This window comes from Alcanivorax nanhaiticus (assembly GCF_000756665.1).
GTDB classification, from domain to species: Bacteria; Pseudomonadota; Gammaproteobacteria; order Pseudomonadales; family Alcanivoracaceae; genus Alcanivorax; species Alcanivorax nanhaiticus.
On sequence record NZ_ARXV01000001.1, the window covers coordinates 57672 to 288357 of the forward strand.

206 protein-coding genes and 2 tRNA genes (2 of these 208 only partly in view) are annotated in these 230686 nt (G+C 56.1%); 84 read left to right on the forward strand and 124 right to left on the reverse strand.

The window, feature by feature from the left end:
- The 4 genes from msrA to Y5S_RS00265 form a co-directional block, all read left to right on the forward strand.
- Nucleotides 1-382 carry the 3' portion of a peptide-methionine (S)-S-oxide reductase MsrA gene (gene msrA / locus Y5S_RS00250; protein WP_035229218.1) on the forward strand. Its footprint begins 242 nt before the window's first position, so 382 of the gene's 624 nt are visible here — the last part of the coding sequence; its start codon lies off the left edge, out of view; it ends in the stop codon at nt 380-382.
- Nucleotides 382-801, forward strand: coding sequence for a peptide-methionine (R)-S-oxide reductase MsrB (gene msrB, locus Y5S_RS00255; protein ID WP_035229221.1), 420 nt, complete (start codon nt 382-384; stop codon nt 799-801). Before msrA ends, msrB begins: the two co-directional genes overlap by 1 nt.
- Nucleotides 802-1150: 349 nt before the next feature.
- Nucleotides 1151-2662 (forward strand): 4-hydroxyphenylacetate 3-hydroxylase family protein, encoded by a 1512-nt coding sequence (locus tag Y5S_RS00260; protein WP_052041257.1) that lies wholly within the window; start codon nt 1151-1153, stop codon nt 2660-2662.
- Nucleotides 2663-2717: 55 nt separating this feature from the next.
- Nucleotides 2718-2793 (forward strand) — tRNA-Thr (locus tag Y5S_RS00265).
- 418 nt (nt 2794-3211) lie between these two features.
- Here Y5S_RS00265 and Y5S_RS00270 read toward each other — a convergent pair.
- Entirely contained in the window at nt 3212-4279 is a 1068-nt protein-coding gene (locus tag Y5S_RS00270) for a transporter (RefSeq protein WP_035229223.1), read from the reverse strand.
- 279 nt (nt 4280-4558) lie between these two features.
- Nucleotides 4559-5593 carry an AraC family transcriptional regulator gene (locus Y5S_RS00275; protein WP_035229224.1) on the reverse strand — a complete coding sequence of 345 codons (1035 nt, stop codon included), beginning with the start codon at nt 5591-5593 and terminating at the stop codon, nt 4559-4561.
- A gap of 150 nt (nt 5594-5743) precedes the next feature.
- Here Y5S_RS00275 and Y5S_RS00280 point away from each other — a divergent pair, with 150 nt between their 5' ends.
- Together Y5S_RS00280 and Y5S_RS00285 are read left to right on the forward strand one after the other, a co-directional pair.
- Nucleotides 5744-6178, forward strand: a complete 435-nt coding sequence (locus Y5S_RS00280) for an SRPBCC family protein (protein ID WP_035229226.1) — start codon at nt 5744-5746, stop codon at nt 6176-6178.
- Between the two features lie 137 nt (nt 6179-6315).
- Nucleotides 6316-8970: an efflux RND transporter permease subunit gene (locus Y5S_RS00285; RefSeq protein ID WP_035229229.1), complete on the forward strand. Its 2655-nt coding sequence runs from the start codon at nt 6316-6318 to the stop codon at nt 8968-8970.
- Between the two features lie 405 nt (nt 8971-9375).
- On the opposite strand, the gene Y5S_RS00290 is transcribed toward Y5S_RS00285, so the two are convergent.
- The 10 genes from Y5S_RS00290 to Y5S_RS00335 all read right to left on the reverse strand — a co-directional run bounded on the left by Y5S_RS00290 (nt 9376) and on the right by Y5S_RS00335 (nt 17375).
- Nucleotides 9376-9612, reverse strand: a complete 237-nt coding sequence (locus Y5S_RS00290) for a hypothetical protein (protein WP_035229231.1) — start codon at nt 9610-9612, stop codon at nt 9376-9378.
- Nucleotides 9613-9757: 145 nt separating this feature from the next.
- Nucleotides 9758-9928, reverse strand: coding sequence for a DUF2164 domain-containing protein (locus tag Y5S_RS00295; protein WP_331280417.1), 171 nt, complete (start codon nt 9926-9928; stop codon nt 9758-9760).
- Entirely contained in the window at nt 9925-10851 is a 927-nt protein-coding gene (locus tag Y5S_RS00300) for an alpha/beta hydrolase (RefSeq protein ID WP_052041259.1), read from the reverse strand. The genes Y5S_RS00295 and Y5S_RS00300 overlap by 4 nt, the downstream gene beginning before the upstream one ends.
- Nucleotides 10852-11024: 173 nt before the next feature.
- The gene (locus Y5S_RS00305; RefSeq protein ID WP_035229233.1) at nt 11025-11813 is read right to left on the reverse strand and encodes a DUF2071 domain-containing protein; all 789 of its coding nucleotides are present in this window, start codon (nt 11811-11813) and stop codon (nt 11025-11027) included.
- Between the two features lie 133 nt (nt 11814-11946).
- Nucleotides 11947-12384, reverse strand: coding sequence for a hypothetical protein (locus Y5S_RS00310; protein WP_035229234.1), 438 nt, complete (start codon nt 12382-12384; stop codon nt 11947-11949).
- Between the two features lie 159 nt (nt 12385-12543).
- Nucleotides 12544-13101, reverse strand: coding sequence for an outer membrane beta-barrel protein (locus Y5S_RS00315; protein ID WP_197055062.1), 558 nt, complete (start codon nt 13099-13101; stop codon nt 12544-12546).
- A gap of 237 nt (nt 13102-13338) precedes the next feature.
- Nucleotides 13339-14847, reverse strand: coding sequence for a fumarate hydratase (locus Y5S_RS00320; protein WP_035229239.1), 1509 nt, complete (start codon nt 14845-14847; stop codon nt 13339-13341).
- 95 nt (nt 14848-14942) lie between these two features.
- On the reverse strand, nt 14943-15827 hold the full coding sequence (locus Y5S_RS00325) for an alpha/beta fold hydrolase (RefSeq protein WP_035229248.1): 885 nt from the start codon (nt 15825-15827) through the stop codon (nt 14943-14945).
- Entirely contained in the window at nt 15824-16093 is a 270-nt protein-coding gene (locus Y5S_RS00330) for an acylphosphatase (protein ID WP_035229250.1), read from the reverse strand. Before Y5S_RS00330 ends, Y5S_RS00325 begins: the two co-directional genes overlap by 4 nt.
- The gene (locus Y5S_RS00335; protein WP_231552591.1) at nt 16083-17375 is read right to left on the reverse strand and encodes a YihY family inner membrane protein; all 1293 of its coding nucleotides are present in this window, start codon (nt 17373-17375) and stop codon (nt 16083-16085) included. The genes Y5S_RS00330 and Y5S_RS00335 overlap by 11 nt, the downstream gene beginning before the upstream one ends.
- A 75-nt stretch (nt 17376-17450) precedes the next feature.
- Here Y5S_RS00335 and arsC point away from each other — a divergent pair, with 75 nt between their 5' ends.
- The 10 genes from arsC (at nt 17451) to Y5S_RS00385 (ending at nt 28174) form a co-directional block, all read left to right on the forward strand.
- On the forward strand, nt 17451-17807 hold the full coding sequence (arsC, locus tag Y5S_RS00340; protein ID WP_035229252.1) for an arsenate reductase (glutaredoxin): 357 nt from the start codon (nt 17451-17453) through the stop codon (nt 17805-17807).
- Between the two features lie 9 nt (nt 17808-17816).
- On the forward strand, nt 17817-18413 hold the full coding sequence (gene wrbA, locus Y5S_RS00345; RefSeq protein ID WP_081939594.1) for an NAD(P)H:quinone oxidoreductase: 597 nt from the start codon (nt 17817-17819) through the stop codon (nt 18411-18413).
- Nucleotides 18410-18754 (forward strand): DUF2069 domain-containing protein, encoded by a 345-nt coding sequence (locus Y5S_RS00350; protein ID WP_231552592.1) that lies wholly within the window; start codon nt 18410-18412, stop codon nt 18752-18754. Before wrbA ends, Y5S_RS00350 begins: the two co-directional genes overlap by 4 nt.
- On the forward strand, nt 18744-19424 hold the full coding sequence (locus Y5S_RS00355; protein ID WP_035229258.1) for an RDD family protein: 681 nt from the start codon (nt 18744-18746) through the stop codon (nt 19422-19424). Before Y5S_RS00350 ends, Y5S_RS00355 begins: the two co-directional genes overlap by 11 nt.
- Nucleotides 19421-20410 (forward strand): stage II sporulation protein M, encoded by a 990-nt coding sequence (locus tag Y5S_RS00360; protein ID WP_035229260.1) that lies wholly within the window; start codon nt 19421-19423, stop codon nt 20408-20410. Before Y5S_RS00355 ends, Y5S_RS00360 begins: the two co-directional genes overlap by 4 nt.
- Nucleotides 20391-21902, forward strand: a complete 1512-nt coding sequence (locus Y5S_RS00365; protein WP_035229263.1) for a hypothetical protein — start codon at nt 20391-20393, stop codon at nt 21900-21902. Before Y5S_RS00360 ends, Y5S_RS00365 begins: the two co-directional genes overlap by 20 nt.
- Nucleotides 21895-23211 carry a DUF4350 domain-containing protein gene (locus tag Y5S_RS00370; RefSeq protein WP_035229266.1) on the forward strand — a complete coding sequence of 439 codons (1317 nt, stop codon included), beginning with the start codon at nt 21895-21897 and terminating at the stop codon, nt 23209-23211. Before Y5S_RS00365 ends, Y5S_RS00370 begins: the two co-directional genes overlap by 8 nt.
- The gene (locus Y5S_RS00375) at nt 23208-24179 is read left to right on the forward strand and encodes an AAA family ATPase (protein WP_035229268.1); all 972 of its coding nucleotides are present in this window, start codon (nt 23208-23210) and stop codon (nt 24177-24179) included. The genes Y5S_RS00370 and Y5S_RS00375 overlap by 4 nt, the downstream gene beginning before the upstream one ends.
- On the forward strand, nt 24176-25483 hold the full coding sequence (locus Y5S_RS00380) for a DUF58 domain-containing protein (protein ID WP_035229272.1): 1308 nt from the start codon (nt 24176-24178) through the stop codon (nt 25481-25483). Before Y5S_RS00375 ends, Y5S_RS00380 begins: the two co-directional genes overlap by 4 nt.
- 651 nt (nt 25484-26134) lie before the next feature.
- Nucleotides 26135-28174, forward strand: a complete 2040-nt coding sequence (locus Y5S_RS00385; RefSeq protein WP_035229274.1) for a BCCT family transporter — start codon at nt 26135-26137, stop codon at nt 28172-28174.
- Between the two features lie 490 nt (nt 28175-28664).
- Here the strand turns inward: Y5S_RS00385 and Y5S_RS00395 are convergent, their stop codons facing one another.
- Nucleotides 28665-29252, reverse strand: a complete 588-nt coding sequence (locus Y5S_RS00395) for an elongation factor P hydroxylase (RefSeq protein ID WP_052041261.1) — start codon at nt 29250-29252, stop codon at nt 28665-28667.
- Nucleotides 29253-29268: 16 nt separating this feature from the next.
- On the opposite strand from Y5S_RS00395, the gene Y5S_RS00400 reads away from it, so the two are divergent.
- Together Y5S_RS00400 and Y5S_RS00405 are read left to right on the forward strand one after the other, a co-directional pair.
- Nucleotides 29269-30654 carry an MATE family efflux transporter gene (locus Y5S_RS00400; RefSeq protein ID WP_035229280.1) on the forward strand — a complete coding sequence of 462 codons (1386 nt, stop codon included), beginning with the start codon at nt 29269-29271 and terminating at the stop codon, nt 30652-30654.
- A 254-nt stretch (nt 30655-30908) separates the two neighbouring features.
- On the forward strand, nt 30909-31601 hold the full coding sequence (locus Y5S_RS00405; RefSeq protein ID WP_035229283.1) for a hypothetical protein: 693 nt from the start codon (nt 30909-30911) through the stop codon (nt 31599-31601).
- Nucleotides 31602-31761: 160 nt separating this feature from the next.
- Here Y5S_RS00405 and tusA read toward each other — a convergent pair whose 3' ends face one another.
- From tusA to rlmM, 3 genes are all read right to left on the reverse strand, one after another.
- Nucleotides 31762-31992, reverse strand: a complete 231-nt coding sequence (tusA, locus tag Y5S_RS00410; protein WP_035229913.1) for a sulfurtransferase TusA — start codon at nt 31990-31992, stop codon at nt 31762-31764.
- A gap of 87 nt (nt 31993-32079) precedes the next feature.
- The gene (locus Y5S_RS00415; protein WP_035229285.1) at nt 32080-33309 is read right to left on the reverse strand and encodes an MFS transporter; all 1230 of its coding nucleotides are present in this window, start codon (nt 33307-33309) and stop codon (nt 32080-32082) included.
- 2 nt (nt 33310-33311) lie between these two features.
- The gene (gene rlmM / locus Y5S_RS00420) at nt 33312-34373 is read right to left on the reverse strand and encodes a 23S rRNA (cytidine(2498)-2'-O)-methyltransferase RlmM (protein WP_035229287.1); all 1062 of its coding nucleotides are present in this window, start codon (nt 34371-34373) and stop codon (nt 33312-33314) included.
- Nucleotides 34374-34494: 121 nt separating this feature from the next.
- On the opposite strand from rlmM, the gene Y5S_RS00425 reads away from it, so the two are divergent.
- Nucleotides 34495-35145 (forward strand): outer membrane beta-barrel protein, encoded by a 651-nt coding sequence (locus tag Y5S_RS00425; RefSeq protein ID WP_035229289.1) that lies wholly within the window; start codon nt 34495-34497, stop codon nt 35143-35145.
- A gap of 136 nt (nt 35146-35281) precedes the next feature.
- Here Y5S_RS00425 and purU read toward each other — a convergent pair whose 3' ends face one another.
- Nucleotides 35282-36154 (reverse strand): formyltetrahydrofolate deformylase, encoded by an 873-nt coding sequence (gene purU / locus Y5S_RS00430; RefSeq protein ID WP_035229291.1) that lies wholly within the window; start codon nt 36152-36154, stop codon nt 35282-35284.
- 30 nt (nt 36155-36184) lie between these two features.
- On the reverse strand, nt 36185-37204 hold the full coding sequence (locus tag Y5S_RS00435; protein WP_035229293.1) for an AraC family transcriptional regulator: 1020 nt from the start codon (nt 37202-37204) through the stop codon (nt 36185-36187).
- A 264-nt stretch (nt 37205-37468) separates the two neighbouring features.
- On the opposite strand from Y5S_RS00435, the gene Y5S_RS00440 reads away from it, so the two are divergent.
- Nucleotides 37469-37831 (forward strand): response regulator, encoded by a 363-nt coding sequence (locus Y5S_RS00440; RefSeq protein WP_035229296.1) that lies wholly within the window; start codon nt 37469-37471, stop codon nt 37829-37831.
- 16 nt (nt 37832-37847) lie between these two features.
- On the opposite strand, the gene Y5S_RS19010 is transcribed toward Y5S_RS00440, so the two are convergent.
- Both Y5S_RS19010 and Y5S_RS00450 read right to left on the reverse strand, forming a co-directional pair.
- Nucleotides 37848-39359, reverse strand: a complete 1512-nt coding sequence (locus Y5S_RS19010) for a Na/Pi cotransporter family protein (protein ID WP_052041264.1) — start codon at nt 39357-39359, stop codon at nt 37848-37850.
- On the reverse strand, nt 39352-40176 hold the full coding sequence (locus Y5S_RS00450; RefSeq protein ID WP_035229299.1) for a polyphosphate kinase 2 family protein: 825 nt from the start codon (nt 40174-40176) through the stop codon (nt 39352-39354). The genes Y5S_RS19010 and Y5S_RS00450 overlap by 8 nt, the downstream gene beginning before the upstream one ends.
- A 70-nt stretch (nt 40177-40246) precedes the next feature.
- On the opposite strand from Y5S_RS00450, the gene Y5S_RS00455 reads away from it, so the two are divergent.
- Nucleotides 40247-40657: a VOC family protein gene (locus Y5S_RS00455; protein ID WP_035229303.1), complete on the forward strand. Its 411-nt coding sequence runs from the start codon at nt 40247-40249 to the stop codon at nt 40655-40657.
- Nucleotides 40658-40985: 328 nt separating this feature from the next.
- Here the strand turns inward: Y5S_RS00455 and Y5S_RS00460 are convergent, their stop codons facing one another.
- Complete coding sequence (locus tag Y5S_RS00460; protein ID WP_035229306.1) at nt 40986-43148, reverse strand: 3-hydroxyacyl-CoA dehydrogenase NAD-binding domain-containing protein; 2163 nt, start codon at nt 43146-43148, stop codon at nt 40986-40988.
- A 27-nt stretch (nt 43149-43175) separates the two neighbouring features.
- Entirely contained in the window at nt 43176-44387 is a 1212-nt protein-coding gene (locus Y5S_RS00465) for an acetyl-CoA C-acetyltransferase (RefSeq protein WP_035229308.1), read from the reverse strand.
- Nucleotides 44388-44803: 416 nt separating this feature from the next.
- Here Y5S_RS00465 and Y5S_RS00470 point away from each other — a divergent pair, with 416 nt between their 5' ends.
- Nucleotides 44804-45562, forward strand: coding sequence for a glutathione S-transferase N-terminal domain-containing protein (locus tag Y5S_RS00470; RefSeq protein ID WP_035229311.1), 759 nt, complete (start codon nt 44804-44806; stop codon nt 45560-45562).
- Between the two features lie 161 nt (nt 45563-45723).
- The gene (locus Y5S_RS19605; RefSeq protein WP_156107510.1) at nt 45724-45882 is read left to right on the forward strand and encodes a hypothetical protein; all 159 of its coding nucleotides are present in this window, start codon (nt 45724-45726) and stop codon (nt 45880-45882) included.
- 84 nt (nt 45883-45966) lie between these two features.
- Here the strand turns inward: Y5S_RS19605 and Y5S_RS19610 are convergent, their stop codons facing one another.
- The gene (locus Y5S_RS19610; protein ID WP_156107512.1) at nt 45967-46290 is read right to left on the reverse strand and encodes a hypothetical protein; all 324 of its coding nucleotides are present in this window, start codon (nt 46288-46290) and stop codon (nt 45967-45969) included.
- 91 nt (nt 46291-46381) lie between these two features.
- Between Y5S_RS19610 and smrA the strand changes: the two genes are divergently transcribed.
- Nucleotides 46382-46975: a DNA endonuclease SmrA gene (gene smrA, locus Y5S_RS00475; RefSeq protein WP_035229313.1), complete on the forward strand. Its 594-nt coding sequence runs from the start codon at nt 46382-46384 to the stop codon at nt 46973-46975.
- A gap of 142 nt (nt 46976-47117) precedes the next feature.
- On the opposite strand, the gene sthA is transcribed toward smrA, so the two are convergent.
- Nucleotides 47118-48515, reverse strand: coding sequence for a Si-specific NAD(P)(+) transhydrogenase (sthA, locus tag Y5S_RS00480; RefSeq protein WP_035229315.1), 1398 nt, complete (start codon nt 48513-48515; stop codon nt 47118-47120).
- A gap of 115 nt (nt 48516-48630) precedes the next feature.
- Between sthA and Y5S_RS00485 the strand changes: the two genes are divergently transcribed.
- A complete protein-coding gene (locus tag Y5S_RS00485) occupies nt 48631-48915 on the forward strand; it encodes a DUF1049 domain-containing protein (RefSeq protein WP_035229318.1) in 285 nt (94 codons plus the stop codon).
- On the opposite strand, the gene Y5S_RS00490 is transcribed toward Y5S_RS00485, so the two are convergent.
- The 3 genes from Y5S_RS00490 to Y5S_RS00500 all read right to left on the reverse strand — a co-directional run bounded on the left by Y5S_RS00490 (nt 48892) and on the right by Y5S_RS00500 (nt 55255).
- Nucleotides 48892-53397 carry a choice-of-anchor Q domain-containing protein gene (locus Y5S_RS00490; protein ID WP_035229320.1) on the reverse strand — a complete coding sequence of 1502 codons (4506 nt, stop codon included), beginning with the start codon at nt 53395-53397 and terminating at the stop codon, nt 48892-48894. The two genes, Y5S_RS00485 and Y5S_RS00490, sit on opposite strands and share 24 nt — an antisense overlap.
- A gap of 154 nt (nt 53398-53551) precedes the next feature.
- Entirely contained in the window at nt 53552-54241 is a 690-nt protein-coding gene (gene hda / locus Y5S_RS00495) for a DnaA regulatory inactivator Hda (protein ID WP_035229321.1), read from the reverse strand.
- A 3-nt stretch (nt 54242-54244) separates the two neighbouring features.
- Complete coding sequence (locus Y5S_RS00500; RefSeq protein WP_081939597.1) at nt 54245-55255, reverse strand: DUF2066 domain-containing protein; 1011 nt, start codon at nt 55253-55255, stop codon at nt 54245-54247.
- Nucleotides 55256-55510: 255 nt separating this feature from the next.
- Here Y5S_RS00500 and purM point away from each other — a divergent pair, with 255 nt between their 5' ends.
- From purM to Y5S_RS00520, 4 genes are read left to right on the forward strand one after another with little or no spacing between them, the layout of a single operon-like run.
- Entirely contained in the window at nt 55511-56554 is a 1044-nt protein-coding gene (gene purM, locus Y5S_RS00505) for a phosphoribosylformylglycinamidine cyclo-ligase (RefSeq protein ID WP_035229323.1), read from the forward strand.
- 60 nt (nt 56555-56614) lie between these two features.
- On the forward strand, nt 56615-57274 hold the full coding sequence (gene purN / locus Y5S_RS00510; RefSeq protein ID WP_035229325.1) for a phosphoribosylglycinamide formyltransferase: 660 nt from the start codon (nt 56615-56617) through the stop codon (nt 57272-57274).
- The gene (locus tag Y5S_RS00515; protein WP_035229327.1) at nt 57234-57959 is read left to right on the forward strand and encodes a DUF3108 domain-containing protein; all 726 of its coding nucleotides are present in this window, start codon (nt 57234-57236) and stop codon (nt 57957-57959) included. The genes purN and Y5S_RS00515 overlap by 41 nt, the downstream gene beginning before the upstream one ends.
- Nucleotides 57960-57961: 2 nt before the next feature.
- Nucleotides 57962-58768, forward strand: a complete 807-nt coding sequence (locus Y5S_RS00520; RefSeq protein ID WP_231552593.1) for a DUF3108 domain-containing protein — start codon at nt 57962-57964, stop codon at nt 58766-58768.
- Here Y5S_RS00520 and dcd read toward each other — a convergent pair.
- Complete coding sequence (gene dcd / locus Y5S_RS00525) at nt 58749-59318, reverse strand: dCTP deaminase (protein WP_035229329.1); 570 nt, start codon at nt 59316-59318, stop codon at nt 58749-58751. The two genes, Y5S_RS00520 and dcd, sit on opposite strands and share 20 nt — an antisense overlap.
- A 244-nt stretch (nt 59319-59562) precedes the next feature.
- The gene (gene apbC / locus Y5S_RS00530) at nt 59563-60648 is read right to left on the reverse strand and encodes an iron-sulfur cluster carrier protein ApbC (protein ID WP_035229331.1); all 1086 of its coding nucleotides are present in this window, start codon (nt 60646-60648) and stop codon (nt 59563-59565) included.
- Between the two features lie 184 nt (nt 60649-60832).
- On the opposite strand from apbC, the gene Y5S_RS00535 reads away from it, so the two are divergent.
- The 7 genes from Y5S_RS00535 to Y5S_RS00565 all read left to right on the forward strand — a co-directional run bounded on the left by Y5S_RS00535 (nt 60833) and on the right by Y5S_RS00565 (nt 66822).
- Complete coding sequence (locus Y5S_RS00535; RefSeq protein WP_035229332.1) at nt 60833-61525, forward strand: SIMPL domain-containing protein; 693 nt, start codon at nt 60833-60835, stop codon at nt 61523-61525.
- 7 nt (nt 61526-61532) lie between these two features.
- On the forward strand, nt 61533-62558 hold the full coding sequence (locus Y5S_RS00540) for an AraC family transcriptional regulator (RefSeq protein WP_035229335.1): 1026 nt from the start codon (nt 61533-61535) through the stop codon (nt 62556-62558).
- Nucleotides 62559-62824: 266 nt separating this feature from the next.
- Nucleotides 62825-63787, forward strand: a complete 963-nt coding sequence (locus Y5S_RS00545; protein ID WP_035229336.1) for a hypothetical protein — start codon at nt 62825-62827, stop codon at nt 63785-63787.
- 2 nt (nt 63788-63789) lie between these two features.
- Nucleotides 63790-64347 carry a GTP-binding protein gene (locus Y5S_RS00550; RefSeq protein ID WP_035229338.1) on the forward strand — a complete coding sequence of 186 codons (558 nt, stop codon included), beginning with the start codon at nt 63790-63792 and terminating at the stop codon, nt 64345-64347.
- The gene (locus Y5S_RS00555; protein ID WP_035229340.1) at nt 64344-64751 is read left to right on the forward strand and encodes a roadblock/LC7 domain-containing protein; all 408 of its coding nucleotides are present in this window, start codon (nt 64344-64346) and stop codon (nt 64749-64751) included. The genes Y5S_RS00550 and Y5S_RS00555 overlap by 4 nt, the downstream gene beginning before the upstream one ends.
- 64 nt (nt 64752-64815) lie before the next feature.
- Entirely contained in the window at nt 64816-65175 is a 360-nt protein-coding gene (locus Y5S_RS00560; RefSeq protein WP_035229342.1) for a hypothetical protein, read from the forward strand.
- A gap of 189 nt (nt 65176-65364) precedes the next feature.
- Nucleotides 65365-66822 (forward strand): DUF3336 domain-containing protein, encoded by a 1458-nt coding sequence (locus Y5S_RS00565; RefSeq protein ID WP_035229344.1) that lies wholly within the window; start codon nt 65365-65367, stop codon nt 66820-66822.
- Nucleotides 66823-67190: 368 nt separating this feature from the next.
- On the opposite strand, the gene umuC is transcribed toward Y5S_RS00565, so the two are convergent.
- Together umuC and umuD are read right to left on the reverse strand one after the other, a co-directional pair.
- Nucleotides 67191-68453: a translesion error-prone DNA polymerase V subunit UmuC gene (gene umuC, locus Y5S_RS00570; protein WP_035229346.1), complete on the reverse strand. Its 1263-nt coding sequence runs from the start codon at nt 68451-68453 to the stop codon at nt 67191-67193.
- A gap of 1 nt (nt 68454) precedes the next feature.
- Complete coding sequence (gene umuD / locus Y5S_RS00575) at nt 68455-68862, reverse strand: translesion error-prone DNA polymerase V autoproteolytic subunit (protein ID WP_052041266.1); 408 nt, start codon at nt 68860-68862, stop codon at nt 68455-68457.
- A gap of 235 nt (nt 68863-69097) precedes the next feature.
- On the opposite strand from umuD, the gene Y5S_RS00580 reads away from it, so the two are divergent.
- Nucleotides 69098-69388 (forward strand): hypothetical protein, encoded by a 291-nt coding sequence (locus Y5S_RS00580; RefSeq protein WP_035229350.1) that lies wholly within the window; start codon nt 69098-69100, stop codon nt 69386-69388.
- A 71-nt stretch (nt 69389-69459) separates the two neighbouring features.
- Here the strand turns inward: Y5S_RS00580 and Y5S_RS00585 are convergent, their stop codons facing one another.
- From Y5S_RS00585 to Y5S_RS00650, 13 genes are all read right to left on the reverse strand, one after another.
- Complete coding sequence (locus tag Y5S_RS00585; protein ID WP_035229353.1) at nt 69460-70221, reverse strand: hypothetical protein; 762 nt, start codon at nt 70219-70221, stop codon at nt 69460-69462.
- A gap of 189 nt (nt 70222-70410) precedes the next feature.
- A complete protein-coding gene (locus Y5S_RS00590; RefSeq protein ID WP_035229356.1) occupies nt 70411-70848 on the reverse strand; it encodes a hypothetical protein in 438 nt (145 codons plus the stop codon).
- Between the two features lie 665 nt (nt 70849-71513).
- A complete protein-coding gene (locus Y5S_RS00600; RefSeq protein WP_035229361.1) occupies nt 71514-72128 on the reverse strand; it encodes a DNA-3-methyladenine glycosylase I in 615 nt (204 codons plus the stop codon).
- A gap of 26 nt (nt 72129-72154) precedes the next feature.
- Nucleotides 72155-73888: an alpha/beta fold hydrolase gene (locus Y5S_RS00605; protein WP_231552594.1), complete on the reverse strand. Its 1734-nt coding sequence runs from the start codon at nt 73886-73888 to the stop codon at nt 72155-72157.
- Between the two features lie 62 nt (nt 73889-73950).
- Nucleotides 73951-75141 carry a BaiN/RdsA family NAD(P)/FAD-dependent oxidoreductase gene (locus Y5S_RS00610; protein ID WP_035229365.1) on the reverse strand — a complete coding sequence of 397 codons (1191 nt, stop codon included), beginning with the start codon at nt 75139-75141 and terminating at the stop codon, nt 73951-73953.
- Nucleotides 75142-75457: 316 nt separating this feature from the next.
- A complete protein-coding gene (cysK, locus tag Y5S_RS00615) occupies nt 75458-76426 on the reverse strand; it encodes a cysteine synthase A (protein WP_035229368.1) in 969 nt (322 codons plus the stop codon).
- Between the two features lie 30 nt (nt 76427-76456).
- A complete protein-coding gene (locus Y5S_RS00620; protein WP_035229370.1) occupies nt 76457-77500 on the reverse strand; it encodes a CNNM domain-containing protein in 1044 nt (347 codons plus the stop codon).
- 49 nt (nt 77501-77549) lie between these two features.
- Nucleotides 77550-78293 (reverse strand): S-methyl-5'-thioinosine phosphorylase, encoded by a 744-nt coding sequence (locus tag Y5S_RS00625; RefSeq protein WP_035229372.1) that lies wholly within the window; start codon nt 78291-78293, stop codon nt 77550-77552.
- Nucleotide 78294: 1 nt separating this feature from the next.
- Nucleotides 78295-78867: a hypoxanthine-guanine phosphoribosyltransferase gene (locus Y5S_RS00630; RefSeq protein ID WP_035229375.1), complete on the reverse strand. Its 573-nt coding sequence runs from the start codon at nt 78865-78867 to the stop codon at nt 78295-78297.
- Nucleotides 78854-80011: a mechanosensitive ion channel family protein gene (locus tag Y5S_RS00635; protein WP_035229377.1), complete on the reverse strand. Its 1158-nt coding sequence runs from the start codon at nt 80009-80011 to the stop codon at nt 78854-78856. Before Y5S_RS00635 ends, Y5S_RS00630 begins: the two co-directional genes overlap by 14 nt.
- Nucleotides 80008-81027, reverse strand: a complete 1020-nt coding sequence (gene nagZ, locus Y5S_RS00640; protein WP_081939598.1) for a beta-N-acetylhexosaminidase — start codon at nt 81025-81027, stop codon at nt 80008-80010. Before nagZ ends, Y5S_RS00635 begins: the two co-directional genes overlap by 4 nt.
- A gap of 20 nt (nt 81028-81047) precedes the next feature.
- Nucleotides 81048-81518, reverse strand: coding sequence for a L,D-transpeptidase (locus tag Y5S_RS00645; RefSeq protein WP_035229381.1), 471 nt, complete (start codon nt 81516-81518; stop codon nt 81048-81050).
- Nucleotides 81519-81625: 107 nt separating this feature from the next.
- Nucleotides 81626-81699: transfer RNA gene (locus Y5S_RS00650), tRNA-Gly, on the reverse strand.
- A gap of 127 nt (nt 81700-81826) precedes the next feature.
- Between Y5S_RS00650 and Y5S_RS00655 the strand changes: the two genes are divergently transcribed.
- Nucleotides 81827-82807, forward strand: coding sequence for an NAD-dependent epimerase/dehydratase family protein (locus tag Y5S_RS00655; protein ID WP_035229384.1), 981 nt, complete (start codon nt 81827-81829; stop codon nt 82805-82807).
- Between the two features lie 44 nt (nt 82808-82851).
- Here the strand turns inward: Y5S_RS00655 and Y5S_RS00660 are convergent, their stop codons facing one another.
- Nucleotides 82852-83826, reverse strand: a complete 975-nt coding sequence (locus tag Y5S_RS00660; RefSeq protein WP_035229386.1) for a methyltransferase — start codon at nt 83824-83826, stop codon at nt 82852-82854.
- Between the two features lie 184 nt (nt 83827-84010).
- Here Y5S_RS00660 and Y5S_RS00665 point away from each other — a divergent pair, with 184 nt between their 5' ends.
- Complete coding sequence (locus tag Y5S_RS00665; protein ID WP_035229387.1) at nt 84011-85924, forward strand: transglycosylase SLT domain-containing protein; 1914 nt, start codon at nt 84011-84013, stop codon at nt 85922-85924.
- A 101-nt stretch (nt 85925-86025) separates the two neighbouring features.
- Here the strand turns inward: Y5S_RS00665 and Y5S_RS00670 are convergent, their stop codons facing one another.
- A complete protein-coding gene (locus Y5S_RS00670; protein WP_035229388.1) occupies nt 86026-86772 on the reverse strand; it encodes a spermine/spermidine synthase domain-containing protein in 747 nt (248 codons plus the stop codon).
- Nucleotide 86773: 1 nt separating this feature from the next.
- Nucleotides 86774-89725, reverse strand: coding sequence for a DUF748 domain-containing protein (locus tag Y5S_RS00675; protein WP_231552595.1), 2952 nt, complete (start codon nt 89723-89725; stop codon nt 86774-86776).
- 124 nt (nt 89726-89849) lie between these two features.
- On the opposite strand from Y5S_RS00675, the gene Y5S_RS00680 reads away from it, so the two are divergent.
- On the forward strand, nt 89850-90317 hold the full coding sequence (locus Y5S_RS00680; RefSeq protein ID WP_035229389.1) for a hotdog fold domain-containing protein: 468 nt from the start codon (nt 89850-89852) through the stop codon (nt 90315-90317).
- A gap of 177 nt (nt 90318-90494) precedes the next feature.
- The gene (locus tag Y5S_RS19015; protein ID WP_052041270.1) at nt 90495-91823 is read left to right on the forward strand and encodes a rhomboid family intramembrane serine protease; all 1329 of its coding nucleotides are present in this window, start codon (nt 90495-90497) and stop codon (nt 91821-91823) included.
- 12 nt (nt 91824-91835) lie between these two features.
- Here the strand turns inward: Y5S_RS19015 and Y5S_RS00690 are convergent, their stop codons facing one another.
- The 8 genes from Y5S_RS00690 to Y5S_RS00725 all read right to left on the reverse strand — a co-directional run bounded on the left by Y5S_RS00690 (nt 91836) and on the right by Y5S_RS00725 (nt 103936).
- Nucleotides 91836-93068, reverse strand: coding sequence for a tetratricopeptide repeat protein (locus tag Y5S_RS00690; protein WP_156107514.1), 1233 nt, complete (start codon nt 93066-93068; stop codon nt 91836-91838).
- A gap of 335 nt (nt 93069-93403) precedes the next feature.
- Nucleotides 93404-94048 (reverse strand): alpha/beta family hydrolase, encoded by a 645-nt coding sequence (locus Y5S_RS00695; RefSeq protein WP_035229391.1) that lies wholly within the window; start codon nt 94046-94048, stop codon nt 93404-93406.
- Nucleotides 94045-94665, reverse strand: a complete 621-nt coding sequence (locus tag Y5S_RS00700) for a TetR family transcriptional regulator (protein ID WP_035229394.1) — start codon at nt 94663-94665, stop codon at nt 94045-94047. The genes Y5S_RS00695 and Y5S_RS00700 overlap by 4 nt, the downstream gene beginning before the upstream one ends.
- Entirely contained in the window at nt 94662-95438 is a 777-nt protein-coding gene (locus tag Y5S_RS00705; RefSeq protein ID WP_035229396.1) for an SDR family NAD(P)-dependent oxidoreductase, read from the reverse strand. Before Y5S_RS00705 ends, Y5S_RS00700 begins: the two co-directional genes overlap by 4 nt.
- Before the next feature lie 117 nt (nt 95439-95555).
- Nucleotides 95556-96626, reverse strand: a complete 1071-nt coding sequence (locus Y5S_RS00710; RefSeq protein ID WP_052041272.1) for a PA0069 family radical SAM protein — start codon at nt 96624-96626, stop codon at nt 95556-95558.
- A gap of 115 nt (nt 96627-96741) precedes the next feature.
- On the reverse strand, nt 96742-101541 hold the full coding sequence (locus Y5S_RS00715) for an NAD-glutamate dehydrogenase (RefSeq protein WP_035229398.1): 4800 nt from the start codon (nt 101539-101541) through the stop codon (nt 96742-96744).
- 373 nt (nt 101542-101914) lie between these two features.
- Nucleotides 101915-102229: a DUF2288 domain-containing protein gene (locus tag Y5S_RS00720; RefSeq protein WP_035229400.1), complete on the reverse strand. Its 315-nt coding sequence runs from the start codon at nt 102227-102229 to the stop codon at nt 101915-101917.
- Between the two features lie 294 nt (nt 102230-102523).
- Complete coding sequence (locus Y5S_RS00725) at nt 102524-103936, reverse strand: alkaline phosphatase D family protein (RefSeq protein WP_035229402.1); 1413 nt, start codon at nt 103934-103936, stop codon at nt 102524-102526.
- A 107-nt stretch (nt 103937-104043) separates the two neighbouring features.
- Between Y5S_RS00725 and Y5S_RS00730 the strand changes: the two genes are divergently transcribed.
- Nucleotides 104044-106842 (forward strand): hybrid sensor histidine kinase/response regulator, encoded by a 2799-nt coding sequence (locus Y5S_RS00730; protein ID WP_035229405.1) that lies wholly within the window; start codon nt 104044-104046, stop codon nt 106840-106842.
- On the opposite strand, the gene Y5S_RS00735 is transcribed toward Y5S_RS00730, so the two are convergent.
- Complete coding sequence (locus Y5S_RS00735) at nt 106809-108896, reverse strand: hybrid sensor histidine kinase/response regulator (protein WP_035229407.1); 2088 nt, start codon at nt 108894-108896, stop codon at nt 106809-106811. The two genes, Y5S_RS00730 and Y5S_RS00735, sit on opposite strands and share 34 nt — an antisense overlap.
- Nucleotides 108897-109104: 208 nt before the next feature.
- Here Y5S_RS00735 and metG point away from each other — a divergent pair, with 208 nt between their 5' ends.
- Nucleotides 109105-111147 (forward strand): methionine--tRNA ligase, encoded by a 2043-nt coding sequence (gene metG, locus Y5S_RS00740; RefSeq protein ID WP_035229410.1) that lies wholly within the window; start codon nt 109105-109107, stop codon nt 111145-111147.
- Nucleotides 111148-111372: 225 nt separating this feature from the next.
- Here the strand turns inward: metG and Y5S_RS00745 are convergent, their stop codons facing one another.
- Both Y5S_RS00745 and Y5S_RS00750 read right to left on the reverse strand, forming a co-directional pair.
- Nucleotides 111373-112248, reverse strand: coding sequence for a polysaccharide lyase family 7 protein (locus Y5S_RS00745; RefSeq protein WP_035229412.1), 876 nt, complete (start codon nt 112246-112248; stop codon nt 111373-111375).
- A gap of 468 nt (nt 112249-112716) precedes the next feature.
- Nucleotides 112717-113415 (reverse strand): Crp/Fnr family transcriptional regulator, encoded by a 699-nt coding sequence (locus tag Y5S_RS00750; protein WP_035229415.1) that lies wholly within the window; start codon nt 113413-113415, stop codon nt 112717-112719.
- Nucleotides 113416-113502: 87 nt separating this feature from the next.
- Between Y5S_RS00750 and Y5S_RS00755 the strand changes: the two genes are divergently transcribed.
- The 3 genes from Y5S_RS00755 to Y5S_RS00765 all read left to right on the forward strand — a co-directional run bounded on the left by Y5S_RS00755 (nt 113503) and on the right by Y5S_RS00765 (nt 116702).
- Complete coding sequence (locus tag Y5S_RS00755; protein WP_081939599.1) at nt 113503-114288, forward strand: class II aldolase/adducin family protein; 786 nt, start codon at nt 113503-113505, stop codon at nt 114286-114288.
- Between the two features lie 31 nt (nt 114289-114319).
- Nucleotides 114320-114916: an HD domain-containing protein gene (locus Y5S_RS00760; protein WP_035229417.1), complete on the forward strand. Its 597-nt coding sequence runs from the start codon at nt 114320-114322 to the stop codon at nt 114914-114916.
- 424 nt (nt 114917-115340) lie between these two features.
- A complete protein-coding gene (locus Y5S_RS00765) occupies nt 115341-116702 on the forward strand; it encodes an oxygenase MpaB family protein (protein WP_035229420.1) in 1362 nt (453 codons plus the stop codon).
- Nucleotides 116703-116810: 108 nt separating this feature from the next.
- Here the strand turns inward: Y5S_RS00765 and Y5S_RS00770 are convergent, their stop codons facing one another.
- The 4 genes from Y5S_RS00770 to Y5S_RS00785 all read right to left on the reverse strand — a co-directional run bounded on the left by Y5S_RS00770 (nt 116811) and on the right by Y5S_RS00785 (nt 119666).
- Entirely contained in the window at nt 116811-117182 is a 372-nt protein-coding gene (locus Y5S_RS00770) for a hypothetical protein (RefSeq protein ID WP_035229423.1), read from the reverse strand.
- A 116-nt stretch (nt 117183-117298) separates the two neighbouring features.
- Nucleotides 117299-117841 (reverse strand): DinB family protein, encoded by a 543-nt coding sequence (locus Y5S_RS00775; protein ID WP_035229425.1) that lies wholly within the window; start codon nt 117839-117841, stop codon nt 117299-117301.
- Complete coding sequence (locus tag Y5S_RS00780) at nt 117838-118530, reverse strand: esterase/lipase family protein (RefSeq protein ID WP_331280419.1); 693 nt, start codon at nt 118528-118530, stop codon at nt 117838-117840. Before Y5S_RS00780 ends, Y5S_RS00775 begins: the two co-directional genes overlap by 4 nt.
- An 11-nt stretch (nt 118531-118541) precedes the next feature.
- Nucleotides 118542-119666 carry an aminotransferase class V-fold PLP-dependent enzyme gene (locus tag Y5S_RS00785; RefSeq protein ID WP_035229427.1) on the reverse strand — a complete coding sequence of 375 codons (1125 nt, stop codon included), beginning with the start codon at nt 119664-119666 and terminating at the stop codon, nt 118542-118544.
- A 331-nt stretch (nt 119667-119997) separates the two neighbouring features.
- On the opposite strand from Y5S_RS00785, the gene rsxA reads away from it, so the two are divergent.
- The 6 genes from rsxA (at nt 119998) to Y5S_RS00815 (ending at nt 126597) form a co-directional block, all read left to right on the forward strand.
- On the forward strand, nt 119998-120582 hold the full coding sequence (gene rsxA / locus Y5S_RS00790) for an electron transport complex subunit RsxA (RefSeq protein WP_035229429.1): 585 nt from the start codon (nt 119998-120000) through the stop codon (nt 120580-120582).
- Nucleotides 120579-121163 (forward strand): electron transport complex subunit RsxB, encoded by a 585-nt coding sequence (gene rsxB / locus Y5S_RS00795; protein WP_035229431.1) that lies wholly within the window; start codon nt 120579-120581, stop codon nt 121161-121163. The genes rsxA and rsxB overlap by 4 nt, the downstream gene beginning before the upstream one ends.
- Complete coding sequence (rsxC, locus tag Y5S_RS00800; protein WP_035229432.1) at nt 121160-124054, forward strand: electron transport complex subunit RsxC; 2895 nt, start codon at nt 121160-121162, stop codon at nt 124052-124054. The genes rsxB and rsxC overlap by 4 nt, the downstream gene beginning before the upstream one ends.
- Before the next feature lie 161 nt (nt 124055-124215).
- Nucleotides 124216-125247 carry an electron transport complex subunit RsxD gene (gene rsxD, locus Y5S_RS00805; RefSeq protein WP_035229434.1) on the forward strand — a complete coding sequence of 344 codons (1032 nt, stop codon included), beginning with the start codon at nt 124216-124218 and terminating at the stop codon, nt 125245-125247.
- Nucleotides 125244-125891 carry an electron transport complex subunit RsxG gene (gene rsxG, locus Y5S_RS00810; protein WP_035229435.1) on the forward strand — a complete coding sequence of 216 codons (648 nt, stop codon included), beginning with the start codon at nt 125244-125246 and terminating at the stop codon, nt 125889-125891. Before rsxD ends, rsxG begins: the two co-directional genes overlap by 4 nt.
- A complete protein-coding gene (locus Y5S_RS00815; RefSeq protein WP_035229438.1) occupies nt 125884-126597 on the forward strand; it encodes an electron transport complex subunit E in 714 nt (237 codons plus the stop codon). The genes rsxG and Y5S_RS00815 overlap by 8 nt, the downstream gene beginning before the upstream one ends.
- Before the next feature lie 123 nt (nt 126598-126720).
- Here the strand turns inward: Y5S_RS00815 and Y5S_RS00820 are convergent, their stop codons facing one another.
- Entirely contained in the window at nt 126721-127152 is a 432-nt protein-coding gene (locus Y5S_RS00820) for a hypothetical protein (RefSeq protein ID WP_035229439.1), read from the reverse strand.
- Between the two features lie 100 nt (nt 127153-127252).
- On the opposite strand from Y5S_RS00820, the gene Y5S_RS00825 reads away from it, so the two are divergent.
- The 5 genes from Y5S_RS00825 to Y5S_RS00845 all read left to right on the forward strand — a co-directional run bounded on the left by Y5S_RS00825 (nt 127253) and on the right by Y5S_RS00845 (nt 130081).
- Complete coding sequence (locus Y5S_RS00825) at nt 127253-127453, forward strand: hypothetical protein (RefSeq protein WP_035229441.1); 201 nt, start codon at nt 127253-127255, stop codon at nt 127451-127453.
- 261 nt (nt 127454-127714) lie between these two features.
- Nucleotides 127715-128092: a hemerythrin domain-containing protein gene (locus tag Y5S_RS00830; protein WP_035229443.1), complete on the forward strand. Its 378-nt coding sequence runs from the start codon at nt 127715-127717 to the stop codon at nt 128090-128092.
- A gap of 128 nt (nt 128093-128220) precedes the next feature.
- Nucleotides 128221-128757 carry a glycine zipper 2TM domain-containing protein gene (locus Y5S_RS00835; RefSeq protein WP_035229445.1) on the forward strand — a complete coding sequence of 179 codons (537 nt, stop codon included), beginning with the start codon at nt 128221-128223 and terminating at the stop codon, nt 128755-128757.
- 217 nt (nt 128758-128974) lie between these two features.
- A complete protein-coding gene (gene nth / locus Y5S_RS00840) occupies nt 128975-129613 on the forward strand; it encodes an endonuclease III (RefSeq protein WP_035229447.1) in 639 nt (212 codons plus the stop codon).
- Nucleotides 129614-129652: 39 nt separating this feature from the next.
- Entirely contained in the window at nt 129653-130081 is a 429-nt protein-coding gene (locus Y5S_RS00845) for a DUF3617 domain-containing protein (protein ID WP_035229450.1), read from the forward strand.
- A gap of 132 nt (nt 130082-130213) precedes the next feature.
- Here Y5S_RS00845 and Y5S_RS00850 read toward each other — a convergent pair whose 3' ends face one another.
- The 3 genes from Y5S_RS00850 to Y5S_RS00860 form a co-directional block, all read right to left on the reverse strand.
- Nucleotides 130214-130957, reverse strand: a complete 744-nt coding sequence (locus tag Y5S_RS00850; protein ID WP_035229452.1) for a dienelactone hydrolase family protein — start codon at nt 130955-130957, stop codon at nt 130214-130216.
- A gap of 111 nt (nt 130958-131068) precedes the next feature.
- Nucleotides 131069-131476 carry a DUF1330 domain-containing protein gene (locus Y5S_RS00855; RefSeq protein WP_035229454.1) on the reverse strand — a complete coding sequence of 136 codons (408 nt, stop codon included), beginning with the start codon at nt 131474-131476 and terminating at the stop codon, nt 131069-131071.
- A 90-nt stretch (nt 131477-131566) separates the two neighbouring features.
- Nucleotides 131567-132133, reverse strand: a complete 567-nt coding sequence (locus tag Y5S_RS00860) for an IMPACT family protein (RefSeq protein ID WP_231552596.1) — start codon at nt 132131-132133, stop codon at nt 131567-131569.
- Nucleotides 132134-132239: 106 nt separating this feature from the next.
- On the opposite strand from Y5S_RS00860, the gene Y5S_RS19805 reads away from it, so the two are divergent.
- Entirely contained in the window at nt 132240-132500 is a 261-nt protein-coding gene (locus Y5S_RS19805) for a hypothetical protein (protein WP_035229456.1), read from the forward strand.
- On the opposite strand, the gene Y5S_RS00870 is transcribed toward Y5S_RS19805, so the two are convergent.
- The 9 genes from Y5S_RS00870 to Y5S_RS00915 all read right to left on the reverse strand — a co-directional run bounded on the left by Y5S_RS00870 (nt 132494) and on the right by Y5S_RS00915 (nt 143851).
- Complete coding sequence (locus Y5S_RS00870) at nt 132494-133621, reverse strand: HlyD family secretion protein (RefSeq protein ID WP_035229458.1); 1128 nt, start codon at nt 133619-133621, stop codon at nt 132494-132496. The genes Y5S_RS19805 and Y5S_RS00870 overlap by 7 nt on opposite strands.
- The gene (locus tag Y5S_RS20130) at nt 133621-133968 is read right to left on the reverse strand and encodes a DUF3302 domain-containing protein (protein WP_407921410.1); all 348 of its coding nucleotides are present in this window, start codon (nt 133966-133968) and stop codon (nt 133621-133623) included. The genes Y5S_RS00870 and Y5S_RS20130 overlap by 1 nt, the downstream gene beginning before the upstream one ends.
- Before the next feature lie 96 nt (nt 133969-134064).
- Nucleotides 134065-134883, reverse strand: a complete 819-nt coding sequence (locus tag Y5S_RS19020; protein ID WP_052041274.1) for a YbaY family lipoprotein — start codon at nt 134881-134883, stop codon at nt 134065-134067.
- A 100-nt stretch (nt 134884-134983) separates the two neighbouring features.
- A complete protein-coding gene (locus tag Y5S_RS00885) occupies nt 134984-136150 on the reverse strand; it encodes an acyl-CoA dehydrogenase (RefSeq protein WP_035229460.1) in 1167 nt (388 codons plus the stop codon).
- Between the two features lie 228 nt (nt 136151-136378).
- Nucleotides 136379-137404 carry an MBL fold metallo-hydrolase gene (locus Y5S_RS00890; RefSeq protein WP_052041275.1) on the reverse strand — a complete coding sequence of 342 codons (1026 nt, stop codon included), beginning with the start codon at nt 137402-137404 and terminating at the stop codon, nt 136379-136381.
- A gap of 152 nt (nt 137405-137556) precedes the next feature.
- The gene (locus Y5S_RS00895) at nt 137557-138411 is read right to left on the reverse strand and encodes an OmpW/AlkL family protein (RefSeq protein ID WP_231552597.1); all 855 of its coding nucleotides are present in this window, start codon (nt 138409-138411) and stop codon (nt 137557-137559) included.
- 8 nt (nt 138412-138419) lie between these two features.
- Nucleotides 138420-141782 (reverse strand): Ig-like domain-containing protein, encoded by a 3363-nt coding sequence (locus Y5S_RS00900; protein WP_081939603.1) that lies wholly within the window; start codon nt 141780-141782, stop codon nt 138420-138422.
- A 398-nt stretch (nt 141783-142180) separates the two neighbouring features.
- Nucleotides 142181-143110: a ketopantoate reductase family protein gene (locus Y5S_RS00910; RefSeq protein WP_035229469.1), complete on the reverse strand. Its 930-nt coding sequence runs from the start codon at nt 143108-143110 to the stop codon at nt 142181-142183.
- A gap of 93 nt (nt 143111-143203) precedes the next feature.
- A complete protein-coding gene (locus Y5S_RS00915) occupies nt 143204-143851 on the reverse strand; it encodes a TetR family transcriptional regulator (protein WP_035229473.1) in 648 nt (215 codons plus the stop codon).
- A 166-nt stretch (nt 143852-144017) separates the two neighbouring features.
- Between Y5S_RS00915 and Y5S_RS00920 the strand changes: the two genes are divergently transcribed.
- The 10 genes from Y5S_RS00920 to Y5S_RS19030 all read left to right on the forward strand — a co-directional run bounded on the left by Y5S_RS00920 (nt 144018) and on the right by Y5S_RS19030 (nt 156793).
- Complete coding sequence (locus Y5S_RS00920; RefSeq protein WP_035229476.1) at nt 144018-145211, forward strand: efflux RND transporter periplasmic adaptor subunit; 1194 nt, start codon at nt 144018-144020, stop codon at nt 145209-145211.
- A 27-nt stretch (nt 145212-145238) separates the two neighbouring features.
- Complete coding sequence (locus Y5S_RS00925) at nt 145239-148355, forward strand: efflux RND transporter permease subunit (protein WP_035229478.1); 3117 nt, start codon at nt 145239-145241, stop codon at nt 148353-148355.
- A 414-nt stretch (nt 148356-148769) separates the two neighbouring features.
- On the forward strand, nt 148770-149195 hold the full coding sequence (locus Y5S_RS00930; RefSeq protein WP_052041278.1) for a response regulator: 426 nt from the start codon (nt 148770-148772) through the stop codon (nt 149193-149195).
- A gap of 36 nt (nt 149196-149231) precedes the next feature.
- Nucleotides 149232-151469, forward strand: coding sequence for a chemotaxis protein CheA (locus Y5S_RS00935; RefSeq protein WP_052041279.1), 2238 nt, complete (start codon nt 149232-149234; stop codon nt 151467-151469).
- Nucleotides 151459-151950, forward strand: coding sequence for a chemotaxis protein CheW (locus Y5S_RS00940; protein ID WP_052041281.1), 492 nt, complete (start codon nt 151459-151461; stop codon nt 151948-151950). The genes Y5S_RS00935 and Y5S_RS00940 overlap by 11 nt, the downstream gene beginning before the upstream one ends.
- A 23-nt stretch (nt 151951-151973) precedes the next feature.
- Nucleotides 151974-153989: a methyl-accepting chemotaxis protein gene (locus Y5S_RS19025; protein WP_052041283.1), complete on the forward strand. Its 2016-nt coding sequence runs from the start codon at nt 151974-151976 to the stop codon at nt 153987-153989.
- Between the two features lie 12 nt (nt 153990-154001).
- Complete coding sequence (locus Y5S_RS00950) at nt 154002-154385, forward strand: response regulator (RefSeq protein ID WP_035229480.1); 384 nt, start codon at nt 154002-154004, stop codon at nt 154383-154385.
- A complete protein-coding gene (cheB, locus tag Y5S_RS00955) occupies nt 154382-155503 on the forward strand; it encodes a chemotaxis-specific protein-glutamate methyltransferase CheB (protein ID WP_052041284.1) in 1122 nt (373 codons plus the stop codon). The genes Y5S_RS00950 and cheB overlap by 4 nt, the downstream gene beginning before the upstream one ends.
- The gene (locus tag Y5S_RS00960) at nt 155500-156324 is read left to right on the forward strand and encodes a CheR family methyltransferase (protein WP_035229482.1); all 825 of its coding nucleotides are present in this window, start codon (nt 155500-155502) and stop codon (nt 156322-156324) included. Before cheB ends, Y5S_RS00960 begins: the two co-directional genes overlap by 4 nt.
- A gap of 28 nt (nt 156325-156352) precedes the next feature.
- Nucleotides 156353-156793 carry a chemotaxis protein CheX gene (locus tag Y5S_RS19030; protein WP_081939604.1) on the forward strand — a complete coding sequence of 147 codons (441 nt, stop codon included), beginning with the start codon at nt 156353-156355 and terminating at the stop codon, nt 156791-156793.
- Nucleotides 156794-157127: 334 nt separating this feature from the next.
- Here Y5S_RS19030 and Y5S_RS00970 read toward each other — a convergent pair whose 3' ends face one another.
- The 6 genes from Y5S_RS00970 to Y5S_RS00995 form a co-directional block, all read right to left on the reverse strand.
- Entirely contained in the window at nt 157128-157838 is a 711-nt protein-coding gene (locus Y5S_RS00970; RefSeq protein ID WP_035229485.1) for a phosphoadenylyl-sulfate reductase, read from the reverse strand.
- 519 nt (nt 157839-158357) lie between these two features.
- Nucleotides 158358-159041: a uracil-DNA glycosylase gene (gene ung / locus Y5S_RS00975; RefSeq protein WP_035229487.1), complete on the reverse strand. Its 684-nt coding sequence runs from the start codon at nt 159039-159041 to the stop codon at nt 158358-158360.
- Complete coding sequence (locus tag Y5S_RS00980) at nt 159034-159702, reverse strand: TetR/AcrR family transcriptional regulator (RefSeq protein WP_035229490.1); 669 nt, start codon at nt 159700-159702, stop codon at nt 159034-159036. Before Y5S_RS00980 ends, ung begins: the two co-directional genes overlap by 8 nt.
- Nucleotides 159703-159790: 88 nt before the next feature.
- Nucleotides 159791-161284, reverse strand: coding sequence for a lysine--tRNA ligase (gene lysS / locus Y5S_RS00985; RefSeq protein ID WP_035229492.1), 1494 nt, complete (start codon nt 161282-161284; stop codon nt 159791-159793).
- A gap of 140 nt (nt 161285-161424) precedes the next feature.
- Nucleotides 161425-162541, reverse strand: a protein-coding gene (prfB, locus tag Y5S_RS00990; RefSeq protein WP_156107518.1) for a peptide chain release factor 2 whose coding sequence is annotated in 2 segments (ribosomal slippage) — nt 161425-162468 and nt 162470-162541 — 1116 coding nt in all. Because the reading frame shifts where the segments join, the coding sequence is not laid out codon by codon here.
- A gap of 111 nt (nt 162542-162652) precedes the next feature.
- Nucleotides 162653-162937, reverse strand: a complete 285-nt coding sequence (locus Y5S_RS00995) for a DUF7352 domain-containing protein (RefSeq protein WP_035229493.1) — start codon at nt 162935-162937, stop codon at nt 162653-162655.
- Nucleotides 162938-163447: 510 nt separating this feature from the next.
- Between Y5S_RS00995 and Y5S_RS01000 the strand changes: the two genes are divergently transcribed.
- On the forward strand, nt 163448-163780 hold the full coding sequence (locus Y5S_RS01000; protein ID WP_035229494.1) for a hypothetical protein: 333 nt from the start codon (nt 163448-163450) through the stop codon (nt 163778-163780).
- 382 nt (nt 163781-164162) lie between these two features.
- Here the strand turns inward: Y5S_RS01000 and recJ are convergent, their stop codons facing one another.
- Nucleotides 164163-165887, reverse strand: a complete 1725-nt coding sequence (recJ, locus tag Y5S_RS01005) for a single-stranded-DNA-specific exonuclease RecJ (protein ID WP_081939606.1) — start codon at nt 165885-165887, stop codon at nt 164163-164165.
- A gap of 902 nt (nt 165888-166789) precedes the next feature.
- On the opposite strand from recJ, the gene fadB reads away from it, so the two are divergent.
- Together fadB and fadA are read left to right on the forward strand one after the other, a co-directional pair.
- Nucleotides 166790-168937 carry a fatty acid oxidation complex subunit alpha FadB gene (gene fadB / locus Y5S_RS01010; protein WP_035229495.1) on the forward strand — a complete coding sequence of 716 codons (2148 nt, stop codon included), beginning with the start codon at nt 166790-166792 and terminating at the stop codon, nt 168935-168937.
- Nucleotides 168938-168963: 26 nt separating this feature from the next.
- Nucleotides 168964-170139: an acetyl-CoA C-acyltransferase FadA gene (fadA, locus tag Y5S_RS01015; RefSeq protein WP_035229497.1), complete on the forward strand. Its 1176-nt coding sequence runs from the start codon at nt 168964-168966 to the stop codon at nt 170137-170139.
- 166 nt (nt 170140-170305) lie between these two features.
- Here fadA and Y5S_RS19810 read toward each other — a convergent pair whose 3' ends face one another.
- The 4 genes from Y5S_RS19810 to Y5S_RS01030 form a co-directional block, all read right to left on the reverse strand.
- On the reverse strand, nt 170306-170464 hold the full coding sequence (locus tag Y5S_RS19810; RefSeq protein WP_197055063.1) for a hypothetical protein: 159 nt from the start codon (nt 170462-170464) through the stop codon (nt 170306-170308).
- A 43-nt stretch (nt 170465-170507) separates the two neighbouring features.
- Nucleotides 170508-170792: a type II toxin-antitoxin system RelE/ParE family toxin gene (locus Y5S_RS01020; RefSeq protein ID WP_035229500.1), complete on the reverse strand. Its 285-nt coding sequence runs from the start codon at nt 170790-170792 to the stop codon at nt 170508-170510.
- The gene (locus Y5S_RS01025) at nt 170782-171042 is read right to left on the reverse strand and encodes a type II toxin-antitoxin system ParD family antitoxin (RefSeq protein WP_231552598.1); all 261 of its coding nucleotides are present in this window, start codon (nt 171040-171042) and stop codon (nt 170782-170784) included. The genes Y5S_RS01020 and Y5S_RS01025 overlap by 11 nt, the downstream gene beginning before the upstream one ends.
- A gap of 567 nt (nt 171043-171609) precedes the next feature.
- A complete protein-coding gene (locus Y5S_RS01030) occupies nt 171610-172263 on the reverse strand; it encodes a glutathione S-transferase (RefSeq protein ID WP_035229506.1) in 654 nt (217 codons plus the stop codon).
- Nucleotides 172264-172614: 351 nt separating this feature from the next.
- On the opposite strand from Y5S_RS01030, the gene Y5S_RS01035 reads away from it, so the two are divergent.
- On the forward strand, nt 172615-173118 hold the full coding sequence (locus Y5S_RS01035; protein WP_035229509.1) for a DUF2505 domain-containing protein: 504 nt from the start codon (nt 172615-172617) through the stop codon (nt 173116-173118).
- A 55-nt stretch (nt 173119-173173) separates the two neighbouring features.
- Here Y5S_RS01035 and Y5S_RS01040 read toward each other — a convergent pair whose 3' ends face one another.
- From Y5S_RS01040 to Y5S_RS01080, 9 genes are all read right to left on the reverse strand, one after another.
- Nucleotides 173174-173986, reverse strand: a complete 813-nt coding sequence (locus Y5S_RS01040; protein ID WP_231552599.1) for a class I SAM-dependent methyltransferase — start codon at nt 173984-173986, stop codon at nt 173174-173176.
- Nucleotides 173987-174291: 305 nt separating this feature from the next.
- A complete protein-coding gene (locus Y5S_RS01045) occupies nt 174292-175149 on the reverse strand; it encodes a sigma-70 family RNA polymerase sigma factor (RefSeq protein WP_035229514.1) in 858 nt (285 codons plus the stop codon).
- A 4-nt stretch (nt 175150-175153) separates the two neighbouring features.
- A complete protein-coding gene (locus tag Y5S_RS01050) occupies nt 175154-175618 on the reverse strand; it encodes a carboxymuconolactone decarboxylase family protein (protein ID WP_035229517.1) in 465 nt (154 codons plus the stop codon).
- A gap of 417 nt (nt 175619-176035) precedes the next feature.
- Nucleotides 176036-177367 (reverse strand): DNA double-strand break repair nuclease NurA, encoded by a 1332-nt coding sequence (locus Y5S_RS01055; protein WP_035229519.1) that lies wholly within the window; start codon nt 177365-177367, stop codon nt 176036-176038.
- Nucleotides 177368-177391: 24 nt separating this feature from the next.
- Nucleotides 177392-179425 (reverse strand): ATP-binding protein, encoded by a 2034-nt coding sequence (locus Y5S_RS01060; protein ID WP_035229521.1) that lies wholly within the window; start codon nt 179423-179425, stop codon nt 177392-177394.
- A gap of 11 nt (nt 179426-179436) precedes the next feature.
- Entirely contained in the window at nt 179437-180426 is a 990-nt protein-coding gene (locus Y5S_RS01065; protein WP_197055064.1) for a DNA-methyltransferase, read from the reverse strand.
- Entirely contained in the window at nt 180423-181259 is an 837-nt protein-coding gene (locus Y5S_RS01070) for a PIN domain-containing protein (RefSeq protein WP_052041290.1), read from the reverse strand. Before Y5S_RS01070 ends, Y5S_RS01065 begins: the two co-directional genes overlap by 4 nt.
- Before the next feature lie 165 nt (nt 181260-181424).
- Nucleotides 181425-182807, reverse strand: a complete 1383-nt coding sequence (locus Y5S_RS01075) for an ATP-binding protein (RefSeq protein ID WP_035229526.1) — start codon at nt 182805-182807, stop codon at nt 181425-181427.
- A gap of 249 nt (nt 182808-183056) precedes the next feature.
- Complete coding sequence (locus Y5S_RS01080) at nt 183057-183869, reverse strand: DUF695 domain-containing protein (protein ID WP_035229528.1); 813 nt, start codon at nt 183867-183869, stop codon at nt 183057-183059.
- A gap of 345 nt (nt 183870-184214) precedes the next feature.
- Here Y5S_RS01080 and Y5S_RS01085 point away from each other — a divergent pair, with 345 nt between their 5' ends.
- Nucleotides 184215-185036, forward strand: a complete 822-nt coding sequence (locus tag Y5S_RS01085) for an arylamine N-acetyltransferase family protein (RefSeq protein ID WP_035229531.1) — start codon at nt 184215-184217, stop codon at nt 185034-185036.
- Nucleotides 185037-185040: 4 nt separating this feature from the next.
- Here the strand turns inward: Y5S_RS01085 and Y5S_RS01090 are convergent, their stop codons facing one another.
- Nucleotides 185041-185949: a LysR substrate-binding domain-containing protein gene (locus tag Y5S_RS01090; RefSeq protein ID WP_035229533.1), complete on the reverse strand. Its 909-nt coding sequence runs from the start codon at nt 185947-185949 to the stop codon at nt 185041-185043.
- Nucleotides 185950-186073: 124 nt separating this feature from the next.
- Here Y5S_RS01090 and Y5S_RS01095 point away from each other — a divergent pair, with 124 nt between their 5' ends.
- Together Y5S_RS01095 and Y5S_RS01100 are read left to right on the forward strand one after the other, a co-directional pair.
- Nucleotides 186074-186778, forward strand: coding sequence for an FMN-dependent NADH-azoreductase (locus tag Y5S_RS01095; protein WP_035229535.1), 705 nt, complete (start codon nt 186074-186076; stop codon nt 186776-186778).
- 269 nt (nt 186779-187047) lie between these two features.
- The gene (locus Y5S_RS01100; protein ID WP_035229538.1) at nt 187048-187686 is read left to right on the forward strand and encodes an outer membrane protein; all 639 of its coding nucleotides are present in this window, start codon (nt 187048-187050) and stop codon (nt 187684-187686) included.
- Nucleotides 187687-187718: 32 nt separating this feature from the next.
- Here the strand turns inward: Y5S_RS01100 and Y5S_RS01105 are convergent, their stop codons facing one another.
- The 5 genes from Y5S_RS01105 to Y5S_RS01125 form a co-directional block, all read right to left on the reverse strand.
- Nucleotides 187719-189407 carry an alpha/beta fold hydrolase gene (locus Y5S_RS01105; RefSeq protein ID WP_035229541.1) on the reverse strand — a complete coding sequence of 563 codons (1689 nt, stop codon included), beginning with the start codon at nt 189405-189407 and terminating at the stop codon, nt 187719-187721.
- Between the two features lie 372 nt (nt 189408-189779).
- Nucleotides 189780-190790 carry a TIGR00266 family protein gene (locus Y5S_RS01110; RefSeq protein ID WP_035229545.1) on the reverse strand — a complete coding sequence of 337 codons (1011 nt, stop codon included), beginning with the start codon at nt 190788-190790 and terminating at the stop codon, nt 189780-189782.
- A 10-nt stretch (nt 190791-190800) separates the two neighbouring features.
- Nucleotides 190801-191484, reverse strand: coding sequence for a TIGR00266 family protein (locus Y5S_RS01115; RefSeq protein WP_035229547.1), 684 nt, complete (start codon nt 191482-191484; stop codon nt 190801-190803).
- 11 nt (nt 191485-191495) lie between these two features.
- Nucleotides 191496-192158, reverse strand: coding sequence for a TIGR00266 family protein (locus Y5S_RS01120; RefSeq protein ID WP_035229549.1), 663 nt, complete (start codon nt 192156-192158; stop codon nt 191496-191498).
- Nucleotides 192159-193379 carry a M48 family metallopeptidase gene (locus tag Y5S_RS01125; RefSeq protein WP_035229552.1) on the reverse strand — a complete coding sequence of 407 codons (1221 nt, stop codon included), beginning with the start codon at nt 193377-193379 and terminating at the stop codon, nt 192159-192161.
- Nucleotides 193380-193718: 339 nt separating this feature from the next.
- Between Y5S_RS01125 and Y5S_RS01130 the strand changes: the two genes are divergently transcribed.
- The 3 genes from Y5S_RS01130 to Y5S_RS01140 all read left to right on the forward strand — a co-directional run bounded on the left by Y5S_RS01130 (nt 193719) and on the right by Y5S_RS01140 (nt 196593).
- The gene (locus Y5S_RS01130) at nt 193719-194417 is read left to right on the forward strand and encodes a pirin family protein (RefSeq protein WP_035229554.1); all 699 of its coding nucleotides are present in this window, start codon (nt 193719-193721) and stop codon (nt 194415-194417) included.
- Nucleotides 194418-194541: 124 nt separating this feature from the next.
- The gene (locus Y5S_RS01135) at nt 194542-195828 is read left to right on the forward strand and encodes an MFS transporter (protein ID WP_052041292.1); all 1287 of its coding nucleotides are present in this window, start codon (nt 194542-194544) and stop codon (nt 195826-195828) included.
- Nucleotides 195829-196173: 345 nt separating this feature from the next.
- Nucleotides 196174-196593 carry a CBS domain-containing protein gene (locus tag Y5S_RS01140; RefSeq protein WP_035229556.1) on the forward strand — a complete coding sequence of 140 codons (420 nt, stop codon included), beginning with the start codon at nt 196174-196176 and terminating at the stop codon, nt 196591-196593.
- 215 nt (nt 196594-196808) lie between these two features.
- On the opposite strand, the gene Y5S_RS01145 is transcribed toward Y5S_RS01140, so the two are convergent.
- Genes Y5S_RS01145 through Y5S_RS01185 form a run of 9 tightly spaced genes read right to left on the reverse strand, consistent with a single transcriptional unit; the run spans nt 196809 to nt 203025 of the window.
- Entirely contained in the window at nt 196809-197348 is a 540-nt protein-coding gene (locus Y5S_RS01145) for a DUF3299 domain-containing protein (protein ID WP_035229557.1), read from the reverse strand.
- 1 nt (nt 197349) lies between these two features.
- Entirely contained in the window at nt 197350-198588 is a 1239-nt protein-coding gene (locus tag Y5S_RS01150; RefSeq protein WP_035229559.1) for an ABC transporter permease, read from the reverse strand.
- Entirely contained in the window at nt 198578-199279 is a 702-nt protein-coding gene (locus tag Y5S_RS01155) for an ABC transporter ATP-binding protein (protein WP_197055065.1), read from the reverse strand. The genes Y5S_RS01150 and Y5S_RS01155 overlap by 11 nt, the downstream gene beginning before the upstream one ends.
- A gap of 2 nt (nt 199280-199281) precedes the next feature.
- Nucleotides 199282-199860, reverse strand: coding sequence for a ZrgA family zinc uptake protein (locus Y5S_RS01160; RefSeq protein WP_081939607.1), 579 nt, complete (start codon nt 199858-199860; stop codon nt 199282-199284).
- Nucleotides 199826-200239, reverse strand: a complete 414-nt coding sequence (locus Y5S_RS01165; protein WP_035229564.1) for a MerC domain-containing protein — start codon at nt 200237-200239, stop codon at nt 199826-199828. Before Y5S_RS01165 ends, Y5S_RS01160 begins: the two co-directional genes overlap by 35 nt.
- Before the next feature lie 23 nt (nt 200240-200262).
- The gene (locus tag Y5S_RS01170) at nt 200263-200721 is read right to left on the reverse strand and encodes a transcriptional repressor (protein ID WP_035229566.1); all 459 of its coding nucleotides are present in this window, start codon (nt 200719-200721) and stop codon (nt 200263-200265) included.
- 10 nt (nt 200722-200731) lie between these two features.
- Entirely contained in the window at nt 200732-201379 is a 648-nt protein-coding gene (locus Y5S_RS01175; protein ID WP_231552600.1) for a DUF1826 domain-containing protein, read from the reverse strand.
- Entirely contained in the window at nt 201376-202599 is a 1224-nt protein-coding gene (gene zigA, locus Y5S_RS01180) for a zinc metallochaperone GTPase ZigA (RefSeq protein WP_035229568.1), read from the reverse strand. The genes Y5S_RS01175 and zigA overlap by 4 nt, the downstream gene beginning before the upstream one ends.
- A 3-nt stretch (nt 202600-202602) precedes the next feature.
- Nucleotides 202603-203025 carry a TraR/DksA family transcriptional regulator gene (locus Y5S_RS01185; protein ID WP_197055066.1) on the reverse strand — a complete coding sequence of 141 codons (423 nt, stop codon included), beginning with the start codon at nt 203023-203025 and terminating at the stop codon, nt 202603-202605.
- A 68-nt stretch (nt 203026-203093) separates the two neighbouring features.
- Between Y5S_RS01185 and Y5S_RS01190 the strand changes: the two genes are divergently transcribed.
- The 3 genes from Y5S_RS01190 (at nt 203094) to Y5S_RS01200 (ending at nt 205017) form a co-directional block, all read left to right on the forward strand.
- Nucleotides 203094-203318, forward strand: a complete 225-nt coding sequence (locus Y5S_RS01190; RefSeq protein ID WP_052041294.1) for a hypothetical protein — start codon at nt 203094-203096, stop codon at nt 203316-203318.
- Nucleotides 203319-203369: 51 nt separating this feature from the next.
- Nucleotides 203370-204692: a dihydroorotase gene (locus Y5S_RS01195; RefSeq protein ID WP_035229572.1), complete on the forward strand. Its 1323-nt coding sequence runs from the start codon at nt 203370-203372 to the stop codon at nt 204690-204692.
- 115 nt (nt 204693-204807) lie between these two features.
- Nucleotides 204808-205017: a GlyGly-CTERM sorting domain-containing protein gene (locus tag Y5S_RS01200; RefSeq protein WP_035229575.1), complete on the forward strand. Its 210-nt coding sequence runs from the start codon at nt 204808-204810 to the stop codon at nt 205015-205017.
- 61 nt (nt 205018-205078) lie between these two features.
- Here the strand turns inward: Y5S_RS01200 and Y5S_RS01205 are convergent, their stop codons facing one another.
- Nucleotides 205079-206092 carry a lipase secretion chaperone gene (locus Y5S_RS01205; RefSeq protein WP_081939608.1) on the reverse strand — a complete coding sequence of 338 codons (1014 nt, stop codon included), beginning with the start codon at nt 206090-206092 and terminating at the stop codon, nt 205079-205081.
- A gap of 46 nt (nt 206093-206138) precedes the next feature.
- Nucleotides 206139-206813 carry a TetR/AcrR family transcriptional regulator gene (locus Y5S_RS19035; protein WP_052041296.1) on the reverse strand — a complete coding sequence of 225 codons (675 nt, stop codon included), beginning with the start codon at nt 206811-206813 and terminating at the stop codon, nt 206139-206141.
- A 273-nt stretch (nt 206814-207086) separates the two neighbouring features.
- Between Y5S_RS19035 and Y5S_RS01215 the strand changes: the two genes are divergently transcribed.
- Both Y5S_RS01215 and Y5S_RS01225 read left to right on the forward strand, forming a co-directional pair.
- Nucleotides 207087-208055: a lipase family alpha/beta hydrolase gene (locus Y5S_RS01215; protein ID WP_065130248.1), complete on the forward strand. Its 969-nt coding sequence runs from the start codon at nt 207087-207089 to the stop codon at nt 208053-208055.
- A 395-nt stretch (nt 208056-208450) separates the two neighbouring features.
- Nucleotides 208451-210019, forward strand: coding sequence for an MFS transporter (locus Y5S_RS01225; protein ID WP_035229582.1), 1569 nt, complete (start codon nt 208451-208453; stop codon nt 210017-210019).
- A 314-nt stretch (nt 210020-210333) separates the two neighbouring features.
- Here Y5S_RS01225 and dbpA read toward each other — a convergent pair whose 3' ends face one another.
- From dbpA to Y5S_RS01240, 3 genes are all read right to left on the reverse strand, one after another.
- On the reverse strand, nt 210334-211713 hold the full coding sequence (gene dbpA / locus Y5S_RS01230) for an ATP-dependent RNA helicase DbpA (protein ID WP_035229584.1): 1380 nt from the start codon (nt 211711-211713) through the stop codon (nt 210334-210336).
- 140 nt (nt 211714-211853) lie between these two features.
- Nucleotides 211854-212273, reverse strand: coding sequence for a hypothetical protein (locus tag Y5S_RS01235; protein ID WP_035229586.1), 420 nt, complete (start codon nt 212271-212273; stop codon nt 211854-211856).
- A gap of 219 nt (nt 212274-212492) precedes the next feature.
- Complete coding sequence (locus tag Y5S_RS01240) at nt 212493-213098, reverse strand: DUF7738 domain-containing protein (RefSeq protein ID WP_035229589.1); 606 nt, start codon at nt 213096-213098, stop codon at nt 212493-212495.
- 297 nt (nt 213099-213395) lie between these two features.
- Between Y5S_RS01240 and Y5S_RS01245 the strand changes: the two genes are divergently transcribed.
- Nucleotides 213396-214241, forward strand: a complete 846-nt coding sequence (locus tag Y5S_RS01245) for a formylglycine-generating enzyme family protein (RefSeq protein ID WP_052041298.1) — start codon at nt 213396-213398, stop codon at nt 214239-214241.
- 56 nt (nt 214242-214297) lie between these two features.
- Here the strand turns inward: Y5S_RS01245 and Y5S_RS01250 are convergent, their stop codons facing one another.
- The 9 genes from Y5S_RS01250 to tssB form a co-directional block, all read right to left on the reverse strand.
- Nucleotides 214298-220120, reverse strand: coding sequence for a type VI secretion system Vgr family protein (locus Y5S_RS01250; RefSeq protein WP_081939610.1), 5823 nt, complete (start codon nt 220118-220120; stop codon nt 214298-214300).
- A gap of 46 nt (nt 220121-220166) precedes the next feature.
- Entirely contained in the window at nt 220167-222416 is a 2250-nt protein-coding gene (locus Y5S_RS01255) for a type VI secretion system Vgr family protein (protein WP_035229595.1), read from the reverse strand.
- A gap of 163 nt (nt 222417-222579) precedes the next feature.
- The gene (gene tssH, locus Y5S_RS01260) at nt 222580-225261 is read right to left on the reverse strand and encodes a type VI secretion system ATPase TssH (protein WP_035229597.1); all 2682 of its coding nucleotides are present in this window, start codon (nt 225259-225261) and stop codon (nt 222580-222582) included.
- A complete protein-coding gene (gene tssG / locus Y5S_RS01265; RefSeq protein ID WP_035229599.1) occupies nt 225261-226271 on the reverse strand; it encodes a type VI secretion system baseplate subunit TssG in 1011 nt (336 codons plus the stop codon). Before tssG ends, tssH begins: the two co-directional genes overlap by 1 nt.
- A complete protein-coding gene (gene tssF, locus Y5S_RS01270) occupies nt 226235-227947 on the reverse strand; it encodes a type VI secretion system baseplate subunit TssF (RefSeq protein WP_035229602.1) in 1713 nt (570 codons plus the stop codon). The genes tssG and tssF overlap by 37 nt, the downstream gene beginning before the upstream one ends.
- Entirely contained in the window at nt 227931-228362 is a 432-nt protein-coding gene (gene tssE, locus Y5S_RS19040; protein ID WP_052041299.1) for a type VI secretion system baseplate subunit TssE, read from the reverse strand. Before tssE ends, tssF begins: the two co-directional genes overlap by 17 nt.
- A 54-nt stretch (nt 228363-228416) precedes the next feature.
- Nucleotides 228417-228902 carry an Hcp family type VI secretion system effector gene (locus tag Y5S_RS01280; RefSeq protein WP_035229604.1) on the reverse strand — a complete coding sequence of 162 codons (486 nt, stop codon included), beginning with the start codon at nt 228900-228902 and terminating at the stop codon, nt 228417-228419.
- A 173-nt stretch (nt 228903-229075) separates the two neighbouring features.
- Entirely contained in the window at nt 229076-230605 is a 1530-nt protein-coding gene (gene tssC / locus Y5S_RS01285) for a type VI secretion system contractile sheath large subunit (RefSeq protein WP_035229606.1), read from the reverse strand.
- A gap of 24 nt (nt 230606-230629) precedes the next feature.
- Nucleotides 230630-230686, reverse strand: the 3' portion of a protein-coding gene (gene tssB, locus Y5S_RS01290; protein WP_035229608.1) for a type VI secretion system contractile sheath small subunit. The gene runs 456 nt beyond the window's last position; only the last 57 of its 513 coding nucleotides appear in the window; its start codon lies off the right edge, out of view; its stop codon occupies nt 230630-230632.

Consider the following 230686-nt stretch of genomic DNA (forward strand, 5'->3'; position numbering starts at 1 on the left):
AGTGATCGATATTGAATACGACAGCAACGTGATTCCCTACAGTGAGCTGTTGAAGGTATTTTTCTCCATCGCCCACGATCCCACCCAGAAAGACCGTCAGGGTAACGATCGTGGCACCCAATACCGCTCAGCTATTTTTTTTCAGAGCGCGGAAGAAAAAACCGTCGCCTCTGCCTATATAAAGCAGCTGGAAAGCGCAGGGGCCTTCACCGCTCCCATTGTCACCACGCTGGAACCACTGCAGCAATTCTTCCCTGGTGAGGCGTACCATCAGAACTTTGCGCAACGTAACCCCCAACAGGGCTATATCCGTGCTGTCGCCATGCCCAAAGTGGAAAAACTGTTCCATGCCTTCCCCGACAAACTCAAAGGAGATGCCTGATGGCCACGTCTTCCAGCGGCTATGACCTGACCCCGCTGAGCGATGCGGAAAAGCAGCAAAACGCCGCTAACCTGAGCGAAGAAGAGCGCCGCATCCTGCTTAACCAAGGCACAGAGCCCCCCTTCTGTGGCGGCCTGCTGGATAACAAGGAAGACGGCATCTACCACTGCAAGCTCTGCGACCTGCCGCTGTTCAACTCCACCAGCAAGTTCGAGTCCGGCACCGGTTGGCCCAGTTTCTACGAACCCTTTGACAGCGCACACATCCGTGAGCTGCGTGACACCAGCCACGGCATGGTCCGGGTAGAAATCCGCTGCGCGCGTTGCGACGGCCACCTTGGCCATGTGTTCCCTGACGGCCCGCCCCCCACCGGCCAGCGCTACTGCCTCAACTCCGCCTCCATGACGTTCAAGTCGTAGCCCCCCTTGTAGGACTCTCTGTGCCCTTCAGGGTGTGGCTGCAAGCGATCCGAGCCAAAGCGAGGTAAAGATTCCAGTGAAGCGAGTAACGAGTTTCGAGTTGCGAAAACCAAACATTCAGCTTTTGCCTTTCGAAACTCGCTTCTCGTAACTCGAAACGGTTTTGTTTCCCCGGATCGCTCTTCCCTCCGTCCCTTCCGCCTCCCTGACTTGACCGTAGAGCACAACGACCGATTCTGTCATTGCACGCTGTTACACCGTGTATACCATCGATGACATACCCAAGTTATGTCATGTGGCGTTGCTTGCCTGACGCTGCCGGATATCCACCAAGAACACTGGAGGCCCCATGAACGCTGCGACCCCTGCCCCGTCACGTGAAGAATCCGCTCAGGATCGATGGGCGCGCATTCCCGTCATCAAGACCGGCGAAGATTACCTGGCCAGCCTGCGCAACCGCGGCACCCGCCTCTTCCTGTTTGGTGAATTGATCGACGAACCTGCTGATCACCCGATGATCAAACCCAGCATCAACGCCCTGCGTGCCAGCTACGATCTGGCCATCGAAGATCCAGACCTTGCCACCGCTTGGTCACCGCTGATTGAGCAACAGGTCAACCGCTTCCTGCACATCGTGGAATCCCCTGCCGATCTGGTAATGAAGAACAAGATGCAGCGCCGCATGGGCCAGATCACCGGCACCTGTTTCCAGCGCTGTACCGGCCTGGACACCATCAGTGTGCTGCACTCGGTGACGTACGAAATCGACGAAAAGCACGGTACCCAGTACCACCAGCGCTACCTGGATTTCCTCAAGGAAGCTCAGCGCAAGAACATCCTGATTGCCGCCGGCATGACCGATCCGAAAGGAGATCGCAGCAAGCGCCCATCCGAACAGGCCGACCCGGACATGTTCATGCGCGTGACTCGCCGTACCGACAAAGGCATCTATGTGAAAGGCGTCAAGGCCCACATGACCGGCGGCTGGAACCAGCACTGGATCTGCGTACTCCCGACCATGAACCTGGGTGAAGCCGACAAGGATTATGCCGTGGTCGGCATGATTCCCGGTGACGCCGAAGGCATCACCTACATCTACGGCCGCCAGAGTTGCGACACCCGCTCCATGGAAGGCGGCGAGATCGACCAGGGCAACGCCCAGTACGGCGGCCAGGAAGTGCTGGTCTACTTCGACGACGTCTTCATTCCCCACGAGCATGTATTCATGGACGGCGAATACGAATTCGCCCAGGAACTGGTGACCCGTTTCACCGCCTACCACCGCGCCAGCTACGTGTGCAAAACCGGTTTGGGCGACGTCATGGTGGGCGCAGCTGCCTCCATCGCCGAATACAACGGCCTGGAGAAAGTCAGCCACATCCGCGACAAGCTGGTGGAAATGACCCACCTGAACGAGACCATCTACTCCTCCGGTATCGCCAGCTCCCACGAAGCAAAGAAAATGCCCAGTGGCATCTACATGAACGACACCATGCTGGCCAACGTGTGCAAGCACAACGTGACTCGCTTCCCCTATGAGATTTCCCGTCTCGCCCAGGATCTGGCCGGCGGCATCATGGTCACCATGCCCAGTGAGCAAGACCTGGAAAACAAAGAAGCCGGCGAAATCATCCGCCGTTTCCTCAAGGGCCGCGAAGACATTCCCACCGAGGATCGCATGCGCATCCTTCGACTCATCGAGAACATGACCCTGGGCCGCAACGCCGTGGGTTACCTCACCGAGTCCATGCATGGTGCCGGCAGCCCCCAGGCCCAGCGCATCCAGATCTTGCGTGGCATGGAGGTAGAGACCAAGAAGTGGCATGCCCGCAAACTGGCCGGCATCAAGCAGGAAGGCTGATTCCTGCTTGCCTGCACGGGGCGTCCTGCTAGAATAGCGCCGCCCCCCGAGGCACGCCGGTTTAGCTCAGTTGGTAGAGCAGCGCATTCGTAATGCGAAGGTCGTAGGTTCGACTCCTATATCCGGCACCACTTCCAAAAAAGCCGCGCCCGAAAAGGCGCGGCTTTTTTTGTGGGAGCGGCGGTTCCACCGCGATGTGCCGAACCAGGGTTGAAGCGCCGCATCGCGGTCGAACGCCCACTCCCACAGGGACGGGAGTTTTCTGCCGCAGCATGCCGCTCTTGTGGGAGCGACGGTTCCGTCGCGATGTGCCGAGCCAGAATTGAAACCCCGCATCGCGGTCGAACGCCCACCGCCCCTGCCGGCCGTAGGAGCGTCGCTCGCGGCGCGATAACCGCACTGCCTTTAAAAGATGGATTACCACAGAGATCACAGAGTGCACTGAGATAAAACAACGGATTTTCTCTGTGAACTCTGTGATCTCTGTGGTGAAAAAGGTCTTGATCCTGGTCTGGTTATCGCACCGCGAGCGGCGTGCCTGCAGCAGGATCACTTTCCCCCGAAGGCTTTCTGCCAGCCCACAGTAAAACTGTAGTCAGTTTCCATCTGAATACCGTGCAGTGATTCCTGCACCGGAGCCTTGTATTCAAACGCCAGACGGTGGCCTTCCAGGGCGCCGTTCTTGCCCAGCAGGTTCAGACCGACACCGATATCAAGACGCTGGCCGCCCTTGGCATCAGGGTCCGCCCCCGGATTCATCTGCGGGGAGATGGTGAGATCCTTTGCCTCACCATGAATGTCCGACCACCAGCTCTTGTAGGCAGCAACGGATACAGAAGCCCAGGGAGCCAACGGCTTGGCAGCCCAGGCGGTCAGGTACTTTCGCGACCCCAGCTTGTAGCCCTGATCATTCTCGTCCAGCGCGATCTTCGCGCTGGCCTGGGCACCCCAGCTCCAACTGTCAAACTGCTTGTTCAGGGTAATACCCGGGCGCGCTTCATAACTGCCAGAACCCAGCTGCATCCCATAAGGCAGCTGAACATCCTGCTGCTGCATAGGGATATAGTCTTCTTCCTCGATGGACCCGGTCGGCAGTCCCAGCACCAGATTCAGATGCAGGCGATAACCACCCTGATCGTAGAATTTGTACAAGCCCCCCAGGCTCACATCGCCGATACCAGAGGTTTCTGTCTCCACCTCACTTTCGGTGGTATTCATCATCATGGTCATACGGGACTTGGCCGTCATCTCACGGGTCGCATAGGGCAGCATGGCGACAAGGGTGAGATTGTCCGTAGGCGCATACATGCCGCCCAGCATGTGCATATCCATGGTCATTTCATAGGGCAGCACCTTCATGTTCATCATGCCCATACCCGGAATCTCGGCAAACGCTTCCTCGGTGCTCAACGAATCACTGCCCGATTTTGCCCCGCTCATGCTCATGCCCATGTAGCGGTAGGAAAGCATCCACTCGCCCTTGCCATGGGTATGGTCACCCATCACGGAAATCGGCGCGTGGCTGTCTGCACGGCCACCATCATAGTGGGCATGAGACAAAGCAGGCAGGCTAACCAAGCCCAGTGAAGCGACAACAGGAAGAACACGCAGAAACATAACAAAAGTCCGGTAGTGAGCGACGGACGCAAGACTACCGGCCAGAACAGAAATGCCAATGCGGCAAAGTGTCGCACCTCACCCCGAAACCTGAAAGCGTGCTTACCACTGAGGGAGCGTGCCTGCACGCGAATACCCCAACCTTTCGTCTGCAAGCAGACTCCCACAACAAGCCCAAAACACGAGAGAAGGCCTGCCACAGAGACCACGGAGGCCATGGGGATAATCACGGGTTATCTCTGTGTGCTCTGTGACCTCTGTGGTAAATAACGCCTTTGATTATAGAGAGCCACCGCCATTGCGGCGCCGATATTCCCCCGGCGCACACCCCTGCCAGCGCTTGAAGGCATGATAAAAATTGGCGGTATCGGAGAAGCCCAATTGCTGGGCCAGCACGCTCATATCACAGTGGCTGCCCACCAACGCCTGGCAGGCATAGCGGTGCTTCACCTGATCGCGCAGCGCGGCAAACCGGGTGCCTTCCTCCTGAAGACGACGCTGCAAGGTTCTTGGGCTCATGGCCAGAGAAGCAGCAACCCCATCAATCGTGATGTCGTCATTGCCCAGCAGATCCTGCATACGCAGCAACACCTGCCCCGCCAGGCCGCCACCGGCTCGGAACAAGCCGCTCATGACCTGATCCGCGGAACGCTTCAGCCTTTCATGATATTTCGGGAAAGCCCGTGGCAAGGCGGTCTTGAGCAACGAGCGGGGGAACACAATGGCATTATGCGGCGCCGAAAAATGCAACGGACATTGGAAAAACGTCTCATAACGAGCCAGTTCGCTTTCCGGTGGGCGGCAATGCAGGAACTCAACCTCCTTCAAGGGCATCTCACTGGCCAGCAGGGAGCGACCAATCGCCACCATGGTCGCCACCACCAGATCATTATGGATACGGGTACCAGTAACCCGTAGCTCCCCGGAACCACTCTCTACTGCCAGCCGCGCCAGCTCGCCCTCTTCGGTAAGAGTAAAGTCCAGATAGGGAACCAACAGATCCTTATAACGAAACAGCACCGCAAGCCCGGCCTCCAGCGTCTGGGCCGTTGCCATCAGATTGCCCAGCAAATCCAGATTGCCATAATGGTTATCCGCCCCGACCCGCAAGCCAAACAACGGGTCACCACTCTCCATAAAGGCGGTATAGAGCAGCTCATCCAGCTGCGTGAGGCTGATGAAGCGGTCACTGCGCCCCACGATGTCCACATCGATGCCCAAACGCTCAAACAGCGCCGGAATGTCCAGCTGGCTCCGCAGTGATACTTCCAGTAAGCCAGGCAGAATAGAGGCCGGCAGCAATGTTGTGGTCATTGGTTTCCCTCGCAGCTCCATCAAGCTAGAAAATCGTCATGCCATGGTCAACTGGCTGATCACAATTGGCCTGTTATGCCGCCACCTCCCCCGGTAAGCTATGGCCTTTCCTCAAGATCACAACAACAGACCTCAACAACAGGAACGCCCATGCTGAAACACTATCTGGTCGATGAAGTGACCGACACTCTCGCCCCCCGCAAACAGGCTTTCAAGCTGTTCGCCGAAGCCAGCAACTGGCAGAGCTGGTGTTCCGTGGTGCGCCATGCCCGTCTGCTGAATGGCGACTGGCGTCCGGGAGCCTTCCTGTTGTTTGTTGTGGATCTCCCAGGCCTGCCGCCGGCACCGGTGATCGTTCGCGTTTACGAATACAAGGAAAATGAACGTATCACCTGGGGTATCGACCTGCCGGTAGGACGCATCTTCCATCGCTTTACCTTCCTGGATGACGACGACGGCAATTGCCGTGTGCATCAGGAAGAATGGACCGAAGGGTTGTTGACCCCGTTGGTCGGCTGGCCGGTCGGCAAGCTCATTCACCGCTTCGACACCCGGTTTGCCGCAGAATACGCGGCCATGTTCTGATCGCACCTGGGGAGCCTCTGAACAGCTCCTTGCATGCTCAGCCTTTCAGGCTGGCTTGCCCTTTCGGCCAAGCTAATGAGGGGCGCAAGGCGTTATTCAGAGGCTCCCTGGACCTCTCAACAACAACGGATTGATCCATGACACATCGGCTGTTTAACGCCTACTGCCGGGCAGTGCTCGCCCACCCGATCTTCTGGCTGGTAATACTGGCCTTGGTGTGCACCTTCGCCGGCTGGCAGGCTCGCCATTTCCAGATCGATGCTTCAACCGATTCGCTGGTACTGGAAAACGACTCGGATCTGGAATACTACCGCAAGGTCTCCCGGCAGTACGGCGGCAGCGATTTTCTGGTCATCACCTACACCCCAACCGATACGCCATTGTTCCAGCGCCAGACCCTTGAGCACCTGCAAGCGCTGCAGCAAGACCTCAAGGCCGTCAGCCGGGTGAAATCCGTTTACAGCATGCTGGACGTACCACTGCTGTTCAGCCCCAAAGTCGAATTCAGCGAACTGGCCAATAATTACCGCACGCTGACCGATAGCGACGTGGACCTGCAGCTAGCACAGCAGGAATTCACCAACGTCAATCCGCTCTACGAAGACCTGCTGGTCAGTGATGATGCAGGCACCACCGCATTGCTGGTGACATTCGAGCGCGATCAAAAGTACTTTGACCTGCTTTACGCCCGCAACGACCTTCGCGAGCAACAACGCAAGGACGAACTGGACGCAGACGGCCTGCTACAGCTGGAACAGGCCAATCAGGCATTTAGCCAGTACAACAGTGAACGCCAGACCAGAACCGCTGACGAAATCCAGCAGGTCCGCGACGTCATGGACAAATACCGGGATCAGGCCGACCTGTTCCTGGGCGGTATGCCCATGATCACCACCGACGTGGTCAGCTTCATTCGTGCAGACCTGAAGGTCTTTGGGGTCGGCGTGTTGCTGTTCCTCATCCTCGCCTTGTTCGTGATTTTCCGTCGCCCCCGCTGGGTCGTCGTGCCCTTGGTATGCTGCGCCATCACCGTGACTGCGGTGACTGGCTGGCTGGGCTTCATGGACTGGAAAGTATCTGTCATCAGCAGCAATTACATCTCCCTGCTGCTGATCATCACCATGTCTATCACCATCCACCTCACTGTACGCTTCCGGGAATTGCATGAAGAAAACCCGGAGGCCAGCCAACGCTGGCTGATCAAGGAAACCGCCGCCCACATGATGCGGCCCAGCATCTACATGATCCTCACCACCATGGTCGGCTTCTCCTCCCTGGTGATCAGCGGCATCCGCCCGGTGATCGATTTTGGCTGGATGATGACCCTGGGGCTGGGCATTGCGCTGCTGGTCTGCTTCCTGGCCTTCCCGGCCTTGCTGGCCCCTCTGTCACCCGGCAAACCCCGGGTAGGCAAAGACATTAGCCGCCAGCTTACGCTGGCCTTTGCCAACTTCACCGAACGCCACCGCCCTACTCTGTTGCTGGTGGCAATGGTGGTCGTCGGTGGCTCCCTGTGGGGCATCAGCAAACTCACCGTAGAAAACCGCTTCATCGACTATTTCCAGGAAGACACCGAAATCTACAAGGGCATGGTGCAGATCGACCGCAAACTGGGCGGCACCACCCCACTGGACATCATCATCGATGCACCAAAGCTTGAAGCCCCCGTGCTGACAACGGATCAACCCAGTGAAGGCTGGGATGGAGAATCTCTCGACGGCGCCGTGAGCGACCCCTTTGCTGATGACGGCGGAGATCCTTTCGCCAGTTCAGATCCCTTCGAAAGCGAGGATCCTTTTGCCGACAGTGATCCCTTCGCGGACGCAGCCCCAGTAGAAGATCCCTTTGCCGAAGACGGTGGAGATCCTTTTGCGGATACCTCTTCTCAAGCCCAGTCACTCAAGGATGCCTACTGGTTCACCCCTGCCCGCCTCGCCAAACTGGTCGAAATTCAGAACTACGTCGAGAGCCTGCCGGAAACCGGCAAGGTCCTGTCACTGGCCACCACCTATGAAGTGGCAGAGAAACTCAATGACGGCCCACTGGAGTACATCCAGCTGATGCTGCTGGCCAAATTCATCCCCGAGGATCTGCACAAACAACTGGTCAAGCCGTACCTGTCTGACGATGGCAATCAGGTTCGTATCAGCGTGCGCGTGATCGATTCCGACAAAAACCTGAATCGCAACGAGCTGCTGGCCAAGATCCGCCATGACCTGCAAAACAACTTCGGACTGGAACCGGAGCAAGTGCGCCTTACTGGCGCCATGGTGCTCTACAACAACATGCTGCAGAGCCTGTTCGATTCCCAGATCAAGACCCTCGGCTACGTCTTCGCTGCTATCCTGTTCATGTTGCTGATACTGTTCCGCAGCCTGCCCGTGGCCTTGATCAGCATGGTACCCAGCCTGGTCTCCGCCGCGCTGGTACTCGGCCTCATGGGCTGGATTGGCCTGCCGCTGGACCTGATGACCATCACCATCACCGCCATCAGTATAGGCATCGCCGTGGATGACACCATCCACTACATCCACCGCTTCCATGAAGAGCTGCCCAACGACAATGACTACGTCGCCACCATGAAGCGCTGCCACGGCTCCATTGGCAAAGCGATGTACTACACTTCGCTCACCATCATCGCCGGCTTCTCCATCCTGGCCCTGTCCAGCTTCAACCCCACGGTGTACTTCGGCCTGCTTACCGGCCTCGCCATGCTGGTAGCCCTGCTCAGCAACCTTACCCTGCTGCCAGCCCTGCTGATCACCGTCAAACCGAAGCTGAGGGCGGGATAACCTTACCGCAACCCGCCGCCGCAGGGGCTTGCCTGCAAGCGATCCTGCGGTTGGTCACTGGCAAGGGCGAGTTTCGAGTTTCGAGTTTCGAAGATCAAAACCGGAAGGTGCCCTAGGGGGGGTTGGGGTTTGCCTTTCGCAACTCGAAACTCACAACTCGAAACTGCCCTCATTTGACCACTGACCAAATGAACAGTATATTGATCGTCCGGGTAGCCCACAGGCCTTCATTACTGTGACCCCAGGAAAGCCTGATGATTGATCTCCGCGCCCCAGGGACGGGGCCGGGCTCCCCGGACTTATTCACACAGCCTCCCTGCAAACGATCATTGCGGGTGCCTGCGGGCAAACGGCCACAAAAAAGCCGCTCAAAAGAGCGGCTTTTTGCGCAGCGCCAAGTCAGCATCAAATGCCATGCTGCTCCTGCAAGCTCTGCACCCGAACCTGCATATCGTCAGTCAACTCAGCATCGGTCAAGCGGTCGATGATATTGCGCAGCACCCGCTTCTCGTTATCATCAATCTCCCCATCCCGCATGGCGATCTCCACCAGCGAGTCGAGCTCATTCACATCCAGCTTCCCATCATCAGAGAAACAGTTGATCGAGCGGAATGTCATTTCCAGATAATCACGGCTTTCCATTCTTTATTTTCCTTTTGATTGGTGAATCAATACAAACCCCAAAGACCTCACAACAAGTCTTAATGAACCCTATCCTTCCGGCTTTTCCAACTCTTGCATCACATACCCCACTTCCTCCATCTTCTCGGTGAGCACCTGCTGGGCATCAAACAGCCCCCCGATTGTAGAAGTAAGGTCCGATTTCTTTGGCAAAGAAATCGATCAGAAACTCCGCCTCAAAGCCACCAATCTCCTGCTGGAGCTCGTCTTCGAAGTAGGTCTTGATCTTGGCGACCATCCGGTCTTTCTGGTCTTGAGTGAAGGTAATGTCAGTCATAGCCGAGATAGCCACAGTTTGATGTCCTCAATCACTTGCTCTACCCCGCTAGTCCCATCCGGCTTTTCAAATGAATGATCCAGCTCCTCATATACCCTGAATGTAATGTTCGGCTTGTCTCCGGAGAGTATTTTCGCCTGCTCAACCGCCAGTTCCACAGAAACATTCTTATCCATTCCCGCTTGAACCAACAAAACCGGCGTATCGATTTGCGAAAGCAGAGCCGTCTGGTCGATCTCAAACATACTCCTCCACCAACGATAACCATGCCCACTTACATTCATGGCAAACGGTTCTCTATTGAGAATATGGTTATAAAAGCCGAGAAAACCCTTTGAGGATTCATGATATTCCTCGTCTGAAAGCGCTTGGGAGGCGATGCTGTGCAAAACATCATCAATAAATCGGCGACCACCGCCATTGATTGAGACGGTAGCGTCAATATAGTCCAGCTCCACTGTGAGGTGATTAGCGACCACTGCCCCCTCACTTCCTCCAAGTAGCACCGTTTGCTTGTATTCTCTATCTTTCCTTAATTCCCCAATGACTTGCGTATAGTCCATCACCCGTTGCTCAGGGGAATCATTCTCAATATACGCATCAGGGCAATCACGTCTTTCAGGGTCATCACTCCACTCTAGCCCCGAGTCAATCCCATACTTTTCAACAGTGAGCACATCCGCCCCTGGCAGCACTAGTGAAAACTCATTATTGATTCGGTCATTGCGATAAACGCTATTGCAATCCGAACCCTGAATCAGCACCAGAAGCACATCACCGGGAGGCTCGGCGTCAGACAAGTAAAAATGTATCTCGGTCCCGTCCGATCTTTTGATCGTACTTTGCTCTGCAGCCTGTAAGACGCCGAAAGCAGTCATGGAAAGTAGAGATAGCGTAAAAGCAGGTAGATATTTCGTTTTCACAGTGCCTCAGGGCTCGCTCTATGTATTGGGTCGACATTAATTCTGATTACTTCTACTCGTGGGTTCCAACACTGTAAACCCTGTAGTTGTCGCACCGAAGAGTACGAAACCGTCTTGAATTCAAGAGATCAATACCCCGGAAAACTTTACCTCAGGAGTAAAGCTCCTCCTCTTCACCGGATAACGGCTGGAGGGAGGTAGATAGTAAATTCATTGATCGGTTCTATCAGAACACTATAAGGGGACTTTTGCTCTGACTCCTGAACGATGCCGAGGTTCGACAAAAGCTTAAAATTGGCAGATTTCAGTTTTGCGGGCTTCACTTGCAACGCTTTGTGCCAAACACGATATGTGCCAAGTCTGTTGTCCCTTCGGAAGTAAAACCCGGCCAGAGGATGTGTAAGATAAACCAAGGCTGACTCGACATCCGGGAAGCCGGGAAACTCAAGTTCGTCGAACTCCGATTGAACCAATTCCACCGAGGCTTCTGCCCATGAGGAAGAGGTTTCCATTGTGTACTTTTCGTACAGGCCTGTTGTTTTATTCAAATGACAATCAAATCGTACTTTTCCCGCATGCCAGGGCAAATTCCACAAGAGCCTCGGCACTAACAATGTCCACGAATCAAGGGTTGTGCCAAGAAACCACACACAACGCTCTCCCGTCTCGGTATCGATAATATAAATACGGTAATTCGTTTGCCCCATTGTAAACTTCGGGAATGGGAAAACGGCAGAAGTAAAATCCACATCAATGAACGGAACCACAGACACGAGTCCCATTCGCTGCCCGGCAACCTCAACCGTATCCAGCTGAAAGCGTTCAGGGAAGAGCCCTTCAAATCGCTCCTCAGGCACTGCATAAGTGATGATTGCAAAATGCTTCAAACCACAGAGCACATCAATACCCTTGGGCTTGGGTCTCGGGGTTAGATAGTCTTCCAGTTTGCGAGTTTCTTGCACTTAATGGCCTTATTAGCTAATACACAGGGAAGGAGACGAACAATGGCTCAGGTCTTGTCTCCTACCTCAACTCCAAAGCCAAGACTATTTTTTCTTTAACGCGCACAGGGCAAGACCTGACCCTATGACACCGTTATGCATCACCCCCACAGGAAGGGCCATCTATAACAAACTCTGTAATTTTCACAGCATTGTTTCCAGAGTAGACATACCTAAACGCAACACCTTTAGAAAAGGCAGACTGTATATTTTTGTCAGCGCATAAGGATTGCTTCATCACAGGCAGATATACAGACTTTACATCCTTATCAAGATACTCATCTGACGTGCCAGATATTATAGTATTGGAAAAAACGACTTCTGATCCTTTACTTTTTACACTATCCAATCTCAGCTCATCGTTAATCATATTCGGAACTCTCCCCACTGACTCATTGGCAATAGCCTCAGCAATCTCCTTTGCAGAAAATGTACCAACTCCCTGCTCGCTTTTATTTATTACACCCACCCCTTTAAATGCGCCATAGACAATAGCCGACAACGCAAAAATAACCAAAAACCCCTTAACCATGTCTCCCCCTAATGATTGAATTAGAAAAACCAAACAATAGTCCCCCTAAACCCTTCATCATATTTTCATTGAGAACCTAAAGACATGAAAAAAGACAAGATATGGTTCGGGTTTTCTAAAAAATACGCTTTCAATGCAAAGCCTATTTATTTTCAGCCGTCAAAAGTAATAACGCCCGCCAACAGAAATATTATCGATATCTATATCGACTTCATCTCCCGCCTCATATTTGGTGAATTCCAAGGAAATCTTGGCATTCTTCCCGGCAGCAAACTGCGCTCCAAGCCCATAAAAGACGCTATTGCCGTCCTCACTCTCTGATGCCTCAAGGCTGAAGTCCGGTTCGGAATATTTAAAGCTGTATTCCGCATCCCAGAGCCAGACACCTAATCGACCATAAAACTCGAATCGTTCGTTAAGTGGGGCAATGCCCATGATGCTCAACGTTGGGCCATCAATTTCTGCGCTGTCTTCATAACGGTAGGAAAATGACTCTTGTGAATACTCAGCTTCTCCAGTTGAGTAATAAGAGAATTCAAAAGCGAGATTTTCATTTGCCTGATAACCGGCAAGAAAGGAGTAGCTGGTAGCATCCTCGTAACCATCAACATCAAGGTCCGCCTTACCTAACGTTGCCCCAATAAAGCCTCCCTCCGCAAAGCAAGTTGCAGAACACATCGAGGCCAACACGGCGACTACGCGCATACTTCTTTTCATTTTTCCCCCAGTTTCTTGAGGCCGAACCAGCCTCTTCATATCCAAAACAAACAAGTATTCTAGACAAAATTCTGAATAAGCGATGTAAGCCATATCCTACAAAATCGACTTGTCTTGGGTTCCCTGCGCACTACCAGGCTCTAGATCGATCCAGTACGAAGGGGCAGCTACCCCTCAATCGCCCACAAAAAAGCCGCGCAATGCGCGGCTTTTTTGGATTGAGCGTTGTAGTACGTACTACGCGCTCTTTTCGGCGATTTTCTGTTTCCAGATAACCGGGCCGGTTTTGTGTACGGATTCGCCCAGGGAGTCCACGGCCACGGTGACGGGCATGTCTTCCACTTCGAATTCGTAGATGGCTTCCATTCCCAGATCTTCAAAGGCTGCCACGCGGGATTTGCGAATGGCTTTGGAGACCAGGTAGGCGGCGCCGCCTACGGCCATGAGGTACACGGCCTTGTTGTCCTTGATCGCTTCGATGGCGGTGTCGCCACGTTCGGCTTTACCGACCATGCCGATCAGACCGGTTTCTTCCAGCATGGTGCGGGTGAACTTGTCCATGCGGGTGGCGGTGGTCGGGCCGGCCGGGCCTACCACTTCTTCGCGAACCGGATCCACCGGACCCACGTAGTAGATAAAGCGGTTGGTGAAGTCCACTGGCAGTTTTTCGCCCTTGGAGATCATGTCCACCATGCGCTTGTGGGCGGCATCACGACCGGTGAGCAACTTGCCGGACAGCAGCAAGGTATCACCGGGCTGCCAGGTCTGGACTTCTTCCGGGGTAATGGTGTCCAGATTGACGCGCTTGGCACCTTCATCGTTGCCCCAGGCAATGTCTGGCCACTCTTCCAGATCCGGTGCTTTCAGATCCGCAGGGCCGGTTCCATCAAGGATAAAGTGCGCGTGACGGGTGGCTGCACAGTTGGGAATCAACGCTACCGGCTTGTTGGCGGCGTGGGTGGGGTAATCCACCACTTTCACGTCCAGCACAGTAGTCAGGCCACCCAGACCCTGTGCACCTACACCCAGGGCGTTCACTTTCTCGAACAGCTCCAGACGCAGTTCTTCGGAACGGGTCTGGGCACCACGGGCCTGCAGCTCGTGAATGTCGATGGGGTCCATGAGGGATTCTTTGGCGATCATCATGGCCTTTTCGGCGGTACCGCCAATACCGATGCCCAGCATGCCCGGCGGGCACCAGCCGGCGCCCATTTTCGGAATCTGTTCCAGCACCCAGTCCACCACGGAATCTGACGGGTTGAGCATAGCGAACTTGGATTTGGCTTCGGAGCCACCGCCTTTCGCCGCCACGTCGATTTCCAGGGTATCGCCGGGCACGATGGAGTAGTTGATCACCGCAGGGGTGTTGTCCTTGGTGTTGGCGCGCTTGCCATCCGGGTCCGCCAGCACCGAGGCCCGCAGCACATTGTCCGGGTGGTTGTAGGCGCGACGCACACCTTCGTTGATCATGTCATCCAGGCTCATGTCACCTTCAAAGGTGACATTCATGCCCACTTTGGCAAACACGGTGACGATACCGGTGTCCTGACAGATCGGGCGGTGCCCCATGGCGGCCATGCGGGAGTTGATCAGGATCTGCGCCATGGCGTCTTTGGCTGCCTTGCTTTCTTCCTTCTCATAGGCCTCTTTCACCGCACGGATGAAATCGACCGGGTGATAGTAGGAAATGTACTGCAAGGCATCTGCCACGCTCTGGATCAGGTCATCCTGGCGAATCACCGTCATGGGGAACTCCTGCTGGGACTGAATTTGGGGGCGGTAGTATAGCCCAGAGAACAAAGCAGGAGAAAACCCGCTGTTGGCGGGTTTTTACAGGGCAGCTACAGGGTGCAGTCACATTCAGTGGCTTTGAGCATGCGCAGCAGGTGGGCATTGACCTCATCCGGTTTCTCCAGATGAAGAAAATGTCCTGCGCCAGCAATGGTTTGCAGCTCTACCCCGCCTTTGAAGTCACTCTCGATGAGGGTTTCGTTCAACAGCTTGGGGCTCATGCAACCATCGTTTTCGCCGATCAGAATCTGGGTAGGGGTGGCCAGATCACGGCCCAGCCAGGCCCGCGCCTTGCGGTGTTCTTTCTTCCACACCTTGAACAGGGAGCGATACCAGGCCAGTGCAGCGGGGATAACACCCGGCTCTGACAGGGTGTGCTTGGCATTGTCCAGATACATTTCCGGCTCCCAGTTCGGAGACCAGCGACGCCACAACGTTTCTACCCCGCTGAGATCACCTTTGGTAAGCCAGGCTTCCGGGGCCAGTGGAAGTTGGAAGAACTGCATGTAGCCACTCAGCAGGATCTGCTCCGGCACTTTCAGCAATGCCTGCGGGATGCGCCGTACCGGCGGGATGGCAAGGGCACTGAAAGAACAGAAGGTATCCGGGGCCTGGGCACAGGCCAGGTAGCCCACCACTGCTCCCCAGTCATGGCCGACCAGATGCACACGACCACCCAGCTGGGCAGCAAATACCATCAGGTCGTCCACGGCGGCGTAGAGGGAATAATCGCCGTTGCCCGGCTGGCAGCCGGGCGCATAGCCCCGCAATGCTGGCGCAATCGCGGTGTAGCCGGCCTTGGCGATGGCATTAATCTGCACCGCCCAGTTTTCGTACGTATCAGGAAAGCCGTGCAACAGAATGACCGGTTCACCCTCACCCGCCATCAAGGCGGGAAAACGCAAATCCCCATTCACCAGCTCAACCTGTTTCATCCTGCCACCTCAAAGTAATTGGTCTTCAGCGCTTCTTCGGCACGGCACGCGACGTCATCGACCTTGGCCATCCACGGCCCTTGATGCATGGCATCGATCATGTCCAGCACGTCGTCATCGTTCCCCTGCAGCACCGCTTCCACCCGGCCGTCATCCAGATTGCGTACCCAGCCAACCAGATTACGCTGCAGCGCCGCCTGGCGAGTCCAGGCGCGATAGCCTACTCCTTGCACTAGTCCGGTTACCAGTACATGTCTAGTCAGCATTTGTCTCCTCCTGTGGCTGCGAATCAACCTGGCCCCGGAACAATTCATCCAATGGCACTTTCAGGGTTTGCATCAGTTCACCGCGGGCTTCATCCATGTGATCTTTCAAGCGATCTTCCCAAGGCAGCATCTCCTGTTGGGAACGGATACGCAGCTGGGTATGCAAGGGCCAGGGCAGCGCCGCCAGCAACTGCGCCAGGGTCAAATTGCGTAGATCACGAGACAGGATATAACCACCTTCATCGGTACGCTGAATCAGACGGGCATCCAACAGCAGATTGCGGAACTCATCCCACTGGGAAATCCCCGACTGGCGCATCACCTTGCGCACTTCCCGGCTTCGCAATGTCTTGCCGTGTTGTTGCCGCTCCCAGAACACATGCAACAACCGCAGCAGCGCATGCATACGAGGCACCTTGCTGCGATGCTCCTGGAATACCACCAGCGCCCGCACCAGTTCAGCCCCACCCAGCACAATGGTCCAGGACACATAGAGCCATAACAGAAATACCGGCACGGCCGCGAAGGCCCCGTAAACTACCTGATAGCTGGGAGCCTGTTTGATAAAGAACGTAAAGCCCCCCTTGGCGAGCTCAAATAACAGGGCCGCGCACGCCGCGCCCAGCAGCCCTTGTCGGAACGGCACACTGGTATTGGGGACCACGGTATAGAGCAACGTCAGCATCAGGGTGGTAAACACGAACGGCAGCAGCGTCAGCCACATTCTCGCGCCACCCAGAAAGCTCACCGTTTCATTGAATACGCTCATGGAGGTGAGGTACGAACTGATTGCCAACCCGGCGCCAAGGAAGATGGGCCCCAGTGACAATACCGCCCAATACATCAACAGGCTGGTAAGCCCCTTGCGAGCGGTCGGCACTTTCCACATTCGGTTCAGTGTTTGCTCGATCGTGCGCAGCATCAGCACCGAGGTGATCACCAGAAATACAATGCCCAACCCGGTAAGGTTGCTCGCTTGTTTGGCAAACGACTGCAGATGCTCAAGCAACATGTTGCCCGCTGAAGGCACAAAATAATCAAACGCCCATTGCTGGAACTGCACCCCCTTGTCCTTGAGCGCCGGCACGGATGCCAGGACGGCAAAACTCACCGTCATCACCGGCACAATGGCAAACAGGGTGGTATAGGTCAGCGCGGCAGCACTCTGCCGGCAACCATCTTCATTGAACTGTCGAACCAACAAGCCCCAAAAGGCACGCACGGAATCATATCGCGGGCGTACAGGGATCAGGGCATCCTCCATATCCATGGGTTCCTTCATAGAAAAGGCATCCTCTCCTTGCCACCGTGTGCCGGCAGCTTACAATGTCGGCGAACTCACAGAATATGCAAAGCGATGACGGACTACACTATTTTCCATAATCCACGCTGCTCCAAATCTCGCCAGACCTTGGCATTACTGGAAGAAAACGGCGTTACCCCCACTATTGTAAAGTATCTGGATGACACCCCGGATGCAGCAACCCTTGCGGCCCTGATCAAAAAACTGGGACTGAGCAAAGCCCATGATCTGGTACGCAACAAGGAAGCCGATTACGCTATTGCCGGATTGAGCAAGGACAGCAGCGACAAGGATGTGATCGCTGCCATGGTGGCGCACCCCAAACTGATCGAACGCCCGATTGTCGTTCGCGGCGATAAAGCCGTACTGGGCCGCCCACCGGAAAACGTATTGGCCCTGCTGGGCAAATAAAGGCAAATCATGACGGATTATGTGCTGGTGCTGTTTTACAGTCGCAATGGCAGCGTGGCCAATCTGGCGACTCAGGTAGCCCGTGGCGTGGAAAGCACCGGAATGGAAGCGCGCCTTCGCACGGTACCGCCCGTTTCTGCGGATCACGAAGCCACCGGCAACCCGGTGCCGGATAACGGCGCGCCTTATGCCACGCTTGATGACCTGCGAGGCTGCGCCGGCCTGGCGCTGGGCTCCCCCACTCGTTTCGGCAATATGGCCGCGCCGATGAAATATTTCATCGACCAGACCAGCGAGCTATGGATGCAGGGCACTCTGGTTGGCAAACCGGCCGGTGTATTCTCAGCCAGCAGCAGCCTGCACGGTGGCCAGGAAAGCACCCTGCTTTCCATGATGACGCCACTACTGCACCACGGCATGGTGATTACCGGCGTGCCCTACACCGAGCAGGCATTGATTGACACCCAAAGCGGCGGCACACCCTATGGCCCCACCCATGTGTCAGGTACACGCGGTGATGCCTCCCTCACCGAACACGAAATCTCTCTGGCGCGGGCACTGGGCAAACGCCTCGGCACCCTCGCCAGACAATTAAAGGCCTCATGATGATTCTCAACTTGCTAAGGGCAAGCTATGCCCTGCTGTTACTGGTAGGCATCACCGGCCTGTTCAGCCTTGCGCCACCGGACGCACACTGGCTCTCTACCCTGATCATCGCGCTGGTGCTCTATGTGCCGCTGCTGATCATGGCCCCTGCCATGAGCGACGGTAACAAGCGTCAATGCACTTGGCTGTGCTTTATCCTGCTGTTCTATTTCTGCGGTTATACCGTGCAACTGCTGGACCCGCCCCCGGTGCGTACCCTTGCCATCGTCAAGACCAGTCTGAACGTGGTGATGTTCGTGCTGGCCGCCATGCAGATCCGCCAGGGCCAGCATGCAGATTGATGAACGGCTGGAGATTGAGACACCGGAAGGGACGCTGCTGACGCTGTCCCTGGCTGGCCCGATTCCCCGCGCCATGGCCTACGGTATTGATCTACTCATTCGCATCGTCTTTTTTGCCATTTTCGCCATGGTACTGGCCGCCCTCGGCAAGGTGGGCACCGGGATCATGCTGATCACCCTTTTCTTGCTGGAGTGGTTTTACCCCACACTTTTCGAAGCACTGCGCCACGGCCAGACCCCCGGCAAAAAATTCATGGGCATTGCCGTGGTACACAGCAATGGCACACCGCTGAGCTTCAATGGCAGCCTGATCCGCAACCTGCTGCGCACAGCAGATGCCTTCCCGCTGTTTTATCTGTTGGGCTTTATCAGCACGCTGCTGAGCCCTCGTTTCCAGCGGCTCGGTGATATGGCGGCCAACTCCGTGGTTATCCATGTGGAGAGCACGCCTACTGCCGTGAAACCGGAAAATGCCGACACCACCCCACCGGATTGGCCCCTGACCCGGGAAGATCAACTCGCCCTGCTCGCCTTCCAGGAACGCCAGAGCCAGTTTTCTGAACCTCGCCAACAGGAACTGGCCCAGCTCGCTTACCCGGAACTGAGCCCTTCACTGGCACTGCAACGATTGAAAGCCGTCACCCGCTATCTGATGGAGGGGGCGCGATGAAACAGATCCAGTTTGAAAACCGCTATCGCTCTGTGTGGAACGGCCTTGAGGCCCAGCTGGAACAACTGGAAGCCATTCGGGTGGGACGGCAGAAGGCTCTACCGCTGGACCAGTTCGTTACCGACTACCGGCAACTCTGCCACCAGCTGGCTCTGGCACGGGAGCGTGGTTATAGCCTGGAACTTCAGCAGTACCTGAACAACCTGGTGCTGCGCGCGCATCGTCAACTGTATCGCTACAATCCTTCGCTGGCGGATCGCATCGGCGATTTCTTTGGCCGCAGTTTTCCGCAGGCAGTGCGCCGTCAGTGGCGCTGGCACATGATCAGCGCGCTCAGCTTTGTGCTCTCCATTGCGCTGGCCTGGACCCTGGTGCATCAACAACCCGACATGGTCTACACGGTACTGGATGAAAGCTCCCTGGCTGACATCGAAATGATGTATCAGCCCGATGAAGACGGCGGCAGCGATATTCATGCCGACCGTGATGGTAGCGATGATGTGCTGATGTTCGGTTACTACATCAAGAACAATATCGGCATTGCGTTCCGTACCTTTGCCGGTGGCCTGCTGTTGGGCGTGGGGGCCATTCTGGTCATGCTCTTCAATGGCAGTTTCTTCGGTGCCATCGCCGGGCATCTGATCAATGTGGGTGGCGATGAGCCTTTCTTCACCTTTGTGATTGCCCATGGCGCACCGGAACTGACTGCCATCGTACTGGCCGGCGGTGCCGGGCTGCGCCTGGGCTGGGCTATTATTGCGCCGGGAGCGTACACCCGGCTCAATGCGTTGCGACTGGCTGCAAAAGACAGCCTGCCAACCATGTACGGCGTGTTCGCCTTGCTGTTACTGGCGGCCTTTATCGAAGCGTTCTGGTCACCACGGGACTTTGAGCCAGTGGTGAAATACAGCGTGGGAGCGGCCTGCTGGGGCCTTTTGTATCTTTATCTATTGTTCGGGGGACGCCATGGAACTGGAAAAGGCTAGCGCCCGACTGGCACCACGCAGCCCCTGGCAGGCAGTGGATTTGGGTTCCCAGATGTTCCGTCGCTGGGCCTGGCCTACCGTGCGTATCTGGCTGGCTTTCACTCTACTCCCCTTTCTCCTGACACTGGCCGCCACCAGCAGCTTTGAATCCTTCTGGCCGCTGGTGCTGTTCTGGTGGTTAAAGCCCGCCTGGGAGCGGCCCTTGCTGGCCTGGTACAGCCACGCCCTGTTCGCAGAAGAACTCACCCTCAAGGAACTGTTCAAACGCTGGAGGCACTATGCCCTGCCCGGCCTGATGGCGCAGTTGACCTGGCGGCGGCTCAGCCCGGCCCGCAGTTTCAATACTGCCATCTGGCAACTGGAGGGAGCTCGTGGCGATCAGGTTGGTCTGAGGCATCGCATTCTGCATCGCGCCCCGTCCAACCGCGCGGGGATGTTGACGATAGTCCTGTTCCATATTGAACAGTTCATGGCCTATGGAATGATGGCGTTGCTTTACATGCTGATTCCCTGGCAATTCAATCTGGAATTCAGCGACTGGTTCTTTGAACAAGGCATCCTGCAAACCCTCGTTGCCAGCACCTGCCTGTACCTGGTGCTGTGTGTCACCGAACCGCTCTATGTGGCCTGCGGATTTGCCCTCTACCTGAACAAGCGCACCTGGCTGGAAGGCTGGGATCTGCAACTCGGCCTCACTCGCATCGGTAAACGCCGCCGTTCCGGTACGGTTGCCGCCGTGCTGCTGTTGGCCCTACTGGCTCCGGTACTGCCAGAGCCCGCCAGTGCCGAGCCCACTCCAAAACATAAAACCAACACCGAACAACAACAGGTGATTGAACTGCTGGCGGGCGAGGACTACATGCCTTTCGAAACCCGCACCAGCCGGGAGTGGAAAAATCGCGATGAGGATGCCAGCGAAGAAAGCAGCTGGTGGGAGATTTTCTGGGAAGCGTTTTTTGATAGCACCGACGATGGGGCCGAGCGTTCCAGCAAACCGCTCAATATTCCAGACACCCTGATCTGGGTGGTGTTCTGGGCCCTGTTTGCCGCGATTGTGCTTTGGCTACTCATGAAAGTCGCATCACAGATTGGTTTCTCCGGCCCGATCCGCAAGCGCAAGCATGCTATCCCCACCCATGTGGCCGGGCTGGACATCCGCCATCACAGCTTGCCCGATGACCTGGAGCAGGCGGTGAACAGTGCGCTCGAAGAAAACGATATCCGTACCGCCCTGTCCTTGTTGCTGCGAGTCAGCCTGGCCACCCTGCTGCGCGAATACCCTGTTGCGCTCGCCGCAGGCAGCACGGAACAACATTGCTTGCGCACCCTGCAGCGCGAGCATGGCCAGGCCAGCGGCATTGAGGTACTCAAGCAGGTGGTGAATGCCTGGGTACGCACCGCCTGGGCACACCGCCCAGTGAGCGAAGGTGACGTGCGCGAACTGTTGGCGCAATGGCAGTCAGTACGTTTTGTGGAGGTGGAGCATGGCTAGCCTGCGCAAATGGTTTCCCGCCCTGTTGGCGCTGTTGGTATTGGTACTGTCCGCGGCTTATTACGCCCTGACAGAAGAAATCACTACCATTGCCCGAGTGGCTCCGGACAGTAGCGTGCAGCGCGACCCTTTCCATGCCGCCCAGGCCTGGATGGCCCGGCGGGAACAACCCACCCGCCGAATCCTCAGTGCCGCCGCCCTGTTCCCGCTCCCCGATACCGACACCACCCTGGTGTTCGACAAGCAGCGCGGGTTAATGACCGAGGATCAGGTAAACCAGCTGTTGAACTGGGTGATGGAAGGAGGCGATCTTATCGTCGCTGCCCGAGCCTTGCCGGAATCCCGTGACGAAGAGAGCGCCACCGACGAGCAGTGGCGTGATAACGACCCCCTCCTCTACCCGCTTGGCATCACTGTCTGGGATATCGAGGAAGGGGAATTCCAGGAACTGGAGGAAGACCCTCTGGTTGCCCTGTTGGCAATGATGCCCGCCTTCGCCGGCGACCCATTGCAGTATTGCATCACCAGTGACAACGAAGAGCTGCGCGCCAACTGTGAATCCCTGGTGTGCGACGCGCCCGAACAACCGGACACGCTGGAACTGCACACCGATGAGGACACCTTTCCTCGCCATATCCAGCTCTACAGTGACCATGTGCTCTGGCACGACAGCTGGGATGAAGAAGACGGATTTGAGCCACACCGCGAGTGGCCGGCCGAAGTCACAGCCTACGCCGATAATGATCACGGCAGTCAGCTGCTGCAGCTGTCGCTTGGCGAGGGTCAGATCACGGTACTTACCGATCTCAGCCTGTGGGACAACGATCATCTGCTCTATTTTGACCATGCCTGGTTGCTGGTCTGGTTAACCGGCGACGATGCAGTCTGGTTTATCCGCTCAGTGGCCATGCCTCCTTTACTGCAGTGGCTTTGGCAACGTGCTCCGGAACTGTTCCTCTCGCTGCTGATTCTGCTGGCGTTGTGGCTATGGCTGCGCATCCCTCGCCAGGGACCATTGCAACCGCCCGATGAGGATGAGCAACGCGACTACCTCCAGCATTTACATGCCAGTGGCTATTTCCAGTGGCGCACTGTGCAACAGGATTCACTGCTCTCCGCTCTGCGCCAGCAGGCCAAGGCCAGATTGCGCGGCTATCACACCAATGATGACAAGGCACTGGCGCTCGCAGCCAGGGATCTGAACTGTCCCACCAGCGAATTGCACAGCGCCCTCAATGACACCCCGCAGACCCGTGACCAGCTGATTCATCAGGTCCGGCTGCTGCAAGCGTTAAGGAGTAACACATGAGCCAACCCAACACCCTGCAGGAAGCGGCAGCCCTTGCCAGTGATATCGAGCAACGCCTTAATCAAGCGCTGATCGGACAGCAGCAAGTGGTACGAGAAGTGTTGATCGCCCTGATTGCCGGCGGCCATGTGCTGATTGAAGGGGTGCCCGGACTCGGCAAGACTCTGCTGGTGCGTAGCCTGGGCAAGGTGCTGGAACTGGATTTCAACCGTATCCAGTTCACTCCAGACCTGATGCCAACGGACGTGACCGGCCACGCCATGTATGACCAGAAGACCGAGCAATTCCGGATTCGTCGTGGCCCGGCGTTCACCCAGCTGCTGCTGGCTGATGAAATCAACCGCGCCCCTGCCAAGACCCAGGCCGCACTGCTGGAAGTGATGCAGGAACGACAGATCACCATTGAGGGCAAAGCCTTTAGCCTGGACGAGCCCTACATGGTACTGGCCACCCAGAACCCGTTGGACCAGGAGGGCACCTACCCGCTGCCAGAAGCGGAACTGGACCGTTTCCTGTTCAAGGTGATGATCGATTACCCGGACCACAACGACGAAACCACCCTGGTCAACATGGTGCTCGACGGCACCATTCGCGCCAGTCTGGATGTGGACAGCCTGACCCCGGCCACCGATGGCGCCGGCCTGCTGGCCATGCGCAAACTCTGTGACAGCGTATTGATCGACGCGGAAGTGCTCGATTACGCCCTGCGCATCGTGCGCACGACTCGCGACTTCAGCGGCCTCAGCCACGGTGCCAGCCCCCGCGCCAGCATCGCCCTGGCCCGTGCCGCTCGCGTTCAAGCGCTGGTGGAGGGTCGCGACTTTGTCACTCCGGATGATATTCAGCAGGTAGCACGCCCGGTACTGCGCCATCGCATTCAGCTCAGTGCTGATGCAGAAATTGAAGGGCAAACCCCGGAAACCGTACTGGGACGCCTGCTTGAGCAGGTGGAAGCCCCGCGCCAATGAAGCCGGCTCGTCGTCTGCTCCAGCTGGTCGCCCTCTGGGCCGGCCTCGCCATCCCGCTGATCTGGCTGGATTCCACCGGACTGGTCGCCCTGTGGTGGGCGCTGGGCGGGCTTATCACGGTGATTGCGCTGCTCGACGGCTGGCAGCTCACGCGACAACCTGCCCCGCAAGCACAGCGCATCCTGCCCAGTGCCCTGTCTGTCCAGCAGCCTCACCCGGTACGTATCCGGGTACGCTCAAACAGCCTCCCCGCAGGTACTCTGCTGGCTGATCGGCACCCCGGCGATGACCCGGATACCGGCCTGCCCTGCCTGCTGAATCCCGCAGAGGACGAACTGACCGAACTGACTTACCCGTATCGGCCAAGCCGACGCGGGCCAACGGAATTTGGAGACCTGGAATTCTGGCTACCCAGCCGGCTTTCGCTGTGGAGCGCTCGCAAATCCGTTGCTGCCGCCTGCAGCGTGCCCGTCTACCCGGATTTTTCCCGCTTGCATGCCACCAGTCTGGACGCCAGCCATACCTACCTGTTCAGCGGTACCCGTCTGCAGCCGCGCCGGGGTGAAGGGATGGAGTTTCATCAGTTACGCGAATACCACGCCGGTGACAGCCTGCGGCAGATCGACTGGAAAGCCACCGCCCGCCGACGCACGTTGATTAGCCGCGAATATCAAGATGAGCAGAACCAACAAATCTTGTTGATGCTGGACGGCGGCCGACGACTGGCCATGCCGGTGGGCGAACTCACCGGCTTTGACCATGCGCTCAATGCTGCCCTGCTGCTGGCATGGAGTGCACTCAAACAGAAGGATAAAGCCGGCGCCATGCTGTTTTCCGGCGACCAGCCACGCTGGCTACCGCCAGTCCAGGGCCAGCATGGCATCAACCATCTGTTGAACGGCCTCTATGATCTGCACCCCAGTGAACACGCCAGCGATTTCAACCTGGCCGCTCGGCAGCTACTGAAACAAAGTCGCCGCCGCGCGCTGGTGGTATTGATCACTCGCCTGCAGCAGGAAGATCGGGATGATCTGATGAGCGCTGTGACGTTGCTGCGAAAACATCATCTGGTGCTGGTGGCAGACATGCTGCTCCCTGAACAGGAGAACCTGGCACGGGCTGACGTGCACGATTTTGATGGCGCCCTGCAAGTCTGTGCGGCGGCACAGGAGCAACAGGAACGCCAGCAACTGCATACCCGCCTGCGCCATGCCGGCGCGCTGGTCACAGCCACCACGCCACAGAACATGCCCGCACAGCTGAATCATTTATATCTGATGCTCAAGCGTAGTGGGCGGTTGTAGAGACAGTTTCGAGTTGCGAGAAGCGAGTTTCGAAGATCCCCCCTCCGATCCGCAAGGTATTCGCCTTTGACTTTAGTAACTCGTAACTCGTAACTCGTAACTCAAAACGACTATCGCTGGATTCGCACCTCACCAGGCGAAGCGCAGGAACGTCGTAGACGCCCCCGAAGGGGTGAGCGCAGCGAATACCGGGTGCGCCGACAGCCGGAATGCCCTCCCTTCACCCCAAGCCTCATTGTAGGAGCAGCGTTTGCTATGCCCTCCGGGTACGCATGTTTCGCGGCGGAACCGCCGCTCCTACAAGAACAGGAAGCCCTTTCCCCCACTGCAGGAGCGCCACTTGAGGCGCGAACAACGCCGGTATGAGATTCGGGAAACAATCGACGAGGATCAGAGCCCGATCCTCGTCCTTTTGACCACAGACCCCGCAACACCACCACCGGGGGTGATTAAAAAGCCTCATATGTTAAGGTGGGGCAACAAGGGAACCACTGAATACAGTTTTGTAGTACTCCGCGGTGCAGGACAACAGGCGTCATCTGGTTGTCATTGCGCCCCTTGTATTTCAAGGCCTTTCTTTGCCAGTCAGTGCGCAGTGCAGAAGCTACGGTTCCCGGAAACGGCACCCTCAATCCGGACAAGGAGCTTCCAATGTCAGAGTCTGCCGAGCAGGACACTTCGCCTACCTCGGGCATTAAGAGCAAGATCAATCCCCCCGTCTTCTACGGTTCTCTCGTCATCATCGTCGGACTGGTACTTTTCTCCGTCGTCGCCCCTGAAACCGCCGGCTCCTTCTTCAACGGGCTAAAGCTCGCTGTGATTGAAGAAGCCAGTTGGTTCTATGTACTGACCGTCGCCATCATCATTTCACTCGTTGCCTTCCTCGGCATCAGTCGCTATGGCGAGATCAAACTGGGCCCGGATCATTCCGAGCCGGATTACAGCTATGGCTCCTGGTTTGCCATGCTGTTCTCTGCTGGTATGGGCATTGGCCTGATGTTCTTCGGCGTTGCCGAACCGGTGATGCACTTCACCAGTCCGCCGATGGCAGAACCCGGCGGTATTGAAGCTGCCAAGGAAGCCATGCGTGTCACCTTTTTCCATTGGGGGCTGCATGCATGGTCGATCTACGCCATTGTCGGCCTGATTCTGGCGTACTTCAGTTTCCGCCGCGGCCTGCCGCTGACCTTGCGTTCTGCGCTGTATCCGATCATCGGCAAGAAAATTTACGGCCCTATTGGCCACGCCGTGGATATCTTTGCTGTGGTCGGCACGGTATTGGGCGTGGCAACGTCACTGGGTTTTGGTGTGCAGCAAGTCAACGCGGGGCTGAACTACCTGTTCGGGCTGCCGGTCAGCGATACCATGCAGGTGACCCTGATTGTGGTCATCACTGGCCTGGCCACTATCTCCGTGGTAACCGGTCTGGATGCCGGTATCCGTCGCCTTTCCGAGCTCAATCTGGGGCTCGCTTTCCTGTTGCTGGCTTTTGTCCTGCTACTGGGGCCAACCATCTTCCTGCTGAAGACCTATATGCAGAATGTGGGGTCCTATCTGTCTGAACTGGTTAGCATGACCTTCAATTTGTACGCTTACCAACCCAAGGTGGATGGTGGTCCGCAGGCCTGGGTAGGCGGCTGGACGATCTTCTACTGGGGCTGGTGGATTGCCTGGTCTCCTTTCGTGGGGCTGTTCATTGCGCGTATTTCTCGCGGCCGCACCATTCGTGAGTTCGCCATGGGCGTCATGTTTGTCCCTGCGGGTTTCACCTTGTTCTGGATGACCGTATTTGGTGATTCCGGCATCCACATGATCATGACCGAGTCCTTTGCGGATCTCGGCCGACTGGTCAGCGAGGATATGTCTGTGGCCTTGTTCCACTTCCTGGAACAGTTCCCGTTCTCAGGCTTCATTTCCGGTGTCGCGACGCTGATGGTGATCGTGTTCTTCGTAACTTCCTCCGATTCCGGCTCCATGGTGGTGGACATGCTGGCCTCCGGCGGTCACGACGACACCCCCGTTTGGCAACGTGTGTTCTGGGCCAGTTCCGAAGGGGTAGTTGCCATTGCGTTGATGCTGGCAGGCGGTCTCGGCGCTCTGCAATCCGCTACCATCGCGGCAGCCCTGCCCTTCTCCGCCGTTCTGCTGGTGGCAGCTTACGGGCTGCTGCGCTCGCTGCGCATCGAAAACATTCGCCAGCGCAGCCTGGCGGCTGCGGTAGCACCGCCCGCAGAAGTGCATGTTGGCCATCAGCGGCCACAGGGTAGCGGTGGCTGGAAGTCCCGCCTGAAGAACATGGTCAACTTCCCGCTGCGAGTAAAAGTGCTGGAGTTCCTGGAAGTCACCGTAAAGCCTGCGCTTGAAACCGTTGCCAAGGAGCTGGAGAGCTACGGCCTCAAGGTAGAAATTCGCCACGAGGACGATCGCGCTTATCTGGAAGTGAGCCATGGTCAGGAAACCGACTTCATTTATGGTGTGCGTGTGCGCGGTTACACCCGTCCGTCACTGACTATCCGTCAGCTGGACCACGCCAAGAAGCACGCGGACAAGGACACTTACTATCGTGCAGAGGTGTTCTTGCAGGAAGGCGGTCAGGATTATGACCTGATGGGCTACACCAAGGACCAGGTGATCGTGGACGTGCTGGATCAGTACGAGAAGCACATGCACTTCCTGCATATGTTGCGCTAGAAGGCACAGCACGCAACAACGCGATTGAGGGTTGTTGCTGGCTAAAGACAAGAAGGCCGCGCCAGGATGGGTGCGGCCTTTTTTGTGGTATCAAGTTACGAGAAGCGAGTAACGAGTTTCGAAAACCGTGAAAAAACGATTTTAGACGTTTTGGTTGTCGCTACCCGAAACTCGTCACTCGCTGCTGATGCAGGAAGAACCAATCCTCCAGTTCAAACAGGTTTTCGACCTTTTGCCTCAATACCTCGCCCAGGCTCGGATCGCAAGCAGGCTCGCTCCTGCAGCGGTACCTGAAAGGTTTGTTGCCGGGCTTCAGGGAGAGGGAATGTCGCTGATGAACCCTTTTCTTCAATCCACACTCTGTGGGAGCTTGCCTGCAAGCGAATTCCGCCCCGCCTTCCGGCAAGCTGCTACGGGGAAGGCTGTCCTGTTTCTGTGGGAGCGGTGGTTCCACCGCGAAATCGCGCCAATCGCGGTGGAGCCACCGCTCCTACAACGGTAGCTGGAAGGTTTGTTGCAGGGCTTCAGAAAGAGGAAGGCTCTGGCGGTCGTAGTAACCAGCCAGGGCATCGCACCAGCGTCCAACGCGATCAGGCAGTCCCTGCTCCAACAAGGCCTCCGCACGGGCCCGGACCTTCCTTGCGAAAGCCTGCTCATCCCCGCCGTCACCATTGAGGTTATCCAGTGAGACCCGGAAATCATGGCCACAGGCAGCGCAGAACAAGGCCTCATAGGCCTGCGGCAAGATTTCTACGCTGGCAAATTGCGCCTGCTGCTCGGCATTTCGGCCGTCCGGGGCATACCAGTAGCCGTAATCCTCCAGCTCACGCCGATTCGCCCCCGCCACACACCAGTGCGCAATCTCATGGAGCGCGCTGCGGAAATAATCATGGGTGTAACAGATCCGGTGAGGGCTGCCCGGCAGATAAACCGGCTCGGCAGCGCCCCCTTCCAGCACCGTGGCAAAATCATGGAAAAAAGTGGCACGAAAAAGCACTTCCAGGTCGGCACTGGAGTGCCCCCGGAGCCCGGTTTGCGGTATGGTAGCGACCTTTCGCAGATCGTGCTTCTCACCCATAAGATTCGTCGTGCCTATGTCTTCCCGCCGTCAGGAATTTGTTGCCCAGCTCACGCTTGCCTTGCCGATTCTTGGCGGCCAGCTGGCGCAGACGGCCAACGGCTTTGTGGATACCCTGATGGCGGGTCGTGTCAGCGCCAATGATCTTGCCGCCGTGGCCGTGGGAGCCAGTATCTGGGTGCCCCTGTACCTGTTCATGACCGGGGTGCTGATGAGCGCTACCCCGATCCTGTCACGCCATCTCGGCGGCGAAGCTTACCATCGTATCAACCCCTTGGCCCAGCAAGGCATCTGGCTGGCCATGGGCCTGGGAGTGCTCAGCGCGCTGATTCTGCGCAGCATCGCCCCCGTTCTGGTGTGGATGGACGTGGACCCGGCCATCAGGCCCATGGTGACGGGGTATCTGGATGCCCTTAGTTGGGGAATGCCCGGTGCCGCCCTGATGCTGGCCATGCGCAGCTACACCGAGGCCATGAATCACACCCGCCCCGTGTTGCTGTTCAGTGTGATGGGCTTGCTGATCAATATCCCCAGTAATTACGTCCTGATATACGGCAAACTGGGTTTCCCGGCCATGGGTGGCGTTGGCTGTGGCTGGGCCACGTCCCTGGTGATGTGGTCCATGGCCCTGATGATGCTGATTTACACCCACCGTCACCCGGTCTATCTGCATGCCCCACTCAACCTGCGCCAGCGGCATTTCGAGGTGCCCAGTCTCGGCTATATGCTGCGCCTTGGTTTACCTGTAGGCCTGACCATTTTCTTTGAGGTCAGCATTTTCGCTGTTATCGCGCTGTTGATCGGCAGTCTTGGCGCGCAAACGGTGGCCAGCCATCAAATCGCGCTCAACTTTACCTCCCTGATCTTCATGATCCCCCTCAGTTTTGCCATCGCCGCCACCGTGCGGGTGGGCCATGCCCGAGGGCGCAATGATCAAATCAGCCTGCGGCATGCCGTGCAGGTAGCACACATGATCACGCTGGCGGTCGGAGTGGTGGCCTCATTGTCGCTGGTACTGGCTCGACACTGGATACCGCACATCTACACCGACAATCAAAACGTCATCGAGCTGGCCAGCTATCTGCTGTTGTTCGCCGCGCTCTATCAGATTTCCGATGCGCTCCAGGTCTGCTCCAACGGTTGCCTGCGCGGCTTTGAGGATACCGGCTGGCCCATGATCATGACGCTGTTTGCCTACTGGGGTGTGGGCCTCCCTCTGGGCTATGCACTGGGGCTGACAGATCTGTTCGGAGACCCCATGGGGCCAGCTGGCTTCTGGATTGGCCTTGTGGCAGGCCTGACCACAGCTGCGGTTTTGCTAGGCTGGCGGTTGAAATGGCGCATGCGGCAGCCCCTGCCAGCGACAACAGATACCTCACCCAAACCGCAACAAGCGGCATAAGAGAAGAACCCGTTCCGAAACTCGTAACTCGTCACTCGCGACTCATCCCCCCCCACCGACAAACACCCGGCCGTGAAGCCCCTGCCACTTATCTCACCATCCGACCTTTCTTCATGAAGCTTTCACGACGACTTGCATGGCTCCGTAGTAAAAGCTAAGTTGAGGTAACGGTCGCCATGGCATGTGATCGTGCCAGCACCCTGCCGGGTGTAACACCATTGGCGACCCTCTAGGACACGTACCGGGAGGTGCCCATGACTTCGGCTCACCGGCAACACCCTGGCGGGGACAGTAACGTCGTCCCTTTCTCCCCACGTCGCAAAGCGGCCCAGCCCCCTATACTTCGGCTGTCACCGGAATACGATGGCATTGAGCTGCTCTATGCCAATGATCAACATCCCGACACCCTGTTCTCGTTGAAGATCCTTGCCTGGGCGAGACTCGCCAATGGCGATACCGTCGCCATGGTCCCCTGGCTAAAAACCCCGGTCACCGCCATGGCTCTGGCTGACCCACTCAACGGACGCTGGGAGGGCTACCGACTTCCCGGCAGCGACTATCTTTTCGTAGATGCCCCTGAACACAAAGTGCAGGAACTGGACGCAGCCATCCGCTTTTTTGGCAAACCACAACCCGGAACCCAATCCGTTCAGGAAATTCCGGACACCATCGGCACCCATGCGGTGTTCTCCGCAGACGAATTCCACACCATCAGCTTGATGGAAGTGGTGAGCTGGCGACTACATGCGGATGGCACACTCATCGCCATGGTCGCCGAAGAGTCTGACCCGGTAGAAACCCCGGTACTACCCGGAGCCAAATGCCTTGTTTCAGCACAGGAGAAAGAGGACTTTCAATACTTCTTCCAGCACGGCATCGCCAACAGGCTAAAGGAGAGAGACCCGGAAGCACTGGCGGCAGTGGCAATGCTGGCCACAGAACGTTAATGGCAGGGAACAGTTAACAGTGAATAGTGAACAGTTGCGCGAGCAACACTCTCTGCTTTGCAACGTATGAGGCCGCGCCCCAAGTTCGGGCGCGGCCTCATGCGTTTGTGAAAAAAGAAAACCAGGGTCGCGACGCTGTTAACTGTTCACTGTTAACTATTCACTGCTTTTTACGTATCCAGTAAAGATAAACCTCCCCCTCAACCTCCTGCCCTTCCAGCGTATGGCCCAGAAACTGGCAGAACTTGGGGATATCCCGCTCTGTAGAGGGATCGGTGGCACGCACTTCCAACAGTTCTCCCGGCGCCATATCGCGCACCTTGTTATGAAGCATCATGACCGGCTCAGGGCACAGCAGTCCTGTGGCATCAAGGTGGTGTTGGGCTTCCATGGAAAACTCCAGCAGTTCAGCAAGGGCGGCCATTATAGGGACGGTACACCGCTACGGGAATGCCTGGCAGGCTGTTGAAAAAGCCCCTCACTGAGCTGTCTGCCCCAGACTTGGGGGGTGCCAGCGCCAGGCCACCGGTATCACCACTGCAACCAGGGCAGCGGCCAGCAGGAAGTGGCCATCATAACCCAGCCAGGCGGCACTGAAACCGCTAGCCAGAGTGAACACTCCTACAGCAAACAACCTCACAGAAGCCTGCATGGAGTAATCACTGCCTTCATGACCGTCCCGGCAGTAATCCATGATCAGGGTAAAAAACGCCACCGTAGATAACCCATCGGTGAACTGCTCGAACAGTGCAACCGGCCAGACCCAGGCCATGGCCTCGTAGTGCGCCAGTGCCGCCCAGCCGGCAAAAGCCAGAGTCTGCAACACCGCAAAGGCAAACAAGGCGGTGCGGTGAGCCATACGGATCATCAGTAAACCCGCCATGGCAGCACCCGCCAGCCCGGCGAAGGATATCACCAGATCCAGAGTACCGATTTGTACCAAGCTCCAGCCTTGATCCACCAGAAAGGGGTTAATCATGCGGGTGCCAAAGCCATCCCCGACCTTGTAGAACAGCAACAGAAACAGCCATAGCCTCATACCGGGACGCCGCCAGAAGCGGAGCAGCTCCTGCCGCCACCAGCGAAAACTGGCATGTTCGCGTTCCCGCGGCTGCTCGACAGGCTCATTGAATCGGGTCACCTGAACCAGCACCAGCATCATGCAGACAATCACCAGTCCCAGCGTGGCTTCCCAGCCCCACCAGCCCACCATCATCAGCAAGGCACTGCTGCCCACCATCATGCCGATCTTGTAGCCATTGACCTGAATACTGTTACCCAGCCCGCGCAATTCGGGAGGCAGCATCCGGGTAGCCAGCCCGTCGGTGGCAATATCCTGGGTGGCACAGAACAGGTTGAGCAGGAAAAGCAGCCCCAGAAGCAGCACAAATCCCGGACCCAGTAACCATTTCTGCGGGAACAGGGATACCACAAAGATCACGACCATCACGGCAATCAGACAGCCCTGTATCCAACGCTTGCGATGGTTGGGGCGCCCTGCCCCCCAGCGATCCACCCAGGGTGCCCAGATGAACTTGAGCGCCCAGGGAATGGCGGGCAGCGCCAGAAAACCAATCCATTCGGTGGGCAGACCCGCATCCCGGGCCAACGCAGGCATGGCCTTGACGAGCATGCTCACAGGCAGCGCCTGAGCGAAGTAGAGAGCAGCCAGTGTCGCGTAGAGGGTCAGCCCCGGTCGTACGGTCATGCTCAGTAGTCCCGGTGGTAGCTGGCCCAAACCGTGATTTCCTCACGGTCATAATAAAGATGCGCCGCCTTGATGATGATCTCGCCGCGCTCTGGATGGCGTTCCATGGCGGTGGCCAGTTTTTCCAGTAGCTGCCAAACCTCCTGAAAGCGGCGTTTCATGGGTAATTTGAGATTGAACAACGCCGCCTTGCTCCAGCCCTGATCCAGCCACTTTTCCATCTGCTGCAGGGTTCTGGCGGGCTTGTCCACCACATCGCACACCACCAGATCCACACTGGTTTTCGGCCGCCAGGTGAAAGCATCGCCGTAAATGTGCTGCACCGGGTATTCGTCCAGCAGCCTCGCATTCAGCTTGCCGTGATCCACCGCCTGCACCTTGATGCCTCGGCGCGCCAGCTGCCAGCTCCAACCACCAGGAGCCGCGCCCAGATCCACGGCCGTTTTGGCTGTCAGCGCTTCGGTGGAGCCAAAGAAGCGCAACAGGGCTTCCTCCACTTTCAGCGCTGAGCGGCTGGGCGCTTCCGCAGGCAGCTTGAGGCGACGCACACCGCCCTCTGCCAGAGGCACCTCTGCCGGGCTGATTGTCACCCAACCATTGTGGGAATCGCTGAAGAACAGATGGATGCGATTTGCCGCCTTGCGACGCAGCAAACCTGCCTTTTTCAGACGCGGCTCCAATGCCTTGCGAAAGCCCTTGAGAAACCGTTGCAGCTCACGCCCCTCGTTGGTGTCAGCATGGTCAAGGTACAACTCACAAAACGGCGCAGCGTCTTCCAGCAGCGGCCACAGAGCACTGATCCGGTCGTCGCCGATATCCATAAATTCGCCCACCGCAAGACTGAGGCTGCGGGCAAAGATCAGACCACTTTGCAGCAGCGGCGACATGCTGCCCTGTTGGCTGTGCCACAGCACATAGCCACTACCAGCCGTGGTGCGCGGGTAGCCAGCCACCATCTGCTCAGCCGCATGAAAGTTCATTTCAGCGGCAAGATCTGCTTCAAAGCCCGGTCGACACAGGGCCAAGAGGGTTTCCGTGCCGGTATTCAAGAAGTCACTGGGCATGTTGGTCTCACGCTGGTTACAATACGGTGGCTTTTGCCTGTTCTGGCAACGTTTATGGAAACGATGCAGAAGCAGGCTTCAAGATGGCTACATTGTCCTTATCACAACGGCTGGATCAATAATGAAAACAACACTGCCGCTGACATTGGCACTGACTGGTGCCCTGATCACCCCTCTCCACGCTGAAGAAGAACTCGCTCCACCGGATGTGGATTTCTTCGTTGAAGCGCAGGTTACCAAAGCCGATATGGAGCCCTACGGCTTCGATGAAGATGCCGACGGCCTTACTATCAATGTCGGCATGTGGCTGAATAGTATTGATCTGGGTGAAAAATCCCGCCTTGGTCTTGAGGCAGGTTTTGTAAATCAGAGCGATGTGAGCAAAACTCGTCAATTTCGCCGCCCCGGCACTCCCAGTGACAACAATGCGGACACTGTGATCTTCGACCAGGATATCACTCTTGAAATGAGCGGGATCACCGCAGGTGTCGTCTGGCAATCGCCATTCTGGCTCTACCTGAAGGCAGGGGGTTATCTGTACGATCGCAAGGTCAAACAGCAACAAACCCGGACCTTGCTGGATAACACGGGCACCGCCTTTCAGACAGTAAATGATGCGCCAGAAACTGACAGTGTCTCAGAGGTATCGCCTTACATAACTGCCGGCATTGCGATACCGGTGCTCGATAATCTCTCTCTGACCGCCCAGTATCAATATTTGGAGTCTGAAAACTTCAGCACCGTTGGGTTCGGTCTGCGTTATAGCAACTGATTAGTCGCGAGTTTCGAGTTTCGAGTTTCGAGTTTCGAAAAGCAAAACAGGCACGGCCCCAGATTTTCAAAACTCGTTACTCGCAACTCGTCACTTATTGCTTTCCGGCTACGCTACACAGCAAGAACCGACTGCGTTATTTGACGAAAACAACAGTCTTGTTGCCGTCCACGATCACCCTGTCTTCCAGGTGCCAACGCACTGCCCGCAGCATCACTTGGCGCTCCACATCCTGACCAAGCGCTTTCAACTCATCTGCAGAATGACGGTGACTCACCCGCTGAACGTTCTGCTCGATGATCGGCCCCTGATCCAGGTCCGCCGTCACATAATGGCTGGTCGCCCCAATCAGTTTCACTCCTTTGTCGTGGGCCTGCTGATAAGGATTGGCCCCCACAAACGCTGGCAGGAAAGAATGGTGAATATTGATCACCCGATGCGGGTAATGGGAGACGAACTCCGGGCTGAGGATCTGCATGTAGCGCGCCAGCACTATCACGTCTACTCGCCCTTCCAGCAGCCGTAATGCCTCGGCCTCAGCTTCTGCCTTGTTGTCTGCAGTAACAGGAATGTGATGATATTCAATCCCGAAGCGCTCGACTTCCTCACGCAAATCATCGTGGTTACTGATCACCAGAGGGATAACGGCCGGCATATCGCCACGAGAAGTGCGCCAGAGCAGGTCCATCAAGACATGGTCGTGCTTTGACACCAGTACCGCCATGCGCTTTTTCTCACTGGCGTAGCTAATTTGCCACTGCATGCCATAGGGCTCAGCCACCCGGCTGGCAAAGTTGTTGCGCAGTGCATCACGAGAACAGTCCAGATCCGGCGTCTGGAACTCCAGGCGCAGGAAGAAGGTCCCCCCGAGGGCATCGCTGGAATGCTGGTCGAAATCAGTAATATTGGCGCCGTGATTGAACAGAAAGGTACTGACTGCACTGATGATGCCGGGTTTATCCGGGCAGGTTACCAGCAGTCGCGCCGTGGTGGCGTCGGTCATGGTCATCTCAGATCCTGATACGGGTGTCAGCCAGGATTACTGGCTGACACCAAAGTGTTCCTTGCGGTAGCTGGACGGGGTTTTCCCTGTCCACTTTTTGAAGGCCCTGTGGAAGGAACTGGCTTCGCTGAAGCCCATCAACAAGGCAATCTCGTCAATGCTGAGCTCCGGCTTGGACAGGTAGTAGACCGAGGCATCCTTGCGGATGGAATCCTTGATCTCCTGGTAACTTGTATTGGCTTCCTTGAGGCGGCGACGCAGGGTCTGTGGTGTCATGTTCAGCTTGCCGCAGATTTCGGTGAAATCCGGGAAGCTGTTGCCGTATTCATTGGAAATGATGGCCCGGATCTGGGCCGGAAGCCCCACATTGTGGATATTGCCGTCAAACAGCTGTGCCAGGGAATCTTTCAGGAACTTGGATAGAGACAGCTCATTCTGAACCAGTGGCAGCTCGAGGAATTCGGACTTGAAGGTTACGGAGTTCTCATTGGCTCCGTACTCAATCAGGCAGTCGAACAGGAAACGATGCTCTTCATCGTTTTTAGTGTCAGAGTAGTCCAGCCGGACTTCCTGAGGTTCGATGGCTTTGCCTACCAGCCAACTCATGAAACGCAGCCAAATAAACAGGGAAGCCTCAATAATGACTTCACGAAAATCCAGACGAGGATCGGCATTCACTGTAAGACGAGCTATTTCCCCATCGACTTCCACGCCGGTACGAGTACTGAGCTCGAAAAGGTCGTAGAAGCGGATACCCCGCTCAATGGCAGCACCAAGATTAGGGCAATTGATCACCGCATGGGCCATCATGGAGAAAGTGCCGGGTTTGGACTTGCGTCCCTGGCCAAAGCCCAGAAACTCATCCTGGGTCTGCTCCATGATGAGCAGCATCATTTTGATGAAGACGTCACGCTCAATCGTGCCATCCGGATCTTCCAGCAACTGACGCGGAATGCCGCACTTGTCCAGCAACTCGGGAATACTGGCCCCGGATCTCGCTGCCCCCTGCAACAGCTTGACCACGCGATTGATATTGATCGTTCTACGTTGGTACATCGATCAGCCTATCCTCTACTGTCCGATCCGCCCGTTCAGCATTATTGTCAGCCGGGCTGCTGTGGCTTCAAGCGAAGCCATGAGCCGCCAATAATAAAGAAAACGGGGGTAATTGACATTACTCTTGCAGAAATCCCCTGATTTCATCAATTATATCAATTACCCCCTACCCACGGGCTCTCTTGTTGCACCTTGTCACACTAATTGGCTCGGTCATCGCTACATGCCCTTGTACTCCAACGCGCCATCAGCTACAAACAACCAATGCGAATTCTCGTTGTAGAAGACAACAAGGCTGTCAGCCTGATCATCTGCCGTATCATCGAGGAGCTGGGGCACGAATATGTGCTGGCAGCTGATGGTGAGGTGGCGTTGCGCCTGTTTCGCCAGCGAGAGGTGGATCTGCTGATTCTCGACGTTGAACTGCCGGTGCTGGATGGCTTCAGTGTCGCCCGCGAAGTCCGCAACGAAGACCGTAATATCCCCATCCTGTTCATCTCAGGTAACAGTAGCGAAGCCTACCAGCAGCAAAGCCTTGATGCGGGTGGAGACACACTGATGGCCAAGCCCATCCGCCCCAGCGAGCTGCGCCGCTGGCTGGAAGGCTACCTGGCCAAAGCCAGCTGACGCACCTCCGGTTCGCTCAAACCTGGTTGGCCGCCACACTCCGCAGCCAGTGACGGCCGGTTTCATCGATTTCCCTCGCCAGATTCAACACGCTGATACCCTGCTGACGAGCCGGGCTCACCGCAGCGTAGGCCTCGGCAAGCAAATGCTCCATGACCTTGCCATGGTTTTCCTCGCTAACGCCCTGCTCGCTATACAGTGCTTCCAGGTAATCCCGTATCTGGATACTAAGCGCTTTCAAGGCAGGCTGCCTGCTGCGAGACATGGCGACCATGTCCTCGATGACATCTTTTACCGATTTCAGAGCATAGACCGCTTCACTGACACGCAGGCGCGTCCTGCCGAGACGATCCGATTGGCTCGACGACATTGTCTGCTGGGCAAGTCGGTTTGCATAATCCGCCATCGCCAGTTCCTGATCCGTAATAGCCTCATAACGGTGATAAAAGGATTCGAGGGAGTCAGCGGCAACCGGATGCTGGCATAACTGGCGAATAATCTCCGCCAGCTTGTCTGCCTCTTGAGCGAGCACCAACAGTGCAGGCTCGACAGCATCCGGAGCCACATCGGAGAACAATTCCTCCTCCTTATCCCGGTGCCCCACAACGCGAACAATCCCTTTTTCGAACCAGCCAAGAAAAGGCATAAACACCAGGATGCCGATCAGGTTAAACCCCGTGTGGAAAGCCACCAGGGAATATAACGGATCATGGATACCCCATTGCTCCATCAGCCAGGGCCAGAGCGGCATGACCAGCATGAACGCCATGGCCGCCGTGGCCACATTGTAGGCGACATGAAAAGCAGCCACCTGCTTTTTGCTGGAAGAGCCTTTCAACGCACCCAATAAAAGCGTACTGGTCGTACCCAGATCTGCACCTATGACCAGTGCCAAAGCTTCTGGCAAGCCAATCAGACCGCCATGTAGCGCCGACAGGGTGATTAGCATGGCTGCCGAAGACGACTGGATGATGGCCGTGAGAATCACTCCAGCCAACAGATACACGAACGCCGGATAACCTTGCAGCCACGCGACGTCAAAGCGGTCCCCAACGCCTTCAACCGCCAGCTTCATGGTATCAAGCCCGAATATCAGCAGGCCAAATGCAAACAAGAACAGTCCCGCAGAGCGCCAAACACCCCGGGGAATCAGCACCCAGAGCAAAGCACCCGTACCCGCCAAGGGCAAACTGATTCCGGACAGCGACAACTTGAACCCCAGCAACGTCACCAGCCATCCGGTGATCGTGGTACCCAGATTCGCCCCCAGCATGACGGCAATCGCATGCCGGAACGGCAAAATACCTGCGGCCACAAACGCCAAAACCAGCAGGCCCACCAACGAGCTGCTCTGCATCACCGCCGTGATCAAGGCGCCAGCGATAACGCCCCGTAAAACAGTGGAGGTACTGGTCTGTAACCAGCCTGCCGCCCGCTCGCTGAACAACGCCTGGACCGACTGTTCAATCTGCTGCATGGCAAACAGAAAAAGGCCAAGCCCCGCTATCATGGTGAGAGCACTATGCATTCTCACTCTCCCCCCGCAGCAGCAAGTTTCTGTAGCGCTGTATGCAATCCTCATGTTCTCGGGGGTAATCAGGCGCAAGCTCTTTGAGCATCGCAGCCAATATTGCCGCCACGGCAGTACGGGCTGTCGGCTTGTGATCGTTGGGGACCACGTGCCAAGGCGCATATTCGGTATGCGTGGCCGGTAGCACTTCGTTCACTAGTGCCAGATACTCAGCCCGAGCCTCCCAGCTCTTCACATCTGCATCGTCGAATTTCCAACGTTTACGAGGGGTATCAAGGCGTTTCAGGAGTCGCTTTCGCTGCTCCTCCTTTGAGGTGTTCAGCCAGATTTTGATGATACGTGTCCCTTCCCGGTGCAAGTGCTGTTCGAAAGCATTGATGGCCTCATATTTAAGGCTCCATTCATCGCTGGCATGTTCTGTCACTGGCCACAGCCGTTCCGCCAGAACCGACTCATAGTGACTGCGATTGAATGCCACTACCTCCCCCCGTGCAGGCAGATGACGCCACACACGCCAAAGAAAATCATGATGTACTTCGTCTCCAACAGGGCGACGAAAACCGTGAACCCTGAATCCTGCTGGGTCCATTGCGTGGGAAAGTGTACGGATGAGGCTATCTTTACCGGAAGCATCCAGACCCTGCACGACCAGCAGCACTGCATGCTGACGGTTTGCCAACAGGCGCCGTTGATGCTCATGTAACACATCAAATGGTGGCGCCAGCTCCAGTATTTTCGGCGTTTCAAGGCGAGTAGCCAGCTTTTCGACACGCATACCCGGTGTAACCTGATCCGTGAATTCCATGACAGTCATTCCAGTTACCCTCCGCACCTTTCCTTGAGCATAATGGGATAAACCGATTTGCAAAATCAGGAAGAGAGACATGCAACCCAGAATCAGCATGATAACCCTCGGCGTCCATGATCTAAGAGCCGCCACTGAATTTTATGAGCAGGGTCTCGGCCTCCCCCGTCGTCCTGTGCCAGATGATGCGCCGGTCGCCTTTTTCGAGCTCAATGGCAGCTGGCTTGGTCTGTTCGGTCGTAATGATCTTGCTCACGATGCAGGGGTCGATGCAGAAGGAAACGGTTTCCGCGGTGTTGCTCTTGCCCACAATCTGGACTCCCCGGCCGAAGTCGATGCCTTGCTTGAGCAAGCTCGAAAAGCAGGGGCAACGGTTATAAAAACAGGTCAACCCACTGACTGGGGAGGCTATTCCGGGTATTTCGCGGATCTGGACGGGCACTTATGGGAAGTGGCGTGCAATCCGCATTTCTGGGTTGGACCGCGGTGAGGAAGGGGCAAGTTGAAAGTTGAAAAGAGTCTGGGATACCGGGCTGGCGTCAAGTGGCGCAATGAAAGCAGCACGCCCCTTCTATAGAAAGGCCTCTGCACTTTCACCCACTGTGGGAGCGGGCGTTCGACCGCAAGGAGGCCAATGCCAAGGCATCGCGACGGAACCGCCGCTCCCACTGTTGAATCTTCTCCGATGGCCTCTGGCGACGTTTACACAGGATTCAGTTTCCTGCTTTATTTCCTCTTAACCATTCCCGCTAACATGCGGTGAACCACAAAAAAACCCGGCGCATGGCCGGGCTTTTTTGTCGGGTGAAAAACGAATCTTACTTGAAGATTTCGCCTTTCTCCGCCTTCTCCACCAGCAGTGCCGGCGGGTTGAAGCGATCACCGTACTTGGCAGCCAGTTCCTGAGCGCGGACCACGAAGCCCTTCAGACCACCCTCGTACTGGTTGATGTACTGGATCACACCACCGGTCCAGCCTGGGAAACCGATACCGAAGATGGAACCGATGTTGGCATCGGCCACTGATTCGATAACACCTTCCTCGAAGCACTTCACCGCTTCCATGGCTTCGATGAACAGCATGCGCTCTTTCATGTCTTCCATGGGAACCTCGGTGGAGGCGCCGAACGCGTCTTTCAGACCTGGCCAAAGCTTGGCCTTGCCACCTTCCGGATAGTCGTAGAAGCCTTTGCCCTGCAGCTTGCCTGGACGATCCAGCTCTTCAACCATTTTCTTCATCACGGCTTCTGCCGGATGCTCAGGGGGCATCGGAGTGCCGTCACGCTCTGCGTCGTCACGGGCTGCCTTGCCAATCTTCAGCGCCGTACCCATGTTGATCTCGTCAATCAGCTTCAGGGTACCTACCGGGTAACCAGCCTGCTGAGCAGCTTGCTCTACGGATGCAGCCGAGACGCCTTCGCCCAGCATGGCGATACCTTCGTTTGCGAAGGTGCCGATCACCCGGGTGGTGAAGAAGCCGCGGGAATCATTGACCACGATGGGCGTCTTGCGGATCTGCAGACAGTAATCGTAGGTCTTGGCCAGCACTTCCGGAGACGTATCTTTACCGCAGATGATTTCCACCAGCGGCATTTTGTCTACCGGGCTGAAGAAATGGATACCGATGAAGTTGTCCTGCTTCTTCACACCCTTTGCCAGACCTGTGATCGGCAGAGAGGAAGTGTTGGAACCCAGTACCGCATCGGGCAGTACCACGTCTTCGATTTCCTGGAACACCTTGTGCTTCAGCTCGGTGTTTTCGAACACGGCTTCAATCACGAAATCCACGCCTTCCAGATCCTTGGCATCTGCAGTGGCTGTGATCAGAGACAGCACCTGCTCTTTCTTCTCTTCGGTCATCTTTCCGCGAGAGATAGCCTTGTCCAGCAATTTGCGGGAGTAGTCTTTGCCCTTCTCTGCATTCTCCTGGGAGATGTCTTTCAGTACGACTTCGGAACCGGTCATGGCGGTCACGTAGGCGATACCGGCACCCATCATGCCCGCACCCAGTACACCGACTTTCTTGGCGGTAAACTTCGGCACATCTTTGGGACGGCTGGCGCCACCATTAATGGCCTGCAGGTTGAAGAAGAAGGCGTTGATCATGTTCTTGGCGATCTGGCCGGTGACCAGATCAATGAAGTAACGCTCTTCGATCAGGAAAGCGTTGTCCACATCTACCTGGGTAGACTCAACAGCCGCCGCCATGATGTTTTTTGGAGCCGGGTAGTTGGCACCTTTCAATTGCTTGCGCAGATTAGCCGGGAATGCTGGCAGGTTAGCGGCAAACTTGGGCACCGACGGCGTGCCACCTGGAATCTTGTAACCCTTTTCGTCCCAGGGCTGCTGACTCTTCGGGTTGGCCAGGATGAATTCCTTGGCCTTGGCGATCATCTCTTCTTCAGAGTCGACCACCTCATCGATGATGCCCACCTTCAGGGCTTTATCGACTTTCATGCGCTGACCCTGCATCAGTACGTTCATCAGCGCGTTCTGAATACCCAGCATCCGCACGGTACGCACGATACCGCCGGCACCCGGCAGCAGGCCGAGGGACACTTCCGGCAGACCGAACTGGGCCTTGGGATTGTTCAGGGCAATACGACGGTGACAGGACAGCGCGATCTCGAGACCACCACCCAGCGCAGTACCGTTCAGGGCACACACAACCGGGATACCCAGGGTTTCCAGCTTGCGCAGGTCGCCTTTCAGCAGCTTGCCGCTGTCGGCCATTTCCTGAGCGTTTTCTGGTGTCACCTGGATCAGATCGCGCAGGTCACCACCGGCGAAGAAAGTCTTCTTGGCGGAGGTAACAATCACACCGGCAATCTCGGCTTTCTCTTTCTCGAGACGCTCCACCGTGTCGTGCATGGACTTGGTGTAACGGGCATTCATGGTATTCGCAGACTGCTGCGGATCGTCCAGGGTCAGGATGACAATATTGTCCGCGCCCTTTTCCCAGCGAATAGTCGATTCTGTCATTTCAATATCTCCAATTCCGGTGGCCGCTTACAGGCGCTCAACAATGGTGGCGATACCCATACCTGCACCTACACACAGGGTACAGAGGCCGAATTTCTGGTCGCGACGCTCCAGTTCGTCGAGCACAGTGCCGACGATCATGGCACCGGTAGCACCCAGCGGGTGACCCATGGCGATGGCACCACCATTCACGTTGGTGATGTCGTAGCTGATTTCCATGTCTTTCATGAAACGCATGGCAACGGAGGCAAAGGCTTCGTTGATTTCCCACAGGTCGATCTGGTCAGCGGTCATACCTGCCTTGGCCAGTGCTTTTCGGGCAGCCGGCGCCGGGCCGGTGAGCATGATGGTCGGATCAGCACCGCTCACAGCGGTAGCAACGATACGGCCACGGGGCTTGGCACCGATCTTGTCACCGGCTTCCTTGTTACCCATCAGCAGCAGAGTAGCGCCATCCACGATGCCGGAGGAGTTACCCGGGGTGTGAACGTGATTAATCTCTTCCAGCCAGTGATACTTCTGCAATGCGACGGCATCAAAGCCACCCATTTCACCCATCATGGCGAAGGAAGGATTCAGGTTGCCCAGTGCATCTGCGGTGGTGCCAGCACGAACGTGTTCGTCACGATCCAGTACCACCAGACCATTCATGTCTTTCACCGGCACCACAGATTTAGCGAAATAACCCTTTTCCCAGGCATTGGCAGCCCGAGCCTGGGAATTGGCGGCGTACTCATCCACATCGCGACGAGTGAAACCTTCCACGGTGGCGATCAGATCAGCACCGATACCCTGAGGGATAAAGCCAGTGTCATAGTTGGTTTCAGGATCCAGCGCCCACGGAGTACCGTCAGAGCCCATGGGAACGCGGCTCATGACTTCCACCCCACCAGTCAGAACCAGGTCTTCGAAACCAGAACGCACCTTCATGGCACCCAGGTTTACCGCTTCCAGACCGGAGGCGCAGAAACGGTTGATCTGCAAACCGGATACAGTTTCCGGCAGGCCAGCAGCCAGCGCGGCAATCTTGGGCAGTACACCGCCCTGATCACCCAGCGGAGACACGATGCCCATGACGATGTCGTCGATCATCGCTGGATCCATGTTCGGGAAACGGGCCTTGATTTCGTTAATCAGGCCGACCACCAGGGAAATCGGCTTCACGGTGTGCAGCGAGCCGTCTTTCTTGCCCCGACCTCGGGGCGTACGAATCGCGTCGTAGATATAGGCTTCGGTCATGGAACCTTCCTCTTGCCTCAGGCAGATGTCAGCGTTTGCTGACGGGTTATGGGGGACAGTGCGATAACAGGCATCCTGCCCACGATAGAAAGACGGTAAGAGTGCCTGCCGATGCCCTTTCACTCAATGACATGAGTTAACAGCAGGGGTGAGCGGAAATGGCAAACACTTTCACCCTGTCTGTGTAGGAGTCTGTCGGACCTGGATGTGAGTCACTGAGGCAAACCGGGTTGGTACTATTTTGTGTGCAAATTTCCGTTGAAGAGTGGTTCTATTTGACGAAAACTTGCGCACAAAAGGGCCAAACTTGGCTTTTCCGCCGTTGTACAGTCCCAGGGGACCTATGGATCACTCCTGGCCATTGCGCGGCCAACCGGAACTGCTATGGTGCGGACATTCTTTCAAGGAGATTTCAGATGTCACACACTCTGGATGTTTTGCAGTCCCTGGCATCCTCTGCGTTGCAGCAAGGGCGCGGCATCGGCACCGCCGGGCATGCACGTCAACCGGCGGAACCGCTGGAGCTTTACGATATGGAAGGCTGCCCTTTTTGCCGCCTTGTACGTGAAGCACTGACCGATCTGGATCTGGACGCCCTGATTTTTCCCTGTCCCAAGGACGGTGATCGCTATCGGCCATTGGTTGAACGGCTCGGAGGCAAACAGCAGTTTCCTTACCTGATGGATCCGAACACCGGGGCAGCCCTTTACGAATCGGCAGACATTATCGAATACCTGTATCAGGAATATGGCGGCCGCCCTGCCCCCAAGCGCTGGCTGGTGCGCAGCATCCGCACCGCTGCATCGGTCGCAGCCTCCCTGCCCCGTGCCCGGCGCGGCATTTATCGTGATGATTCCGAGCTCCCGGAACAACCGCTGGAGCTGTATTCCTTCGAAGCCAGCCCCTTTGCGCGCTTGGTACGCGAACGTCTCACAGAGCTCCAGATCCCGTACCTGCTTCGCCAGTGTGGCCGTGATCAATGGCAAGACTGGGTGCTGCCGCCGGTACGAAAACAACTGGTTCCAGACTATTCTCCCAGCCAACGCAATCGTGTCGAACTGATGGAGCGTGCCGGCAGCATTGCCGTGCCCTACCTTGTCGATCCCAATACCGGCGCGGAGATGTTCGAATCCGCCGCCATTCTCGACTACCTGGAGCAAACCTACGCCAGATAATCCGTTCATCCGTTCCAACGTCCGTAGTAGCAATAAATGCGGCTACGGACACTTCTCCCGCTACCGGTTTAGTGCTATATATCGCTTCAGACGCCGTCCATTTCCTGTTTCAGGGGATTGACTGACGTCCCTTCTATCAACAGCGGAAAGTGAGCAGCACCATGGGTCGTCGACAATTTGATGACTATGAACCGGAAGAATGGGAAGAAGAGCACAAGCGCGCAGACCGGGATCGTCGCAAACGCGATGCGAAACGGCAGCGGCATCATGGCGAAGAGAATAACGAGCACCGGGAAAACCGGGATTCACGTTATTCCTGAGCCCTGAACGGCGTTACAGGATTCTCATCCCCCGAAAGCCTGAAACACAGGCTTTCGGAGCCTCCCCCTTTTCGTTTTACAGCGTCACACGTCCCCGTAACGCCCGGCCAGGGTGGTGAGCAGTGAGACGGCATCGTCGTCTACCTGTAGATGAAAACCTCCACGCCAATGCCCATTGGGCAGGTAATCGTGCCAGCATGGCGTCGCCATCACGGCCACTTCGCGCTGGCCATATAAAGGTATGGGTAAATCCAGGCGCAAAGGCTGCACCTGGCTGGGAGGGACACCTCTGCCGGTAAGGCAAACGCCCTCATCGGTGAGGTTTAAAACATGACCTATAGGCTGGCTGCCGATACTCGCCTTCACATTGAGGCGTAACCGGGGCCTTCGAAAACGACGACGTTCCATAACGAGTCCTCTTTCATGCCGGTCTTCCTGACAGTCTCCTCCCGCTTTGTGTACCATGCAATGAGAAGTTTACGTTCTGTGGAGCAGTTCCATGGCCAGCAATGATGATGATCTGTTTCGCCAGGAAATGGCGGATGTTACCCCTATCAAGCATGATGGCCGGGTTGAGGAAGCTCGCACACCTCGTAAAGACAGCATTCGCGAGCAATTACGCCGGGCCGCGGCGGTAGATGACAAACGTGACAGCAACCCCCTCACCGTCCCGGAACAGGTAGAACCTATTGGCCCATTGGATATCATAGGTGTAAAGAAAAACGGGGTTCAGGAGGGGGTCTACCGCAAACTCAGGCTCGGCAAATATGAAGCCCAGGATGTACTGGATCTTCACCGGGTTCGCCTGATGGACGCCCGCACACAAGTCCACCAGTTTCTGACCCGCGCCCATGAAAACAGCCACCGCGCCGTCCTGATCAGCCATGGCAAGGGACTGCATAGTGAACGTCCCGGCTTCCTCAAGAGCTATGTGATGCACTGGCTACAGGAAAGCAAACTGGTACTCGCCTACCACACAGCACCGCAAAATCGCGGCGGCACCGGCGCCACCTATGTCCTGATCCGCAAGAATAGCCAGGCGAGACAACAGAATCGGGAGTTCTTTATGGAGGCGGGGAAGAATAATAGATAGTGAACAGTGCGCGTAAGCGCCTTGTTTTGATCTTGAACGTATGAGGCCGCGCCCAAGCCATGAGCGCGGCCTCATACGTTTCAAAACCAGAAAACCTCAATCCCGTCGCTGTTAACTATTCGCTGTTAACTGTTAACTGAAATCACCGCTGGATGCGATTGATGCCATTAATCGCCGCCACCCGATACGCCTCCGCCATAGTCGGATAGTTGAAAGTGGTGTCGATGAAGTATTCCAGGGTGTTGTGTTCCCCGGGTTGGCGCATGATGGCCTGGCCAACGTGAACAATCTCCATAGCCTGATAACCGAAACAATGGATGCCCAGGATAGCGAGGGTTTCACGGTGAAACAGGATTTTCAGCATCCCCACCCGTTCGCCTGTGATTTGCGCCCGGGCCAGATTGCGAAAAAACGCCTGACCGACTTCATAGGGAATTTTTGCTTCGGTCAGTTCCTGCTCGGTCTGCCCGACTGAACTGATCCCGGGAATGGTGTAGATGCCGGTGGGGACATCTTTTACCTGCTTGATCTCATCTCCCGCGATAGCGGCAGCGCAGAAACGCCCTTGATCGTAGGAGGCACTGGCCAGTGATGGCCAGCCGACCACATCACCCACCGCATAAATATTTTCCACTTCGGTCTGATAGCGTTCGTTGACTGCCAACTGGCCACGGTTATTCGGCTCAAGACCTACCATTTCCAGCCCCATGTTGCCGGTATTGCCCGAACGGCCGTTACACCACAGCAGAGCGTCAGCGCGGAGTTTCTTGCCAGAATGCAGCTCCAGAGTGACGCCATCCTCATCAGCAACGACACTCTTGTACTCCTCTCCCTGGCGAATAGTGCACCCCTGGTCGCGCAGGTGATAACTCAGCGCATCTGAAATTTCGGTATCGAGAAAATCCAGCAGATGATCACGGGAGTTGACCAGATCCACCCTGATCCCCAGACCGGTGAAGATACAGGCATACTCCGAGCCGATAACCCCGGCACCATAGATGATGATATGCCGCGGCGTGTGATTCATGGTGAGAATGGTGTCGGAGTCGTACACCCGGGGATGGTCAAAATCCACATCTGCGGGATGGTATGGCCGCGACCCCGTGGCGATCAGAATATTCTTGGTCTCCAGCAAATGCGTCCGGCCCTCGACATCGTCCACCTGTACTTCATGGGGGTTAGCGATGCGACCACGGCCCGCGAAGATAGTGACGCGATTGCGGATATAGAAATCAGTGCGTACCTGTACCTGCGAATCGATCACCTCTCGTGTGCGCCGAATGAGATCCTGCCAGCGTACATCACGGGGATTGATGATCCCGCGCAGCAGAGGGTTGCGCTGGGTTCGGATCACCTGGCGCACCTGATGACGCAGGGCCTTGGAAGGAATGGTGCCCCAATGGGTACAATTGCCCCCCATGGCCTTCTGGTCCTCGACGATAGCCACTCGCAGATCTTTCTTGGCAGCCTGCATGGCCGCCGCCTCCCCTGCCGGACCACTACCAATCACCACCAGATCCCAACCCGCACTGATATCCATTCACACCTCCATCGCATACTGATGGCCAGTATAGAGGGCTGGCAGAGATACGACGAGTTAGACTAAGGTGAGAGTCAGAAGAAAAACACCGGTTGCACGTCAGGGAGACAGCAAGATGGAACAGAACAATGAGGCAGCAAAATCGTCAGCGTTGGCAAGAGGAAGCCGGAAATCCGGCCAGTGGTTAATCAACCATCCCATCGGTGCCATTCAGCTTCTCGGATTGATTCTTCTTGTGGTTATCGTGGCACAGAATCTGGAACCCACCAGCATCGACATTCTGTTCTGGACACTGGTGGACATTCCGAAACTGCTGTTGCTATTGATCAGCATGGTCATTGGCGCGCTAGTCTGGGAACTACTCAAACGTACCCTGTTACGCCGCAAACCTGCGGCGTAACAGCAGCACCAGACTGCCCAGAATCATCCACCCCATAGAGCCGGAGCCCGCAGAGGTTTCTTCATTTTCGTAGCTGATGGTAAAGCGCACCTGCTGGGAAGAACCTCCGCACAGCATATCTTCTACTTTAAGGGTGAAGACGTCTTTGAAGGTGTTGTAATTGCTGTCGGGCACATAGGTCACGATGGCCCGACGGTCTGCGTCTGCGGGGTCGCTATGGGGCAGCGAATCCGCGTCATAGCGATCTTCAATGATCAGCCCCGTCCCGAGCGTTTGACCATCTTCATCACGCTTGGCAAATGAAGGCTCGCTGGCCACGGTGATGTCATAACGAGTCCAGTCAATGGGGGCATCCGGGGTATCTGGATCTTCAATATCCAGCTTGAACACCACTTTTTTACCCGGCTGGTTCAGCACAGATTGCCCTTTCATTGTGGGCGGTTTGTCCTTGATTGTCATAACAGCCGTAGCTTCATTAGACTGTTCACCTGCGCTGTCGATAAAGCTATACAGGAACGCCACTTCAAGAGGATCTTCAGAGGTGCTGGCACACAACCTGTCATCGAACTCGGGAACCGCTGGCGGAGTGAACAACACCACGCACTCATCCGCCACATCGCCTGGCTCAAACAAGCTGGGGTTAGCAGAAATAATATGGCTCGGGATCGGCTCGCCACATTTTAGATCGTAACCCGAACGGTTTTCATTGTAGTAAAGCCAGACAAATTGCAGAGTCGCCCCATCCAAAGACGCATCAGAGGATGCCAGAGTAAAAAGTGTCGGTTCTCCGTCCAGGCTATCGTCTTGCACATATTCCTCATTCGTGCCGACATACTTTTCTGGATCAACGCTTGTGTCCCATTCAGCATGCTCGAACGTGAACTTGTAGAGGTCGAATTTCACCGGGGTGCCAGTCTCATCCAGCAAGGCAAACTCCGCATTATCACTCGGCAAATCGTTCGCAAGAATATCAACCGGCACCTGACTGCTCGGTGTATTCTGGTTGCTGCCCTCATCATCGTCCGCGGTGATTTGCTGATATTCGAAAGCACCTACATCACAACGCTCACCCGCTGTTCGGGCGATGCCGCGAAGGTCCGTGGCACGACAAGCCATCACCGAACTTGTGCCACTGGCCGGATCAGCCTGATCATTGCCCATGTCCACCAACACCAGATCGGTGGGAGCATTGGCGATTGCCAGATAAGGGGGAAGATAGTCTCCAGCAACCCCTTCACCCTCCAGGCTACTCAAACTGGTCTCCAGCGAGGCCACCCCAGTTGAGGACTGATCCGTGGTACTGGCAGTGTCGGCGACACAAGCCAACCCTGAGTAGGCGTTGTATTCACTTTCGAGGAGCGTGGTGGCACCACTGCTGCAAGTGTCTCCACTGTTGAAATAGGCACTGTTGGACATGCGTACTTCGCTGGCCGCATCACCAAGATCAATAGCACTACCCCCGGTGTTGTCGAGGAAGGTGCTGTTCATGATATTGGCGTTGACCGTCAATTCCCCCAGCTCCAGCACGGAGCCAACCCCGGTCCCAGCCGCGACGCTATTGCTCACAAAGGTGCTGTTGGCGATCTGCAGTTCACCTGCAGGCATGTTCACGTCCAGCACACCGCCTTGCTGAGTCGCAGAATTATTGTGAAATGTGCTGTCGACAAGTGCCATCTTGAAGGTTTCGTTGCGGGCTTCACTGGACATGACCCCGCCCGACACGCCCGCAACGTTGCCACTGACAAAGCTGCGATTGAACGACAACAGCTTCTGATTACCTGCGTTGGCGCGAATGAACACCACCCCGCCATTCGCTTCCGCCTCGTTGTCCAGTATACGAACCCGATCAAAAATCACTGAGCCGCCAGTAATGATCACCGCACCGGAGCCTGCCCCGTCCGTCCCGTTGCCGCTGGCAAACCCTTTCTCCAGAGTCAGAAACTGGAAAAGGACAGATGGATGCCCTGAACTACCGTTAGGAGGACGTACCTCAAAGAGACGAAAGCTGCCGTCACCAAGAATACGCGTTAACGTATCGTCCTCATCATCGTTCGGGTCTTCATAGGCACCTTTTCCGACAATCTCGACCCCGCCACCCTGCACAATCAAGGTGTCGACCAGCTGAATATCCCCAGCCGGCAGAAGAATCGTATCCGTCGAGTTGCCCCCATAAGCGCAATCCGGGCTTCCGGCTTCCCCCGCATTCAACAAGGCTTCCCGCAGCGTACACCGCCCGTCATTCTTGATAGGAGGGACATGGTCTGCCAGCGAGTTCACTTTGATTTCGACAGCCTGCGTCTGAGCAGCGGCGGCCAGCATCGCAACCGCCGCCAGCCCCCGCAGACCGCCACGCAAACGGCGCGCCACCCCTGCCAGTACAATCATCAGGCCCATAAACCCACCCAATGAACCGATGCTCTCTTTCTCTGTAAGACCGGAGGCCGGTTCAGCAAAGAAGTTGGTGATCTCGTCCTGGTTCTGGCCAAGGTCCGCACCGCCAAAGAAGGCATCCTTATCCACCAGATAACGGATCTGATCCACACCGTGGAAATTTGACGAGGGCGTATAACGAATTTTCGGATAACCATTTGAGTCAATCACAGGCACCGCAGAACCCAAACTCGGAAATTCAATAACCGTCAGGCAACGATCCAATACAGCCTGTTCGATACAGGCAGTATCGCCAATGCTACAAGTACCTTCGCTTACCACGATGTCATTCAGTCGAAAACAGTCAATTTCCGTATCATTAAGATCGTTGGCAACCACATCTGCCAACACACTCTGGCCGCTCACCAGCAGAACCTCTTCTGGCTGGGCCTGTGCGCGCAGGAACTCTACTGCCCCCACGTCACATCGCCCGCCGGCACCACCGCGGGTTTTGCCCCGGTTGTCGGTGCTTTCACACAGGTCGGTGGAAACATTTTCCGGGTTAGCGCGATCAAACAGGCTGGGCGCGCCCGGAATGGCTAGTGGATTCGCTTCCACTGCTGCGGGAAGCGGGTTGGGCAAGAAGCCGGGATAGGGTCCATCTATTTCCTCAGCCGACATTGGCAAACAGGCTCCTGCACCTTTAATTCCTATCGTGCAGGCAACGCGCCCTTCTCCCAGGAATACATCTTCTTCTGCCTGATTGGGCTCGTCAGTTACATTAATTCCTAATTCCCAATCTTCCGGTTTTGGACAATTAGTGTCGTCATCCGTAATCGTGTAAAGCAAGCGAGCCTGAGCTGCGGCATTGACAGCGGTACCATCCACCAAACCTGGACCAGCACAAGCACCATCACTGTTGCCGACCATTACCGTATGCAGAATATTGTCTGTGATTTCGGCATCGGCGGGATCATTAAACACTGTTTCTTCCAGAGTCAGGGCGACCCCATCGTTAAACGCGATGGTCATGTTGACCAGCGCTGACGTGTAGTTTTTCGACACCACATTGATCACCCCACCGGTGTTACCGGTAATGGTGCCATTACCCAGCTCCAGACCAATCCGTACCGCAGGTACAGCGGGAACCGCCGGGATCGGAGGAACCACTGAGGTATCCTCGGGGATGGCGTCAGCACCAGGATCGCCACCAGCCAGATAGATCACCCCAGCATCGACACCACCACCGGCCTGATTATTGGCCATGTAGAAGTCATAACCAATAATCGAGCCATTAAAGGTATCCGAAGTGGCAATTACCGAGCCCATCTGATGCGCCAGGTTATTTTCGAAATGGCCTCCGGTCTGGAATGCCATCCCACTACCCTCGGACATATAAACAGCGCCACCGTTGTCTGCTTCACCGCCAGCCAGGCGCACATTGCTGTTCACAATCACCGGGCCTATGGCGCGAATCAGCCCGCCGTTGCTGTCGGCAATGTTGCTATCTGCATCAGGCCCGGCGGCATTACCGTCAATCAACTCAACATTAGCCAGAGAAAGCACTCCGCCCTCATCAACGATGAACACTCGAGAATTGCTGCTCGCTGAAATAATTGGACGCACCTTGTCCAAGGCGTCCTCAAAGGCGTCAAGCTGAATGGTGATGGCGATCTGGGCAGGCTGATCCTCGATCTCCGCTCCGACAATAATTTCTTTGTCTGAATCGTCAGGATCAGGGGCGTACTCATAGACAATTCGCTGGCCACTGCCAACACTCAGGCTGCCATGCTCAAGCAGGTAAGTGCTATTTTCACGAAGTCGGATAGAGTCTGTGCCGGTACCCGCCGCACAGCCATCAATAGAGATTCGGTAATTGCTGGCTAGAACAGCCTCTCGCAGAGAGCAAAAGCCATCTTTGGCGCCAGAGATATAGGTGACTTGCCACTCAGTACCGGCATCCCAAGCTGGATCCGAGGCATCATTATCCACGGCCTCCACGATCACCTCAGGATCTGAAGTACTGTTGATGTTGTAAACCGTCGCGTGGGAGGAGGCTGCAAAAAGCAGGGAGCAACCAGCAAGACTCTGCCATAGCCCAAGGTGACGCATTGTGTTCTCCTGCAGGCGTCAGTCCGCCTGGCATTATTGTTCTAATAAGTCTTTATGGAGCCCATGGGTCAGCAAAGTGTAACCCCATGTAATTACGGGCAATAATACCGCCGATATCGGTTTCAGACTGTTGTTTCTCTGTAAGCGACCCTTTTTACCACCCCAAGGCATCCTTGACAAAGGGAATAGTGACCGAGCGCTGCTGCGCCAGCGCCAGTCGGTCAAGCCGGTTGAGCAGCGCAACCAGGCCAGCGGGACTGCGCTCGCTACGCAACACGATGAAATGCGCCACTTCAGGCTCAAGGCGTAACCCACGGGTTCGGGCTCGGGCGATTAACAAGGCTTCCAGATCCTCTTCACCCAATGGCTGTAGCCGATAAACCGGACCAGCCGCCAGCCGGGTGGCAAGATCAGGCAGCATCAGCCCCAACGCTGCCGGAGCGGCGCTGGCGGAGACCAATAACCGCCCACCCCGCGCCATCAAGCGGTTATAGAGATGGAATAGCGCCTCTTCCCAGTGTCGATCACCGGCAAAATGCTGACAGTCATCCACCGCCAACAAGTCGAACTGCTCCATGGACTCAAGCACTCCAGGGCTAAGTGGCAGCAGCTCCTCAGCGGGTAACAGACAGGCCTCGAGTCCCTCCTGCTGGGCCAGCCGTACGGCACCCTCCAGCAGATGGCTTTTACCCAGCCCCTCTGCGCCCCAGATAAAGGCCTGACGGTCCGCTCCCATTACCGTTTCCCGGACACCCTGAAACAGGGCACCGTTATCCCCGGCAACGAAATTGGACAGATCATTACCCTCGCGTAGCTGCAACGCGAGGGGCAATTGCGCCACCATGGATCAGCGTCGCCAGCAGTAATGCCACTGTGGCCCAGCCACAGCTTCATCCGGACACGGGGTCAGGGAGGAAGAAAGGGATAGCAAGTCACGCAACTGGGCATCGCTGCCGCTGAAGTCGAGACCGTAGATCAGGGAGTCCCCGGACACTTGCACCAGTGACACCGCCTGCACCCCGCTCAAGCCAGCCAGGAAATCCCGCAGGCTTTTCCAGTCGCCCAGCGAACCGACCGCATCGACCGTCAGCAAGGTACGCTGATCAGCAGCGCCGCCCGCCACCGCAAAACGATCCGCCAGCTGATCGGTCACCGCGTCGACCAGATCACCGATAGCCTGCTCGGTAGACTCCGCCTTGAGACGACCATCATCCAACGTCTTGCGGCCTTGCAGTACACGCCAGCTCACCGTCGCCGGCGAACCACTGTAGAGCACCGCAGCCAATACCATCTCATGGGGGTAACGTGCAGATGCGTCCAGAATCTGGTTGTCAAAACGGCCACGGATATCGGCTACGGCCAGCGCACCCCGATCCTGCCCATCCCACTCGGGAAGCACCAGATCCAGGCCTCGGCGATCCGCCTCCCGCTCCAACATCAGAAAATCTGGATGCTGAGGGTTCACCATGCTGCCCTTGCCGGTACCTTGATCGACCAGCCAGACCAGCACACGCGGACGAGGCACACCCCATACCGGGGCGCGACGGGACGACAGGAAATCCATCAGGCTGCGAATATCAAAACGCGCCACCAGCATGCCATCCCGATAATCACGGCGGATAACCCAACGATCGAGCTGCTGTGCCGCCTCTTCGGCTACCGGCAACTCCAATACAGAAGCCTTGCCACTGAGCCGCACCAGCACCTGGTTCAATGCCTCGCTCAGGGCCTGCTGTTGCACCTCCGGCGTACGATCTTCAACCGCAATTTCCACGGTATCCAGTGTGCCGGCCATCGCCATCTGCACACCCAGCAGCATCAACACTGCCGCTAGCCACTGTTTTCCATTTCCACGCATGAGCGCCAAATCCAAGCCGTCCTGTAAAGCGGGCCATTATTACCTATAAGAAGCCTGCACAAAACTCCTTCCACACCCAGGCTCTCCTCTCCCTTACAATCCACCCTGGATTCCCTGCTCCTGTAACAGCATTAGCATCAGCATGGCTGGCCAGTCAGATAAAAGCGCATTCTCTACGCTCTCCCGGCCACTCAGCGGTGGAAAGATCCGCCCCGGACTCTTAAAATACGCGCCTTCATCAACCCGGAGCCCCCCATGACCGAACAGAAACGGCCACTGACCTACCGTGACGCTGGCGTCGACATTGATGCCGGAAACGAGCTGGTAAAGCGTATTGCCCCTGTGGCCAAGCGCACCCGTCGCCCCGAGGTCCTGGGTGGCCTGGGTGGTTTTGGTGCGCTCTGTGAGCTGCCTTCGCGCTACAAAAACCCGGTATTGGTAGCCGGTACTGATGGCGTAGGCACCAAGTTGCGGCTGGCCATCGATACTGGCCGACACGACAAAGTCGGTATTGATCTGGTTGCCATGTGCGTGAACGACCTGATCGTAGGTGGTGCCGAGCCCCTGTTCTTCCTGGATTACTACGCCACCGGCAAGCTGGACGTGGAAACCGCCACCAGCGTAGTCACCGGTGTCGGCGAAGGCTGTGAAATGGCAGGCTGTGCATTGATCGGTGGTGAAACCGCCGAAATGCCCGGCATGTACGAAGGTGAAGATTACGATCTTGCCGGCTTCTGCGTCGGCGTGGTGGAAAAAGACGGCGTTCTTGATGGCAGCAAGGTACAGGCTGGCGACAAGCTGATCGCACTGGCATCCAGCGGCCCTCACTCCAATGGCTATTCCCTGGTACGCCGCATCATGGCCCAGGCGGATACAGACATTGAACTGGACGGCAAACCCCTGATGGAGCACCTGCTGGCCCCTACCCGCATTTATGTGAAGCCGCTGCTCAAGCTGATCGAACAGGTGGAAGTGCACGCGCTGGCCCACATTACTGGCGGCGGCCTGCCAGAGAACCTGCCCCGGGTCATGCCGGACAACACCCAGGCGGTGATCGACACCAACAGCTGGGAATTCCCGGCCGTATTCCAGTGGCTGCAGCAGGAAGGCCAGGTACCCAGCTTTGAAATGTACCGCACCTTCAACTGTGGCGTAGGCATGGTGATCGTGGTTCCCGCAGACCAGGTAGATGCCACTTTGGCGCTAATGGAAGCCGAAGGTGAGAACGCGTTCCTGATGGGTGAAATCCGTGAGGGTCAAGGCGAGCCTGAAGTTGTACTGGAAGGCCTGAAAGACTGATCCACGCGGGGCTGCCACGCAGGTGGCAGCCTTCCTCCCCTACCCCCGGATACAGGTTTCATGAGCGAAAGCACCATCTCGCCCCATCGTCTGGCCGTGCTGATCAGTGGATCAGGCACCAATCTCCAGGCCATTCTGGACGCTATTGCCAGTGGTTCCCTACAGGCGCAGGTTGCCGTTGTCCTTTCCAACAAGGCCGATGCCGGCGGACTGGAGCGAGCCCGTCAGGCAGGGATTCCTACCGAGGTACTGGATCATCGACAGTTCGACAGCCGCGAAGCCTTTGACCAGGCCATGATCGACGCGCTCACCCCGTATCAGCCTGAAACGGTGGTATTGGCAGGCTTTATGCGCATCCTTTCCCCGGTTTTTGTTCGTCACTACACCGGCCAATTGATCAACATTCACCCCTCCCTGCTGCCCAAATACCGTGGACTGCACACCCACGCACGGGCGTTGGAAGCTGGCGACAGCGAACATGGCTGTTCTATCCACTTTGTCACCGAAGAACTGGATGGCGGCCCTCTGATCGCCCAGGCACGCCTGGAAATTGTTGCGAACGATAATCCAGATTCCCTGTCCAACCGTGTACAAATACGAGAACACCAGCTGTATCCGCTGGTGCTGCAGTGGCGCGCGGAACAGCGCCTGACGCTGGACGAACAGGGAGTCAAACTGGATGGGGAAGCGCTTCCGGAACAGGGCTATCAAGTCCCTTAGCATTCTTTTCTTGCTGGTGCCCATGGCCTTGGCATCGACCGCCATGGCCCAGCCGCCTGTCACACCGTTTTCTCTCGACTACCGCCTCAAGAGTGATGGCATCCCGTTTTCTATCACCGCCACCCGCAGCCTGCAAAAGGTGCGGGGAGATCTGTGGAAAATGGAGGTCAGCGCCAAGAACTGGCTGGGAGAAATCCGGGAAACCGCCCTGTTCAACTGGCAATCCTGTACCCCGCAAAGCAGCTACTACGGTTATATGCGCAAAGGGTTGGGGCGACTCAAGGAAGCCACATTGCATCTGGACCGGGAAACCGGCATCGCCGCCAGTGAGCGCACCGGCAAAGCCATGCGTAGCTATCCCATTTCCGATAGCGCCACCGATGAACTGTCCGTCAGCCTGGCCCTGCAATGTGCTCTGGAACAGGGCAAGAAAGACATTGAGCTGGACGTAGCAGACGAAAAATCACTGGAGACCCAGCGTTTCCGGGTGGTCGGGGAAGAAACCCTGAAAATCGACGGAGAACGGCTGACCACCGTCAAGGTTCAACGTATCCGGGGCGCCAACAGTGCTCGACAAACTTTCATGTGGTTTGCACCGAAACATCATTATCTTCTGGTACAGTTGCTGCAAAAGAACAACGACGGTGAGCATGTCATGACACTGCAATCTCTGAAGGGGCAATAATCGTGCGCCAACTGCTTCTTTGCTTCTCACTGCTTTTCAGTCAACTCGCCATGGCTGACACCCTGGCTCCGTTTGCCGCCGAGTTTCGCATCTACGTAAACAAACTGCCCACCCCGGTAAAGGCCGACCTGGTTCTTGAGCCCGCCGAAGGGGAAGACAGCTACCACATGCTTCTCAAGGCAAAATCCTTTCTGCTCACCAATACCGAAGAGAGTTTCTTTGAGTGGCGGGATTGCCAACCTCGCACCAGCCGCTACTTGCACGAGTTTGAAGGCTTCGGCAAACACCGCTATCACCGCATGAATTTCCAGTGGGCACCACCTCGTGTTCACAATGTCTCCGAAGACGACAAAGAGAGCCTGGATATTCCCGACAATACGCTGGATGAGCTCACCATCCTGCTGCGCGGACGCTGTGTATTTGCCAGCGGTGACAAGGCTTACTCGGTAACCAGCGTCTATGGTGACAAGCTGCGCACGCACCGTTTTGAGGTGATCGACAGGGAAACTATTGATACCCCGGTGGGCGAGCTGGATACCCTGCTGGTAGAGAAAAAGCGGGAAGGAGACAGCAAGAAAAAACGGCGCACCCTGTTCTGGGTAGCGCCGTCTCTGGACTACATGGTGGTCAAGGCAAAGCACATTGAAAGCACTTTCCTCAAAGCCGAACTGATCATGATTGACTATTCAGGCCCGGCTCTGGATGCAAAGCCGGAAAGCCAGTCAGCCGACAGCCAATCCTCCAGCTCCACCACGGATAATGCCAACGCCGGCCATCAGGCCGGCACCATCATGCCCGAGGCAGGGTAACCCCGCGCTGTCCCTGATATTTGCCGCCCCGGTCACCATAGGAGGTTTCGCACACCTCGTCGGATTCGAAGAACAGCATCTGCGCCACACCTTCGTTGGCGTAGATTTTCGCTGGCAAGGTAGTCGTGTTTGAAAATTCCAGGGTCACATGCCCTTCCCACTCCGGCTCCAGCGGCGTCACATTGACGATAATCCCGCAACGGGCATAGGTAGATTTACCCAGGCACACCGTCAACACGTTCCGCGGAATGCGGAAGTACTCAACAGTGCGCGCCAGTGCGAAGGAATTCGGAGGGATGATGCAGTACTCCCCCTTGATGTCCACGAAACTGCGCTCGTCGAAGTGCTTGGGATCCACCGTGGCAGAATGAATGTTGGTGAACACCTTGAACTCATCCGCACAACGCACATCGTAGCCGTAGCTGGACACCCCGTAGGAAATCAGCTTGTTGCCCTCGGCATCCGCACGCACCTGCTCGGCCTGAAACGGCTCGATCATGCCATGTTCATTCGCCATGCGGGTAATCCAGCGATCTGATTTGATACTCATTCCTGCCTCTCGATTCCGAAATGTGGGGCCTGTAACGCCAAGCGCTAAATGGTATAGGGGCGGGATGCCAGATGCCAGAGACACAGGTACAAGTTACAAGTCACAACTTTCAACGCATGAAAGGTCACGATCAGATTCACAGGCAAAAGTCAGCGCCCGAGCTTTTTCGCGTTCGCAGCCTCTCAAATCCGCACAACCTCACTCGCGTTGCAACTTGAAACTTGTAACTTGTAACTTGCCCTCCTCAGTGCTGTGTCACCTTCGGAAACGCCCGCTTGCCCTTGCCGGTCAGCGACAATCTTGCCGCCATGCGTCGCGCCGCCTGACGATACAGCGCCGCTTCCTCACTGTCCGGACAAGCTGCCACGACGGGCTTGCCGCTATCCGCCTGTTCACGAATTTTCAAGGACAACGGCAGGGCAGCCAGCACCTCGGTGTCATAATCCTCGGCCATACGTTGGCCACCGCCCTGACCGAACACATGTTCCTGGTGGCCACAGTTACTGCAGATATGCACCGCCATGTTTTCCACGATACCCAGCACCTTGATATCCACCTTGCGGAACATTTCCACCCCCTTGACCGCATCCAGCAATGCAATGTCCTGGGGAGTGGTAATGATGACTGCTCCGGCCACCGGAATCTTCTGCGCCAGCGTCAGCTGGATATCGCCGGTACCCGGGGGCAAATCCACTAGCAGATAATCCAGCTGCTGCCAGCGCGTCTGCTCCATCATCTGCACCAGCGCGCCACTGGCCTTGGGGCCGCGCCACACCACCGGGGTCTGCTGGGTGGTCAGATATCCCATGGACATGGTCTGCAAGCCATAGGCCTCAACCGGCACAAAGGTCTTGCCATCCAGGACTTGTGGTCGGGTCCCGTCAGGCTGCCCCAACATCAGCGGTTGGCTGGGCCCGAACACATCGGCATCCAGCAAGCCAACCCTGGCACCCTCCGCCTGCAACGCCAGCGCCAGATTCACGGCGGTGGTGGATTTGCCAACCCCACCCTTACCGGATGCGATGGCGATCACATTGGCCACCTGATCCAGTGCCGGCATGTCAGACTGGGTGCGATGCGGAACGACATGAGACTGCAGCGACAGGGAAAATTCATGGCCCTCAAGGCTTTCAGACATGTGCTCCTGAATTTGCGCTTGTAAAAGCGTTTCCACCCCCGTGCAGGGATAACCCAGTGTGATCGAGGCTGTTACGTTGTTCTCCGCCACTGACAAGCGGATATCTGCACCCGCCTGGTCCAGGCTGACACCCAGATCATCCGGCACAAAATGCCCCAGTTTTTCACGTAATGCCTGTTCAGAAACGGCCATGATTATTGCTCCCTCATCACTCGGCAGCGATGATAGGGATTAAACCTCCGCCAACCAAGGGGTCAGACCATTATCGGCCCGAACTGTGCCTCTTTTCGACTCAAGCAAGAGGTCAATGCTTGGCTATCTCTTCCAGAATTCGCACAATAGAGTCCAACCGGTATACAAAAAACAAGGAGATACCATGAAAGGCATTGCCTTCGTCTGCCTGACCGCACTCACCCCCTTTTTTCTAGCTGCCTGCGGCCAGTCATCTCTGCCCCTGGAAAGGGACAGCATCACCGTTTCCGGGCAAGGCGAGGTAACAGCAAGCCCCGACATCTTCTCTGTTCATGCTTCGGTTAACGCCGAAGGTAGCGATATCGATGCCATGAAATCCAGTGTCGATGAGCAAGTCGAAGCCATGCTGGAGCTAGCGGATGATCTGGATATCCCTGAATCACAAACTCGTGCCAGCGAATTTCGCGTTAACCCGGTATGGCAATATCAGCCGGAGCGAAAGTTGATCGGTCACCAGGTTTCCCGCTCGGTACAGTTCAAGGCCAATGGTCTTGATACCTATGCCGAACTGCTGGATGGGCTGGCGAAGCTGAATATCCGTGATATTCAGCCCGCCGGCAGCGAGGTCAGTAATGCGGATGCACTTGAATCTACCGCTCTCGCCAATGCGGTTGCAGATGCCAGGCAACGGGCCGAAGCCTTGGCTTCTGCTGCCGGACGAGATGTGGGCAAGGCGATCCGAATCGAGTCCCATTCCGTAAATGCGCCACGCCCAATGATGATGATGGCTCGCGGCAAGGAAGGTGCAGCAGACACCTATCGGGCAGGCGAAACCGACATTAGCGCTCAGGTTCAAATCACTTTCGAACTGGAATAAATCCACGATGAGCGATTTGGGTGAAATCAGCAGCGCAGCCTTGCAGCAGTATCTGGCCCATGCCGAAAAGCTGGGGCTGGATACCGGTGCTGCGCTAGCCGATGCCGGAATCCAGGCTGAACAAGCTTTACGCCCGGAAGCCCGCGTAGATGGCCATGACTTCCAGCGCCTGTTGCAACACCTGATCGAGGCTTCAGGCGATCCACTTTTCGGCTTGCACACCTCAGCATTCATCCAGCCCGGTTCGTACCATGTCATGGGATACATCTCCATGAGTGTGCAAACCCTTCATGAAGCCCTACTGAAGGTCACCCTGTACGAACGTCTGGTTGGGGACATGGGCACCACCGATATCAATCTGGAAAGTGATCAGGCCCAAATTCGCTGGCACTGTCGCTATCCGGACCAGCCAGTGCGCCGCCATTTAATCGATAACGTGCTCAGTTCCTGGTTCTGCTACGCGCGCTGGCTCACAGGTAACGATAATCTGGCCCCAACCGAGGTTCTCCTGGAACACCCCGAACCACCCGCTGAACAAATCGCCGAGTATGAGCGTGTCTTCGATTGCCCGGTACGTTTCGGACAACCCCACTCGGCGCTGGCAGGCCCTCCAGAGCTCCTGATGCTCCCCATCCGACAGCCAGACCCCCTACTGCTATCCACGTTGGAAGCCCATGCCATCACGCAGCTGGCGCAGCTTGGCATTGAAACCAGTCTCAGCCAACGGGTTCGCCAGTGCATCAAAGATGCCATCGGCCATACCCTGCCCCGCAAGGAAGCGGTTGCCGAGCGCCTGGGCATGAACATTCGCACCCTGCACCGCCACTTGGCAGATGAAGGACAGAGCTGGCAAAAGCTGCTCGATGAAATTCGCCTGGATCAAGCCAAACAGCTGCTGCGCAACACAGACCAGGCGCAAACCTGCATTGCCGATGCGCTAGGCTACTCCGACATTCGCTCTTTCCAGCGCAGCTTCAAGCGTCATACAGGACAGACGCCCGGACAGTACCGTAAAGCCAATCAATCCGTGTAAGACATTTCTTACACGGCAACAAGACCTTTTCCTACCCGGATATGCAGCCATTCGCACACCCGTACCACTTGCTTTCCGCATGGATGATTTTTCAGCTACTTTTCTGAGCCGTTCATCGCCATCCCTTTGCCAACCCGATCACTTAATCCCTACAAAGAAGGAAAGCCATTTCACGCAATCGTCACCACAGTGAGTTTCGAGGTTGCAGAAGATGGCAAATCACGGCGTCTTCCCAGCCGGAAGCGCGGACCGCACGGAGAGCGGCGATGGAGAACAGAAAACTGGCATTTGTTGGATTGGAGGCCGATACCACCAGCGCCTGCCTGTCCATGCTGAAGATCATGAATGGTCGCTCCAGCGTTGAGTGGATGCAGGCAGAGCCTGAAGATGCCGACGTGCTCATGGTGGCGAACGAAGACAGTGCAGCCTGCCAGCAATGGCAGGAGAGCAACAAACCCTGCATCGTCATTTACCACAACAACGAGCAAAAGCCCTCCGCGCCCTACACGCTTTCCCACCCCTTCCGGGTCATGCAGCTCATCAATATTCTAGAGGATGTTTCTGCCACACTGGGTGGCAGCCAGCAAGATTCTGCCAAAGTGGCGCCTTCTGAAACCCCGGTTCCCAACCCGGCCACCGCAGGCCAGGAAAACGATTTCAGTGCATCGCTTTATCAAGCCGTCACAGGAAAAAACAAGGAAGCCCTGTATCAGGCACAAAGCGCCAAAGGCTCCCTGTTCGTCTCTCCCTCTGCAGGGGCTTACTTCATTCAGGAACCCCTCTTCAATGAGGTACGCCACAAGACCGTGGCGCTCTCGGCCCTGAAACCTGCCGCGAACACCGATCTGAGCGCCTACATCCGCCGCCCCATCGCGGAGCTTGCCTGGATGACTGCTCAGCTGGCCAGCACGTTGCCGGAGTGGCTCCCCAAAGATGGCAACTTCCGTTTGAAACGCTGGCCCAATGTCCGGTCTGCCAAGAACAACCGGGCCTACTTGTCCATGAGCGCCTTGATGACCAAGCAACCCTGCCGTCGTGAGCAACTGGCTGCCCACGCCGGGTGCGAGCAACAACAGGTAGACCGCTTTTTGTCTGCCTGTGCCATGAGCGATCTGCTGGTGTGCGAAGCGGGAACGGCAGCCCCCACCCGCTCCCCCATGTCCGATGAGCCGCGCCGGTTGGGATCCTTCATTCAGGGATTGAGACACCGCCTTGGACTGAGTAGCTAACCATGAATGCAGTAGCCAACAACGAATTCAAGATTCTCTTCACCGGCCCCATGGGTGCTGGCAAGACCACAGCGATCTCCGCTATCAGCGATCATGAAGCCGTTTCTACCGATGTCATCAATACCGACCTGGCCCAGTGCAACAAGGAGCTAACCACCGCCGCTCTGGATTACGGCCAGATTGTTCTGCCCGATAACAGTTGCGTTCGTCTGTATGGTACTCCCGGCCAAGAGCGTTTCCGTTTCATGTGGCCCATTCTTCTAAACAACGCTGCCGGCGTGATCGTGCTGCTCAACGGCGAACACCCCGAGCTGCTTGATCATCTGGAGCACTATGTCGATGCCTTTGGCTCCGGAAAAGTACCGATGGTCATCGGTGTGGGACGCCTGCCAGCCGACGATCATTCCCGACTGGAGTCACTGGCAATGCGCCTTGAAAAGCGCGGCATAGCCTTACCGATTTTTGATGCAGATGTCCGCCAACAGGACGATGTACTGCTGTTGGTGGACACCCTGCTTTGCCTGATTGAAGCCGATGATTGCAGGAGCATGGAAGCATGAATGCACAGTCCCCTCTGGGTAAGGTTGGCACCTCTATTGCCACCAAGCAGCTGGAAAAGTTCGGGCAGGAAACCAAGGGGGTCACCTCCGCCGTCCTGCTCACCAACGATGGCTTTCAGGTCGCCTCACTGCACCTGAATGATGAGAGCGCCAGCAAATTGGCAGCCATGGGCAGCTCCCTTGCGGCCATTGGCCAGGCCATCGCCAGAGAAGCCAGCCTCAAGGAATGCAGCCGAATGGTAGTGGAATCCGAATCCGGGGTAGTGACGGTCATGGAAGTGCCCGACGTCTCTCCCCCTATGTCCCTGGCCGTCATCGCCAACGACAAGACGGTCCTTGGACAGCTGCTATGGGCTTCGAAAGAATGCTGTCGCAGCCTCGCCACGCAACTGAAAAGAAAGTGATCACCACCGATGCCTGTGAGCATTAAAACAATACACCCTCAAGGAAGTGAGCAAGGAGAACAACATGGCTAACGTTAAAGAAAGTCTTTCCGCACTGTTGCAGCCCGATGGCGCAATGTGCACAGCCATTGTGGATGCCAACAGCGGCATGGTACTTGGCCAGGAAGGCACCGGTCTGGATCTGGAACTGGCAGCGGCGGGTAACACCGAAGTGGTACGGGCAAAGATGAAGACCATGAAATCGCTGGGCCTGAATGATGCCATCGAAGACATTCTCATCACGCTGGGCACCCAGTACCACATCATCCGGCCCGTGGCCGCCCATAGCGGCCTGTTTATCTACTTGGTGCTCGACAAAGGCAAGTCCAACCTGGCGCTGGCACGCCGTGCCTGCCAGGAAGTAGAGTCCAACCTGGCTGTCTGAACCAATACATCTGAACAAGGCCCTGGGGCAGCATCCTGCTGCCCCTACTCTCCTCCTCCAGCCCCTGTTCCACCGTTGCTCTTAACCGCAACTCTTTACCTTTTGTCTGACAATTGCTTCTGTCTCAGTCCTTTTCATGGCTATACTGCCATCACCCAATGACAATAATGAATCTGACGGAGACACGTCATGAAAGGCACGCTCAAGCAACTGGAACGGGCCATTGAGCACGCTCAGACTTACAGTGAGTGGTATGAGGCCAGTCAGGAACACGACCGTTTGTCCGGCGCGGATGAATGGAAGGAAATCGATCGCTCCCCCCACTATGACTATGAGCTGATCCGCAATCGCCTGTGGCAGATTCGCCAGGCCCGTGAACGTGGCGACGTGAACAAGCTTGTTTTCCACCTCCATGAAGGCCTGCATGGCAATCTCGGCAATATCTCTAACCCGCACCTCTATCAGAACAGCCGTGTGGGCACCAAGCACCTGATCGAGAATTACCTCACCGAGGTGACCACCGCACTGAATTACCTGTGCGACACCAACTTCAAGGAATTCGGGCTCAAGGAAAAGCTCGATTTCTTCGAAAACACCGGCCAGGCCTTTGGCCAGAGCTGCCTGATGCTGTCCGGTGGCGCGGCGCTCGGCCTGTTCCATATCGGCGTAGCCCGCTGTCTCTGGGAACAGGATCTCCTGCCAACCATCATTTCCGGCTCCAGTGCCGGCAGTATTATTGCATCGGTGGTGGGCACCCATAACGATGAAGAGCTCAAGCTCAAGCTGGAGCCGGAAAACATCTATCTGGAAGCCTTCAAGGTGCTGGGCTGGAAAGGCCTGATTCGCGGCACACCGGTGCTGGATGGCGATCATCTGGAAGCCTGTCTGGAAGAAAACATTGCCGACATGACCTTTGAAGAGGCCTACCGGCACACCGGGCGGGAAATCAACATCACCGTCAGCCCCTACGACCGCAACCAGCATGCCCGCCTGCTGAACTGGCGCACCTCTCCGAACGTCCTGATTCGCAAGGCTTCATTGGCCTCCTGCGCCATCCCGGGCATTTATCCTCCGGTCTCCCTGTGGGCCAAAAACATGGACGGCGAACGCGTCCCCTACATTCCGGGTCGCAAGTTCGTGGATGGCTCCATCGTGGACGATCTGCCCATCCGCCGCCTGTCCCGCCTGTACGGCGTCAACCACTCCATTGTCAGCCAGACCAATCCCCATGTGGTGCCGTTCCTGTCCCGCAGCGATACCGGCAACTCACTCAGCGTCATGGGTGACTGGGCACTGCGTAATGCATCCATGAATATTCGCTATGCTCTCAAGCTGGTTCAGCGCCGTGTCGCCTCCAACGATGTGGGCCTGATGATCGACAAGGCCAAGAGCATGGTGACGCAGAAATACATCGGCGATATCAACATGATCCCGCCACGCCAGCCGCTGAATGCTCTGAAAGTGCTCAGCAACCCCACCCTGCAGGATGTCCGCAACTACATCCGCAAGGGGGAGCAGGCAACCTGGCCGAAAGTGGAAATGGTGGCCAATACCACCATGATCAGCCGAACCTTCCGCGACTGCCGCGCACGCCTGGATCGCATCGAAGAACGCATGCTGGACCAAGTGCCGATGTCCGTGGTGTAAACGGACGCCAAAGGCTCAGGCACCACCCCGCAGGGCGGAAATTGGCGAAAGCCAATCTCCGCCTTTTTCTTGTCTGCAAAGCGCCGGATGCCTGAAAAGCAAAAGCGGGATTTACCACAGAGGTCACAGAGATCACTGAGGAAAAAACCGTTTTCTCAGTGGCAGTGAGAGCGTTGTGGTGACAGGACCCTCGCCCAGCCCTCCATGGCGGAGATCGGCTCAGGCCGATTTCCGCCCTACCCAATATCGCCCTGCACTATTGATCGCTCAGCCTTTCGCGGTCGAACGACCGCTCCCACAACAAACCCGCCCCGCTTTTGTCTTTCCTTGTAGCTTGCAGCTGATAGCTCATGACTCGCAGCTGCCTTTCACCACACCCTCGGCAAATCACTCACCCGCGTCGTATAGGCTGGAGACAAATGCGCCCGGCGCATGCTCCAGACACATTCATTGGCACCTTTCATTCCCCGGCCAGCCAGCCATACCCGACCCTTACCGCTCTGGTTGATGCTATCCATCACCGCCATCAATGCCTGTCCACGCTGGCTCTGACGGTCTTCGAATAACCCCCCCTGGGAAAATTCGCGGGAACACAGCTCCGTCAACATCACCCCTGCCTTTCCATAACGCAGCCCCGGCTTCCACAGTTGATCCAGCAACTGCAATGCCTTGGCTACCAGCTCACGGGTATCTGCCGAAGCTTGGCACAGCCCGGTACTGAGAGTATCCGGCCACAATTGCTGGGGCTTGCCCATGGGCGATGTTCGCAACCAGACGCTGATACGCGTAGCGAGCAAGCCTTCTGTCCGCATTTTCTCCGCAGCCCGAGCGGTATAATCACTAATGGCCTGACGCAACGGCGGCAGAGACACCACAGGCTGGCCAAAAGATCGGGAATGAATCACCTGCTGCCGCGGGGGCGGACAAAGCTCCATCGACAAGCAAGCCTCGCCATTCAACTCCCGGATCATTCGCTCCTGCACCACAGAAAAATGACGGCGCACCCAGCCACTCTCCAGAGCCGCCATATCCGCACCATTGTGCACCTCCAGAGCCGCCAATCGTGCAGCCAGCCTTCTGCCGACACCCCAGATATTGCCCACCGGTGTCTGCGCCAATCTTGCCTGCCAGTGGTCGGAAGAAGTCCAGACCTCCACTCCAGCTTCTTGCTGTTTGGCGTAATGGTTGGCCAGCTTGGCCAGTGTTTTGGTAGGAGCGATGCCAACGCAGACAGGCAATCCGACCCAGCGCTTCACCCGCTCCCGCAACTCGGCACCCAAGCGCTGTAATTGCCCTTCAGGCACCATGGACAGATCCAGGAACGCTTCATCAATCGAATACTTTTCCACATGCGGAACCAGAGAGCCCAGTGTTGCCATCACCCGCCGGGAAAGATCCCCGTACAGGGTGTAATTGGAGGAGAACACGGCGATTCCATGCTTGTGAATCAGTTCTCTGACCTGAAACAGCGGCACCCCCGTACGGATCCCCAGGGCGCGGGCTTCCGCTGAGCCGGCAATCACACAACCATCATTATTGGATAGCACCAGAACCGGACGACCCTGCAAATCCGGCCTGAACACTCGCTCGCAAGAGGCATAGAAGCTGTTGCAATCCACCAGAGCAAACATCTCAGCTGCCGCCGCCTCGGGCCTTGCCGTGCAGGCAATGAAGGGCAAACGTTACCACCCCAAACAGTTCCAGGCCCTGCTCGCCCGGCACAATCGGAGCGTAGCGAGGGTTGCGGGGCAACAGCCTGAGAGAGGGTTTCAGCGCCAGTTCCTTGACCGTGAACTCGCCATCCACCGCCGCCACCACAATATCGCCATGCACCGCCTCCAGTGATCGATCCACAACCAGAATATCCCCGGCATAAATACCCGCATCCGTCATGGAGTCGCCTTCCACACGCAGCAGAAAAGTCGCCGCCTCCTGGCGAATACAGAGCCGGTTAAGATCGACGGGGTCTTCCATATAGCCCTGGGCAGGTGAGGGAAAGCCTGCCCGGACAGCTTCAGAAAAAAACGGTAATACGGCCATGACACACCTGACTCACAATGGAGAATCAGGATAAAAAAATACTGTCCATATGTACAGCATAACAAATGGTGCGTCTGTACGGATACGAAACCTCAACAAGCCTCACAATCGCTCACAAAAGCCAGCCATAAACGCTATCTGCACAATGCAACTTATCGCTTACTGTGAAGCCATAACAGCGAGAAAGAGCATAGACCGTCTTCTAGGTGTCTATGTCGAGAAGACCGAGGAGAGTATGAGTATAGAAACCAACCCGAGCTGGTTCTCCGACTTTGTGGAGGAACTAGGGCTACCGCCCAGCGCAGCGTTTCAGGGCTATGTTCTCTACAATGACGAGCACGACGGCTTTCTGGCAATCAATCAGCATGCGGATTACCCCCGCACCCATTATGTGAACCCCAGCGCCTGGGCCCACCGCTACCCCTATATCCAGCTGGCCAGCGATGCGGTGCAAAGCCTGGAAGAGCCCTTTGAGATTCAGGCCCTGTTCCTGATCGGCAAACGCTTCATGGCGTTTCCGGTATAACACCTGCTCCTCTACTTTTTGGGTGGTTGGCAGGATCCCCCGAAAAAGCACTGAAGCGACAGAATCTCTTGCTACTGCCCATCAGCGCATTCGGACACCATCATCAGGCCTCCGCTCAGGTCGGGATTACCATAATCAGCAAGCCCCGCGCCCTCCAGGCGGACAGACAATCCAATCGATGGCGCTTCCGCCAAAGCATATTCCAGTCTGCGTATGGGAGTTTTATCCGTTCCCTGGGCAGGTGTCTGTACTAACTGGTCGCCGTTCTCGGACAGTAGGTTCTGGCGAGAGAGCTGGCCGTCCTCTCCTCGATGCACCATCAAGATCGTGTCATCTTGGCGACGATAGCCAACATTGCACTGGCCCTCGTCTTGCGACACTCCACCGGAGTTACTACTTTCCCGTGTTTCCCATTTACCGACTCGCTGTTCACGGAAAAAAGCCAGGTCCCGGCGCTCAAGAGGATACAGCCGGAAAGTCGCACGCCTGCCATTGTTCACCTGCTCAAGCTGCACCTGATATAAACCATCGCGGTAATCCAGCTCCATCTGCAACTCACTATTCACCGACGCATCTCCCTGCGCATGAGTGACCATGGCACCATAGCGATTGCCACCTCTCAGGGGTTCCAGCCAAATAAGCGCTTCACGGGCCGCGATCAAACGATGCTTCACATCGATTAATTCCATTCTGCCCCTGTCCCGCAGGGCGATCTCAGACGGATCCACATCCGCATAAACCAGAAGATAGGCATCATAGCGATCCAGTTCCGATCCCATTGCCGGCTGCAGCATTACCATTAACAACAGCAGACGAAACGGTTTGCGTATCATTATTCCCCCCTCCCAAGCTTGCAGACTTCCTCACTGATATCATGATTCAAGTATTCATTAATGGGCCCCACGGAATCCTCAACAGGGATAGCAGAAACGACGTAAATGTAGCGGGGAAAAGGCTCAATCCTGCATCGGTCAAACCTATGCGAATCACCTCGGCATAACCTGGGGTTTACCAACTATTAATTAGAATTTTGGCTTTGGCACTACCGGGTCAGAATCGATGGGGGCACACTCCCCCCGCTCCGTAAGGCCATACGATTCATGGTAATACCTGCCTGTTCTTCTGTTAATCTTCACTAAGTCGTCATGACGGTGCCTTCTCTTGGCCATTGAAAGACTACCCTCAGTCATTCTTACGCTGTAAAAACGACCATCCCTCTCAAACCAGTGGCCTCCTTCTGTCATTCTGAATTCGTATACAGTTGCGTTATTATCGTCGATACGGCTCTCTTTTTTCTCCTTCGTATTAATGAACAGGTAGTAGTGCGTACCACTCTGTACCACCCCCTTGTAAGTACCTTCCCAATCACATTTAAGCTTTATCCGCTCTACACTCTCCGCCAACACACTTCCGGAAAAAGCCAATAGAACCAAACCGAAAACCATGATTTTTTTCTGCATAAAAATATATTCCAGCTATTTCTTTACCCTTCAAAAAATGCATCAAATCTAACGATTCAATCACAAACCAACATCATTGCCGCCCTATCAAACCACCAATTAACGTAGTCATCTCAAAATACAGAGGGGGTTTATCTCATACATCAGTAATGCCATCTCACTTTGCGCACATCACAGCTCGACGCTTTATAGTCCGAAATAACATCGAGCCGTTCAGCCTCAGCTTCTCGCTCTGTGTCTCTCTCATGGTATTCGCAGTTAACGTTGTAAACCTGCCCATCTGGAGAGTACTTTGCGTTAACAAAATCTGCATAGTCGTCTCGGACATCGTTATCGTACGAAGACGACACATAGAAGACATTGGAAACATAGCCCTCGCAACGGTCCTCACCGTAGAATCTGACTTCCATTTCGCAGAACATATAGCCACGGCTTTCAGCATGGGCAATGCCCACCCCGACCAAAAGAACAAACCCGAGACATCCCCTTATCACGCCATACATATTTAGCTCCATTTTTAACTTCTTCCTCAATCCAGTCAGTCTCACGGCAATCTATGCAATCACCTTGCTCCTAAAAGGCTACTTGAACACTGCATCAGGCCACATCCCCCAAATTGGGGACGCTACCCTCAGAATCGTCCTTGAATCGCTAACCTGGGCAGCTCAGCTATTCTTCTTGGGTCTCACAAAATGAGATCGTGCACTGGTAACCCGCTCTCGAATTACACAGTCGAAGTGATGATCATTGATCAGCCCCATGGCTTGCATGAAGGCATAGCAGGTGGTCGGGCCGACAAAGCTCCAACCACGTTGCTTGAGGGCTCTGGAAAGCGCGATGGATTCAGCGGAAGTGGTGACCGATTGGGGAGGAGCCTGGCTGGCAGGGTCGGGTTCAAAGGACCAGAAAAAGACGGCAAGGGAGCCTTCCTCTGCAACCATTTCCTGTGCCCGGCGGGCGTTATTGATCACTGACAGGATTTTTCGGCGGTTACGGACAATTGCGGCATTGTCCATCAGGGCATTCACCTGGCTATCGTCGAATGCGGCCAGCTGATGGAAGTCAAAACCAGCAAAGGCATCACGGAAGGCGTCGCGTTTTTCCAGGATGGTGCGCCAACTCAGCCCCGCCTGAAATCCTTCCAGGCATACCTTTTCAAACAGGCGGATATCGTCAGCCACGGGGAAACCCCATTCCTGATCGTGATAGCGGGGATAATCCGGGGCATCGGCATACCAGCTACAGCGAGGTCTGCCGTCTTGTCCGATTATCGTGGCCAACGTCTCTCTCCCTGATTGAGGTTGTTTCAGCTCTCTGCAGCACCTGCCGGCAATTCCAATAGCTCGCTCAGAAAGGCTTTCCAGACGGAATACACCATGAAACGCCCCTTGCCCGGAAAGCTGCGAAAACGGTTGCCCGGCAATTCCGACGCCAGCCCGCGGGCGCTGCCTATGGAAATAATACGGTCATCTTCGCCATGCCACTGCATGACGGGGATGCGGATCTTGCCCAGATCGACCTGCCAGGGTTTCTGCATCCGCAGGTATTCTTCAATCAGTATCCGGGCCCCCTGGAAATGGCTCCTGCGCATGCACTTGATAGTACGCTGCAGGATGTCCGGGTTGCTCAGTATTGCCCTGTCCTCCTCGCATAATCCTTTTGCCAGCCGGGCGAAAAAGCTCTCCGGTGCTTTCTGCACGCCTCTTATTCCCAATCTGCCGACCATGACAAACAGCCTGGGATCACGGCGGAACAGGCGCAGGAACATGCTGTGCAGGGCATCCAGTTTATCCAGTTCAAAATGCTCGATAGGCACCGTGGAGGCCAGCAAGCCCAGGCGATCGAAAAGATCCGGGTGTTGGGCTGCAGCACAAAGCGCATAGGGGCCACCGGCGCAGTAGGCGGCCATCGGCGGCCTGCTCAAGCCCAGGTGTGTACACAGGAACTGGATATCCTTGGCGAAATCCCGAAACTCGAAGTCCGGCTTGTAGGTGGAAATGCCGTAGCCAGGGCGCACGATCACGATCATCCTCAAACCCTGCTCACGGTACCAATCCACGAACCAGTCATGGTCTGGCACTGCGGCCCCCAGATTCTCCATGGTCAGAACCGGCCGCCCGGCAGGGTCGCCATACTCATACCAGCTCAATACCCGGCCATCAGGCAAGGTCACAGTGAATTCCTTGTCCTGCTGGACTTGCGGCAGCTTGGCAGCCTGCACCAGTGCATGACCCATCACCTGACTGACCAGCTGCACCTGGCTACTGGCATTGAGCTTGGACATGGTGGATTTCAGCTGGGTGCGTGCCGTGTGGATACTGATATTGAGCAACTCAGCGCTCTGATTCAGGTTGCCCAACTTGCATAACAAATGCAGCAGACGAGATTCTGCCGGGGTAATTTCAAACAGTGAACCAAGGACTTCCGGAGACGGGGTGACCACATTATGGCCGGACAGAACCCAGACAATGGTGCGCACTTTGGCGATGGTGCCCGGCGCATCCGATTTCCTCACGGGGAGGCAAAGCAAGGCCACATTGCCCTCTCGGGAATTGAGCAAGCGAGTATCCCTGCCCTCTGCCAGCGCCAGCGTGGACGCCAGCGACTGCATCAGGGAACGATCAGAGAATGACAGTGAACCATCTGCCCTCAGCTGTACTGGCCCATCATTGAGCACCTGGTGAGCTACCGCATTACACTCCACCACCCGCATTTGCTCATCCAGCATCAGCATGGGCCAGGGCATCTGGTTGTACATGGCATTGAGCACCTGAGTACGGTCCTCAAGCGCATGCATGTAGGCGCTGCTGCGCACCGCGCGATCCAGATGGGAAACCAGCTGCTCCACTTCAGTATTCGCGGGCGTATCTGCAGCATTACTGAGCGAGCCCAGTGAAGATGATGCCGCGCCTTCCCGGGTATCCAGCGAATCCCCTTCCGTCCAACTGGCAATGGCATCGAGAAGATCCACCCAGTCCCCCGGAGACAGGGCCGTCTCATAAATCTGGCCGATCAGGTCATTCTTGTTATTGGGTGGCACGATGGCTCCTGCACGTCACATGGCCGAACGTCATGTCAGCGGACAAGCGTTCATGTTCCATATTACAACATCATGCCAGTGCACCAGCCGCTGGCCCATGCCCACTGGAAGTTGAAACCGCCCAGCTGTCCGGTGACATCCAGCACTTCACCGATAAAATGCAGCCCCGGCACCGATTTCACCTCAAAGTTTTTCGAGGAAATGGCATCGGTATCGACCCCGCCCAATGTGACCTCTGCGGTGCGATAACCTTCTGTGCCAGAGGGTTTGAAGTCCCACCCTTTCAATGTTGCAGCCACTGCACCAAGACGCTCATTGCTGAATTGCTGCAGATTGCCCTGCCAGCCAAATTGTTCCGTGATGGCAGAGGCCAACCGCTGGGAAAAGTACTGCCGCAACCAGCGCTCCAGGCTACGGTTGGGGTGCTGCTGGCGCTCGCTCACCAGTTCCGCTACGGGATCCTCCAGCTGGGGCAGCCAGTCCACGGTGACAGCCTGTCCCGGCATCCAGAAACTGGACACTTGCAGCATGGCTGGGCCAGACAAGCCTCGATGCGTAATCAACATGGGTTCGGCAAACTCCGCACTGGCAGTACGTGCGACCACCTCGGTGCTGATTCCTGACAACTCGGACAGCCAGGCCTTGTCATCCGGTTGCAAGGTAAAGGGCACCAACCCTGCCCGGGTCGGCAGCACGGACAGACCGAACTGCTCCGCCAGCTGGTAGCCAAAACCGGTAGCTCCCATGGTGGGAATGGACAGCCCACCACAGGCCACCACCAATTTCTGGCAAGACACCACTCCGGTACTGGTTGTCAGGGTGAAACCATCGGCAGACTTCGCCACCCGCTTGATGGCGGTATTAAGGGCAATCTCAGCACCAGCCCACTCGCACTCGGTGAGCAAGACACCCAGAATTTCCTTTGAGGAATCCGCACAGAACAGCTGTCCCGGAGCCTTCTCTACATGCTCGATGCCATGCCGCTCCACCAGCTCGACAAAGTGCCAGGGGGTATAGCGCTTCAGCGCGGATTTACAGAAGTGCGGATTCGCGGAGACAAAGTGCTCCGGGGTGGTATTCAGGTTAGTGAAGTTGCAACGGCCACCGCCGGACATGAGGATTTTCTTGCCAGCCTTGTTGGCGTGGTCCAGCAGCAAAACACGATGTCCCTGATACGCCGCCGTCGCCGCGCACATCAGCCCCGCCGCCCCGGCGCCGATCACAACAATGTCAGTCTCTGTGGTGGCAACCATGGCCCCTCCTGATTGGGGTGCAAGGATACCAAAAAAGACACCAGCAAGTGGCAAGCTTCAAAAAGGCGAAGAAGCGGATGACAAAAGCCAGAAGCCTACTCAGCAAGAAAGGCCGCTTGTTGGCCGAATCCCGAAGTGACGAGTGACGAGAAGCGAGTTACGAAAAGCAAAGCTTGTGGAAGTCTGAGAGCGGGTTTTCGAAACTCGAAACTCGTCTCCCGCTTCTGATACCTAATTCGGCCAACAAGTTGACTCTTCTACAACGCAGAGAGGGCCTCACCAACCGACAAGGCCCTCCCCGCGTGTTGCGCCTCTTTTACTGGCTCAACTCCTGCTCGCTGAACATGTCAGCAAACAACGGTGAGGTCAGGTAGCGTTCGCCGGAATCCGGCAGCACCACCACAATGGTCTTGCCCTCAAACTCAGGCAGCTTGCTGATACGGTCTGCCACACACATGGCAGCCCCACAGGAAATGCCCGCCAGGATCCCTTCTTCCTGCATCAGCTTGTGCGCCCAGGCCATGGCATCTTCATTGCTCACTTGCTCGGCGCGGTCTACTACAGACAGGTCCAGATTCTTCGGCACAAAACCGGCACCAATCCCCTGGATCTTGTGCGGACCATGGGTGGGCTCATCACCGCTCAGCCCGGCAGCAATCATGGTGGATGAGTCCGGTTCTACCGCCACGGTGGTGATAGCCTTGCCCTTGGTGTTCTTGATGTAACGGGACACACCCGTGATGGTGCCGCCGGTGCCCACGCCGGCAACCAGCACATCAATCTCGCCATCGGTGGCATCCCAGATTTCCGGGCCGGTGGTCTTCTCATGAATGGCGGGATTGGCCGGGTTTTCGAACTGCTGGAGCATCAGATGGGTATCCGGACTCTCGGCGACCAGTTCTTCTGCCCGGGCAATGGCGCCCGGCATGCCTTTGGCGCCCGGAGTCAGCACCAGCTGTGCCCCCAATGCCTTGAGAATCTTGCGACGCTCCAGGCTCATGGTATCCGGCATCGTGAGCACCAGATTGTAACCACGGGCTGCCGCCACATACGCCAGCGCAATCCCGGTATTACCACTGGTGGGCTCGACCAGAGTCATGCCCGGCTTGAGCTTTCCGCTCTGCTCCGCATCCCAGATCATGGAAGCACCAATCCGGCATTTCACGCTACCGGCCGGGTTACGCGCTTCCAGCTTGGCAAGAATGTTGCCGTTGCTGATTCGATTGATCTTTACCAGCGGCGTATTGCCGATGGTTTCGCTATTGTCCTTGTAAATCTGTGCCATGGTTTGCCTCCTTGTGATGCGGGATAAGTGCTAACGCTTATCCTTGCCCTTGTCGGGAATGTCCTGTTTTTTCAGCTTTCTGCTCCAGCGCTGACGCGCATAGAGTCGTAAATCTGCCACGCTGTCCGTTTCGTCCATGATTTCGCGCCCCAGAATGGTTTCCAGAATATCTTCCAGGGTCACCAGCCCGACCCAGGTGCCGTGCTCGTCATAGACCACCGCCATGTGCTGGCGTTGGTTGAGCATGGCATGAAACAAGGACTCGATGCTCATCCGGGTACCAATCATCGACACTTCCAGCGCCAGAGCCTTCATGGTCTGCTCAGTCGACACCCCCAGCAAGTCCGATTTGTGAATATAACCCCGACATTCGCCCGTGGCTGTCATGACCGGAAAGCGGGAGAACGGCTGCCCCCGTTCCTGCTCCAGAAATTGGGCCACGGTCATCTCCGGCGAAACCGTTCTGCACACCGTACGAGGTGTCATGATGGTGCCCACCTGCACATCATGAAGATGCAGAACATTCTTGATGACCTTGTACTCATCCACCGCCAGGGCCTGTTGGTCCTTGCCCATATCGGCCAGTGCACGAATTTCTGCACGGACATCCACATCATGCTCTCCCCCACCAATCCGGCTGGTAATCAGCTTGGACAACCAGACGAAAGGGGCCAGCGACACCATGATGACCTTCAGTACCGGCGGAAGCATGGGAGCCAGGGAGCGCCAGTACTTGGCACCAATGGTCTTGGGAATGATCTCGGAAAGAATCAGGATCGCCATGGTCATGACAAAAGAGGCCGCCCCCAGCCAGGCGTCACCAAACACCACCGCCACCTGAGCGCCAACGCCTGTGGCCCCTACGGTATGGGCCACCGTATTCAGCGTCAGGATCCCTGACAGGGGCTTGTCGATATCATCCTTGTAGGCACGCAAGCGCTCGTACAAAACCGGCCGAGACTCTCTCAGTCCAGCAATATAACTGGGAGTGATAGACAACAACGCAGCTTCCAGCACCGAACAGATGAAGGAAAAGCCGATGGAAATCGAGGCGAAGATAATCAGCAGGGTCAACGGGGCTTACTCCTTCTGCCACCCGCTGCGGCAAGCAGCGGGTTCAGTATCAGGCTGGGGAATATTGACGTGCGAAATCGGCTAGCAGCTGACACACGCTGGCCATACCATCGTGAATCACCGCTTCAATTTCTGCCATGGTGATTTCATGGGTGGATTTCCCCGCCGCAGGATTCACCACCAGAGATAACATGGCATAAGGCAGCTCCAGTTCCCGAGCCAATACCGCTTCCGGCATCCCGGTCATGCCGACGATGTCGCAACCATCACGCTCCAGGCGGGCAATCTCGGCAGCGGTCTCCAGGCGCGGCCCCTGTGTGGCGGCGTAGCAACCGCCATCGGTCCATGACAAGGAGGAAGCAGACAATTCCACTTTTAGGGCATTACGCAATGCCGCATCGAAAGGCCAGCTGAAGTCCACATGCACCAGCGGTTCGGCGAGATCATCAAACAATGTCATCTCGCGGCCATAGGTGTAGTCAATAATCTGATCGGGCAGCACCAGCGCCCCGGTTGGAGCCTGATCGGTAATTCCCCCTACCGCATTGGCTGCCACAATAGCGCTGGCACCGGCTTCTTTCAGTGCCACAAGGTTGGCCCGGTAGTTGACCTGATGGGGCAGTAATATATGCGGATCACCATGGCGGGCCAGAAACAACACTTTCTGGCCTTCCAATTCCCCTTCCAGCACCGGGGCAGAAGGCTTGCCAAACCGGGTAGTAATGTCATGGCGCGCGGTGATTTCCAGATTCGCCATGCGTGTCAGACCGGTGCCACCAATAAAGGCCAACATGCTATTGGTCACTCCCTTTCACAGCATAGATTCCCGGCGCATTACGCCAGAAGCCCTTGTAATCCATGCCCATGCCGAACAGGTAGTAGTCCGCCGCTTCCAGTGCCGTAAAGTCGGCTTTCAGGCCAGGTTCAGCCTTGCGGTCATGCTGTTTGTCCACCAACACACAGGTTTTCACCGATGCCGCGCCCTGGGCTTCACAGGCCCGGATGATGGACAACAAGGTAGTGCCCACATCCAGGATATCATCCACGATCAGCACATGGCGGCCCGCCAGGCTGGCATTGGGAGTCACCACCCATTCCACATCACCACCGGTGGTATCTCCCAGGTAACGACTGGCGTGCAGGTAATCCATCTCCAGAGGGAAATCCAGTCGCTTGACCAACTCTGCCGCAAAGATCATTCCGCCGTTCATGATGGTGACAAACACCGGCACCTTGCCGCTGTAGGCCTCCGTGACAGCAAACGCCAGCTTGGCAATGGCTTCCTGAACCTGATCGGAAGAATGCAGTTCAATGGCCTCACGGCGGACCTGCATCAATTCCTTCTGCACATCATCAGCGATGGACATGTTGGCTTTCCTCTGCGTTGTCTTCTTCAAGACCGGTTTCGGGTGCATCACTATTGTTACTGACCAAATGCAGCGTGCGTGTGGGGAAGGCAAACTCAGCGCCATATTCGTCCACAATTGCCATGATCTTCATGAGCACATCCTGCTTGATCTCATGGTAACGCACCCAGTCAGTGGTCTTCGTGAAGGTATAGATGAAGAACTCAAGATGAGAGGCGCCGTAGCTGTCGAAATTCACAATCAGCGTCTTCGCTTCAGTTTCCAACTCTTCATGGGCAACCAACATCGCTTTGACAGCCTCTACAATCGCCGGCATTTTCTGCCAGTCATCATAGCGGATACCGATCTTTTCGTTGATACGTCGATTAAACATCCGCGATGGGTTCTCCAAAACGATGGAGGTAAACATGGCATTGGGGATGTATAGCGGACGTTGGTCAAAAGTACGGATACGGGTCAGGCGCCAGCCGATGTTCTCTACCGTGCCCTCAATGGAACGATCCGGGGAACGCACCCAGTCCCCCACCCGAAACGGCTTGTCCAGATAAACCATCATGCCGCCGAAGAAGTTGGCGAGCAGGTCCTTGGCAGCAAACGCTACCGCCATGCCGCCGATACCACCAAAAGCCAGCACACCGGAAATACTGTATCCCAGCGTCTGCAGGATAATCAGCAGGGCAGTGATAATGACCGATACCCGCAGCAACTTGGCAATGGCTGCCGCAGTAGAATGATCCATGGGCTTGCGCATGCGCGACGGATCAATGAGGTTCTTTTCCGTGTAGGAAATAAACCGGTTCAGGAACATGGCAATAATGACAATAAAGCCAATTCGGCGACCCTGGGGCACCATATCGAACACCACGTTCTGCTCGTCGCTTACCGCCTGCAGAAGTTCCACACAAATAGACAGCCCGATAATCCAGAACACCAACCGCAGCGGAATCCTTGCCGCTTCGAGCAAGGCATCATCCCAAAGGGTGTCGGTCTTCAGAATCATCCGCTCTGCGATATCAATGATACGCATCATGGTGAAGTTCACAGCCACCGTGCATACCACCAGTAGAAACAACTGGGTCAGCCAGATGTCGGAAGAAGTTGCCTGTGTTGGCCAGCTCAGCAGCTGACTCCAATCCCAATTCATGCGTAATCCTCAATCAGTGTTTGTGCCAGGGCCTGTGCCTCGCGGCGGCGACCCGATTCCATAGCGCAGCGTGGGCGCGCCCGCAGACCGCCAGCCGGGACCTGACCGCTAAAGCGCTGCCCCTCTAGCCAGGCGAGCATCTGTTCTGCCCCTTCACGGTTATTACATGCCAGCACCATATCGCAGCCGGCCTTGAGAGCAGCTTCAGCACGCTCGGGATAGCCACCGGCACACTGGGCACCCGCCATGGACATGTCATCCGAGAAAATCACGCCACGGAAACCCAGCTTCTCGCGCAACTGGGTCTGCAACCAGTACCGGGAGAAGCCTGCTGTCTGGTTCTCTACCGCGCTGTAAATCACATGGGCCGGCATGATGCCATCCAGCCGTCGCGCCAGCGCCATGAACGGGCGCATATCCGCTGCTTCGATCTCCGCCAAAGTGCGCGGATCCACCGGGAGCTCCAAATGGGAATCAGCCACCACATGGCCATGACCCGGGAAGTGCTTGCCGGTAGCGGCCATGCCTGCGGCGTGCATGCCATCGATGAAGCTGCCAGCCAGCGCGATCATGGCATCGGCATCACCGTGGAAACTGCGATCGCCAATCACCGTGCTATTGCCGTAATCCAGATCAAGCACCGGGGCAAAACTGATGTCGATATCCAGTTCGGTAAGCTCCGATGCCATTAGCTCACCCAGCAGCGCCGCTTCACGGATTCCGGCATCAGCGTCCTGGTCATAACGGCGGCCAAGGGCGGCCATCGGCGGCAGGCGGACGAATTCGTCACGAAAACGCTGCACTCGCCCCCCTTCCTGATCCACAGCAATAAGTATCTCGGGACGCTCGGCGCGAATCTGCCTGACCAACTCACGTAGTTGCTCACGGCTTTCGTAGTTACGAGCGAACAGGATCAGACCACCGGCGCCAGGATGACGCAGCAGATCCTTTTCCGAATCGGCAACGGTGAGACCTTCCAGGTCCAGCATTAACAGCGGGGAGATTGTGTCAGACATGACTACCCTGAAGGAGACGATTATTCGGTTATTGTCACCAGCGTGCCCACCGGCACCTGGTCGAAAAGACGGATGAGATCCGCGTTGCGCATGCGGATACAACCATGGGACGCCGGGGTACCCATGGGTTCACCGTCCGGTGTGCCGTGAATATAGATAAAGCGCCGAAAACTATCCACGTTGCCACCCTGGTTACGGCCGGGCTCCAGACCGCCCAGCCAGAGGATGCGGGTGAGCACCCAATCCCGGTCGGGATGTTGTTCAGCCAGTTCGGTATCGTAAACCTCGCCGGAAAACTTGCGCCCGGCAAGCACTGCGCCTTCCGGCAGACCGGAACCGAAACGGGCACGCACCACATGACGCCCCCGCGGCGTCGCTTCAGAGCCCATGGCCTCCCCTGCCCCGTTACGCGCCGACGAGATGGCAAAACGCTCGGTGCGTTCGCCGCGTAGCTCCAGGTACTGCTCGGTCAAATTGATGATCAATTCCATGGAAGAAGTGTCCGGGGGTTGCGGCCAAGATGCAACGGGCTCGAGCCCGGATTGGGCACAGACCGTCAAAACGCACAAAGCCGCCTGGCGGCGGCTTTGTCAGATTCTGGAGCGGGTGAAGAGAATCGAACTCTCGTATGCAGCTTGGGAAGCTGCCGTTCTACCATTGAACTACACCCGCTTTGGAGACGGCAATATAGACAAAACCCTGCATCTTGACCAGCCCTCAACCCACTCCGTCAGGTTCTTTATTCACCTGATAGCACTTCGGGGTACACTGCCTAGATCCATTCAGTCAGGAGAACACCATGCCAGTGGCATTTGTCAGTGGAGCCAGAGGCTTTCTGGGCGGTCACATTGTGGATCAGCTGTTGGAAAACGGCTGGGATGTCACTGCAGTGATCCGGCCACGCAGTGATGCCAGCCAGCTGCAGGCCAAAGGCGTTTCGGTGGTACAGGCCCCTCTGGACAATGCCACCGAACTGGCACTGGTGATGCCCCCCGCACCGGATGCGGTTTTCCACGTGGCAGGCAACACCAGCATGTGGCGTCGCGGTAATGACCAGCAATACAGGGACAACGTGCTTGCCACCCGTGCCATGGTGAGCGCGGCTCAGAAAAATGTGGCAGGCCGTTTTATCCATACTTCATCCATTTCGGCCTGGGGTATCCAGAACGAACCCATCAACGAGCTAACCCCATCCAATGCGGCCAATGACTGGATCAACTATAACCGCACTAAATATCTGGCCGAACAGGAAGTGGAGAATGGTATCCGTCAGGGGCTGGATGCAGTGATCCTGAACCCCTGCGGCATTATTGGTGCGGGCGATACCCACAACTGGTCACAGATGATCAAGTTGATCAATGACGGCAAACTGCCTGGCGTCCCTCCCGGAGGCGGGAGCTTCTGTGCAGTGGAAGAAGTAGCACGGGCACACCTTGCCGCCTTCGAGAAAGGGGTTTGCGGTGAGCGCTATATTCTAGCCGGGGTTGAAGCCAGTTTTCTGGAGCTGGTGCAAACCATTGCCCGCCAGCTGGGTCGAAAGGTACCCACCCGGACCGTTCCCCCCATCGTGCTGCGGCTAGCCGGTCAGCTGTCTCCCATCGGTAGCCTGTTTACCGGAAACGAACCCAGGCTGACGCCAGAAAAGGTGGCGTTGGTCACCCACCGAGTGCATGCCAGCAGCCGCAAAGCGGTTGAACAGTTGGGATTCAACGACCGGGTTCCGCTAGCCACCATGATTGAAAATTGCATCACCTGGATGGCGAAGGAAAACATGTTGTAAGAGGCAATGACTCCGGGAAAGGAGACCTGCGGGCCTCCTTGCCCTTACACGACTGCCCGGTAGACCCGGAAACGGTTGGTTTCCGAAGCCACCTGAACATGACGAAACGCCTCATCCAGCCACTGGACATAAGGCAGCTCACGATTGGCCACCAGCCACATCTCACCGCCCTCCTTCAAATAACCCGGCGCTTCCTCGATCAAGCGACGGGTAATATCGGTAGTGCGCAGCCGGCGATCATGGAACGGCGGGTTCGTCACAATCATATCGACCCGGCCGGACACCGGCGAAAACAAATCCCCGCCGCACACCTGCCCCTGCAAACCATTACGTTCCAGACTGTCCTTGCAAGCGGCAACAGCCGTCGCACTCACATCCATGGCCTGCACCTGCCACCCCTGCCGGGCAAGGGTGATGGTCAACACACCGGCACCACAGCCCACATCAATCACTTTGCCTGGTTTGGGCAGCGTATGCGCCTGCAAAGCATCCAGTAACAGACGAGATCCTTCATCCAGACGACCATGACTGAAGACTCCCGGGTAGCTCACCGCCGTCAATTCATCAACCTTGATCAATTCTCCCCAGGCATCCAGCGTTTGCTTCTCCCCAGGCTGCAGCATCCCCCGGTAAAGCTTGCAATGACGGGCGCTGTCCACTAGCTCACTATGATCAACGTGAATATCAAAATGTTTGAGCGCGCCCTTGACCCCCCCCTTGGCGGGACCGACCAGCCAGATTTCCATGGGCTGTTCTATATTGCCGGCCAGCCCATTGAGCAAAAAGCGCAGACGATCACCGGATTTCGGCAGTGGCAGGATCAACAGATCCACCTCATCAGGAATAGAAGGCACCGGCGACCATTGCTGGGCCCCGATAGTGAAATCATCCGCATGCACATGAATTTGCGCATCCACATCCAGCGACATCAGCGCCACATCATTGGCTTCGACAACCAGGACATGGCGGCCTGCCATTTCATCGCTGTGGCGCAGTAATAATTGCGTAGTATTTTCCATGGTATTCCGTTGAGACAAACCGGCATGAGGGCAAATTGAGCGGCAGTATACCCTAGGGGGACCTCACCTCCCTACCCGCATCACATTCCTGAAAGTTTTACACAATCCCCACTCACCCTTCCTCCTCCTGTCGGTAGAATCAGAAAAATACTTGATCCTGAATGCGACTCACATGGAGGCACAGATGGTTCGCGCCGCTGTACTGATTGCCTGTAGTTTGATGGCCCCACTGGCCATGGCCGACACCAGCACTTTCCGCCAGGCACTGGATGCCGCTCGCAACGATGACTGGGAAACACTTTCCCGTATGGAAAGCGCGCTTGACGATAATCACCCGCTCGAAGCGTACCTGGAATTCCACCGGATTCGTGTAGGCCTGCCGGAGTTACCCCCGGAGAAAATCCAGGCGTATGCCGAAACCTACAGCGACTCCCCGCTCCCTGGCGATGTGGTAGACATGGCCATCGTTGCCTACGGCAAAGCGAAGCGCTGGGATGCCCTGCTGACGGTCAGCGAGACAGCCCCCCGTGAGGTTGCCCTGCAGTGTTATTACTATCAGGCCAAACTGGCCAACAACGACGAGAGCGCACTTCAGGAAGCTGCTCGGTTATGGGCCCATGGCAGCTCAAGACCCAATGCCTGCGACCCGCTCTTCGATGCCGCACGGCAAGCCGGCGTGATTGATGACAAAGCTATCTGGGAGCGCCAGCGCCTGGCCTTCGAAGCGGGTAATTACAGCCTGATGCGTTATCTGAACCGCTTACTCGAAGGCAGCGACTACGAAACCGCCGGGAACTGGCTCAAAAAGTTATACCGATCACCGGATTCACTCAGCGATCTGCCTCGAGGTCTCAGTGGCGAGCAGAAAGAAATGCTGCGCGAGGCAGGTTTGTTTCGCTGGATTTATACTGACACCATCGCCGCCCGCAAGTGGTTTGAAAAACAGGCAACACAAATCACCAATGATGATGCTCGGGAATCGTTGGGCCGCCGGCTGGCCTGGTACTCCACCATTCGCGGCATAGAAGAAAATCGTGCATGGCTTGACCAATGGCTGGAAAGCCACAGCGATGTAGAGCTGCTCAGCCAACGGGCACGTCGAGCAGTGATTGAACAGAACTGGGAAGCCACAGCCCACTGGATCCGTAAATTGCCTGCAGAAGAGCAAGCTGATTCCCGTTGGCGGTACTGGCTATCCCGCGCACTGGAAGCCACGGGAGAGGAGGACACCGCCCGTGAGCTGTTACAACAAGCCGCCAAGGGACGTAATTTCTTTGCGTTTCTGGCTGCAGACAGACTGGGCGAGCCCTATCGTTTTTCCGACGCCCCCTACTCGGCAACCGTTGATTTCAAAGCACCCAAGGCCGTCAACCGGATCGTCCTGCTGCAGGAACTCGAAGAGGACACCGCAGCCCACCGGGAATGGCTTTGGTTACTCTGGCACAGTGACCGGGAACAGCAACGTGCACTGGCGGATTACGCCCTGAAAAAACAGTGGTATAGCCTTGCAGTGGAAGCCTCTATCCAGTCCAAATCATGGGACACACTGGCCTGGCGCTTCCCGCCCGCCTATCGCGCGCAGTTTGAAAAGGAAGGGGTGGAAAACGATCTGGACCCGTGGCTGGCGATGTCCGTCTCCCGGCGGGAAAGCGCCTTCAACCCTCGGGCCCGCTCTGGCGTGGGGGCCAGTGGCCTGATGCAGCTGATGCCAGCCACTGCGCGCCAAGTAGCCAAAGAGGCCAATCAGGAGCGTCCCACTCAGGCCATGCTGTTCGATCAGAACGTGAATATCGGCCTGGGCACCCGCTACCTGGCCGAGCTGCTTGAACAATTCAATGGTAACCGTCTGCTGGCATTGGCCGCTTATAACGCCGGCCCACACAGGATTGATAACTGGCTGGAGGAAGAAGACGACAAAGCGGTGCCTGCGGACGTCTGGGTGGAATCCATTCCTTTCCGGGAAACCCGGGATTATGTGCAGGCAGTACTGACCTATCGGGTATTGTTTATAGGTCTGCACGATGATCAACCACGCACCGCGCAACTGATGACCGACATGGAAAGCGAAAGCCGCTATTCCCTTTCCATGCTGGAATAAAAACAGCTGCGAGCTACTAGCTACTAGCTACTAGCTGCGAGGAAGTTCAAAAGCGAAAAGCTTTTTTTCTCATAGCTCATAGCTCGTAGCTCGGCACTACCCTAATCCAACTGCCGAATGTGATAGTCCAACCGACCGCGCGCATCCCGGGTGCTCAGTTCCGGGATGTCCGCCAGGTGGCGGCGTAATTTCACACTGCGGGCGGGGGAGCGACTGAACGCAATCACCGCATTGTGGCAGTCCCCGCAGGACAACCGAAAGCGGCTGGAAAAGCCCTGCATCGCCTCATCACCGGACACTGCGCTATCCCGGTATTCAGCCCAGTCTCCGAAGTTCATTACCAACATACCCTGATCGGAAACGTGGGAGGCGAGCCGTCGCTGCCACTCCAGTGACGCCGGCACCGCACGGGTAACCTGCTCATTACTGGGTGCGAACAGGTCCTCGATAATCAGATCAAACGGTGGCCCCTGATACTCTTCCAACCACTGGCAGGCATCCGCCAGATGGGTTTCCACTCCCAGACTGGCAACGCCGAACACATCTCTCGCCACTTCCAGGTGCGGCGCGTCCAACTCCACGGCAACCAGTGTCTGCGGATCCAGCAAGGCGCGAATGGGAGGAATCAACGAACCGCCACCGAGACCAAGCACTAACACCCGACGATAACGCTCGGTGGGGTGCAACAAGGCAGGCAGCCATAGCAAGTCCCATACACTGCCTGTGAGCAGGCGCTGAGGATGGAATTCGGAATGCTGTACGCCATTGGCGTACAGCTCCATTTTCTTGCCCTTCCTGTGGACTTCGTAGCGCACACCCTCGCGGTCTGCACTCCACACAACGGCCATATTATTTACCCAAAGTCAGCGTCAAGCCGGAAACCTCACCATCCACTTTGGATTCATTGAGATAAACACGAGACTGCGCCACACCAAACTGTTGAACCAGGGCAGCTTTGGCATTCTCCGAACGCATCCTGGCCAGTTCGACCAGCTGTTGCCCGGTAATTGATGCCGCCTCAGACGTTACCATGGCGTCCCAGGCCGCTTGGGCCAGCAGTTTATCAGCTTCGTCCTTATCTTCGGGCAGTGGGCTGCCCACCAGCGATTCCACTTTACTGTCGGTGGTCGATTCATAGCGACGCTTGAGCTTGCGGCGCAGGGAGGATTCTTCCAGCGCCAGATCAATGCCGTTCCAGCCATCACCATCAATATCTGTCCCTATTGCCTTCTGGGCCAGTGCCACACGGTCGTCTCCATTGGTGGTCCCGATCAGGCCGATGGACAGTTCCTGTTTTTCATCCAGCACCTTTGCCAGGGCTTCAAGCGAACCACTGGTATCCACATTCACTTCCGCACTTCCCGGCGCAAAGGGGATCTGTTCAAGACTTTGCCCCCCCGTCAGACCCGCCAACACGGAGAACGGTGCGGTGGCCGCCTTGACGACAATATTGGTCAGCACTTTCAGGATCATGCCGGTCACGCTAAAACTGGGGTCATCAAGATCACCGGACATGGTCACCGGCAAATGAATTTCACCACTGCGTGAGCGCAACACCGACAGACCCAATTTAATGGGCACCTTGACCGCTTCCTCGCTCTCCACTTTTTCACCCAGATAGAACTGGTCAGCGCGAATGTCAGACTTGCTCTGCAGGTGGTTATTCTCGATATCCACCCCGGTCTCTACACCCAACTGCCCCTTTTCTACCTGATAACCCAGATAGAGCCCGGTAAAGGGCGTCAAGCTGGTCATCTCGTAGTTTTTCAGGGACAGCGTCAAATCGGAATACAGAGGTTCAGGTGCAATCACCCCTTTCACAGAGAAAGGAGCATAACGATCTATCTGGGCCTGGAGATTGAGGTTTGCCTTGCTGCCCGGCCGGGTATTGAGATTCGAAATCACACCGGACAACTGATACAGACCGATGCGGAAGTTGGGGCTTACCGTCAGATCTTCATGACGTACCTGACTACCGACCAAACGCACCTGCTTGATCGCCACCTGCCAGGGCTTGGCATTGTTATCGTCAGTGTCGTTATTAGCCGAAGTGCTGGAAGAGCGAGTGCCGGCAGCAATACGAGTGCTGGCATCACGCCCCTGAGCATCAATCTGATGAAGGGCGTCCAGACCGGTCAGTGACACTTCATTGATCTGTACCTGCTGGTTTGCCGTCGACAAGGACAATCCCTTGAGCGCGCCTTGATTGATCTTGAGAAGAGAGCGGCCATTTTCCAGAACATTCATGTTTTGCACGGTCGCACTGCCGCTGGCGTTGATATCAGGTGCATCGCCAGATACCTGTGTGGACACCTCAAGGCCCAGCAGGCCGGAAGAAAGACTCAGCGGCATCTCATGCTCAAGCCACGGCGAAAACGTCGCCAGTGGCAAACCCGCAAGGCTGGCCTTGCTGGAAATGGACAGCGGAGCCAATTGCCCCTCCCCAGAATGACTCAGCGATCCACTATCGGCCACCGTGGCACTACCCTGCCACTGGAAAGGGGCTTCTTCTCCCACCACCAGATTGGTGAGAGTAAAATCCCCTTTGGTCAACGCCACAGTCTGCGCGGGTGACAAAGTGCGATCAGTAAAGCGAATCGTACTGTCCGTGATCCCTATCTTATCCAGCGTCACTTTCCAAAGCGTCTCAGCTTCCTTGATCCGCTCTGCCGCCTCCTGCGCCTTTTCCTTCACTTGCTCTTTGCGCGCTTCAGCTTCTTCAGGGTCGGGTGGCAAGAACAACGTCGCCAAATCCACACCCGCCTCTTCCAACACGGCATTAATTTCCGGCTGGGCAATTTCCATTTCAGGAATAGACAGGGTCTGGGCCAGGGTATCCACTCCGATTCCTGACAGCTCCAGGTTCGGAAGCACGATACTGGGAGACGCTTCCCCAGGCTTCTGGAAAGCCAGATTCCTCAGTGCCAGAAGCCCTTCCTTGATCTCCAGCCGGGTATCCGGTGCATGGGTGAAGGCATATTCCGCCTCAAAATCCAGCTCACCGGACGGCACAGTGAAACGCACCTGTTCCTGCCCCAATTGGGCCAGCGACACCAGATCCACCCGTTTTACCTGGAGACGGCCATTGGCCAAAAAAGGAGAGAATTCAAAATGCCCTGCCCAGTCGAATGCGCCCCCATCAGGCCCCTCCAGCCGAATCGCATAGTCATTCTGATCTTGGCCCTTGGCGACTGTAGAGAAATTGTTGACGGTAAACGCAATGGGCAATACCAGCTCATGGGGCTTTTTCCCGGCAGCCTCGGTATAACGCAGGTCGCCATTGGTTAATGCCAGTTCACCCACAGCAATATTGGGCAAGCCGCCTTCCTCTTCGTCAGTAGACGCCTCTGCTTCCGGCTCCGCGGCCACCTGAGCTTCGATATGCGTGAGCACATCATCGAAGTTGAATACGGAATCCGGGTTGCGGCGGGCGCGAACGGTGAGTCCATCCAGGGCCACCTGATCGAAATACCAGGCCCAGCGGAACAGGGAAGAAACCTGGAAATTCACATAGAGATGATCAAAGCCGGCCAGCACCTCGGTCTGCTCATCATGAATGGCAAAACCATTGATCGTGGCACTCAGAGCCAGCGGATTGATTTTCACTTCATCAATCCTCACCTCACGGCCAGTCAGGTCTTCCAGCGCCTGTTGGGCGTTGTCCCGGACCAAGCCAGGGGCCACCAGAAACCCCAGCAACACGTAAAGCAGATAAAGAACACCCAGAATCACCAGCGTCTTGAGCTTCCAGCTTGCCTGCTTCCATGACTCCAACACCTTCACACCCGATCCCTCTTGCATAATTCAATCCTGACACCATGGTAGCAGCTGAGCGCCCACCTCGCGCCCTAAACCCATTGCACGCCAGCCTTGGCCATGGACAATGTGGCCATTCTCATCAGGAGAGCCACCAGGAGCCACTGCCATGAGCGACAATTACCTGCTCAACATTTACGAAAAAGCCCTCAAACTACCAGCGGGCCGTAAACTGTTTTCCATGATGTTCAGCCGCAAAGCGCCCTACTTTGCCACTATCACCCCTGTCATCACCGAATTACGCCCGAATTTCTGTGAAGTTAAGTTCAAAAAGCGTAAAGGCGTTGAAAACCACATCCAGACAGTTCACGTCATCGCCATCTGCAACGCGCTGGAGTGTGCCATGGGTGCCATGGCGGAATCCTCCATTCCCAAGCATCTGCGCTGGATTCCCAAAGGCATGAACGTCAACTACACAGCCAAGGCCAGCAGCAATATCACCGCCACCGCCGAGGTAAGCCCGGAAGACTGGAAGCCCGGCGATCTGCCTGTCACCGTCAAGGCAATGCGCGATGACGGCACCGTCGTAGTGGAAGGCACGATCAATCTCTGGGTGAGTGAAAAGCCCAGCAAATAAGTCATGCCAGCTTAAGACGTGTATTGAGCTTTTCAGGAGCGCCTGTCGAGGCGCTCCTGTCCAACACCCGGTTCTATCCAGCCCTTCCCGCCCTCTGGCCACTGCCGTTACACTGCAACACATTGCTTAAAACGGCCTCGTCCGTGCATCTTTATCTCTGGGGAAGGGAAACCCATCATGTTGATACTGCCTGTCGGCGAAAACACCGGCCACCGCACCCTGCCCTGGCTGTGTATCCTGCTGATTATCAGCAACACCATTCTGTACGCGGTGACGACGCATCGCGATAACCAGCGAGAAATACCTCTCACCGATCAACAGCTGGTCAGCCTCGCCGAGCGGGAATCCCCTCTGCTACTGAAATGGCTTCAGCACCAGGACAGCGGCACTTACGTCGATGCCATCGCCATGGATGATCGCGGTCCGGATTTCCTGTTTGCCTACGGCTGGTTCAACCAGGCATTCACCCAGCATGTCCATGAATATTGGGAAACACATCCTCCCTCCACGCAATGGCTAGAGCAACGCACGGAACTGGAGAGCTGGGTATCCGGTTTTTCCACATTCCGCTGGGGGCTTACGCCCAACGCTCCCACTGCGACCACGTTTCTGTCCTCCATGTTCATGCATGGCGACTGGTTTCACCTGCTCGGCAATATGGTCTGGCTGGTACTCTTCGGCATCGCCATGGAACGATACTGGGGAGCCTTACGCTTTGGGGTGGCCTATCTGGTCGCGGGGCTGGGTGCTGATCTGCTATTCATTCTGGTCGATCCCGATAGCGGCGTACCGTTGGTAGGTGCTTCTGGTGCAATCTCCGGCATCATGGGCCTGTATGCAGGTACCTATCGACTTCGTAAAGTGGAATTCTTTTATACCCTGGGTTTTGTCTTTGGCAGCTTCCGGGCCCCGGCACTGGTGCTGTTCCCCGTCTGGCTAGGCTGGGAGCTGCTGCAGGCAGCAACATCAGACAGTAATGTGGCCTACATGGCCCACGCAGGGGGGCTGCTCAGTGGCCTGGTCCTCGCGTTCATTCTGCCTCATACCGGCCACAGCAACCGCAGCATGGAAATCCGGGAAGGCCATGAGGGTGATCGCGATGTGCCGGAAGCCTGCCTGCAACTGGCAGAAGCGCTGCGCTTCGCTGATGCCCAACAACGCTGCCGACAATGGCTGGAAAAACACCCGTCCAGCCGTCCGTTGTGGGCCTTCTACCTGCAAATGGGGCTCCGACAGCAACGACTTGATCACGCCATGAAAGAGGCCATGAAGGCCATCAATAACCAGCCGTCAAAAACGCCTCTGATCACCTGGCTATGGCAGGAATACGAAACGCTTGGGGGAGACATTCACCGGCTACCGCCGCCATTCAGATTGTTGCTGGCCGAATTGGCCTGGCAACAGAAGCGGGGAACCGTTGCCAGAAACATCATTGCCAGCCTGCAGGAGCAGCAATGGCAGCATCCCCGTATGGACAAACTCAGTGAGCAAATGGGCGGCTCCTGAACCGCCCACGTATCACGCTTGTGTCTGCAGTCGAGCCAGCAGGGCAGCGGTCTCCGCGCCCTGTTCACTGTCATGATCCTTCGGAAAATGTTTCTTCACGAAGCCAATCAGGCGCTGTGCCGTATCGGCACTGCCCTGCTCCAGATAAAGCCTGGCCAACAACATATACGCCTCGCCCAGCCCGCTGAACTGCGGGGCTCGCTGGTGAAGGTTCACCAATAATTGTTGTGCCTCACGGATTCGGCCACGCTCATACAATGCCTGTGCCAGCGACAGGCACAGCGCTGGATCATCCTCAAATTTCAGACCCGGTTTTTGCTGGCTGGCCTCCATCCAGATCTGCACGGCAGTGCCCGCGTTACCCGCTCCCAATTGTTGCCGCACAAAACGAGCCAGCTGTTCCAGCCAAGGCTTCTCCTTACCCAGCAGCTTCAACAGGCGCAGACGTCGCCAGTTCAGTTCCTGATGCATCGGCGCGGAAGACAAGCCCCGATTGAGTACCTTCAACGCTTCATCGAGACGCCCCTCCTGGGCATAGACATGCGCCGTCCCCAGCACCTCTGCCACCTCATAATCCGCCATCGACAGGGAACGGCCACGATCTTCATCCATGGCAAGCCCCAGCTCACGGGCCTTTTCACTTAACAAAGCGCCCATCATGGCTGCCGCCACCAAGGTGGTGTAGCCAGAGAACACCGCCCCGACAAACACCAGTGCTGGCATGGCATCACCGGATTCCAGCAACGCCGGTGCGGCAGTCACCCCCATCACGGCCAGCCACAGCAGCAGGTATGAAGCCCCTACCGTCAGGATCAACTGCAGCCAGCGCAAGGGATTCAACGCCATACGCAAAGACCGACTCACCGCCAGAATCATCAAGGCAGCCGGCAGGATGAATGCCGCCAATGCCAGTAAACCCAGCGCCAGCACCATGGACGCTGAAGCAAAAAGGAAGGGGCCGACGAAGAGAACGAACATCAAGCCGATCTGGCGTAACAGTAAGCCACCTTCTGATATGCCATCCATGGGCGACGGTGGCTCCCATTTATCCTGAGCGACATCGGCAATCACCAACATGGCGTAGACCGACAACAGCGTCGAAACGAACAGGAAAAACAACGCAGTGAGCATGCCATCGAGCATCACGTTGGCAGCCCCGAACACCAGTAACAGCATTAACGCAGGCAGTTTCAGGGGATAGCCAAGAATCTCCCGTGAGCGTTGCCAGAAGGGTGTGCGTGGCAAGCCATCGCCCAACCACTGCAATCGCTGGCTGCACAATACGCAACGGGGCTGGCCCGCCCGGAAATTTTCTTCCCCGCCCGGTACGCACTGCGTGCAGTAGGTTTTACTGCACCCCTCGCACACCCAGCTCGCGGGTTTGCGAGCGTGATAACCACAGGCATCCATGCACTTCCCCCAGTCATTGTGTTACCTGATATTTTTCGACGAAACAGCCGCGCTCCAGGCCAAGGCTGTCTGGCCATCGCGTCCTTGCGGCATACGATACAACTGCGGTTAAGCAAAATGAATCAGTCAGCATTGATTCAGAAACTCTCTTCGAGCTTGGTAGCACGGTGCTAAATCAATCCGCTCACTTGTTTTGCCGCCTCAGCAATGAGTTCCTCTTGGGTGCGGCCACTGCGCTTCAGCGGCTTGAAATCATGATCCCCGCCTTCCAGCCAACGCACCTGAATATTGCCCGGCAACCCATAACCGCAAACCTCATCAGGCTTGCCAAACGGATCCCGTGTTCCCTGGCAAATCAACATCGGCAGTCGCAGCGATTGAAGATGCTCTGTTCTGACATTGTCCGGTTTACCCGGTGGATGGAAAGGATACCCCAGAGCAATAACGCCTTTCACAAGCCCCCGGGCCAGAGATGGCTCGGCAGCCAACATGGAAGCCATCCGCCCGCCCATGGATTTGCCACCGATCCAGATCGGCAGGCCCATGCTTGCAGCCTGGTCGACCACTTGCTGAAAATGCGCCAGCAACTTCGGGGCACGGTCCGGGGGAAACTTTCTGGCTTCATTCCGTCGCCGCTGCATGTAGGGAAATTCGAACCGCGCCACACAGATGCCCTGCTCCGCCACGGCTGCCGCCATGAGCGACATGAAATCGCTGTCCATGGGGGCACCGGCTCCATGGGCAAGCAGCAGCAAAGCCCTCGGTTGCTCAGCCGCGTTAATCAAGAGATCGGGAAGATCTGAAGTCAGGCTCATCGACTTGCGGCCTCCAACGCCTTGAGTTGTGCTCTCAGTGCATCAGCAAATTCCACACGAAATACATCCAGCGGTGGGGCATTTAGCAATTTATTAATCACCGGGGCAGGATGACTAACCGCCCAGCAACCAATAATGGCCTGCTGTATCTGAAGTAAAAAACCGCCGATTTTATCAGGGGGAAAAGGAGAGTGTTCCTGCAAACGCTGCCCCAATACCGCAAAGTGCTGGAGCAGGGTTAACTTGAATGTGCGAGCCTGCCCCACATCCAGGTTCTGCTCCAGCACCGAGTGCAGGATCGCAGTGAGGCGGCAGAATAACGAACGTGACACCAACACATCCGCAAGCGCCTCCCACAGGGGCAACGCCTTGTTCAGCTCACCCTCAGCCAGCGCTTCAAGTTCGTTGAGGTACAATTCCAGAAACAGGGCTTCCTTGGAAGGAAAGTAACGATACAAGGCGGCCTTGGTGACACCGGCCTGTCTTGCTATATCCGTCAACGCGATGGATTCAAACCGCTGCCGGCTGAAAAAATCCGCCGCCGCCAGCAGGATATGGGCACGGCGCTCGGCCTTTTGTTGCGGTGAGCGCGCTCGCTGAAACTGACAGGACTTCACGCCTGCAGCATCCCAGCCAGGCGGCGAGTCACCACCCGTGGCGACAGTTTCCCAAGCCAGATCATCAACAGATTCTTCAACCCAGGGATGACGATTGCTCGCCGGCGACTTGCCAGCGCCTTGCGGACCACCGCTTCAGTGGTCATGGTGCCAGCCTTGAATAACAAGGTGTCGCTCATATTCGCCTCACTGGCGAACTCGGAATCCGTCGCACCAGGGCAAAGTGCACTCACCGCCACACCGGTTCGCTTGAGCTCTTCGTGCAAGGCTTCCGAGAAAGACAACACGAATGCCTTGCTGGCGTAGTACACCGCCATATTCGGCCCCGCCTGAAAGGCCGCAGTGGACGCCACGTTGATCACAAAACTGTTGGCGCTCTCTTTCAGGGCCGGCAACAAACGCCAGGTCAGATCCACCAGTGAAGTGACATTGACCTGGATCATGTCGAGCTGGCGTTGCAGCGGCAAGTCTTGCACCGTCCCCCGGTCGCCAAAGCCGGCATTGTTAATCAGCCCTGTCACCTGTATCTGCTGTGCCTGCAAAGCAGCAACCAGGGACTCGGCAGCATCTGACTTGGACAGATCTGAAGCAATACAGGCGACTCGAATGTTGTGCCTGGCCTGAAGCTCACTGGCAAGCGCTTCCAGACGATCCAGACGCCTTGCCACCAGCACCAGATGATGCCCCGCCATCGCTAACTGCCGGGCAAACTCTTCACCAATACCGGCACTGGCACCAGTCACCAGAACCGCTCTGAGGGGGGTAGCGTCCATTTCTCTCTCCGAATCTGTCGCCGTCAATCAAGGAGCCTCTGAATAGCCCCTTAAGTAACCATGGGTCACCAAAATAACAGGCGTGCCGATAAAGGGAAATGCTCCGGCGATGTTTTGTCACAATCCGCCCGGGTTTTCTGTCTCTGGCAAACCCGCCCAAAGCGCCAACTGCCCATGAGGCCCAGGAGGAACAAAGCCCTGGGTATCCAGTGCCAATGACTCCCTTGACGATAAACCGGCAGCCCGGCAGGCATTCTCAAAGCGCTGCTTCAGCAGGTGAGCCCAAGCCCCCTGCCCACTTTGGCGATGATGCCAACGGCTATCGTAGATAGCACCGCCATGCAGATCCCTCATCACCGACATGACTTTCTCGGCCCGATCCGGGTAATACTCATCGAGCCATTCTTGCCAAAGGGGGCCGACTTCATGGGGCAGCCTCAGCACCACATAGCCCGCGTGCTCGGCTCCCGCCTGGGCAATCTGACCAACGATGTCCTCCAGTTCGTGATCGTTGATAAAGGGGATCACGGGAGCCACCAGTACCGATACCGGCACACCGGCGCGGCTGAGTTCGCGAATCGCCCGCAGCCGTTCCTTGCCGCCACTTGCCCGTGGCTCAAGCTGGGCCTTGAGCCGGTTATCCAATGTCGTCACTGAAACGGTCACTGAAGCACGCCCGGCCCTCGCCATCGGTGCGATCAAATCCAGATCCCGTAAAACCAGGGTACTTTTGGTAATCAGACTGAACGGATGCTGACAATCCGCCAGCACCTGTATCAACTCCCTGGTCAGCCGCCGCTCCCGCTCAGCCGGTTGATATGGGTCCGTGGCGGTGCCCAACACCACCGGCTGGCAACGATAACCCGGCTTGCGCAAACTGTCCCTCAGCACTTCCGCGGCGTTCTCCTTGCAGAAGATTTCCGTTTCGAAATCCTGACCAGGCGACAGGTCTACATAGGCATGATTGGGGCGGGCATAGCAGTAAATGCAGCCATGCTCACAGCCCCGATACGGATTGATACTCTGTGCAAAAGGCAGGTCCGGGCTGCGGTTGGTCATGATGATGCTTTTCGCCACCTCCCGGTGGTAGCGGGTGGGACGATTGACCGGACCCTCATCCAGATCGCTGTGAGAAACAGCAAAGCGGCCCGGCATCTGGCTGAGCGTCCCCCGATTGACAGCAGGCATACCCACTCCTGTTGATACACTGTTCTTATGGACAGTATATCAACAGGAGTTTCAACTCAATGGTTTTCGCCGCGCGAAGGCAGATTCGATCAACAAGAAGCCGCGATTCGTTCCGTTACAAAAGCCGCAACTTGCGCAGCTCGCGCACCCCCACGGCCAGGGTCATGAAATCATGATGGCTGTCCGTGCGCAGCGCCTGCAGCCGGTGAATACCGAATGCGATTTTATTCTGGGCACTGTCTTTCCAGTGCAGAAAACGCTCCTCTGCGGTCTCCCCCGGATGCTCCAGAACCTTGGCGGCCACCTGACGATGCAACCGGTAAGTATCTTCACGCAGATTGGCCCGGGCCAGCGCTTGCCATTTACCATTCACTTTCAAGTCGATAATCGCCGACAGCAACCAGAGAATATTCAGCTGATCGCCAATGATAAAATATACCTGCGCCGCCAATTGCATAGGCACCTGGGCCAGGGAGGCAAGCTCGACAATATCCGGCGCGCAGCCCAGTACCATGGTATTGGCCAATACCCGGGCTTCCTGCTCCGGAACACCATCCTCCCCCATACCAGCCACCGCCTGCTGCCATTCCTCAAGATAACTACCCGGCAGAATATCCGGCAGCAGCTGTTCCAGTTCGGCTATCGGTTGGCTGAAACGGCTGACCGCCTCTGCCACCGGACGCCGCCCCCACTTATAAAACAACAACCAGGTGGTCATGTGCTTGAGCAAGCCAATGACCCGACCATACAACCTCAGCTGCACCTGACTATCGACAACACTGTCCAGTCTATCCACGGTAGCCCAGTACACATCGCTATCAAACACAGCGTGCGCCATGGCGTAGGCCTTCACCAGGCGATGTAACGACAGGCCATGCTCATCTGAAAAGCGGTGTACAAAAGCAAAGCCCATGCGGTTGACCACCGCATTGGCCAATACCGTGGCGATCAACTCGCGACGCAATCCGTGATGTAGCAACGCATCCGAATAGCGCTCCACTAATGCGGGCGGGAAATACCCCAGTACATCGCGATCAAAGAACGGGTCATCGGGTACATCCGAGGCCAGCAAGGCATCGAACAGGGCATTTTTGGTATAGGACAGCAGCACCGATAACTCCGGACGGGTCAGCCCCTTGCCACGGGTACGGCGCTCAGTCAGGCTTTCGTCATCAGGCAGAAATTCCACCGCCCGTGTCAGCGCATCCTGGCGTTCCAGCATGCGTAAATGATTAGCGTGTTCCTCCAGGCGACTGGCCGCATCGTACTCCAGCAAACTCAACGCCAGGCTCTGTACGTAGTTATCACGCAAAACCGCATCCGCCACATCATCGGTCATGCTCTCCAGCAGAGGATCACGCTCATCGTGGGTCAGGGTGTTGGCCTGCAACATCTGGTTAAGCGGGATTTTGATATTCACTTCCCGGTCAGAGCTATGCACGCCCCCCGAGTTATCGATGGCGTCGGTATTGATGCGTCCACCATGCAGGGCAAACTCTACCCGGCCAAGCTGGGTAAGCCCCAGATTACCGCCCTCGCCCACCACCTGGCAGCGCAACTCACGACCATTGATACGAATCGCATCATTGGCCCGGTCTCCTACCTGGGCCGGGCTCTCATTGCTGCCTTTGACGTAAGTGCCAATCCCGCCGTTCCAGAGCAATTCCACCGGCGCTTTGAGGATGGCGCGAATCAGTTCAGCTGGCGTCAGGCTGGCCTGTTCAATCCCCAATGCCTCACAGGCTTGCTCACTGAGACGAATGTTCTTGGCCGAACGGGAATACACCTCCGCCCCTTCAGAAAGACACGTCCTGTCAAAGTCATCCCATGTCGCCCCACGGGTCGTAAAGAGTCGCTGCCGTTCACGAAAGGTACTCGCCGGATCCGGATTCGGATCGATGAAGATATGTAGATGATTAAATGCCGCCACCAGCCGGATCTGCTCTGACAGCAGCATACCGTTGCCAAATACGTCCCCGCCCATGTCACCAATACCCACCACGGTGAAGGGCTCGCGCTGAATATCCTTGCCCATTTCCCGAAAGTGGCGCTTCACGCTTTCCCAGGCTCCCCGTGCGGTGATGCCCATCTTCTTGTGGTCATACCCCACGCTCCCGCCGGAGGCAAAGGCATCACCCAGCCAGAAGCCATAGTCTTGCGCCAACCCATTGGCGATATCAGAAAATGTGGCTGTACCTTTGTCGGCCGCCACCACCAAGTAGGGATCATCACTGTCATGACGCACCACCGAGGGTGGAGCCACTACGGTATCGCCCTCACGATTATCGGTGATGTCCAGCAGACCACGGATAAACTGCTGGTAACAGGCCACTCCCTGCTCCTGCCAGGCATCACGCTCGGCTGGATTCCCTTGCTTCACCACAAAACCGCCTTTCGCACCCACCGGTACAATAATGGCGTTCTTGACCATCTGCGCCTTCACCAGGCCAAGCACTTCCGTGCGAAAGTCTTCCCGACGATCCGACCAGCGCAAACCACCACGGGCCACCGGGCCTCCGCGCAGATGAATACCTTCCATCTGCGGGGAATACACGAAGGTTTCAAACATAGGTAACGGAGGGGGCAGTTCCGCCACCTTGGTCGGATCCAGTTTGAGGCTCACATAAGTCTTGCTGTGCCCTTCTTCATCCGGCTGATAAAAATTGGTGCGCAGCCCTGCTCTCACCACACTCAGGAAGGCTCTAAGTACCCGGTCACCATCCAGAGAGGCGACCTGGTCCAGCTCATGATCCAGTGCCTGGGCTAACGCCATTCCTTCCTGCTGCCGCTGTGTATCCTTCGCACCGGGCTCAAAACGGTTCTCGAATAACTGCACCAGCAACCGGGCGATCGACGCATGGTCCGCCAGCAACTGTTCCATATACCCTTGTGAAAAAGGCAGCTCGGTCTGCACCAGATAACGGGTCAGGGTCCGCAGGCACACAATCTGCCGAGCATTCAGCCCCGCCAGCAACACCAATCGATGCAGGCCGTCATTCTCGGTCTGTCCCTGCCAGCAGGCGAGGAAGGCCTCTTCGAAGAAACGCTTCTGCTGCACCGGCCCAAGCGCACAATCGCCTTTGACGCTGATGGTGAAAGACTGCACCCACTGATCCTTGCCTTCTCGTAGCGTAATCCGTGAGGGCTCCTGACTGATCACCCGTAATCCAAAGTTTTCCAGCAATGGCAAAATTTCGGAAAGTGCCAGCGGCTTGCCCAGGCTGAAAAGGCGCAAACAAGTGGGGCAAGCGAGACTGCCTTCTTCACTCACACACAGGCTGGGCAATACAGGCTGCTGATCCGACAATTTGGCCAGATAATGAATATCTGCCGCCGCCTCCATCGGCGTAATCTGTTCCTGATACCCCACAGGAAAGGCGTCCGCATAGCGCATGGAAAGCGCCGCGCCCTCCTCGCCCTCTTCATGAAGAATCGCCCGTAACTGATCCGACCAGGAACGGGTCACGGTCAGCAACCGCTCCTCTACCTGGCCTTCCGTCATGCCTAACCGGGTGCCCTGGGGAATACGGATAATGCAGTGGATACGTGCCAATCCTTCACGCAGGAAATCCACCGTGCGTTCCACGGAGATACCGTTGCAGAGTCGTTTGAGCTCCTCGGTCACCTTATCCCGTAGTTCCCGGGAAAATCGCTCGCGGCTCAAGTACACCATGCAGGAATAGAAACGGCCATAACGGTCCCGACGCATCAGCAGCCGCAGATGATGGCGATCACGCAGCGCCCGCACCCCCATGCACACATGGAATAATTCCTCTTCACTGCACTGGAATAATTCATCCCGCGGCAGCTGATAGATAATATCGCGCAGATGTTTCCCGGAATGAGAGCGCTCCGGTAACCGTGATCGCTCCAGTACATGGTTTACCTTGCGACGAATAAGCGGAATATCACGGGGTCGGTTGATATAAGCGTCCAGAGAGAACAGACCGATATAGCGATCGGTTCCTTCAACGCTGCCATCCTCCGCCAATCGCTTGATGGAAATCACATCCATGTAGTGGGGATGATGGATAGAGGAGCGCATATTGGCCTTGGTCACCACCACTAAACGCCCGTGAGCAATGTACTTGGCCATTTCTTCATGAGGGGCGATAAACTGATCGGCATCCGCATAACGGCTACCCTCACGGGCCACCCCCAAGCCCGCATTATCATCCAGCTGAAGCTGGGTTAGCTCTCCGACATTATGGGCATGGGACCGGGCATAACCGAGAAAGGTAAAGTGCTCTTGCTCAAGCCAGTCAATGAAGGCACAAGCCTCTGCCAGTTCATCCTGATCCCTTTCCGGGTAGTCTCTGGACAGGTTATCCCGGGTTGCCTTGAGGCGATCCAGCATGGCGTGATAATCACTCACCACCACCCGCAATTCGCCCAGCACCAGGGCAAGCTGCTCCCGTAGTGCCTCGTATTCTGCTTCGCTGGCCAGCGGCTCGAACTCTACATAAATCAGCGATTCGGCCGGATGCTCGCCATCACCGGTTCCGTCTATTTGGAGAATCTGCCCCTCGTCATTACGGCGAAGGCGCAATACCGGGTGAATCGTCCAGTCGATAGCGGTGTGCGCATCGCGCACTGCCATGGCCACCGAATCCACCAGAAACGGCATGTCATCGGTGAGCGTGCGCAGGCAGGCCATCTCTCCCGCTCGTGCTGGAGGGCAGATTTCGATCAGTAGATCCTGGTCGCGACGGCAAGCCAGCTGCCAATGATCACGGGCCATCTGGAAGAGTTGTTCAGGGGTACGGGCATTCAGCGCCGCATGGCTGGCGGTTTCAAAATAGGCAGAAAGGAAACTGCGAAACAGGGGCTGCTCTTCACTCGGAATCTGGACCGACAGCATTCGTTCCAGCTGGGCCAGCAACAGCGTCTGACGTTGGGAGATGTCATCCTGCATCGTATCCTCCGGCGTCGGCTAGCCAGCCAAATAACGCTTTGGCAGGCTTTACCTCACTCTATACCGGAGCCATACGGCAATACCACCCTGGCAGCTGCCATTACAGCAACGAGGCCCGATCAGGCAGGCATCAATTCAATGATCAGCAGGGCGTATCCCGATGGAGGCATCATTTTCGTGACGTTACAGGTACTGCACTCAGCACTAGCCGACAGGCAGCACAGAATTAGCGGCATCGCGGGCATAAAGGCTCAAGCTGAAGCTCACATCGGCTTCGCCTTGCCTGTCGAAAAGGGAGCCCCCTGACCGTCGAAGGCAAGACTCAAGAGCGGTACGCACCAAGAGGCGTTATTCAGAGGTTCCTAACCAGCCACTATTGCAGTTGCTCCGGCTGGACCAGCACCCAAGGCATCACGACGACCGTCCACAGGGTCTGGTCTGAGTCAAACCACTGAGCAGCCTGCTCATCGGTTACCTTGTCCACCAGCCCCTTCTCTTTCCAGAGAGTGATTTGCCCGGCATTGTCTTCCGAAAAAGCCAATGCCACGTCGATCAAATCCAGCCCGGGAGCAACCGAGACCGTCTGGCCACGGGCAAAAAAGGGCAGCAGCTCCCCCCAACCAGCCTTGGCCGTCTCCTGATTCAGTTTGGCTCTGAGGATTTCACGTTCTTCGGTTTGTTCAGACATCATCGGCTCCGCTTCGAATCCGGCGCATTATCGTGGCTTGGTGACAAATAGGCAAAGCGGAGGGTGTACAGGCAGGAAACTGCGAGCCAGCGAGAGGAGCAAAAAGAAACGCCCGTCAGTTTGGGGGCTGACGGGCGGGCTGTACCGGGCCGAAAATTGAACATCCATGTTCTATCGCGTCCTTGCGGGAGTAACTTTAGGCAATCCCCATCGGGGAGATAAGTCGACATCACCCCCAGATCCTGTAAGCCATTTGCCATAGCTGAGCGACGCCCTCGCCTACTCCCACCAGCCTTACCAGTGAATCTGCTGGCTTGCGGACTCCACATAACGCTGACGCCGGTCGTAGAGCGCAAAGTGCGCCCCCCCAGTGTCGAAAGACACCACCGAGAAGGCGTTATCGCTATACACCTGCCCCGGCACACTCACTTGCCCCAGAGGCTTGCCCCAACCGCCATAGAGCAATCCCGGTACTCGTAGCATCGGCCGATACCAGCGGAATGCCATTAGCGCTGTTGGCCAGAACAATCCCGAGCACGTCCAGCTATGCACACGTTTGCCTCCCTGAAGGGTCAGGCTGGCATAGAGCGAGGCATGCACATCGCCGCTCATGACCACCAACTTCTCGCTGGGGCTATCCGCCATCGCCTGAAGCAAGCGCTGCCGCTGGTGTCGAAAACCTTCCCAGGCGTCCCTGCCTCGAAATGGCCGGCGTTGCTCAGGGAAAAGGACCACCGAGCTAACCAGCACCTTGATTCGATCCGGGTTGAGATCCAGCCAGGTGCGGAATGCGGCTTCCTGATCATCACTGATCATCTTGCGCTGCCATGGCCAGCGGCTCAGCACCCGCTCCGTACGCACATCCATCACGAAAAAGTCTGCCGGCCCCCTGGAGAAGGTGTACCAGAACTTGTCAGGATCTCGATCCAGATAAGTCCCGGCTGCATTCAACGGCGACGCGGGCGAATGGGAAGCTTGATAGATCTGATAAGCCTTGATCGCCGCCGGGTATTTGCTGGTCCAGCGCGCAGCGTCTGCCCTTGCCGGCCAGTTATTCTCGATTTCATGGTCATCGAGAATCATGTAATTACTGGTCTCTCTCAGCAGACGGGCCAGGTGCGGCTGGGAAAAACTTTCTCGGTATAGGCTGAAAAAATCCTCACGGCTTTCTGCCGCACCCAGGCTATGCATGGAATCGGCATACACCTGATCGCCCCCGAACAGCACAAAATCAGGATTAACCTGTTGGGATAAAGCCGACATTTCGGCAAAGATTTTATCCGCCCGGTCATCCTGAATTTTTCCATCCAGGCCCACAAAACGATAACAACAGGAACCAAACAAAAAACGGGTTTCAGCAGCATCCGGTTGATCTGTCACCAATTGCCCGATCTCGATGTGCTGCCAATCCAGCGGCGTATCCAGCTCTTCACTGCTGATCCAACCGGCTTGTATCTGATACCGGGTACCCGCTTGCAGCCCATTGAGCACCACTACACCGCTACCATCAAAATTACCATTGAGCCGAAATCGCAGTGTGTCAGACCACCCAAGATCACCCTCGGGACGCCAGCGCACGCGGCCCCACATGCGCTTCTCTCCTGCCACCAGGGTATCCGTCGGCAAGGCACCAAATAACCTTGCATGGGTTACCCCTGTTTCCCCCACAACCGGGCCAACCGCGAAGCGGTTCACCATCCGTGACATTACCTACCCCTCTAATTGAGCCCCCGGCCCCACACTGCTAGCATTCTGGTAAGGGGATAATTCAATAACACCGGCAAAGGTGCCCCACCTTTATCAGGAACCCAACTGTGTCCAGGGACGTACGATTCGGTTTTTTACTGGTTGTTGCTTTTTTTCTGCAAATACTGGTGACGCAGGCCCATGGCCACGGCCCCGGTATGCAGATTATTGGTGATCAGCAACAAATTCTCTATCCCAAATCCGGGATAAAATATTTTTGCTTTCCCGCAGACAAGACGCCTGATATCAACGCCGTGCGCAAAAGCTCCCCTCTGGATTGGCAGACTACAGAAGAAAGTGTCGCCAACCTTGGTTTCACCAGTGACAAATGCTGGTTCCACCTGACCGTACGAAATCACAACCCACTGCACCAAAACTGGTTCCTGCTGATCGACTACGCCATGCTGGGTGAAGTGGACGCCTACCAGCTGGATGCGGGCGGCAATATCGTCAGCCATTATCAAGCTGGAATGGATCGTGATTTCAGCGTACGCAGCAACAACTATCCCATCCCGGCTTTTCCTGCCTCTCTACCCACCGGGGTCGATAGTGATTTCTATATTCTGGTCAGGTCAGCACACAGTATCCAGCTGCCACTATCCCTGGTTTCCAAAGAACAGTTCGAATCCGGTTTCCTGACACGAACCTTGGTACAGGGCCTGTTTTTTGGTGGCATGCTGGTGATGATTCTCTACAACCTCTCGCTGTTCTTCACTGTGCGGGAAAAGGCGTATCTGATCTATGTGTGCTGGTCACTGGCGATCACCCTTTACCTGGCCGTATTGCAGGGTTATGCCCAGCGTTATCTATGGCCACATTCAACGCTGATCAGCAGTCACATCATTCACTTCCTGCTACCCTTGCTGGTGCTACTGCCTTCCCTGTTCACTCTCCACTTTCTGTCCCTGAACCAGAAGGCACCTCGTCTTGCCGTCTGGATGAAGGGACTCGTGATCACCGGGGGCATATTGTTTCTGGCGACACCCTTCACCAGCCGGGAATTCCTGATTCCTGTCTCGGTGCTGGCAATTCTGGTGATGGATTTCAGCATCCTCTGGGTTGGCCTGGTACGCTCCCGCCACAACGACCCTGACGCGCGTATTTTCACCGTTGCCTGGGCGTGCTTCATCATGGGCGCCGCCAGTATGGCGCTCAACAAATACGGTGTGGTGCCGCGTAATTCCTTTACCGAAAACCTGCTGCAGGTAGGGGTTTTTGTGGAAGTGGTTCTGCTGTCTCTGGCTCTGGCGCGGCGCATCAACCGTCTCAAGGAAGCGCACTCCGATTCCATCCGGGATCGTGCCATCGCGGAAATGGAAGCCTTCAAGGCCGGCGCCCGCAATCATGCCAAGAGTGAATTTCTCGCTACCATGAGCCATGAAATTCGCACCCCCATGAATGGCATCATGGGCATGACGGATCTACTGCGTCGTACCGCGCTCACACAACAACAAGCCCAGTATGTGAGTACCATCTACCAATCAACCCAATCATTGCTCACCGTCATCAACGATATTCTGGATTATTCACGGATTGAATCCGGCAAACTGGAACTGGATTTTCAGGACGTAGCCCTGGAGAGCGTTGTTGATGATTGTGTCCGCCTGTTTGCCCTGCGCTCCAGTGAAAAGAAAGTGCCGCTGCACATCCATATCGACAGCCGTGTACCGGATATCATCCGTACCGATCCGATACGCCTGAAACAGATCCTCACCAACCTGCTCAGCAATGCTTTCAAGTTTACCGAGCGCGGCAGCGTGGCATTCCATGTGACACTCAAGCAACCAGTAAACAACAATAACCAGTGTGTATTGATGATTGAGGTAGTCGATACCGGTACAGGTCTGGATGAAGCACAGCAGGCCTCCCTGTTCGAAACCGTCAGTGAAGTCCGCCACACTGGCGATCAGAAAGGCGCAGGCCTTGGGCTAGTAATCTGCAAGCGCCTCAGCGATTTGCTGGGTGGTGATATCGGCGTCAGCAGCTCACTGGGCCGCGGCGCCACATTCTGGCTATCACTACCAGTGAAAGTCGCCCAAAGCACGACAAAACCGGTGCTGAAGAACCGTACCGCGGTTGTGATCTCCAGCACTCCCGCACAATTGCTCAGTCTGTCGCAATTGCTTAGCCGCTGGGGAGCCAAGACCCTGGAATTCCGCGATGTGGAATCTGCGCTGGACCCTTCCATTCCAGATCAGCCCGTCGATTTTGTCATCGCAGAACAGCATGTGATGGCAACTTCATCCACCGTTGAACGATTGCGCAAGCAGTTCCACTCTCCCACTTTGGTGCTGTTGCATCCCACCGGCACCCCGCTCAGTGACACCCTGCCAGAAGACCTGCTGCTGATTGAAACGCCGCTCTCCTGTCAGGCGCTAAAACGCAGCCTGGTCACCGGCAAGGACGAGTTCGCCGTGGAGAGCGCGCTGGCGGAACAGACTGTTATTCTGGATCAAGCCAATCGCCTGAACGTGATCGTTGCGGAAGACAATCCGGTCAACCAGCTGGTGATTGAGAGCATCCTGAAATCGCTGGGCGTCCAGCCTACCCTGGTGGGCAATGGTGAAGAGGCTTTCAAGCTGGTGAATGAACAGCCCAATTACTGGGATATCTGCTTCATGGATTGTGAAATGCCGGTAATGGATGGTTACCTTGCCACCTCCTCCATTCGGCAAATGGAAGCCGAGCAATCCAGCCAGCCGCATTGCTGGATCATAGGGCTATCTGCCCATGCCACCGGAGATTATGTTCAAAAAGCCCGCGATGCGGGCATGGATGACTATCTGAGCAAGCCGGTTGCCCAGCAACAGGTAAGCGAGGCGATCAAACGTGCTCAGCTCTCCAGATCCAACGACGTTTCCGCCTGATGCAACAGGCGGGAACAGACCTGAACCAGATCCTGGATGCGTACCGGTTTACCAAGGAATTCATCACAGCCGGCATCCAGGCAACGCTGGCGATCTGCTGCCAGCACATTGGCAGTCAAGGCCAGCACCGGCCCGGTAAAGCCCCGCTCCCGTAGTTCCACCACCGTCTGATAACCATCCATCTCCGGCATCTGCATATCCAGCACGATCAGATCGAAATCAGGATTATCCGCAAACTCCCGGCAGGCTTCTTTGCCATTTTCCGCTTCGACCAGCTTTAAGCCGGCATTTTCCAACACCTTGCGGACAAATAACCGGTTGACCAGATTATCTTCGGCAAGCAGCACCCTTCCGCTCAACAGCCCCTTGGCGGACTCCGACTTCGGTGTCGGGGTATCAGCACTCACCGGCACTTCATTGGCTACCGCCAGTGGCAATACCAGTTCAAATTGGCTACCCCGCCCCACTCGGCTCGACACCGTGATGTCCCCGCCCTGTGCCCTGGCAAGTTCACGGGCAATGCTCAAGCCAAGGCCAGTGCCCGCATAACGGCGGGAGTGAGACGCATCGGCCTGCGAGAAGGGCTGGAAGATGCTTTTCAACTGGGACTCGCTGATCCCAATGCCGGTGTCCTCCACCCTCACTTTCAGGCTCTGGGCCAGCCCGTCCCAGCTGGTCTTCACACAAACATGGCCGTGTTCAGTGAACTTCACCGCATTACCCGCCAGATTCACCAGGATCTGGCGCAGCCTGAACAAATCGCCAAACAAGGCGGCAGGCAGCGGTGTCAGCAGCTCCAGCTTCAGCTCCAGCCCCTTCTCCCGGGCTTTTAGCAGCAGGCTGTCGACCACTTCGTCCAGCAACTCCTGGGGTGAAAACAGACGCTGCTCGCTCATTACCTGTCCCGCCTCGATCCGGGACAGATCCAGAACATCATTGATCAACGCCAGCAGGGCATCACCGTTGTGCTGGATAATGCTCAGGTAGCGCTTTTGATCGCCGGGAGACAACGTCCCGTTTCGCAGCAATTCGGTATAGCCGAGAATCGCGGTCATTGGAGTGCGAATTTCATGGCTCATGTTGGCCAGGAACTGACTTTTGGTCTTGCTGGCACCCTCCGCCTGCATGCGTGCTTCGGCCAGCTGTTTCTGGGCATGATCAATACTATCGACCATGCTGTTGAAATCTGTCGCCAATTCGCCGATCTCGTCATCGCTGAGCACCGGCAAGCGTTGATCCAGCGCCCCACCACGGGCAATGGATCGCACCGCGTTGTGCACCATCCTCAGCCTGCCAAACAGCATGACCTGAATCCGCACGTTCACCAAAAACACGGTTAACCCGGTGAGCACGAACATGATCACCACCATCGCCACCACCGAGCTGATCATGGTACCCATGCCATCCCGCGGCAGCTCCACCACCACCTCCAGCGGCTGCCCACCCAAATAATCGGGCAAGGGGAAACGGCCATGGAGGGCATCGCTACTGGCACCGGCCAGACCACGGTAAGGCGCCGTACCCGCCGGAATGTCCCGTACATACAGGGCGTGGCCTACCCGGTCCGACAGATAGCTCATCCAGTCACTGTCCAGCCAGACCCCCAGCAGATAAGCCTCACACTGGTTCTCGACTGCTGTAATAAACAGCAAGGCACGGCCATCCGCCCTGACCACGCCCCACATCGGAGAGCAGCTCTGGGCAAACTGCCCCACCAGGCGCTGCGCCACACCGTCCGCCACCAGCGCTTGGGCCCCCTGCTGCCAGACAATTCTGTCGTTATCCAGGGCCATTAGCAGGTCCAGGTGACCAACACCGTCCAGTTTGAGTGGTGGTTTGTCAGGCTGTTGAGTCCAATCCTCGGCGCGGACCCGCAGTACGGAAAGCTGATCCAGAAACGCGGACTCTACCTTCTGCAGCTCCCGGCCGGCATTTTGCTCATTGAGACGATCAAGAAAGGACTGGTTGACCTGATAAAGGGCAACGGAAATCAGTGACACACAGCAGGTTGCCGCAACCACCAGCAGCCAGCGAATTCGTGAACGAAGTGTCATTCCCCTACTACCCCTACAGCTTAAAGCGGATTATTCGAGTTATGTCGGGCTATCCTGCCATCTGGATTCATACCAGCCTAGCCAGCAAAAGTAGTCCGACGTTCTACCAGCGGCAGTTCCCGTTGGATGACTGCCCAGACAGGATGAAAAAGACGCGCTGTCCCCGTATCATAGGCGGCCCTTTTACCGGATAAACGACCCTGTTCTCATGAGTGACACACCACGCAAGATCCTGGTGACCAGCGCCCTGCCCTACGCCAACGGCCCAATCCACCTGGGACATCTTCTCGAATACATCCAGACGGATATCTGGGTACGTTTCCAGAAGCTCCGTGGCCAGCAGTGCACCTATGTCTGTGCAGACGATGCCCACGGCACCGCTATCATGCTCAAGGCCGAAGAGAATGGAGTCACCCCGGAGCAGCAAATCGCTCAGGTCAAAGCTGACCATGAGCAGGACTTTGCCGACTTCCAGATCCAGTTCGACAATTATTACAGCACCCACAGCCCGGAGAACCGGGCCCTTTCCGAAATGGTCTTCCTGCGAAACAAAGACGCAGGTTACATTGTCGAGAAGGCCATTACCCAGTTGTATGATCCCCAAAAGGGTATGTTCCTGGCAGACCGCTTCGTCAAGGGCACCTGTCCCAAATGCAAAGCCCAGGATCAGTACGGCGATAACTGCGAAGTCTGTGGTGCTACCTACTCACCAGCAGAGTTGATCGAGCCCTATTCTGCCGTGAGTGGCGCCACTCCGGTAGAGAAAGAAACGACACAGCTATTTTTTGATCTGCCAAAATTTGAACACATGTTGCGCGACTGGACCCGCTCCGGCGCCCTGCAGGAACAGGTAGCCAACAAACTGCAGGAATGGATCGAAGACCTGCAACCCTGGGATATCTCCCGCGAAGCCCCCTACTTCGGCTTCGAAATCCCCGGCTACCCGGGCAAGTACTTCTACGTGTGGCTGGATGCGCCCATCGGCTATATGGCCAGCTTCCAGAACTACTGCGAGCGTGAAGGCCTCAACTTCGATGACTACTGGGGCAAGGACTCCAACGCCGAGCTGTACCACTTTATCGGCAAGGACATCATCAACTTCCACGGTCTGTTCTGGCCTGCCATGCTGGAAGGTGCCGGCTTGCGCAAGCCGACCGCCATCTACAGCCACGGCTTTGTCACCGTTAACGGTGCCAAGATGTCCAAGTCCCGCGGCACCTTCATCAAGGCACGCACCTATCTGGATCATCTCGGCCCCGAATACCTGCGCTATTACTTTGCCGCCAAGCTGTCCAGCCGGGTGGATGATTTCGACCTGAACCTGGAAGACTTTGCCCAACGAGTGAACTCCGATCTGGTAGGTAAACTGGTGAACATTGCCAGCCGAACCGGTAATTTCGTGAAGAAATTTGGTGGTTCGCTCAGCACTGAACTGGATAACCCGATGCTGGTCCGCGAAGTACAGGAAGCCGGCCCACGCATTGCAGAGTTCTACGAACAGCGCGAATTCGGCAAGGCCATGCGCGAGATCATGGCGCTGGCAGACCACGCCAACGGCTACATTGCCGACAAGGCACCCTGGGCCCTGGCCAAGGAAGAAGGCAAGGAACAGGAAGTGCTGGCCATTTGCAGCACTGCTATCAATGTATTCCGCCTGTTGGTGATCTACCTCAAGCCAGTTCTGCCCGCGTTGGCAGAGCGAGCCGAAGCCTTCCTGCAAGTAGCACCTCTTGCCTGGGCTGATGCCAATACGCTGCTGCTTGGCCATGAAATTGCCAAGTTCAAGCCTCTGCTTGGCCGCATCGACATGAAGCAGATTGAAGCCATGCTGGAAGACTCCAAATCCAAGGATGCCCCTGCTGAAAGCGGCAAGGCTGAAAAAACTGCCGCGCCGAAAACCCAATCGGATACCACCGGGGAAGAGACCATCAGCATTGATGATTTCCTCAAGGTAAAGCTTCGCGTGGCACGGGTAGCAAAGGCGGCCCATGTGGACGGCGCCGACAAGTTGCTCCAGCTCACTCTGGATGTGGGCGAGCTGGGTGAGCGCAATGTCTTTGCCGGCATCAAGGCCAAATACAGCCCTGAAGATCTGGAAGGGAAACTGGTCGTGCTGGTGGCCAACCTGGCCCCCCGCAAGATGAAGTTCGGCATCTCAGAAGGCATGGTACTGGCTGCCGGCCCAGGTGGAGAGGACATCCATATCCTCTCGCCAGACAGTGGCGCAAAACCCGGCATGGAAGTCCGCTAGCTCCGCAGACAGGGCCCGCCGCCAATGGCGGGCTCTCGTCCGTTAAACCCTCCGTCTCCTTTTCCCCTTATTGTCACTCACAAGCCAGGGACGTCCATTCCCATCCATGCCCGTTCGTATAGGTAAAAGCCCAACGTCTGGCCGTGCTGCACCGCCGCAATTTCGCGATGAATCTGAAAGGCGCATGTCACCCAGCGCCTTTTCAAAGCCATGCTCTCTGCCCGGCTAACCCTCGATGCTATATTCCAGGTTGGCCATCCCAACGCGGGCCTGCCCCTCGGCGGCCTCGCTTCCCGACAGGTAGAGTCCTGCCTTGAAATAGCATTTGTAGCCCCCCCAGTCAGACACATTCTCAACATGCAGCAAGGTGTCATTAATAGTGATAAACACCTGATGGTTATAAGCACGCAACTCGGCGACCATGTCACCTGACGGCCGCGGCATCAGTGGGACTTTCTTGTAGCCCGTTTTCTCGTGATAGATAACCGCCACCAGATAATCCTTGTAGACCTTGCCATCAATGGATTGCGACTTGGCCCAGGTCAAACGTAGCGGCGGCTTCACCGAATAGGACTCCTTGCGATGCAATTGCATCCAGGTGTATTCATTGAGCGGGGATGCCTCAAGACGAAGGGTGCCCTTCATCATGTTCTCGTTCGCCACATTCCATTCCGGATACTGCCGAAGTTCAGAGCGTTTCTTGGCTTTCCCCTCTCGGGTCAGGTCATAAACCAGATAATTATCCTGAAAATAAAAATAGTCTTTCTCTGGAAACGTCAGCAGTTCATCTGTGTAAATCGTCTTCTTCCCGATCACACCATCGGTGACTTCATACTGGTGAACACTGGTGGAAAAAGGGGGGACAAACGATTCTTTAAGGCCGACTTTGCCGGATGTGGAATCCTCACCGCTCTGCGTCTCTTCGCTAATAATGGTTTCCTGATCGCCACTCTCCGAAGAACCCGAACCCGTCTCTTTACCAACCTCATAACTCCCCGTTCCACCCTCCGGCTCAGATACTGCGGTCGGGGTCTCCGCCCCCCCACAGCCAATAACATTTAGGGTGAAAATAAATACAAGCGTTTTATATAAAGAACACATTTTTTATTCCTGAATTTTCTCCTTATGCCAATTGAGACATCACCTCCATGATGAGTGCCCATGACCTGTTAAGAATTTATTCTTAGTCTTAACTGTTGGAGGAAATCCTAACGGCGGGAAAAAGTCCGTTCTACGGGCTTTTCGTTAAAATGTGACGCGAACCGTCTAATGAATTTAACTTAAGTTATGTCAACAAATTTTCTGGATGCTTTTGCTATATCAGCAATCATTAATGGCAGACTTAGTTAATTAAAAATAGCCAAAAGTATTAATTGATAGCGTATAAAAATGTTTTTAGGTATTAAATTTATTAGCTGGAGGTATTAGGGAAAAAGAATTCAGAAAACCGAGAGAAGGAGTAACCAGCTAGCAGCTAACTTGAATAGTTGTCCCTGAGGCTAGTCTATTCCTGAAAAGCGGCATCCAAAGGGACCAGCAGTGCTCTTCCTGAAAACACCGCGAGCATTCTTAATCGGGAGACGATGCCAGAAAGTCGGTCAGCCTCTGTTCGTCTTTTACCGTGATAAAGCCGTAACCCAGTTCAATCAGCCCTTCCGACTCAAACCGCTTAAGCGTCTTGTGCACCCCCTGCCGCGTCATCCCCATCATGCTGGCAATGTGTTCACGGGTCAGCGCCACTCTCACCGGACCGTCAGCACCACGCTGACCTCCGCGCTGCATGTCACAGAGGAACAGGAGACGCCGCCCGATACGGGTTAACGTTCCCCGTAACGCATCTTCTTCAATCAGCGTCATGGCCGACCATAATCGTCGGCTGATGCAATCGAGTACCACCGGATAACTTTCCGGATAACGGGCCATCAAGGCACGGAAGAAATCGCCGGGCAGTTCCACTATCTCGGCGGCGGTATGAGCGGTAGCACCATAAACACGCTCAGCACCCGGGGCAAAGACCGCATCCCCCACCCAGGCTCCCTGATCCAGCACGATCAGCAATGCCTCCTGCCCCTGCGCATTGACTGAATGAATCCGTACCATCCCGGAGGCAATCACGCACAACCAGACCTGGGGCTCCCCCTTTTCGTAAACCGGCCCATTCTTGTCAAAGCGCCGCACCCGGGCATGGGGGGCTGCCTCCACAATGGCAACATCAGGAAAGCCCTGAAACAGCGGGCAAGCTCTTAAAACTTCGACCACATTCAGCATTCACCAATTGTAAACCTGTTGACAGTCTTTCCAAACCCCACGGGCCTACACTCAGGACATACCAATAATGAAACCGGAGAGCGAACCATGAATAGCAAGGTGCAACTGGACCCAGCCAGCATCCCCTCTCGAAAAGACCAGGTAAGTGCAGAAGAGTGGCAACTGCGGGTGGATCTTGCCGCGGCCTATCGACTGATCGCCCTGTTTGGCTGGGACGATCTGATCTTTACCCACCTGTCTGCACGCCTGCCGGGAGAAGAACATCACTTCCTGATCAACCCCTTCGGAATGATGTTCGACGAGATCACCGCCTCCAGCCTGGTGCGTGTGGATCAGGACGGAAACAAGCTTGATCCCAATGACTTCGATATCAACCCCGCCGGCTTCACCATTCACAGTGCGATTCATGCGGTTCGCGATGACGCCACCTGTGTCATGCATACCCACACCACTGCCGGCGTGGCAGTATCTGCCCAGCAGGAGGGCCTGCTACCCCTGTCCCAGCAGAGCCTGTTCCCGCTATCCAATCTGTCCTATCACGACTATGAAGGGGTTGCCCTGCGTGAGGACGAGAAAGCCCGCCTGCAAGCGGACCTGGGTTCCACCAACTTTATGATCCTCCGTAACCATGGCCTGCTCACGGTAGGCAGCAGCGTGGCAGATACCTTCCTGAACATGTTCATTCTGCAACGGGCCTGTGAAATCCAGCTGCAGGCGCTGTCTGGCAATCGCCCCCTGACCCCCATCCCGGACGGCATTGTGCAGACCATCAAACAACAGGCCGATCAGGTAACCAAGGGCATGGGCGGCAAATTGGCCTGGCCTGGCCTGCTACGCAAACTGGACCGTGAGAATCCCGGCTACGCCGACTAACAACAACACATCATCAACCGGGAGAGCCGACATGAATGACATGAGCCAACCCCGTGCTGATTTCAGGCACATGAAAGACGGCACCGCCGAAGACTGGAAAATCATTGCCGACAGTTTCGGGAATTTCCGCACCGGCCTGGCGGATCGCATCATGGACCACCTGCGCCTGCTACAAGGTGACTTTGGTGGTTTCCAGATTGATCGCTACCAACACTGCCTGCAAACCGCCACCCTCGCCCACCGCGACGGCAAGGATGACGAATATGTGGTCTGCGCCCTGCTACACGACATTGGCGACACACTGGGCACCTATAACCATGCCGATGTTGCCGCCGTGCTGCTGGAACCGTTCGTGAGTGAAGCCAACCACTGGATGGTCAAGCACCACGGCATCTTTCAGGGTTATTACTTCTTCCACTATCTGGGGATGGACCGCAACCTGCGCGACAACTTCAAAGAGCACCCGCACTTCAAACAGACGGTGGAATTCGTCAGCAAGTACGATGCTCCCGCGTTTGATCCTGAGGGGGAAACTCTGCCCCTGGAATACTTCGAGCCAATGCTGCGCAAGGTCTTTGCCGAGCCACGCAAATCGCTCTACAAAGCGGCTATGGATGCTCAGGAGTAGAAGGAAGTAGCGAGTTTCGAGTTTCGAGTTTCGAGTTTCGAAAAGCAAATGCGGCCTGGGCTCCACAGTCCAGGCTTTCTTAGGTTTATCACGGATTAGCGGGAATGTGTGGTGTGAGGTGAAGAAGCGCAGGACGCAGAACCCTGCGTAAAGGTCGCCAAAGGCCAGAGGGCAGGAGTCAACTGTGGGAGCGACGGTTCCGTCGCGATGCATTAGCATCGGCCTTTCGTGGTCGCACCCGGGGGGCCTTCCCTAATCCAATCGGTGTAGCTCGTAGCTCAACATTCCCGTCCCTGCTGTTTCCTTTTCGTAGTCATTCCGCGCCAAAAACCCATGAGTTCCAAACACGTCAGTTTCCGCCATTGCCCGCCCCCGAGGTAAACGCTATGTATTACCTAAATACCCGCGTCATGACGAGGCTGAAATGTCCAAATCGCTGGATACACTCTGGGAAAAAGTGCGAGCCCAGAAAACCCGAATCCCTTCCCTCTACGGCGACATCGATTTTGATGCCACCCCGGAGCGCTTTACCGATGATCTGAACGTTCGCAGCACGCTTCCCAGCAAGTTTGCAGGCAAATACCGCCCGGCAATTCTTGAAGACAAGGAGAAAGTGGAGCGCGCCCGCGCCTATACCCTGCTTGGCGATACGGTAGCGGATGCTTATGCCGCCCTGATGCCGCAGTATGGATTTCGCCGGTTGATCACCATGCTGAAACAGGCCTGCGACGAAGGTCTGGATGCCGTGGAAGATGCCCCACAGGAACTGCTGGATTTTATTCATGCCATGGAACACACACCGGACTGGGTCGACATGGATCTGGTACGAGAAGGTGCCCGCCTGAGCCGTAACCAAATGGCCAATCTGGCGCCATGGGTAATTCGTGGCGCCTTCGTGGCCACCTTCATGAACAAATACTCCGGCTTGCCCATGGCGATCACCGGTACCCTGGCCAACGATTCTGTCAACCAGCGCATCAATGAGACCTCCAGTTTCTTTACCACTGCCACCCTGCCAGGCGCATTGGAGCGCTTTGGCCCCGGCTTCAAGGCCGCTGCCATGGTACGACTGATGCATTCCATGGTGCGCTTCAACATCCTCAAGCGCTCTACCCCGGACAAAGGCGGGCTCTGGGACCCAGCCGTCTATGGCATTCCCATTCCCCAGGTGGATCAAATGCCCGCAGGCACCATGCCGGCCTACCTGACCGCCTTCAAAGCCATGCGCAAGGGCCGCACCGAGTTCACACCAAATGAAAGAGCCATTGTCGAACTCTCCCGTTACCAGTGCTTTCTGTTAGGCCTGCCCGAGGAACTGCTGCCGGCCAATGCGCAAGATATTATCGACACCATGCTGACCTACTCCGGCACGCTGCGGGAAGGGTATGACCATCAGACCTGCGGTGAACTGACGCGAGCAACCATGTCTGTGTATCGCCCCAAAGACAAACGCCTGCTCAGCAAACTCCATAACATGGTGGAACGCAGCTATTCCAAGGTCTTTTTTACTGAAGCTTTTCTCGGTCGAAAGGATAAAACCAAAGCCAGGGAAATGGGCGTTGAACCACATTTGCTCGACTACGCCTTATTCACTGTGGGCAACCTGTTCGTCCTTCCCCGCCTTACTGCCTTTCGGGTGCTCCAGGACATCCCGGTCGCCAACAAAATTGCCGACCGGATACTGGTGAAACGCATCAAGGAGTTACTGGTGGAGTACGGTCACGCCGAATACACCACCGACGCCAACCAGTACTCGGACACTGGTCAGAAAAGCGCTGCCGCCTGAGCGTGAGACTTCACAGACAAGCGCGGGCAGATCCCTGCCCGCGCATAAGCACTTCAGGCATAGAAGACGACATGTAGACGAAGGATTTAACAGTCAGATTTGGATTTACTACAAACCCAGATAGGCGGCGATCAGGAAAGCATCCCCTTGCCCTTCCTGCTTTCCAAAATAACTCACCGGATCACGCTGACCATCCTCAATCGAGCCCGCCTCGCAGTCAAAACCATATTTCCTGGCGAGTTCATCGAACAAGGCCACCAACGGTTTCAATTCCGCCTTTTTCTTGACCGGCTGACTAATGCCTAGCTGCCACTCCTCACACTCATCGCTATCGCATTCATCGATCAATGCCAGACCGCTATCCCCGCTGTCTTCTACATACGCCCGTAGCGCCGCCTGTAATTCCGGCAGATTACGCTTGAGCTTCTTTTCCTGTTTTTCATCAAGGCCGTCACAGGCCACAAGGAGATATACGAGCATGATGGGTTCCGGGTTCAACTGAGGGGCTATTTTATCACAGTGGAGAGTCCGGGTTTCAGTGGTATGAAGGCGCCCTTCTTTTCATCGCACAACGCCCCTCCGTTGAAGGTCCGTCTTTACGCCTGGTCCTGATCGGGTATCAGGGCGAGCAAATCAGTGACACCCAGATCCACTCCCGCTTGCGAAAGCAGCGTAGAAACCTGCCCCCGGTGGTGCGTCTGATGATTGAAGAAATGCAGCACCAGGCTTGAGAAGCGCCTCTGCCCTGGAACTCGTTTGACATTGTGGTAGTTCAACACATGACTCATATCAGCGTCATCGAGCCGATCCACCCAGTCAGTAATTGTCCGATCCAGCCACACCCTCTGAGCAGTCAGTGCTTCCAGATCAGCAAACAGGCATTGATCCAGACCGATCGGATCAGGCAGCTTTGTCACCTCAGAAAGCACTTCGCCACAGGAGGGGTGCGTAGCAAATCGCTTCAGCCAGATAATGTCTGCCACCAGGATGTGATTCAGGGTGCCAAGAATCGAGCCAAAATAAGCGCCCCGATCTTGAGCCAATGCCGCCGCATCAAGCTGCCCGGCAGCTTCATAGACTTTCGTATTCATCCACTGGTTGTAGTTTGCCAGCAATACGAAATGCTCTTGCATACTCATTCTGAGTCCAGCCTGGTCTTGTGAAAGCTTCCACTGCCCAGAAACATCTTCACCTGCTCGATCACGCGATCATTTCGCATCATGAACGGGTGAGTCACTGGCAGTACCAGATGATCCTGCATGCCCTGGATTTTGGTGCGCTCCACGGTGACTTTGCCATCATTGGGGCCGGGCAACAGGGTAGAGAGGAGAAAATTGATGGTGCGGCTGCCAGCAATCACCCCCAAGGGGAAATCGACCGGGCCGAGCTGAACAGGCAAGCTATCGCGCTTTGTGCCCATCTGGCTGCCCGCGGGTCCGTTGACCCAGCGAAACGGAGCCCAGCTGCCAAGACGATCCACAACTTCACTGCCCTGATTCGGCGGGCCGAGCATCACTGTGCGACCCAGACGCGGGATGGCGTTCTGGCCAAGATAATAACGCAGCAGGAGGCCACCCATGGAATGGGTGACGAAGTGAATACTGCCCTCGCCCTGACAACGGGCCAGTGCCTTTGGCAGGGTGCAAGCAGCAAGGGCAGGAATGTCGTGGCGAGTAGACGGATAGCCCTGATTAATCACCACATAACCGTGATCAACCAGCGCTTTTTCCATCTTTTTCATGGCCCGCGCCGTTCGCGCCAAACCATGCAGCAACACCACACAGTCTGCTGTTTTTTCGCCGTTAGCTGTCAACTGCCAACTATCCACTGTCAACTGCTTTACAGCTGCTCCAACGCATTCTTCAGACGAGCCACAGCGGCATCCACGTCGCCCAGCTTGTCCAGCCCGAACAGCCCAACCCGGAAGGTCTTGAAGTCTGCCGGCTCATCGCACATCAGCGGCACACCACCCGCGGTCTGCATGCCCAGCTTGATGAAGGCGGCACCACTCTTGATAGCATCATCCGTGGTGTAAGAGACCACCACACCCGGCGCCTCGAATCCCGCTGCTGCCACACTGGCGAACCCTTTTTCCGCCAGAAGCTCACGTACCGCCACGCCCAGCTTCCATTGACGTTCTTTCACTGCAGTGAGCCCTTCCTGAAGGGTTTCCAGCATGGTGTCCCGGAAACCGCGCAGGGCATCAGTGGGCATGGTGGCATGATAGGCATGACCGCCCTTTTCGTAGGCAATCATGATGTCACGCCATTTGCGCAGATCTGCCGCAAAGCTGGTGGACGTGGTTTCCTGCAGGCGTGCATCGGCAGCCTCACTCATCATCACCAACGCGCTACAGGGAGAAGAACTCCAGCCCTTTTGCGGGGCACTGATCAGCACATCCACCCCAATGGCCTTCATGTCCACCCAGATGGTGCCGGAGGCGATACAGTCGAGCACGAACAACCCACCTACGCTGTGCACTGCATCCGCCACCTGTCTGAGGTAATCATCCGGCAGGATAATGCCAGAAGCCGTTTCCACATGCGGCGCGAACACCATGCCGGGCTTTTCGGCCTTGATGGCCGCAACAACCTCCTCAATGGGAGCCGGTGCAAAGGGGGCATTGGGGGTGTCATCCACCGGGCTGGCCTTGAGGACCGTTTCCGAGGCGGGAATGCTCCCCATCTCGAAGATCTGGCTCCAGCGGTAGCTGAAAAAGCCATTCCGGATCACCAGGCAATGCTGGCCAGTGGCAAATTGACGTGCCACCGCCTCCATCCCGAAGCTGCCACCGCCGGGAACCACCGTGACAGTATCCGCGTTGTAGACTTTCTTGAGATTGTCGGAGATATCCCGCATGACCTGCTGAAACTGCTGAGACATGTGATTCAGGGACCGGTCCGTGAAGACCACGGAATATTCCAACAGTCCGTCACGGTCAAAATCGCGGGGCAAATCTGTCACGGTGAAGCTCTCCTGGCTGTTGCACCGCTCGGTGGGGGCGGCGCTTTTTGGTGGTGGCCTCTCTGGATACTGGATTGCACTGGTGAGCGCAAGTTTCACAGGCTCAGACGGTGGTAAAATGCACAGTTGGCCTGTGTCTGGGGTCAATGTGGTCCGAAAACCAAAACGTTAAGCTTATGCATTATCATTCTTGAGCCTTTGCAGGGCCTCCCGCATACTATGCGGCCCTGAAAATCCGGGGATCTCGGGGTAAACCCTTGCTCGCATGCGCGCTGAGCACGGGATTGTCGGAGCGTCCTCATCACCGCGTTTATCCCGCGAGCAAGGTGAAATGACCGAATACGTCCTGATACTGATCAGCGCTGTGCTGGTTAACAACTTTGTTCTGGTGCAATTCCTCGGATTGTGTCCGTTTATGGGGGTCTCCAACAAGATCGAGACCGCCATGGGCATGTCTCTGGCCACCACCTTTGTGCTCACCCTGTCTTCCGTACTGGCCTACCTGACCTGGGCCTACATTCTGGTGCCCTTCGAGCTGGAATATCTGCGTACCATCAGCTTCATTCTGGTGATTGCCGTTGCCGTGCAGTTCACCGAAATGTTCGTCAAGAAAGCCAGCCCCCTGCTCTACCGGGTGCTGGGCGTATTCCTGCCGTTGATCACGTCCAACTGTGCCGTTCTGGGTGTAGCACTCCTCAATGTACGCCAGGAAGATGCCACCTTTATGTCATCGCTCACTTATGGCTTTGGCGCCGCACTGGGTTTTTCCCTGGTGCTGGTACTGTTTGCCGCCATGCGTGAACGCATTGCGGTAGCAGATGTACCTGAAGCCTTCCGAGGCCCCAGTATCGGCCTGATTACCGCCGGGCTGATGTCGCTGGCGTTCATGGGCTTTTCCGGGTTGATCAAGTTATGAGTGCAGTATTGATCGCTGTCGCTGCCTTGCTGGCCCTGGCTGCCGTGTTCGGAGCCATCCTCGGGTTCGCCTCGGAAAAATTCAAAGTCGAAGGCGACCCCATTGTCGAGCAGATCGACAGCCTGCTGCCCCAGACCCAGTGCGGCCAATGTGGCCACCCCGGTTGCCGCCCCTACGCGGAAGCCATTGCTGAAGGCGAAGAACATAACCGCTGCCCGCCCGGTGGGCAGGACACCGTGGACGCGCTCACCGATCTGCTCGGCCGTGACGAGCTGACACTGGATGATGACGGCGCGGAAGATGCTGCGGTGGCCAAGGTGGCCTACATTCGGGAAGACGAGTGCATTGGCTGCACCAAGTGCATTCAGGCCTGCCCGGTAGACGCCATCGTCGGTGCCGCCAAACTGATGCACACCGTGATCGTTGATGAGTGCACCGGCTGCGACCTGTGTGTGGAGCCCTGCCCGGTGGATTGCATCGACATTGTGCCAGTCAAACCCACCCTGCAAACCTGGGGCTGGGATCGCCCGGCGGGCATTGGCCAGCGCCCGGACAGCCGTATCGAGGTGGTTAACCTGTGATTCGCACCTTTTTCCGCTCTCGCACCCCCAAGGTGTTTGATTTTCACGGCGGCATTCACCCGCCGGAAATGAAACACCTGTCCAACGGCACCGAGATTGCACCCGGCCCCCTGCCTGCCCAACTGATACTGCCGCTGAACATGCATATCGGTGCGCCGGCCAAGCCGCTGGTAGAACCCGGCGACCGGGTGCTCAAGGGGCAGATGATTGCCGAACCCGCAGGCGCGGTGAGCGCGGCGATTCACGCGCCAACCTCCGGCACCGTCAGCGCCATTGGCCCCCGCCCCATCCAGCACCCCTCGGGTATGGATGCTATCTGTATCGTGATTGATACCGACGGCAGGGATGAGTGGATTGCCCATAGTGGCATCAGCGACTACACCGAACGCAGCCCCGGCGAGCTGGTAGACACTATTCGCTACGCGGGTATTGCCGGCATGGGCGGCGCGGGCTTCCCCACCAGCATCAAGGTCAACCTGGGCGATCATCAGCGGGTCGAAGAGCTGGTCATCAACGCGGTGGAATGTGAGCCCTATATCACCGCCGATGATCGTCTGATGCGCGAACGCGCAGATGAAATCATTACCGGCATTCACATCCTGCAGTACCTGCTGAACCCGCGCCGCACCCTGATCGGTATCGAGGACAACAAACCCGAAGCCATCAAGGCCATCAAGCGCGCCTGCAAGGGCTGCGATATCGAAATTCGGGTAGTGCCCACCAAATACCCTTCCGGTGGTGAAAAACAGCTGATCCAGCTGGTCACCGGCAAGGAAGTGAAGAGTGGCCAGTTGCCAGCGCATGTGGGCGTGGTATGCCAGAACGTGGGCACCGCCTATGCCATCAAGCGTGCGGTCATCAACGGCGAACCCCTGATCCAGCGGGTGACAACCCTGACCGGTGACGGTGTCAGCCAGCCCGGCAACTATGAAGTGCTGATCGGCACCCCGGTCAGCGACCTGCTGCACCATGGTGGCGTAGACGCTGGCAAAATCGGTCGGCTGGTCATGGGCGGGCCGATGATGGGCTTTACCCTGCACAGCCCGACGGTTCCGATGGTGAAGACCACCAACTGCATCATCGCCGCCAGCCCGGAAGAGCTGCCGGAACCACCGCCAGAGCAGCCCTGTATTCGCTGCGGCTCCTGTGCCGAAGTGTGCCCGGCCAACCTGCTACCCCAGCAGCTCTACTGGCACGCCAAGAATGACGACTTGGAAAAGGCCCAGCATCACAACCTGATGGACTGCATTGAATGCGGTGCCTGTGCCTATGTGTGCCCCAGCCATATTCCGCTGGTGCAGTACTATCGCTATGCCAAGGGCGCGGTGCGTCAGCAGGCTGCCGATCAGCTCAAAGCCGACAAGGCACGCCAGCGCTTTGAGGCTCGCCAGGCCCGTATCGATGCGGAAAAGGCCGAGAAAGAAGCTCGCCGTCAGGCGCGGCTGGAAGCCAACCGCAAGAAAAAGGAAGCCTCAGCGGCACCCACGGTAGATACCGCCGCCCTCAAGCAGGCTTCGCTGGAAGCCTCCAAAGCCTACAAGGCTGCCGTCAAGGCCGCCAAGGCGGCAGATGCCGAAGGAGCTGCGAACGCAGCCGAGCTAAAAGCCGAAGCGGATCGTCTCAAAGAGATTGCCGACAAAGCCAAGGCCGCCGTTCGCGATGCGGGTAGCGCCGCCCCGGCTGCGGTACCCGCTGAAGATGTGGTCGCCAAATTGAAGAAACAGGTGGGCGATGCTTCCAGCGCTTACAAAGCCGCGGTAAAAGCCGCCAAGGAAGCCGAAGCCAATGGCGACGACAGCGCTGCTGCACTGCGGGCTCAGGCCGATGAACTGAAAGCCTCCGCCGACAAGCTCAAGGCGGAACTGCGTGACGCCAAAGCCGGAGCACCCGCAGCCGCGCCAACCGCTGCACAGGCAGACCCGGTCTCAGACTTGAAAAAGCAGGTCGGCGAGGCCTCCTCCGCCTATAAGGCGGCAGTGAAAACGGCCAAGGAAGCCGAAGAAAACGGGGCCGACAATGCCGCCGAACTGCGCAGCAAAGCGGACGAATTGAAAGCCGCTGCGGATCAATTGAAAGCCGAACTGCGCGATGCCAAGGCCAATGCCCCTGCGGCAGTGCCCGTGCAGGCTCCCACCGCGCCCCCTGCCGATCCGCTCACCGAGCTGAAGAAGAAAGTGGGCGAGGTTTCTGCTGCCTACAAGGCCGCCGTGAAAGCGGCCAAGGAAGCCGAAGAAAATGGCGCTGGTAATGCGGCAGAACTGCGTGCCGAGGCTGACACACTGAAGGCCGATGCGGATCACTGGAAAGCCGAACTGCGCGACGCCAAGGCGGCAGCACCTGCAGTGGCGAAAGCACCGCCCGTGCCCACAGATCAGCCCAAAATGCCTGAAGCCTCGGCCCCACAAGCACTGACACAGCCACTGACAGCAGTAGATCCGGAAGCCGCTGCCAAACGTCAGAAGCGCCTCAAAGGCTTGAAGACGGCATACAACATGGCGCACAAGCAGTACAAGGAAGCCCACGCGGCGCTGGAGCGTGCCGAGCGCAAAGAGGAAGTCAGCGCGGATGAGCTGATTGAGATGCAGCGCAAGGTCGACAAGCTCAAGAACAAGGCTGACGTGGCCCGTGATGCCCTCGATGCCCTGATCGAAGAAGCCAAGGCCGACATTCGAGCCCATACCGGCAAGGACCTGAAAACCCTCAAGCTGGAAGCCGCCCGTGCGGAAAGCGCCCTGGCCGATAAAAAGCTGGAGCTGGACAAGTTGGCCAGCAGCAGTGGCGAAGACGCCCTGGAAGCCTTGAACTCGGAACTCAAAGCGCTGGAAGCTGAAGCACAGATCGCCCGCAAGGCGCTCAAACAAGCGCTGGAAGAACAAGGGCTGGTGGAATGAAACGCTTGCAGGGCACTACACAACACACAACGCAACACACAACACGCGACTACTTCGTAGGGCGGAAATTCCCGCAGGGAATCTCCGCCATCATGACGCCAATGGCGGAGATGGGCTCGCGCTCATTTCCACCCTACCTGAACGGCAAGGGCTAAGCTGACATGAGCCTGATTACCTCCACCTCGCCCCATGCATCGGTGAAGAACAATACCGGCGCATTTATGCGTCAGGTGATTTACGCCACCCTGCCCGGCCTGGCGGTGCTGACCTGGCAATTCGGCTGGGGCACAGTCATCAATGTGCTCTGGGCTGTAGTGGTCGCGCTGATCTGCGAAGGGCTGTTTCTCAAGGCCCGCGGCCGCAACGTGGCCTTCTACCTGAAAGATTACAGTGCGGTACTCACCGCCGTTCTGCTCGGCCTGGCATTGCCACCCACCGCGCCCTGGTGGCTCACTCTGGTTGGCGTGGGCTTCGCCATTATTGTTGCCAAACAGCTCTACGGCGGGCTGGGCATGAACCCGTTCAACCCCGCCATGGTGGGCTATGTGCTACTGCTGATTTCCTTCCCGGTGGCCATGACCCAATGGATTGCCCCCGGCGAAGCGCCAGGCTTTGTGCAAAGCCTGCAGCTGTTTGCCGGCCAACTGCCGGTGGATGGCCTCAGTGGTGCCACCCCGCTGGATACCTTCCGTACCTGGGCAGGTAACGAAACGGAACTGGCCAGCCATGGCATCCTGCATGGCGATCTGGCCGGACAAGGCTGGGAATGGGTCAACCTGGCATTTTTGCTCGGCGGGCTGTACCTGATCAGCCGCAAGATCATCACCTGGCATATCCCTGCCGGCTTCCTGGCTGGTCTCGCAGCCCCAGCCCTGATCGCCTGGCTGATTGACCCGGTACGCTTTGCCGACCCGCTGTTCCATCTGCTCTCGGGTGGTGCCATGCTGGGCGCCTTCTTTATCGCCACCGACCCGGTGAGCGCGGCCACCAGCCGCATGGGGCGCCTGGTCTACGCCCTGCTGATTGGTGTACTGATCTGGGTCATCCGCAGCTTCGGCGGCTACCCGGATGCGGTAGCCTTCTCCGTGCTGCTGCTGAACTTGTCAGCACCGTTTATTGATTACTACACCCAGCCCCGCACCTACGGCCACAGCAAACCCAATCGTGGCACTGCCGGAGGTGGCAAATCATGATGCGTTATGCGATTACCAAAAATGCGGTAATTCTCAGCCTGTTTGCCATCGGCACCGCTGCGGCGCTGGCCGTCACCAATGAGCTGACCATCAACAAGGTAGACTGCAATCGCCAACAGGCGCTAATGCGCTCCCTGAACGAGGTCATGCCCCACGACCTGCATGACAACGATCTGCTGGCAGACCGTATCACCGTGACTGATCCACTGCTGGGCCGCAACGAGCACCACATCTATCGTGCCCGCCTGGCAGATCAGGCCAGCGGTGCAGTGCTGGAAGCCACCGCCCCGGATGGCTACGGCGGCAACATTGCCCTGATCGTTGGTGTCAATGCGCAAGGCACCGTCAGCGGTGTACGCGTGGTGCCCCCCCACAATGAAACTCCAGGCCTGGGCGACAGCATCGAAACCAAAAAGTCGGACTGGATTTACCGTTTCGACGGTCGTTCCCTGGACAATCCGGTCGAGGCAGGCTGGGCCGTGAAGAAAGACGGCGGCGAGTTTGACAGCTTCACCGGAGCCACCATTACCCCAAGAGCCGTAGTCGGTGCCGTACACCGCGCCCTGCAGTATTTTGACGCCAACCGTGACAACCTGTTTGCGGCAGATGCCGAAACCGTTGCGGCGGAGGTCTGTGATGAGTGATGTGAACTACAAGAAAATCAGCATGGATGGCCTGTGGAACAACAACCCTGCCACCGTACAGATTCTGGGCCTGTGTCCGTTGTTGGCCGTGACGGGTTCCGTGGTCAACGCTCTCGGTCTTGGTCTGGCCACTCTGGTGGTGTTGGTAGGTTCCAACGTGTGCGTGTCGCTGATCCGCAATTACGTCACCGATGCGGTGCGCCTGCCCGCTTTCGTCATGATCATTGCGGCCATGACCACCGTGATCGAGATGCTGATGCAGGCCTTCACCTTCGAGCTGTATGAAATCCTTGGTATCTTCATCCCGCTGATCGTGACCAACTGCACCGTGCTGGGACGCGCGGATGCCTTTGCCAGCAAGAACCCGATCCTGCCCTCTGCGGTGGACGGATTTATGATGGGACTGGGCTTCCTGGTCATCCTGCTGATCCTCGGCGGCATGCGTGAGCTGGTAGGCCAAGGCACCCTGTTCACCAATATGCAGCTGCTGTTCGGCCCCATGGCGGCCAACTGGCAGCTCAACGTCATCGACAACTATGGCGGCTTCCTGCTCGCCATCCTGCCCCCCGGCGCCTTCCTCGGATTGGGCCTGATCATTGCCGGCAAGAACGTGATCGACAAGCGCCTTAAAGAAATCCAGAAAGCCAAAGCGGCAGACGAACCGAAAGTCAGCAGGCGGGTGCGCACCACTGGCAAGGTGAGTTAAGAATCAGTGACGAGTTTCGAAAAACATAAACAATGCCGCCAACCGGGCGGGATTTTCGAAACTCGAAACTCGCTCCTCGAAACTTCGCCTATCGCTAGCAGGCTGCCACCTACAGCACCAGCGCTATAGCACCAACCCTGCCGCTACCAACGCCACCGCCATCAACCCATGCGGCAGAAATACGTGGCGCATGCCCAGAATCCGGATCAATTCACGCGTACCGCCAGCACGTCGGCTCTTCTCCCAGCTGTAAGCACTCTGGAACGGGGCGATTTCATCCACTTCACCACGAAAATGGGCTTCGATTTTCTCAATGCGCGCATAGTGGGCCGCCTGAAAAGCTTTCCAGTGTCCTTCCACCAGCCAGAACATCAAACTGCCGAACACCCCCACCCACAGCATGCCGGGGCGATCAAAGAAAGCGCCGGAACCTGCCAGAATGCCAGCCAGAGTCACACTCCATGCCTTGATGGTCAGTGACTTCTGATCAAATGAATCAATCAGGTTAGTGAGATGGAAGTACTCTGCTTCCAATTGCTGATCCTGTTGTGACATATCTGCCCTTTCCCCCTCCAATCAGAAAGTCTGATCAAACGCCGCCATTTAACCCTATCCCATTTCCCGAAACAAAATTGCACACTCGACGGAAATCAGAATGGAGAAGGTCATGTTCCTGCCTGCAATTCCATCCCAGCCTCTGCCAGACTCAGTACGGCAGACCCTGTATCCGCTGCCACGCGAGCAGTGGCGCGACCATGACCACTTTCTTACCAGTGATGCCAGGCCATTACTGCGCAATCATGCCAGCCTGAAAAAGCAGGCACGGCAATATCATGGCGCACGCAGGACCTGTTAACGCTGCCGAAATGGTACCTGTTGAGCCCAAAAATTCGCCAATCTAGGCATGAGGAGCGACGTTTGGTTTCCCCAAATGAGTGACGAATAACGACGAGTGCCGGATTTTTGGGCTCAACCCGGAGGGCTGATCCCTTTTTCCGCCGAGCAGCGCCATCCGCTACTTATGTAGAATGACTACACGGCACATCGGCTGACACTACTGGACGAAAAAATGCATTCAGCAGGAACTATTTCGGCAGCGTTAACAGGTCCTTACCACTTGAGCAATCTCAGTGATCAGGATCGCCAGAGTGGCGATACACGGCAGCTGCTTCCGGCTATCCAGCAGCACCAGCAAAGCCTGCTTCGCAATTTGCACAGCCATCATGGCTTTGAAGACAGCACCGTCTTTCCTGCCATCCGTCTCAAGCATCCTCGCTTGAATGTGGCGATTGATCTCATGGAAAAGGATCATCAAGCGCTGGATCAGCTTTTGCATATGCTCCACCAGCGAGCACAGGCGGCACCGTCATCACTGATTTCGTCAGCCATTCTCGATACAGCACGAAATCAGGCCGCCGATTTGGAAGCCCTGTTGCACGGGCATATGCAGAATGAGGAAGAGATTCTGGTTCCCTGCTATCTGATTTACGGCTGAACGCCCGTCCGACGGGCGTTTCACCGCCTATTGAACGCCTCAATTAACATTCTTTTGCATCTGCCCACGAAACCATTCGTGCTGTCGACGGCTCAAACCAGCAAATAACGGATAACAGGAGTTTCACCATGAAAAGCGTTGCTGTTGCTACTCTCAGTCTGGCGGGTGCCGTCGCCATTGCTGGCGCTGGCTATGGTGCCTGGCGCGTCATGACCCCGGCCACGTCCGGCTATGCCACCGTCACCAAGGTGGAACCCATTGTGAAACGCTGGCAAGAACCGCGACAAAACTGCCAGGACGTTACCGTCACTCGCCAAAAGCCTGTAAAGGATGAACACCGCATCACGGGCAGTGCCGTTGGTGCCGTCATTGGCGGCGTGATCGGTCACCAGTTTGGTGGCGGTAGTGGTAAAGATGCCGCTACTGCAGGTGGTGCCATCGTCGGTGGTATCGCCGGTAACCAGGTCCAGAAAGGCATGCAGGAGAAAAACACCTACACCACTACGGAGCAGCGCTGTAACACCGTGATGGAGAACCGTAGCAGCACCGAAGGGTATGACGTGACCTATGTGTTCAACGACGCGGAAGAAACCATTCGCATGGACAAGAAACCCGGCGAGCGGCTGCGTATTGAAGAAGGTAAGGTGGTTACGGCTCAGCAATAAAAAGCAGCAAGTTTCAAGCGACAAGTTGCAAGGCGCGGTCAAAGCCTTGGGGATTTCCAGGCCTTGCCCGCGCTTCACATATGGTGCGCGAAATCTTGCCTTGGGAACGTCAAAGGCCCCCTCCCGCGTTGCAACTTGAAACTTGTAACTTGCCCCTGCTTCCCCTGCTCTCCCAACCCAGATCCGCTATACTCTTTCGCGAACTCAGGACATGGCCATGAATCGCGAAAAACGTACTGAAATTTTTACCCGGCTGCGGGATCAGAACCCTCACCCCACCACGGAACTGGAATACAGCTCGGACTTCGAGTTACTGGTTGCCGTGGTGCTGTCAGCACAGGCCACGGACGTAGGCGTCAACAAGGCCACGGCCAAACTCTACCCTGTGGCCAATACCCCGGAAGCTATCTATGCCTTGGGTCTCGACGGGCTGAAGCAGTACATCAAGACCATTGGCCTGTTCAATTCCAAGGCCGAAAACGTCATCCAGCTGTGCAAGATTCTCATCGAGCAGCACGACAGCCAGGTGCCGCGCACCCGGGAAGAGCTGGAAGCCCTGCCCGGTGTGGGCCGCAAGACTGCCAATGTGGTGCTTAACACCGCCTACGGCTACCCCACCATGGCAGTGGACACGCACATCTTTCGCGTTTCCAACCGCACCCGGATTGCACCGGGGAAAAATGTGCTGGAAGTCGAAAAACGGCTGGTTCGGCTGGTACCCGAAGAGTTTCTGCGCGATGCTCATCACTGGCTGATTCTGCACGGTCGCTATGTCTGTACCGCCCGCAAACCCAAATGCAGTGAGTGTCTGATTGCGGATCTGTGCGAATTTCCCACCAGCAAACGCACGGCTTGATTGTCAGGCAGACCAACTCACATTACGAAAGGATTCGTCATGAAAGCATCATTAGCATTATTCACGTCTCTGCTTTTGCTCGCCCCGATCGCCCAGGCCGGTGAAATGACTCCCGGGCAATGGAACCTGTCCGTGGAACTGGATGCCCCTGGCATCCCTGAACAAATGCGCAAACAGGTTCAATACGACTGCATCAACGCCAAAGAAGCCAGTGACCCGGAAGCGGCGCTACGCAACAGCTGGAAGGAAGACAACTGCAGTGCTGGCGAAATCAAGCATAGCGGCAACACGATGCGTTGGAGCGCTGATTGCACCATGCCCGGCACCAAGGTCAAAACCCGCGTCACCGGCAAGATGGTGCTGCACGACAGTAAGCACTACACCTCCGAAATGACGATGTCGGGAAATAACCACAGCATGAAAACCCGCATTGATGGGAAATGGGCCGGTAGTGAGTGCACGGAATAAGTGAGGCGAACAAGGGGGGACAGGAATTCCCCGCCTTCAATCCCCCTGCTCTCCCTTCGGTCGCGTCCGTGCTGCGCACGGTTCGCGACCGGACGTCCGCTCCTGCAGCAGCGTCGTAGAAACGCAGACGGATTATTCCCCCGCCTGAATTTCTCCAGAGAACACCTTCTCGAAAAACACCAACACACGCCGCCAGCTATCCTCGGAAGCACCTGCATCAAACTTGGAGCGCAGGGGCGGTAATGGCCCAAGTTTTTTGAAAGTGAAGGTCTGATGATCATTCATGTAGGAATGGCCGATGTCCTCATAGGTCTTCACATCATGGGGAACACCCAGCTTGTCCAGGTGATTGGCCAACCGCTCACCATGATCACCGTAGATCAAATCCTGGCGTCCCCAACCACCCACAGCAGGACAAATGCCTTTTAGCTTTTCCGCTTTTTTGGGAATACCACCATAAAACGGTGCCACCACCTGTACTGGTGCCTGGCTGGCATACAACACCGCAAAACGCCCCCCCATACAAAAGCCCATCACGCCGATCTGCTCTACTGGCTCCTCGTCCTGAGCGAGCAACCAGTGTCGACAGGCTTCCAGCTGCTCAAACGCCTGGCCTTTGCCGGTTTCATGGGCCTTCAATGTTTTCACCACACACAACGCCTTGCTGCCGGGTAGATCATAGAGATCCGGCACCAGTACCGGATAACCATTATCCGCCAGCCGTTGGGCGATACGCTCGATATCGTCGGTGTAGCCAAAGATGTCATGGATAGCGATAACCGCCGCCTTGTGCGGATTGGCACTGGTCGGCCGCAGCCAACGGGCACGCATGGTGTGACCGCCAGGAATGGGAATGCCTACAGGTTGATTGGACATGGGAGAACCAATTAATAGTTAATAACGAAACCCAAAGGCTACTACTAGCGACATCGCCTGCCCCGGTTCAACGGGGCCACTCCACGCCACTTACCAACCATTCATTGGTTTTCAGTTTTCCTGCATCGCAATCAAGCGAGCCTCTTCCAGCGCAGCAGTACGGTGTTTGGTGGCCTCACGGTATTCCGGATCTGCCAGCATGCTGGCAAAGGCTTCCTTGCTCGGGTAGCGTACCAGCAGCACGCTGTCCCACTGTTCGTTATCCGGTGCAATGACACCCGCCAGTGCACGCCCCTTCCAGACCATCTCGCCGCCAACCCCCTGCACCTTGCCAAAAGCCACCTCAGAGTATTTCTGATAAGCCTCACGGCCACTGTAAGCCGCGTCCCCTTCCTTGTAGCGTGCAACTTCCCGGAAGCGCAGCAAGTTGAGCATGACAATCGGCGTATCATCCGGCAGCGAAGCCAGAATCTGCGGTAACGTGGCCGGGTTCGGGTCAATCACAGGTTTGTCGCTCATGGGAACTCCCGTTGTTGTTAGAGCCTACAGACTCTCAATCTTTTTATGCCCCTGACAGGGCAACTCGCGACACAAAAACAGATAAAGCAGTCATATCAGTATCAGGACAATCTGCTCAGCAGCGCACAGCGCTTCCAAATCATGGAGATACTCTAAGGGCGCCGACAGTTTCAGGGTCACCCGTTGGCCGTAATCCACATCCAGCACCTTCCCGTGATGTTGATCCACCCAGTGCCGCAGCCGTTGCTCCAGCGCAAAATCCATTTCCAGCCTGGCTTCAAGTTGCGGGACATGTTCAATCCGCTCAACTTCTGCCAGAACCGACTCTGCCGCGGCAGCATAGGCACGCACGAGGCCGCCAGCGCCCAGTTTTACGCCACCAAAATAGCGGATCACTACCACCAGCACATCACTGAGGCCCTTGTGTTGGATCACATTGAATATCGGTTTACCGGCAGTGCCGGAAGGTTCACCGTCATCGTTCATCGCTGCCTGGGCGGAAGCGGGATTCCCCAACAGATAGGCATAGCAATGATGGGAGGCATCCGGGTAGCGCGTGCGCGCTTCCTCCACAACGGCCATGGCATCCTCACGATGGCTGACAGGCCTGAGCCAGGTAATAAAGCGGCTTTTATTGATAATGATCTCGCGATCCACAGGACCGGCGGGAACAGGATAACCGTTGATGGGACGTCTCCAGGAAGTTGACAGCCTGACGGCTATGGTAAAGTACCGATCATTGAGATAGCTAACGGAAGCAGGAATGAACACGCCTTCAGAGCCCGCAGAAGACCGCACCCGCCGCCGCCAGATTCTTGCCTTCACCACCGCCATGATCATGAGCGGGGCACTGTTCGTGCCTTGGCTATGGTCTCTCTATCAGGAGGGGAGCGTCTTTTTCACTCTGATCGTTGTGCTGCTGTGGTTGGCGCTGGGCCGGTTCTGCTATCAGTGGCTTGCTCCCCCAGCAGCACCGCCAATACAAAATGGGCGGCCCGAGGCCGCCCGTGAAGAAGATCAATGATCCAAATAGAGATAATGCTGCCAGCTCAGCATTCTTAACAAAATCTTGCGCATCACAGCCACATGATGGACATGCTCGGAATATACCGCAGCCTGGGCATTCATACCCATGGGCAGGTCATCTGGAAGCGCACCGTCTTCGGTTCGCAAAATCACCATGGCTTCGTTGCTCATATCCCGGAAAGCCTCCGCTCCGACCAGCTGCTGGCCGGGCACCAACTGGGCCTCGGCAATGGTCGGCAGCACCTCTTTCAGCTTTGCCTTGAACACTTGGCCGGGCAAAGAGGTGAACGTCAACTCGGCCTCATAGCCCGGCTTCAGCCGCAATAGCGATTGCTGGCGAAACGCGGCCACATAGTAACGATCCTGCTCACTGATAAAATTTGCCACCGGCTTCAGCGGAAGAGGTACAGCCATCATGCCCGGCTTGACCGCCAGCTGAGTGACGAACCCGTCTGTTGGAGCACGGATGACCGTGTTGTCGAGATTGAACTGGGCCTCCTCCAGCTGCGCCTTGATGGCCGCCACTGCAGGATCATCTCCATTCACTTCTCCGCTGAGCTGGGTCTGAGCCTGCTCCAATGCGGCTTTGGCAGCATCCAGATCAGCGTTGGTAGCCACAACCCTTTCCCGCTGGGTATCAATCTGCTGAGCGCTGAAGGCACTCGGCGCACCTTCGTAACGAGCCAGGGTATTCTGGGCCTGATCGCGCTTTGCCTTTGCCTGAGCCACTCTTGCACGGGCCTCAGACACCGCAGCAACGTTCCCCCGCGCCAACTGACCAGTATCTGCCAGTTGGGCTTCCAATACCGCGACCCGGGCGCGGTAACGAGTGTCATCAAGAATAACCAGTGGGTCTCCCTGCTTCACAGGCGAGTTCGGCTCCACCGGCACAGCGACCACTCGCGCCCGCACTTCGGAAACCACAGGCGTCACCACATAAACCTGACGAACCTTGCGAGTAAAGGGGTGGTTGTAGTTCATCAGCAACACCAATGAACCAACCAGTACAATCCCGCCCAGCACGGCAGTAGGCACCGTCCATTTGTTGAGCGGCACCTTGAAGACCTTGAAGATAAAAATACACACTGCGGCATATGTCAGGAGCAGTAATGTTTCCATCAGTCTTGCCCCCCCAGTTTCTGTTCAAGCGCACTAATACGCTCTGCCTGAGCATGGAGCTTATCCTGCAGCTCGGTCAGTAAGGCCTCATCTGCTTTCTGCTGCTCCTGAACAGCCTGAAAACCCCAGCCCCGTTCCGGTCGATAGAGCGTGGCCCAGATCCAAAGGAACGGCCAAAGCACGTGCAGGGTAAACAGACTTACCCAGCCGGCAACATGGATTGCATCCTGATGAGGGTGATTGCGTTCCTTGGCGATATCGTAGGGAATATCGTGAATAACGATGACGCCGTAAAACAGCACCAGCCCTACAAAAACCAGTAGCCCGAGAGCAACATAGCTGAGCATGATAAATATCCTTATTGTGATCCGCCGGCACGAGCGCGTGCAGCAGGCCACATCTTAGCAAAATGCTGAAGCGGTGAACGCTTCCCCACATCGATTTCAGAGATTATTACCGCAGCCACGATATTCGTGTTCGTTCAGGGTCACAATCACATCATAGTCATGGCGGCTCCCGCTCATGCTGTCCTGGCAGGGGCGCTCACTGATCGACAGTGCCAGCTGATGCGCCTCATCCCCAGTCAGATAGTGCGCTTCAGTACCTTCCATCTCGGGGTCGGCATACGGCAGTGTCACCTGGGTGTTGCCGTAATCCCCCACATAGACAATCTTGTCATCCGGATAAATCGCCACGTGCCAGCCAGGCTCATTGCCCATGGCCCAGAAGCTGGCCCCCTCATCACGGGCTTGCTGCATGGCAGGGGAAAGCGAAGCGCCCTCCTGCGCGGAGACCCGCTGCAACATCAATGTCATCTCGGCCGGCGCTACATCGCTGGCCAGATCCACCGAATGACGCTCGGTGGTAGTCCACAGAAGCTCACCATCCGCGCTTCGGATCTCTGCTCTAACCGCATAGGCATGGGGATGGGTTTGCGTCACCGCTGCCGTCTGGTAGCGGAGACTGAAGGAAACCGGAACTTGCCCCGGGTTATCAATATGTTCTTGTGCGAGCACCTTCATCGGCGCATCAGCGCGGGAGACATCCGCCAGAGTCACCGTCACGGTCACGTTTTCAGGCAACGCAATGCGCTCGCGATACATGACCTTACCGCTGATCACTCGCTGTGCGTCCTCCTGAGCCGTGTTGCCATCCGAGCCGGTATGGCTGCTATCACCACAGCCTGACAGCAGCAATGCCGGCACCAATGTGATGAGCAGCAGGCAGCGTTTTAACAGGAAAGAAACGGGAAAATCATTCATGGCTGTACCCTTTCAATATGGGTCTGTCATCCAAACTGCGCGACGTGATCAGCGATAAACCTGTCAGATTCAGACCACTTTCATCCAATACCACAGGCTTTCAACTAAACGCCTGCAAGCCGGTTTGTGCCCGCCCCAGAATCAAGGCATGAACATCATGAGTGCCCTCATAGGTATTCACCGCTTCAAGATTCATTACATGGCGTATCACATGATATTCGTCACTCACCCCATTGCCACCATGCATATCCCTGGCCTGACGGGCAATATCGATCGCCTTGCCGCAATTATTACGCTTCATCAGCGACACCATTTCCGGTGCCCACTGCCCGCTGTCCATCAAGCGGCCCAGCTGTAACGCGCCTTGTAATCCCAATGTGATCTCGGTTTGCATGTCGGCCAGCTTCTTCTGGATCAGCTGGGTCTGGGCCAGAGGGCGACCAAACTGTTTGCGGTCCAGAGTGTACTGACGCGCAGCGTGCCAGCAGAATTCGGCCGCCCCCATGCTCCCCCAGCTAATGCCATAGCGGGCTTTATTCAGGCAACTGAACGGCCCTTTCAGGCCCTCCACCTCAAGGTGATTTTCTTCCGGCACAAAACAGTCTTCGAGGACAATCTGACCGGTGATGGAAGCACGCAGGGAAAACTTGCCTTCAATTTTTGGCGTAGCAAAGCCATCGAAACCGCGCTCCACCACAAAACCATGGATCTTGCCGTCCAGATTCGCCCATACCACCGCCACATCAGCGATGGGCGAGTTGGTAATCCAGGTCTTGGTACCGTTAAGCAGATAGCCACCTTCCACCTTGCGCGCACGGGTGCTCATGGAACCGGGATCAGAACCATGATCCGGTTCGGTAAGGCCAAAGCAGCCCACCCATTCGCCACTGGCCAACTTTGGCAGGTATTTCATTCGTACCGTTTCACTACCAAATGCATGGATCGGGTGCATTACCAGAGACGACTGCACGCTCATGGCAGAGCGGTAACCGGAATCTACCCGCTCCACTTCCCGCGCCACCAGGCCATAGCTGACATGATTCACTCCCGCGCCGCCATACTGTTCCGGAATGGTGGGGCCGAGGAAACCCAGCGCCCCCATCTCATTCATGATCTCCCGATGGAATCTTTCATGGCGGTTGGCCTCAAGGATTCGCGGCATCAGATGGTTCTGGCAGTACTCCCGCGCGGTATCACGAATCATACGCTCGTCATCACTGAGCTGGGTCTCCAGCAACAACGGATCGCGCCAGTCAAAGGCCTGCATGGAAGTCTCCTGGTCAATAAAGGCCGCGAGGCGGCTAAGGGGGGAAGATCAGGGGAACAAAATGCCAGAATCAGTTGCGAGTTGCGAGTTGCGAGTTGCGAGTTGCGAGTTGCGAGTTGCGATCAGGATTATGGTTCTGTCCTGCTGAGGCACCAAAAGAGTCTACGGATCGCTGTTTAAGTGCCGGTTTTGATTTTCGCTACTCGAAACTCGTCCCTCGCAACGGCTTCATGCACTGAACCGCCAGATTCCGTCGACCTGTTCGCGCTGCACCCTGCCCTGCTGCATCAGACAATTCAGGTGGGCAATGCTTTCGCCCATGGCAAACATCAGCTGCTGGACATCCAGCTTGCGGTCAAACATCACTGGCAGAATATCGAAAGCGGATTGCGGTCGTTCACGGCAGGCGGACTGGACACGATCCAGCTGCTCATCATGATGCTCGACAAGCGCGTCCACCCGGGCCCGCAGCCCTCGGAATGGCAGTCCGTGTGCCGGGAGAACCAGAGTATCGTCAGGCAGGTTGTCGCGCAGCGCCTTGAGGCTGTCCACGAAATCGGTAACCGGATCCATATCTGGCTCTGCAGCCCGCACATTGAGATTACTCGAAATGGTAGGCAGCACCTGATCGCCGCTAATCAATAGATGGTCTTGTTCACGATACAGACACAGATGTTCCGGCGAATGACCACAGCCCACATGCACCTGCCAACACTGCCCGTTAATACTCAGCGAATCGCCCGCTGACAAAAAACCGGGACTGACAGGCAACGGCTGCACTACCCGCCGGAATCCGTTGCCCTTACCCGCCACCTTGTCCAGGTTCTCGCCCCTGAGGCCATGCCCGCCCAGAAAGGTACGCAAACGTTCAATGGTGTCAGCCTCTGGTGCATCGCAAATGATATTGGTCAGCTCCCATTCCCCACGGCTGATCAACACCTCTGCACCCGTTTCCTGCTGCAGCCATCCGGCCAGGCCCAGATGATCCGGGTGATAGTGCGTAACGATGACACGGGTAAGCGGCAAGCCATCCAGCTGTTCCGCCAGCAACGCTTTCCAGATCTTTTGACTGGGCCTTACACCTAACCCGGTATCCACCACCGTCCAGCCGGTGTTGTCCCTGAGCAACCAGAGATTGATGTGATCCAGCGCGAAAGGAAGCGGGAAGCGTAACCAGTAAACGCCAGGGGCCACTTCATGGCGGGAGGCAGTTGGAGGAATGTCAGGAAAAGGATAAGACAGCGTGCCAGTCATTGAATGCCCATATTCATGCAGCCATTTTCATGCAGTAAGGTCACTATTTCATGGCACTCCTGACAGGCCAATGACAAAAACATTCAGCTCAGGGCTGAAAGCTCGCAACGGGCCTTAGGCCCGTTGCGGCGTTTTGGTTACCGTAATGTCAGTTAGAAGGTAAAACCCACACCGATGTGAAACGCATAGGTGTTCAGATCCGCCACAAATTCTGCGTCCCCCACTTCCGCATATTCATATTGCGGCAGCCCTTTCGGCTTGATGTAGGCATCTTCCACCGTTGCTTTAACGTCTGGCACGCTGAGGTATTTGAAATCGGCAGACACCCACCAGTAATCCGTCATCTGGTAATCCAGCCCCAGCTGGCCAACAAAGCCAAACTTGTCTTCGATATCCAGTTCAGGCTCACCGACTTCCAACAGCACAGGGTTAGTGACATGGCTGTCGTAGGTGAACAGATAAACCCAGCCCAGCCCCACATAAGGCCGAAGGCGACCATTGTTATTGAACCGCTTCACCAACGTGAACATGGGCGGCGCAACCTTGGTTTCCGCCACCTTTTCACCTAAGGCGGGCACTTCCGTGGGGATGCCGTTGGCCTCCGTCACCAGTGGCACATCCGCCAGTTTCCCCTTGGCTTTCAGCTCCAGCGTCGGCGGCAGTGCCGCCATGGTTTCAAAGGACCAACCGCCACCCCACAGCCCCCAGCGGAGCTTGTAGCCAATGGTCGCCGCCGGCAGCAGCAGCGGATCGCTAAAAGCCTCCCCTTCCTGGGGTCCTGGTTCCACTGCCACTTCGGCAATTTCGGAAAGATTTTTCAGGGTAATCGATTTGGTCTTAACATCCGGGTACATGTACAGCGCACCCATGCGGAAATACAGACGGTCCTCCCCGAACAGCTTCTGCACAAAGCCTACCCCGGGATAATCAGGGCCGTACATTTCCTGCTGGGCATTCGACACGCCGCAAAGCAGCAACAAGCCGGGGATCACTATCGATCGAAACATGGTTTTCATTATTGCGCCCCCGCATCCAGTTGGCTCGCCGTGGTCATCAGTGCCTTGGCATGGGAATTCACGACCCGAATGCGAAACTGTCGCGGGTCGAGGGCCAATGTGGCCGTGGCAGGCGCAGGAATCGCACTGGTAATCAGGTCCGTCACTGGGGCCAGGAGGTCACCAATCAGGCTTGGCAGTACCCCCTGGTCTTCCAGAAAATCCGTATTGATGTTCAACACCAGATCCGCCGACATGGCCGTGCGGTTATCTGACACTAATGCGATCTTGCCGTTGGGCTGGTATTGAACGGGGCCCTGGATATAAGAGCTCAGACGAATACTGCGAACATTACCGGTACCCAGACCGCCGAGGATTTCCACATCCGGAGCGTCCATCAGGGCATCCAGACGAGCGATGAATTGAACCTCATCGGCACCGGCCTCGTTGATCACAAAACCGCGCAGCGGAGTGTCGCGCAGGTGCTCGTCAAAGTATGGACTGAAACGCAGCACCAACGGCCCGGTATCCAGTTCCAGCGGCACCAGCCCTGCCACGGTGGCGGTCATCACCAGATTGGTTCCCATTACAATCTCGGGATTGATCTCCACCGGAATCATGAAATCCCCTTCAGTGGTGATGCAGAACACTTCATCGTTCTCGTCAACGAAGCGCTCGTCCGCACACCAGGTGCGCTGATCACCATTCCGGGATTCCAGGTTCAGGCCGAAGTAGTCCAGTGCAATAGGTTCCTTCTCCAGGAACGCCATCGGCAGACCCGCAGAGGTATATGCCACGCCACCATTGGCCAGCGAGGCATCCGTCACCAAGCCTCCAAATTCCTTGATGTTCGCCGTAGCGTTGTTTTTTCCGGCAGGGAGTTCGGAGTCATCCTGATAACCGTTGCCGTTCACATCGGTGTAATCCCGGGTGATCACGGTGGCGAAGATGGCCCCGTTATCCGGCTCTGCGGTGATATCCAGTACGATATTGGGACCACCCGCATTGGGGCCACCATCCGCGTCATCGTCCGGGTTACCGATGCCCATCAGCGGATCGGTATTCAGTGCATACCCCAGACCGTTGCGGAACACGCCTGCAGCGTCATTCCCGCCATTAATCACGATGCGGTACCGCTCTCCCACCACGATTCGGTTCGGTTCCGGGTAAGCCCTCACCCGCAAGGGATTTTTCTGCAGCGACAGCGGGATTGTCGCCCAGCTGCCTTCCACACTTTCACCCAGACAGATTGCGCCGGTCTCACATTGGCTACCGTCAGCAGAGATCGCTCCTGGCTCAATCGTGGCCAGATCCATCGGCTGGTTGAAAGTCAGCTCGATGGGCCGGCTAACGTCATAGAGAAAATCGCTGTACAGGTAATCCGGCTCATAGGTGTCATCACTGGCCGCTTCGTCCGCGCCAATCCCCCCGGCACAACGGCCTGACTTGCCCTCTTCCAGATCGATATCCACCAGCGCACAACCAATGCCCGGATACATGCCAATCAGCACCGGTGCCGCGTTCGGTTTCGCCGTCGCCTGATAACTGGAGGTAGTGAAGTTCAAGATGCCATCTCCCTGGGTGGCATCGTCCGGAGACAGCATCAATGGAGACGGCTCGTACAGTCCCATGTCCGTAATGCTGGCGCCCAGGTTCAACTGGAAATCCGCCCCCAGCGCCATCGGGCTCAGGGGAGTCACCACCACGGCAGAACCGGTGCTGCGTACCTGAATCGGCACATCAGTACCGGCGGTAAGGTTGGTCAGGGTCACACCCGGCAAGGTGTTCACATCCACCGGTTCATTGAAGGTGATAATGATGTTATCCGCTGGATCCGCCGCCGGCTCACCATCCACCGGCAAGGCACCGGTCACAATCAGGGGATCGGCGTTGGACTTGTCGAACGGGAAATCCACATCCGCACGAATCCCCAGAGCGAAGTCCGCGCTCACCGTGGTAGCACCACTGAACAGATCCAGCTCCAGAGTGCGGAACACTTCAAACGTCAGGGCACCATCTTTGACATCCACCACGCCCACCGCGCGGATGTGCATCAGATTCTGGTTAATGGAACCATTGCCGTCAGGATTCTCGGCATGCATGGCCAGGTCGAAATCCATATACACATGTAGCGGAGCCAACTCGTCATCCGGATTCACGCCCTTGGGACGATAGGGATTCTTGGTCAAGAAACCGGTCACATCCGTCACGAAAGTACCGATGATGTCACCACTGCTGATCTTGGTATCCACTTCCCCACCCAGCTTGATGGGATCGATGCCGGTAATGCGCAGCTGCTGGCCCGCACGTGCAACTACCGGGGTGGCATCCGGAAACTGCGATGGCCTGCCCAACCAGCCTTCAAGGGTCACGGGCTTGGTATCTACCCTCGTGGTACCCAGTGCCACCGTTTCCAGATTGAACTGATTCAGCGGCTCGCCATGCAGGCGGGAAATGGAGGGGTAACCTGCTTCGCCCAGAGTCGGGTCTGCTTTCATCAACTGACGGATCTCCGGATTTTCGTCGTCGACAGAAGCTTTGGACAGCAGCGGGACAAACTCGTAGGTGACATCCGTCACCGCGTCCTCATCAAAATCCTCAACGCCACTGAGGGTCACCTGATAGGTTTCTCCGCCAATCAAGTCAGTGCGTGGATCCAGCGTGATGTACTGGCGCTCAGACAGCATGTTCACATCCACCAGCTCTCGCGCGCCGGTCAGTTCACCCTGCTCATCTCTTAGCAGCTGCTCCAGCTTCACCGTACTGCCGTATTGCACGGAGCTCTGCACCAGCGGTTCGGTAAAGGTAAGACGCACCGGAGCAAAATCCATAAACGGGAAGCGCCCTTCAACATCAGAACCCGGCAGATACACCTCCGGCTTCTCCATATTGATGGCGAGCACGGAAGGCGCGGCATTGGGGACCGATGCATATTGACGGGTCCGGAAAGTAATAAGCGGCCCCTTTCCGCCCAGATTCACCACGTTGCTGGCCATGCCATTGGAAAGCCACAGGCGATATTCCTCACCTTCGCGCAAATTCTTCATGGAAAAAGTCAGAGTGCGATTCCGGTTGGTCAGTTGCGCAGACGACAGATCAACCAATTCACCGTCGCTGTCCACCAGGCAAATCGGCCCTCGGTAGTTCTCCCCATCGAGATCACAACCGGCAGTCACTGCTGACGCCCTGATAGCGGAAGAAAAGGTCAGCACCATCTTGCTGCCAGTAGGGAGGTCCACCATGCCGTCAGAAGGATAGGCATAAATCAGCGCCTGCCCCGGGTCCGGCGGGATAAACACATCCGGATCTTCTTCACAGGCGTAGAGCAGTGGAAGACCGAGAAACACGGAGGTGGCGGTGAGGAATTTTTTTGTGCGCATCATTTCACCCTGTTCTTGTTTTCGGACTACATAGTCACGGAGCAGGGGTAATGCATTCGATGGTGCGCTGGTATCTGCGCGTTATCGTTTGTAATTTAAAAATCCACAAAAAACAGGGTTTTATCTACCAAAAAGTATACAGAGACACCAGATGTGTTCTTGTCTCAAACCAAAACACCTACATTTACAGGCTCTGCGTCATAGCGGCCAACAAAATGCGTTTACGCGTTTATCAATTTGTTGCTTAACGAATGAGTGACATAAATAACCGCAGCATGACGAATTTATTCACCGCCAAATCACACTGAAAGAGATTCGAAAGTGCTCCGTCGCACCAATTCCTACTGGCGGGAGGAATATCTGCGTCCAATCAGCGGATTCCCGCCGGCCATCGGCACCACTTAGCCTGCGGATGGCTGTCGCATCTTCAAGGCAGCCAGTATCGTCTCAAGGCGAGGAACTGGCACTTGGAGTCGGTTCGCAATCGACACCACATTACCCAGAATGGCATCCAGCTCGATGGGCCGCTGGTTCAGGTAATCCAGCGCCATGGAATTCTTGTAGGCCCCCATGGCTCGGGTGCCCGGAATATTTTTCTCGATGATAGTGTCAGGCAGCTCATAACCGTCAGCCCTCGCGACGACAATCACTTCCTCCATCAACGCACGAATCAGTGATTCTCCTCCCGGCGCATCCAGCATGGTGAGTGTATCCGCACCGTTGGCGAGCACACTCAACGGGTTGAACGCCGCATTCCAGACACACTTGCGCCAGCGCTCACCGACGATCGCTTCGCTGGCATCAACCTGGATTCCGGCCTTTTTAAACAAGGCAGACACCCGCTGGCAATGTTCATCAAATCCATTCGGAAACGAACCCATGACAAGCTGACCATAAGCCTGATGATTCACCTGACCGGCCCCTACACGGCTCACCGCAATAAACGCCAGACAACTGACCAAAGGACGATCGGGGTAGGCGTCCAGCAGTTCGCGCTCAATATCCAGCCCATTTTCAATCAACACCAGCACGGTCTGCTTGCCCATCCAGGGGCGCACCAGCGCAGCACGGTCAACGCCGGGGAGCACTTTGACACACAGCAGGATGTAGTCCGGCGCGGCAACCGGAGTATCCCCGTCACGATAGACATGGTCTGGTTGCCAGGAGAGATCGCCCAGGGTGCTGTTGATATGGAATCCGGATTGGCTAACCACCTCATAGTCCGAGCGCAGCACCACGCTGACCTCGCACCCTGCCCGCTTCAGCAACGCACCATAAAAACTGCCGATGGCACCGGCACCGATGATCAGAAAGCGAGGTTGGTCTGTCATGGAAAATCTCTGGTATGAGGTTGAAGTATTCAGACACCCGCGTACAACAGCGGGAATGCCATGATACGCGGGGAAGCAACCCGCCAGAAGGGATCAGGCAGAGCGTGGCCGCTGACGCAGCGAAGGACTGTGTGCCAGCGAGAACAGACAGGTCTCTACGAAGCCGTCTGCCTCCTCGGCAAGATCGACACACTCGTTGTCCAGCAACCAGTACATGATCATCCCCGTGAGCTGGCTATGCAGCCAGACCACTGCCCGGCTCACATCCAGATCCGCCGGTAGCTGTTCACGGCTGATCGCGTTACTTAGTACCTGGCCAAGTCGACGGGAGGACTCCCGACACTTTTCTCGTTGCATGCCCAGCAGGCACAGATTGTCACCGCTGAATTCACACTTGTGGAAGATGATCTCGAAGATACGCCGCTGACCAGGATCATTGACCACTTGCTGCAGCAGGAATGTCATGAATTCGGCCAATCGCCCAAGCGGGTCCGGCTCTTCCGGGTCTTCCGCCTTTTCGGAAAGAATGTCGAAAAGCAGCCGCCCCCGCTCGACCATAGCCATAAAGAGGTCATGTTTATTTTTGAAATGCCAGTAGATCGCCCCTCGTGTCACACCGGCCTGAGTGGCAATATCGTTAAGAGAGGCTGACAACACACCATCACGCTGGAACACCCGCTCAGCCGCATCAAGAATTTGCGTACGGGTTTCCATCGCTTCGGATTTGGTGCGTCTAACCATAGGGGACCTGCCGGAATGGAGCAGAAAAATCGATCTAACCGTCCAATGACATATATACATTCATGCTTGAATGTATATATAATGAACTTGATTCATTTTTATTACAACCCCGCCCATCTGCGACCCGGCAGAGCTTCTGGCGTGAATTCCAAGAACTGAGGTAACTATGCGCAGCGGATTGCTTTTCCCCATCACCGCCCTACTTCTGGCCTTGCAGCTGGCGGGATGCGACGACAGCGGCAACCAGGGGGGACAGAACCCTCAACAGGCTCCTGAAGTCGGCTATATCACCGTCCAGTCCAAAACCGTAACGCTGAACCGTGAACTACCGGGTCGCACCACCGCCCACCGGATCGCCGAAGTGCGCCCACAGGTAAGCGGCGTCATCGAGAATCGTCTGTTTGACGAAGGCCAGGAAGTGGAAGCGGGTCAGCCTCTCTACAAGATCGACGACCGCACTTACCGTGCCGCCGTGGCCACCGCCCGTGCCGAACTGGCTCGCGCCCAGGCCACCTTGCATTCCAACGAGCTGCGCGAGAAACGCTTCCGCCAGTTGCTGGAAAAGCGCTCAGTGAGTCAGCAGGAATATGATGAAGCCCGCGCCCAGCTGGACGAGAACAAAGCCGCCGTGGCCGCCGCCCGCGCCAGCCTGCAAAGCGCCCAGATCAATCTGGACTACGCCACCATCAAGGCCCCTATTAGTGGCCGGATTGGTCGCTCCAGTGTGACCGCAGGTGCGCTGGTTACCGCCAACCAGGCGCAGACCCTGGCCACCATCCGCCAGCTGGATCCCATCTTTGTGGACCTGACCCAATCCAGCAACGATCTGCGTCAGCTACGCGAAGCCATGAAGAATGGCGAGCTCCAACAAGTCAGTGATGATGCCGCCCGTATCACCCTGCTGCTAGAAGATGGCAGCCCCTACAGCCAGCCCGGCCGCCTGCAGTTCTCCGAATATGCAGTGGATGAAAGCACCGGCTCGGTAACGCTGCGCGCCCTGTTCCCGAACCCGGACGGTGAGCTGTTGCCAGGCATGTTTGTACGTGGCCGCCTGCCAGAAGGTCAGCGGGACAACACCATTCTGGTTCCCCAGAAAGCCATCAGCCGAGACCCTACCGGTCAGGCCTATGCCATGGTGATCGGCGAGAACAACATGATCGCCAGGGTGAAAGTGGAAACCGACCGCGCGGTGAAAAGCCAGTGGTTGATCTCCTCCGGCCTGAGTGCCGGCGACCGGCTGGTAGTAGATGGACTGCAGCGCATCCAGCCTGGCATGCCAGTCACACCAGTAGACACCGAGGCATCACAGCAAAACGCAACCCAGGCCCCCGCTAGCGGGGACGAGACTCCGGCACAGTAACGCAGCCATTCGACCAGCGGGATTTTCATGGCCAGATTCTTTATTGATCGTCCAATCTTTGCCTGGGTAATCGCCATCATCATGATGATGGCCGGTGCACTGGCAATCTACACACTCCCTATTGAGCAGTACCCCTCAGTGGCACCGCCAGCGGTGACCATTGCGGGTAACTACCCGGGTGCGTCTGCAAAAACGGTGGAAGACTCCGTAACGCAGGTAATCGAGCAGCAAATGAACGGCATCGATAACCTGATGTACATGAGCTCCAGCAGCGACTCATTCGGTAACGCTCAAATCAGCCTGACGTTTGCTCCCGGCACTGACCCGGACATCGCCCAGGTTCAGGTACAGAACAAACTCCAGCTGGCCACTCCCCTGCTCCCGCAGGAAGTGCAACAGCAGGGCATGCAAGTCACCAAGAGCTCCGATTCCTTCCTGATGGTGGTCGGCTTCACCTCCGAAGATGGCAGCCTGACCCGTGCCGACCTGGCGGATTATGTGGCATCCAACCTTCAGGACCCCATCAGCCGGGTGGCTGGCGTCGGCCAGATTCAGCTGTTCGGTGCGCCCTATGCCATGCGTATCTGGCTGGATCCGAACCAGCTGAACAAGTTTGATCTCACCCCGCAAGACGTGGTGCAAACCATCCGTGTGCAGAACAACCAGGTGGCCAGCGGTCAGCTGGGCGGCGCCCCCGCCGTTCCCGGCCAGCAACTCAATGCCACCATCATTGCCCAGACTCGTCTCGAAGACACCGAGGAATTCAAGAACATCCTTCTCAAGGTTAATCAGGATGGCTCCCAGGTATTCCTTGGTGATGTGGCCCGGGTAGAACTGGCCGCCCAGAGTTACGACATTGCCGGCCGTTATAACGGCAAACCGGCTGCCGGTATCGCCGTGAACCTGGCCACCGGGGCCAACGCACTGGAAACCGCTGAGGCCCTGCGCGCCCGTCTGGCAGAACTGCAGCCGTTCTTCCCGGACAAGATGGAAATGGTGTTCCCCTACGACACCACCCCGTTTGTGAGCATTTCCATTGAGGAAGTGGTGCACACCCTGTTCGAAGCCATCGTGCTGGTATTCCTGGTGATGTACCTGTTCTTGCAGAACTTCCGCGCCACCCTGATCCCGACTCTGGCGGTACCAGTCGTACTGCTGGGTACTTTTGCGGTGCTGGCCGCCTTCGGCTTCTCCATCAACACCCTCACCATGTTCGGCATGGTGCTGGCCATTGGCCTGTTGGTGGATGATGCCATCGTGGTGGTGGAGAATGTGGAACGGGTCATGCACGAGGAAGGCCTCCCGCCCAAGGAGGCCACCCGCAAGTCCATGGGACAGATCACCGGCGCGCTGGTCGGTATCGCCCTGGTGCTCTCAGCGGTATTCGTCCCCATGGCCTTCTTCCCCGGTTCCACCGGCGCGATTTATCGCCAGTTCTCCATCACCATCGTCTCTGCCATGGTGCTCTCGGTGCTGGTCGCTCTGATTCTGACTCCAGCCCTTTGTGCCACCATGCTCAAGGCCAAGGACAGCGAACATCAGACTGATCACGGTTTCTTCGGCTGGTTCAACCGCACTTTCGACAGCAGCAGCCGCAAATACCAGGGCAGCGTAGAGAAGATCCTCGGTCGCCGTGGCCGTTATCTGCTGATCTATGTGGTGATCGTGGGCGTACTCGGCTTCAGCTTCCTGCGCCTGCCCTCCAGCTTCCTGCCCGATGAAGACCAGGGCATCCTGTTCACTCTGGTGACGCTGCCGGCGGGCTCCACTCAGGAGCAAACCGTGGAAGTCCTGGAGAAGATGGAAGACTACTACCTCAACGAGGAATCAGCGGCAGTGGATGGCCTGTTCACCGTGGCCGGCTTCAGCTTCACCGGCCGTGGCCAGAATGCTGGCATGGCCTTCGTGAATCTGAAGGATTGGTCTGAACGGGATCTGTCGGTAGACGGCGCCAATCAGGTAGTGGGACGAGCCATGGGCTACTTCTCCACCATCCGTGAGGCCATGATGTTCGCCCTCAGCCCGCCGTCGATTCCGGCGCTGGGCAACGCCAGTGGTTTTGATTTCCAGCTGCTTGACCAGTCAGGCCAGGGCCATGAAGCACTGATCAATGCCCGCAACATGATGCTCGGCATGGCCAGCCAGGATCCGCGCCTGATCGCTGTGCGCCCCAACGGACTGGAAGACAGCCCCCAGTACCAGATCGATATCGACCAGCAAAAAGCCAAGGCGCTGGGCCTGTCCATCAGTGACATCAACAGCACCCTGCAGATTGCCTGGGGTTCCAGCTACGTGAACAACTTTGTGGATCGTGGCCGGGTGAAGCGGGTATATGTTCAGGCAGATGCCCCCTACCGCATGCTGCCCAAGAACATTGATGACTGGTTCGTGCGTAATAATCAGGGCGAAATGGTGCCATTCTCCGCCTTCGCCACCGGTCACTGGAGCTATGGTTCACCCAAACTGGAACGTTACAACGGGGTATCGTCCGTGAACATTCAGGGCAACGCAGCACCAGGCTACAGTACCGGTGATGCCATGGATGCCATGGAAGAGCTGGCCGCCAAACTGCCGCCCGGCTTCGGCTTCGAATGGACTGGCATGTCCTATCAGGAACGCCAATCCGGTGATCAGGCCCCTGCGCTGTATATCATCTCGTTGCTGGTGGTATTCCTGTGTCTGGCAGCCCTGTATGAAAGCTGGTCTATCCCCTTCGCGGTAATGCTGGTCGTCCCGCTGGGGATTCTCGGTGCCGTGCTGGCAGCCACCTTCCGGGAGCTCAACAACGATGTATTCTTCCAGGTTGGCCTGCTAACCACTATTGGTCTATCGGCGAAGAACGCCATTCTGATTGCCGAATTCGCACTGGAGCTGGAACAGAAAGGCGAACATCTGCTCAAGGCCACCCTGGAAGCGGTGCGCATGCGACTGCGGCCGATCCTGATGACGTCGCTGGCCTTCATGCTCGGGGTAACCCCGCTGATGATCAGTACCGGTGCCGGCGCAGGTGCCCGTAACGCCATTGGTACCGGGGTGTTCGGCGGCATGCTGACCGCCACCGTGCTAGCCATCTTCTTCATCCCGCTGTTCTATGTGGTGGTACGGAAGCTGTCCGGCGTGCCCTTGCACGGCAGGCATGACTAGGCTCCCTACCCCTTCCAACCCTGAATGATCCGGCCCGCCATCGCGGGCCGAATCTTTTCTGAGCTTTTCTTCCTCCTTCTAATCCTTTCGGCTAAAAAAACACCATTCATCCCTCTTCACGCTTCATTCATCACCACCATGGAGCGGACACTGAAATTGAGGATTAATGTAAAACCATCGCCAAGGGACCAGGCGAGAAAGGATCACCCAGGGAGAGGGACAAGTGACATTCCTCCGCGCCGAACAAGCCAAAAAACCAATGGCGCGGACATCGCACGGAATGCACCACTTATCTGCAATTTGTTTCCTACTTCCTGCCTGATCTTTTACATCTGAAGGGCCACCTACTCACCGGTATGTACCGGCGAAAAGGTTCCCGCTTCATGACCTGAGAGAGAACAGAGGTACGAAGGAATGGAAGCAGCCGCAATACCACACAAGGTCACGGATCGACTCAATATTCTTGTGGTAGATGACAGTAATGCCGTGCGAAGCCTGATCATCGCCAAACTCTACGAACTTGCCACCGACACCTTCGATATCGACGTTAGCCAGGCCGCCGATGGCAACGAGGCCATTTCCTGTGCCGAGAAAAAGTCATTCGACCTGATTTTCCTGGATGTGGAAATGCCGGGCATGGGCGGACTTGAGGCCTGCGCCAAACTTCGCGAAATGGGTGTCACCGCTCGCATCGCCATGCTCTCGAGCATCACCTCTGCGGAATCTCACATGGCCGGACACAAGGCAGGCTGCAACAACTATCTGGTCAAGCCACCCCATGACAGCGATCTGCGATCGGTGATGCGACTGACTTCCCTGATGAAACAGACCTCTGCCTGACCGGACACAAGAACAACCACATAACCGGAATTGGTCATGCCACAGAATGATAAAGCGCTACAAAGTTTTCTGATTGAAAGTGATGAGAACCTGGCGCAACTTGAGCAGGACATCGTTGCACTGGAACGTGAGCCGGAAGATGCCGAGCGGGTAGCCAGTGCTTTCCGTGCCATCCACACCATCAAGGGCACCTGTGGCTTCTTCGGCTTCAGTCACCTCGAATCCCTCACCCACCTGATGGAAGATATTCTCGGCGCCATGCGCGACGGGCAGGTGCAGATGAATCTCGACACCGCTGCCGCACTGCTGGAAGGCGTCGACGAGATTCGGGTTTTCCTGAAACGCATCGACAGCGATGGCAGCGATGGAGAGGCGGCCCCACAAAACCTGATGGACCGCCTGCAGAGTCTGGTACCGGAAAAGGCCGACACCCAACCATCCCCCGTCATGGCAGCATCCGATAGTGACACTGATAGCAGCGTCACCATCAACCATGATGAAACAGAGCAGCAACATCAAACGGAGCTGCAGGCACAGGAGCATCACGAGCACGCCGACAAGGATGCCTCCGCCAGCGATAACGCCACCACCTCAGGGTCTGCTGCTGCAGAAAGCACCGTCCGGGTCGACGTGGTCCTGCTGGACAAGCTGATGAATGTGGTTGGCGAGCTGGTACTGACCCGCAATCAGCTTCTGCAACATGCCGCCAGCCAGAACGATTCCCAACTGTTAAACCTGTCCCAGCGTTTGAATCTGGTCACCAGCGAACTTCAGGAAGGGCTCATGCAAACCCGCATGCAGCCCATCCGTAACGCCTGGGCTACCTACCCTCGCCTGCTACGGGATCTGGAAAAGAAAACCGGCAAAAAAGTCACCCCGATCCTCAAAGGCGGCGACACCGAACTGGACCGCAGCCTGCTGGAAGCCATTCGTGATCCGCTGATTCACCTGGTCCGCAATGCCGTGGATCATGGTATTGAAACCCCGGAAGCCAGGCTTGCCGCCGGCAAACCGGAAGCCGGCACCCTGACCCTCAGCGCCTACCATGAAAGCGGCAACGTCACCGTAGAGATCAGCGATGATGGCAAAGGGCTGGATAGCCAGAAAATCATTCGCCGCGCCCTCGAGGCCGGTCTGTTGCATCCCGATCAGGTAGATTCCCTCAGCGAACGTGAAAAGATCCGCTATATATTCCAGCCGGGGTTCTCCACCGCCGAAACCGTCAACGATCTCTCCGGTCGAGGCGTCGGTCTGGACGTGGTACGCAACAATGTGGAGCGCATCGGCGGTTCCATCGACATCAAGAGCACTCCCGGTCAGGGCACCACCTTCAAACTCAAAATCCCGCTCACTCTGGCGATTGTTCCCGCACTCATTGTGCGTTGTCTGCATCAGCGCTTTGCCATTCCCCAGGTCAACCTGATGGAAGTGGTCTACGTGGAAGCAGAGCGACTCGAAGAAGATATTCAGACCGTTCACGACGCGCTGGTTTACCGCCTGCGTGGCCGCCTGCTGCCGCTAGTAGACATGCGAACCCTGATGCACATGGGCACTCCCGACAAACAACACGATCAGTTCATCCTGGTGCTCACCGCCGACCAGCAAGAGTTTGGTCTGCTGGTGGATGATGTTCGCGACACCGAAGAAATTGTCGTAAAACCGCTCGGCAGGCTGCTCAAGGACAACCCCTGCTTTGCCGGGGCCACCATCATGGGGGATGGCCGTGTGGCGCTTATCCTCGATGTGAAATCCACTGCCGATTTTGCCGGTGTCACCCGCCAGGATCGCAAGCTCAATCAGCAGGCCGCCATGCAGGATCAGCGACACCAGCCCATCAACGTGGCCGAAAACTATCTGCTGGTACGCCCCAACGACCAGGCAGGACGCTCCGCCATTTCCCTGTCCAAGGTATCGCGTCTGGAAGAGATCAGTTGCGACCGCATCGAATATTCCGCTGGGCGGGAGGTCATTCAGTATCGCGGCAAGATCCTGCCGCTGATTCGCCTCGGCAATAACCGCCAGCCTGTAGCCGAAGAAAGCGAAATGATTCGCATCGTGGTGCAGCCCACCGAGTTTGGGGAAGTCGGTCTGGTGGTGAACGACATCATCGACATTGTTTCCGATGACAAGGCTGAAATTGAAAAGGTTGCCCAGTCTGACGGCATCGTCGGCGCAGGCATTCTGCAGGGCCACATTACCGATTTTATCGATAGCGACGCCCTGCTCCGCCACTACCGGAACCTGAACAGCAACGGAGGCCACGATGAACACTGATCAGCTGCTCTGCACCTTCACCGTTGCCGAGAAAAACTATGGCGTGATCGTGGATAACGTGCAGGAAGTGCTCGCCAACCACCAGATCACCGATATCCCGTTGGCACCGCCCGGCGTCATGGGGCTGATGAATATTCGCGGTCGCATTGTGCCAGCTATTGCCTTGCGCAAGGTGCTGCGCCTGGAGGAAGTCGTCAAAAACGAAGAAGACGACGATGAAGACAACATCTTCAACATCATCATTAATCACGATGGCGAACAGGTTGGCCTGATGGTGGATCAGATTGGCGACATCATCACCATCAACCCTGAGGATGTTGAAGCGCCACCGGAAACCCTGAAAGGCGCAGCCCGGCGATTCATGAACGGTGTTTTTTCCGTGCAGGGCACCCTGCACCTACTGCTCGATCTCGACACTCTGCTTGAAGATGAAATGTGCACACGCTCACTGAGCCAAAGCACACGAAGCGTATTGCAATAGTAGAACAACAAGGACAGTGACCGATGAGTAATCAACAGAACAATAGTAACGATGACTCTCTCTACAGCCAGGTAGGTGGCGAACCGGCCATCAAGGCAGTAGTAACAGAGTTCTACAATCGTGTACTGGGTGACCCCTCACTCGCCCCCTTCTTCCGCCATAAACAGCGAAAGGGCCTGGAAAAATCCCAGGTCAGATTCTTCAGTCAGGCACTGGGTGGCCCTCGCAATTACAGCGGCCGCACCATGGCTGAAGCCCATAAAAACATGAACATCACTGTCAAGACGTTTGACAAGGTTGCCGAGTATCTCAACGACACCTTGTTAGCGGTTGGCGTAGCCGAAGACCTTGCCGAACAAATCATGCAGGCAGTAGCACCTCTCAAGGGGGAAATCGTGAACGAGTCCAATGCAAACCAAACCAATGGAAACCAGCCAGCCAGCGATTCAGCCCTGCGTGACGTCGATGTGGAAACCTCCGTCACAGACAGCCTGGAAGGGGTGAAAGCCACCCTGGAAAGTCTGCAGGCCAACGTCTTTGTGGCGGATACCAGCCTCAACATTGTCTATATCAACCCGCGCGCCAATGAAACGCTGGCAACCATCTCCCAGCCGATCTACAACACCTTCGGTGTGCGCATTGAGGAAATCCTCAACGGTCATATCCACCGTTTCCACCGCGATCCCAAACGAGTGGAAACCATTCTGCGTAACCCCAACGCCATGCCCCATTCCGCTGACTTCAACTTCGGCGGTGTTACCCTGCGCACCCGCATCAATGCAGTGCTGACAGGCGAGAAGAAAATCGCCGGTTATACGGTGTGCTGGGAAGACGTTACTACTGAGCTACGCCAGGAAAACGAATTCCGTCGCGTAATGAACATGGTGGACCAGATGCCCACCAACGTGTTCCTGTGTGATCGCGATCTGAAGATTATCTATCTGAACCCGTCAGCCACCGTCACCATGAAGAAGCTGGAAGCGCATCTGCCGATCAAGGCCCATGAGCTGCTGGGTGCCAACATTGATATCTTCCACAAGCGCCCCGAACATCAGCGCCGCATCCTCTCCGATCCCAGCAACCTGCCCTACCGTGCCCGCATCAACATCGGTGAAGAAAAGGCCGACCTGCTGGTAAACGCCATCTACGATGCCGAAGGCAGCTATGTGGGCCCGATGCTGACCTGGGAAATCGTTACCGAGAAGGTGCTGCTGGAAGAACGTATCCGCGGCACCGTGGAAGTACTGGCCACTTCCTCCGAAGAAATGATCGCCACCAGTGACCAGATGGGTTCCAACGCCGCCATCACCAGCCGCGAAGCGAACTCTGCGGTGAACACCGCTGATGACATCAACGAAAACGTGCAGGCCGTCTCCACCAGCATCGAAGAGATGGGGGCCAGCATCAAGGAAATTGCCAAGAACGCCACCGATGCAGCCCGCGTAGCAGATGAAGCGGTAAGCATTGCCGAAGGGACCAACACCACCATCAGCAGCCTGGGCACCAGCAGTGCGGAAATTGGCAAGGTGATCAAGGTGATTACCGGCATTGCCCAACAAACCAACTTGCTGGCACTGAACGCCACCATCGAAGCGGCCCGTGCCGGCGATGCAGGCCGAGGTTTCGCGGTCGTGGCCAACGAAGTGAAAGAACTGGCCAAGGAAACTGGCCGGGCCACCGAGGACATCGGTCAGAAGATCGAAGCCATCCAGGTGGATGTAAAAGGTGCCATCGAAGGTATTGCCCGTATCAGCGAGGTAATCCATCACATCAGCCAGGTACAGGGCTCCATCGCCTCGGCGGTAGAAGAGCAGACCATCACCACCAATGAAATGGGTCGCCGTGTTGGTGATGCCGCCAAGGGCACCAACGAAGTGGCATCCAACATCAGCGGTGTGGCAGAAGCCGCCAAGAGCACCAACGCCGGCGTGGAAAGCATGCGTCAGGCAGCCGCGGAACTGGCCAAACTGTCTGCTGACTTGCAAACCCTGGTCGTGGATGCCGAGCGTAATTCACGAGCAGATAACCAGAGCAAGTAAGGAGAAACAGCCATGGCGACTCCGCAAGCATTAGTCATTGATGACTCCCGGGCCATGCGGCTCATCCTCGGAGACTTGCTGAACCAGCTTGGCTACGAAACCCACGAAGCAGGAGATGGCCAACAGGCCATCTCCCTGCTGGAGGAAGACCAGACCATTCCCACTCTGGCACTGGTGGACTGGAATATGCCGGTCATGAACGGGCTGGACTTCATCAAGGCCGTTCGGGAAAAGACCTGCTATACCGACATGAAACTGTTGGTAGTCACCAGCGAAGCCGAAGTGGGCCACATGGTGGAAGCCCTGACAGCGGGAGCGGATGAGTACCTGATGAAGCCCTTTTCATCAGAGGCACTGGCCAGCAAACTGGAAATGCTGGGGTTGCGCCACGCATGAACCGAATCCGTGTCTTTCTGGTAGATGACACCGCCGCCGTGCGGCACATCCTCACCCAGATCCTGGAAGAAGATCCGGAAATCGTGGTGGTCGGCACCGCCTCGGATGGCCAACAAGGTCTGGAGCGACTCAGCCGGGTGGAAGCGGACCTGCTCATTCTGGATGTGGAAATGCCAGGCATGGGCGGCCTGGAAATGCTCAAGGCATTGAAAGCACAGCAATCTACCCTGCCCGTTCTGGTATTCAGCTCCATCACCGAACGGGGTGCCATGGTCACCATCGAAGCTCTCTCCCTCGGTGCCAGCGACTATGTGCCCAAACCCGCCATGGTCGGTACTGCAGCCGAAGCTCGCGACTACATTCGCAACAGCCTGCTCAGCAAGATCAAGTCGCTGTTCAAGCTGGAACCCCTCACGCCGTCCAAACCGTCATCACTGAACATTACTCCCAGCGCAGCCGCTTACCGCCGCATTCCCTCGCGGGTGGATCTGGTGGTCATCGGCTCATCCATGGGCGGACCCAAGGCACTTGGCGAAATCATGTCGGTACTACCGGACGACTTCCCGGTCCCTATCCTGATGGTTCAGCACATGCCCGCCGTATTCACCAAAGCATTGGCAGAGCGGCTCAACCAGAATAGTAAGTTATCCATCAAGGAATGCTCCGAACCCTGCGAGATGGAACCCGGTCAGGCGCTGCTCGCAGCAGGGGACTATCACATGGCGGTATCCCGCCAGGGAGACAAGATCATTGCTTCTCCGCTTCGCTCAGAGCCGGTGAATTTCTGCCGCCCAGCTGTAGACATTCTCTTTAATACCGCCGCAGAACATTTCGGTGCCAATACCTTGGCCGTGGTGCTGACTGGCATGGGCCAGGACGGACTGGACGGGTGTCGGAAACTGTCTGAATGCGGCGCCCAGATTCTCATTCAGGACCGCGCCAGCAGCGCCGTCTGGGGCATGCCAGGCTCAGTATCCCGTGCCGGCCTCGCCACCGCAGAGTACCCATTAATCAAGATGGCCGATGAAATTACCCGACGCGTTAATCGTGGCCGGCCCGTCTTTCGCTCCCGTCTGGACAACCAGAATGGCAAGCACAATCACGAGGTTTCTGGATGAGCGAGATCCACCCTGAAAATTACAGTCACCTGCGTAACCTGCTATGCGAACGCATCGCCGTGCACCTGCCGGATGACAAGGCGTACCTGGCAGAAGCGCGGCTGCACAACCTGGCCAGGGAGCACACCCATGGGGACATCAACGCCCTCATCGAAAAAGCCTGCAACGACACTGGCGATGAACTGCGTTGCCAGCTGGTAGAAGCCATGGCCATCAACGAAACCTATTTCTTCCGCGACCCGATTTTCAATGAAAGCTTTATCGACCACATGATTCCCAATCTCATGACACTGCGTCGAAAGGAAAGAAGCCTGAAAATCTGGAGTGCGGCCTGCAGCACCGGGCAGGAACCTTACAGCATCGCCATGTTGCTCGAAGATCGCTTTCCCGAGCTCAAGGATTGGGACGTGCAAATCATCGCCAGTGACTTCTCCCGCAAGTCCCTGGCTAAAGCCCAAAGTGGCCGATACGGGCTTACCGAAATGAACCGTGGGCTACCCGCACGTTTTATGGCGCTGTATTTCGAACAGATCGATCTGGAATGGCAGCTCAAGCCCCAGATTCGCGACAAGGTGAGTTTCCAGACCATCAATCTGGTTCAGCAATGGCCGGAAGATCTCCCCACCTTTGATATCGTGCTGCTGCGCAATGTGCTGCTGTATTTCTCCATTGCAGATCGCAATTTGGTACTCAGCAAGATGCGGCATCAAAGTCGCCATGATGGCTATTTATTGTTGGGTGCCGCCGAAAGCCTGGAAAAATCCAGCGGATTTAAACCGGTCTCGGCCAGTAAATACGGCTCATTCTATCAACCTTCCTAAGTCCGAATATTGCCAAAAGGTGCCTCACATGGACCCACAAGCTGCGCAACTATCGATGAAGATTGCCCGTATCGGCAGTACCGTGATGAATGATTTCCTGAAGATTCCGGTACAGAGTGAACAGGCTCCTGCCACCACCCTGCCCCGAGGCGCGGCCATCACCATCTCCGGTGGCTGGAAAGGCAGCATCACTATCAGCAGCAGCGATGAACTCAGCCGCCGCATTGCCGCCGCCATGTTCCGCAAGGATGACACCAGCGTAGACCCTCAGGACATCGCCGACGCCCTGACCGAGCTCACCAACATCATTGCCGGCAACATCAAGGCCATCCTGCCCGGCCCCAGCCAGCTGTCCCTGCCCGTATCGCTGGAAACCGTTCCCGAAGCCACACAGGGATCACTGCAAGTACAACTCAGCGATGGCAAGACAGGACACCTGCTGATCTGCCTGCAACCAGGCTTGCATTGATTTAAAGGCCGGACGAGCACAGAGCAACCCCTGAGTGGGAATGCCGTCAGGTATTCCTGCTTTTTTATTCACCGCCAATAAGCAGGCGAACTCGCACAGGTGGAAATTTTCCGGCCTGCGTGATTTTTGTGGGAGCGGTGGTTCCGCCGCGATGTGCCGAACCATGATGGAAACGCCGTATCGCAGTTGAACGACGGTGTCCTCGAAGGCAGCGCAGCTCTTGGTGCTGCGTCCAATACATCCCAGCTAAACAAAAAAGCCGCGCCAATGGCTTGGCGCGGCTTTTTGTTTTGATCCGCTAGCGGATCGCGGGGGATAACACGTGATGCAGCACTTACAAGTGAATGCCACACTCGGTCTTGCTGTTACCTTTCCAGCGACCATCACGGCCTTCACCCTTGAAGGTACAGTGGCTGCAACCGATAGAGTCATAGCCTTCGGCAACCAGCGGATGGAACGGCAGATCGTGCTCGGCAATGTAGCGATCACGCTGCTCTTTGGTCACGTCGATCATTGGGTTGAACTTGATCATGCCGCGACGCTCTTCAAACACTTCCAGACCCGCACGGTGTTCGGTCTGCCACCCCATCAGGCTGGAAATCCACAGGTCGTAGTTTTCCTTGGCTTCTTCCAGCGGATTCACCTTGTTCACCTGACAGCACAGGTCAGGGTCGGTTTCCCACATCCGGTTTTCCAGTGATACCTGGTGATGATCCGGATCCGGCTTCACATCCACCACCGTCAGCCCAAACCGCTCGACAAGGTAATCCTTGTACTCCAGCGTCTGCTCGAAGTGGTAACCGGTATCAATAAAGTGCACCGGCTGCTCGGGACGAATGGTGGAAATGATATGCAGGAAGTACGCAGACGTAGCCGCAAAAGAGGACGTCACCATGATCTTCTCAGGGGCAAAATCCTCGTATACACGGCGGATACGCTCTTCAAAGCTCAGCGAACGATACACACGGTTCAACTCGGCCAACGCCTCTTTGGACAGGCCAGCCGTGTTATCTCCGAAACGTGTAATCAATTGAGCACTACCCATGGTCTTCAGTCCTTCACTATCAGGATTGGCGAAGGGTCATAATAGGGGCTCCGGGAAGAATATAAAGGAATATATAGTGATACTTTTATTCCCTATCGAAATATAAGTCTCTCCCCGCAAAGAACCCTCCCAGAGAGCCCTGCAGCCAGTTTCAGCGGCCCTACCCTCCTGATGGATGTCGGGCCCCAATCGCTTGCCGGCAAGCTCCTACGGTACCGGTCTGCTGTAGGAGCGCCGCTTGAGGCGCGAACCGGAGCCACCGCGAGGTGACCGAATGGAGGCTCTGGAAACCGTAGCGAGTTGCGAGAAGCGAGTTTCGAAAGGCAAAACCGGGCGGCTTGCACTGAACTGTAATGCTGTTCACTTAAGCGTTATCCGGTACAGCAACTGCATCGGAAAAGAAGGCCGTTATCGTAGGAGCCTCGCTTGAGAGGCGAATCCGAGCCTTGGCGAGGAAACTCCATCGCAGGTTCGCGGCTCAAGCGCCGCTCCTACGGCACCCCGCCTCCCGCTTCCGCCCTACTCTGGCACGCTCCAGTCGATGGCGGTCTTGCCCTGTTGCAGCAGGTACTGGTTGGCCCGGGAGAAGTGGCCACAGCCCAAAAAGCCACGATGCGCCGACAGCGGTGAGGGATGCGGTGCTGTCAGAACACAATGCCGCTCACGATCAATCAAGCGCCCCTTCTTCTGGGCATGGCTACCCCAGAGCAGAAACACCAACCCGTCCCGATCCCGATTGAGGTGCTCAATCGCCTGATCCGTAAAGGTTTCCCAACCCTGCTTCTGATGAGACGCCGCCTGCCCGGCTTCCACCGTCAGCACCGCATTCAGCAGCAGCACACCCTGCTCTGCCCAATGGCTCAGGTTACCGTGAGACGCGGGGGCAATGCCCAGGTCGCGCTGGATTTCCTTGTAGATATTGACCAGGGACGGCGGTGTCTTGACCCCGCGCTGAACAGAGAAACACAGGCCATGGGCCTGGTTTGGCCCGTGATATGGGTCCTGCCCCAGAATCACCACCTTTACCTGCTCAAACGGCGTCAGGTTGAAGGCATTGAAGATATCCTGCCCAGCCGGATAGAGGGTCTTGCCCGCCTGTTTTTCCGCGCCAAGAAACGCACGCAGACGGGCCATGTAGTCCTTGTCGAACTCACACCCAAGATGCTCCTGCCAGCCGGCTTCCAGCGGTTGAACGTCAGCCACGAGGCAACAGCTTATCGATCAGGTTGCACATACGCGCCTCCACAAACTCGGGGGTCGCGTATTCAGGATGGACCAGCAAGCGCTGTTCAATCGTCATCATGGTAGACAGAATCAGCTCTGCATCCAGTCGCGGATTGCTGCAACCGAACATTTCAGTCGCAATCTTCAGGCTCTCCAGCTGCTGGCGCAGGTAAAGATCTGCCAGATCACGCAGTCGCTCATCCAGTACCGCTTCCTGCAAAAAGGCTTGCTCGGCAACCAGATGCTCACGGCGCTGATGAAATTCATCAGTGATGAAAGCGGCCAGCATAGTGCCAAACGTGGTCACCATCTGTGCGCGGGAGTCAGGGTTGGCCAGCGTGTCACGGGAAAAATTGGACAACAGCTCGAACGCTTTTTGCTTGAAAGGTTCGATCACTTCAGTCAGCGCGCGTTCGGCAAACAGAGTGAAGGTATCTGCGATCAAATCGGAGATATCCTTGAAATAGTAGGTCGTCGCGGACAGTGGTACATCCGCCTCACGCGCCACCGCACGGTGACGCACCGCACGAATACCATCCTTCACGATGATGGCCAACGCGGCTTCCAGAATGGCCTGACGCCGCTGTTCACTGCCCGCACGGCGGGCTTTTCGACCTTGGTACTGAATTACGTTTGTCATGGACACTACAAGCCTTTGTTGTTCACAGGGTTCGTGCCACTCTCCCTCAACCCGCAACGGCAGGGGCACAAACCGTGCCCCAAAAAGTTTAGCCGCGTCCCTGGGGGCGCATGTGCGGGAACAAAATCACATCACGAATCGACGGGGAATCGGTAAACAGCATTACCAGTCGATCAATACCTATCCCTTCACCGGCAGTCGGCGGCAGGCCGTGCTCCAACGCGACGACATAATCTTCGTCGTAGAACATTGCCTCATCGTCACCCGCATCTTTTTCGGCAACCTGAGCCTGGAAACGTTCCGCCTGATCCTCAGCATCGTTCAACTCTGAGAAGCCGTTACCGATTTCGCGACCACCGATAAAGAACTCAAAACGCTCGGTCACGAACGGGTTGTCATCCATCCGCCGTGCCAGCGGAGACACTTCCGTCGGGTACTCGGTGATAAAGGTCGGATCTTTCAGACGGTGCTCCACCGTCTTCTCGAAGATCTCGATCTGCACCTTGCCCAGACCATAGCTGTCCTTGAGCGGAATACCCAGCCCTTCGGCGATCTTGCGGGCACCGGCATCATCCGCCAGCGCCGCCGCGTCCATGTCAGGGTTAAAGTGCAGAATAGACTCAACCACCGTCATACGCGCGAACGGTTTGCCAAAATCATACACTTCGCCCTGATAATTCACGTCAGTGGTACCGAGAACGTCTTGCGCCAGCGTGCGCAACATGTCTTCAGTCAGGTCCATCAGGTCCAGGTAGTTACCGTAGGCCTGGTAGAACTCCAGCATGGTGAATTCCGGGTTATGACGGGTGGAAAGCCCCTCATTACGGAAATTACGGTTGATCTCGAACACCTTCTCGAAACCGCCCACCACCAAACGCTTGAGGTACAGTTCCGGCGCAATGCGCAGGAACATGTCCATGTCGAGGCTGTTGTGGTGGGTGATGAACGGGCGAGCAGACGCACCACCGGGAATCACCTGCAGCATGGGGGTTTCGGCTTCCACGAAACCTTTCTTGACTAGGTAATTACGGATACCGGCCACCACCTGGGCGCGAATCTGGAACGCCCGGCGGCTTTCCTCATTCACGATCAGATCCACATAACGCTGGCGGTAGCGGGCTTCCGTATCGGTCAGGCCCTTGTGCTTTTCCGGTAGCGGACGCAGGGACTTGGTGAGCAGCAGATACTCATCCATCATCACGTACAGGTCGCCCTTGCCGGATTTGCACAGGGTGCCCTTCACACCAACGATGTCGCCCAGATCCCAGTGCTTGGTGTCTTTCTGCACATCCTTGCTCGCATAGATCTGGATACGGCCGGACATGTCCTGCAGCACCTTGAACGCCTTGCGATCCAGCATCAAACGACCTGCCACCGCCACCTGGATACCCTTCTCCTCCAGCTCTTCCTTGCTCAGCTCGCCGTACTGCGCCTGCAGCTCTGCGGCCAGGGAATCACGACGGAAGTGGTTGGGGAACGCATTGCCCGCTTCACGCAGATCGGCCAGTTTGGCACGACGCTCGGCGATGAGGCGGTTCTCGGATTCCTGCTGTTCGGTTGCGGTGTTCTGTTCGTCAGCCATGTGCCTACCTTACAAGGGTCGAACGTCAGACGTCGGACGTCAGACGCAATAAAACTTTGCCTAAGCCGGACGTCGGCAGTCAGACGTTCGGCGTTGTGGGTTTGGCGTCCGACGTCAGACTTCCGACGTCAGACTCTAGATCACAACCCTGCTTTGAGGGACGCTTCAATAAAGGGATCCAGCGCACCATCCAGTACCGCCTGGGTATTGCGGTTTTCCACTCCGGTACGCAGATCCTTGATGCGGGCATCATCCAGCACGTAAGAACGGATCTGGCTGCCCCAACCGATATCCGCCTTGCTGTTTTCCAGTGCCTGCTTCTCGGCATTTCGGCGCTGCATTTCCAGTTCGTAGACCTTGGCCTGCATCATCTTCATGGCCTTGTCCTTGTTCTGGTGCTGGCTTCGCTCGCTCTGGCACTGGGTCACCACCGTGTGCTCGGTGCCGCCTTCATCTTTGAAGACATACGTCAGTCGTACCGCAGAATCGGTCCGGTTAACGTGCTGACCACCAGCACCGGAGGCACGGTAAGTATCCACCCGCATATTGCCCATATCGATCTCGATGTCGATATCGTCGTCCACTTCAGGAGAAACAAATACGGAGCTGAATGAAGTATGGCGGCGACCACCGGAATCAAACGGGCTCTTGCGCACCAGCCGGTGCACGCCGGTTTCGGTACGTAGCCAACCATAGGCGTAATCGCCTTCGAAACGAATGGTGGCGGATTTGATGCCGGCCACATCGCCAGCAGAGGCTTCTACCAGCTCGGTCTTGAAACCGTGGGCTTCGCCCCAGCGCAGGTACATACGCAGCAGCATCTCGCCCCAGTCCTGGGCTTCGGTGCCCCCGGAGCCGGCCTGGATATCCAGATAGGCATTACACGGGTCCATCTGCCCGGAGAACATGCGGCGGAATTCCAGATCCGCCACCAGCTTCTCCAACCGCTCCAGCTCGCTTTCCACTTCCGGCAAGCTGTCTTCATCACCTTCTTCGACTACCAATTCCAGCAGATCCTGGGTGTCGGTGATGCCCTGGCTGGAATCATCGATGGTCTTCACCACCGCTTCCAGCTGAGCCCGCTCCTTACCCAGCCCCTGGGCATAGTCCGGATCATTCCACACATCCGGGCTCTCCAGTTCACGGCTAACCTCGATCAGGCGCTCATGCTTGGTAGCATAGTCAAAGATACCCCCTAAGCGCTTCCACACGCTCAGCGAGTTCGGAAAGATGGGTTCGCAGCGGATTGACTTCCATTACGTCTCTCTTCAGATCGTCAAATGATCGGGCTTTGGCAGGCCTGCCGGAGCAGGCCCAGGGAAAACGGCGCAGTTTAGCGGGTTGCGCCGCTGCTGACGAGAGGCGCGGTCAGTTCTTCAGTTCGTAAACGTGATAGGCATGGGCTTTCATGTGGTCAATGGTGGTGCCCAGGTAGCTGGCATTGTCGGGAATACCAGAACCGGTACTGAACACCTTGAAGGTACGCACCTCTTTGGGAGTATCAATCACGGTATCCGCATCTACTTCCACCCACATGCAAATCGCGGCATCCTGAAGGATGTAATCCACTTTCAGCACCTTGCCCGATTCCGGCAGGCGGATTTCCTGCACATCGCTGGACACATTGAGACGGTGCTTATGTATGGTTTTCATCGGGTCCCCTCCGTTAAGGACACAACTGCAACAGGCGATAGCCCGCCGCAAGAGTCAATGCTGGTGAGGCCTTGTGGGCCACACATCATAGAAACAGCAACCTTCCCTCTCCCCTTTTTTGGAGACAGAGGGGTAAAGGCAGAGCGCAATGCTAGCAAAAACCCCGCCCCCCGACAGCAATTGTCGACAATTTTGCCTTTAGGCCACTCATTCCCGGCAAAACCGCCAGTTTCCGGCCTCTGGAGCTAGCCAGCCCCGCCACAACCCGATGATTTTCCTCGTACCAAAAACGCTCCCAATCACCCGTTTTCCCTACGCAACAAGGGCACGAAACGATGATATTGCAGTGCCACTATTTGTGAGATGCTCGGTCACCAGAAGGAACGCAATAAAAGGCTACACAGGCGTTACAGCAATACTGCCATTCCACAACAGGAACGATTCCGGTTGCGCAGTAATGTGAATTGCAGAACGACTGTCAGCACACAAAAATAAAAGGGAAGGAAAATCATGTCAGCACTCAAAATGCATCTGTGCGGTGCCGCAATAGCTGGCGCCCTGCTCCTCACCGGCCAGGCCCACGCCTCCGACCAGCAAGCCACTGTGATCCTCAGCCAGAGCTGCGAATACCTGCTGCTCAATTCCAGCAACGGCATGGTGCTGGTGAAGCAACTGGATGGCATCAGCCCGCAAGCCGGCGACACGCTAAAAGGCAACTTCACCCCCGGCGACTTCAGCAACCTGCAAAACACCCGGAATCAGGACTCCATGCAAGTCTGGGTCGATCTTGTCGATCCACACAGCAGCAAAGCGCTCAGCCAGTACGGCCGCTACTGCGCCTGATCCCTTAATACCCCCCCAGGTTCTCTCCACCCGCTCCCGGCGTCCGCGCCGGGGCGCGGGTGTTCTACTTTGCACAGACGCGACACGCGTACACGCAGGACAAGACTTCCTTGCAGGCAATCTCCCACCGGAGAACGTGCTGTAGGAGCGCCGCTTGAGGCGCGAACCCGAGCGCCAGCGAGGCGTCCGTAGGGCACCTGTGGAAATGGCAGGGTCAGGCTCGACCTGCGAACGGCCGAGTTGCGAGTTGTGAGAAGCGAGTTGCGAACGGCAAAACCTGCAGGCTTCTGAGGGTTGGTTTTCGAAACTCGCTTCTCATCACTCGCTTCTGCCCCAATCCAGCCAACAAGTTGGCTATCCCAAAGAGAGAGACAAACAGGCACTACACCGGAATCAAATGCTCGAACAGCAACTGCGGGTTCCGCTGCCCGCGGAACTCATTCACTTCCAGGCGATACACCCCGCGCACCCGGCTAATCCGGCTCGGCAACGCCTCCACCGGCACATTGAAGTGAATCGCGTCAATCACCCCGCTCACGCCCGGCAGTCCCAACGTCAGCTTCAAATGCCGCTCGCCCACAATACGATGCTGCAGCACTTCAAACTCACCATCAAAACACGGCGCCGGGAAACCCTGCCCCCACGGAAACCGATGGCTCAATAGCTCGGCATTACCCAGTGTCAGATCCTGATCCGACAATTCGCCGTCAGTCTCCACCCGACGTTCCAGCGCTTTGGGCGACAACATCTCGGCCACCACCGCCTCAAACGCCGCCTTGAAGCGATCCAGCTGATCCAGATCCAGCGACAGCCCTGCAGCCATGGCATGGCCTCCAAACTTGCTCAGCAAACCGGGATTGCGAGTGGCCACGGCATCCAGCGCATCGCGCAAGTGCAGGCCAGGGATGGAGCGGCCAGAGCCTTTCAGCGTGCCCGGCTGTTGCGCCGGGGCAAACGCAATGACCGGGCGGTGAATCGCCTCCTTTACCCGCGAGGCGAGAATACCCACCACACCTTCATGCCATTTGTCCCCATAGAGACACAGGCCTGCAGGCAGGTTGTCCGCATCCAACCGATTCACCTCTTCCATGGCCGCATCACGCATGCCCTGCTCAATGGAACGGCGCTCCCGGTTGATGGTGTCCAGCTCCTGAGCCATCTCCATGGCCTCAGCATCGGTTTCAGCCAGCAGACAAGCGATGCCATGAGTCATGTCTGAAAGCCGCCCTGCGGCGTTCAGGCGTGGCCCTGCGGCGAAGCCCATGTCTGCTGCCAACACCCGTCCCGGATCACGCCCGGCCACCTGCAACAGTGCGCGAATACCCGGGCAGCCCTTGCCCGCGCGAATCCGGCGTAGCCCCTGCTCCACCAAGACCCGGTTGGCATCATCCAGCACCACCACGTCGGCCACCGTGCCCAGCGCCACCAGATCCAGCAAATCGGTGATCTGCTGCACGGGTTTGGAACCTTGCTCGCGCAACGCCCGTTGCAAATCCATCAACAGATAAAAGGCCACCCCAACCCCGGCCAGATTGGCTGCCGGAAAATCCTCACAGCCGGGCAGACGCGGGTTTACCAGCGCATCCGCCTCCGGCAGCGTATCGCCGGGCAAATGATGGTCAGTAATCAGCACTCGCATGCCTCGGGCGCGTGCCGCCGCCACCCCATCCACGCTGGCGATACCGTTATCCACGGTAATAATCAGATCCGGCTGATACTGCTGCTGGGCCAGTTCAACAATGGCTGGCGACAACCCATAGCCATACTCAAACCGATCCGGCACCAGAAACTCAGGTCGGGCAAAGCCGAGCAACTGAAGCCCCCGCACCATTAACGTCGTGGCCGTGGCACCGTCGGCGTCGTAGTCGCCCACAATGCAGATCCGCCAGTGCTCGGCTCGAGCCTGCAGCAACAATTGCACCGCGCCGTTCAACCCGGTAAAGCCCTGCGGGTGCGGCAAACGCTTCAGCGCCAACTCCAGCTGCGCCGGGTCCTCTACCCCCCGCCCAGCCAGAATCCGCGCCAGCAACGGCGGCACATCCGGCCAGTCCGGAGTGTGCATCGGGCGACGGGAGATCATGGGCAAACGCAGTGAATCGGCGGGCATCAAAAGACCTGAAGCAAAAGCCCCGCAGGAGCCCAGCTTGTCTGGGGAACAACGCTGAAGATGCGAGTAACGAGTTTCGAGTCACGAAAACCTGGCCAGAAAGGTTTCCGCTTTTGCTCTTCGAAACTCGCTACTCGTACCTCGCAACTACAATGTTCGCCTAGGCAAGCCAGGCTCCTACGAGGGCGGGAATAAGAGTGCCGGGCAGTTTACCTCAAAAACAGCACTTCCATCATGGCTCGACACATCGCGGCGGAACCGCCGCTCCCACAAAACGGCACGCACGCCGACAAATCCCTTCCCGTGGGAACGAAGCGGAGCGGAGTAACGCCCGCAGGGCGGCCCGAAGGGTGAGCGCAGCGAATACGGGCGTTTGCTATGCCCTCCGGGTGCGACCGCGAAACAGCACCTCCACCATGGCCCGGCGCATCGCGGCGGAACCGCCGCTCCCACAAAAACGGCCCGCACGCCAGCAAATCCCCACCCTTGGGAGTCCGCATGGCAGTCTCGAAGGGGTAAGCGAAGCCAATCAGCCAACCTGTTGGCACTCCTACCCAACGCTGGGCGTTGTACCGGGGGCAGATTTCCGGTTTTGCCTTTCGAAACTCGTTACTCGTACCTCGCAACGGATCCCCCTCCCGTCATGTCACAAACGACATACCCGGCCCCAATTACGCCATCTCACGTCATCCGACCAACGGGTCACAAATTAGGGCTAAAAAAACCCTTCACGTTCCCTATACTTGCGGGCCTACGAGTTCGTTGATTTATGTAAGCAAACACTCACATGAATCACGTCGCCTCCCTCTTTTGCGAGGACCTTTCCAATAAAGAGAGGGGTAAAGAGGCACTACCAAAGCGGCCACGTTAGCCGCGTACTTTGGGACTGGAGAGCAAACGCTATGATCTATCAAGGCAACGCCGTAAGCGTACAACTGCTTGACGACGGCATCGCCGAACTGAAGTTCGATCTTCAGGGCGAGTCCGTTAACAAGTTCAACCAGGAAACCGTGGAAGATCTCGGTAAGGCCGTCGAAGCCATTCAAGGCAACAGCGACATCAAGGGCCTGATCGTGACCTCCGGCAAAGGGGTTTTCATCGTTGGCGCTGACATCACCGAATTCACCGACATGTTCAAACTGCCGGAAGAAGAAATCGCCGGCTGGTGTCTGAAATCCAACAAGGTCTTCAACGCATTCGAAGATCTGGACATTCCCAAAGTGGCTGCCGTGAACGGCATCGCCCTGGGTGGTGGTCTGGAAATGTGTCTGGCTGCCGACTTCCGCGTACTCAGCGAGAAGGCTCAGGTAGGTCTGCCGGAAGTGAAGCTGGGCCTGTTCCCGGGCTTCGGTGGCACCGTGCGCATGCCGCGTCTGATCGGTGTGGACAACGCCGTTGAGTGGATCGCCGCTGGCGGTCAGCACAAAGCAGCCAAAGCCCTGAAAGTGGGTGTGGCTGATGCCGTTGTCGCTCACGACAAACTGCAAGACGCCGCCATCGCGCTGGTGAAGCAGTGCCTGGAAGGCAAAATCGACTTCCGCGCCAAGCGTCAGGAAAAGCTCGAGCCCCTGAAACTGCCGCCCATGGAAAACATGATGGCGTTCCAGACCTGCATGGCCATGGTCATGGGTCAGGCTGGCAAGAACTACCCGGCTCCGGTTGCCGCCGTGAAAGCCATGCAGACTGCTGCTGGCATGAACCGCGACCAGGCACTGGAAGTGGAAGCCAAAGGCTTCGCTAAAGTCGCCAAGACCCCGCAAGCCACCGCGCTGGTCGGTCTGTTCCTGGCTGATCAGGCCGTGAAGAAAGTGAACGGCAAGACCGCCAAGGGCTCCAAGGAAATCGATCAGGCCGCCGTACTGGGCGCTGGCATCATGGGTGGCGGTATCGCCTTCCAGTCCGCGCTGAAAGGCACCCCGATCATCATGAAGGACATCGCCGACAAGGCGCTGGACCTGGGCATGTCTGAAGCTTCCAAGCTGCTGTCCAAGCGTGTGAGCAAAGGCAAGCTGGACGCTGCTGGCATGGGCAAAGTCCTGTCTGCCATCCGTCCGACCCTGAACTACGGTGATTTCGACAACGTCAACGTGATCGTTGAAGCCGTTGTAGAAAACCAGAAGATCAAGCAGTCCGTTCTGGCCGAAACCGAAGGCAAAGTGAAGGAAGGCACCGTTCTGGCGTCCAACACCTCCACTATCTCCATCACCAAACTGGCCGAAGCCCTTGAGCGTCCGCAGGACTTCGCCGGTATGCACTTCTTCAACCCGGTACACATGATGCCGCTGGTGGAAGTGATCCGTGGTGAGAAGACCTCCGACGAAACCGTTTCCACCCTGGTGGCCTACGCTCAGAAAATGGGCAAGAACCCCATCGTGGTTAACGACTGCCCCGGGTTCCTGGTAAACCGCGTTCTGTTCCCGTACTTCGGCGGCTTCGGCATGCTGATGCGTGACGGCGCTGACTTCCAGGCCGTGGACAAAGTCATGCAGAAGTTCGGCTGGCCCATGGGCCCGGCTTACCTGATGGACGTGGTTGGCATCGACACCGGTGTTCACGCTGCCCAGGTAATGGCCGAAGGCTTCCCTGAGCGTATGCAGTACGACTTCAAAGACGTCTCCACCGTGATGTTCGAAAACAACCGTTACGGTCAGAAGAACGGCGTTGGCTTCTACAAGTACGAGCTGGATCGCAAGGGCAAGACCCAGAAGGTTGTCGACGAGACCACCTACGAGCTGATCAAGCCGCACGTTGCCGACACCAAAGAGTTCGATGCCGAAGAAATCATCGCTCGCATGATGATTCCGATGTGCACCGAAACCGTTCGCTGTCTGGAAGACAACATCGTTGGTTCCGCTGCCGAGGCCGACATGGCCATGATCTACGGCATCGGCTTCCCTCCCTTCCGTGGTGGCCCGCTGCGCTACATCGACAGCATCGGCGTACAAGCCTTTGTTGAGCTGTGCGACAAGTACGCGCACCTGGGTGGCATCTACGAAGCACCGCAGATGCTCAAAGACATGGCCGCCAAGGGCGAGTCTTTCTTCGCCTAAGCCACGGACTGACAGGAGATATAGAAATGAGCTTGAATCCTAATGACGTAGTAATCGTCGACGCGGTCCGTACTCCCATGGGCAAGAGCCGTAATGGCCAGTTCCGTAACGTGCGTGCCGAGAAACTGTCTGCCCTGCTGATCGAAGCACTCATGGAGCGTAACCCGGGCTGGGACGTTCAGCAGACCGAAGACGTGATCTGGGGTTGTGTAAACCAGACCAAAGAACAGGGTATGAACATCGCCCGTAACATCGCCATGCTGGCCGGCCTGCCGCGCACCAGCGCCGCGCAAACCGTGAACCGTCTGTGTGGTTCTTCCATGCAGGCCCTGCACTCCGCTGCCCAGGCCATCCAGACCGGCAACGGTGACGTGTTCGTCATCGGTGGTGTGGAGCACATGGGTCACGTGGCCATGGATCACGGTGTGGACATCAACCCGGAGATCTCCAAGGTGACCGCCAAGGCCTCCAACATGATGGGCCTGACCGCAGAAATGCTCGGCAAGATGCACGGCATCAGCCGTGAGCAGCAGGACGAGTTCGGTGTACGTTCCCACCGCCTGGCCTGGGAAGCTACCCAGGAAGGTCGTTGGAAGAACGAGATCGTTCCCATCGAAGGTCACGATGCCGAAGGCAACAAGGTCCTGTGTGAAATCGACGAAGTGATCCGTCCCGGTGCCACCCTGGCCGACATGCAGAAACTGCGTCCGGTGTTCGATCCGGCCAACGGTACCGTGACTGCCGGTACCGCTTCTGCCCTGTCTGACGGTGCGTCCGCCATGCTGGTCATGAGCGCTGCCAAGGCCGAAGAAATGGGCCTCAAGCCCCGCGCCAAGATCGTCTCCATGGCCGTTGCCGGCTGCGACGCCGCCATCATGGGTTACGGTCCCGTACCGGCCACCCAGAAGGCCCTGGCACGCGCAGGCCTGACCATCGACGACATCGACTACGTGGAGCTGAACGAAGCGTTCGCCGCCCAGTCCCTGCCCGTCATGAAAGACCTGAAGCTGCTGGACGTAGCCGACCAGAAAGTGAACCTGAACGGCGGCGCCATCGCCCTGGGTCACCCGCTGGGCTGCTCCGGTGCGCGTATCACCGGCACCCTGCTGAACGTACTGGAATGGAAAGGCGGCAAGCTCGGCCTGGCCACCATGTGTATCGGCCTGGGTCAGGGTATCGCTACCATCATTGAGCGCGTGTAAGCGAACGTGTATAAAGCCTGACACCCGCCGCCTGACGCCGGACTTGGTCCGGCCTCAGGCCCGGATGCCAATTTCCGGCCCCGCCTCACAAGGGCAGGACTGGAAACAAAAAACCCCGGCTTATCCGCCGGGGTTTTTCTTTTGGGGAATTAGATAGAGGCTTGAGCTACTCGGCCTTGCTAACTTCCTCAACAAGCCGATTCTGACGCTCGGAGGCCTTTTTCAGCACACGGCCATACACCCGCTTTCGCTCTGCAGAAGAAGCGTTTCGGATAAAGTCAGAAAAAGGGGTCGATTCCACGACCTTCTGTTTTTTCTTAAACATTACCGCCACTCCAAAATTTCAGCTGCATGGTAGAGCCTGGATGCTATAAATTCTTATCAATATCCTGACGACCAAGCACCCGCATAATCTCAACCGTTCCACCATTCAGCCTGTAGTAAATGCTGTCTACACCGCAGACACTACGCCGGTATCCCTTCGCAATATGCTCAACAGCAGGATAACGGTATGGCGCTTGGGCTATCACATCGAAGCGTTCCATTAGCGCTCTAAAGTAGCGAACCGCCTGCTCTTCACCAAATGCCTCTACACCACGCCAGTACAATCGGGCTACATCCCTTTTGGCCTCATCGTTGAGTCTATACCTCATCCCTTCCCAATCCGTCCTGGATCTCTCTCAGCAGTTCTGCAGGGTTCGGCTCCGTGAAGCCGCTGCGCTCCGCTTCCCGTAATTTCGCTCGGATCACTTCCAGTTCACGTTCCATTTCCTGCTCACGCAGCTGGCGCTCACGAATCAACTCTCGCACCACTTCACTTTCGTTCCCGTAATGACCGCTCTCAATCTGGGCCTTGATCCAGCTATCCTGCTGATCCGTCACCGTAATACTCTTCTTTACCATCGCCATCTCACACCTCGCTCAGGCGCATTTACACTACCAAGTAGTATAAATGCGCCTGACACGAAGACAACGCCACTTATCCGCGGGAACCAAAGGCACCCGGCTTCATGCCAGGGCCCTGCCAGTGGCACATCGACCAACACCAGATAATTCATCAAACGCATGCGGCATACGGTGGCCTCGTCATTTGATTCGATATGCTCTGCGTCCACCATAGGCAGCAGTGACGAGACCTTGCCATCAGATAATGGCCATCAGGCGCGTAAGAGATTTGCGAATTGATGGGTGTCCTTTTCTTTTGTGCAAACCGGTACTCAGGCCCGGATGCGAATTTCCGGCCCCGCCCCACAAGGGCAGGGAGGAAACAAAAAACCGGCTACCCGCCGGGGTTTTTCTTTGGCCGCTTCGCGGCTGCATCACGCTTCACGCCGCACGCAAAGCCATCAAGACCTAACTTGGCCGCAGGAGTCCATGCTTGCATGGCGATCCCGCGAAGCGGGGTTTGGAAGCTCGCCCGTCCACCAGGATCAGCATTTGGGAAATGGGAGACCTAACCCTGGCATTCACTCAGGAGCCGGAAGGAAAAACCACCCCATCATCACCCTCCTGCCATACTGGCAGCTTGACCATGGTTTGAAGAAACAGAGGGTGCTCCAACCAGTGCTGTAACCACCGTTGCAGATTCGGGTAAGGCAGCTGGCTAAAGACATCGCGATCAACATGGGCGAATTGGCGAACAAACGGCATGATGCCAATATCCGCTATGCTCGGTGCCTCCCCAAGCAGGTAGGCGCTTTTCTCCAGCAACGCCTCCAAGACCTGAAGAAACGCCTCCCCTCGTTGCCGATACTCTTCCTGAGTCATCTCCACATGGCGGTCGGCGTATTTATAGCGGTCCAGCCAATACTTGAACTCATTATCGTTTTGCTCAATCAGGTCATTCGCCTGAGGCAAGATCGTTGCGTCCAACAGCCCCTGTGGATCCTGCTGCTCAAGAGCCCACACCATGATATCCCGGCTTTCTTCAATGACAGCACCATCCGCAAGCTGCAAAACCGGCACGGTTCCCTTAGGGCTTATCGCCAGCATTTGCGCGGGCTTATTTTTCAGGATCACTTCCCGCAGCTCAACCTGCAAACCCGCAAACAAAATACCCAGCCGGGCGCGCATGGCATAGGGGCATCGGCGAAAGGAATACAGGCAATGAGATGGAATCGTCATAGCGATATTTCACAACTGAAACTCGGGTGTATTTATGCGGCAGGGAACCGGTATCTCTGCTCACCACTAAAATGGTTATCGATAAAACCAACGCATAAGGTGCGCAGAGGGAAAGGATACTACTGAACCGGCGCCCCGTCAGGAGACTCAGCTCATCGCCATTGGGGGGATGTCCTTTTCATTTTGGATCAGCAGATGTGCTGACGGCTTTGCCTGGCGTTCCGGAAACGCCCAATGATTTTGGCTCTCCAGTGGTGTCAGGCTGTCAACCAGCCAATGACACAGACAGCACAACGACGCTAATCTCACCCTCATCAGGTATCACCGGGCACCGACTTTATTGAGAAGGCTATGCAATTTAATGAATCAAACCGTTACCCCTTCCCCGCTTGCGCTGTAGTGCAAGTCTTCGGCGATAAAGACTATTTCATCACGAAATACACTGGGGCCGGCGCCAGCAATATTCAGCTGCTTGACGAACAACAGGACGACGGCAAAACCCGCATTGCCGTGAGCCGTCAGGTAGATATTGATGTCGACGTTCCAGCCTTTGCACGCAAGTTTGTTCCCGACACCATTACCGTTGTGCAAGTCGATAGCTGGGATCAAACCACTCTGCGCGGCCACCTCGACATTCAATTCAAAGGCATGCCCGCCGTGGTGAAATGCGATATGACGCTGGCCGATGAAAACGACGGATGCGTGTTGAACCTCCATTTCTCAGTGAGCATCAACGTCCCGATCGTTGGCGACAAGCTGGCCAAAGTTCTGGGTGCCGATTTGAAAAAGAAATTCCAACGCGACTCACATCATGCACAGGAAGTCATGGCCGAATTTGTGCAGCGTTATCTTTGACATGAGCCAGGGAGCCTCTGAATCACTCCTTGCGTACTGAGCAGCACGCTTTTCCTTATGCTCGTGCCCTGATCTGCCAGCAGGCCGCATTGAATGTCACCGTATCCCCGGAAACAAAGGGCTCGAAGGCTTCTCTGACGACGGGAATAAGCCTGGCTTGCGTCGTTTCATCCAGATCGGGGAAAACGCGACCGAGCGGCCCCAGGCGGGTAAAGTAGCTTATCAACGACGTTTCGGGGAAAGAGCATTCGAAATCCAGTGGTTCGATACTGATGTGATGCCACTGCGCAGCCTCAAGAATGTTTTCCACACGTTGTGGATCTGCAAATGCGAACTGCCCAGGGGCGTCCGGGACGTATTGTGGCAGTGCGACGATGGACTTGGCCGCATGAGCCGCAGCGGTCATGAAAGGATTTTCCTTGGGGGAACGCCAGACGATGAACATCCCACGGGCGTCTCTGGCGGCGGCACGCCTCAGGTTCTGAAAGGCTTTTACCGGATCATCGAAGAACATAATACCGAAGCGCGAGACCAGCATGTCATAGCGGCCTTCACAGAAGTCGTAAGTGGCAGCATCGGCACAGATAAACTCCGGGGCCAGGTTTTCCTTTTCTCTCGCCTCCCTTTCTACCCTCTCCTCTTCTACTCTATCCCTTTCTTTATGGCGCCTTTCCGTGCCCTGTCGTGCCGCCTCAATCATGATCTCTGAAATGTCGACGCCCGTTGCACGGCCTTCAGCTCGCATATAACGGCTGATCGTGCGGGTTGTCCCGCCGGTGCCGCAACCGATATCCAAAACGCGCTGTGGTGACAGGCATTCCACCGCCTCAGCCAACAACACTTCAATGGGTTTGAACAGGTGATCCATCAGGCGCTGGGATTCCACCCAGTTGCGGCCACCCACGCTTTTCCACAACGTTGACGGGTTGTCAGGGGTCTCTGTTGAACCTTGCATACTCACTCTCCGGGAAACATCACCTCGATTTATGCGTGAGCATGCCACTTCAAGTCGACTTTAGGTCAAGATCCAAACTGGGACACCCATGAACTCTTCGCCGATGGGTGGGTGTCCTCATCTTTCACTTCAGAGATCAACCACTACACGTGATCAATATTTGGGAAATGGGAGAGCTGGCCCCGCTCTCCCATAGTGTTATCCAGCGATTTAACCCATCAGTGCAAATGGCGGAGCTTGTCGGGGTTGCGGACGACGTAAATCCCGGCCACTTTGCCGTTTTCAATCTCCAGCGCGGTGGTCTGAAGCTCGCCATCCGCCTCCAGGGACACAAATCCGGGCAACCCGTTGATGAAGCACGCCCGGACAAAGGTGGAGCCTTTCTTCTGAAACAGCATGGCCAGATGCCCCTGCAGCTTCATCACAGCGTCATAGCCCAACACCGGCTCCCGCACTGCTGGCCGCTTGCCGCCACCATCCGCATGCAGGCTCACATCCTCTGCCAGCATCTCGCCCAGCGCCTTCATGTCACCACTACGAGACGCGGCAAAAAAGGCTTCAGCCAGTCTGATTCCCTGCTGCTTGTCCACCGGAAACCGCGTGCGCGATTCCCGGACACGTACCCGCGCCCGGGAAGCCAGCTTGCGGCATGCCTCAGAAGACCGCTGTAATGTCTCAGCCACCTCATCGAACTCGACACCAAAGACATCGTGAAGCAGGAATGCCGCCCGCTCCAGAGGAGACAGGCGCTCAAGCGCCAGCATCAGCGGCAGGGTAATGTCCTCCTCCACCTGCTCTTCCACCAGCGGTTCAGGCAACCATGCCCCCACATAGACCTCTCTTCGCTGCCTGGCGGATTTAAGCTGATCAAGACACAGGCGCGTCACCGTGCGGCGCAGAAAGGCTTCCGGTGCCACCACCTCACTGCGATCCGCCGCGACCCAACGAATAAAGGCCTCCTGGACGATATCTTCGGCATCCGCCACCGAGCCCAACATGCGGTAGCACACCCGCATCAACACCGGGCGCAGCGGATCAAAAATCGCCTCCGCTTCCTGCATGGTCTCTTTGTCCATCCACTCACCTTCCTGCCACGGCTACCAGCTTCCCGGACTCGTACCACAAGCCAAACCCCACCGCGATACGGTTCCAGCCATTGATGATATTAATCATCATGGTCAGTTTAACCTGCTCCTCATGGCTGAAATGCGCATCCAGTGCCTCGTGTAGCGCCTCACCAGGTACCCCCTTCGCCAGCTCCGTCAGGGACTCGGTCCAACCCAGCGCCGCACGCTCCCGATCACTAAAACAAGGAGCCTCCCGCCAGGCGGAAAGCAGGTAGAGCCGCTGCTCGGTTTCACCGCTGCTCCGGGCTTCTTCCGTGTGCATGTTGATACAGTTGGCGCACCCGTTGATCTGGGACGTACGCACTTTTACCAGGTTAATCAAAGAGGCCTCCAGACTGGCAGAAATGCGTGTGGAGGCTTCCATCCAACTGTTCATGATGGCCGGGGCTTCTTTGAAAGGATCAAGTTTAAACGTCATGGTTCAAGCTCCGTCTATTGTGGTTGTTAAAACCAAGACGAAATAGCCACGATGAATGTGACATCAACCGTTAGCTTAACGCCAAAAAAACCAGCATTCCTTCAAATAGCGGATAACACAAAGGACTATGCCCTCGCGCCTGAAATCAGCTAGGAGGGCAAATCCGGTGGGAGCTGGAATGGAAGAGATGGATGTCCTGATTCGCCTCGTCTCGAACAAGCATATAGACAAGCCATTGACGTCACTAAACGCACGATGAAAGACCTGACCCCGGAGCTTAGAAGGCGGTATTTCCAGAGTAAACCAAGCGTACACCGATGGCTAAATAGATGAAGGGCCTGTTGCTTAAGTAAAGTCTTTTTATTTAAAAGCGAGAACCGATAGGCTAGACAACATCATGACAAACCTACATATGACTCATTGTTTTCTAGACAGATCTTTTGCAAAATTTCCCAAGATAGAGACACTTGGATGGTTCGTTAAAGAAATTAACTTACTCGCCATAGCTACTGGAACTATAGAATCTTTGTACATGTCGCATTTCAGCAACCTGATAACATTAATAATCAAGTCAAGGTTACGAAACTCAACCACTTTGGGTTTTTTTATTACATCAGCATGACTTACAGGAATTGTAATCACAAAAACTTGCCCATCTTCAGTATGAACAATAACTTTTCCACCGTAATAGGATGTCGCTCCGTAATGCATTCTATTTGAATCACCGGGAGTTATATAGCTATATATATAATGATTACTAAGTATAAGAAAACTATTCCTAGAAAGATAAAAAGCACCACTCTCATTTTTGCAAATGCTCAGCGCATGCTCGACAAACGGTCCATTTTTTTCAATACCAACAAGATTCAAATCTCTCTTATCTAAAAGATGATTGGCACACCTTCTAGCCACCTTATGCATATTAGCAGTTTGCCCAGAAAAGCTAAGTGGCCCATTTGAAATAAAAACAAAATCACCTAGAACCGAAGGCCTGCTCTGGTAAATTATTCTTACGTAGTGAAAAAGAATTAGCTGCTCCACAAGCCTAGACAAATAACCAAGAATGCCAACTGCTCCAAACTCCTCGTCAATAACTTCATGCAACCTAAAAACATCGGTTAAATAAATATCTCCGAACTCATTTGGAAAAGTATAGTCGGCCCTCATCTCACAGCGTTTAAGAACCACTTTCCCCTCTGCTGCCCCCAAGTTGGGGTTAGTCCCCAATTCATATGAATCATCTGGCTCATTTAAATACCGAGCAAAAATCAACCAACTAAGAGTTTCCATTAGACTTGATTCTTTAGATGGCTCCCTCATAAAAAAATCATAAATAGATTTTCGAATTGACTCATTCAATGATGAACTTTTATTAGAAACGACATTTTTTACAGGAAGCGCCAACTTAATTCTTTGTAGATTCTGCAGCGCCTTCATATCATCAGGCGAAATAAATGGCAGATCAGATATACTTACGAGATCATCTGTTGTAAAAAGTATCGCACCAAATTGAAAAAATGCGATCTGAGATGAGGGGAAATCTTTCTCAACATCAACGACAGTGTAACTACCATCAACCGTCAGCAAATGCTTTAATCCCAAATCCACTTTCTCGATCGCTTGTAATATTTCACCTCCTGACACAGCATCTGGCCCTGGCTTTTTGGGAAAACGACACCCGCTCAAAAATGCCCTGATGTAATCATCATTAATTATTTGAGAATGATTTGCTCGAGATTTAAAATTCATAACTAGCCCCTTTAGCACGCTCCCCTATCTTCCAGCCAAGAATTTATCTACCTGTATAGGAACAACAAATGGATTAGTATAAGTTTTCATTCGAACAAAACCTTTATCATTACTGGAGCTAAACTTAATCAACGAAGACATAAAATCTGAAAAGTCGTAATATTTTTTTAGCTCTTTAATTTCATCACTATTGTTCAAGTGCGCAATAAACCAATTTTGTGTATTCTTCAATATGTTCGAACTGATTGAGCTAACCTCTTGTGTTGCGTAACCCATACCTATATGTAATTTCGCCCCCTCTTTAGCAAGCCTGTTATATATCTGGCTTAAATCTTTATCCTCTTTTTTTGGAAAAAGATTATGAGCCTCCTCAAAATAGAACTGAATAAAGTTATTTGGCTTATTAAGGACAAATCTATTCATTGAATTATTAAATATCGCCTTGCATATTCTTTCAGAGAATAACGACTGAACAATCGGAGAACCTTGGGAAAGATCAACAATTACTATCTTTCCCCGACGTAGAAGGCTTGGGATCTCTTTCTCAAACGACTCATCCGTTTTACTTGTATGAAGTTGCAATAAATCCTTAGTCTTGATTTTTTTATATCCACTAACTTGATTATTTTTCCCTGGCTTTTTATAAGTACTTAGAAATACCATCAAAGTCTTTAAATCATCACTGGCCCACTCTCTCCCATTTTTCTTCTTATACTTATCAAATACGCTTTCGTCTTCATCATAATTTTCCCAAACCCATTCAAACCATAAGCATGCATCCTCGAGTGATATCCCCCTTGACGGATCTATTCCAGGTACACATACAGCACTATTTATTTCACTATTTCCTTGAAATTTAATGAGTTTCATATTCGAAGGCACAGAGAACCCTGCGCGGTATAAACAACATAAATAAGCTGCTTTAAGTCTATCAAACCTTGTACTTGCTGAACGGTCCACGCTATAGTCTTCAGGCGGGGACAGGTTTACCGCTAAAAAATTATTAACGTAATCGACCCCTCCTCCCCTTTCGTCTAAGTAGCTTTTAATAAGCTCAAAACCATTCTCGATCTCATTGTAAAAATTTACTTTTAAAACCTTAAAATCTTTTTTATCCAAAACACTGTATCTAGTCACCTTCTCAGCGAAGAGTTCATAAATAGCTGTCCCTTCGTCCTGTAGATTTGGATTTGCGTACTCGCCGTTAATATCGAATATAATTTGCCCTACGGGATACTGAGGAGCACCTGTCTGCTTATTAAAGGGAGGAGAATCATCGCTAGCATCAGGCAGGTTTTCCTGAGAAGCCCTTCTGGAAATTTGCTCAGTCGACTCAATGATTTTTTTTACTGTATTGGACTTCCCTGTTCTAGTCATTCCAAAAAGCGCGGTGCGCTTACCAACGAAATCTTGAGGACTAATAAAAACCTCCACATCGTCTATACTTGCCTGGAACCTTCTGGTTGAACTATAGCGAACGAGTCCAATCCTAGATTCATTTTCATTTCCAGGTATCAATCCTAAGTCCCGCTGATTGACTATCTTTTTTAATACATCACCGTCTGCTTTATAAACCTTATAATTATTTGCTGCATAAAAATTTTCTACGTCTGCACCAAACTCTTCTCTAATCTCTCCACCTGATAGCACTTTATAAAAAGCACCAAGCACTCTGCACTGCAAACCGGAAAAACTAAACTCATATCGAGTAAAATCATCCAGCTCACTGCTACTTACAGCGCCAGCACGACCACTAATATCATCCCCCTGCTTATAATAGTCCACCATTGAGGATATAACTTCGTTATCACTAGGTAGCTTCGTGTGCCCAATAACTCTTAGAAGCAACACCTCATCAACGCTAGGCTCCCCCTGATAAAAGGCAAGCAAGAATGCTCCTTGAGGAACCCCTTTCACCTTGTGTTTCCAGGCATCTGAGACAAGTAAATTGGCGGCCTCATAATCGAGGTAAAACAAGTTTCCAACAAATTTTTCCGGATCTTTTCCCTTGTCAAAAATATCGACACTAAGAATAGAGTTTAATTTCTGGCTGATCATCCTTTACTCCATTAAATTATTTCCAGCACAGAGCCTAGTTCTGGATCCTCGAACCTTATTATCGAATTATATGCATAGTCCTCATTAATCTCGGTGACTATCCATCGTCGCTTAAGTTTTTCTGCCACATATCCTGTTGTATTACTTCCACCAAATGGATCTAGAATAAGGTCGCCTTCGTCCGTTAGAAAATTTGTAAAAAAACTCACCAAACCGGCTTGCATTCGCGCCGGGTGCAGATCGACGCCTTCTTTTCTGCATCGCCGGTGAAAATAGTCATTTGAATTTGTGTTTGAAAAACTTAAGACGCTGTGCGGCAACCTTACATCTCTATTAGGATCAATCTGTTCAAGCTCAAATAAATTGTGGGCTATACTCCCCCCGTTATTATTAGCAAATGCCGAGTCACTAATTGCATGTTCAGAAGGACGCCTTCCTGAATTGTATTTTTTTGATGCAATTAATTTTTCCATTTTTTTACTATAGGGCCGCAAAACTTTTGAATTGTCAGCCTTTGGAAAATCTGATTTTGCCATCCACCAAACATGAGTGTAACTGTCAACCGTTCTCAATCTATTGACTGTGACCCACTGGGCCGGGGATGGAAGTTTAGAGGGATTGTATGAGATAAACTCTTGAATCAGCCTCAACTCAGACTCAGGGTTTTTGACAAGTCCAAGCAAACACTCTAGATGCAAAAGAGATTGGACAGGCCGACCTGACTCCCAAGAATTTCCTATCTCCATGACAAGTGAACCATCATCAGTCAAAAGATCACTGAACATTGGCGCCAACTCTGTAAACCAGCGCAGATACTCATCGCCTTGCAAATTTCCATATTTTTTTTTGTTATTTAAAGGAAATGGTGGAGATGTGATAATTAGCTGAAACTTGCCACTGTAATATCGGGAAAGATGATTTTTATATACTTCAATAGTATCACCCAACAAAAGCTTTCCATATTTTGTCTTGTACAATTCTCTGCCCATAAAATTCATCATTCATATATTTTAAATATGTCAAATATTTTGTCTGTGATTTTATCAGAACCGGTAACCAGCTTTTCCCCTCCATAGGATTCAATAATTCTTTCTTCCTCATCTAACATTTCCTGAGTAACTGGCACATCGATAAATCTAAATGCTTTTGCCAAACTAGCCGTCAGAATTACGTTTTGTTCTCCGGAAACCCTCTCTTTAAATTCCTGGCACAACCAGTCATTAATATAGGATTCGTTCTTAAGAGTTGCGCCGTAGTCTCCATCCCTGGTCACCAGAACAATATTTTTTTGGCTTTTTTGTGCACAAGCAATAATCCACTCCCAATTTAAGGCATCGCCAATTGATGTGTCGTTTTTCTTTCTAGGCGGATATCCAAGCATGAACCTTTTCACAGCAAGCCTTATAATGCGATCTCTGTCCGCATGTTCTTTTGTCAAATTAAAATCACTCTTACTGCGAAATATTTTTTCCAGATTATTAAAAACAGAATCATGCAGAAAAGGAGATTTTAATATGCCTTCAATTTCATTTTTAATTTTAGCTTGAAGCTGAGTCACCTCTTTTTTAAGCTCTTCTATTCTTTTTGCATCTTCGCTTTCTGCGAGTAAAGCCGGAACTGACAGATTATTCCAATCCGGATTTTTAAATTTTCCTTGAGATTCAACAATCACAGCCTGCCGATTTTTTTTATACTCCATCTCGACCTGGCTTCCAGTTATAATTATATCAGCATGCTCATCTAGCAACCTCAAATAAGAGAGACCAATTTCAGATTTTCTTATTCGGTAGAAATCCAAAAAAATATTTGTATCAATGAAGATTAAAGCATCCAATTACAGCTTTCCTTAATTCGGCAATCCACGTTGAAAATAACTTATCAAGGTTTGTGACATAGGAATCATATCCTCATTACCCACAAAACAGCCCCAGCCAAACGAATAACCCCCGCCCTTGCAAATCCTGATAACAGGAAAATCACAACAACTCACTTCCACGCCTTAAGCTAAAGACCAAGTGACGTTAGCTGTTGAACTAGAATAATTTTTATGCAACATCCCCTTATCTCTCATCCTAGAGAAGATAGATGAAATTGTTGATGAATTTCTAATTCCAGTTAAATCCCTTGCCTGACCATTATTTATTTCACCAAACTTTTCTAGAAATTTCACTATCACTGTCTCTGGGGGCAAATTCAACTCATGCCGAACAGTCACTTTTACAAAGTTTCCATCTTCGACGATTAGTGGTTCTTTTTTCCCAATAGATCTCATTCTTTGGAATGCAGTATTAATGCCTTCGCCTAGATCCTTATTCGGTGAGCCAGGGTAGCGAGACAACAATCGAACAAGCTTAGAGTTTCTACTAAATCTGTTATCTAAAATATTATCCACTTTCACAAATCCCGGAAGGCGGCCAGGACTCTTAATTTCCACTCTGTCATTAAAAATTCCTATGAATATATTATCCGATATAGAGTAGTCTCTATGAAGGACAGCATTTACCAAAAGCTCCCAGAGTGTTTCTTTGGGATACGATACAGGGATGAACCCGTCTAAAGACCACACTTTGACCTTTTCGAAAAGCTCTACCATTTTTTCATACGCATCTGTGATCTGGTGAAATATTGGCTTTTCAATAGAAAAAATATCATCAGTGAGTGCATCACGCTCCGGATCTTCATCCATTGTATTATAACGAGCAACCCTTATTGCACATTGCTTAGGAAGCATGGCCGATGGATTTTCTGAAAACATGAGAACTGAAGCAGCACGAGGAACCCAGTCTTTATCTACAAGATTTTGCTTTACCAGTAAATCTAAAGGCTCGATATTTTCAGAAGGAAGGTGCCCTACAAATTCAGCCAAATACTCTGATGACTCCAAACTATCAATGGAAGTATCGGGAATCAGTTCGTCCTCGTATGAGCGCTGACCTTTTGCATATGCCAACTCTGCAATCTTGAAATTTCCTTTAAGCTCTAAAGATTGGGCACTTTTCCTGACAATAACTTTTCTTTGGGCAGTCTCATGCACTTGACGCCCTTTCTCGATTGTTACCAGCAAAACGTAGCCAGGAATCGCTTCGTATCTTAAAAAGGTACACCTGTACTCTATAACTGGATCTGGATCATTTAGTGCCTGAATTATAGGATTAAATTTTTCAATTTTATCTACTGGTTTCCAACGTTTAATCGGATCAGATTCCTCTTTTTCGTCAGCAACACCAACGACAAACTCACCACCATCTGCATTGGCAAATGCGACAGCGATCCTTTGCACTTTATCGCCTTTAATTCCAAAGGCTTTTCGATCGAAGAAGTGGTCTTCTTCCCTCGCGCAATAATTAAGGACATCCTTTTTGGTTAACTTCCGTATTTCCATTCTCTAACACTCGAATTTTTATAGACTGTTTTTCTAGGACGCGAGCACAGCTCTGCCATTTCCCATCTTTTCTTTAATCAAACGTTTTACAGCAGAATGAATGATATCCAAATTTAATTTTCTTGGCTTTACTAATCGTTGCAAGAAAGCACCTATAACCTCTCCAGATGGTATTATTGTTTTAAGAACATTGGGTTAAGCTCTCGCCCGCGCCCATAACCTATTTATTCACCAAGCCGCGCCACCCTATCAGGCAGACACCTCATCCGCACTAACCACCGAACAACCCCAACCGTCGTAATCACCGCCATGCTGCTCAGCCAGCCCAGCCACCTCCATCACCACCGCATGAATTTCTTGCAGGGTTACCGGGTCTTCCCGGCGCACTTCGAGCACACAAGGGCTGTATTCATCGTCCCGCTCGTTGAGTTCGGTTACGAAACCCTGCGCCTGCACCTTGCTGCAGAATTCATCTACGCCTTCCTTGCCCGGAAAAACGACACAGTGATCAATAACACGGGGAACGGCGAGAGGGTCGTTGTGGCTGCGGAGTTGCTCCACCACTTTGAAGTCCATCATCCACCGGTGCCTCTCAGTATCGGGATAGAGGAATTCGGTGTAACAGGACCAATCCGGGTCGGGCTTGCTGCCTGAGCGGTATTCCAGCCCTTGCCCTTTCATGACTCTGGCCAGGATGTTATCCAGTAGATCCAGCTGCCCTTCCCTTCCGTAGAAGAACAGCTGCCAGTCGCCGTTGTTACGCAACCGCCCTACATAGTGCAGGCCAGCGTTGACGGCAGCGCCGGTTATGGCGTCTTCCAGGGGATTCAGCACGTCAGCCGCAGCCTGTGTCCCCATACCATGCTCGCCCGGATCAGAAATCTGCATCGTCGTCCACATCACGTGCCCATGGCTAGCCAGGGGTGCGACGCGTGCGTAGTACATGTTGAGGAAAATGGACGCCGACGCATGATCGACCTGACAAGGGTAAAAATCCCACGCATCAGGCACCTCAGCGGGTACGGGTTGCTGGTTCTTGTTCTTCTTCCATGGCCATTTCATGGCATTGCTTCCTTGTCGAGTTTAGCGAGAAGGAAGAGTTCGGCACGGATATACAACGAGCAAAACAGGAGGGGGCACGAGCACAACATCGCTCGCGGCAGTGGCCCGCAATAGCGGGTGATGGAACGGGGAAATCCCCATAACAACGGCATCCGATCCCTCTTCCCTGATTGGCCCACCCTCCTGGCAGACCTCATTCTTTTTCATTATTGGTTCCCGAATGTACACAATCTTCCGCCGCAAATAAATGAATAGGCTTCATTCCCGGTATTCCTTCGACAAGGGGCTGACAGTCAACAGCCATGGACCGTATGCTTCCCTCCGACATTTGCGCAGGAACTGGCCATGCCCCTCGATCTGAATGCTTACCTGAAACGGATACACGTGGATGGTGTGCCCGCCCCGACCCTGACGACGCTGGCCACTCTGCAGCAGCGTCACCTCCAGCACATTGCCTTTGAGAACCTGAATCCGCTGTTGGGCCTGCCGGTGCCGCTGGATATTGAGAGTCTGCAGCACAAGCTGGTGCAGCAAGGGCGTGGCGGCTATTGCTTTGAGAACAACCTGCTGTTTATGGCGGTGCTGGAGGCATTGGGCTTTACGGTTCGCGGGATCACCGCGCGGGTGTACTGGAATGCCCCGGAGGATGCCCAACTGCCCCGTTCGCACATGCTGCTGCTGGTGGAGCTGGACGGACAACGTTATCTGAGTGATGTGGGATTCGGCGGCATGACCCCCACCGCGCCCTTGCGACTGGATGACACCTCTGCCCAGGCGACACCACTGGAACCGTTTCGGGTGGTCCCTGCGGAAGATCATTACCGCTTGGAGGTGTGTCTGGGGGAACAGTGGCGGCTGCTGTATCGCTTTGATCTGATGACCCAATGGCCCATCGATTTTGAAATGGCCAACTGGTACGTGTCCTGCCACCCAAACTCGAAATTTGTGAACAACCTGATTGCCGTCCGCACGGAGGATGACCGCAGGCACACCTTGCTGAATACGCTCTATACCGTGCGTTACCCGGACGGCAGCAGCGACAAGCAGGACATCCCCAGCGCAGCGGCACTGGCCACGCTGCTGGCCGAGACGTTCCAGATTGATCTGACCGATCTACAGCAGCCTCTTGAGGCCACTCTGGTTGGCAAGGGCCTGGCTGACTCGTGAACGACTAGCCCATCAGCTGCGGGCATAACCCGCCGGGGACATTCAGCACCCAGTCGCGCACGGCCAGAATGGCGGGGTCGTCCTGGCGGCTTTCCGGGTACACCAGATAGAACGGCTTGCCTTCCAGCTCCGGGCCAAAGGGTTGCACTAACCGTCCTTGTGCCAGCTCATCTTCAATCAAGGGCCGACTCATCAAGGCGACTCCCTGCCCGCCGATCGCGGCGGAAATCGCGTGGGTCTCATCGGAGAATTCCAGACCCGCACTGACATCCAGGCCCGGTACTTTCGCGCGCTTTTGCCAGCCTGCCCAATCCATGGGGGTAACGGAAGCGCCGTGGGGACGGAAGTGGATTAGTGGGTGTTGGGGGAGCTGCGCCGGGTCCGTCAGGTTCAGGTAGGGGCTGCAGGCAGGGATAAAGTGGTTATCGAACAACTTCTCTGCCACCAGCCCCGGCCAGTGGCCATCGCCGTAGCGGATGGCCAGATCGGCGCTGACCCCATCCAGTGCCACGGATTCGTGGGAGGCATGGGTGCGCAGGTCGATATCGGGGTGGGCGTCCCGGAGTATGCACACCCAGGGCAACAACCAGCGCACGGCAACCGCGGGGGTCGTAGAGAGGGTGACCGCCTGACGCACCGGCATGCTCTGCAACCGCGCCACCGCCTCCCCAATGCTGTCGAACGCCACTTCAAGGGTCTGAAACAACTCCCTGCCCTGCGGCGTGAGCAGCAACTGCCTGGGCTTGCGCACAAACAGCGCGACGCCCAGGGCCTCTTCCAGCCCGCGAATATGATGACTGATGGCCGTGGCGGTGACCGACAGTTCATTGGCGGCGTTTTTGGCGCTTTCGTGTCGGGCGGCCGCTTCAAAGGCTCGCAGGGCAGACAGGGACGGCAATCGGCGATGGCTCATAGCTGAGTTTTACTCATTCATAGCAACAAATAATGATCGTTTGTGGGTGCTTATCCACTGGCGATAGGCTGATTTCACGCCAAAACATGAATGAGTTCAACTCACAATATCAAGGAGCCATACCATGCCCCATATTCTGCAACTGGATGCCAGCGCCCGCCCCGGCCTTGCCGGAACCGATGCCCACGGCTCGGTGAGCCGCCGCCTGACCCAGGGTTTTGTCCGTCGCTGGCAGGCTGGCCAGCCGGGCGTGACGGTGACTCACCGGGATGTGGGTGCCCAGCCGCCCTCCTTCATCGACCAGAGCTGGATTGCCTCTGCGTTTGCCTCGGCAGACAAACAACAGCCTTGGATGGCAGAGGTGCTGCACGAAAGCGACGTGCTGATTGATGAACTGATTGCGGCCGACGTGGTGGTGATCGGTGCCCCGCTCTATAACTTTGGTATGCCCGCCGCACTGAAAGCGTGGGTGGATCAGATTGTGCGGATGGGCCGCACTGTGGAGTACGACGAAACCCGCCCGGAAGCCCCTTTCACTGCCCTGCTGAGTGACCGCCCCCGTCATGCGGTGATCCTCTCCTCACGGGGCGGGACCGGGTTTGAGCCCGGCGGCGAGCTGGCCGCGTTGAACCATCTGGAGCCCAGCCTGACCACCGTACTGGAATTCATCGGCATTACCCGCATTCACCGTATTGCGGTGGAACATCAGGAAGAAGGCGGAGAGCGGCTGGCCGAGTCTGTTGAGCATGCCGAACAGCAAATCGCCGCCTTGGTAGCGCAATTGCAAGACAGTGTTAGCGACGTGCAGACAATGGCTCGCCTGGCGTGAGCTGTTTATCCGGCCGGGCTCCCGGAACAAGAGCCCGGCCTGTTGCTCCCTCTCCCTTTACCTTTCTCTCTCACCCTCACCGCCATGGGCATGGCGCTCAGTGCGGTATTGGTATTCTGTTCGTCCCACACACTGGATGCCTCACACCCTGAAGCCAATGGCGAAAGCCCGACGGATTTCCCCGCTTATACCAGATGGTAGATGCGGCCGGGTTTTCTCCGCAGGCATGATTCCGACCCGAACCAAACGCACTACATACGGGAAGGACTATGCAAAAGACAATCACCGCCATGGCAATCACCGCAGCGCTGGCCAGCGTCACTGGCCACGCTCAGGCTTTCGAGGCTTTCTATGCCGGGGCATCACTGATCAAGGCCGAGGCGGATTTTGACATCACTGTCACCGGCACCAACGGCCAGCAGGAACAGGCTGATCTGGATGCGGATAGCGTGACCGCTGCAGGCTTGTTTGCCGGCTACGGCCAACGCTTTGGCCAGTGGTATCTGGCCGGTGAGCTGGAGTGGCGGGACAGCATGGGTGATGCTTCTACCACTCTGTTCAACGGGGAGCTGGAAGCAGAAACCGACAGCGTCCTGGGGCTGAGCGTGATACCCGGCTATCTGGTGACAGAGGAGCTACTGGTTTATACCCGGCTGGCTTATCTGGAAGGCGATACCGATTTCACCGTTACCAACCAGAACAACGGCATGAGCGCCACCAGGAGCGACAGCGGCAGTTACACCGGCTGGGGCCTGGGCACCCGTTATCAGTTCACTGAGCAGCTCTCCGTTCGGGCGGAGTACCGCGCATTCGATGGTGACAGCCTGGACTACGTGATTGATGTCCCTTTCGAGGCGGAACCGAAAGATATCAGCGCGTTTGAGCTTGGTGTGATGTATCAATTCTGAGCGATAACCACACGGGGCCACTGGCCCCGTTTTCATGTTGGCTCAGCGCCCTCCATCAGCTTGAGCAGCGCATCCATGCAGGCATCACTATGGGTGAGGCTCAGGGTCAAACCGGCATCCTCAATCACCTGAAGCTGAATTGGCGCATGCAGCGCGGTGAGGCGTTGAACCTGTTCGATGGGAAAGGTGGTATTGCGTGCGCCCGTGATTACCTGCACGGGTAACCTGAGCTGGCTGAGCAACGGAGTCCAGTCCGTGGCCACCACCACCTGCATATCCAGTTCATGCCCGCGGGAGTGTTGTTGCAGATTGAAGGCATAGGCGCTCATCGACACCGTGCGGCCCTGAGGACTCTCAAAGAAAGGCAGCTCATGGGGCGCTTCATCAAACACCATTTCCATCCAGTGCTCGGGGCCATATTTGCGGGCCTTCATCTGCCCCAGCCTGAGCAGTAGACGAATCATCCAGAAGGCGTGACGCGCCGACCAGATAAACATGCGCTGATACCGGGGAATATGATCAAACCCGGCCTCGCTGTCGTAGGGGGCGGGTGGAGAAATGGCCAGCAACCCGGCCGCTCGTTGCGGCCACCGGGCTGCCAGCGCCACGGCTGGCACAAATCCGAAATCATGGCTTTCCAGCCATACCCGTGACCAGCCCAGCACCTCCAGCACGGCAGCAATATCCTCCAGCTGGGTGCGCAGCACATCTTCTTTTTTGCCCGGGGGTTGGGTGCGGCCATAACCGGGCCGTTCCACCAGCACCACGTCCAGACCTTCACGGCTGGCCCTTACCCGATGTGATTCCAGTTCCCCTGCGCCAAAGTAGGCACCGTGCAATACCAACACCGGCTTGCCGCCGGGTTTGCCATAGCGGCGCCACCCTATCCGCCGGGTATCACGGATCAACTCTTCCCGGAACAACGGCTGGCTGGCAAGCGCCATGGGTGGCGATACCTTCGCAGCAGCGCTCTGCGGCTGGCTGGCAATGGCGGATGCCAACGCCGCCGCCTGCACCTGGCTGGATGCTCCCAGCTTGGCCAGCAAACTCTTGATTTGCTGCCTGACCGTGCCTACTGAACTGCTACGCTGCCGGCTGATCTGCTCACTGCTCATGCCCTGGGCCAGACAGGCCAGGATCTCCCGCTCAGCGTCGGTCAGCAGAAAAATTTCTTTCAGCGCATGATCCATGGCGGCTGACCACTGGCATTCAATGGCGCGGAGCACAAAGATCTGGTGCAACGGCTGATACACCCCGATAAACATCAACGGCGTTTGCTGCTGGGTATCGGGATAGGTGCGCAACAAGGAAGGGCCATCATGCTGGACGATACGCTGCTGAAAGGCATCAAATTCATCGTGGCGAATCCCCAGTTTCGCCATGTCATTACCGGGGAGGGAGCCAAACAGGCTGTCTGCGGCCGGGTTACTGGCCAGCAGCCTACCCTCCGCTGACAACACCACTGCCGGGGCACCCTGATCATTCACCAGTGCCCGCAGTTGATCGTTCAGCTCTGCCTGCTGCTCTACCTCTTTCATCAGCAGCGCCAGCGTCAGGGCAGTATCCGAATTCAGCCCCTGCTGCTCGCGGGTCGCCGGTTCCAGAAAGGCCACCAGCTGCTCGTAATCCTGTTTCCCCTGAATGATCGACATCACCAGTGCTTTGAGGTCGTCATCCTTTAGCGGCTCCCCAGCCGGTGACAACCCGGTTTCATGACTCATGATTCTATTCCCAACAGCACACCCCGTTTCGCGCCCTAAAGCGTTACAAGCTTAGCAAACGCTCACCCGGAATGCCCAAGGAGCAAAGAGGTTGGCCATTTCTCTTTAGGACAAGCGATGCGCTAGCCCCACAAGGAAGGGACGTCATAAGCCCTATCTACCCGCCAGAGATCATGCGTTTTTGCTCAATCGCGAGTGCATTCTGTCATGCGGCGGGCACTTCCTCTTTGTCGTTGGCTGTAAAACCATCATGAACAATAAAACCAGACAGGGAATAACGCGCAGGCTACCTCCTATACTGACAACAAAAAAAAACGAACCTCTGTAAGAGGTTCGTTTTTCATTACCCAAGGAATAACCGGCGTTAGCGGACTAATTCCGTTTTGGTACCGGCCGGTACGGATGCAGCCAACTCAGGAACGCATCCACGCCACGAGTCTGAATCCACACCTTGCCTTCCCCGCTGAAACGGCAGACAAAGCCTTCGCCTGAGAAGAACAGGGATTTATAGCCACCCACTTTGGATACCTTGTAATCCAGCCCTTCGGTGAAGGCCACAATGTTGCCGGTATCCACCACATAGTCGCCTTTCACATCGATTTCGATCATGGCGCCGTAGGTGTTGAACCAGAGATCCCCGGTGCCTTTGGCACGGATCAGGAACAGGCTCTCTCCCGAGAAGAAGCCCTTGGTGAGGCCCTGCCATTTACTTTCCACTTCCACTTCCGGACCTGAGGCCACAAAGGCGGAGTTTTGCAGATAGATGGTGTCGTCGTTCAGGTAGACGTGCCCCATATCGCCCGGCGCTGCCGGCGCGATACCGATTTCACCCGGCCCACCGGCTGAGGTGAATTCGTTGATGAAGATGGATTCACCGGTGACAAGACGTCCCAGGCCACCGCGCATCCGGGTTTTCATTTCCAGATGGGTATCCATGGTCGCCATGGCAGATGCTTCAACCTTGATCATCTGATTGGCGGGCACGGTCACTGTGAGAAAACTGAAGTCCGGACGCCCTTCGATTTTGAAAGCATAGCCGGGGTGATCCTTATCGCTTTCTATCACTGCATTATCGGGCGTGGCCTTCTCGGCAACGGCTTCGGCTGCGGGGGCCTCACTGACAGGAGCCGGTGCCGGCTCGGCCACGGTCTGGCTGGCAGACTGTTCCAGGGTGACCCCGATGCCCAGGTTCTGCAGCGCAGCACGAAACTTTTCGGCCACATCCGGGGTGACATTCTTGCGAATCACCACTGGAGCGCTGCGCAACACTTTTGATGCTTTTTCTTCTTCCGTTTTGAACAACGCGGCAAATCCGGTAATAGCCTGCTGCAGCGCGGTTTCATCGAAATCATGGTGGATGCGAATATTCACTGTCTCGCTCATATCATGCCTCCTATGCGCGACGCTGCTTGAGGCCGGGCGACATGGCCCAACCGAAACTGCTTGGGTTATGAGACTGGCACCATACCGTTCCCTTGCCCTTGAATTTACACACCATGCCTTCCCCACCGAGGAAAGACTGCAACCAGCTACTACCGGCCTTGGTGATGGAGAAATCCAGCGTTTCGTTGAAAGCCACGATATGACCGGTATCGACGATGTACTCGCCATCCACTTCCACCGGATAAATAGCACCAAACGAGCTGACCACCAGCTTGCCGCTACCTTTCAGGTTCAGCCAGAACACACTCTCCCCGGAGAACAGTGACTTGAAGCCCTGCCAGCCCAGATCAATCTCGACGCCGGATTCACAACACATAAACGAACCGCCCTGCACAATCAGGCTTTCGTTATCCAGCTCGTATTCCATCATATCGCCCGACAAGGTTGTGCCCATAATCACTTCGCCCTCACCGCTGGGAACAGAGAAGTGGTTCAGGAACAGGGACTCGCCGGCCACCATACGTTTCACCGCCTTCAACAAGCCGCCTTTGCCGCGCTTGTGGGTGGTGGTTTCAATTCCCATGTTGCCACTCATGGCAATCATGGCACCGGCTTCTGCGGTGCAACTTTCCCCTTCTTTCAGGGTAATTCTGGCCGCGGCATTACCGGGGCGATGCAACAATTCAATATCCATTTTTCCCCCGGTTAGCGCAGTTTGGGATTCACCCAGCTGGTGATACCACTGATTGAACGAGTCTGAATTACCACGCGGCCTTTCCCTTGCACGCGTGTCACCAGACCTTCGCCACTGAAAAAGCTGGAAAACAGGCCGGCAGCCAGCTGTAGCTTGAGCTTGATGGTCGGGTCGTACGCCACCAGGTGGCTGGTATCAACAATAAACTCGCCGTCCACTTCCCGCTCAAGCAGTGCACCATAAGCGCCGTACCAGACCTTACCGGTACCCTTCACTTCCAGCCGGAACAAACCTTCACGGGCAATCCAGGAAATGAAACCTGCCCAGCGCAGCCCCAGAGATACGGTTTCTTCACAAGCCAGAAACGCCCCCGGCTGCAGAAACAGGCTGTCGCCATTCAGTTCATGGCAGCGCACTTCACCGGGCGTGGGCTGCACAATAGTCAGCCTGGCCGGGCTGTCAGCATTGTTGGTAAAGCGGCTGACAAAAAGGGTTTCACCCCCCAAAAACTTGCGCAGCAAGCCACGTAGCAAGCCACCGTTAAAAATGGCTTTCAGATCCAGGCGGGCATCCATGCTGGACATGGCATCGGCCTCGGTAATCACACTCTCACCAGGCTCCAGATCCATATCAATGTAGGAAAACGCCGCACCCCCTTTAATTTCAGTTTTCATTTATTGCTCCCCAAGTTCACTTTGCGTGTTTTCATTCAGGTCATCCTTTTCCCTGTTATCGTCCTGTGGCATTGCCGCCACCGCTTCCCTGACCTGCTCCTGCAAGGCCAGAAACTCCTTATCCAGATTGCGATAGTTGCCCTTTGAGTCCGCAATCATGGATTCCATGTTTTCGATTCTTTCTTGCGTGGCAGGATGGCTGCTTAACAGCGGCATGAGGTTATCAATCACTGCCTGACTGTCTTCATCTTCCAGCGCCTCACGCCGACGAGCCTCCTCTTCGATAATTTTTTCGAAGAACGACACTAGGCCATTGGGATTGATATTCGCTTTCTCCAGCAGATCAAAGCCGCGCTTGTCGGCGTCGGATTCGAAATCACGCGAGTAGCTTTGAGAAAGCAATAGTGGGGCAGCGGCACTAATCATGGCCATGATGCCGTTCACGTCTCCCACCAACGCTTGCACCGTCAGTACCAGCCCCGCTCTCGCCATGATCTGTCGCACACCATGTTGTTCAGTCACGTGGGCAATTTCATGGGCCAACACACCGAGCACTTCATCGGCATTTTCCGCGCGTAACAGCAGCCCGGAGTTCAGCACGATATAACCACCGGGTAAGGCAAAGGCATTCAGTTCGGAGTCATTGGCAATGTAGACGTTAAAGTCATAGCGGGAGGTATCTGCGCTTTCCAGCACCGGGGCGATAAGCGTTTGCAGTGAAGCTTTCGCGGCGTCAGTCTCGATCATGTTCTGGTTGATCTTGTACTGGGCAAGCGCACTTTCCCCAAGGGATTCTTCCCACTCAGCGGGCAAGGTCGGGGCAATCCACCCGGTAACCACATCCATATAAAGAATGAACAACAGCGGCACCGCCACCACCAGGCTTGCAACAGCACCCAACACGCTCCAGTTGAAAACGCGCAACCGACGAGCCCCCGCCACTTGGCGCGACAGGCCTTTGTGTTGTTGAAAATGCGGGTTCTTCAGTACGGAACGATCTGAGGTGTAAAGCTGCCAGTCGGGGTAATCAGGGTGCTCGAAAAATACCAGTCGATCGCTGGCACCTCCCAAGCGCGCCTTGACGCCAGCAAGGGGAAAGGCAACATTGCCTGCATCATTGCGGAAACGCACGGCACTGGCATCGATAGTGATGGTTCCAGATGCTTTTCCTTTGGCAAAAGCATCATGGAATGCGTGGCCCTCGACCTGTTGTGTCGTCACTTTTTCCTCCCTGAAAGTGCGTCAACGGCGGCAATCCGGTGCTGTAATGCCCTGCACCACCGCCTGGTTCGAGCGCCCTTTATAGAGAAAAGCCCCTCCTCCGTAAACCTTTATCATTATGAATAAGGTACGGAATTTCTATTAATGCAACCCTCAAGCGTGCTTGCCAGTCTCTTCTGTCATGGCAATCAAGCGAACGGCAGTCCCAGCCTCAGGCCCCAAAAGCATCACAAAAGAAGATCAATTCAAGTAATTTTTCTCCATTTTTATCAACTTTAAAGATACTAAAATACACCTCATTACCGATCAGGCATCTCCGCCTGATTGAAGGAGGTCACCATGATTAAGCTTCGCAACCGCAATGAACTGGGCCATGCCCGCCATGGCTGGCTGGATACGCGGCATCATTTTTCCTTCGCCAACTATTACGATCCAGACCGAATGCATTGGGGAGACCTGCGAGTATGGAATGATGACACCATTGCCCCGCAAACCGGCTTCCCTGCGCATTCACACCGGGAGATGGAAATCATCACCTACGTGCGCAAGGGCGCTATCACCCACAAGGACAGCCTGGGCAACACCGGGCGAACCGAAGCGGGCGATGTGCAGGTGATGTCTGCAGGTACCGGCATTACGCATAGCGAGTACAACCTGGAGGACACGGAGACAGAGATTTTCCAGATCTGGATTCTGCCCAATGCCACCGGGATTGAACCTGGCTGGGGCACTCGGCCTTTCCCGAAAGGCAGCCGTGCGGGCGCGTTTGAAGTGCTGGCCAGTGGCTATGACACGGATAACGACGGACTACCGATTCATGCCAACGCACGAGTGGTGGCGGCAACCCTGAATCAGGGCCAACTCACCGAGTACCCTCTGGAAGCGGGGCATCATGCCTACCTGGTTCCCGCTAAAGGCCGTGTTCGCGTGAACGGCGTACTGGCTGAAACCGGCGACGGCCTGGCCATCCGCGATGAAACCGTGTTGGTGGTGGAGGCAGAAGCCGACAGCGAGGTCGTTCTGGTAGAAACGGCATAATGGCACAGGGCTCTCCCGCAGAGCCCTGTGACTCAAACTCTCCCCCCTTCCCTGAAAACAGACTTGGCACGGTTCCCGCTTGTCTCCTATCACTGACCTTGAGTCGTGGTTTCAAGGAGGGAACATGCTACCGCTGATTGTGCCCATTGGTGCCGTACTGCTGGGGGTGGCGCTGTTGCTGCTGGGCAGCGGGCTACTCAATACCCTGCTGGCGGTGCGCGGCAGCCTGGAAGGCTACAGCGACAGCTCGCTGGGCTTGATCATGTCTGGCTACTTTCTCGGCTATTTCTCCGGCACCTTTGCCGCACTGCCCCTGATTCGCCGTGTCGGACATATCCGTGCCTTTGCCATGTGTGCGGCGCTGGCCGCCTGCTCTGCCTTGCTGCATGTGATGTTTGTGGAGCCCTGGGTGTGGATGGCCCTGCGGGTGATGAATGGTTTTGTGCTGGTGATTCTCTACACCGTGGTGGAGAGCTGGCTGAACGGGCAGACGCCGGCGGAGCAGCGTGGCCGGGTGTTTGCGGTGTACATGGCGGTGAACCTGGGCGCACTGGCCGCCGCGCAACAGCTGTTGCGACTGGAATCGGCCATGTCGTTCATGCTGTTTGCGGTCGCAGCTATGCTGATCAGCGTGAGTCTGGTGCCGGTAACCTGGACGCGCTTTGCCCAACCGCCGGTGGAAACCGTAACCCGGCTGCGCTTCAAGGCACTCTATAAAGCCGCCCCCGTGTCGGTAGCTGGTGCCTTGCTTTCGGGCCTCGCCATGGGGGCTTTCTGGGGGCTGGGGCCGGTGTATGCCAGCCGCGCTGGGCTGGACAGTGGCAGTGTGGCCACCTTTATGAGCATGGCCATTCTCGGCGGAGCACTGTTTCAGTATCCCCTCGGGCGCTACTCCGATACCCATGACCGTCGTACGGTTCTGATGGTGATCTGCCTGGCTGCCGCCGGGGCCGCCGGGCTGGTGTGGTTGTCGAGCAGTGTGCCGGTGTTGTTGTATCTGGCTATCGGCATTTACGGCGGCCTGGCGTTCTGTGCTTACCCGGTAGCGTTGGCACATATGATCGATCGGCTGGACTCGGATCAGATTCTGTCTGGCGGCAGCAGTGCGCTGTTTCTGCATGGTGTCGGGGCGGCGGTTGGCCCCGCCCTGGCGGGCCTGCTCATGGAATTGCTGGGCGCCCGCTCACTGCCACTGTACTTTGTGATCATGCAGGTCGCGCTCGCACTCTATACCCTTATGAGACTGCATGTTTTGCGCGAAGATCTCTCCGATCACTCCAGCCACTTTGTGCCCATGGTGCGCACATCACAGGTAGCATTGGAAATGATTCCGGAGGAGGACACAGAAGAAGACGCAGAAACGGCAACGCCGCCGTCCTCCGTCAGCCAGACAGAACAATCCCCAGATTAACCCGCCTTGCAGGAACGGACGTTCCGCCGTGATTCGTGCAGGTTTCGCGGCGGAACCGCCGCTCCCACCGGCAAGCAATGCGCTGAATAACAGAACCTTCGCTTTTGACTTTCGCAACTCGAAACTCGCTTCTCGTCACTCATCACCCGGTTTATTACCCCGCCAGTGCTCGGATCGCCTGCGGGCAGGCTCCTACGGAAAACACCGCAATCCCGGCTCCACAAAACCTCCCGCAATGTCTCTCGCCAGAGTTGGCACGGTTTACGCAGTATTAGGGGTAACCAACGACAGAAATGCCGTTATCACCATTATGAATAACCTGAGAACAATGCGAGGGGTAACCCCATGGATTCTGCATCTATCAAAGACCTGATGAGCACCCGTTATGCCCAGATCACTCCCGACATGCCGGTGGTTGAAGCCTCCAGCAACCTGATCAAGCAGGACATGCTGGGCAGCCCGGTAACCGACGAAGCAGGCACCCTGGTGGGTTGGATCAGCGAGCGGGAATGCCTGCAGGCCGCGCTACAGGTGGTGTATCACAACCAACGGGTGGCTACGGTGAAAGACCTGATGCAAAGCGAAGTACTGACGGTATCGCTGGATAGCGATGTACTGTCGCTGGCCCAGCAGATGCTCAATGCCAAGCCGAAGATTTACCCTGTGGTGGATGCCGACAACAAGGTGCTTGGCGTCATCAGCCGCCGCCACATTCTCAATATGCTGGATCAGAAACTGGCCGAACTGAGCAAGAAAGCCAGCTGAGCGGCCTCTTTGTGCATCATTTTGGGTCACAAAATGATGCACCATAAGGCATCACTCCTCTGTGCTCGCGGGAATCAGGCAAACGGAGCGAGGCGCCCACAACCTGGCTGCAGGCGCGTTGTCTTTGTGGGAGCGGCGGTTCCGCCGCGATGTTCGCGTCTGCTTCGTTTCGCGGCCGAACGGCCGCTCCCACAGCTAGCAGCAGTGGGGCCGGCTTACTGCGGATAGCCGGTAAAGGGCTCCGCACTTTTGCCTTCCAGCACATAACCCGCGGTGCCGTATTCGGTATCCTGGCTGGAGACTTTCAATGTGCCTTCTAACCACATGGCATCCACCGCCAGATCCAGTGGCACGCCCCGCCCTTCCATCTTCACCAGAATAATCTGGTTGCGCGGCGGCGGCGGCGTATGAATGCAGGCGCCGAAATACGGCACCAGCAAAAATTCCCGTACATACTCCTCATCGCCATCCAGGGGAACACCGTAACCGGGAATACGCACAGCAGTATTATCCAGTGATTGTTTGAGCGGGGCTTCGCGCCAGGCCTTGTCGATGGCATCCATCATCCTCTCGCCCTTGTCATCACCGTCTTCGATACTTTCCGGCTCCTCGTCACCGTAGATTTCCTCGAACAGGGCACCGTAGACCTTTTGCGGCTCGTACCCTGCTGGCACCAGGTCATCCCATTCCAGCTCACGTGCCGCCATGGCGTGAACACTGAGAGTCAGACAAAACAGGAGGATCAATACACGCATGTCAGTTCCTTGGTGTCAGGCCATCGGCCAGACTGTTACGGAAGGCTTTCTCTGCCGGGATTAACCCGGCCAGAGACCCGGCAACAAGAATAGCGGCTACGGCAGGCAACTCGCGCAGGGCCAGAAAATGCTCCGGCAAACGCAGGGACCACTCTACCAGCGCCAGTGGAGCCAGGCCCCACTGGGCCACAAACAACACCAGCAGCCCGAGCAGGCACCCCATCACCGTCAGGCACAGGCTCTCGCCGACAATGATGCCGTACACGGCCCACCGGCCAGCGCCTGCGGCCCGCAGTACTGCCAGCTCATGACGCCGCCCCTCCAGGGCCGCCAGCACCGTGGATACCAGCACCAGCAAAGCCACCACCAGCACCGCCAGCGAGGTGGCGCGCAGGGCATTTTCGCCGGCGGCGGTAATTCGCCACAGCCGCTGCAATTGCACACCGGGAATTATGGCGCTGAGCGGTTCGGGCTTGTAACGCGACAACTCCCTTTGCAGGCTCAATACTGCGGTGCGCCGTGTGAGCCCCAGCATCACCGCATTCACCGAATCGGGTTTGTCCGCTTGCTGGCCGGGCAGCGGAGGCATCCCGGAGAGGAAAGCGCCGCCATTGTGGATGGCCGCCATGCCGGCAAGGGAAATATGCAGACTCTGATCCACCGGGGTCCCGGTGGGAGCCAGCACGCCAACCACAGTAAAGGGATGGTTATCGTGCTCGACGATGGCCGGACCGCTTGCCCCATGGGCAAGCACCACTTTGTCTCCCTGCTGGTAATTCAGCTGGCGCGCCACAGCACTACCCAATACCACCTGATCTGCGCCGACAAACCATTCGCCCTGCTGCAGAGCCAGCGCCTGATCACGACCATATCGGTAGTGAGTCAAATAGGCCTCATTGGTGGCCACCACTGGAAAACCGCGATGGGAATCACCAAGGGCAATAGGAATCCACCACTTCACATCCGGGTGTTGCGCCAGATGCTCCACGGTTTGCCAGCGAATACCGGCGGTAGGATCACTGAGCCGGAAGACGCTGTAGAGCAGGATATTCATGGGCCCGCCACGGGCACTGACAATCAGGTCGATACCTGACACCGTGCTGGCAAAGTTGGCGCGCACCTGATGGCGCACCCGGTCGATGCCCACAATCATCAGCACGCTCAGGGCAATGGCGGCCACGATCAGTAGCGCCGAGGTCCGACGGGTTCGCAATGACGCCAGTATCACCTTAGGCAGCATGGTCGCCCTCCCCGTTCAGGCTGGCAAAACTCACACTGCGCTGGAAATGCCCGGCCACCTGGTTGTCGTGGCTGACCATCAGCAAGGCGCTGCCGGATTGCTCACACAGTTCGCACAGCAGGTTCAGCAGAACATCGCGGCTATGGTTATCCAGCGCAGAGGTCGGTTCGTCTGCAATGATCAGTTCAGGTTTGCCGAACAGGGCACGGGCCGCCGCCACCCGCTGCTGCTGACCAAAGGAAAGTTGCCATGCCGGTAACGCCGACGTCTGAGGGTCCAGCCCCAGTCGCTGCAGCAATGCCCGTGCGACCTGCTGGCGCTGCGCTTTGCTGCGTGCCCCTTCCCGCTCACAACGCCGCTTCGAGAAACCGGCGCTGAGGGTCACATTGTCCACCGCATTGAGATACGGCAGCAGATTGAAGGCTTGAAAGATCACCCCGAGATGATCAGCCCGGAACGCATCCCGACGTCGCTGCGACAAGGCAGAAAATGCCTGCCCGGCCACCTGGATAGATCCGTGCGGCACCGGGCGAATGCCCGCTACCAAAGACAGCAAGGTGCTCTTGCCACAGCCGCTGGGTCCGTGCAGCAGCACCCGCTCGCCCGCTTCAAGAAAAAAGTCGGACACACGAAGGAAGGGATGGTCTTGCCCAGGATGACAATATTTCAGATCGTGCAGATGCAGCACCACATTTACTCCAGTGGGATGCGAGGATTACCGGGGGCAAGTCGCTGAGCATTTTGACCCGAGGGTAACAGCAACACCACCTCGGTGGTCAGGCTGGAAAAGGTGTTCAGAAAAGGCAGGAATAGCACGTTCAAGCCATCGGGTTGCTGACAGATAAAGCTCCACTCTGCTTCCACATCCTGATGTTCGTCATGATGATCATCGTGCGCGTCATGCTCGTGAGCTTCGTGGTTTTCATGATCATGGCGGTGGTTGTGCCCCTCGGGAAACAGCTGCTCCACCGTGGTTTGCACGGCGCTGACCACTTTACAGTCTGCCCGCGAAGCGGGAACCGGAGGGGTAATCTGAGCCAGCCTCTGTGCATAGCGTACACGGGCGGCGGCATCACCCGGTGGTTGTGTTGTGCCGAGAATGTCCATCAGGGGCGCACGGAACGTCACGGTCAGATTTTGCTCTTCCAGCACCACTGCGGCTTGGGCCAGACCGTGCTGATGCACACCGGCGGCGGAAGCCGACAGACTGACCACCAGCAACAAGGCGGCCAGGCCACTAAACGGCACAGCGTTGTTTAGACGTGTCATCATGTCCCTCACAGTTCCTGCAAGCCCGAATATTCCCCAGATGAGTCACTACCAAGCATACTCCGACCAGACTGGTGAGCACGGGTTCCCACAAGGTGCCGTGCATTGCGCCTTCAAGCACCGCCAACAGACATAAACCTGCCAGCGCCAACAAGCCCGGCAACAAGACCCTCAGGCGGCGGTGACGTCGATACCCGGCACCAATGGCCAGCGCGCTGACAGGCACAATAAAGGCCAGCATGGTGAGGTGAAAGATTTCATCCACATGACCAAAGGCGGACAGCAAGCCGATGGCGAATAACCCCGCCACACTGGCCACACAGTGAATCATGCAAATACCGGACAGGGCGATGGCCGCCATATCCAGACGTGAACGTAACATGGTTGTCTCCCGTCAGGGGTGAATCAGGACGCCACGCAGCGGGCGCAGCGTCCGTGGACTTCCAGCAGAGGCTCCTGCTGGATCACGAAGCCGAGATCATCCAGGGTGTGTTCCAACTCACTCACCGCCGCGCCGGCCATGGGGGTTTCCTGCACGCCGCCACACTCATCACAGAGCAGAAAGACCGTGCCCTTGTGCCCGTGATGACAAGTGATGTGATCGCAGGCCAAGTACTGGTTGGTGGAACTAAGCCGGTGCACCAGGCCCTGTTGCACCAGAAAATCCAGTGCCCGGTAGATGGTGGGCGGCTGGGCATTGCCCTGGTAGCGGGCCTTGAACTGATCCAGCAACTGGTAAGCGCTTTGCGGGCCTTGCTGTTGCAGTAACAGATCCATGACCTGTTTGCGTTGGGGAGTCATCCGCACACCCTGCTCACGGCACTGCTGCTCGGCGCTGGCCAGAATGCGATCGGTACGACTCATCACTACACCTCTAGATATCCAATGTGACCAGCAAACGCTGCTGGCCGGGAGACAGGGACGGGGACCGGTGGACCACGCCCGATCCGGGATTATCCCGCCAGGTGTCTCCTTTGAACAGGGCGACTTGCCCGGTGGCCAGCTGCGCCACCTGTTCCGCCGCAACGCGACCGTATTGATCTTCTCCCGGCGTCAGCAGGCCGGCTGGCACCACATTGCCGGGCAGCCACTCGCTGCCGGGGCCGCCGTAGGTGCACAGCAAACGCACCGGAATGCGGTCCACATGAAAGCGCGGGCACATGGGTTTTGTCAGAGCCATGACTCGCAATCCCACTTCCTCTACACCGAACAGGCACGCAGTCATGTCTGCCAACAGGAACAGGTCATCACGCAATGGCTGGTAGTGATCACCGGGCAGGCTGCGATTCAGGGCAGCGTCCAGGTCCGCCACGGGCAACCAACTCTTGATGGCAATCCGTTCATCGCAGGCTTGGGCGACCAGTTGCGGAGAAAGCGGGTCCGGGCGATCCCAGACCGCCACTTGCACCTCATCGGACATGATGTCCGCCAGCACCACCGGCTCCTTGCTACAGGAATACTCTTGCTGCGACGGTGTAAGCGGTAGCGACTGTGCAGCCTGTGTCATCGGGAAAGCATTCATCCTGCCATCTCCCATTGCGGGAAGGGGTCAGCAAGCTGCTCCCATACCGCCTTGCCCTGCAGCATTTCGTCTTCCGAAAGCAGACAGGCATCCAGCGCCTGGCGAGTGGCCTCCGGCTGCAAATTGTGGCCAATGAAGACCAGCTCCTGGCGCATGTCACCAAAGGGTTCCTGCCATTTCTCCATGATCATGGCACGGTACTCCGGGTCCTCCGGCCAGTGCTTTTCCGGCACCGTTTTCCAGAACAGTCCCGCCGGGCCATGGTGAACAATGTCACCGGCCTGACTCCAGTTACCGGCAAATTGAGGACGTGTTGCCAGCCAGAAGAATCCCTTGGAGCGCAGCAGGGTGCCGTGGGGCCAGGCCTGTTGCAGCAAATCCCAGAAGCGTTGCGGATGAAACGGTCGGCGAGCTTCATAGGTGAAACTGCTGATGCCGTACTCTTCCGTTTCCGGCAGGTGCTCCCCGCGCATTTCCTTTAGCCAGCCCGGCGCCTGCTGGGCCTTTTCGAAATCGAACAGCCCGGTATTGAGCGCCGCTTCCAGCGGGGCCTTGCCGTGACGGATAGGAACAATGCGGGCATCCGGGTTGAGCAGCCGCAGGGTGGCCGTGAGCATCTCCAGATCACGCTCGCTGACCAGATCCGTTTTGCTGATCAACAGAACGTCGCAAAACTCCACCTGCTCCACCAGCAAATCCACCACATTGCGCTGGTCTTCCTCACCCAGGTTTTCCGCTTCCTGCTGCAGGTTACGGGTGCTGCGATAGTCACGCAGGAAATTCACCGCATCCACCACCGTCACCATGGTATCCAGACGGGCAATGTTGGAAAGGCTGATGCCCTCTTCGTCTTCGAAGGTGAACGTTTCTGCCACCGGCAGGGGCTCGGAAATGCCTGTGGACTCGATCACCAGATAATCAAAACGGCCATCACGGGCCAGGCGATCCACTTCCAGCAACAGGTCTTCGCGCAGTGTGCAACAGATACAGCCGTTGCTCATTTCCACCAGTTTTTCTTCCGCGCGATTAAGCGACACATCCTGATTCACCAGCGCCGCATCGATATTGATTTCGCTCATGTCGTTGACGATCACAGCGACACGCAGCCCTGCTCTGTTGTTGAGAATATGGTTTAGCACCGTGGTCTTGCCTGCACCCAGAAACCCGGAGAGCACGGTAACGGGCAACTGGCTTGGCAGATTGGCTTGTGGGCTTGTCATGGCTTATCCGGTTCGTTGATGGACAAAATGGCGTTCGTTTTGCTCGAGCCGGGCTTTTACCTCGGCACAATACTCTGTGGTGGGACGGGCCAGCAGCCGACGCAGGCCAATGGGCTCACCGGAAACTTTGCAATAACCGTAGTCACCGTTCTCCAATCGTCTTAGCGCCGCGCGGATCTTGCCCAACAGGCGTTGTTGACGCCCCATGAACCTTAGCTGGTGTCGGCAGGACTCTTCCTCTACCGCCGCATCCAGAGGATCGGCCTGCAGCGGCGTCTGCAGGTGCTGCATGGCACGCCGGATCTCCAAATCACATTCACTGGCCTGTGACAGCAGACGTTCACGGAAGAAAGCCCGCTGGGCGGCATTCATGTATTTGGACGCCGGCATCTTCAGCAGTGCGTTTTCACTGATAGTGCGTGGCATGATAGCCTCCCTTTTGTGATATGTTATAACATATCAATTGAAGACGACAACCATGCCGGAGAATGATCATGAGTTTCCCGCTCCCCGCCTCCTATACCGAGTGGCAACACTGCATAACGGAGATCTGCGGAATCCCTCTCACTGCCGACTTCATTCAGCAAAGACTGATGGCTCTCGACAATCAAAATGACCACATGACCCGCAAATTCATCGAGTTGTCCGGCCACTCGCACTGGCAGCAAACCCAGACCTGGTTCCGCCGGGCACTGTCAGAACGGCAGCAGGCCTGCTAGGCGGGCCACCGGAAGAGCTACCTACTGACCACCGCGACAGAAGAATTCACAATGCAGTCAGATGCCAGCAACAGCCTCTTGATCAAGGGTGCCACCGTCATGCTTCCCAGTGGCCCTGCCGTTACCGACGTGGCCTGTGAGAATGGCCGCATCATTGCCATTGGTGAGCCTTTCCGGGCAGCAACCACCCTGCAGGCCCACGGCCTGCACCTGTTGCCTGGCGTGGTGGATTCCCAGGTACACTTTCGCGAACCGGGCATGACCCACAAGGAAACCCTGGAAGCCGGTACCCGTGGCGCGGTGCTGGGTGGCGTGACCAGCGTGTTCGAAATGCCCAACACTCAACCGCTGACCCTCTACGCGGAGGATCTTCAGGCGAAGATATCTATCGCTGAACGGGATGCCTGGTGCAACTATGCTTTTTATATGGGGGGATCAGCGGCAAACGCCGATCAGCTGGCAACACTGGAGCGCATGCCGGGCTGTTGCGGCGTCAAAATTTTCATGGGCAGTTCTTTCGGCGATCTGCTGGCCGACACCGATGCCGTGCTTCGCACTATCCTCAGTCATGGCCGCCGCCGTGTGGCCGTGCACGCTGAGGACGAGGCGCGCTTGGTGTCCAGACGCCACCTAGCCGAAGAAGCAGCTCACCCCTCAGCCCACCCCCTGTGGCGAGATGAACAAAGTGCCCTGATCGCGACCCGGCAAATTGTTGCCCTTGCTGCTGAAACCCGACGCCCCCTGCATGTGCTGCATATTTCTACGGCTGAGGAGATGGCATTCCTGCAACAGTACAAATCCCGGGTATCGGTAGAAGTCTTGCCACAGCACCTCACCCTTACTGCCCCGGAGTGCTACGAACGCCTTGGCACTCTGGCTCAGATGAACCCACCCATTCGAGATAAGCGCCACCAGGACGCCCTTTGGAAAGCGGTGAATAACGGTATCGTGGATGTCATCGGCAGCGATCACGCCCCGCACACCCGCGAGGAAAAGCAACGCCCCTACCCTGACTCGCCCAGTGGCATGACTGGCACACAGACACTGCTTCCCTTGATGCTCAATCACGTGAATGCGGGACGGCTGACACTGTCTCGGCTGGTGGATCTGGTCTGTGCCGGCCCGGCACGGCTCTTTGGCATGGCAGGAAAAGGACGGATCGCAGTGGGTTACGATGCGGACCTGACCCTGGTAGACATGCAAAAACGGCAGGCCGTTGATGACCGTAAGCTTGCTTCGCCGCCAGGATGGAGTGCTTTTGATGGCATGATGCTTCAAGGTTGGCCCACCACCACCATTATTGCCGGCACCGTAGTGATGAGTGAAGAAGAAGTTATCGGACAGCCCTCAGGGAAAGTCATCGACTTTTTTTGATGCCGAGCCATCCTCACGTTCCCTCCACCGATGGCGATAATGATGGCAAGCCCAATGCAGGAACCCGGCCCATGACACCACCTGCCAGAACAACTCCGGGCCGGAGCTTGATCCATTGCTGGTAGAAGGCGATTTGCAGATTGGCGTCACCGTAATGGATTCCGGCCTGCCCGTTTTGCAGACCACGCTGACAAAAACATTCGCCGTCACCGTTCCGGTTACCGGCCCCGGTAACCCACGCATACAGCCAATCGGCGAGGGTGGCAGCCTCCCGGCTATGGGACTGCTGTTACTTCTCTCACTTGGCCTGATTCGACGCCGCTAGTCCCATCTGCCCAGAGCGCGCCGCGCTCTGGGCTCTCTTTCTTTACGATCTCCAAACCCCCTTAGTGTTGCTCAATACGATCCAACGCCTGCACTCTGGGTAATTCCTGCCCACTAAAGAGTTGTTGCTGGAGACGGGCCAACTCAGCCTCCTGATCTTGTTCAGCCAACCCGCTATCCAGAATGGATTGCCGCTGCGTGCGGTATACCTGATAACGGCTATCCCATTCCGCCCGTGCTGCATCCAGAGCCTCCATACGGTCAGCTGCAGCGGCCCCGAAATGTTGCTCGCGCAGAACCCGAATCTCCGCCTCACTGGCACCCTGCTCCCTCAACACCTCCGTTTTTTCTGCCAGTCGCACCGGTGCCTGGGTGTCTTGCATCATGCTTTGCATCTCTTGCGGCAAGGACTGCGACAACTGCATCAATCGTTGCTGCTGGGCTACCTGATCCAGTGTCGGATCATCCAGAATAGCCTGACGATCTGCCATGTAACGGTCGTAAGCCATATCCAGCCCATAGAACGCATCTGCCGCTTCCGGGCCGAGATACGCTTGCTGCATGGCATGCCGCTGTCGCACAGCCTCGCGAATACCCTCAGGAGAACCGTCATGGGGCGGCAACGCTATCATGGCTTCCCCCAACGCCAGGTACTGTTGAAAGAGCTGCCAGGCGTTATCCGCAGCCAAGGGCGGGAGAGTCTCATTAAGATAGCGAGCCAGTCGCGCCTGACAATCGGCCAGTGATTCCTCGCCCTGGGTAGAAAGAAAATAATCAAATACCAACCGCAGATCCGGAGAGATCACCAGCTCCCCCTGCTCAGTGACTTGCAGCTGGCCATCCACCTGAGTACCGGTTAACGAATCGGGAGCCTCCCGAAGAGTCTGCGCATGAGCCAGAGCGGCGCCGAAAGACGCCTCGGGTACCGAACGGTTGTGAGTTGTCAGAGAAGCGTGTGTGCGGGTTTCATCAGGCAAGGCTACCGGAGCCGGAGCATCAGGCTGCAGAGACCGCCACCCCAACGCCGCCAATCCCAGCACTGCCAACAAGCCTAAAGACAATGTTATCCGCGACATGATGTTCTCCTTTTTATGTCATGCCCGGCGTCGGAGTCGTTCTTCTCTAATCCTCCAGCGCCATCAAACGACTGAAGAAAGGCGAAGCCAGCATGGCTTCCCAATCCTCACGATTGCCGAGCATGCTCACACACAAGCGCGACATCACGGCGATGTAGCGCGGCATGTCCGTGTGCTCTGCCTCGGCACAGAACTGGTACCCCAAATGTTCAATTCCCTGCACCAGGGTTTTTAGCGCCAGCACATCTGCCGGTGTCCGGCCATGTTGCACCATCGCCTCATGAAGAATGTTTACGATGCGATCATTGTGCGCATCACGATGCCGGGACACAGGAGATGACAGATCGTGTAGCTCCCGGAAACGGGTTGTCATCAACGGCCCCAGAGAACGCCCCCAGTTCAGATAACCACTCAACGCAATGGGCAGATAATCGTAAAAGGCCTTTTGTGGCTGGGCGAACACCTTGACGAACAAGCCTTCCACTTCAGCGTTGCAGGCGGTGACAATCTCCTCGATCACCTCTGGCACCGACGCGAAATACTTGTAGAACGTCGGGCGTGATACCCCTGCTTCCTTCAGAATCCGCTGCACCGTGGTGCCATGAGAACCCTGCTCGCCATACACCGCACGGGCAGCCAATAAAATTCGCGCCCGGGTTTCTTCCGCTTTTCCCGTTTTGCCCGGAGGGCGTCCCCGGCGTGGTGCCGCACCTTCACTCATTACTACCCACCAATATTAACAGCATTGTTAGTTTACTGATTTCCTTCGATATCGCCACCAGCACGCCCCACCCTCATATCACTCGCAATATAGCGCTTTATTCCTAGTCGACTGTTTATCACTTCAGATCGTGATCGTTATAACCATTTAATATTAACATTAGTGTTAACTTTTAATTTCGAGTGCCGTAAGGTGTCCTCACCCCCTGACCAGGGAGGCTCGGCGTAGAAACGGCAGTACCGTCGATAACAATAACGAGCCAGGTATAACGCTATGACAATACCAACAAGGGCCCCCTTGCGGGCACTCAGTCTTACCCTGTTCCTGTTAAGCCTTTCCATCAGCATGCCTGCACAGGCTGGCTGGTTCGACTGGCTGTTCAAGGATACCTACACCGAAACCCGTTACCCCATAGTGCTAAGCCATGGGCTGTTCGGTTTCGATGATATCGCCGGCTACAACTACTGGTACCGCATACCCGAAGAACTGCGCCGCAGCGGGGCGGAAGTTTATGTAACCCAGGTCGCGGCGGCCAACAGCACCGAAGTGCGAGGCGAGCAGCTTGCCCGACAAGTCGAGGATATTCTGGCCGCCACCGGTGCCGAAAAAGTGAACCTGATTGGCCACAGCCATGGCGGCCCCACCGTTCGCTATGTGGCATCGGTGTACCCACAATACGTAGCTTCCGCGACTTCTGTTGCCGGGCCGCATACTGGCGCTCGCATGGCCGACGTGCTGCTGGGTGTCCAGCAGGCCCTACCTCTGACTGCCGACGTCATCGGAGAGATCGTCAATGCTGCCGTCGGTTTTCTGGATCTGATCTCCAGCGGCGGTTATGACCAGGATTCACTGGCTGCCCTGTATTCACTATCCACCCCCGGCAGCACAGAATTCAACAGCCACCACCCGGAAGGCCTGCCCGAGCAAGCCTGTGGAGAAGCCCCGGAGCAAGCCAGTAACGGAGTTCGCTATTACTCCTGGTCCGGAGCCAAACCGTTAACCAACATCCTGGATATCAGTGATGCTGGAATGGGCTTGCTCGCCCTGCTCTATCTTGGCGAAAAGAATGATGGCCTGGTCTCCAGCTGTTCCAGCCATCTGGGCCTGGTGATTCGCGATGACTACCGGATGAACCATCTGGATGAAGTCAACCAGATCGCCGGCCTTACCAGCCCCTTCGAAACCAACCCGGCGACCGTATTTCGCCAACACGCCAACCGGCTGAAGAACCGGGGGCTATAGAACAGATTCACATGGGAGAGCTTGAGGGCACCACAAGGTGCCCTTTTTTTGCTTTCCTCGCGGATTGGCATGAGCGGAGTAAGAATGCCAAGACTGCTGACAGGCTTCTTCGCAGCGGAACCACCACTCCCACACAGGCTTGCCACGACGTAAAGGTCTTGTGGGAGCGGCGCTTCCGCCGCAATGTGTCTTGCTTTGCGTCGCAATCACAACATCCCCCTCTTTTTTTGTTTTCCATTGCAACCCTTTATGCGCTTTTCGGTCATAGAATCATCACTGGCATTGCCCTGCACCAGGCAAGATACTGTCAGGCTGATTTGTTTTTCTTGACCTCAACCTTGATTGAGGATTTAGGGTCGAATTGACCTTGTGCGTTTGCAGGACCTGGAGAGACCATGAACCCCGTTGAACAACCGGCCACCCGTCGTGAGTGGCTGGGCTTGGCCGTTTTGATGTTGCCGACCGTATTGCTGGCACTGGACATGACCGTGCTGCACCTGGCCGCGCCGCATCTGAGTGCCGACCTGCAACCCACCAGCGCCGAACTGCTGTGGATACTGGATATCTACGGTTTCATGATCGCTGGCTTTCTGGTGACCATGGGCACGCTGGGAGATCGCATCGGCCGACGCAAACTGTTGCTGGCAGGCGCAACGGCATTTGGTGCCGCCTCTGCGCTGGCGGCCTTTGCCACCAGCGCAGAAATGCTGATCGCCAGTCGCGCCGTACTGGGCATTGCCGGTGCCACCCTGATGCCCTCAACGCTCTCTCTGCTGCGCAACATGTTCCAGATGGAACAGGAGCGGACGCTGGCCATCACCGTCTGGATGACCGGGTTTATCGTCGGCAGTGCCATCGGCCCGCTAGTGGGTGGTGCCCTGCTCGAGTATTTCTGGTGGGGCTCGGTTTTCCTGTTGGGTGTCCCGGTCATGGTCTTGCTGTTGATCTGCGGGCCACTACTGTTGCCGGAATTCCGTGATGACGAAGCCGGCCAACAGGACTGGACCAGCGCCCTACTGTCCGTGGCCATGGTATTGGCAGTGATCTACGGTCTGAAAGAGATGGCACGTAATGGTGTGGCGGCACTGCCGCTGCTCGCGATTATGCTTGGTCTGATCATCGGCGTGATCTTTGTGCGTCGCCAGAAACGATTGGCAGACCCGATGTTTGATATGTCGCTGTTTGCCAACCGCATGTTCAGCACCTCGGTAAGCGCCATGATGCTGACGATCCTGGCATTGTCCGGTGCCTGGCTGATGGTGTTCCAGTACCTGCAAGGCGTGCTGGATTTGTCACCGCTGCAGTCCGGGTTGGTCATGTTGCCACCGGCAGTGGTCCAGACTCTGGCATCCCTGCTGATACCTCGCCTGGCCGGTAGCATCCCCCGCTGGAAGCTGGTCAGCATTGGCCTGGTGATGGCCTCCATCGGCCTGTTGTTACTGTTGCCGGTACAGAATCCCTCGCACATCCCGCTGCTGATTGTGGGCATGACCATCATGGGCATCGGCGTTATGCCCATGATGATTCTCGGCACCGACATGGTGGTCAGTGCCGCCCCGCCCCGCAAAGCAGGAGCGGCTTCAGCTACTTCGGAAACCGCCACGGAGCTGGGAATGGCACTGGGCATTGCGGTCATCGGCAGTATCGGCGCAGCGGTGTATCGCGCTCATATGCTGACTGCCATGCCCAAGGCGCTGCCGGACAACCTGTCACTGGCGGCGGGCGACACATTGGGTGGGGCAGTAGGCGCCGCGGCCGAGCTACCCGCAGAGACCGCCGAAGCGCTGATCAGCGCAGCCAAAGCGGCGTTCAATCTGGCGCTGCACACCAATTCCGCTATTGGCGCAGTGATTCTCGCCCTAACCGCAGCGCTGGTGGCCATCCTGCTACGCAACACCTCAACGCCCACCGATGATGACAGCGAGAAGCCCGAGGAAGCATGCATCAACGTGGCGAATGGATAGCGATTGAGACTCCCTGGGAACGCAGGGGGGATCACCCTCCTTGCTCTATAACCGGAGTGCAGAATGCGTTCCGGGCATTCAATCCCTAAGAGAAGACAGGTCGGCCACTTTTCCGGCTCTGCCAACCTGTCCCATGCGCTGTTAAACCAGCAGTTAAACAGGCTGTAGGAGTCCCACTTGAGGGACGAACCGCGCGCAACGCGGAAAGCCCAGCATCCATGTATTTAACCGGATTAATAATCACACCACGCCAGGGCTTTAGGCGGCACTTTTTATTCCATTGCCTGCGGAGTCGATCCACCTTGCACCACAGGTCAGAGTTTTCTTACCCGCCGGTTCTTGCCCTTGATCTTGCCACCCATCAAACGCTGTAACGCCAGCTCAGCGCTGTCACGCTCGATAGCCACATAGGCCTGATAGTCGGTAACCGTAATCTTGCCAACCTGATTACCCGGGATACCCGCATCACCGGTGAGCGCACCCAGAATATCGCCGGGGCGCAGCTTGTCCTTTCGCCCCGCAGCAATACACAGAGTAATGGTGGGCGGCAGCATGGCATCGCCTTCGCGGGGCTTGAGGCTGGACACCGGGTGCCAGTTGAGGGGTTCACCCTGCAACTCCTCAATGGCCATGGCCCGACGGCTCTCTCTGGGAGCCACCAGATTAATCGCCAGTCCTTTTTCCCCTGCCCGACCGGTGCGCCCAACCCGATGGATATGGGTTTGCGGATCGTGGGATAGCTCGGCATTGATCACCATATCCAGGTTATCAATATCCAGCCCACGGGCGGCCACGTCGGTGGCCACCAATACCGAAAGACTGCGGTTGGCGAACAAGGTAAGCACTTCATCGCGCTCACGTTGTTCAAGATCACTGTTCAAAGCGCGTGCGGACAGCCCTCGGCGGCACAACTGACCCACCACATCGTTGCACTGCTGTTTGGTCACACAGAACACCACACAACTGGTGGGACGAAAGCAGGCTATGGCATCCGCCACCGCTTCATAACGCTGCAGCGGCTCAACCTCATAGAAACGTTGTTCGATGCGGCTGTTGTCATGCAGGGCTTCCACCTCCACATGCTCAGGTTCACGCATGAACGTTTCCGCCAGCTGCTTAATACCCGCAGGGTACGTGGCCGAGAACAGCATGGTCTGGCGTCGGGATGGCGTCTGGCGAATCACCTGGGCGATATCGTCGTAAAACCCCATGTCGAGCATACGGTCGGCTTCATCCAGCACCAGAGTATTCAGGCCATCCAGGCTCAGGGTGCCTTTGCTCAGGTGCTTGAGCACCCTGCCCGGTGTGCCCACCACCACTTGCGCCCCATGCTCCAGCGAGCCAATTTGTGGGCCGATCGGCTGGCCACCACACAGGGTCAGCACCTTGATGTTACCCGCGCCACGCGCCAACCGCCGGATCTCCGCGGCCACCTGATCCGCCAGCTCCCGAGTCGGGCACAGTACCAATGCCTGGCAACCGTAATAGCGAAGATTCAGTGGATGCAGCAAACCAATACCAAAAGCCGCCGTCTTGCCGCTGCCCGTGCTGGCCTGGGCAATCACATCATGGCCTTTCAGCAGCAACGGCAGGCTCGCCGCCTGCACCGGGGTCATACTGGCGTAGCCAAGGGTATCCAGGTTGGCAAGCATGTCAGCCCCAAGGGGCAGCGAAGAAAACAGGGAGTCAGTCACGGCAAGGCTCAAGTGGCAGGAATTCAGAGATGCAGTGTAACAACAGTTGGGCCCAAGCGAGCGCACTGATTATCGACGCGCCCGACAGCAATGCGCTCTGCAAAAAACCGAAAAGGCGCTGACGCGCCTTTTCCTTCAAATCATGCAGCCTTTTTCAGGCTAAGCCGCATCCACACCGCCAGCCCCAAACCCCAGGCCCCGTTGACGATCAAACCACCTACCACCTTCATTGCATTCACATCCAGGCCTTTCATGGGAAACACAACCAGCATCGCCACCAACGTCGGCCCAACCGCCCCAAGGAGTAACGCGCTCAGCCAGAATTTCCCGCCCTGCCAGCGGCGAATCACCCACCAAACCGGCAAGCCCCAAACACCCCCCCAAAACGCCAACGACACCACCTGCGGCACACCCAGCGGCGGCACCGGAGACATATTCCATGGCATGGCAGGCACCAACCCACCCAACCAGAACAGTGCCAACACGCCCTGATGAAAAATCATCGTCGCCAGAAAACCGCCCGTAAAAGCCTGAAGCCATTGCTGCCTGGAATACGTCATGGGATGCCCTTTTAGAATCTGCTGTTTGGTAAACCGTACCAGTGTACCCCTTTCAGCACGGTAACCAGAAGGAAGAGACAGTTAAGCGGGTCTTTGTCTGCATGGCATCAACTGTGCTGCTTTTAAGCGTTTGATCTAACAAGGGGGGAATACCTGACTATCATCGGGATGATGACTCGGGTATAACAACCCCCCTTTCCACAAAGGCCGTCGCATATTTTACTCTGCTAGTTGATCTACAGGGTCAGCAATAAAAGCGATGCTATAAACAGGACTTTTTTCCTTTCGCCCATCAACGCTAATAGCGATTAGTTGCTTTTCTTCACCAACCAAGGCACTACACATGTTCATACCGCGAGAACAGGTAAATCCATACGGGTAATCAATTTGTTTATTGATATCCTCCACCGTGGTCTGACTGTCGATACCTACCCCTCCGATCTCCAGATAACCGGAAAAAGTATTCTTTACCGGCCCACCTTCTTCGCCCGGTGCTGGCCCCGGATCTCGATATTTTGGCGGGGGGCGGTGATTTATTACAAAAACGATCTCCTCTGAAGAACTATAATGATGCGCAATCATGACACCTAAACCATCCCATAAGTATGGCCCTATACCCGGCCCTCCCCTGCTGTGTGAACCCAACACCTCTAGCCAATCATCCATAGAACCACCGATCTTCAATGGCTTGCCATCGTATATAATATGACTGCCTTCCAAGATCGCTTCCGGCTTGCCTCCTCGTTCCACCTGATGCCCTTGATCACAGCTAACCAAAAACGGCAGAAAAAGCAGAAATAACAACTTCACTTGTAACCTCAACATCAATCTATTCTCTCCTTACTCAAACAACTCGTTAAACCAAGCCCCGAGATAATCCAGCGCATGCTGATTAACGTCCTCTCCTTCACTAAAGAGGCTACGCAAGTATTCGACACCATGGCCATAGAAAGGATGACAGGCGAGCCCCTACTTGTATGAGCATGGCTGATATCGAATAAAAAGAGACCGGCTCTAAAACTTCACAACCCAATCGTGAACTGTACACACTGACAATCCCAAGCATATTTGCTAGGGTTGTCGCCGGCATGGATGCCATTTTTTCCTCAGGATCGGATTATAATGAATCGTCATTTCCCCCTTTTTCACACCCTACCCATCGTCTCTCTTTTATTGCTATCTGGCTGCGGTGAGAGCGCTGATATCAGCGAAGCGGAACAGCGCGTCATCGACCATACGCTCAAATCCCTGGTCTTTGTGGAGGGAGGCACTTTTACCATGGGCCACCCGCAGTTCACCAAGACCGTGGAAGTGACTCTCGACAGCTATTCCATTCAGGCTTACGAAGTGTCTTATTGGGAGTTTGATACCTTCACCGAAGCCACGGATCGCCCCTTCCTTAATGAAGAAGCCATGGGCGAACCTCTGCGGGAACCCGCTAACTCAGCGTGGAGAGTCACCTGGTATGACGCTCAGGCGTATTGCCACTGGCTGGGTGAATTGACTAACTTACCATTTGAGTTACCCACCGAAGCGCAATGGGAATATGCCGCCACCAGTCGGGGCAGCAGTCGTGCCCTTTACGCCACTGATGATGGCACCCAGGACTGGGGACGCAACTATCGTGGCGGCCCCAATACGCCCTGGCACCCAGAGCCATCAGGGACTTATCCGCCCAACCCACTTGGGATGTACGATATGACCGGCAATGTGGCGGAATGGGTGCTGGATTGGCATGACAAAAACTATTATGAGAAATCTCCAGGGCTAAACCCTCATGGGCCTGCAACGGGAACAACAAAAATATACCGTGGTGGAAGCGTTGTCGGCACACAACGCTACAATGTCTTATACCGCCGATCTCCCGGCCTTAAGCCCGAAGACAAACAAGGCGGTGCTCGTTGTGTGGTCAATCAACCCAAAGTTATTGTTTCTTCTATACAACAGGAGAGAGAGGACAACAACTAGCCCATCCCCACCTGGCCCCAATTCAAGGAGTCAGGTGTTTTTTTAATGAGGTATCATTAACCCGCAAAACGTTTCGAAATATTCTGGAAGCGAGCTCGTTCCTCACCATCAAGGAAGGTCAACACACGCTTCTGGTTATCGTCAGCCCTATCCATTTTTTCCGCAGGACCATCATCGACGGGAATGTTGACCCCCATGTGCTCCATCACCTCCTGGTACTCGCGGGCATGCTGAATACTCTCAAGGACCACAACTACCGCTTCTTCCCGACGTTCATCAAGCCCACCCGAGAGTAGATTGATATCTCGTTGGGTAGTCCCTGCCGAGATCAGTGTATTGAGGAGCCGCCCCTTGGTTTCCGGAAAGGCATAACCGAGCAGTTCACGCGCTTCCGCTTGATCCAATAGGGTTTCAGCCAGTCGGTGGGCAGCTTCGCTATCCTCATCCCAACGCTCCCAGCGATAAAGCAAATCAGCACGATAATTAAATACCGCCTGCACAGCACTAACAGCCATCAAGCCCCCAGTAGCGGCAGCACCAGCCGCCACGCCAGGCACTCCTCCTAGCTTGAACAATTCGTACTGGAAGGAGCAGAAGGCATCAAACGCAGTGTTTAGATCACCATCTTTTGCAAACAAATCGATTATATTAAACTCTGCATCGCTCAACTCGTTGTACAAAAGCACCAGAAAACCCTTTACATGGATTGCATCGACAGTGAAGGAAAAACCACCGCCAACACCCAATTTAAACGCCAACTCTGCCTTGCAGTGGATTACAAATCGCCCTGTAAGCGCATCAAATCCGACCTGAAAATCCAGCCCCGCACCGATACCGGCCATCCCCGTAGCAGAATACCCAACACTGCCTAAAGCCTTGAACTGACTTGCCTGGGGTTGCTGCCACATGAGCCCTCCCTTGATTCCCAAAGTGGCTTTTACCCCTACGAAGGCCTCCAGCTGCACATTGGCACCTTGTTGGTCATCCAGTTCAGTATCGAACGGTGATCTGGTGCTCTTGGCTACTTTTACATTGTCAGAGGGGGTGGCTAGCGCTGTGGTATTGATCATGCCACTGCGTTGGCTCTCCTGATCTGGCCAAGGGGCGTCCGAGCGGAGACCTATTGCTTCCAAGCTCCCTTCCTTCGGGTTGATGTAAACTTTCCCTGCTGCCAACAGATTAGCCCCGGCATACCCTGTCAGGCTGGTTGTCACATCAAACCGGAAATTACCCAGCTTTGCTTCTTCGTCCTGGAGAACATTCTTCTCTACTGTCACTCTAAACGGATTAAGCAGTATGTCTCCATTGCCCGATGGCCTCCGAATACTGTCACAGTATGATTGGCTGTTGGGAGGTGGGCATTGGTGGAAATGGCTACTGATAACGCTTGAGTAAAAGCTCATGGTATTAATCTGCGCCAAATCCCGGTATTTCTGGAAATATTGAACTATCAGCAGGCGCAGTTCCTTTTCATCATTTGGTTGCAAAGAACCTGGCCCACTCCTGTCTGCTACTGATAAGCCTGGTAACAGCTCATCATTCATCATCGTTAATAGCTGCCCCATGGGTTGGTAACTAGTGACTCTTTTCACCCCCAGGGCGCTACTGATTTGCTGTTGCTCTGCTCCACCCCATACACCTTCCCGGAACAGTGCCAACCAACCGTTGACATCACCCAGCAGAAAGCTCTGGATTGCACGAGTGCGATAAGGACAGTAGTTACCCGAAGCATCACGCCCAATGGCATCGACACGCATTTCTGTTCGGGTCAACTGACTAGCAGCTCGGAGCGCTCTGAGACTCTGATTCAGGAGACTGACGACGTGTGGCGAGGGGAAGCTACCATGATCTACCGGGACGGTTTGCAGCAGCGACCGCACCTGATCAACTCTAATCTGCGTACTTCGGCGCCGCACATTGAAACTAGCTTGCCAGCCGAGCTTGTCGGGCAGCATGAATTGGCCCTGCATCTTCCCTTGCGCCAACGACAGATCCATCTCTGCCTTGGCTTCAGCGCTGACCGTGCCTTTCATCAAATCAATGTCGGCAGACGCTGTTGCGCCGCCCACATAGCGCATGAATGACGCTCCACCACTCACTTCGAAGGACTCGGGAGGCAAGTCAGTTTCTTTGATTACACCATGCCAGTAATGGCGCTCCTCCTGGGTCAGATCTTCTGTCTGGGTGAATTCCGATAGCCACTCAGGCTGATTCTCCCCCTCCACTGACCACACCTGCGACACGGCGTCCTGAGCCTCACCCAATCCGCTCTTATCCAACTCTTCACTGGCCAGCAGCTCCAGCGCCTTGTCTCTCTGATACTGCTTCCAGCCCATCGAAAACTTGGCTTTTTCATTAACATCGGCTACCCAGTTGTCCACGGACTGGAACCAGCTGTCAGGTAGTAGCTGTAGCAGTGTGGCTCCAGGGCCTAACAAAGCCAGCGCCTGTCGGGAGCGAATTTGTCCCTCCCGTTTTTCAACCAGTTCAACCTCAGCGTTGATTTTGGCGGACACATTGCCAAAAGCTTCTTTCAGCCCCTGGGTCCTTTTTTCAGCCTGATCCTTATCCGTCAGGTCATTCGTTCCGTAAGTCAACGCATCACGAATGCCAGGTACGGTATAGCGGCGTTCGCCCTCCAGGCTGTGATAGGCCAATGCATCGCTGGGAATAAAGGAAAATTGACTCCCCCCGATTTTCAAGGGCCGAACCAGTTCAATCATTGCAGGCGGAGCATTGCCGCCGTTCGCATATCTCTCCGGTGGCTTGCTTCCACTTTCACCAGCGTCAGATGTTTGATTTCCTGCCTGGGATAGCAATACCTCCAGTTCCTGTCTCGCCTCAGCAGCCCCACGGTCATCCCCTGCCTGAATCGCCTCCTGCAATTTTTTCACTGGCGCGTTGTATTTCTCTTCAAGCCGCTGCAGTTTCTTCACTTCGGCTTCTGTCAGCAGCAAAACTTCTTCACTGGCGGGGATGATGATGAAATCTTCGACTGGAGCCAGCTTGCACGTCAGGTTTGTAGTTTCATTGCCATCTGAAAGGCAGTTGTCTGCTCTGGAGCAAGAGCGGAGGGCGCAGGCATCCCCGTGCTGCTGAGCGTTTGATTGATACTCAGGCTCGCTAAGGTGCTGATAGTGATCCAGGCTTAATCTGGCGTCACCCAGTGGTACCCCCTTAAAGCTCAGTAACCCATTGGTGACCGTGCTGTAGTGCAGCTCTCCGTTTGCATCTTCCACTGTGGCGATTGCCCCTTCTGGAAGCGGACCTCCTGCCTCCGACAAGGGAGTGAATTGCAAATCACCCAGTATTTGCAGGGGAACCTCTGTTTCCACCTGCTGCCCCTGATACTCAACCCGGAGCCAATAATTTCGGGCCTGCAAGACCTCATCATCCCTGTCATCTGTCAACTGGACTTGACCCGCAGGCAGCTGGCCAGTCCAAGGCAGAATCAGTTCGCCAGATGCCTTGTCGACCCTGTGCTGAATCGTTTCTATTGCCGATTCGCTCTCACCCTGCTTCTCTATCACGGTCACGGTCAGTTGATCACCCAGGGTCAATCCGCGGGCAGCGAGCTTGGCGAAAGGCGAGTTACCTGAAGCAATTCGATTCTGTAACCAGGTCACCGACCGTAATTGCATTGATGACGAATCACTCTGCCATTCCGGATCCAGATCCAACTCTGGCATCGACTCACCAGTCAATGCCATTACCGGCACAGGACTATCCGCCACCACAGGCACCGGCACCCCATACTCCATGTTCCCGTTAAACGTCACCCCACTCTGGCTTTTCAGTGTCACGGTATTACCGAACAGGCGGATGGTGCCGTCGGTTTTGATGGTGATGCCACCGCCGCCCTGGTGGAGGGTGATGTCACCGCTGCCATCGCCGCGGATGTCGATGGCATCTGCGGCTTGTAGATGGAGGCTGCCGCCTATCCGGGTGGCGAGCCCCTTTTTGGCGGTAATACTGAGGTTGCCTTCGATGCGTAGCTGACTGTTGGCTGCGCTGTAGAGCTCCAGGTTGTTCTTGGCTTCTAACGTGGCGTTGTTCTTGGCTGTGGCGTGGGTGTCGGTTTGGGACTGGTAATGAATAAGCCCGCTGTCGGTTTTGACTGAGGAGTGATTCATGACCTGGGTGGTACTGTCGCTGCCCACGCGAGTCTGACTGCTTTTTCCAACCTCAAGGGATTGGCTCCCCCCGGCGCGCATGACCAACGCTCCCTGCTCACAGGCCAGAGTGACAATCGGGCTATCGCTGGCGGCATCCAGTGCCAGCAGGCATTCGCCGTCCGGTGTGTTGAGGGTGATGGCTTGCGCGTTTTTCCGGTCATCCAGACTCAGCTGGTTGCCTGCCGGTGTGAGCAAACGGTTTTCTGATGCATTTTGATTGATAACCGGGCCGGGCTGATTTGCCGCCGGGGCGTAACCAAGAATGACGGGTTGGTCGGGATCGTTATTCAAACAGGTGAGCAGGACTTCCGCACCATCACGTAGCGGCCAATCCCAGCCAGTGGACTGCCCATCCAACCCCGGCAGACTGCCATGTGGCTGTAACTGGCGCAGCGGCGGACTGGACTCAGCGTGAGGTTTTCCTGCGTCATCAAAATGGAGTCGTGCTACGCGACGGCATTGGCCATCCAACTCACTGTACGGCCCGGAGGACTCCACTCGGGCGGGAAAGACCAGTGGAGGGGAGACTTTTGCGGGCAATGCCGGCCGGTAGGCTTGCGACAGATGCAGCAGCTCTGCTTCCCAGACGAATCCGGTTGGCGTATTGCCTTGATGGTTACGCGGTGAAGAAAAGGTTAGCCTTGCCTCCGTCACCAGGCAGGGCCCCTCCCCTTCAATGGGTACCCATTGACCAGGTTGCAGATCCCCAATGGCACCGCTCACCCGGATAACGTGGGCACGGCACTGCTGCCGTTCTGTCTCCAGCCTTGCCAGGGAGATAGCGTCATGGGCATCCGGGCTACCGGCTTCGAAAAAAACCTGCTCCGCCGCCGACTCAGTATTTCCGGAGCGGCGGTCCTGGGTCTGGGCAGGAAACTCCGAAGGACACACTTGCTGATGTATCCGGGTTTTCTCTGGCTGCCAACGGTAGTAACGGTGGGACTGGCGCAGTGCCACTGAGGCCATACCCTGGGCACTGCGATTCCCGCCGACTTCCGCCATCACATCCAGTTGGCCACGATCTGCCCGCTCGGCACCGTGCTGATCATCCGCAAGCACAATGATCTCGCCCTGATCGCCTTTCCGGGAATAGCACCAGATGCCGTGCCGGGCCAACTGCCGTTGCAAAAACTGCAGGTCGGTTTCGCCAACCTGTGTTGTCCAGTCCATCACCGGGTATGACTGCCGGGTACGATTGTCCACCGTCAAGCCGTGCTCTTTGAGCAATGCTTCTGCCAACTCGATAACGCTTCGCTGATGCACAATCCGATATCGGCTCTGTTGGCTCAGGGAAGCAAGCCCTGAAGTGACAGAAAAGATCCATTCTTCGCGACCATCGGGCAAAGTTCGCCCCTGCTCGATAGCCATCACCTGGCCGGCGTAATCACAGCTGAGCCCGTCTGCACTAATGCAGCACCAGTCCGCAGACTTGCCCAACAAACTGCCGGCCTCCAGCCCTGCTCCTACTGCACAGAAGAAACGATACTCTCCTGGCTGGCTGAGCGCCGCCTGAGCGATCAAGGCATAGGGCTCCAGGGAAAGTCCGTCTACGGTCAGTTCGATTTCTCCACCACCGGGTGCGTCAGGCCCGGGCTGAAGCCATGAACCCACTCCCTGCTCCAGCCGCTCACCGATAGCCTCCCTGGCATCCTCCAGAGCATCATTCAGCTTGTTCTCGATACTGTCCCGCCAACCCATATTCATTCCCTGATTGTGCTTTCCCTATACGTAGCGAGCTTGCTGCTAACGCTTAATTACTGCCAACCATCTGCCCATCCACCTTGATGGAGCCGCCGGAGATTTCCACGTTGCTGCCATCGATGATGAGATCTCCGCCTGGGGTGATTTCGATGGAGCCTCCGCCCTGACTGAGACGAATGGGGGCACTGCCCGAACCGCGCAGGATGATGGCACCTTGAACATCCATTCCCAGCTTGCCGCTGTTCACCACCATGGAGGCATCGCCGGAGACCACATCCAGTGAGAAGGAATTTTCGGTTTTCAGGATCAGATCCTTGCCGGCATGCACATTGAGGTTGCCGTTGTTCGTGGCCATGCGCAGATTGTCACCGGCCTTGAACAACAGGTCTGACCCTGCCTGCAATTCCACCTCACCTTCCTGGGTCATCAGTTTGAGGTCTCGGGTTACGGTAATGGTTTGATCCTCGCCTACCTGCCAGGTCTGTGACCCACCCACTTCGGTGGTCATGTTGCTGCCCGCGCGGATTGTCATGTCGCCGTCGATGCTTTCCAGGGTGACCTGCTGCGCGTCTGCACGGGCATCCAGACTGAGTCGGTTCTGTCGGTCGCGGGTGAACAGTTCGATGCGTTCTTCACCGGCACGATCCTCCATGAGCAACTCGTTCCCCCCCCGGGTTCGCAGGATGTGCTGACTGGGGTTGCTTGCAGAGACCGGCCCCGGCGTGACCGGATTGCTGAGAGCACCGAGGATGACGGGACGATCAATATCACCGTTGACACAGCTGAGCATCACTTCTGTGCCAGCGTGAAGAGGCAGATGCAGGCCGCTATCCGGCCCGCCGTAGGGTTGCATCAGGCGCACCGGCGGGCTGGCTTCACCTTTCGGGGTATCGCTTAAATCAAAGGGAAAACGAATGCGGTAACGGCCTTGATCATCCAGATAGGCATACTCACTGCCATCACCTTCGACCAGCGCAGAGAAGGTGCCATGCACCGGTGAACGACGCCATTGCGCCGCACTGCGCCATGGAATCGATACCGGCACCAGTGTCAGTTCACTTTGCAGGCCCGGTTGATCACTATTCTGCCCAAAGGCATGGCCGACACGCTGATCTCCCTGAATATTGACCGCTGCCACCAGCCATTCACCGTCGTGTTGAGGGTGACCGGACAGGATCAGTTTCATGCCGGGGATGAACTGCCCTGTGTCGGCACGGGCAATCACTGTTTGCCGTTGTACATCTTCCACTTCACAACGAATGCGAGCCAGGGTGCTGCACTGGTCAGCATCAACGGCATTTACACCCCAGAAGTGCTGATCGCCACGACCGCCCAGCCCTTCGGCATAACCTTTGGGGTCAGCGTCCGGGGTATCCGGGTTGTGGTCATGCAGGTTGAATGTGCCACTGCGCCAGTGAAGGGTTCGCGTAAGCTGAAAGACGCATTCACTGTCACTCGGCTGGCCGCTTCTGGGATGGTATTCGAGCATGGCACTGCCGAGGATGTCCTGCAGGCGGTTGCTGTCATCCAGAAAGTACAGGTGAGCACCGCGCTCTTGGTGTGCTGCGGTATAGAAAATGCCATCGCGAGCCAGTAGCCGGGTCAGGAATTCCAGATCGCTTTCCTCATACTGCACGGTCATGGCACGGGTGGGTAACGATTGTTTGATTTCAATGGTGATGGTATCGGCGTTGAAACCCGCTTCTTCCATCACTTGTGAAATGATTTCCTGAACGGTCTTGTTGAGGAACACCCGGTTGTGACGATTGAGCGCCAACGGATACAGGGGCGACACCAGATGCAATCGCAATCGTGGCCCTTCCGGGCTGGCACCCAGTTCTTCTACCGCTTCGACCATGAACCCGAAATGTTGTTGCTGGGCCCCTGCGCCCTCTACGCGCAGTGTGGCGGGTTCGCCGGGCATGGAGGCCAGCGCAGGATTGATGCGTGCCAGGACATCCACTTGCATGCGCCCCAGTGAAGACAATCCCAGATCACGGGAAGCAAAGCATTCCACTGCCAGTGCTTCTTCACCAAGACCCGCTACGTCAATGAAAAAACGACATTTAGGTGCCTCGACCAAGGTGGTCATACTGATGCCGGCAGCTTCACCTAATCCCGTCAGGAGTTGCTCGGTCAATGAGCCACCGTCAGTAATGCTCTTTGCCAGCGCCCCCAGTCCACCTTGCGTGTCCATTCCACCGCTCACTCCACCCAGGTTGCTGAGGGGGGAGTCCATCTGCCCCGCCTTGCCGGTCAGCTTGCTGAGCGCGGATTCGAAAATATCATCCGGTTTCATGATGTCGTCCTTGTCATGTTCGGTCTGCTTCCATCTGTTCGGGGAGCAGCAGATGAGCGACTTATCCCGCTGGAACTACCGCTCCCACAGGGCGAGAATGTCCGATCCTCAGTGTCTTCCTTTCGTCTAAATGCGTAGCTCACCGCTCGAAACTGATCTCCCGTCAGGCACTCAGCGCATCTTCTTCCGGGATGTTTCGATCAGAAAAAATAGCGTCGATTTCACCGTCGTCGCTCAGCGTCAGGGTGAGAATGTCGGGAAGGTTGTCTTCTGCCATATAACCCAGTAGTTGACGGGACAGGCCTGGCAGCAGCTGCTGTTCGATCATGGCTTCCACCTGACGGGCTCCGTTTTCGGCTACCTGACATTGTCGGGTCAGCAAATCGACCACTTGGCGGTCTACCCGGAACGTCATGTCGTGGGCTTGCTGCAGACGTTCCGCCACGGCTTCCAGACGCATGGCCACAACGGTGGCGAGGGCTTCTTCATCGAGGGGGCGGAACGGGATGACCTGCATGCGTGCCAGCAATGCCGCCGCAAAATGCTGCCGGAGTGCGGGGGTAATCGCGTCGATCAGCTGGCTGTCCGTTGGTGCAATCCAGTCGCCCTGTTCATTGCTGGTAGTGTCATCACCGCCCTGTTGCTCTGTCTCAAGGGACTCATTCGCCTCCAGCGGTGCGGCTTCCTGCATCAGGATGTCGCTGCCCAGGTTCGAGGTCATCAGGATGACGGTATTGCGAAAATCGATTTCACGCCCTTCCCCGTCACGCAAGATGCCGCGATCAAATACCTGATAGAACAGGTTCATCACATCGGGGTGGGCTTTCTCCACCTCATCGAGCAACACCACTGAATAGGGTCGTTGGCGAACGGCTTCACTGAGCACACCGCCTTCACCGTAGCCCACATAGCCAGGCGGGCTGCCTTTCAGTTGGGAGACGGTATGCGACTCCTGGTATTCACTCATATTGATGGTGACCAGACTGCGCTCCCCGCCAAACAGGTTTTCGGCAAGCGCTCGCGCGGTTTCTGTCTTGCCAACGCCACTGGGCCCGGCCAGCAGAAAGACGCCCAACGGTGCGTCACTCTTGCGCAGCCCAGAGCGAGCGGTGCGCAGACTCTGGGCCAGGCGGCCAAGCGCGCTTTCCTGCCCGGTCACGCGCTGGGCGAGATGGGATTCCAGGTTTTGCAACACGGTGAGTTCGTCACATTGCATGCGGCCCAGCGGGATGCCGGTCCAGTCGGCAATCACTTCCGCCACGGTGGTCGCAGTCACTTCCGGGTACACCAGCGGAGTTTCGCCCTGAAGGGCGTAGAGAGCGTCCCGGCTGGCTGGCGAACCATCCAGTTTGGAAACCAGCTCTTTCTCCTTCTGCCAGGCTTGCTGAAGCGCTGCGTTGCGCTGTTCGGTGTCGGCTTGACTCTCTCGAAACTGCTGCTGCAACACCGCACTGGCAGCCAGCCCCTTGGCTTGATCCTGCTCCAGCGCTTCCAGACGCTGGGACAGATAGCGCACTTTTTCCTTTCCTTGATCCAGTTGCGCGGGCGGACAGGACTGGCTGAGGCGCACCCGCGCCGCAGCGGTATCGAGTACATCGATGGCCTTGTCCGGCAACTGGCGCGCAGGAATATAGCGTTGCGACAATGTCACGGCTGCCTGCAATGCTTCATCGCTGAGATGCACGCCATGGTGTTCAGCGAACTTGTGTTTCAGGCCACTCAACATCAGTAGCGCCTGTTCCACATCCGGCTCGTCCACCGGGACGCGTTGGAAGCGGCGATCCAGTGCCGCATCCCGTTCAAAGTAGCGTTTATATTCTGCCCAGGTGGTGGCGGCGATGGTGCGCAAGCCGCCTCGGGCAAGGGCTGGCTTGAGCAGGTTGGCAGCATCATTCTGTCCGGCCTCTCCACCGGCCCCAATCAGGGTATGTGCTTCATCGATGAACAGAATGATGGGCACTGGGGAAGACTGGATTTCACTGATCACTTGCTTGAGCCGTCGTTCGAACTCGCCTTTGACGCTGGCACCCGCCTGCAGCTGACCAAGATCCAGCCCCAGCAGACGCACTTGCTGCAGGGCTGGCGGCACCATGCCCTGCACTATCATCTGAGCCAGGCCTTCCACTACCGCCGTTTTACCCACACCCGGTTCACCCACCAGGATAGGGTTGTTCTTGCGGCGCCGGCAGAGAATATCTATGGCCATGCGGATTTCATTGCCTCTGCCGCTGATCGGATCCATCTCGCCTTGCCGTGCCAACTCGGTGAAGTCCTGACAGTACAAATCCAGCGCTTCTTGTTTGACTGGCGCAGCCTGGCTTGATGCAACCGGTGAAGCATCTTTCTCAACTTGTGCTTCAGGGTCTGATCCATGATGTTCCACTGAACGCATCAGCCAGTGGCTGGCATTGTCGCGAAGACTCGTTAACCCAATCGATTGCAGTGGTTCCAGCGAGACTTCACCAAAACGTGGCAGCAATTCCAGCAAGGCATCCAGCAAATGCACACTGCGAATATGCGTGCTTTGGTAATGCAGAGTACTACTCACCCATGCCTGCTCAAGCCACTGCACTAACCGAGTGGAGAATACCGGCCGGTCCGGGTTGGCGGTGCGCAAGCGTTGCAGACTCTGCATGAGCCCGTCGAACAGGCAGTCTTCGCTAATCCCGGTCTGTTCCAAAACCGCTTGCAGATCGTTTTGCACATCGCTGCCCAGCAACTTGATTAGCACATGCTCGAGACGAACCTCGTAATCGCCGCGTGCGGCGGCCAATACCGCTGCCTGCTCCAGTGCGGAGGCACAGGTGTCATTCAGTTTTTCCACCAGTGTTCGCAGTCCCTGCATCACATCACTCCCTGAATCTGATTGGCTTGCATGGCCTTCCCCGCCACACGAATAATGGTTTCTTTCTGTAGCTGTTCACCCAGCCAGGCAGAACGCCCCAAGCATTGTTCTTCGATACCAAGTCGGACCGGCTGCCGATCCAGCGGAGCCACCCGAATCGCCAGGGATGCCTGGGCTTGCCCACCCAGGTAATCGCCTAAAATGTGCTGGACCTGGTTACCCTCTGGGTGCCCTGGAAGCAGTGTTTGCGCTTGCTCTGGTGAGACAGGCCCGAGCTGTACCTGCACCGGCCCATTAGCGATAAATACTCGTCCGCCCAGTACGGCATCATCGCCCAGGCCATTGCCACCACAGCCCAGCTGAATGCCTTGACCCAGCGGCTCCCAGGCAGGCAGCTTGTCCGCAACATTCACGTCGATACCACCCATGGCATCGCGCAGACAGGCCTGCAAGGTGCTGACACTTCTTACCCGTTGCACGGGAAAATAACGACGCGAGCGAGTGCTGACGCCCTCCGCGTTTTCGTTCTTTTCTTCCTGATCAGCTCCTGGCAAGATGCCGGCAATCGCCTGGGCACAGCCAAGAAAACCGGCGGGTAATCTGCCCGCCGCCGGCCTTTCAACCTGCATGGCGCGGTACAACAACGCATAAAAACGGGGATTAAAAATATTCAGGAAGTCCCGCAATCGGGCGGCATCATCATCATCAGCCGTGGCCTGATCCAGCAGGTAATGAGGGACCGGGGCATCCACGCCATAGAGCCCCATGAAACTGAGTAGCATTGTGATCACGCCACCCTGCTCCTGGCAGGCGCGAATATCCGAAGCTGGAAAAACCAGATCTTCATCGGGAACCAGCTTCACCCGTTTTTCGAGACCATAGCCAAACCCCTGCCCCGCCTGATCCAGCGCTTCAAGCAGCTCCATGGCCTGACAAAAATCAAACTGTTGTGGGGCGGACAGCAGCGCCTGCGCTAGAGCGGCGTCTGGCAGCCCATTTGCGGCTCCCATAACAACTCCTTGTGAGTGGGCTGGGCGACAATCTTCAATTCAACACATTCGTTAATAGCCGCCATATTGGCCAATACGGTGTGCAGCACAGAGCCGAAGAGATAGATGTCATGCAGCGAGAGGAAGTCCCCTTCGTTGACCTCCACCTCCACTGCCACACCGCGATACAGCATGCCTTTGTGCATCCGCGTTACCGGTTCGACTGATACCGACTGCAGGGCTTCGCGGCGGCGCTGGTTTTCCTTACGCTCACTCCAGTCCAGCAAACCCATCAACGCACGCAGCGAATCAGTATTGGCCAAACCGCTGACCGGCATTTGCAACAAGGACTGCAGTTGCCAGCGGTAGCTGTTGCTATCCGGGCAGGGGAGATAAGCGGATGGGCGCTGCAGGTTATGAATCTGCATGGATGAAGGAATACCCGACACCGCACGGTGAATCTGTTTTTCGGACAGATAACGGCGCGGCAAGAAACCATTGCTGACGCTAACCTGTGCACTCAGGGTCTGGGCATGAATTAACCCCGATCCAGACAAACTGATAAACGCCTGGGGAGTTTCCAGTCCCATGTTCTGCCGGCTAATGCGGTAGCAGGCGTGACCACCAGAAAGATCTCTGGCTTGATAAAACGGCAGGTACTCGGTAATCGCAGCACCTTTACGGTCCCTGCCCTGCAAAGACAGGATCTCATTAAGCACGACACTGTCCGGGCGACGTTGATCTGGCAGGAATCGGTAGGCCGCACGTTTTTGATCCACATCCAGCGGTTCCGCATCCTGCTCATACAGATTGACAGCAGGCACCGCATTAAGCTGAACGTGTTCCGGGCGCAATGGATATTCCGCAGGAAGCTGCACCGGCAGTGTAAAGGTGATTTTCAGACTGCGGGATTTATCCGGAAGATTCATTGAATCCAGCCCGGACAAACGCAGAAAAAAGAAGCGTTCACGCCAGGCAAAATAATCCTGCAACAAGGCGAAAGCGGGGTTGGCACGATGGCGACTATCCGCATCCAGCGATTGCAGATAGGGCAAGCTCAGGTTTGCCGCTGGCAGACTGCCCACGGGCTCGTCATCCACCAGAATATCCATGGCGTGCTGTTGGCAAGTCATCCCGTGTACCAAAGCCATGGCCAGCGCCGGGTCGCAATGGAGGAACAGGTTCAGTTCTGACAACGCCAGATCTGACAGGCTTCCCGCCCCCGACGGTTTTAGTGACAGGGTAACTCGGGTCGCGCCGTCCCCTCTCTCCTCACAGTCAATCGCATCAACAATGAGCGGAGCCAACGTCACGGGAGCCAGTGTGGTGAAGACACATTCGGTATTATCGTCCCCCACCGGGGCGGATCGGATCTGGCTACCGGCCTCCAGCACTTTACTATTCTGTGCACCCGCCGAGAATTCACACACCATGACCGCTCGACTGGGGTAGCCCCTTAATTGACCCGGTGCGAGCTGCTCCAACAACTGTTCGCTGATGCGGCTTTCGCTGTCATCAATGCGGCTGCGAATCTGCGCAGCAATAAACGCCATGCCTTCCAGCAGACGCTCCACATAGGGGTCTCGATCCTGCACCTCAGCCAGATTGAGCATGCGCGCCTGCTCGGGATGGGCTCGCGCAAAATCCACTGCGGCCTCATGCAAAAGCCGCATTTCCGATTCAAAATACTCCCGCATGGGCACCTGCTCCCGAGCGGATTTCTGCACCGCCATCACTCATGAAACTGGTCCGGAATCTGGCCATTCCGCCTTCCTGCAATACACCGGTGATATCCAGTTGCACCACGCTATCGGTTTTTTCTTCATAGCGGGCACTCACCTGCACATGCTGCAGACGTGGCTCGAAACGCAGGATGGTATTGCGGACAATGCGCGTCATGGCGTCCAGGGAGTACGGCAATCCATCGTAAAGGGACGGCAAATCAGGCAGTCCATGTTCCGGGATATGGGCCAGGACGTCGTAACGGGCATTGAGTAGCCGCTGCAAATGATCCTGGATACTGCGAATCCGGGCACTGCGGCCCTCCAGTTCAGAAACCGGGGTTCCATCGCTGTATCGGCCTTGCAGGGTTTCAAACAGGGCGGCGGTCATGACGGGTTCCAGCATTGAATAAAAGAATGGGCGGAACACGTCCGCCCGAGCAGCTTATCGGCCTTCCGTCCAGGAGTCGGAAAACTCGATATTGCCGTCCACAAAGGTCCAGGTGATGCTGGCATAGCGGGCAGAGACTTCTTCAAGGTGCGGGTAGCTTTCCTTGTCGATGTCTTTCACGTTATGCATCACCGGTTTCACGGAAGTGATCTTCACGTCCTTGAGGGTGTGACGGAAATATTCCTTTTCCGTACCGGTATCGTCGATGCGGTACCAGCGCAGCACCAGTTCCTTGAGGGTCTGGCCGTTACTGCAGGCCTTGTACAGATACGGTGAGGCGCTGTCGAAACCCTTGGTGAAAACAAAGGGTTCGTGCTTGCGGGTGCCGGTAAGCGCACCGGTATCACCGTCAGTGGGGATACGCAGTTCATGATCGAAATGCAGCACTTCAATGCTGCCTTCACGATCGGCAATGCTTACTGAGCCCCCGATTTCGCTCCCCTGATCATCCTTGATCCACATATAGGCAGGAATCGCCATAAAATTAACCTCCTGGTCAGTTTGATTTTCAGAAACCCAAACCCGAATCCGTTCAGGTTTCCGTGTGCCTGCCTGGCCTTTATAAAGGCCAGGCAGGCCACACACCCCTCCCCTTCCCGGCCATACCAACCTGATGGCTTGGGGTGCGCGTGCTGTGAGAAAGACAGATAAAATCAGCCTTCCTTGCCTGCGGGCAGCTGCGATACCAGTGACAGTCGTACATCCACACCTTCGATCTGGAAATGCGGCATCACCGCCATGTCCACCCGGTAGTAACCCGGGTTTTCAGGGATGTCATGCACGCGCACAAAGCCATCCTGCAACGGGAAGTTGGCCACCAGTTCCGGGTCGGGGTTGTTCATCTTGGTGACCAGCCCCTGCAACCAGTCGTTGAGTTCGTTTTCCAGTTCCTGGCGGGATTTGCTGGCACCGATATTTTCGCGCTGCAACACCTTGAGATAATGTGCCAGACGTGACACCAGAAAAATGTAAGGCAAACGCGAATTAATGCGTGAGTTAGCGGTGGCTTCTTTTGTCGTATATTCCGCAGGCTTCTGTGCGGAATTGGCGGAAAAGAAGCAGGCGTAATCACTGTTTTTGTAGAAACTCAGCGGAATAAAGCCTTCTTCGGCAAAATCCAGCTCCTTGGTTTCAGAAATCAGGATTTCGGTGGGAATCTTCGCCTGGGTACCGCGCCCCACGTCGTAGTGATGCAGCGGCAGGTTTTCCAGCTTGCCACCCGCTTCCGGGCCGCGAATATTCACGGTCCAGCCATATTGCTTGAAGCTGCGTGCCATGTTGGAAGCAAATGCAAAGGTGGCATTACCCCACAGGTATTTTTCATGATCCTGGCCGGCCACATCTTCCTGGTAGTTAAACAGGCGTACCGGATTGCTTTCTCCATAAGGGAGACGCAGCAGGAAACGCGGCATCACCAGCCCCACATAGCGGGAATCTTCACTGTCGCGGAAACTGCGCCAGCGGGTGTACTCTGCTTTCTCCAGGTAGCTACCGATGTCCTGAATCTTGGGGACTTCCTCAATAGCATCCTTGCCAAAGAATTTGCTGCCGACACTGCCCAGGAAAGGACAGTGTGAAGCGGCAGCCACCCGGGAGATTTCTGTCAGCAAGGAAATATCTGCCGCTGAACAGTCAAACTCGAAATTGGAAATTACCGCCGACATGGGCTCGCCGCCGGGAGTGTCGTATTCCTGGGTATAGAGATGGTTGAACAGGCCTGACTGGGTAACATCGGGTACGTCTTCAAAGTCCTCGGCCAGATCATCCTTGCTGGCATCCAGTAGTTCGACACGGATATTCGCTTTTGGATCGGCACGATCTACCAGGAATTTCAGGGAACTCCAGGCGGATTCCACTTTCTGGAATTCCGGGTGATGCATAACTGCATCAAGCTGCTCGCTAATCGCGCTATCAATTCTCGCGATGTATTCGTCCAGCAGGGTCTTGTCGATACGCTCGAAGCGATCACTGCGACTGGCCAGATCGAGAAAGACCTGCAGCGCGGCGGTCAGACGTTGCTCCAGCGGTACTTCTGCCAGGTTCTCACTGTGATGAAAGGTATTAAGACGCAGGGGTTCCGCTACCGGATTGATATCCACCATGCTGCACAGACGCTCATAGATGCTGGCATCGTCACGGGTTTCCACCACCTTGGCGGACTGCTGCTGTGTCTGGCTGTTCATTGCTTCACTCCTTGAAGGGGGGATTTAGCGGGAGGTGTCTTCCCCTTCCAGGGGCACCAGGTCTTGCAGTTGGGTCATCAG

What these genes read in the sequence shown, in the direction of transcription:
- cheB (WP_052041284.1), top strand. Translation starts at nt 154,382, where the DNA reads ATGAACCGAATCCGTGTCTTTCTGGTAGATGACACCGCCGCCGTGCGG.
- Y5S_RS00715 (WP_035229398.1), bottom strand. Translation starts at nt 101,541, where the DNA reads ATGCAGGATGACATCTCCCAACGTCAGACGCTGTTGCTGGCCCAGCTG.
- Y5S_RS19030 (WP_081939604.1), top strand. Translation starts at nt 156,353, where the DNA reads ATGGACCCACAAGCTGCGCAACTATCGATGAAGATTGCCCGTATCGGC.
- Y5S_RS00515 (WP_035229327.1), top strand. Translation starts at nt 57,234, where the DNA reads ATGGGGAAGCGCTTCCGGAACAGGGCTATCAAGTCCCTTAGCATTCTT.
- Y5S_RS00550 (WP_035229338.1), top strand. Translation starts at nt 63,790, where the DNA reads ATGAATGCAGTAGCCAACAACGAATTCAAGATTCTCTTCACCGGCCCC.
- Y5S_RS01055 (WP_035229519.1), bottom strand. Translation starts at nt 177,367, where the DNA reads ATGAATTTTAAATCTCGAGCAAATCATTCTCAAATAATTAATGATGAT.
- Y5S_RS00825 (WP_035229441.1), top strand. Translation starts at nt 127,253, where the DNA reads ATGGAGAAGGTCATGTTCCTGCCTGCAATTCCATCCCAGCCTCTGCCA.
- Y5S_RS00930 (WP_052041278.1), top strand. Translation starts at nt 148,770, where the DNA reads ATGGAAGCAGCCGCAATACCACACAAGGTCACGGATCGACTCAATATT.
- Y5S_RS00910 (WP_035229469.1), bottom strand. Translation starts at nt 143,110, where the DNA reads ATGACAGACCAACCTCGCTTTCTGATCATCGGTGCCGGTGCCATCGGC.
- sthA (WP_035229315.1), bottom strand. Translation starts at nt 48,515, where the DNA reads ATGGATATCAGTGCGGGTTGGGATCTGGTGGTGATTGGTAGTGGTCCG.
- Y5S_RS00400 (WP_035229280.1), top strand. Translation starts at nt 29,269, where the DNA reads ATGTCTTCCCGCCGTCAGGAATTTGTTGCCCAGCTCACGCTTGCCTTG.
- Y5S_RS00680 (WP_035229389.1), top strand. Translation starts at nt 89,850, where the DNA reads ATGAGCGACAATTACCTGCTCAACATTTACGAAAAAGCCCTCAAACTA.
- Y5S_RS00855 (WP_035229454.1), bottom strand. Translation starts at nt 131,476, where the DNA reads ATGAGCGACAAACCTGTGATTGACCCGAACCCGGCCACGTTACCGCAG.
- Y5S_RS01235 (WP_035229586.1), bottom strand. Translation starts at nt 212,273, where the DNA reads ATGACGTATTCCAGGCAGCAATGGCTTCAGGCTTTTACGGGCGGTTTT.
- Y5S_RS00760 (WP_035229417.1), top strand. Translation starts at nt 114,320, where the DNA reads ATGAATGACATGAGCCAACCCCGTGCTGATTTCAGGCACATGAAAGAC.
- Y5S_RS01075 (WP_035229526.1), bottom strand. Translation starts at nt 182,807, where the DNA reads ATGGAAATACGGAAGTTAACCAAAAAGGATGTCCTTAATTATTGCGCG.
- Y5S_RS00755 (WP_081939599.1), top strand. Translation starts at nt 113,503, where the DNA reads ATGAATAGCAAGGTGCAACTGGACCCAGCCAGCATCCCCTCTCGAAAA.
- umuC (WP_035229346.1), bottom strand. Translation starts at nt 68,453, where the DNA reads ATGTTTGCTCTGGTGGATTGCAACAGCTTCTATGCCTCTTGCGAGCGA.
- Y5S_RS00630 (WP_035229375.1), bottom strand. Translation starts at nt 78,867, where the DNA reads ATGTCCATCGCTGATGATGTGCAGAAGGAATTGATGCAGGTCCGCCGT.
- nth (WP_035229447.1), top strand. Translation starts at nt 128,975, where the DNA reads ATGAATCGCGAAAAACGTACTGAAATTTTTACCCGGCTGCGGGATCAG.
- Y5S_RS00960 (WP_035229482.1), top strand. Translation starts at nt 155,500, where the DNA reads ATGAGCGAGATCCACCCTGAAAATTACAGTCACCTGCGTAACCTGCTA.
- Y5S_RS01255 (WP_035229595.1), bottom strand. Translation starts at nt 222,416, where the DNA reads ATGAAACCGGATGATATTTTCGAATCCGCGCTCAGCAAGCTGACCGGC.
- Y5S_RS00670 (WP_035229388.1), bottom strand. Translation starts at nt 86,772, where the DNA reads ATGGCCGTTGTGTGGAGTGCAGACCGCGAGGGTGTGCGCTACGAAGTC.
- Y5S_RS01000 (WP_035229494.1), top strand. Translation starts at nt 163,448, where the DNA reads ATGTCAGCACTCAAAATGCATCTGTGCGGTGCCGCAATAGCTGGCGCC.
- rsxB (WP_035229431.1), top strand. Translation starts at nt 120,579, where the DNA reads ATGAGTGCAGTATTGATCGCTGTCGCTGCCTTGCTGGCCCTGGCTGCC.
- Y5S_RS00850 (WP_035229452.1), bottom strand. Translation starts at nt 130,957, where the DNA reads ATGTCCAATCAACCTGTAGGCATTCCCATTCCTGGCGGTCACACCATG.
- Y5S_RS00325 (WP_035229248.1), bottom strand. Translation starts at nt 15,827, where the DNA reads ATGAAACAGGTTGAGCTGGTGAATGGGGATTTGCGTTTTCCCGCCTTG.
- nagZ (WP_081939598.1), bottom strand. Translation starts at nt 81,027, where the DNA reads ATGTCTGACACAATCTCCCCGCTGTTAATGCTGGACCTGGAAGGTCTC.
- Y5S_RS00885 (WP_035229460.1), bottom strand. Translation starts at nt 136,150, where the DNA reads ATGCAGGCCTTTGACTGGCGCGATCCGTTGTTGCTGGAGACCCAGCTC.
- Y5S_RS00545 (WP_035229336.1), top strand. Translation starts at nt 62,825, where the DNA reads ATGGAGAACAGAAAACTGGCATTTGTTGGATTGGAGGCCGATACCACC.
- Y5S_RS00645 (WP_035229381.1), bottom strand. Translation starts at nt 81,518, where the DNA reads ATGGAATTGATCATCAATTTGACCGAGCAGTACCTGGAGCTACGCGGC.
- smrA (WP_035229313.1), top strand. Translation starts at nt 46,382, where the DNA reads ATGGCCAGCAATGATGATGATCTGTTTCGCCAGGAAATGGCGGATGTT.
- Y5S_RS01025 (WP_231552598.1), bottom strand. Translation starts at nt 171,042, where the DNA reads ATGGTAAAGAAGAGTATTACGGTGACGGATCAGCAGGATAGCTGGATC.
- Y5S_RS00385 (WP_035229274.1), top strand. Translation starts at nt 26,135, where the DNA reads ATGTCAGAGTCTGCCGAGCAGGACACTTCGCCTACCTCGGGCATTAAG.
- Y5S_RS00665 (WP_035229387.1), top strand. Translation starts at nt 84,011, where the DNA reads ATGGTTCGCGCCGCTGTACTGATTGCCTGTAGTTTGATGGCCCCACTG.
- recJ (WP_081939606.1), bottom strand. Translation starts at nt 165,887, where the DNA reads ATGCCCGCCGATTCACTGCGTTTGCCCATGATCTCCCGTCGCCCGATG.
- purN (WP_035229325.1), top strand. Translation starts at nt 56,615, where the DNA reads ATGAGCGAAAGCACCATCTCGCCCCATCGTCTGGCCGTGCTGATCAGT.
- Y5S_RS00260 (WP_052041257.1), top strand. Translation starts at nt 1,151, where the DNA reads ATGAACGCTGCGACCCCTGCCCCGTCACGTGAAGAATCCGCTCAGGAT.
- Y5S_RS00355 (WP_035229258.1), top strand. Translation starts at nt 18,744, where the DNA reads ATGCAGATTGATGAACGGCTGGAGATTGAGACACCGGAAGGGACGCTG.
- Y5S_RS01160 (WP_081939607.1), bottom strand. Translation starts at nt 199,860, where the DNA reads ATGATGACACGTCTAAACAACGCTGTGCCGTTTAGTGGCCTGGCCGCC.
- Y5S_RS00695 (WP_035229391.1), bottom strand. Translation starts at nt 94,048, where the DNA reads ATGAGCCTGACTTCAGATCTTCCCGATCTCTTGATTAACGCGGCTGAG.
- Y5S_RS00590 (WP_035229356.1), bottom strand. Translation starts at nt 70,848, where the DNA reads ATGCAGAAAAAAATCATGGTTTTCGGTTTGGTTCTATTGGCTTTTTCC.
- Y5S_RS00660 (WP_035229386.1), bottom strand. Translation starts at nt 83,826, where the DNA reads ATGGAAAATACTACGCAATTATTACTGCGCCACAGCGATGAAATGGCA.
- Y5S_RS01040 (WP_231552599.1), bottom strand. Translation starts at nt 173,986, where the DNA reads ATGGATCACCTGTTCAAACCCATTGAAGTGTTGTTGGCTGAGGCGGTG.
- Y5S_RS01095 (WP_035229535.1), top strand. Translation starts at nt 186,074, where the DNA reads ATGCCCCATATTCTGCAACTGGATGCCAGCGCCCGCCCCGGCCTTGCC.
- Y5S_RS00465 (WP_035229308.1), bottom strand. Translation starts at nt 44,387, where the DNA reads ATGACCGAAGCCTATATCTACGACGCGATTCGTACGCCCCGAGGTCGG.
- Y5S_RS00820 (WP_035229439.1), bottom strand. Translation starts at nt 127,152, where the DNA reads ATGTCACAACAGGATCAGCAATTGGAAGCAGAGTACTTCCATCTCACT.
- Y5S_RS01035 (WP_035229509.1), top strand. Translation starts at nt 172,615, where the DNA reads ATGCAATTTAATGAATCAAACCGTTACCCCTTCCCCGCTTGCGCTGTA.
- Y5S_RS19605 (WP_156107510.1), top strand. Translation starts at nt 45,724, where the DNA reads ATGGGTCGTCGACAATTTGATGACTATGAACCGGAAGAATGGGAAGAA.
- fadB (WP_035229495.1), top strand. Translation starts at nt 166,790, where the DNA reads ATGATCTATCAAGGCAACGCCGTAAGCGTACAACTGCTTGACGACGGC.
- Y5S_RS01130 (WP_035229554.1), top strand. Translation starts at nt 193,719, where the DNA reads ATGATTAAGCTTCGCAACCGCAATGAACTGGGCCATGCCCGCCATGGC.
- Y5S_RS20130 (WP_407921410.1), bottom strand. Translation starts at nt 133,968, where the DNA reads ATGCTCAGCTATGTTGCTCTCGGGCTACTGGTTTTTGTAGGGCTGGTG.
- Y5S_RS01120 (WP_035229549.1), bottom strand. Translation starts at nt 192,158, where the DNA reads ATGAAAACTGAAATTAAAGGGGGTGCGGCGTTTTCCTACATTGATATG.
- msrB (WP_035229221.1), top strand. Translation starts at nt 382, where the DNA reads ATGGCCACGTCTTCCAGCGGCTATGACCTGACCCCGCTGAGCGATGCG.
- tssF (WP_035229602.1), bottom strand. Translation starts at nt 227,947, where the DNA reads ATGCGGGAGTATTTTGAATCGGAAATGCGGCTTTTGCATGAGGCCGCA.
- Y5S_RS00335 (WP_231552591.1), bottom strand. Translation starts at nt 17,375, where the DNA reads ATGAAGGAACCCATGGATATGGAGGATGCCCTGATCCCTGTACGCCCG.
- rsxD (WP_035229434.1), top strand. Translation starts at nt 124,216, where the DNA reads ATGAGCCTGATTACCTCCACCTCGCCCCATGCATCGGTGAAGAACAAT.
- tusA (WP_035229913.1), bottom strand. Translation starts at nt 31,992, where the DNA reads ATGGAAGCCCAACACCACCTTGATGCCACAGGACTGCTGTGCCCTGAG.
- Y5S_RS00435 (WP_035229293.1), bottom strand. Translation starts at nt 37,204, where the DNA reads ATGTACCAACGTAGAACGATCAATATCAATCGCGTGGTCAAGCTGTTG.
- Y5S_RS01105 (WP_035229541.1), bottom strand. Translation starts at nt 189,407, where the DNA reads ATGAGTCATGAAACCGGGTTGTCACCGGCTGGGGAGCCGCTAAAGGAT.
- Y5S_RS00950 (WP_035229480.1), top strand. Translation starts at nt 154,002, where the DNA reads ATGGCGACTCCGCAAGCATTAGTCATTGATGACTCCCGGGCCATGCGG.
- Y5S_RS00535 (WP_035229332.1), top strand. Translation starts at nt 60,833, where the DNA reads ATGAAAGGCATTGCCTTCGTCTGCCTGACCGCACTCACCCCCTTTTTT.
- Y5S_RS01250 (WP_081939610.1), bottom strand. Translation starts at nt 220,120, where the DNA reads ATGAATATGGGTTGGCGGGACAGTATCGAGAACAAGCTGAATGATGCT.
- Y5S_RS00450 (WP_035229299.1), bottom strand. Translation starts at nt 40,176, where the DNA reads ATGACTGTCATGGAATTCACGGATCAGGTTACACCGGGTATGCGTGTC.
- Y5S_RS00275 (WP_035229224.1), bottom strand. Translation starts at nt 5,593, where the DNA reads ATGACCACAACATTGCTGCCGGCCTCTATTCTGCCTGGCTTACTGGAA.
- Y5S_RS00455 (WP_035229303.1), top strand. Translation starts at nt 40,247, where the DNA reads ATGCAACCCAGAATCAGCATGATAACCCTCGGCGTCCATGATCTAAGA.
- Y5S_RS00290 (WP_035229231.1), bottom strand. Translation starts at nt 9,612, where the DNA reads ATGGAAAGCCGTGATTATCTGGAAATGACATTCCGCTCGATCAACTGT.
- Y5S_RS01165 (WP_035229564.1), bottom strand. Translation starts at nt 200,239, where the DNA reads ATGTTACGTTCACGTCTGGATATGGCGGCCATCGCCCTGTCCGGTATT.
- Y5S_RS00485 (WP_035229318.1), top strand. Translation starts at nt 48,631, where the DNA reads ATGGAACAGAACAATGAGGCAGCAAAATCGTCAGCGTTGGCAAGAGGA.
- wrbA (WP_081939594.1), top strand. Translation starts at nt 17,817, where the DNA reads ATGACGGATTATGTGCTGGTGCTGTTTTACAGTCGCAATGGCAGCGTG.
- Y5S_RS19810 (WP_197055063.1), bottom strand. Translation starts at nt 170,464, where the DNA reads ATGTTTAAGAAAAAACAGAAGGTCGTGGAATCGACCCCTTTTTCTGAC.
- tssE (WP_052041299.1), bottom strand. Translation starts at nt 228,362, where the DNA reads ATGACCGCCGCCCTGTTTGAAACCCTGCAAGGCCGATACAGCGATGGA.
- Y5S_RS00895 (WP_231552597.1), bottom strand. Translation starts at nt 138,411, where the DNA reads ATGTTTCGATCGATAGTGATCCCCGGCTTGTTGCTGCTTTGCGGCGTG.
- Y5S_RS00370 (WP_035229266.1), top strand. Translation starts at nt 21,895, where the DNA reads ATGGCTAGCCTGCGCAAATGGTTTCCCGCCCTGTTGGCGCTGTTGGTA.
- Y5S_RS00925 (WP_035229478.1), top strand. Translation starts at nt 145,239, where the DNA reads ATGGCCAGATTCTTTATTGATCGTCCAATCTTTGCCTGGGTAATCGCC.
- Y5S_RS00710 (WP_052041272.1), bottom strand. Translation starts at nt 96,626, where the DNA reads ATGCCTGCTGTCAATCGGGGGACGCTCAGCCAGATGCCGGGCCGCTTT.
- Y5S_RS01080 (WP_035229528.1), bottom strand. Translation starts at nt 183,869, where the DNA reads ATGAAATGGCCATGGAAGAAGAACAAGAACCAGCAACCCGTACCCGCT.
- Y5S_RS00585 (WP_035229353.1), bottom strand. Translation starts at nt 70,221, where the DNA reads ATGATACGCAAACCGTTTCGTCTGCTGTTGTTAATGGTAATGCTGCAG.
- Y5S_RS00775 (WP_035229425.1), bottom strand. Translation starts at nt 117,841, where the DNA reads ATGAGTATGCAAGAGCATTTCGTATTGCTGGCAAACTACAACCAGTGG.
- purM (WP_035229323.1), top strand. Translation starts at nt 55,511, where the DNA reads ATGACCGAACAGAAACGGCCACTGACCTACCGTGACGCTGGCGTCGAC.
- Y5S_RS01085 (WP_035229531.1), top strand. Translation starts at nt 184,215, where the DNA reads ATGCCCCTCGATCTGAATGCTTACCTGAAACGGATACACGTGGATGGT.
- Y5S_RS01185 (WP_197055066.1), bottom strand. Translation starts at nt 203,025, where the DNA reads ATGCCACGCACTATCAGTGAAAACGCACTGCTGAAGATGCCGGCGTCC.
- Y5S_RS00725 (WP_035229402.1), bottom strand. Translation starts at nt 103,936, where the DNA reads ATGTCACGGATGGTGAACCGCTTCGCGGTTGGCCCGGTTGTGGGGGAA.
- Y5S_RS19610 (WP_156107512.1), bottom strand. Translation starts at nt 46,290, where the DNA reads ATGGAACGTCGTCGTTTTCGAAGGCCCCGGTTACGCCTCAATGTGAAG.
- Y5S_RS00845 (WP_035229450.1), top strand. Translation starts at nt 129,653, where the DNA reads ATGAAAGCATCATTAGCATTATTCACGTCTCTGCTTTTGCTCGCCCCG.
- tssH (WP_035229597.1), bottom strand. Translation starts at nt 225,261, where the DNA reads ATGCAGGGACTGCGAACACTGGTGGAAAAACTGAATGACACCTGTGCC.
- Y5S_RS00365 (WP_035229263.1), top strand. Translation starts at nt 20,391, where the DNA reads ATGGAACTGGAAAAGGCTAGCGCCCGACTGGCACCACGCAGCCCCTGG.
- Y5S_RS00380 (WP_035229272.1), top strand. Translation starts at nt 24,176, where the DNA reads ATGAAGCCGGCTCGTCGTCTGCTCCAGCTGGTCGCCCTCTGGGCCGGC.
- Y5S_RS01020 (WP_035229500.1), bottom strand. Translation starts at nt 170,792, where the DNA reads ATGAGGTATAGACTCAACGATGAGGCCAAAAGGGATGTAGCCCGATTG.
- Y5S_RS00675 (WP_231552595.1), bottom strand. Translation starts at nt 89,725, where the DNA reads ATGCAAGAGGGATCGGGTGTGAAGGTGTTGGAGTCATGGAAGCAGGCA.
- Y5S_RS01225 (WP_035229582.1), top strand. Translation starts at nt 208,451, where the DNA reads ATGAACCCCGTTGAACAACCGGCCACCCGTCGTGAGTGGCTGGGCTTG.
- Y5S_RS19805 (WP_035229456.1), top strand. Translation starts at nt 132,240, where the DNA reads ATGAACACGCCTTCAGAGCCCGCAGAAGACCGCACCCGCCGCCGCCAG.
- metG (WP_035229410.1), top strand. Translation starts at nt 109,105, where the DNA reads ATGAGTGACACACCACGCAAGATCCTGGTGACCAGCGCCCTGCCCTAC.
- apbC (WP_035229331.1), bottom strand. Translation starts at nt 60,648, where the DNA reads ATGGCCGTTTCTGAACAGGCATTACGTGAAAAACTGGGGCATTTTGTG.
- Y5S_RS00770 (WP_035229423.1), bottom strand. Translation starts at nt 117,182, where the DNA reads ATGCTCGTATATCTCCTTGTGGCCTGTGACGGCCTTGATGAAAAACAG.
- Y5S_RS00995 (WP_035229493.1), bottom strand. Translation starts at nt 162,937, where the DNA reads ATGAAAACCATACATAAGCACCGTCTCAATGTGTCCAGCGATGTGCAG.
- Y5S_RS01115 (WP_035229547.1), bottom strand. Translation starts at nt 191,484, where the DNA reads ATGGATATTGAATTGTTGCATCGCCCCGGTAATGCCGCGGCCAGAATT.
- Y5S_RS00350 (WP_231552592.1), top strand. Translation starts at nt 18,410, where the DNA reads ATGATGATTCTCAACTTGCTAAGGGCAAGCTATGCCCTGCTGTTACTG.
- Y5S_RS00765 (WP_035229420.1), top strand. Translation starts at nt 115,341, where the DNA reads ATGTCCAAATCGCTGGATACACTCTGGGAAAAAGTGCGAGCCCAGAAA.
- purU (WP_035229291.1), bottom strand. Translation starts at nt 36,154, where the DNA reads ATGACCATGACCGACGCCACCACGGCGCGACTGCTGGTAACCTGCCCG.
- hda (WP_035229321.1), bottom strand. Translation starts at nt 54,241, where the DNA reads ATGGTGGCGCAATTGCCCCTCGCGTTGCAGCTACGCGAGGGTAATGAT.
- Y5S_RS01140 (WP_035229556.1), top strand. Translation starts at nt 196,174, where the DNA reads ATGGATTCTGCATCTATCAAAGACCTGATGAGCACCCGTTATGCCCAG.
- Y5S_RS00625 (WP_035229372.1), bottom strand. Translation starts at nt 78,293, where the DNA reads ATGTTGGCCTTTATTGGTGGCACCGGTCTGACACGCATGGCGAATCTG.
- Y5S_RS00490 (WP_035229320.1), bottom strand. Translation starts at nt 53,397, where the DNA reads ATGCGTCACCTTGGGCTATGGCAGAGTCTTGCTGGTTGCTCCCTGCTT.
- Y5S_RS00915 (WP_035229473.1), bottom strand. Translation starts at nt 143,851, where the DNA reads ATGGTTAGACGCACCAAATCCGAAGCGATGGAAACCCGTACGCAAATT.
- Y5S_RS00870 (WP_035229458.1), bottom strand. Translation starts at nt 133,621, where the DNA reads ATGGAAACATTACTGCTCCTGACATATGCCGCAGTGTGTATTTTTATC.
- arsC (WP_035229252.1), top strand. Translation starts at nt 17,451, where the DNA reads ATGACGGACTACACTATTTTCCATAATCCACGCTGCTCCAAATCTCGC.
- Y5S_RS01050 (WP_035229517.1), bottom strand. Translation starts at nt 175,618, where the DNA reads ATGACGTTTAAACTTGATCCTTTCAAAGAAGCCCCGGCCATCATGAAC.
- Y5S_RS00745 (WP_035229412.1), bottom strand. Translation starts at nt 112,248, where the DNA reads ATGTGTTCTTTATATAAAACGCTTGTATTTATTTTCACCCTAAATGTT.
- Y5S_RS00980 (WP_035229490.1), bottom strand. Translation starts at nt 159,702, where the DNA reads ATGACAAACGTAATTCAGTACCAAGGTCGAAAAGCCCGCCGTGCGGGC.
- Y5S_RS01100 (WP_035229538.1), top strand. Translation starts at nt 187,048, where the DNA reads ATGCAAAAGACAATCACCGCCATGGCAATCACCGCAGCGCTGGCCAGC.
- Y5S_RS00460 (WP_035229306.1), bottom strand. Translation starts at nt 43,148, where the DNA reads ATGACAGAATCGACTATTCGCTGGGAAAAGGGCGCGGACAATATTGTC.
- Y5S_RS00890 (WP_052041275.1), bottom strand. Translation starts at nt 137,404, where the DNA reads ATGACTGGCACGCTGTCTTATCCTTTTCCTGACATTCCTCCAACTGCC.
- Y5S_RS01060 (WP_035229521.1), bottom strand. Translation starts at nt 179,425, where the DNA reads ATGATCAGCCAGAAATTAAACTCTATTCTTAGTGTCGATATTTTTGAC.
- Y5S_RS01245 (WP_052041298.1), top strand. Translation starts at nt 213,396, where the DNA reads ATGAATCGTCATTTCCCCCTTTTTCACACCCTACCCATCGTCTCTCTT.
- Y5S_RS01065 (WP_197055064.1), bottom strand. Translation starts at nt 180,426, where the DNA reads ATGATGAATTTTATGGGCAGAGAATTGTACAAGACAAAATATGGAAAG.
- Y5S_RS00940 (WP_052041281.1), top strand. Translation starts at nt 151,459, where the DNA reads ATGAACACTGATCAGCTGCTCTGCACCTTCACCGTTGCCGAGAAAAAC.
- Y5S_RS00360 (WP_035229260.1), top strand. Translation starts at nt 19,421, where the DNA reads ATGAAACAGATCCAGTTTGAAAACCGCTATCGCTCTGTGTGGAACGGC.
- Y5S_RS00375 (WP_035229268.1), top strand. Translation starts at nt 23,208, where the DNA reads ATGAGCCAACCCAACACCCTGCAGGAAGCGGCAGCCCTTGCCAGTGAT.
- cysK (WP_035229368.1), bottom strand. Translation starts at nt 76,426, where the DNA reads ATGGCACAGATTTACAAGGACAATAGCGAAACCATCGGCAATACGCCG.
- Y5S_RS00815 (WP_035229438.1), top strand. Translation starts at nt 125,884, where the DNA reads ATGAGTGATGTGAACTACAAGAAAATCAGCATGGATGGCCTGTGGAAC.
- Y5S_RS00920 (WP_035229476.1), top strand. Translation starts at nt 144,018, where the DNA reads ATGCGCAGCGGATTGCTTTTCCCCATCACCGCCCTACTTCTGGCCTTG.
- Y5S_RS00835 (WP_035229445.1), top strand. Translation starts at nt 128,221, where the DNA reads ATGAAAAGCGTTGCTGTTGCTACTCTCAGTCTGGCGGGTGCCGTCGCC.
- fadA (WP_035229497.1), top strand. Translation starts at nt 168,964, where the DNA reads ATGAGCTTGAATCCTAATGACGTAGTAATCGTCGACGCGGTCCGTACT.
- Y5S_RS00540 (WP_035229335.1), top strand. Translation starts at nt 61,533, where the DNA reads ATGAGCGATTTGGGTGAAATCAGCAGCGCAGCCTTGCAGCAGTATCTG.
- dcd (WP_035229329.1), bottom strand. Translation starts at nt 59,318, where the DNA reads ATGAGTATCAAATCAGATCGCTGGATTACCCGCATGGCGAATGAACAT.
- Y5S_RS00900 (WP_081939603.1), bottom strand. Translation starts at nt 141,782, where the DNA reads ATGATGCGCACAAAAAAATTCCTCACCGCCACCTCCGTGTTTCTCGGT.
- Y5S_RS00565 (WP_035229344.1), top strand. Translation starts at nt 65,365, where the DNA reads ATGAAAGGCACGCTCAAGCAACTGGAACGGGCCATTGAGCACGCTCAG.
- Y5S_RS00295 (WP_331280417.1), bottom strand. Translation starts at nt 9,928, where the DNA reads ATGACTGACATTACCTTCACTCAAGACCAGAAAGACCGGATGGTCGCC.
- Y5S_RS00720 (WP_035229400.1), bottom strand. Translation starts at nt 102,229, where the DNA reads ATGTCTGAACAAACCGAAGAACGTGAAATCCTCAGAGCCAAACTGAAT.
- Y5S_RS01045 (WP_035229514.1), bottom strand. Translation starts at nt 175,149, where the DNA reads ATGGACAAAGAGACCATGCAGGAAGCGGAGGCGATTTTTGATCCGCTG.
- Y5S_RS00555 (WP_035229340.1), top strand. Translation starts at nt 64,344, where the DNA reads ATGAATGCACAGTCCCCTCTGGGTAAGGTTGGCACCTCTATTGCCACC.
- Y5S_RS01240 (WP_035229589.1), bottom strand. Translation starts at nt 213,098, where the DNA reads ATGTTGAGGTTACAAGTGAAGTTGTTATTTCTGCTTTTTCTGCCGTTT.
- Y5S_RS01205 (WP_081939608.1), bottom strand. Translation starts at nt 206,092, where the DNA reads ATGTCGCGGATAACATTGTCTTTAGGCTTGTTGGCAGTGCTGGGATTG.
- Y5S_RS00285 (WP_035229229.1), top strand. Translation starts at nt 6,316, where the DNA reads ATGACACATCGGCTGTTTAACGCCTACTGCCGGGCAGTGCTCGCCCAC.
- Y5S_RS00270 (WP_035229223.1), bottom strand. Translation starts at nt 4,279, where the DNA reads ATGTTTCTGCGTGTTCTTCCTGTTGTCGCTTCACTGGGCTTGGTTAGC.
- Y5S_RS00705 (WP_035229396.1), bottom strand. Translation starts at nt 95,438, where the DNA reads ATGGACGCTACCCCCCTCAGAGCGGTTCTGGTGACTGGTGCCAGTGCC.
- Y5S_RS01135 (WP_052041292.1), top strand. Translation starts at nt 194,542, where the DNA reads ATGCTACCGCTGATTGTGCCCATTGGTGCCGTACTGCTGGGGGTGGCG.
- Y5S_RS00415 (WP_035229285.1), bottom strand. Translation starts at nt 33,309, where the DNA reads ATGACCGTACGACCGGGGCTGACCCTCTACGCGACACTGGCTGCTCTC.
- Y5S_RS00655 (WP_035229384.1), top strand. Translation starts at nt 81,827, where the DNA reads ATGCCAGTGGCATTTGTCAGTGGAGCCAGAGGCTTTCTGGGCGGTCAC.
- rsxG (WP_035229435.1), top strand. Translation starts at nt 125,244, where the DNA reads ATGATGCGTTATGCGATTACCAAAAATGCGGTAATTCTCAGCCTGTTT.
- tssC (WP_035229606.1), bottom strand. Translation starts at nt 230,605, where the DNA reads ATGAACAGCCAGACACAGCAGCAGTCCGCCAAGGTGGTGGAAACCCGT.
- Y5S_RS00560 (WP_035229342.1), top strand. Translation starts at nt 64,816, where the DNA reads ATGGCTAACGTTAAAGAAAGTCTTTCCGCACTGTTGCAGCCCGATGGC.
- lysS (WP_035229492.1), bottom strand. Translation starts at nt 161,284, where the DNA reads ATGGCTGACGAACAGAACACCGCAACCGAACAGCAGGAATCCGAGAAC.
- Y5S_RS01090 (WP_035229533.1), bottom strand. Translation starts at nt 185,949, where the DNA reads ATGAGCCATCGCCGATTGCCGTCCCTGTCTGCCCTGCGAGCCTTTGAA.
- Y5S_RS00440 (WP_035229296.1), top strand. Translation starts at nt 37,469, where the DNA reads ATGCGAATTCTCGTTGTAGAAGACAACAAGGCTGTCAGCCTGATCATC.
- Y5S_RS19010 (WP_052041264.1), bottom strand. Translation starts at nt 39,359, where the DNA reads ATGCATAGTGCTCTCACCATGATAGCGGGGCTTGGCCTTTTTCTGTTT.
- Y5S_RS19035 (WP_052041296.1), bottom strand. Translation starts at nt 206,813, where the DNA reads ATGAGTGAAGGTGCGGCACCACGCCGGGGACGCCCTCCGGGCAAAACG.
- Y5S_RS00320 (WP_035229239.1), bottom strand. Translation starts at nt 14,847, where the DNA reads ATGACGGTGATTCGCCAGGATGACCTGATCCAGAGCGTGGCAGATGCC.
- Y5S_RS01030 (WP_035229506.1), bottom strand. Translation starts at nt 172,263, where the DNA reads ATGACGATTCCATCTCATTGCCTGTATTCCTTTCGCCGATGCCCCTAT.
- Y5S_RS00610 (WP_035229365.1), bottom strand. Translation starts at nt 75,141, where the DNA reads ATGGTTGCCACCACAGAGACTGACATTGTTGTGATCGGCGCCGGGGCG.
- Y5S_RS01215 (WP_065130248.1), top strand. Translation starts at nt 207,087, where the DNA reads ATGACAATACCAACAAGGGCCCCCTTGCGGGCACTCAGTCTTACCCTG.
- Y5S_RS00500 (WP_081939597.1), bottom strand. Translation starts at nt 55,255, where the DNA reads ATGCGTGGAAATGGAAAACAGTGGCTAGCGGCAGTGTTGATGCTGCTG.
- Y5S_RS00970 (WP_035229485.1), bottom strand. Translation starts at nt 157,838, where the DNA reads ATGGGTAGTGCTCAATTGATTACACGTTTCGGAGATAACACGGCTGGC.
- Y5S_RS00395 (WP_052041261.1), bottom strand. Translation starts at nt 29,252, where the DNA reads ATGGGTGAGAAGCACGATCTGCGAAAGGTCGCTACCATACCGCAAACC.
- Y5S_RS00735 (WP_035229407.1), bottom strand. Translation starts at nt 108,896, where the DNA reads ATGACACTTCGTTCACGAATTCGCTGGCTGCTGGTGGTTGCGGCAACC.
- rlmM (WP_035229287.1), bottom strand. Translation starts at nt 34,373, where the DNA reads ATGCCCAGTGACTTCTTGAATACCGGCACGGAAACCCTCTTGGCCCTG.
- tssG (WP_035229599.1), bottom strand. Translation starts at nt 226,271, where the DNA reads ATGGGAGCCGCAAATGGGCTGCCAGACGCCGCTCTAGCGCAGGCGCTG.
- Y5S_RS00425 (WP_035229289.1), top strand. Translation starts at nt 34,495, where the DNA reads ATGAAAACAACACTGCCGCTGACATTGGCACTGACTGGTGCCCTGATC.
- Y5S_RS00470 (WP_035229311.1), top strand. Translation starts at nt 44,804, where the DNA reads ATGTCACACACTCTGGATGTTTTGCAGTCCCTGGCATCCTCTGCGTTG.
- Y5S_RS00635 (WP_035229377.1), bottom strand. Translation starts at nt 80,011, where the DNA reads ATGAATTGGGATTGGAGTCAGCTGCTGAGCTGGCCAACACAGGCAACT.
- Y5S_RS01280 (WP_035229604.1), bottom strand. Translation starts at nt 228,902, where the DNA reads ATGGCGATTCCTGCCTATATGTGGATCAAGGATGATCAGGGGAGCGAA.
- Y5S_RS01190 (WP_052041294.1), top strand. Translation starts at nt 203,094, where the DNA reads ATGAGTTTCCCGCTCCCCGCCTCCTATACCGAGTGGCAACACTGCATA.
- Y5S_RS00330 (WP_035229250.1), bottom strand. Translation starts at nt 16,093, where the DNA reads ATGCTGACTAGACATGTACTGGTAACCGGACTAGTGCAAGGAGTAGGC.
- Y5S_RS19020 (WP_052041274.1), bottom strand. Translation starts at nt 134,883, where the DNA reads ATGAATGATTTTCCCGTTTCTTTCCTGTTAAAACGCTGCCTGCTGCTC.
- Y5S_RS01110 (WP_035229545.1), bottom strand. Translation starts at nt 190,790, where the DNA reads ATGAGCGAGACAGTGAATATTCGCATCCACCATGATTTCGATGAAACC.
- umuD (WP_052041266.1), bottom strand. Translation starts at nt 68,862, where the DNA reads ATGGCCGTATTACCGTTTTTTTCTGAAGCTGTCCGGGCAGGCTTTCCC.
- rsxA (WP_035229429.1), top strand. Translation starts at nt 119,998, where the DNA reads ATGACCGAATACGTCCTGATACTGATCAGCGCTGTGCTGGTTAACAAC.
- Y5S_RS01170 (WP_035229566.1), bottom strand. Translation starts at nt 200,721, where the DNA reads ATGAGTCGTACCGATCGCATTCTGGCCAGCGCCGAGCAGCAGTGCCGT.
- zigA (WP_035229568.1), bottom strand. Translation starts at nt 202,599, where the DNA reads ATGACAAGCCCACAAGCCAATCTGCCAAGCCAGTTGCCCGTTACCGTG.
- Y5S_RS01175 (WP_231552600.1), bottom strand. Translation starts at nt 201,379, where the DNA reads ATGAATGCTTTCCCGATGACACAGGCTGCACAGTCGCTACCGCTTACA.
- Y5S_RS00310 (WP_035229234.1), bottom strand. Translation starts at nt 12,384, where the DNA reads ATGGTTAAGGGGTTTTTGGTTATTTTTGCGTTGTCGGCTATTGTCTAT.
- Y5S_RS00315 (WP_197055062.1), bottom strand. Translation starts at nt 13,101, where the DNA reads ATGAAAAGAAGTATGCGCGTAGTCGCCGTGTTGGCCTCGATGTGTTCT.
- Y5S_RS00750 (WP_035229415.1), bottom strand. Translation starts at nt 113,415, where the DNA reads ATGCTGAATGTGGTCGAAGTTTTAAGAGCTTGCCCGCTGTTTCAGGGC.
- Y5S_RS01150 (WP_035229559.1), bottom strand. Translation starts at nt 198,588, where the DNA reads ATGCTGCCTAAGGTGATACTGGCGTCATTGCGAACCCGTCGGACCTCG.
- Y5S_RS00935 (WP_052041279.1), top strand. Translation starts at nt 149,232, where the DNA reads ATGCCACAGAATGATAAAGCGCTACAAAGTTTTCTGATTGAAAGTGAT.
- Y5S_RS19015 (WP_052041270.1), top strand. Translation starts at nt 90,495, where the DNA reads ATGTTGATACTGCCTGTCGGCGAAAACACCGGCCACCGCACCCTGCCC.
- Y5S_RS00580 (WP_035229350.1), top strand. Translation starts at nt 69,098, where the DNA reads ATGAGTATAGAAACCAACCCGAGCTGGTTCTCCGACTTTGTGGAGGAA.
- Y5S_RS00280 (WP_035229226.1), top strand. Translation starts at nt 5,744, where the DNA reads ATGCTGAAACACTATCTGGTCGATGAAGTGACCGACACTCTCGCCCCC.
- Y5S_RS01195 (WP_035229572.1), top strand. Translation starts at nt 203,370, where the DNA reads ATGCAGTCAGATGCCAGCAACAGCCTCTTGATCAAGGGTGCCACCGTC.
- Y5S_RS19025 (WP_052041283.1), top strand. Translation starts at nt 151,974, where the DNA reads ATGAGTAATCAACAGAACAATAGTAACGATGACTCTCTCTACAGCCAG.
- Y5S_RS00405 (WP_035229283.1), top strand. Translation starts at nt 30,909, where the DNA reads ATGACTTCGGCTCACCGGCAACACCCTGGCGGGGACAGTAACGTCGTC.
- Y5S_RS01145 (WP_035229557.1), bottom strand. Translation starts at nt 197,348, where the DNA reads ATGCGTGTATTGATCCTCCTGTTTTGTCTGACTCTCAGTGTTCACGCC.